This is a genomic window from Enterobacter roggenkampii, assembly GCF_001729805.1.
GTDB lineage: Bacteria > Pseudomonadota > Gammaproteobacteria > Enterobacterales > Enterobacteriaceae > Enterobacter > Enterobacter roggenkampii.
The window spans coordinates 2,345,784-2,576,469 of sequence record NZ_CP017184.1 but is presented as its reverse complement, the minus strand read 5'-3'; the positions used below and the strand labels follow the sequence as shown (position 1 = coordinate 2,576,469).

The window sequence follows — 230,686 nt, the reverse complement described above, 5'->3', positions numbered from 1 at the left end:
CGCACTGGGCACTCTGATTGCCCCGGCTGCCACCAACGCGGAAACGGCCAGACGCGCCGGCGTGGCGAAAAGCTATGGCGTCGATATCCCGACGTTTGATGCATGGGACACCCTCGCAAAACAGTACGACATGAACGGAGAGAATATCGGCGATCTGTTTGAGGAGTATCTGCACAAGGCGGGGGAGTACAAGCAGAACGGCAAACAGGGCTCGCTGCAGGATGCGTTTGAAACGCTCGGTTTTAAGGCGGGAGATTTAGCGGGGCTCAGCGATATGGCGCAGTTTGAAAAAATCGTCGAGCGTGCGCTCAGTCTGCAGGATGAGTCAAAAGCCTCGTTTGCTCTTGATTCGCTGTTTGGCGGCGAGGCCAGCAAGCTGCTGATGCTGCTGAAGCAGTCCGGGAAAAGTTACCGCGACCTGATGGACGAGCAGCGTCGGTATAACCTCGTCACGAAAGAGGGGGCTGAAGGCGCGATGGCGGGCAATCGTGCCATTACTAATCTGCAGACCGTTTTCTCTTCTGCACTGGCGGAAATCTCCGGCCAGCTCGGTAACGAACTGGTGCCGGATATCCGACGCCTGACTGACGATATGGCGGAGTGGTTTAAAGGCGGGGGGATCAAACGCATCGTCAGTTTTCTACGCAATGATCTCTATCCAGGCGTGCTGACGTTCGGGCAGGGGATCGTTTTCGTCGGGAAAGTGGCGTATGCGCTGGCGAAAAAACTGTCCTGGCTGTTGCCGGATGAGCGAAGCGATCAGCGTGATGTGCTCAAATCGCTGGCCATGACCGGCTCGGTCGATATCGCCCGCATGACGGCGCAGCGTAACGGCCAGGGAGAGTGGTTCGAACAGCAGCTCAAAGAAAAACCGGGTCTGCCGGACGATGTGAAAAAATCGTACCGGGATACGCGAGGTATCTTCAGTGATGACAATGAAAGCTTTGATAAGTCACTGGATAAATATATGACACCGGAAAACAGCGGACCGCTGTTTGGCCTGGATAGGGCACAGAGTAATAGCGCGTCGGCTTCCGGCGACGGAGGTTACTGGGATGCACTTCTCCAGCGCCTTGATACAGCCGACCAGCAGCCACAGGCAAGGCAGCTTACTGACAACCGGAAATTCGAATACCGTTTCGAAATTAACGGAGCACCCGGACAAAGCGAGCAGGGTATAGCTGATGCGGTCGAGGGGGTGACGAAAACCAGCCCGGCGTTTACGGGTAACAGCAGCATGATGGACGGAGGACAAATCTGGTGAGTGAAATCGTTCCGGTCTATGAAGACTTCGGACAGTCGCGGTCCGGCGCTGTCCGTGGCGCACAGGCCGCCCGAGTGATGATGATGCTGGGCGACTTTGCCTTTTCGATTGATACCACCGCGTACAGCCAACTGACCCGTGAGGCCAGCTGGCGCTGGAGTGAGCAGGAGCGGATCGGTAAACAGGATTTACTGCAGTATACCGGCAAGCCCGGGCGAACGGTTCGGCTTGAAGGGGAGTCGCATGCTTTCTTCCGCAAGGGGGTGGATGCCGTCAACGATCTCTTCGACCTCGCAGATCAGAATAAGCCACAACAACTGGTCAGCGGCGAAGGGGATGTGCTTGGCTGGTGGGTGGTTATCGACTTCTCCGACACAACCAGCCGTTTCCTGCCAGGCGGTGGCCACCGAAATAAAAACTGGACGATGACGCTGAAACATTATGCCGACGACATATCAAACCCGTGACGGTGATGTGCTTGATGCAGTCTGTGCGACACATTACGGCACGGAAAACCTTTCTTATATTATGACTCAGGTGCTTGAAGCGAATCCGGGACTGGCTGACATCGGTGCCGTTTACCCGTCTGACCTCTTTATCATCCTGCCTGATCTGGCGCCGCCGGTTCAGGATTCTGCATTTAGTCTGTGGGATTAATATGACTGAACAGATTGTTAAACCAGAATATGCACCTGCTTTCAGCATCAACGCGGAGGGAAAAGATATTACCCGCGCGCTGCAGCAAAGCCTGTCGGAGTTGACGCTGACGGATTATGGCGGCGCTACGGCAAAGGCGGATGAACTGAAAATCACGTTGCTGTCCGAAACGTTGCCTCTGCCGGTGAAAGGGGCACGGTTACGCGTGGCGCTGGGTTTTAACGACCAACGGGTGGATAAGGGCTGGTTTGTGGTATCCGGGGTGGGCAGCAGTGGCCCGCCACGTCGTATTGAGATTTATGCCACTGCCGCGCCCATGAATGCACAGAAACAGCCTGGCGATGTGCTCAGCCAGAAAACGCGCAGCTGGGATAACCTGCGACTTGCGGATCTGGTTAAAACCGTGGCCACCGAAAACGGTCTGGTGCCGAAAGTGGCCACAGAGCTTGCCGACATCCACATTGACCATGTTGATCAGGTTGCAGAATCCGACGCGAACCTGCTGACCCGCCTTGCCCGAACGTGGAACGCTGTCAGCAAACCCTCAGGTGGTTACTGGCTTTTTTTGCGCCAGGGTGCCACCGCGAAAGCCTCCGGAGAGCAGACCGGCGCTCTGATTATCACACCAGAACAGGTATCAAACTGGTCGTACAGCGAAGGTGAAAGGGGGAGTTCGACAGGAAAGGCCACCGGCAGTGGCGGCAAGTCCTCGGGTAAAATTGGCGTTCGGTATTACGATGAGGCTGACGGAAAGACCAAAACCACCACAGTCGATCATGACGGTCCCTCAATGGCGAACCCGTATACCCAGCCGGTGAAGGACACCGCTGACCAGCAGGCAAAGTCAAAAAAAACGCAGGCACAGCGCAATGAACAAAAAATGACGGTTACTGGTCCTTGCCGCCCTGAACATGTCCCTCTCACCGCAGAATCGGGCGTATCCACGTCCGGCTTTGGTGAGCGGGAAGATCGTGCCTGGGTGGTGGAGTCGCTGGTTTACTCCCTGACACCCGCCGGGTTCAGCTACACGTACAACCTGGTGGTTGATATTCGCAAGCCTGCGAAATCCTCTAAAAAATCCGGCAGCAAGGATAAAACTGGTCCGGATTACTTCGGCTAACGTACCGCCACCCGGCGGACCCGATACGGAAAAATACTATGAACGGCGTAAACAGCTGGACGGGTAAACGCCTGTCCGGTACCGACCATTTGCGTCAGTCGGTCAGCGACATCCTCTCAACCCCGGTAGGTAGCCGGGTGCTTGTCCGTGATTATGGCAGCAACCTGTTTTCGCTGGTGGACAACCCCCGAGATGACCTTACGCGGCTACGTATTATCGCAGCGACCGCCTCGGCGCTGGCGAGATGGGAGCCCCGGCTGAAGGTCACGCGCGTGGTCGTCTCTTTCCCGGCAACTGAAACGGGGTGTGTGGTGGATATTGAAGGGATCAACAAAGAGAACAATCTTCCTATCAGCACCGGAGGCATACCGATATATGGCAAGTAGTTATGACGTAATTAACCTGTCCGCCCTGGCGGTGCCGGATGCCATCGTGGTTCCGGATGCTGCAGATATTTTTACCCGCTGGCTGGCACGCCTGCGCGAACTGGATCCGGTATTTGATGCGCTGGTGGAATCTGATCCGGCGTTTAAACAGGGTGAAATCAATGCCTACCAGCTCGCCCTGGCGTTTCAGCGAGTCAATGACGCGGTACGCGCAGTTTTCCTTGCCAGCGCAAGAGGGGCCGATCTCGACCAGATTGGCGCGGGCTTTAACGTTTCCCGTCTGGTGATAAATCCCGGAGATCCGAATGCTGTGCCACCTGTCGATCCTGTTTATGAAGATGATGACGCTTTTCGTGAGCGTATACAGCTTTCATGGGCACAGCTGAATACGGCAGGCGCGCGCAATGCATACCGCTTCCATGCCAAATCAGCAGATAACGATGTGCTGGATGCGGATGCTTACGGACCGGAGACACATAACCGACCGGGGGAAGTAGACGTCTACGTCCTGTCGCGAACCGGAAATGGTGAGGCCAGCCCCAGCCTGACAGAAAAAGTGATGAGCGAACTGAGCGCCGATGAGGTCAGGCCTCTGACTGATTATGTAAGCGTAAAAAGCGCCACCATTGTCAGCTATGCGGTAACGGCTGAACTGGATATACCTGACGGACCGGATGCGCAGACGGTGCTGGAACATGCCATCAGCACGCTGACAAGTTACACCCGGCTTTCGCATCGCATAAACGGCCTCGTACCGCTTTCCGCGATTTACGCTGCACTCCAGCAGCCCGGCGTCACAAGAGTCAGGCTGATAAGTCCGGTCGCAGATCTGGAAGCAGCCGCAGGGCAGGCTCCCTGGTGCAGTGCGATAAACGTCACACGCAAAGGAGGGTCCGGTGGATAAATTTCGCTCCCTGCTACCACCCTCCGCCATCCAGCCAGAGCGGGCACTGGAGCAGGCCAGTTCGGAGCAGATCACAGCGCTGGATACGGGCATGGTGCGTAAGGTGAAAGACCCCGATACCTGTCCGGCGCATTTGTTGCCCTGGCTTGCCTGGGAATTTTCGGTTGATTCCTGGGAAGACGCCTGGACTGAGGCTGAAAAGCGGCAGGTGATTAAGGATGCCGCATATGTTCATCAGCATCGCGGTACTGCCGGCGCTGTCAGGCGGTCACTGAGCGCTGTCAGTCTCCCAACTACCGTGGTGGAGTGGTGGGAGGATCTGCCGCGTAAGGCTCCCTACACCTTCCGCATTGAGGTTTACAGCCTTCAGGAAGTTGATGACGCGCTGTATCAGCGTATCCGGCGGCAGGTCGATAAAGCGAAGAACCTGAGGAGTCTGTTGACCTCTATTGACGTGATTGCCGATCTGGGCGCTATGGGAACTTATTACACCGGCGGTGCTGTCACCGCCTGGATTGATATTGATATTGAGGCAGGAGTTTAGCCATGGCTGAGAAGTATTACAGCATTCTGACCAACAGAGGCAAAGAGCTGGAGGCGCAGTCTACAGCGACCGGGAAGCCCGTCATAATTAAAGATTTTGTAGTAGGTGATGGTAACGGCCAGCCGGTTAAGCCTGACCCGGCATTAACAGCCCTTGTTCGCGAAGTTTATCGTGCGGCGGTTTCAGCATTGCAGGTCTCACCGGAACAGGATAATCAGTTTATTGCGCAGCTTGTACTGCCTGCCGATGTGGGCGGCTTTGTAGTCAGGGAGGTCGGGCTGTTGACCGATGCAGGCGAGCTTTATGCTGTAGCGAACTGTGCCGCGATCGAGAAGCCAGTAAGTGGTATCAGCGTTAAACTCCAGTTTAGACTCGCCGTGTCTGAAACGGCTGATATCGAGCTGAAGGTTTCAACGGGCGATGGGTTGTTTCTGCGACAGGATGCAAACCTGAGTGATGTGATGGATATAGTCAGGACACGGAAAAACCTTGGGCTGAAAGAGGCAGCTGTTCTGGATGTTGGGACAAAAGCTGGCACTGTGGCGGCAGGGGATGACGAACGCATTACCGGCGCTGTGCAGCGTGCTGGTGACGAAATGGCGGGATCTCTTGCTATCACTGACTCAACCGCACTCCGCTTAAAGCAGAAAGATGTGAGCACCCTTTTCCGCTTTGACGGTACAACGTTTTACCTGATGTTTACTAAAAAAGGTGATCCGAATGGCGGGTATAACAATTTACGTCCTTTTTATGTTGATGCAAATACCGGGGCTGTAACCTTAGGTAATGTAGTTAAGGCCCCTGCGGGAATTACTGCAAATTCAATTACGTCGAATACAAGTGTTTTCATCGAGAGTGACGACCGTCAGCATATTATTTTTCAAAATAAAGATGGCACCCCGAGAGCATATATTTATAAAGACCGTAATTCCGATCTTCGTCTTAATAACGGTAATGAGGGAGGCGGAGATTTTGTTATCTCCCGTACCGGTGACATCTTCTGGGGCCCGAATGGAGCGAGACTGAGCTATGACGGGAATCTCTACGGTTCTGTATGGGGCGGTTGGCTGTCAAACTGGCTAACTGGGCGGCTTGGGGCGAAGGCGGAAATTAACTGGGTGCAGTCAAATTTCATCACTGATGTCGCACTGGGTGCCGAGGGGTCATTCATCATTGCTAAAAATGCATGGCAGCGCGCGCCTGCTGGATGTGTCCTTACTGGTTACAACGCCGAGGGTAACGAACCTGTAAACGATACATTATTTTACCGCCCCATTCAGAAATATGTTCCGACTGTCGGCTGGATGGTCATTGGTCACACTGCATAGGACACATGGTATGGCATTAACACTTAAAAATTTAACGATTTACACACCTGAATATTACGCTCTAATGATTCAGGCGATTTATCTTCAAACAGAAGATGGTCTGGACTGGTATCTACATTTGACCCGCTTCCAGCCTGATACGCTGAAAATTTGTTTTGATGATAAAGGAGTAATCCGATCATACCATGCTGACGCGTCACGCCTTTATCCGTTGAATCTTTCGGTAACTGAGGTCAATACCGCCGATGTGCCGGATGACCTGAATATTTACGGTGAATGGATGTGGAACGGCGAAAAAATAATTCCGCGCGAGTTTACCCGGCAGGAAAAAATCGACCAGGCGGAAGCCCATCGTTCAGAATTGATCGCCGCTGCAGGGGAAAAAATTGCACCACTCCAGGATGCCAGCGATTTGGGTATTGCCACAAAAGTGGAGGCGGATCAACTGATGGCGTGGAAGTCCTATCGGGTGAAACTAAACCGCCTAGTGTTCACAAATGATCAGGAGATTAGCTGGCCGTCACCGCCAGAAACATAAATAGTTAGCTTCAAGCCTTTACCCGGCGGGCTTTATGTTGCTGCTGGCTCCTGTTATTGCACTATTTTGAAAATTTACAAACGCAATAATTCTAAAGCCAAGAGAAACTTAGAAACGAAACGGTGAAGCTTTGAACAGTCATGATAGAGCTTCTCTCTTGCGTGCATATCCAAATGAAACTACTGTATATAAAAACAGTATTCAGGGTGTGCAATATGGAATTTATCAGGCCTGCAGAACTGCGAGAAATAATCGCTCTCCCGCTTTTCAGTGACTTAGTGCAGTGTGGTTTCCCAAGCCCCGCGGCTGATTACGTTGAACAGCGCATCGACCTCAATGAGTTACTTGTTGCTCACCCGAGCTCAACATACTTCGTCAAAGCAGCGGGTGATTCAATGATCGAAGCCGGGATCAGCGACGGTGATTTGCTGGTGGTGGACAGTTCGCGCACGGCTGAGCACGGTGACATTGTCATTGCCGCGGTGGAAGGGGAATTCACTGTTAAGCGCCTGCAACTGCGCCCTACCGTGCAACTCAATCCTATGAACAGCGCTTACTCGCCAATCATCGTCGGCAGCGAGGACACGCTTGATGTGTTCGGTGTCGTGACTTTCATCGTTAAATCTGCGAGCTGAATATGTTTGCGCTCTGTGATGTGAATTCGTTTTATGCATCATGCGAGACGGTGTTTCGGCCCGATTTAAAAGGGCGACCAGTGGTTGTTCTTTCGAACAATGATGGCTGTGTAATAGCACGCAGCGCCGAGGCCAAAGCCGCTGGAATTGCTATGGGAGAGCCTTTCTTCAAGCAAAAGGACCTTTTCCGGCGCGCTGGCGTTGTCTGCTTCAGCAGCAACTATGAGCTGTATGCTGATATGTCGAACCGAGTAATGACGACGCTTGAGGAAATGAGCCCCCGAGTCGAAATTTACAGTATCGATGAAGCTTTTTGTGACCTGACGGGCGTTAGGAACTGCCGGGACCTGACTGACTTTGGCAAAGAGATCCGCGCTACAGTTCTGAAGCGAACGCACTTGACTGTCGGGGTTGGCATTGCCCAGACAAAGACATTGGCGAAGCTTGCCAATCACGCAGCGAAGAAATGGCAGCGCCAGACCGGCGGGGTAGTGGACCTGTCGAACATTGACCGTCAGCGGCGGTTACTGGCTATTGTACCTGTGGAGGATGTATGGGGTGTCGGCAGACGCATTAGCAAGAAGCTCAACGCTATGGGCATCAAAACGGCGCTGGACCTCTCTGAGCAGAGTACGTGGATTATCCGTAAACACTTTAACGTGGTACTCGAGCGAACGGTCAGAGAGCTGCGCGGCGAGCCTTGCCTTGATCTTGAAGAGTTTGCGCCGGCAAAGCAGGAAATCGTCTGCAGTCGTTCATTCGGCGAACGCGTCACAGAATATGAGCAGATGCGTCAGGCCATCTGCAGCTATGCGGCCCGCAGTGCTGAAAAGCTTCGTGGTGAGCACCAGTATTGCCGTTTTATTTCTGCATTCGTAAAAACCTCTCCCTTTGCACTTAATGAGCCATTTTACGGCAACAGTGCGTCGATAAAATTACTGGCACCTACGCAGGATTCCCGCGACATTATCAACGCCGCGGTAAAGTGCCTGGACAAAATCTGGAAGGATGGCCACCGATACCAGAAGGCAGGGATCATGCTTGGGGATTTTTTTAGCCAAGGGGTGGCCCAGCTCAACTTGTTCGACGAGAACGCGCCGCGTGCCGGAAGCGAAAAGTTGATGGAGGTGCTCGATCACCTGAATGCTAAAGACGGAAAAGGAACGCTCTACTTTGCCGGACAAGGCATTCAGCAGCAATGGCAGATGAAGCGTGAAATGCTTTCGCCACGGTACACTACAAGATATTCGGATCTTCTCAGGGTTAGATAAATTTTTGATGCAATGATCAGCTATGTGGACGGAGCGAATGTTGAGAGTCGGCTTACAAAAATCGGGTCCTGTCATCGTGCGAGTTGAAAATTGTAAATAAGATTAATACTATAAAGAGCTATAACTTAACACACGGCGATGGAAGCAATGGGCGAGTTTTCGAAATATGTAGGAGAGGTGGGAGAAGAGATCGTCAATGACTTTCTCAACCTCTTTGGCTGGAAAAACCTCTGTAATAACAAGGAGTTGGATTGCTGTGTTGGAGAGCATGATAAACAGACTCATGGAATAGATGCTCTGTTTGTCTACAATTCTATGCTTCAAAAACAATCATTAGTAAGTGTTGTCGTTTCAGCAAAGTACTCGTCAACCCCGTATAAAAAAGTTAAAAGCACATTTCGGTCACATTTTAAGGATTTGGCGCATACAATTGAATGCTATTCAAAATCGCAATTTAAAAGAACTATAACCAAAAAATTTCCGGGTAGTTCAAGAAAAGAAGATGTTGGTGTTTTGTTTTATTTAAATAATGACGAGAGTGAATCTAATGATAATATTAAAAGTGAAATCATCAATCATCGAATAGATTCTAACCTGAAATTTAATGCCATACATCTCATTGATAATTCAAGAGCGAAGTTTTTATACAACTCGATTAATTTTATCAAAAAGAAGCACGGGGAAATATCATTCTTCTGTCTTAATACTACTTTGAATGTTTCATCTTCTGTCAGGCATTCAAAGATAATGCCAGTTGAATATATAACTTCACCAATAATTCCAATCTCTGTGCCGGATGATAATGGAAGAAAGTTTATATTAATTTGCGATTTTAATTTTAGCAAAGAATCACTTGCGTTGGTCTATAAGTTAGCCAGAAAACTTTGCTCCGATTTCGCAAATCATTATGAAATTTATTTTAATAAATATAATAAGCTCACAGATTCACCTGCGGTTGCTGAAGTCAAAATGGCGCAGGGTTTTGATGATGACTTTGAAAATGCAATAGGAGATATCACATTGATTGTTGATACTTATAATAGCAATTTCAGGAGTGTATCTGATGAAAAATGATATTGATTTTATTCCATCGGGTGATGAATTAAAAAATTTAGTTAGCCAGCAAAATTGTAGTACTACTATGATTAACAATCTGCTTAGGGAGAGAGGTCTTTTTTGCGGCGCATCAGATAAATCATGCACAGTACCAAACTTAATTACGTCCCTTTTAAGTCCTGATGAGTCCTTTGAATTGTTAGACAGTATAAAAACAAAGGAAAAATTAGATAAAGTAAACTTCAGAAACTTCAATCTCAAGCAAGATGTTAATTTGCTTGAAGAGGTCAGTGGGTTTATTGATGCTAGTATGGTTATCAAGAATGGATATATCAATTATGAAATTACTGATTTTAGTGATTTTACTTCATTAGACGGTAAAAGTAATAATGCTGTAATTATGGAGTTTGAAATATGCAAAACGGATATTTTAGATGACTGGTATATAACGGAAAAATTTTTCAAAGGCTCTATTGAAGTAAAAAAAGATACTCATAACATAACTGACGCCCCACAACTTTTAATGAATGTTAAACTAAACCATACATCTCCAGAAACAAAAGAAATAGCAGAGAATGTTATGGCTGTAATAGAGGAGCATTTAGAAAAAAACAATATCATTGAAAACTCCCCTCATCGGGGAAGGGTTTTAATGAACGATTTTGAAAACGAGAATAGAGTTAAATTCTTAAATGAACTCGCCTCGCATCATACCGAATACTTGTTCTATCACCAAAAAATTGATGATGTTCATTTTAATCCTGACCATTCTACTGGGTATGAAAGTCAATCAGATGCTGTTACTAATTTTCTCGAAAAGGATATTGAGCAGTATAGAGTCAAAGGGAATTTGGAAAATATAATTTCTATCAAATGGAAACATATACATCCCTATGTAAAAGTTACCAAGGTTGTCGCAAGCTATACAATTAGCTACGAAAAGTATACTGGTGAATGCAAGGTTGCCTATGAATTTAGTGAGTACGGAAGGAAAATATCGGTAAACCCAGAGTTGTGTATTACCTTTATTAATATAAAGGTCAAAGGGGCATCTCCAACTAAAATACACGAGATTCAATCAAATATTATGCGCGAGATTGAACTACGGAAAGTAGAGTTACTTGCAAAATATAAAAAAATTACAGATGAAGAAGCTGAAGTAGATGCTGATGCTGATGCTGATGCTGATGCTGATGCTGATAGTGATGGTGATAAAGATACAGAATCTTGCGAGTGATTTTTTTCGGTTGCTTCCGATTAATTAATTATGGGAGCAACCGAAAATTTGGGGTAATAGTTCATGAATGAATTTATACTTCCTTTTTAGTGCTTCATAGAAAGGTCTCGATTAACTTTGGTCCCTGATTTTTCACATTCCCCACGGCACGCGTCACAGTGTGCCATATAAATTTGTCTACTGGAACAGTGCCGTCGGCGACAATTTCTTCTGCTTCTTTCCCTTCAACATCTTGGCGCCTCCATTCGCGTGCTGCTTCCGGCGAAAGAACCAATGGCCTACGGTCGTGAATATCAACCAGGCCTTTATCAGCTGCTGAGGTCACGATCAGAAATCCTTCCGCTTCATCGCCTCTTTCAAATGGCGTGCTGCCTATCGTAGCCATGAATATAGGCTGGCCATCAGCCCTGTGAATGAAGTATGGCTGTTTCTTGTCACCATCTTTCTTCCACTCAAACCAACCATCTGCAAAGCATATCGCCCGTCCATGCTGCCACAAAGGTTTAAACATTCGGCTTGTGGCTGCAGTTTCAACGCGCGCGTTAATCAGTGGCGGCTTATCCCACCACTCAGGCGCGTAACCCCAGAAAAACGGATCAAGATGCAACTGCTCGTCGCGTTCGCTCAACAGCAGGACTTTTGTACCGGGAGACACGTTGTAACGTCCAATAGGCTCAGGGTCGTATGCGATGTCGCGCTCGGCTTCGTCAGCCAAATAGGCAAGGTATTCTTCACGGGTTTGAGCTTGTGCAAAACGTCCACACACAGAAACCTCCAGCTAGATGTCAGATTGAAAGTATAGGGCAGGGAGAAAAAGTAGCGCGCGCTGGTTAAGTCTTACAAACGTAACGGTGGATATAATGCTAATGAAAAAACAGGCGTAAAGCGGTACGTTACGAAACTGGAAGAAGCCTACGCAAAGTAGAAGATGAAGTGAAAAGCGTTCTCCAAAACCATATGTTAACTCTATGAATATAATAGTGTTTACAGAATGTAAGATGCATATAAAAAACGCTTCAAAAAGAAGCGTATCCGATTGTAATTAAATGAGAAATTACACTTTGGATTTAGCTTTGAACTCAGAAGGATTAAAGATAAAAAAGAGTCCAGATCATACGCTCACACGACAGTTTGAAAAGCCATTCACACCGAAAATATCGATAGGATCAATTTTGACGTAATCCTTTGTTGAAGGCGGGGAAGAAAGGGTAACCGTCTGGCAAGGGTGCCAGACGGTGGAGGGGTCAGACTTTACGCGTCGCCGCCTTCATGGCGGTCACAAACGCCTTCAGCTCGGCCAGCATCTGCTCGGGCTTGTCCACGTTCTTCTCAATGATCTTCACAATCGCAGAGCCGGAAATGGCACCCGCAGCCTTCGCGTCAATCGCCGCGGTGACCTGATCCGGAGAGGAGATCCCGAAGCCCTGCAGCGGCGGTGCGGCATGGTACTCGGCCAGCTTTTCCACCAGATGATGCAGCGGCAGGGCCGCTTTATTCTCGGCACCGGTCACGCCTGCGCGGGAGAGCAGGTACGTGTAACCGCGCCCGTAAGAGGCTATCTGGCGCAGCAGTGTGTCATCGGCGTTCGGCGGGCAGATGAAAATCGGGGCGACGTTGTGACGCATCGCCGCCTGGCGGAACGGCGCGGACTCCTCGACCGGCACGTCGGCGACCAGAACAGAGTCGACGCCCACGCGTGCGCACTCGGCGTAAAATTCATCGATACCGCGGTTGAACACGAGGTTGGCGTACATCAGCAGGCCAATCGGGATAGTGGGGTGCTTCTGACGGATCGCCGCCAGCATTTCGAAGCACTGGGTTGGCGTCACGCCCGAAGCAAATGCGCGCAGCGTCGCATTCTGAATGGTTGGGCCATCCGCCAGCGGGTCAGAGAACGGGATCCCCAGCTCCAGCGCATCGGCACCGGATTCAATCAGGGTGTCGATGATCTTCAGCGACTGTTCAGGGCCCGGATCGCCCAGGGTGACGAAGGGAACGAACGCGCCTTCCTGGCGGGATTTCAGTTCTGCAAATACGTTATCGTAGCGTTCCATCAGATTTCCCCTCGTGCTTTCAGAATATCGTGAACGGTGAAGATATCTTTGTCACCGCGTCCGGAAAGGTTGACCACCAGCAGCTGTTCTTTTTCCGGATTGTCTTTCATCATTTTCAGCGCATGGGCCAGAGCGTGTGAAGATTCCAGCGCCGGGATGATCCCTTCGCTGCGGCACAGCGTTTTGAACGCTTCCAGCGCTTCGTCATCGGTAATGGAGACATAATCCGCACGACCGGTGCTGTTCAGATAGGCGTGCTGCGGTCCGACGGACGGGAAGTCGAGGCCAGCGGAGATAGAGTAAGACTCTTCAATCTGGCCTTCATCGGTCTGCATCATCGGGGATTTCATGCCGAAGTAGATCCCCACGCGGCCATGCTTCAGCGGCGCGCCGTGTTCACCCGATTCAATGCCGTGACCCGCAGGCTCGACGCCAATCAGACCCACGCGGGTATCGTCGATAAAGTCTGCGAACATGCCGATGGCGTTTGACCCGCCGCCGACGCAGGCGATGACTGCATCCGGCAGGCGACCCTCTTTTTCGAGGATCTGCGCTTTGGTCTCTTCCCCGATCATGCGCTGGAACTCACGCACGATGGTCGGGAACGGGTGCGGGCCCGCCGCGGTACCGAGCATATAGTGCGCGGTTTCGTAGCTGCCAGACCAGTCGCGCAGCGCTTCGTTACAGGCATCCTTCAGCGTCGCGGAGCCGCTGTGCACCGGGATCACTTCTGCACCCATCAGACGCATACGGAAGACGTTCGGAGACTGACGCTCAACGTCTTTCGCCCCCATATAGATGCGACATTTCAGGCCGAGCAGGGCGCTGGCGAGCGCCGAGGCCACGCCGTGCTGGCCTGCGCCGGTTTCGGCGATGATTTCGGTTTTGCCCATACGCTTCGCAAGCAGCGCCTGGCCCAGCACCTGGTTAGTCTTGTGCGCGCCGCCGTGCAGCAGGTCTTCACGCTTAAGATACAGCGTGGTTTTCGTGCCTTCCGTCAGATTGCGGCATTTGGTCAGGGCCGTTGGGCGGCCTGCATAGTTTTTCAGCAGGTCGGTAAATTCCGCCTGAAATGCCGGATCCTTCTGCGCGCTCACAAACGCTTCTTCCAGCTGGCGCAGCGCGGGCATCAGGATTTGCGGGACGTACATCCCGCCGAACTCACCAAAATACGGGTTAAGTAATGTCGTCATCTTCTCTTCCTTAATATGCACGCAGAGTTTTAAAAACCGAGGCCAGTTTGCTGGCATCTTTACTACCCGGCTGGGACTCTACGCCTGAATTGAAATCGAGGCCTGCGCAGCCGGTTTTCGCGGCTTCTACACAGTTATCCGGGCTTAATCCGCCCGCCAGCAGGACGTTGTCCAGCTTTTCGCCGTTCAGCAGGGACCAGTCAAAACGCTGGCCGGTTCCGCCCTGGCCGTTATCGAGAACGTATTTATCCACGTGGTTCAGGTTACGCGGGGGCAACGTATCGTCAACGCGTTGCGCTTTCCAGATCTGTACCTGCGGCGCCAGCGTGGCGCGCAGGGCATCGATATAGGCCTGATCTTCATCGCCGTGAAGCTGCACTGCGCTCAGGGATAACGCGTCGGCTTTTTCAACCACCTCGGCGATATCCGCATTGCGGAACACGCCAACATAGCTGAGTGGTGCCGCGGCGATGACCTTACGCGCCTGCTCTTCGCTGACCGCGCGAGGAGAGGAATCCACAAAAATCAGCCCGCCATAAATCGCTCCGGCTTCATACGCGGCCTGGGCGTCCTGTTCGCGGGTTAAGCCGCAGACTTTGTTCTCACCCAGCAGCACGCGACGTACTGCCGCATTGAGATCGTCATGTTCCATCATGGCGGAGCCAATCAGGAAACCGTTGGCGAAGTGGCTCAGCTCGCGCACCTGGGCGTAGCTGTTAATGCCGGATTCGCTGATGACCGTGACGCCAGAGCCCAGCCGCGGCGCCAGCTGGCGCGTGCGGTTCAGGTCAATGGACAGGTCACGCAGATCGCGGTTGTTAATGCCGACCACTTTGGCTTCCAGCGCAATCGCGCGCTCCAGCTCCTCTTCGTTGCTCACTTCGGTCAGCACGCCCATTTTCAGGCTGTGCGCGACGGCAGAGAGCTGGCGGTACTGCTCGTCGTCAAGCACCGAGAGCATCAGCAGGCAGGCGTCGGCCTGGTAAAAGCGCGCCAGCCAAATCTGATACGGATCGATAATGAAGTCTTTACAGAGGATCGGCTGCGGCGCGATGCCGCTGACGATCGGCAGAAAATCGAAGCTGCCCTGAAAATATTTCTCATCCGTCAGCACGGAGATGGCTGAGGCATGATGCTTATAAATACCGGCAATGCGCGCCGGGTCGAAATCGTCACGGATAACGCCTTTTGAGGGAGACGCCTTTTTGCACTCAAGAATAAACGCGGTGCGCGCACCCTGCAGGGCGTCATAGAAACGACGGCTGCTCGGGACGACGTCGTTCTGGAAACTGGCAAGCGGCTGCTGTTGCTTGCGGGCTTCCACCCAGATGGCCTTATCGGCAACGATTTTCGCTAAAACGGTCTGCATTCTTTACCCTCTTGCCGCAAGTGCGGTAACGCGATCGTAAGCTGCACCGGAGCGCAGTACATCCAGAACTTTTTGAACGTTGGCCTTCAGGTCTTCCTCACCGTGCAAACGCATCAGCATGGCGACGTTGGCGGCCACGGCGGCCTCATGGGCGACCTCTCCCTTACCTTGTAATAAGCGCGTCAGAATGTCACGGTTTTCTTCCGGGGTACCGCCTGCCAGCGCTTCCTGGTGATACGGAGTTAAACCAAAGTCAGCGGCTTCGAGCTGGTAGCTCAGGATTTCACCGTCGCGCAGTTCGGCTACCAGCGTCGGCGCATGCAATGACACTTCGTCCATTCCGCCGCTGTGCACCACGGCGGCACGCTGGTAACCCAGCACGCGCAAGGTCTCGGCAATCGGCAGGACCAGTTCCGGACTGTAGACACCGATGAGCGCCAGCGGCGGATGGGCCGGGTTGATCAGCGGGCCGAGCACGTTAAACAGCGTGCGGGTTTTCAGCTGCTGACGAACCGGCATTGCGTGGCGGAAACCGGTGTGATACTTCGGCGCAAACAGGAAGCAGACGCCCAGGTCATCCAGCGCTTCACGGGAACGTTCGGCGTTCATATCGAGATTAATGCCGAATGCCGCGAGTAAATCAGACGAGCCCGACCGGCTGGACACGCTGCGGTTACCGTGCTTAGCCACTTTTAAACCACACGCCGCCGCCACAAAGGCGCTGGCGGTTGAAATATTGATACTGTTGCTGCCGTCACCGCCGGTACCGACGATATCGGCAAACGGATAGTCCGGGCGCGGGAACGGGGCGGCATTTTCCAGCAGGGCCGTAGCGGCACCGGCGATCTCCTGTGGGCTTTCGCCGCGCACCTTCATGCTCACCAGCGCGGCCGCCAGCTGCTCAGGCTTCAGCTCGCCGCGAACCACGGCGGAGAAGAGCTGGTGGCTCTCCTGCTGGCTCAGGGTTTGTGCCTGGTACAGTTTTTCCAGAATCGGCTGCAGGGTGTTGGTCTGCTCCAGCTTCTGTAACGCCCAGTCGAGGGTCTGCTCCAGCAGGCGGGCACCGTGGGAGGTCAGGATGGATTCCGGATGGAACTGCATCCCGCAGACGCGATCCGCGTCGTGACGTACCGCCATCACCATCCCTTCAAACGAGGCGTTGATCGTCAGCCCGGCGGGAATGTTGCTGCCGACCAGCGAGTGGTAGCGCGCGACCGGAAGCGGATTCGGCAGCCCGGCAAACATCGCCTGGCCGTCATGTTCGATGCTGGACGCTTTACCGTGCAGGATCTCGCCCGCCTGGCCGACGTAACCGCCGTAGGCTTCAACAATCGCCTGGTGACCAAGGCAGATACCGATAATCGGCAGCTTGCCGCGCATGCGGGTCAGCAGTTCGGGCATACAGCCCGCTTCGCTCGGCGCGCCCGGCCCCGGGGAGAGCATCAGCACCGGGTTTTGCATGGTCGCCAGACGGTCAATCAGGGTCTGAGCCGGAACGTGGTTGCGGTAGATAACGACGTTGTGACCATTCGCACGCAGCTGATCTGCCAGGTTATAGGTAAAGGAGTCGATATTATCGAGCAGCAGAATGTCAGCCATCAGAAAATCTCCTGTGCATGGTGTGCGGTAGCAATGGCGCGAAGGACCGCACGCGCTTTGCTGCGCGTTTCGTCAGCTTCAGACTGCGGAACGGAATCAAGAACAATCCCGGCACCCGCCTGGACGGTGGCAATACCGTCTTCGACATAGGCGGAGCGGATCACGATGCAGGTATCGAGGTCACCGTGGGCCGTAAAATAGCCCACCGCGCCGCCGTAGCTGCCGCGACGGCGTCCTTCGGCGGCGGCAATCAGCTGCATGGCGCGCACTTTCGGCGCACCGCTCAGGGTGCCCATGTTCATGCAGGCGCGGTAGGCGTGCAGCACGTCGAGGTCGTGGCGCAGCTCGCCCACCACGCGGGAGACCAGGTGCATCACGAATGAATAGCGGTCGACTTTAGTCAGGTCCGCCACGTAGCGGCTGCCTGGGGTGCAAATACGAGCCAGATCGTTACGCGCCAGGTCAACCAGCATCAGGTGCTCGGAGAGCTCTTTATGGTCGGTGCGCATTTCCAGCTCGATGCGGCTGTCGAGATCGCGATCCAGCGAGCCGTCTGCGCGACGTCCGCGCGGACGGGTTCCGGCGATCGGGTAGATCTCAATCTGGCGGCTGGTGGCGTCATATTTCAGCGAACTTTCCGGCGAGGCGCCGAACAGCGTGAAGTCGTTGTCCTGCATAAAGAACATGTACGGGCTGGGGTTGCTCTTTTTCAGCACGTCGTAAGCGGCCAGCGGGGACGGGCAGGGCAGAGAGAAGCGACGGGAAGGCACGACCTGGAAAATTTCCCCGGCGCGAATCGCTTTTTGCATCTGGCGAACCACGGCACCGTACTGATCGTCGGTCTGGTTCACATCGCAGGTCATTTTTTCCACGCGCTGCACCGGTAGCGCAGGCGGCGCTTCCGTCATTTGCTGCTGCAGTTGGGCAATGCGGTGCTCCAGACGGGTTTTCTCAGCGCCAGAAGGCGTGAACAGGCTGGCCTGAATGCGGGTGTACTGTTTCTGATGGTCGATCACCAGCAGGGTTTCGGCCAGATAGAAACAGTAGTCCGGGCAGCGATTGCCCTGCTCGGTTTCCGGCAAATCTTCAAATCCCGCGACCAGGTCGTAAGCAAACAGCCCGCCAAAGAACATCGCTTCACGCTCATCGTGCGGAACGGTGACCAGGTTTTGCAGCAGGCGGAAGGCATCAAAGACGGACAGGGAACAGAGGCGCGCGTCTTCATCTAACAGTTGGCTAACCGGCGGGAAATGCAGAATGCGCATTTCCGGATGACGCTCGTTTTCGATGCCTGAAGGCAGGGCGGCATCCAGCAGCGGCAGCAGCGATGCGCCATTGTCTGACAAAGCCTTAATAGTGACAGTGTCACCTAAGGCGGTAATGCGCAACGCGCTGTCGACCAGCAGAAGGCTTTTCAGATCGTCCTTGCTGTCGATGTCCGCAGATTCCAGCAGCAGCGTTGCCGGGCGAGCCCCGCACACCTGATGAAACAGCGCGGTCGGGTTGTGGCGATAGGCCGCCTCGCAGGTCAGCAATTCGAGATGGGGTTTGGCTGTTTGCATGTTGGTGTTCTCATTTATTCTGTTCAAAAAAAAAGCCCGCTGGGTAGCGGGCGGGTATCTGTTTGCATTTCGCAGACGCGTGACACTGCCCGAAGATCAGGAAGTACGCCACCAGCCGTGCAGAGTGAAATGTGCTGTCATTTTCAGATACCTTTCTCGTGTGAACTTGCGTACTAGTTAACTAGTTCGATGGCGTGTTGTCAACCCTTGATTTCAGAATTTCACGTTAAGTCGGTATCATGGCGGTTTCGGATGTCTTCAACCTGTTATGGGAAGTGCTTTGAGCGATACCACCTACGCGATTATTTATGATTTACACAGCCATACTCAGGCCTCTGATGGCCTGCTGACACCCGAAGCCCTGGTTCATCGTGCCGTTGAAATGCGCATCGGCACGCTGGCGATAACCGATCACGATACGACGGATGCCATTCCGGCAGCGCGCGCCGAGATTGCCCGCTGCGGGCTGGCACTCAATCTGGTGTCCGGCGTCGAGATTTCGACCGTCTGGGAAAACCATGAGATTCATATCGTTGGCCTGAACATCGATATAGACCATCCGGCACTTATTGACTTTTTGCAAGAACAAAAAACGCGCCGCAACCAGCGCGCAGAGATGATCGGCGAGCGTCTGGAAAAGGCACATATTCCTGGCGCGCTGGAAGGTGCGCAAAAGCTGGCGAACGGCGGGGCGGTTACGCGCGGTCATTTCGCCCGTTTTCTGGTAGAGGCGGGTAAAGCCACGACGATGGCGGATGTCTTTAAAAAGTATCTGGCGCGCGGGAAAACCGGATACGTTCCGCCACAGTGGTGTACAATAAAACAAGCTATTGATGTGATTCATCATTCTGGCGGTAAGGCCGTGCTGGCCCATCCGGGGCGGTATAATCTTTCTGCTAAATGGCTGAAAAGGCTGCTGGCGCACTTTGCCGAAAACGGTGGAGAGGCGATGGAAGTCGCCCAGTGTCAGCAGGCACCCAACGAGCGCGCGCAGCTCGCGACCTATGCCCGACAGTACGGCCTGCTTGGCTCACAGGGTTCTGATTTCCATCAGCCCTGCGCCTGGATCGAACTGGGGCGCAAGCTCTGGCTGCCCGCTGGCGTTGAGCCGGTCTGGCAGCTCTGGGAACAGCCGCAGCAAATTGAAGAGAGGGAAGTATGAGTCAGTTTTTCTATATCCATCCGGATAACCCGCAGCCACGCCTGATTAACCAGGCCGTGGAGATCGTCCGCAAAGGCGGCGTGATTGTCTACCCGACCGATTCCGGCTACGCGCTGGGCTGCAAAATTGAAGATAAAGGGGCGATGGAACGCATTTGCCGCATTCGCCAGCTGCCGGACGGCCATAACTTTACCCTGATGTGCCGCGATCTCTCTGAGCTGTCGACCTATGCTTATGTCGATAACGTGGCGTTTCGCCTGATTAAGAACAACACGCCGGGCAACTACACCTTCATCCTGAAAGGAACGAAAGAGGTGCCGCGCCGTCTGCTGCAGGAAAAGCGTAAGACTATCGGCATGCGCGTGCCGTCGAACCCGATTGCGCAGGCGCTGCTTGAAACCCTCGGCGAACCGATGCTGTCTACCTCGCTGATGCTGCCCGGCAGCGAGTTTACCGAGTCCGATCCGGAAGAGATCAAAGATCGTCTGGAGAAGGTGGTCGAGCTGATTATTCACGGCGGTTATCTCGGCCAGCAGCCGACCACCGTGGTCGACTTAACCGAAGATGCACCGGAAGTGATTCGAGAAGGCGTGGGCGATGTAAAGCCTTTCTTGTAATGGTATAAGCAGATATACTACGCGGCCATCAAAGCAGGGCTCGGCCCTCTTTTGACCTGATTCGACGCCTGTGAAGGCGACACCTGAGGAAGCTCAATGAGCGAGAAGTTACAGAAAGTGCTGGCGCGTGCCGGCCACGGTTCACGCCGTGAAATCGAAGCCATTATTGAAGCGGGCCGCGTGAGTGTGGACGGTAAAATCGCCACGCTGGGTGACCGCGTAGAAATCGTACCGGGGCTGAAGATCCGTATCGACGGTCATCTTATCTCCGTGAAAGAGTCCGCTGAGCAGATCTGCCGCGTGCTGGCTTACTACAAGCCGGAAGGCGAGCTGTGTACCCGCAATGACCCGGAAGGTCGCCCGACGGTGTTTGACCGTCTGCCTAAACTGCGTGGCGCTCGCTGGATTGCCGTTGGTCGTCTGGACGTGAATACCTGCGGTCTGCTGCTGTTTACCACCGATGGTGAACTGGCAAACCGTCTGATGCACCCAAGCCGTGAAGTGGAACGTGAATACGCCGTGCGCGTGTTCGGTCAGGTTGACGAGAATAAACTGCGCGACCTGTCGCGTGGCGTTCAGCTGGAAGACGGTCCTGCGGCGTTCAAGACCATCAAATTTACCGGTGGGGAAGGCATCAACCAGTGGTACAACGTGACCCTGACCGAAGGCCGCAACCGCGAGGTGCGTCGTCTCTGGGAAGCGGTAGGCGTGCAGGTTAGCCGCCTGATCCGTGTCCGTTACGGCGACATCCTGCTGCCAAAAGGCCTGCCGCGTGGGGGTTATACCGAACTGGATCTGACCCAGACCAACTATCTGCGCGAGCTGGTCGGCCTGACGCCGGAAACCACCTCTAAAGTGGCGGTGGAAAAAGATCGTCGCCGCATGAAGGCGAACCAGATTCGCCGTGCGGTGAAGCGTCACAGCCAGGTGAGCAGCAACCGCCGCTCTGGCAGCCGTAATAACAACGGTTAATGTAAAAGCCCGGTGAAGACACCGGGCTTTTTTCTTTAGTAATCAATCCCCATTTGCGCTTTGATGCCCGCATCAAACGCATGTTTAACCGGACGCAGCTCGCTGACGGTATCTGCCAGCTCCAGAATATCCCGATGACACCCGCGCCCCGTGATGATAACCGTCTGATGGGCGGGACGGTCTTTCAGTGCATTAAGCACGTCTTCCAGCGGCAAATAGTCGTAGGCGACCATATAGGTGATCTCATCCAGCAGAACCATATTGAGTGAAGGATCGGCCAGCATTCTTTTAGCGTGCTCCCAGACGGCCAGACAGGCTGCGGTATCGGTTTCGCGGTTCTGGGTGTCCCACGTAAATCCGGTCGCCATCACCTGGAACTCAACGCCGTGAGGCTCAAGCAGATTACGCTCGCCGTTAGGCCACTCACCTTTAATAAACTGGATAACGCCGACCTTCTGCCCGTGGCCGACGGCGCGTGTCGCCGTGCCGAATGCGGCCGTGGTTTTCCCTTTACCGTTGCCGGTAAAGACGATGACGATCCCGCGCTCGTCCTGAGCGGCCGCGACGCGTGCATCGACCTGTTCCTTCAGCCGCTGCTGGCGCTGCTGATGACGTTCTTCACTCATTGCGAGATTCCTGGTTTACGGCCCGGCTGGGCGTCAAAGGTCATCCCGGTTTTGCGGCGGCTGTCGTCGCCCATCAGCCAGAGATAGAGCGGCATAATGTCTGCCGGCGTTTTCAGCTTCTGCGGATCTTCCGTCGGGAAGGCGCTGGCGCGCATTTTGGTGCGCGTACCGCCCGGGTTAATGCAGTTTACGCGCAGATGGCGGCTTTGGTACTCCTCTGCCAGCACCTGCATCATGCCTTCGGTTGCGAATTTTGATACGGCATAGGCACCCCAGTTTGCGCGCCCCTCACGGCCTACGCTGGAGGAGGTGAACACCAGTGAACCCGAATCCGATTTGAGTAATAAAGGAAGCAGTGCCTGGGTCAGGAAAAACGTCCCGTTGACGTTGACCTGCATGACCTCCTGCCAGATCTCGGGATCCTGTTCATCCATCGGGCGAACTTCGCCAAGCAAGCCGGCATTATGCAGTACGCCGTCCAGGCGCGGGTAATGGGTGCTGATGCGGTGAGCAAGCTCCTGACATGACGCGGGCGTGCAGGTGAGCAGATCGAGCGTGTACCAGCGAGCAGGAATCCCCCCTGCGGCTTCAATCTCCTGCGCCACCCCTTTAAGTTTTTCTTCGTTGCGGCCGGTCAGGATGACGCTCGCGCCATACTCAGCGTAGGTCAGCGCCGCTTCACGGCCAATCCCGTCGCTGGCCCCAGTGACGAGAATGATGCGGTTCTGCAGCAGATTTTTTTGCGGTTGATAATGCAAGGTGACTCCTCGGCGCACGGTGACTTAAACACGCCTTCTTTTGTGACTTTTCGGCTTTATGCCCGAATTCGCCTGATAATTCAATCAGTCTACAGGACGCATTGCTGTAAAATTAACAATTTGCAAATATTTAAACGCCAGACCGGGGATTCCTGAAGGCGCCTCGCAGAGGTAGTGTCACGAGCGAGACGCATGGGCAGGGGTGTTGTACACTGCCGTGAAAGATTCGTGGTTAAATCAAGGTGGAACGCGTGGAATTACTTTCTGAATATGGGTTGTTTTTGGCGAAAATCGCGACGGTGGTGATTGCCATTGCGGTGGTTGCGGTTCTGATTGTCAACCTGACGCAGCGCAAGCGTCAGCGTGGGGAGTTACGCATCACCCGCCTGAGCGAGCAGTATAAAGAGATGCAGGAAGAGATGTCTCTGGCGCTGCTTGACAGTCATCAACAGAAGCTGTGGCTCAAAGCGCAGAAGAAAAAGCATAAGCAGGAAGCCAAAGCGGCAAAGGCAAAGGCGAAGCTCAATACGCCACAGGATAAGGTCACACCACGGGTTTACGTGCTCGATTTTAAAGGCAGCATGGATGCGCATGAAGTCGCGTCTTTGCGCGAAGAGGTCACTGCCGTGCTGGCCGTGGCGACGCCGCAGGACCAGGTCGTTGTTCGTCTTGAAAGCCCGGGGGGTGTGGTGCACGGCTACGGCCTGGCGGCCTCTCAGCTGCAGCGCCTGCGTGAAAAACAGATCCCGCTGACCGTGGCCGTAGATAAAGTGGCGGCGAGTGGTGGCTACATGATGGCCTGCGTGGCGGACAAAATTGTGGCCGCACCGTTCTCGATTATTGGCTCGATCGGCGTGGTCGCACAGATCCCGAACTTTAACCGCTTCCTGAAAAATAAAGAGATTGATATCGAGCTTCACACCGCGGGTCAGTACAAACGTACCCTGACGCTGCTGGGGGAAAACACGGAAGAAGGGCGCCAAAAATTCCGTGAGGATCTCAACGAAACACATCATCTCTTTAAAGACTTTGTGCGCCGTATGCGCCCGACGCTGGACATTGAGCAGGTCGCAACGGGTGAGCACTGGTACGGCGTTCAGGCGCAGGAGAAAGGGCTGGTGGATGAAGTCGGAACCAGCGACGATCTGCTGCTCAACCTGATGGAAGGCCGGGAACTGGTGGGCGTCCGCTTTGCCCAGCGCAAGCGACTCCTTGACCGCTTTACCAACAGTGCGGCAGAAAGCGCGGACCGCCTGCTGCTCCGCTGGCTACAGCGGGGACAAAAACCGCTGCTGTAAACAAAAACGCGAGGCTTATGCCTCGCGTTTTGCGTTAATCGACCAGGTGATATTTCTCGGAAAGCGTATGTGCCAGGTATTTAAACATGTTAAACACGGCGGTGCTTTTCGGGGTCGGTAAGCCTTGTTCATCAAGGAAGTATTCGCCGCTGAAAACCAGCACGCCATTTCGCTGCTCTACGCCGGTGGCTTCAATGCCTGCCAGCGTATCTTCATGGTCACGAATAAGCTTGTTTGCTTCGATAAGCAGAGAGGCTCGGTCAATAGGTTGGGTCGTATTCTGCATAATCCACTCCTTAAACAGTGACAATAGTCTACGCCGAGGGCGCTTTGGGGGCAAATTTTCCCTGTAATGTGAGGGGATAAGGTGCAGGGGCCTGGCTGGCAGGATTTGCTTTTGCATGCTAATAAAGTTGCGTAACGAATTTTATCAGGTAGAGTGTGCGCTTTCGTCATTCTGGCAACAGAATTGCTTGACATTCAACCGGGAATTCGTCACGAATTACACGAGATGTGAGAAAAATACCCGAGAACTCAATCACCTGGGCGTCTTTTCTTTAACGCCCGGTAAGACAAAGGGGTTGATATCTCCTGACGCAGTCGCAATATCATTGGCTCGTCGTCAGCGGAAGGGAAATCAACGTGCGGCGTATTCCTGGAAGAATTAAATTAGGTAAAGGTGAATATGGGTAAAGCTCTCGTCATCGTTGAGTCCCCGGCAAAAGCCAAAACGATCAATAAGTATCTGGGTAATGACTACGTGGTTAAGTCCAGCGTTGGTCATATCCGCGATTTGCCGACCAGTGGCTCAGCCAGCAAAAAGAGCGCAGACTCTACCTCCACCAAAGGGGCTAAAAAGCCTAAAAAGGATGAACGTAGCGCGCTTGTCAACCGCATGGGTGTTAACCCATGGCATAACTGGGATGCACAATATGAAGTGCTTCCAGGGAAAGAAAAAGTCGTTAACGAGCTGAAGCAGCTGGCTGAAAAAGCAGACCACATCTATCTCGCAACCGACCTTGACCGCGAAGGGGAAGCCATTGCGTGGCACCTGCGGGAAGTGATCGGGGGTGATGACAAACGCTACAGCCGCGTAGTGTTTAACGAAATTACGAAGAATGCGATTCGTCAGGCGTTTGAGAAGCCGGGCGAGCTAAACATCGACCGTGTTAACGCCCAGCAGGCGCGTCGCTTTATGGACCGCGTTGTGGGCTACATGGTTTCTCCACTGCTGTGGAAAAAGATTGCCCGTGGCCTGTCCGCAGGTCGTGTGCAATCCGTCGCCGTGCGTCTGGTCGTTGAGCGCGAGCGCGAAATTAAAGCCTTCGTGCCGGAAGAGTTCTGGGAAGTCGATGCCAGTGTGACCACGCCGGGCGGTGACGCTCTGCCGCTGCAGGTTACCCACCAGAACGATAAGCCTTTCCGCCCGGAAAACCGCGACCAGACCATGGCCGCCGTGGCGCTGCTGGAAAAGGCACGCTATCAGGTGCTGGAACGTGAAGACAAACCGACCAGCAGCAAGCCTGGTGCGCCCTTTATCACCTCCACCCTGCAACAGGCGGCCAGTACCCGTCTGGGTTACGGCGTGAAGAAGACCATGATGATGGCCCAGCGCTTGTATGAAGCGGGTTACATCACCTACATGCGTACCGACTCAACCAACCTGAGTCAGGACGCGGTCAACATGGTGCGTGGCTACATCAGCGACAACTTCGGTAAGAAATACCTGCCGGAAAGCGCTAACCAGTTCGCCAGTAAAGAGAATTCTCAGGAAGCGCACGAAGCGATTCGTCCTTCTGATGTCTCCGTGCTGGCTGAATCGCTGAAAGATATGGAAGCCGACGCGCAGAAGCTGTATCAGCTGATCTGGCGTCAGTTCGTGGCGTGCCAGATGACCCCGGCCCAGTACGACTCCACCACGCTGACCGTTGGCGCGGGTGATTTCCGTCTCAAGGCGCGCGGTCGTATTCTGCGTTTCGACGGTTGGACAAAAGTGATGCCTGCGCTGCGTAAAGGTGATGAAGACCGAACGCTGCCTGCGGTGAACAAAGGTGATGAGCTGTCTCTGGTTGAGCTGATCCCGGCTCAGCACTTCACCAAGCCACCGGCACGCTTCAGTGAAGCCTCCCTGGTAAAAGAGCTGGAAAAACGCGGTATTGGCCGTCCGTCGACCTACGCGTCAATTATCTCGACGATTCAGGACCGTGGTTACGTACGCGTTGAAAACCGTCGTTTCTATGCGGAAAAAATGGGGGAGATCGTCACCGATCGTCTGGAAGCCAACTTCCGCGAGCTGATGAACTACGATTTCACCGCGCAAATGGAAGACAGTCTCGACCAGGTTGCCAGCCACCAGGCGGAATGGAAAAAGGTCCTCGACAGCTTCTTCAGCGACTTCACCGACCAGCTTGAAAAAGCGGAGAAAGACCCTGAAGAGGGCGGCATGCTGCCTAACCAGATGGTACTGACCAGCATCGACTGCCCAACCTGTGGCCGCAAGATGGGTATCCGTACTGCCACCACGGGCGTGTTCCTGGGCTGCTCCGGCTATGCGCTGTCGCCAAAAGAGCGCTGCAAAACCACCATCAACCTGGTGCCGGAGAACGAAGTTCTCAACGTGCTGGAAGGTGATGATGCGGAAACGAACGCTCTGCGTGCCAAGCGCCGCTGCAAAAAATGCGGCACGGCAATGGATAGCTACCTGATCGATCCAAAACGCAAGCTGCACGTGTGTGGTAATAACCCAACGTGTGACGGGTATGAGATCGAAGAGGGCGAGTTCCGCATTAAAGGCTATGACGGCCCGATTGTGGAGTGCGAGAAGTGTGGTTCTGAAATGCACCTGAAAATGGGGCGTTTCGGTAAGTACATGGCCTGTACCAACGACGAATGTAAAAACACGCGCAAAATTCTGCGTAACGGTGAAGTGGCCCCGCCGAAGGAAGATCCGGTTCCGCTGCCAGAATTGCCGTGTGAGAAATCCGACGCGTACTTCGTGCTGCGTGACGGCGCGGCAGGTGTCTTCCTGGCCGCCAACACCTTCCCGAAATCGCGCGAAACCCGCGCGCCGCTGGTGGAAGAGCTATATCGCTTCCGCGATCGTCTGCCGGAGAAACTGCGTTATCTGGCCGATGCGCCGCAGCAGGATCCGGAAGGCAACAAAACCGTGGTGCGTTTTAGCCGTAAAACAAAGCAGCAGTATGTTGCGGCAGAGAAAGAGGGTAAAGCGACCGGATGGTCAGCCTTCTTTGTCGATGGCAAATGGGTTGAAGGCAAGAAATAATCTTTCCTAACCGTAACTTACCTGTAAAAGGGCCGGATTTCCGGCCCTTTTTTATTACCTTGTTATTATTTTTTGTTCCGTACTATACAGTCAGGCTATAAATGATATAGTGGTTATAGTTAACCTGTTTCTTATTATTAAATCGTCTTAAGCGAATGACCGCATGCGCTAAATCGGATGGTCTGGCATGAAATTACAGCAGCTTCGTTATATCGTTGAGGTGGTGAATCATAACCTTAACGTCTCTTCTACCGCCGAGGGGCTATATACCTCGCAACCGGGCATCAGCAAACAAGTTCGTATGCTGGAGGATGAGTTAGGCATTCAGATCTTCGCCCGCAGCGGTAAGCATCTCACTCAGGTGACGCCTGCAGGGCAGGAAATCATCCGCATTGCGCGTGAAGTCCTCTCTAAAGTCGATGCGATCAAGTCTGTGGCGGGGGAGCATACCTGGCCGGATAAAGGCTCGCTGTATATTGCTACGACGCATACTCAGGCGCGCTATGCGCTACCCGGCGTGATCAAAGGCTTTATCGAGCGTTATCCTCGCGTCTCGTTGCATATGCACCAGGGCTCGCCAACGCAAATCGCTGAAGCCGTCTCTAAGGGGAATGCAGACTTTGCCATCGCCACCGAAGCGCTTCACCTGTATGACGATCTGGTGATGCTCCCGTGCTACCACTGGAACCGTTCTATTGTGGTGACCCCCGATCACCCCCTGGCGGGTAAAGGGTCGGTCACTATCGAAGAGTTGGCCCAGTATCCTCTGGTGACCTATACGTTTGGCTTTACCGGCCGGTCCGAGCTTGATACGGCATTTAACCGGGCAGGGTTAACGCCGCGCATTGTCTTTACCGCGACCGATGCCGACGTGATTAAGACCTATGTCCGGCTTGGATTGGGCGTGGGCGTCATCGCCAGCATGGCGGTCGATCCGGTGTCAGACCCTGACCTGGTGCGTCTTGATGCGCACGACGTTTTCAGCCATAGCACCACAAAAATTGGGTTCCGCCGCAGCACCTTCCTGCGCAGCTATATGTATGATTTTATTCAGCGCTTTGCCCCTCATTTAACGCGTGACGTGGTGGATACCGCCGTGGCATTACGCTCAAATGAAGATATTGAAGAGATGTTTAAAGACATCAAACTCCCCGAAAAATAATCACACCCGGTATCTTTCCCCCAGGGAAAGATACCGAAATAACGCCTCAAAGCTAAATTAGAATTATCATCATCTGCTTTCCCTGCCATATAATGTCATTAGCCATTTGCTTTGTAAGGTTTTAATGTCGTGAATTGGCGACAAAAGTAGAAACTAATTTACGCCTCCGCAAATTTTTCTTTTCAATAATTTATTTCTGGTCAAAAGATTGAATATTTCATACCTCCCGGTGCGTAAATTCACTGGCTTTTCGGCTAAAGTTTCTTTAGGATTTATCTCAACAGATGATTAATTGTACCAATTGTTTGGTCCTAAATGATAAGCGATGTCGATTGTATGAGGTTAGCAATGCCTTCAGGAAGTGAAGAACCGCAAAGGGATCCTGCGCTCAAGCGTAAAGCCTGGCTGGCGGTCTTTCTCGTCTCCGCCTTGTTTTGGGTGGCTGTTGCTCTCCTGGCCTGGAGATATTGGGGTTAAATATGGCAGTGACGGTACGTACCGCTTCGGTAAAACAGATGTGTCAGCATCGTGACAACGGCCACAGAGGGCGTAAAGCACCTGCAACTGTTGTACCTGCGTCCTGGAAACTGACGCCGCAGCAGCAAGCGTTTATTGATGTGTTCGCAGAAGACGAACCCAAAAAACAATAATTTAGTTTATTGCGTAATGATGCAAATAGTCTGAATATCGACTCTGCACTTTTGTACTCTTTAATAAATACACATCAGCAATATAGCACTGAGGAACAACCTCGGAATTTTTATAAATAATGCCTGGTGTCCCTATGATGAATAACATGACGTCTCACAAATACTGGTCGTGGATCGGCGTTTTTACCGTGTCGATTCTGTTCTGGAGTCAGCTCATCTGGCTGGCGCTCCACTAAATTGTAAAACCTCGCTACGGCGGGGTTTTTTGTTTCCCCCTTGTGGACCAATCCGAAATTTATCAATTTGGGTTGTTATCAAAACGTTACGACATCTTTGTGTTATCTTTAATTACAGCCCTGATGATTGTCGGGACATCTCTGTGATTAAGGAGGAGCTTATGTCGTTAACCCTACGCGAAGCCAGTAAGGATACGTTACAGGCAGAAAATAAAACCTGGCACTACTACAGCCTGCCGCTGGCTGCCAGAACGCTTGGGGACATTTCGCGTTTACCCAAGTCCTTGAAAGTTTTACTTGAAAATCTTTTGCGCTGGCAGGACGGTGAATCCGTCACGCTCGATGATATCCAGGCGCTGGCAGGGTGGCTTGAGAAGGCCCATGCCGACAGAGAAATCGCCTACCGCCCGGCAAGGGTGCTGATGCAGGACTTTACCGGTGTTCCGGCCGTGGTTGATTTAGCCGCGATGCGCGAAGCCGTGAAGCGTCTCGGCGGAGATACGGCAAAGGTTAACCCGCTTTCCCCCGTTGACCTCGTCATTGACCACTCCGTGACCGTTGACCACTTCGGTGATGACGATGCCTTTGGTGAAAACGTTCGTCTCGAGATGGAGCGTAACCACGAGCGCTACGTCTTCCTGAAGTGGGGACAGCAGGCGTTCAGCCGGTTTAGCGTGGTCCCGCCAGGCACCGGCATTTGTCACCAGGTAAACCTTGAATATCTGGGTAAAGCCGTCTGGAGCGAATTGCAGGATAAAGAGTGGGTCGCCTATCCGGACACGCTGGTGGGTACGGACTCCCATACCACCATGATCAACGGTCTGGGGGTACTGGGGTGGGGCGTCGGCGGTATTGAAGCGGAAGCCGCCATGCTCGGCCAGCCGGTATCCATGCTTATTCCGGATGTGGTGGGCTTCAAGCTCACCGGAAAACTGTCTGAAGGCATTACCGCCACCGACCTGGTGCTGACCGTCACCCAGATGCTGCGCAAGCATGGTGTGGTAGGCAAGTTTGTCGAATTCTACGGTGACGGACTGGATTCACTGCCGCTGGCCGACCGCGCCACCATTGCCAATATGGCGCCGGAATACGGTGCCACCTGCGGCTTTTTCCCCATTGACGACGTCACGCTGGAGTACATGCGCCTAAGCGGCCGCAGCGAAGAGCAGGTCGCGCTGGTGGAAGCGTACACCAAAGCGCAGGGCATGTGGCGCAATCCGGGCGATGAGCCTGTTTTCACCAGCACGCTTGAACTCGATATGGGAAGCGTCGAAGCGAGCCTCGCGGGGCCGAAACGCCCGCAGGACAGGGTTGCGCTGACCGACGTGCCGAAAGCGTTTGCCGACAGCAATGCCCTTGAAGTGAACGTGGCGCAGAAAGACCATCGTCCCGTCGACTATGTTCTGAACGGACATCAGTATCAGCTTCCGGACGGCGCGGTTGTGATTGCCGCGATTACTTCCTGCACCAACACGTCCAACCCCAGCGTATTAATGGCGGCCGGTCTGCTGGCTAAGAAAGCGGTAGAGCTTGGGCTAAAACCTCAACCGTGGGTTAAGGCCTCGCTGGCACCGGGCTCCAAAGTGGTGTCGGATTACCTGGCTCAGGCCAAACTGACGCCGTACCTGGACGAGCTGGGCTTTAACCTCGTGGGCTACGGCTGTACGACCTGTATTGGTAATTCCGGGCCTCTGCCTGAACCTATCGAAACGGCGATCAAGCAGGGTGACCTGACGGTCGGCGCCGTACTGTCCGGTAACCGAAACTTTGAAGGGCGCATTCACCCGCTGGTGAAAACCAACTGGCTTGCTTCGCCGCCGCTAGTGGTGGCTTATGCCCTGGCCGGGAACATGAATATCAACCTGGTGACCGATCCGATTGGTCACGATCGTAAGAATGATCCTGTCTATCTGAAAGATATCTGGCCTTCTTCACGTGAAATCGCGCTGGCCGTTGAGAAGGTTTCTACCGAGATGTTCCGCAAAGAGTACGCGGAGGTCTTTGAAGGCACGCCGGAATGGAAAGCCATCAACGTTGCAGGTTCGGATACCTATGGCTGGCAGGATGACTCGACCTATATTCGTCTGTCGCCGTTTTTTGATGAGATGCAGGCCGAGCCGGCGCCGCTTAAGGATATTCACGGCGCGCGTATCCTGGCCATGCTGGGGGATTCCGTCACGACGGACCATATCTCTCCGGCGGGGAGCATCAAAGCCGATAGCCCGGCAGGCCGCTATCTGCAAAGCCGGGGTGTCGAACGCCGCGATTTTAACTCCTACGGTTCGCGCCGCGGTAACCATGAAGTCATGATGCGCGGGACCTTTGCCAACATCCGCATTCGTAACGAAATGGTGCCGGGCGTGGAAGGGGGCATGACGCGCCATCTGCCGGGGACGGAAGTCGTGTCGATTTATGATGCGGCGGTCAAATACCAACAGGAAGGGACGCCGCTGGCGGTGATTGCCGGGAAAGAGTACGGTTCCGGCTCCAGCCGCGACTGGGCGGCGAAAGGCCCGCGCCTGCTTGGCGTTCGGGTGGTCATCGCCGAATCGTTCGAACGTATTCACCGTTCGAATCTGATCGGCATGGGGATCCTGCCGCTTGAGTTCCCGCAGGGCGTGACGCGTAAAACGCTGGGCCTGACCGGGGAAGAGCAGATTGATATTAGCGGCCTGCAAAACCTGCAGCCGGGTAAAACGGTGCCGCTAACGTTAACGCGGGCAGACGGGAAAACCGAGGTGCTGGATTGTCGGTGCCGTATTGACACGGCAACCGAGCTGACCTACTACCAGAACGACGGCATTTTACATTACGTGATTCGTAAGATGCTGGATTGATGAAACGAGCCCGGCACGCGTGCCGGGCTCTGACTGCTGACAAAGTGCTTGATGTACGTTTCGCCCGGCGGCGCTACGCTTGCACGGGCCTACAAATTACAGTAGGCCGGGTAAGCGCAGCGTCACCCGGCAAAAAATGGCTAAGTTGTTGATAACAGGGTTTGTCATCAATTTTCAGGTAGCATCACTCTTTCAGCAGATGGCCCATTTTGGCGGCTTTGGTATCAAGGTAGTGGGCATTTTTCGGGTTACGGCCGACAATCAGCGGTACACGTTCAACGATGTTGATCCCGGCTTCGGTCAGGATTTCCACTTTTTTCGGGTTATTGGTCAGCAGACGAACTTCGTCTACGCCCAGCAGCTTGAACATATCGGCGCATAAGGTGAAGTCACGTTCGTCAGCGGCAAAACCGAGCTGATGGTTGGCTTCAACCGTATCGTAGCCCTGGTCCTGAAGCGCGTAGGCGCGAATTTTATTCAGCAAACCAATGTTACGCCCTTCCTGACGGTGATAAAGCAGCACGCCGCGGCCTTCTTCAGCAATGTGAGAAAGGGCCGCTTCCAGCTGGAAACCGCAATCACAGCGCAGGCTGAACAGCGCGTCGCCGGTGAGACACTCTGAATGGACGCGGGACAGCACCGGCGTCTGCCCTGAAATGTCGCCATACACCAGTGCGACATGATCCTGTCCGGTTGCCAGTTCTTCAAAACCCACCATCAGGAAATCGCCCCATGGGGTTGGCAGTTTGGCTTCTGCCACACGTTTAAGCTGCATGTGATTCTCCAGAGTAGGCTGACACGTTTCGTGCCTGTGCCCTGTTTTGCTTTCTGTATCAGTTTATTTTGCCACAAGCTCAGCAGGTTCGCCTAATGGGCACCATGCGATATGACCGTTAAAAGCACGATCCGACATCTCCACCCAGCGAACAAATTTCAGTTATGATTGTGACGCTTAGCAAAAAGGAGAAGACATGCATTCAATCGCCAGACGTACGGCAGCAGGTGCGGCCATTTTACTGATTATGCCTTTGGCCGTATGGCTTTCAGGGTGGATGTGGCAGCCCGGGCAGAACGCCACGTGGCTGAAAACGTTATACTGGATTACGGAAACGGTCACCCAGCCCTGGGGAGTTATCACTCACGTCCTCCTGTGCGCCTGGTTTCTGTGGTGCCTGCGCTTTCGTCTGCGCGCGGCGCTAATGCTCTTTGCGATCCTCGGCGGCGCTATCCTTATCGGTCAGGGCGTAAAATCCTGGGTGAAAGATCGCGTTCAGGAGCCGCGTCCTTTTGTCGTCTGGCTGGAAAAAACGCACCATGTTCCGGTGGATGAGTTCTACACTTTAAAGCGTAAAGATCGTGGAGCACTGGTGAAAGAACAGCTTGCGGAACAGCAGGATATCCCGAAATTCTTGCGTAAACACTGGCAGAAAGAGACCGGGTTCGCGTTTCCCTCCGGCCACACCATGTTTGCGGCCAGCTGGGCGCTGCTGGGGGTTGGGCTGCTTTGGCCTAGACGTCGAACGGTCACCATCGTGATTTTACTGGTCTGGGCGACGGGAGTGATGGGCAGCCGCTTATTGCTGGGGATGCACTGGCCACGGGACCTGGTCGTCGCCACGCTCATCTCGTGGATGCTGGTTATGCTGGCGACCTGGCTGGCTGAACGATTCTGCGGCCCGCTAACGCCACCGCCGGAAGAGAAAGAAGAAATAGCCGAAAGGGACCAAACGGACGCCTGAAGGTTGATATTGCGCATTTTGCCCATAGATCCATGACTGGCGCGTCACTTTTTCCGTTTCGCGCCCGTCACTAAAATGGTAGTTTATAAGGCTGATTGCGGTAAGTTGAACATACTTTATTCGCTTGAACCACATAACGGGAAGTAATGTGAAATATTTACTCATTTTCTTACTGGTATTGGCGATTTTTGTCATTTCAGTCACATTGGGTGCACAAAACGATCAGCAGGTGACGTTTAACTATCTGCTGGCTCAGGGCGAGTATCGCGTGTCGAGCCTGCTCGCGGTCTTATTTGCTGCAGGCTTTGCCATTGGCTGGCTGGTTTGCGGTTTGTTCTGGTTAAAAGTCCGTGTTTCGCTTGCGCGCGCTGAACGTAAAATCAAACGACTCGAACATCACATTGCGCCTGCGTCCGACATGCCGGAAAGCTCTGGCGTGCCGGTCGTGAAGGAATAATCGACGATGCTGGAGTTGTTGTTTCTGCTTTTGCCTGTCGCCGCAGCCTATGGCTGGTATATGGGCCGCAGAAGTGCGCAACAAACAAAACAGGATGAGGCCAACCGGCTCTCCCGCGACTACGTTGCGGGGGTGAACTTCCTCCTGAGCAATCAGCAGGACAAAGCGGTAGACCTGTTCCTCGACATGCTGAAAGAGGACACGGGGACCGTTGAAGCCCATCTTACCCTGGGGAACCTGTTCCGCTCGCGCGGCGAGGTTGACCGCGCCATTCGTATTCACCAGACCCTGATGGAAAGCGCCTCGCTGACCTACGATCAACGACTGCTGGCCGTACAGCAGTTGGGACGAGATTACATGGCTGCGGGGCTGTACGATCGCGCGGAAGATATGTTCGCACAGTTGGTGGATGAAACAGATTTCCGCATCGGCGCGCTGCAGCAGCTCCTGCAGATATATCAGGCCACCAGCGACTGGCAGAAAGCCATTGATACGGCTGAACGTCTGGTAAAGCTGGGTAAAGATAAGCAGCGCGTTGAGATCGCCCATTTCTACTGTGAGCTTGCCCTTCAGCAGATGGGCAATGACGACATGGACAAAGCCATGGCGTTGCTGAAGAAAGGTGCCGCCGCGGACCGCAACAGCGCCCGTATCTCCATCATGATGGGGCGCGTTTTTATGGCGAATGGCGACTACGCCAAAGCCGTTGAAAGCCTGCTGCGGGTTATCGACCAGGACAAAGAGCTGGTCAGTGAAACGCTGGAAATGCTGCAAACCTGCTATCAACAGCTGGACAAGCGGGAAGAGTGGGTGGCATTTCTGCGTCGCTGCGTGGAAGAGAATACCGGCGCAACCGCGGAACTGATGCTTGCTGACGTTGTTGAGCAGTATGAGGGGGGCGACACCGCGCAGGTCTATATCACCCGACAGCTTCAGCGTCATCCGACCATGCGGGTCTTCCATAAGCTGATGGATTACCACCTGAACGACGCGGAAGAAGGGCGCGCGAAAGAGAGCCTGATGGTGCTTCGCGACATGGTTGGCGAGCAGGTGCGCAGCAAACCGCGCTACCGTTGCCAGAAGTGTGGTTTTACCGCCTACACGCTCTACTGGCATTGTCCGTCCTGCCGGGCCTGGTCCACCATCAAGCCCATCCGCGGCCTGGACGGGCAGTAATTTTTTAAAAGCCTTCATTTTAGTTACAACATACTGATGGTATTTAACGTTTTCTGAGCACCGTGCGGTTTGCCGGCCTGGCAGGCAGATAAATGGATTCTGTCAATTTGCGGCGTCGGCAGGTAGAATGCTGGCCGTTTATCTGTTCCGCGCCGCTGCGCGCCCATAGACGAAAAGGGCTGGTCATGACGTCTGTTACATCCTCCACTTCCCGCGTAATTACGGATTCTCCTGTTGTTGTTGCGCTTGATTACAATAAGCGTGACGCTGCACTGGCGTTCGTCGACGGTATCGACCCTCGCGATTGCCGCCTGAAAGTTGGCAAAGAGATGTTCACGCTGTTTGGACCGCAAATCGTTCGCGATCTGCAACAGCGCGGCTTTGACGTTTTCCTCGACCTCAAATTCCATGATATTCCGAACACCACGGCCCACGCCGTTGCTGCAGCCGCCGAGCTGGGCGTATGGATGGTCAACGTCCATGCGTCGGGTGGGGCAAGAATGATGACCGCTGCCCGTGAGGCGCTCCTGCCGTTCGGTAACGACGCGCCGCTGCTTATCGCCGTCACCGTGCTGACCAGTATGGACGAAAATGATTTACGCGACCTTGGCGTGACGTTGTCACCTGCGGAACATGCCGAACGTCTCGCGCGTCTGACGCAGCAGTGCGGCCTGGATGGCGTAGTCTGCTCCGCGCAGGAAGCGGTACGTTTCAAATCAGCGCTGGGCCAGGATTTTAAACTCGTTACGCCGGGGATCCGTCCTGCGGGCAGCGACGTGGGCGATCAGCGTCGCATCATGACGCCTGAGCAGGCGCTGGCGGCGGGCGTTGACTATATGGTTATCGGGCGTCCGGTGACGCAGTCTGCAAACCCGGCAGAGACGCTTAAGGCTATCAACGCATCGCTGAACAAGGGGGCGTAATGACCGATTCCAACAGCCGTCTGGTCTACTCAACCGAGAGCGGGCGTATCGACGAACCGAAAGCCAAAGTGGAACGTCCGAGGGGGGACGGTATCGTGCGCATTCAGCGTCAGACCAGCGGACGTAAGGGGAAAGGGGTCTGCGTTATTTCCGGTATTGATCTGGATGATGCTGAACTGACAAAGCTGGCTGCCGAACTGAAAAAGAAATGTGGATGCGGCGGGGCCGTGAAGGACGGCATTATCGAAATCCAGGGTGATAAACGTGATTTAATTAAATCACTGCTCGAAGCCAAAGGCATGAAAGTCAAACTGGCAGGCGGCTAAAATAAATGAGCCACGGCAAATGCCGTGGCTCGTGTTATATACGTGCGTATGTCAGACCTGAAATGCGTTTAAATATCGCAACATCGAGGAAGGCTTAGATAATAGTTATTTGCCAACCTGGTGACCGATAATACCACCGACAGCAGCGCCACCTAATGTACCCAGCGTACTACCATCCGTTAATACTGCACCACCGAGAGCGCCGGCACCGGCACCAATCGCGGTGTTACGGTCACGTTTAGACCAGTTAGAGCATGCGCTCAGGGACATAGCGACAGTGATTGCCAGAACAGCGGCGGCTAATTTTTTGCTGGTTAAGGTCATAATACTTTCTCCTGAATTATCGATTCACGGAAAGATGTACACGTTAAGTATAGACTAATCGAATACTTAATTCTTTTCCCCGTGAAAGCTGGTCGCGCAGGCGTTACTTCATCACGCAGGTGATAGTCACTTCCTGTTATATCGCTAATAGTAATTTTACGACTTTAGGGCAGGTTAAACAGGTAAAAACTCTTAAAGCAGGGTTAAGAATCATCTCAGAGAAAGACGTGTGCGCCCGAAATACGGGCGCGGAGGGAAATCAGGCGCTGGCTTTAATAATATTGACGATCAAACCGCTCTCTTCGAGTTTATTGCAATGCGCTTCGCTCAAACGGTCATCGGTAATCACGCGGCTAAAGCGTGAAGCGGGACCCATCGTGTAAGGGTGAACGGCACCAAATTTAGAGCTGTCGGTGAGCACAATGGCTTCGCACTCTTTTTCCAGTACGGCATTCACCACGTCAGAGCGCATCATATCCCGGCCGGTAAAGCCTGTCTCCGGCTGCCAGCCGTCAATCCCGATAAAGGCCTTACTGAAATGAACCTGCTGGACGTACTGACGGGTCAGCGGGCCAACCATGCTTTCACTTTTTTTCTGATAGATGCCGCCCAGCAGAATCACCTCGCAGCGCGTCTCTTTAAGTAAATGCGCGATATAGCTGCTGACGGTGATAATGGTAACGTCTTTTTGATCGGCAAGCGTTCGCGCCAGAAGGGCATTACTGCTGCCGTTTTCAATAAAGACGGTCTCGCCGTTGTTCACCAGGGACGCAGCAAATTCCGCCAGTTCACGTTTGAGCGCGAAGTTGTTCATCATGCGCGTCTCAACGTCATCACTGTCCAGCGGGACCGCATAGCCGTGCGCGCGACGCAGGTAGCTCTGTTTTTCCAGCAGATTAAGATCCTGACGGATGGTGACTTCAGAAACGCCAGTGGTTTTAGCGAGATCGACTACGCTTACGCGTCCCTGATCGATGACCATCTGCAAAATGAGTTGTTGTCGGGAATTCATAGCATCCATTTAATAAAGCGAAACGAGGTCGGAAACGGAGGGGGTTAAACTTCCCACGGCGCTTTTGGCTGTCTGTTTTCGGGCGCATCGTCAGCGCCATTCTGAGCAAGAAGTTCAGACTTCAGGATCTCAAGATTACGGATAGCAGAGTGATAATCGCCCGCCACCAGGATATCCAGCACGGTATCAATTCGTTGTGCTACAGCTTGTGCGTCAATAGTTGACATAATCTCACCCCAGGCGCGAAAAGTTAATATTTTCAATGATGCAGAAATTGGCTTCAAAAGAGAAGGGAAAAAATGCAATAACCAAATTACATAAACGGAAGTGATAAAATTATTCCCCCTCATGCTGCGGGCTTATTGAGTGGATTAGTCTAAAACTGCGCGCAACGCGCTTTTTTATAAGAGGAATTAGACTATGACAGTTATCAATCAGCCTACCTGCACACTGTTTACCGATACTGAACGGTTCACCCAGCTGTCAGGCTATTACGAGGCAGAGCGACATACAGTCTGGATGATGTTGCGGGCTCAGCCACGTCCTTGCTTCAACCATGCGTTAATAGAGGAGATCATGAACCTTTCATGGCTCGTCCGCCAGTCTGGTTTTGCGGTCGATTTTTGGGTGACCGGATCGCTGGTGCCTGAGATGTACAATGTGGGCGGTGACCTGCAGTTTTTTGTCGAGTGCATTCAGCACGGTCGACGTGAAGCGTTACGGGCCTATGCGCGCGCCTGTGTCGATTGCGTGCATGCGGCCTCCCGGGGATTTGATACGGGGGCCATCTCGCTGGCCATGGTCGAAGGCAGCGCGTTAGGGGGCGGGTTTGAGGCCGCTCTTGCGCACCATTTCGTTCTGGCGCAGCGCGATGCACGTTTAGGTTTTCCCGAGATTGCTTTTAACCTGTTCCCGGGCATGGGGGGATATTCCCTGGTAGCTCGCCGTTCAGGAATGAAGCTGGCTGAGGAACTCATCTACAAGGGGGAATCCCATACGGCGGAATGGTACGAACAACATGGCCTGGTGGATCTCCTGTTTGAACCCGGACAAAGCTATGTCTCCACACGAACCTTCATCGACACGCTACGGCCAAAACTGAATGGCGTAAGAGCGATGCTGCGCGCCCGTACGCGCGTTCTGCAATTGCCGCGCAGTGAATTAATGGACATCACGGAAGACTGGGTTGACGCGGCTTTCTGCCTGGAACCGAAAGATATCGCCTACATGGAGCGTCTGGTCATGCTGCAAAACCGCCATCACGCGGCGGGGTTGCGTAAAGCCAGTTAATGCTGTTTCCGCGCCTGATATCGTTTTAGCCATCGCTCGAATGCGGCAGCGGGCATCGGCTTAGCAAACAGAAAACCCTGCCGTTCGTTGACGCCGTTCTTGGTCAGAAAGGCGTCTTCTTTTGCATTTTCCACCCCTTCGGCAATCACCTGCAGGTTTAACGCCTGCGCCACCGCGACGATGGCGCGCACCAGAGACTGGGAGATGGACTGCTTATGAATATCCCTGACGAACGATTGATCGAGTTTTATGGCGTCAATAGGGAAGCGGGCCAGCTGAGAAAGGGAGGAGTAGCCGGTACCAAAATCGTCGAGATGAATTTGCGCCCCCAGCCTGCTGAACTGTTGGATCACTGAGAGCGCCAGCTCTTCGTTCTCGATGAGACAGCTTTCGGTTAATTCGACGTCGACCGGGCAGTATTCAAAGTTCAGATCCTTCAGCGCCTGCTTTAAGTCGCTAAAGATAGTCTGGTCGGCCAGCTGACGCGCAGAGACGTTCACGGCCACGCGCAGGTTAATTCCCTTATCGCGCCATTTCGCCACCTGGCGAACCACATCCAGCATCACCCAGCGGCCCAGCGGCACAATCAACCCTGACTCCTCGGCATAAGAGATAAACTCCAGCGGTGGGATCAACCCGCGTTCGGGCGATTGCCAGCGGACCAACGCTTCAAGACTTCTGACCTCGCCGCGCCAGGTGATTTTAGGCTGGTAGTGGATCAGGAGCTGGTCGTTATCCAGCGCCTTACGCAGGTTGGTATCCAGCCAGAGATACTCAAACACGCGCTGGTTCATCTCGGGCGAGAAGACGCAGAACTTGCCCCGGCCGTTCTCTTTAGCGGTGTACATGGCGGTATCGGCGTTACGAATGACGCTTTCCCGGTCGTTACCGTGCTGCGGGGCGAGGGCGATGCCCAGGGAACAGCCGGTGTAAATTTCGATCAGGCCGATTCGGAACGGCTGGCGCAGGCGGGTTAAAATGCGCGACGCCATCGCTTCCAGAGAGCCCTGAGAGGTATGGGTGGCCATGACGATAAACTCATCTCCGCCAAGTCGTGCCAGCACCTGTCCCTCATCCAGACAGCTCAAAATGGCGAGCGCGACAGCCTGTAACAGCTGATCGCCAAACATATGCCCGTAAGCGTCGTTGACCTTTTTAAAGTTATCCAGGTCGAGATACACCACGCCAACCTGCGTGTCGCCGCGGTGACTGATGGCGTCAGAGATCAGGTCGTGGATCGCATTGCGGTTTGGTAAGCCGGTGATGGTATCGGTATTGGCCAGCACGCGCAGCCGTTCCTGAGCGCGGCGTTCCTCGGTAATATCTGTACCGGAACAGATAAGGAAAATTTCATTTTTACCGCTGCCGCTGTGAACGAATTTGTTTCTGAACAGAAACAGTCGTTGCCCTTTACGCGTTTTGATCCAGCGCTCGACTTCGTAGGAGCTGCCGTTGCGGAAGAAACCGGTAATATTGCGCTTTGAGGCAGCCGCTTCGCTTCGGCTCATAAAGAGCTTAAACACGTTCTGGCCAATCACTTCTTGCTCTTTGAGGCCGGTATACTCTTCGCTCAGCCGGTTAAAACGCTGAATATTGCCGTTCTGATCGAGAATAACAATCACGGAGTTAGCCTCTGACACCACCTGTTCCGCAAAAGAGAGTCCCTGAGCCAGGTCGCGCGCCACGGAGGGCGTATCGTTCCAGGCGGAAGCCGTACCGGCCCACTCGTTACGGGTAATTTTACGGCCTACAAGGTGAACCGGGACATCTTCCCCGAATAACGAGAGCGTCATGGAAATGCTGGAGGTAATAACGGTTAAATGACGGATGAGATCGGCCTGATCGTCGTCCAGCGCAATCACCTGAGTGACATCGGCATTTTCACTGGCGGCAAGGTGCAGAGCGTTGCTGTCAGCTGACAAGCGCCACCATGGGCTGTGGGTTCCCATGTAGCGAAACAGCAAATTCTGCTCCAGATCGTCCATCATGTTTTCTCCCGCAGCTGTTCAGTAGCGCACCAATTATTCATTTGCAGTCGACTTTTCCGTTGAGAAGCAGCGGCAAAACCGAAGTGAACTTATTGTTTTTCCCTGAATTCTTATAATAAAACGAGTCAGATTTAAAAGGATACTGAGCGTATAAAAATTCACGTAACCGAATATAACAACACTCTTTTACTGTAGATAATTATGGCGAATTTGGGCGAGGGGAGACTGAAAATAGTAAGAAAAAATAATGATTTTGTGGCGGGGATAAAAAGAAAAATTGTCGGCCTTTCCGGAAAGGAAATGACCGACAATTGAACAGGTTATCAGGCGACAGGACGCGCGATAATACTGCGGGTTTCCATACGGACTTCAGCGATAGTGACGTCAATCACGTCGGTGACTTTGTAAACTGTTTCACCTTTAATTTGCACCGTACCGTTTTCCTGACTACAGACCATTTCATCGCGAACAGCATGCAGGAATGGCGCCGGAATAAACGCGACAGCACCGTTATCGACCAGACGGACGCGCATCCCCCCGCGGCTGATATCAATGATCTCGGCGGCGAAACGGGTATCCGTACCGGCTTTATCCTGCAGGAAGCGCGCGTAAAGCCAGTCGCCAACGTCACGTTCTGCCATGCGGTTCAGACGGCGACGATCGGCCATCTGCAGCGTGGTCTCCTCCTGAGGGCGGGCAACGGTTTCGCCTTTGATAATTGCTTTCAGCAGACGGTGGTTAACCATATCGCCATACTTACGGATCGGTGACGTCCAGGTCGCATAGGCTTCGAGGCCGAGACCAAAGTGCGGGCCAGGCTCGGTGCTGATTTCAGCGAAGGACTGGAAGCGACGAATGCGGCTGTCCAGGAAGCCCGAGGGCTGCGCGTCCAGTTCGCGGCGAAGCTTGCAGAAGCCCGGCAGGGTCAGCACTTCTTCCGGATCGACGTGCACGTCGTGATTCTTCAGCAGGGCCGCCAGCGCTTCGGTATTCGCCGGATCGAAGCCGGTATGGACGTTGTAAATACCAAATCCCAGCTTGTCGCGCAGCACGCGTGCGGCACAGATGTTGGCGGAAATCATCGCTTCTTCAACGATGCGGTTCGCAATGCGTCGCGGCTCGGCCACGATATCCAGCACTTCGCCTTTCTCACCCAGAACAAAGCGATAATCCGGGCGATCTTTGAACACCAGCGCATGGGTTTGACGCCACTCGCCGCGGTTCAGACAGATGCGATGCAGCAGACGGATCTGCGCGGCAATGGCGTCTGATTCTGGTTTCCAGCTACCGGTATTTTCCAGCCAGTCGGAGACGTTATCGTAGGCCAGCTTGGCTTTCGACTCGATGGTGGCAGCAAAGAACTCGATATCGTCTTCAATCGCGCCATCTGCGGCAATGGTCATGCGGCAGGCGAGAACCGGGCGCACTTCATTTGGGCGCAGCGAGCAGAGATCGTCTGACAGTTCACGCGGCAGCATTGGGATGTTGAAGCCCGGCAGGTAGTTCGTGAACGCACGGATTTTCGCCGTTTCGTCAAGCTTGCTGCCTTCAATAATCCAGGCGGTAGGATCGGCAATGGCAACGGTGAGGTGCAGTTTGCCGTCGGCACTCTCTTCAGCGTACAGCGCATCGTCCATATCTTCGGTGCTGGCGCTGTCGATGGTGACAAACTCCAGCGCGGTAAGATCGCGGCGCGTCAGACCTTCGTCCTGCATCTCGGTTGCCACGCCGTTCGGCGCTTCTTTTTCAAGATTGTGGCGTGCCAGCGTAACCCACCATGGCACGAAATGATCGGCGCCAAAGGTAATGAACTGGGTCAGTTCCGCATAAAAACCGCGATCGCCCTTCAGAGGATGACGGCGCATTTCTGCTACGGCCCAGTCACCTTCTTTAAAATCATGCTCAACGCCACGGGCGGCGCGGCAGGGAATTGCATCTTTCAGCAGAGGATGATCCGGCACGATAGAAAGACGATCGTCTTTTCGCTGCACCTTGCCGACAAAGCGGGTCAGGAACGGTTCGATCAGTTCTTCCGGCTCGGCGGACTCACGTTCCTTTTCGGTATGAATGACGGCCATGACGCGGTCGCCATGCATCACTTTCTTCATCTGCGGTGGCGGAATGAAGTAGCTTTTCTGCGCGTCAACTTCAAGGAAGCCAAAGCCCTTTTCCGTGGCTTTTACGACCCCTTCTGCACGCGGCGTCTGGGAATGCAGTTGCTGTTTAAGCTGCGCTAGCAGCGGGTTGTCCTGAAACATAATGTTCTATTTTCGTAGCCATTGAGCGGCTGACAGTTTTACGCGATTCTCACTGTCTCAGCAAGCGGTCTTTGGGTAATGAGTGTGGTTATTCCTCTTTACCAAACGCCACTTTCAGACGATTAAGCCAGCCATCAAACGCACTTTGGGTAAGCAGCGTGATGGCATATTCGCCCTGGAGTCCTTGATCCGTGAGCGGGGTAAACTGCGCGGCGCTGAAGCGGTCCGGCGAGCGGGTCAGCAGTTCGACCGCTGCCGAAAGTGCGGGTGACGTCTGCGGGATCTCCGCGCGGCTGTTTAACAGGAGTTCTCCGGTCAGGTCGAGCAGCGTCGGCTCATGACAAAGCACCGGCGTCAACGCCTCGAGCGCGGGTTCGGCCTGCCAGCGGGACAGGGACTCCAGCTGATGCGCATTCGCGTAGCGCAGCTCGACGACGGGTAAAAGCGGCATCCACCCATCGTGGCTCGCGGGGATCGTGTGCGGCTGAATATGATGCCCCGGCAACCAGCGAACAGGGTGTCCCAACAGGGCCTGAAAAATCGCGACCACGCGCGCCTGGAAACCGATAAAGCCGATAATCTGGTTAATCACCACGATGTCGTACGTGGACAGGCCCACCTCATCAAGCTGGTTCCGGGCTTTATCATCAATGACATCAGGCGAGCTGGCGAGCTGGCGGGCATACTGGGTGATTTGTGCCAGGCGGCGGTTGCTTTCGCGCGAGGAGTCCGGGCCGGGAAGCGGGGCGAGGAGGGCGGCGTAGTGGTTACAGAGCCGCTGAACGCCGCAGGCCTGAGCGACCGTTAGCGCGGTACTGAGTCGATCGTAAGCGCTGAGCGTATGCAGGCGGTTCACGGGAATTGAGAGCGGAAACAGCTGGTGGCATAAGGCTCTGGCAGGGGTAAGCCAGCCAGAACAGGCGGCGACAATCTCATCAGGCAGGGCTAAATCGAGCAAAAAACGATCGTCGACGTTAGCGGCTTCGGGCACCAGGGGCAGAACATCCGTCTGCGCGTGGTTTGACTGGGTTTCATGATACCAGTGGCCTTTGCCGGAAAAACGGCGTTGTTCCATGTGCGTTCCTTGATCTCAAAATGGCGATCAATATCCTGGCGTAAGGCAGATAAAGGGAAAAATATTGTTAGGTGATAACAAATAGCAGAACGGAATAACGAAGGGGTGACGCGGGGGGAAATACTCTCTTCCCGGGCGGGAAGAGAGTCACAGCTTATTTAATTTCCAGCTCGTTCATTGCAGCGATGTTGAAGCCGCCGTCAACGTGAACCACTTCGCCGGAGATACCCGCGGAAAGGTCAGAGCACAGGAATGCTGCAGAGTTACCCACATCTTCAATGGTAACGGTACGACGAATCGGGGTAACCGCTTCGCAGTGTGCCAGCATTTTACGGAAATCTTTAATACCGGAAGCGGCCAGGGTGCGAATTGGACCCGCAGAGATGGCGTTAACGCGCACGCCTTCAGGACCCATTGCGTTCGCCATATAGCGTACGTTGGCTTCCAGAGACGCCTTAGCCAGACCCATAACGTTGTAGTTAGGGATAGCACGTTCTGCGCCCAGGTAGGACAGGGTCAGCAGGGCTGCGCCCGGGTTCAGCATCGCGCGGCAGGATTTCGCCATCGCAACGAAGCTGTAGGAGCTGATGTCGTGCGCGATTTTGAAGCCATCACGGGTTACCGCGTTCACGTAGTCGCCGTCCAGCTGGTCGCCAGGCGCGAAGCCGATGGAGTGAACGAAACCGTCGAATTTCGGCCATGCTTTTGCCAGTTCAGCAAACATGCCGTCGATGCTTTCGTCTTGTGCAACGTCACATTCCAGAACAATGCTGGAACCCAGCTGCGCGGCAAACTCTTCAACACGGCCTTTCAGCTTGTCGTTCTGGTAGGTGAACGCCAGCTCAGCGCCTTCGCGATGCATTGCCTGTGCGATGCCGTATGCGATGGACAGTTTGCTGGCAACGCCAGTCACCAGAATGCGCTTACCGGAAAGAAAACCCATAGCTTTAATCCTTATATTCATTGCTTATTTTGCCTTGTAATTCATAGTGTTACAGGCAGTATTTCAAAATCATTCGAAATTAGCTCGAAATTATAGCCCACTCACGGCCCTTTGTGTCACGATATTTCTCGCACTTCTACGAAGTCGCATGCCCCGAAGAATGCGCCGCGGACTCGCGGGGGCGCGAAATTTCAGCATTCGTCCAGTATATCACCCGGCAACAGCTTCGCCTCATCCAACCAGCGAGGAGGCGCGATCCCTCAAGGGTGTTCACGCTTTCCTGATGTTGCCGATGAAGCGCGCGATAACGATAAAGAAAACCGGTACGAAGAAGATCGCGAGAAGCGTACCGCTAATCATGCCGCCAAATACGCCGGTACCGATGGCGTGCTGCGTACTGTCGCTCGCACCGGTGGCCAGCATCAGAGGAACAACTCCTAAGGTAAAGGCTAACGATGTCATCAGAATGGGGCGCAGACGCTGACTGGCGGCATGAATGGTCGCCGCCAGCAGGGGTTGCCCTTCGCGATGCAGCTGCCTGGCAAACTCCACAATCAGAATGGCGTTCTTGGCCGACAGGCCGATGAGCGTAATCAGACCGACCTTAAAGAACACGTCATTGGTCATACCGGCAACAAACACCGCTATCACCGCGCCGATAAGGCCCAGTGGAACAACCAGCATGACCGCAAAAGGAATAGACCAGCTCTCATACAGGGCGGCGAGCACCATAAACACGACCAGTATCGACAGGGCGATCAGGCCCGGAAGCTGCGATTCCGATTTTATCTCCTGTAGCGAACTCCCGGCCCACTCACCCGCCATGCCCTGAGGCAGGCTCCTGGACAAGCCCTCCATGGCCTTCATTGCGGTGCCGCTGGATACGCCTGACGCCGCACTTCCGGTAATCCGTATAGCAGAATAACCCTGGTAGCGCGTCAACTGCTGCGGCGCAACGTTCCAGGAGATCGTCGCAAACGTTGATACCGGCACCATCTCACCCATCCGGTTTTTCACTGACAGTTTCAGTATCTGCTCGGGCTGCATTCGATAGGGGGCATCGGCCTGAATAATCACCTGTTGAACGCGGCCGTTGTTCGTATAGTCGTTGACGTAATTTGAGCCCAGAGTGACGGAAAGCGTCTGGTTGATTTCATCGAATGAGACGCCCATCGCTTCCGCCTTTTCCCGGTCAATCTGGAGCGCAAGGCTGGTTCCTTCCGGCAGACTGTCTATATAGACATCGCTGAGTTCAGGGCGTTGATTAGCCTGCAGAACCAGCGCGTCGGCGGCCCTCTTTAGAGCGTCATAGCCCGCTCCCGCTCTGTCCTGAACGTACCATGTGAAGCCCGAGGAGGTGCCCATATCCGAAATGGCCGGCGGGAGCAGGCTCATTGTGACGGCATCAGTGACGTTCGTCATGCTGGCCTGTATGTGGTCGGCTTCACCCTGAGCCGTCGAGCCCTGCCGATTTTTCCAGTCCTTCAGCGTGGTGAAGGCCATAGCCGAATTCGGTCCTGAACCTGAAAAGCCAAACCCCAGGATCATAATGTTGCTTTCAATGTCCGGCCGGACCGCAATTTCCGCTTCAAATTTTTTGACCACGTCGAGGGTGCGCTGCATCGTGGCATCAGAAGGCAGCTGGATAGAGGACATAAAGTAGCCCTGATCTTCATCCGGCAGAAAGGACGACGGTAACGAAGACAATCCAACAAACAGCGCCGTGCAGAGCGCAACGTACAGGAGCAGCATACGCCCGGTTCGCTTCAGAACGGCACCCAGCCCGGCTTCGTAACAGACGGTGAGCAAACGGAAGCGCGCGTTAAACCTGGCCGCGAACCTTCCACTTCCGCTCTTTCCTGCTTTGTGCGGCTTGAGTAACGTTGCGCACAGGGCAGGCGTTAGCGTCAGGGCCAGAAACGCGGACAGCAGTATGGAGACCGCCATGGAAATACAAAATTGTCGATAGATAATCCCGACCGAACCCTCAGCAAACCCCATGGGGATAAAGACAGCAGTCAGCACCAGCGTGATCCCAATAATCGCCGGGGCGATCTCCTGCATGGCCTGCCGGGTAGCGTCCCGTGGGGAGAGGCTTTTTTCCGCCATCAGTCGTTCGACGTTCTCCACAACCACAATGGCATCATCAACGATAATCCCTATCGCCAGCACCATGCCGAACATCGTCAGAATATTGATGGAGTATCCGCTCAATAACATCACCGTGAAGGTGCCAAGAAGTGCGACGGGAGCAACAATCGCCGGGATAAGCGTACAGCGTATCTTGTGCAGAAACAGAAGCATCACCAGGAAGACCAGCACCATCGCTTCGACAAAGGTCTGAACCACCTTCATGATAGACAGTTTCACAAACGGCGCGGTATCGAAGGGAACCGTAAACGCCATACCTTCCGGTAGCACCTGGGAAAGCTCGTCGATGCGCGCGCGTACGCCTGAAGCTGTACTCATTGCGTTGGCACCCGGCGACAGCTGGATTGCCGCCGCCGTTGCGGGCACGCCATTTTCGCGGATACCGAAAGCGTAACTTTGCAGGCCGGACTCAACGCGCGCGATGTCGGACAGTTTCAACCTCGCGCCCGATGCATCTGATTTCAGGGTAATGTTACTGAACGCCTCTACCGAAGTGAGTTGCCCCTTCACGGTGATGGGATACGTTACGCCTTGTCCCGCAGATGCTGGTTCATCTCCCGTTTTGCCGGGCGAAACCAGGGCATTTTGCTGGCCAACAGCGGTGAGAACATCGCTCACCGAGAGGCCGTAGCTGTGGAGCTTCATCGGATCCAGCCAGATACGCAGCGCTTTTTCGCCGCCAAACAGCTGAACTTTCCCTACGCCGGGCACGCGACGAAGCTCGTCACTGACGTTTCGGGCAAAATAGTCGCTTAAGTCGGCTTCCTCGAATTGACCGCTGGTGGACTTCAACCCCACCATCATTAAAAATCCAGAATTAGCGGCCTCGACGTTAATGCCGTTTTGTCTTACCGCCTGAGGAAGACGAGGCTCGACGATCTTAATCTGGTTCTGCAGATCCATCTGCGCCAGCTTGATGTCCGTGCCGGGTTTAAACGTGACGGTAATCGATGCCGAACCGGTTGTGTCGCTGGATGATTCGAAGTAGAGCAAATTGTCTACGCCAGAGATTTCGCGCTCGATTAACGATACTACCGACGTATTCATGATATCGGGGCTGGCCCCCGGGTAACTGACGGAAATAATGATGCCCGGCGGTGCCACCGCCGGATACTGCGCAACCGGCAAACGAGGAATAGACAGGAGACCCGTCAGGACGATAAACAGCGCCACAACCCAGGCGAAAATGGGACGTTCGATAAAAAAATGAGGCATTGGGTTATTTTTGTGCAAAAGAGTGAGGCAGAGACTCTACCGCGCACCTGTTTAGCGGAAGTGGGCGGTTTATGGAGGCCGTGTGGAGCAAGGGCTCAGATCATTCTCATAATGAGGTACAGCGGTGCTCCACCAAAAAAAATGATCAAATAACATTCATAGTAAAAGATCAGATCCTCAATATCTGGCATCGCGTTTAACAGCACGGTGAACGTAATAATGAGATAAACAAAAATCACCATCAGCCAGAAGGCGATGATAAGAAGTTCAATGAACGCGCCGGCTTTATTTTGTATGACCAGAGAAACCACTGACAATGCGATGCAGCCATAGATAAGGGGTGAAGAGAGCAGCGTCGAGGCGACTTTCTCATCCACTCTGTGTACCAGCATCAGCCAGGTATAAAGTAATCCCCACGACAGCAGCAGAAACAGGAAATATATACCCAGTTTTTTAGGAGAAAAATATTTAGAAAGTTCCATGTTCATTATTTCAGCCAACTTCATAAAAACTTTAAGAAACAGTGGTAATTTGCAGCCCGCAATGCACAACGCGTTATGCCTCATTAGCGATTTTGAACGGACATTGTCGAGTCTTTATTGACTGAATGTGTAGGCTGTGTGGAGAAATAACCGGGCATTTAAATCAACCGGGAAATTTTCGTGACTACGGCACTTTTTCCCGGAGGCTGTGTCTTATTGTGCTCAAGATATCTGATAGCGTGCTTAAAGGGATTTCACCCGCGGAGATAATATGAACAAAAATACGCTGATCCTTGTTGTTGAAGATGAAGACGAAATCGCCGATATACTGATGAGCTACTTAGAGCGTTCGGGAATGAAAACGCTCAGGGCCAGGCAGGGCGAGCAGGCGATAACGCTCAATCGCCTCCATAAACCGGATCTCATCTTGCTGGACATTCACCTGCCCGTGTGTGACGGCTGGAGCGTGCTTACCACGCTTCGCCATGAAAGCGCTGTCCCCGTCATTATGGTTTCCGCTCTCGATCAGGACGTCGATAAACTTATGGGTCTGAGGCTCGGCGCGGATGATTACGTCATCAAACCCTTCAACCCTTCGGAAGTTGTCGCACGGGTTGAGGCGGTGCTGCGTAGAACAAAGCCTGCGCTTCAGCAGGCGGGGGCCATGCCGCTCAGAACGCCATTCATTACGGTCTATCCGGATGATTTCTACGTGGAGGTTACTGCGGGGCCCGAGGTTATCTCCCCGGTCTTAACGACGACCGAATTTAAATTGCTTTCTTACCTGGTGCGGTATCCGCGCAAGGTCTGTTCCCGTGAAGAGTTGCTCAACGCGTGTTTGCCGGAAGGCGATACGCTCGACAGAACCGTCGACAGCCATATGAGCAAGCTGAGAAAAAAACTGGAGCTGGCCGGTCTTTATGGCGTTCCCGAGAGCATCAGGGGCATGGGTTACCGGCTTGGGGAAAAGAAATGAATAAAGAGTCTGTCCTGAGTCGTCAGATCTTAACGTATATGCTATTGCTGACGTTTACGATAATTGCCATCGCCATACTGGGCTCCTGGTTTTTTTACTCCTTTATTCTGGATCATCTTCCCGGCGGCCCTGCTGCGGGCGATGACGAGCAGATGACGATGTGGGACTGGGTATGGATTGGGACCGCGACAACGATCAGCCTGATCATTGCCGTATTCTTTACGATCAAACTTTCATCGCGAATACTCACCCCGCTAAACGCGGTCGCGTCCAGCCTGAAAAAAATTTCTCAGGGCGATCTGGACGCCAGGGCATTCTGTGCCAGTTCCCGGCTGGGAGAGATCAATCACCTGGTTACGGATTTCAATGAAATGGCAGAAAAGCTGCAAACGCTGGATATCCAGCGGAAATCCTGGAATGCTGCGATTGCGCATGAACTCAGAACCCCGGTCACCATTTTACGCGGAAGGCTTCAGGGGCTGGTTGACGGGGTGTTTACCCCGGACCCGGTGCTGTTTACTAACCTCCTCAAACAGACGGAAGGATTAACCCGTCTGATTGAAGATCTCCGGGTTATCAGTTCAGATGGCGGGGCAGGATACTCGTTATACCAGGCCAGAACGGATCTGAAAGGGACAATACAGGACGCGCTCGATACCTTCATGCCCGAGTTCAACCGTAAGGCATTTACCGTCCATACTGAACTGAGGGAGCAGCAGTGCGTATTCGATCCCTTACGCATCAATCAGTGTCTGACCGTTTTATTTGACAATGCCTTACACTATTCAACTTCGCGCAAGCTCACGGTTAAAAATGGTGTTTCGGATAAAGGCAATTTTATCCTGATTCAGGATGGGGGACCTGGTATCCCCAGGGAGTTTCATGACTTCCTGTTTCAGCCCTTTCAGCGCGATAACGGCGCCAGACAGTTGAACCCGGAAGGCTGTGGTTTGGGCTTGTCGGTGGTAAAAGCCATCATGCTGGCGCATGGTGGCGATGTTACCTATACCTTATCAACGCAAAACCACTCGATATTTAAACTCACCTGGCCCGACTCGTGAGCGTCAGCGGCAGGTCAAATGTGCCTGCCGGCGGTAAATGCCATATTTTTCCTAGCTTAGCATCCCATTCCAGCGGGGTAATCGACAGTTTACCGCGTCTCGGGCTTAAGGTTATTTCACTGAAATAGATTTCATCTTTTTTTAGCATGAGGTCAACGCGGCAGTAGTCAATACCATCCGCCAGCTCCTGGGATGCCAGCAACGCTTGCCGGAACATGGCCGGTTCGCCTGGCGCCAACGGTGTATTCGGATATTCCATCTGAAAGGGTTGTAAGTTCCAGTACCTGTCGTAAACGTTGATGAAACCTTTGCCGCTGTCATCCGTAAAATCCGCTTCAACATAGTGGGCAACGCCATGAAAGCAATGGTTCCTCAGCATTTCGGGCGCTGTGTTCCTGTTTGCATCATCGAAGAGATCGACAAACGGTTCGCAAAGTATTTTTGGCGTAATGTTTTTGTACTGCCATTCGCGCGTGATGTAGTACATATTTTTCTTTAACGCGAGACTGAGTTTTTTACACGCCTCCCTGACGTTAAATTGCGCTTTGTTCGTACATATTATTGTGCTGCCACTGTCATGGTTGCACTTAAGGACAAATTTTTCAGGGAGCGTCGAAAAATCAATCTGGGACACCTTACTGTAGACGCCGAGTAATGGCACCGTTTTCGCACGCGTTGTTCTGGAGATTACGTATTCCCGAACGGCGAGTTTATCGGCAAGCAGGGTATAGACGTTATTGTGGTCATAGACCAGACGATGACATATTTTTTCACTCAACGTCGTGGGGGATTTAATGTCAGGGTGCTTCCCCGATTTTTTCTTGAGCCTCACAGTATGAAAGTTCAGGTCCGTCATTAAAAATGAACGACATTTTCTGATGAGGTACTCGGTATATTTGAGAACGTAAGTGGCGTTGTTCATTTCTTCTCCTTCGTAATGTCCGGATATTCTGGAGAAGAACTGTTGATGTATTTTGCTGAGAATATGGAGCAGCAATGGAGATGAAAAAGTTAAGGATTAAACAGCGTGTTAAGGCTATTTAATCCTTATTATGCGGTGCAACGTTTGTTTACCGATCTTTGCGCCACGCATCGGCCGTCAATGCTTCACCGAAATGCCCGGCTATCAGCCGTTTTGTCAGCTCGTGAAGCGGGGAGGCCATCACATCCGCCGTGCTGCCGCGTTCGACCACTTCACCCTGGTGCATAACCATCACCTGATCGCTGATGTGCTTCATCATCCCCAGATGCTGGGTGACGTAGATATACGAGATGCCCTGTTTTTCCTGTAATTCCAGCATCAGGTTAATCAGCTGTGAACGCATCGACATATCCAGCGAGGCAAGCGCTTCGTCAGCAATGATCACTTTCGGGCGCAAAATTAACGCACGCGCCAGACCCAGACGCTGTTTCTGGCCGGGAGCCAGCATGTGCGGGTAGTAGCTTTCGTGGTCCGGTAATAGCCCAACCATGCGCAGTGTTTCGAAGATACGCTTGCGGCGCGCCTCGGGCTCCAGGTCAGTGTTCAGACGCAGCGGAAAATCGAGGATCTGCGAAATGCGCTGGCGTGGGTTGAGCGAGGTCGACGGATCCTGAAAGATCATGCGGATGCGCTGGCTGCGGAAAGAGTAATCCCCGAACGTCAGAGGGTGATCGTCAATCAATACTTCCCCAGCCGTAGGTTCAACCATGCCGGCGAGCATTTTCGCCAGGGTGGATTTCCCGGAACCGTTCTCGCCGATGATTGCCAGGGTCTGTTTTTCACGCAGGGTAAAGCTGAGCGGTTTTACCGCGTCGACAGTTTGACGATGAAACAGCCCCGTGCGGTAGCGAAAGGTCTTACTCAGGTTGCGGACTTCCAGCAAGGTTTCGACCATTTCACTCTCTCTCCATGTTCAGCGGGAAATGACAGGCGTAAAGATGATTTTTGGCCCCGGTCAGGCGTGGCGTCTCGATACATTTACGCTGCGCATACGGGCAACGCGGCCCCAGACGACAGCCTATCGGCAACGATTCCAGCAGCGGAATCGCCCCGGGCAGGGTATTCAGGCGGCTCTTATGCGGCATGGCGCTGCCAAAATCGGGAATAGCGCGGATTAGCGCCTGCGTATACGGATGGTGCGGCGCGGTGATCAGGTCTTCACTCGGCGCGGTTTCGACCGTTTGTCCGCAGTACATCACGTCAATCTTATCCGCCCATTTGCTGAGCATTTGCAGGTCATGGCTGATCAGCAAAATGGTGGTGTTGTTGTTCTGGTTAAGACGCGACAGCAGGCGGAAAATTTGCGCCTGCGTGGTGGGCTCCATCGCGTTCGTCGGTTCATCCGCAATCAGCAAACGCGGCTGATTGGCCAGCGCGATGGCAATCATCACTTTCTGACATTCACCGTCGGTCAGCTCGTACGGGAAGCTGCGCATCGCATCTTTGTGATCTTTAATCCCGACGCGGTGTAAAAGCTCAATGGCGCGACGCTTGCGCCAGCCCACGCGCTGCCACCAGCGGCCTTTATAGGTCCAGCCGGGGATGTTCTGCATCAGCTGTTTGCCCACGCGCTCGGACGGGTCGAGACAGGACTGCGGCTCCTGGAAAATCATCGAGACGTTATGCCCGACCAGCTTACGCCGCTCGCGGGGAGAGAGGCGCAGCAGGTCGATATCATCAAACCGCATACGGTCTGCGGTGACGCGCCAGTTATCTTTCGCCACGCCGCAGATGGCTTTGGCGATCAGGCTTTTGCCTGAGCCGGATTCCCCCACCAGCCCGCGAATTTCACCCTCCGCGAGGGTGATGCTGATGCGATCGACGGCTTTAACCCAGCCTTCACCGGTTTTGAATTCAATGGTGAGGTTGCGAATATCAAGAAGCGGCATTATTGCACCCCCGCGTTAATTGCACGGCGAATACCGTCGCCCAGCAGGTTGATCAGCAGCACGCTCACCATGATGGCCGCACCCGGCAGCATAACCGTCCACGGCGCCACGTAAATTAACTCCAGCGCGTCACCGAGCATCGCACCCCATTCGGGCGACGGCAGCTGCGCGCCGAGGTCGAGAAAGCCGAGCGCCGCGATGTCCAGAATCGCCATCGACAGGGCGCGGGTGATCTCGGTGACCAGCCCGGACGCGATGTTAGGCAGCACGGCAAACCACAGGATGTTGAAGGTGGTCGCGCCGTCCAGACGCGCAGCGACGACATACTCTTTTTCCAGCTCGTCATGCACCATGCTGTAAACCGAGCGCACGATGCGGGGCAGGATAGCCAGCCAGACGGCGAACATGGCATGCGACAGGTGCGGACCGGCAAAGGCAACTACAACGATCGCCAGCAGCAGAGACGGAATCGACAGCAACGTATCCAGAATGTGGTTAAGCACCGCCGAGCGCAGGCCATGCGTGGATCCCGCAAAAATACCCAGCGCCAGCCCGCAGATCGTGGCCGCGAGCGTCACCACAAACGCGCCGCCCACCGTCGGGGCCGCACCGCTCAGCAGGCGGCTCAACACGTCACGTCCGAGGTCGTCCGTTCCCAGGAAGAAGGAGACCTCTCCGTAGCGCGACCAGGACGGCGGCAGCAGTTGATAGCCAAGGAACTGCTGGTCAATGCCGTACGGCGCAAACCAGGAGCCAAAGACACAGAGCAACACCAGACCGGCGCAGCCATAAAGGCCGATCATTGCCGTGGTATCACCATAGAATTTACGCCACACGGTACGCAGCACACCGGGCGTGCGCTTTTCACTGTATACGTTATCGTAGGGCATACCATTCCTTATGCTTCAACGGGTTAGCCATGGCACCCAGAATATCGGACAACACGTTAACAATAATCACCAGCGAACCAATCACCATCACCCCTGCGGAAATCGCGGCGTAGTCCTGCTGGCGGATAGCGTTAATCAGCCACCGCCCGAGGCCCGGCCAGCTAAAGACCATCTCGGTGATCATGGCCAGCGTCAGCATGGTGGAAAACTGTAATCCCAGACGCGGAATAACCGGCGGCAGGGCGTTGTGCAGGACGTTGCGGCGCAGTATGGTCAGGCGCGACAGTCCGCGCGTGGCGGCGGCTTTGACATAGTTCTGGTCAAAGACCTCGATGGTGCTCAGGCGCATCAGGCGGATCACTTCGGTTGTTGGCGCAACCGCCAGCGTCAGCACCGGCAGCACCATATGGCGCAGGGCGCTGACGATCATCTCGTGACGCCACACCGAATCAGACAGCCACGCATCGATGATGGCAAAGCCCGTCACCGATTTAACCGTGTAGAGCAGGTCAAAACGGCCAGAAACCGGTAGCCAGCCCATCGTCAGCGAGAAGAAAAGCGTCAGCAGAAGCGCCAGCCAGAAGACCGGGATGGAGAAGCCAAGCAGGGCGAGGGCGCTGATAAACTTATCCTGCCATTTGTTGCGATATATCCCGGCCAGCATGCCCACGGGGATCCCGACCATCAGGGCAAACCCGAAGGCCAGAATGCACAGCTCCATCGTGGCCGGGAAAACCTCTTTCAACTGCTCGGAAATCAGCTGCCCGTTAATGCTGGATACGCCGAAATCCCAGTGCAGCAGCCCGTTAAACCAGAAGAGCCAGGCATCCCACAGCGACGATCCCTGGAGCGGGGCGTGGGGCGTGAAATAGCTCAGGCTAAACCCGACAAAGTTCAGGAAAAAGAGCGTCACCAGCAGCAACAGGAGCCGACGCAAGGTAAAAATAATCATGGTTTTTTCACCTCTTGTTCTTTTTCACGCGACACGCCGGCGAACGAGGCGTTGCCAAACGGGCTCAGCACCAGGCCTTTAATATCATAGCGATACGCCTGAAGGCGCAGGGAAGAGGCCAGCGGCAGCACCGGGAGTTCCTGGGCAAGGATTTTCTGCGCTTCGTCATAGGCGTCGATGCGCGAGGCCAGCTGTTGGGAAGCCAGCGCTTTTTGCAGCACGGCGTCAAACTCCCGGTTACACCAGTGGGCGTAGTTGGTCTGTGAGTTTATCGCCGCACAGCTCAGCAGCGGCCGGAAGAAGCTGTCCGGATCGTTACTGTCGGTCGCCCAGCCGGTGAGGGTTAAATCATGATTCATGTCCATCAGGCGCGCCTCCTGGAAACGGCCTTCAACCGGTACGATGATCACTTTTACGCCCACCTGCGCCATATCCGCCTGCAGCAGTTCGGCGGTCTTGAGCGGGCTCGGGTTCCACGCCTGGGAGCTGGTGGGCACCCAAAGCTGCAGCGTAAGGTTTTCTGCGCCCAGCGCTTTCAGCTGTTCACGCGCTTTTGCCGGATTGTATTCCGTAATTTTAGCCTCACCGTCGTAGGCCCACGAGGCGCGCGGTAAAATTGAGGCGGCGGTTTCCGCCGTACCGTAATAAATCGACTGCATCAGGCGCTGGTTGTTGATAGCCAACGCAAGGGCGTGACGAACGGCAGGGTTATTCAACGGCGGCTTATCGGTGTTAAAGGCCAGATACGCGATGTTCATCCCCGGGCGTAGCGTCAGACGCAGGCGCGGATCGTCGCGCAAAATCGTGAGCTGGCTGGCGGCAGGCCAGGCGAGTACGTCGCATTCTCCGGTGAGCAGCTTCGACAGTCGCCCCGTTCCGCCGGAACCCAGATCGACCACCACCTGCGGCATCAGCGGCGTGCCGCGCCAGAAATGTTCGTGGCGCTGCAGACGAATATATTGCCCGGCGCGGTATTCGGCCAGCTGGAACGGACCGGTGCCGACCGGCTGGCGATCGAGCAGTTCCTGACGATCTTTTTTCGTCAGCTTCGCCGCGTATTCGGCCGACATGACGGACGCATAGTGGGTTGCCAGATGCCACAGGAATGAGGCATCCGGGCGCGTCAGCGTGAATTCAACCGTGCGGTTGTCCAGCTTGCGCACGCTTTTCACGGTGTCGGCAAACTGCAGGCTGTCGAAATAGGGGAAATTGCTGCCGTTAACGTTATGCCACGGGTGATTGCGGTTGAAGATACGCTGGAAGGTGAAGACCACGTCATCCGCATTCAGCTTGCGCGAGGGGGTAAACCACGGCGTACGCTGAAACGCGACATCATCGCGCAGGTGAAAACGGTAGGTTGCGCCGTTATCCAGCACTTCCCAGCTTTCCGCAAGCTCGGGCACGAGACGGTAAGTGTACGGGTCTACATCCAGCAGACGATCGTAAAGCTGCGCGGCAAGGGTATCCACAATCAGGCCGCTGCCCGCTTTTTGCGGGTTGAAGGTATCCACCTGGCCGCTTACGCAATAGACGAAGCCGCTGTCACGAATGTCAGGCTGCGGCGTTTGCCCGGGCGCGGCAAAGGCCTGGCTGCTAAACAGACCAAGTGCAAAAAAGGACGATAAAACCAGACGCATAATTTTTAAGGTATTAAATATGAAGTGGCTATCCTACTAATTTTAAACGACATTATCCAGTATCGTTTAAGCCTGAGGGCATAATGGGGGCAGTAACGTTTGCAGTCGGTCACTCAGCGTCACAACCCGATGCACGTTCATACCTGCAATCCACTTTGAATATACCTCATGGACTATCTTAGCATTTTCGTGGCGTATCTGACTCGCTATAAACGAAGGATTTAACCCGGCAGACAGGGTTTCGCAAAGTCGGTCGGTATAGTTACGTCTTCGCTGGGTAAAATGACAGGAATGCAGGGTACATTCCAGGTGCGATATCATTTTAATTGTAATATGTGTCTGATATATTATGTTTTTTTTACTAAAGTAAAACAAATTATGGCATTCAGACTACCCGCCAAACGCGAAGTGTTTGCATACTTTTGCCTGGGATTATGGTTTTACGGGATGTGTCGGCTTGACATCTATACAAGCGATGCGTACTTGATAGAACCAGGTTCTGTTTATTGGTGAATTATCTTGATTTCAGTCGCTATAGGTGCCTTTGTATCATGGCGCGTTTCGTCACGCGTCAAAAGCAAAGAGAGTAAACTGGAGCGCGTTAAGTTTTCCTGGCTTGTTTTGTGTTTGTAGTGGGTGTCGTATCTTTCACACTCTGGGAAAGCACTGAAGCAATCATCGTTTCAAGTGCAACGCAAACAGTTAGCGGAACTTACCCTTTCAGGATGAACTACCCAGGACCTTCATGCGGAAAACATTGCCGTTGCAGGGTTGGGGTTGTCTATTATGACGAATTCTTAAAGCGTGAAATTGAATTCTGCCAGTGGGATGACGCTTCGTCTTTTTTCTACACAGACTCTATTCGTGTGGTCAAAAAAGTCAATGCTCACGGCGGTAAAATAATAAGCCATGAGGCAATTCACTAATTCAAAAGAGTGTCCTGAGATAGCTACATAATGAATAATAAGAGTGCCCAGAAGCAAGCGCATCACTGGAATAGTGAGCTTAGTGTCTTGAAAATAAAGTTTTTTTGATCAAGTGAAATGATGCCGACAGCTAAAAGTAACGAACCACCGCTCGCCATGGTTAAAAGGTTAAAATAGAATTTCCAGGGGTGTTTAGAGCAATAAACATAATACTTCTCATAGGTTCCGTTGAGCCAGCCAATAAAAACTCCTGTCCTCAGAGCTTTACTTGTATGCCAGATGTAGAAAATACCGCCTAAGCAGAATGCGAGAGAAATCAAAAAATCTAAAATAGCCATCTTAATAATATCCTTATTCTTCTTGATTCATCTATTGCTTTTTTTTCATAAAATAAGTGAATTTTAAAGTGATAGACACTGTCATCGCATTTGATGCTTTTTGAGCAATGCCCTTAACTGATGGTAGGTCAAACCCAGCAGTTCAGCCGCCCGTTTCTGGTTGTATTTCGCCATCTTTAGGCTTTGCTCCAGCAGCTGTTTCTCCTGGTCGTGCTGGAACTGGCGCAGATCAAGGGGAAGAGCAGGGGCGTCGCCTCGAGACGTTGGTGCGGACGGCGGCGCGCTGCGCTGAAAAGGATCGATAATAATGTTGTCCAGCTCCGTCTCGCTGCTGCCGTGGCGATAGACGGAACGCTCCACGACGTTTTTCAACTCGCGGATATTGCCCGGCCAGTGGTACGCGAGCAGCGTCTCCCGAGCATAATCGCTGAAGCCGGGGAACAGCGGCAGTCCGAGCTCGCGGCACATCTGAATCGCAAACTGGTCTGCCAGCAGCATAATGTCGCTTCTTCGCTCGCGCAGCGGAGGAAGCTGCACGACGTCAAAGGCCAGGCGGTCGAGCAGGTCGGCACGGAATGTTTCCTCCGCCACCCTCTCCGGCAGGTTGGCATTCGTGGCGCACACCAGGCGCACGTTTACCTGGAGCGGCTGGCTACCGCCGACGCGCTCCAGCTCGCCGTACTCAATCACGCGCAGCAGTTTCTCCTGCACCAGCATGGGCGCGGTGGCCAGCTCATCAAGAAACAGCGTACCGCCGTCGGCGCGCTCAAAGCGTCCGGGATGGCGTTTCTGGGCGCCGGTAAACGCGCCCGCTTCATGGCCGAAGAGCTCGGTGTCGAGCAGGTTTTCATTCAGCGCCGCGCAGTTAAGGGAAATGAAGGGGCCGTCCCAGCGCCCGGATAAGTAGTGCAGACGGTTGGCGATGAGTTCCTTACCCGTACCGCGCTCGCCAATAATCAGCACCGGTTTATTGAGCGGCGCCAGGCGAGACACCTGTTCCAGCACTTCCAGAAAACTGTTTGCTTCGCCGAGTAAATTGTCTTTGTATCCGGGCATGATGAAATTAACCACTCCTTAGCGATATTCACCAGGTAAGAATAGTTCTTTGCTGCATAAAAATCAATCAGCTCTTGTTAAATCAATAAGATAAAAAATTGGCACGGGAATTGTATTATCCATACAGCAGGGCATTGCCCGATAACAGAACTATGAGGAGTCAATTATGGGTATTTTTTCTCGTTTTGCCGACATCGTGAACGCCAACATCAACTCACTGCTGGAGAAAGCGGAAGATCCGCAGAAGCTGGTGCGTCTGATGATTCAGGAGATGGAAGACACGCTGGTTGAAGTCCGCTCTACCTCCGCCCGCGCGCTGGCTGAGAAAAAACAGCTTACGCGTCGTATTGAACAGGCCACCGCTCAGCTGAACGAATGGCAGGAAAAAGCTGAACTCGCGCTGCGCAAAGACAAAGAGGATCTGGCCCGTGCGGCGCTGATCGAAAAACAGAAGCTGGCAGAGTTGGTCGCTACGCTCGAGCATGAAGTGACCCTGGTGGATGACACGCTCACCCGCATGAAGAAAGAGATTGGCGAGCTGGAAAACAAGCTGAGCGAAACCCGCGCGCGTCAGCAGGCGCTGACTCTGCGTCACCAGGCGGCAAGCTCCTCCCGCGACGTGCGTCGTCAGCTTGACAGCGGTAAGCTGGATGAAGCGATGGCCCGTTTTGAATCGTTTGAGCGTCGTATCGACCAGATGGAAGCGGAAGCCGAAAGCTACGGCATCGGTAAGCAAAAGTCCCTGGATCAGCAGTTCGCTGATCTCAAGGCCGATGATGAAATCAGCGAGCAGCTGGCGGCACTGAAAGCCAAAATGAAGCAAGACAACCAATAATAATGCCTGCGGCACCTGAACGTGCCGCATCGTAAGACAAGGAGTACACATGAGCGCGCTTTTTCTGGCTATTCCCCTGACGATTTTCGTGCTGTTCGTTTTGCCGATTTGGTTATGGCTGCACTACAGCAACCGTTCCTCACGGGGCGAACTTTCCCAGAGTGAACAACAGCGTCTGATACAGCTCTCCGATGAGGCGAACAAAATGCGTGAACGCATTCAGGCGCTGGAAGCCATCCTGGATGCTGAACATCCAAACTGGAGGGACCGTTAATGTCTGGACTGAATCTGAACAAAAAGCTGTGGCGAATTCCACAGCAGGGCATGGTGCGCGGCGTCTGCGCCGGGCTGGCTCACTATCTTGACGTCCCGGTTAAGCTGGTACGCGTGGTGACGGTGCTGTCGATCTTCTTCGGTCTGGCATTTATTACCCTGGTCGCGTACATCGTGTTGTCGTTTGTGCTTGACCCAATGCCGGAGGGAGAACTGGCGGCGGAAGGGGCTCCCACCAGCAGCGATCTCCTCAATGCTGTGGATGCGCAACTCGCCGCCGGTGAGAAGCGGTTACGGGAAATGGAACGTTATGTCACATCCGATACCTTTACGCTGAGAAGTCGTTTCCGTCAGCTTTAAGAGAGAAAAGAGATGAAACAACACTGGCAACAGGCCGGTCAGAAGGTAAAACCCGGCCTGAAAATCGCAGGTAAGCTGGTCCTGATGACCGCGTTACGTTACGGTCCGGCTGGGGTAGCGGGGTGGGCGATTAAATCGGTTGCCCGCAAGCCGCTCAGAATGGTACTGGCCGTGGCGCTCGAACCGCTGTTGCAAAAGGTGGCGAAACGGCTGTCACGCCGCTACTTATCCCAGTAGTTTCCGCTCGCAGCAGCCCTTTCTCTTCCAGGAGAGGGGCTGGCGATGATTACCCGCACTTCCTCATTTCACCTGCTTTCTTTGCGGCAGCTCACAATATTGCGCTGAGCTGCTTTGCAATCGCATTTTTCTCCTGCCCGGTCCGTTGACAGATATTTTTCATGGGAGTAGATTGCCATTCCGTGGGACCGCTACCATGGAAAATCAAGTGAACGAAAAAATTAAAGCACTCATTAATCTTGTTTATGGAAAAACGTTTTCTGAAGCACATCTTCATATGCTGCTGGAAAATATTGAAAAGGCCGCCTCTGTTATTACGGAAAGGCGTAAAATGGGCTGGGATGAAAAAGATATCGTTCTGATAACCTATGCCGATCAGTTTTCCGCGAAAGGGGAGAAAGCACTCCCTGTTTTTACACGTTTTTATAACAAATGGCTTTCGCATTCTTTTTCTCATGTCCATCTTTTGCCTTTTTATCCGTGGTCTTCGGACGATGGCTTTTCTGTTATTGATTATCATGAAGTTGCGCCTGAAACGGGAACATGGCGAGACGTTGCTGAATTAAAACAGTCAACCAGTTTGATGTTTGATTTCGTCTGCAATCATATGTCGGCCAAAAGTGCCTGGTTTGCTAATTATCTGAAGCAAATGCCGGGATATGATGATTTCTTCATTTCTGTCGATCCTGAGACAGATTTATCCGCGGTGACGCGTCCGCGTGCCTTACCGCTTCTTACGCCTTTCACACTTCATGATGGCAGCGTACGACACCTGTGGACCACCTTCAGTGAAGACCAGATCGATCTCAACTTCGCCTCTCCGCAGGTACTGATTGCGATGGTCGACGTGCTGCTGCATTACCTTATTGAAGGGGCGCGGTATATTCGACTGGATGCCGTAGGGTTCATGTGGAAAATACCGGGAACGAGCTGCATTCACCTTGAGCAAACCCACCAGCTCATCCAGCTTTTCCGCGCCATTACCGAGGCGGTTGCCCCCGGCACGGTAATTATCACCGAGACGAACGTTCCGCATAAAGATAACGTCTCTTACTTCGGTAACGGCGAAAATGAAGCGCAGATGGTTTATCAGTTCTCGTTGCCTCCGCTGGTGCTGCATGCGGTGCACAGCCAGGATGTCAGCACGCTGAGCCAGTGGGCTGCGTCGCTGGCGTTGCCTTCCACAAAAACCACCTGGTTCAACTTCCTGGCCTCGCATGACGGCATTGGTCTTAACCCATTGCGCGGAATTTTACCGGAGTCGGAGATCCTTTCGCTTGTAGAAAAGCTCCAGACCGAAGGTGCGTTGGTTAACTGGAAAAATAACCCGGATGGCACACGAAGCCCGTATGAAATTAACGTGACCTATCTGGATGCCTTAAGTACGCGAGAAAGTCATGATAGCGAACGCATTGCCCGGTTTATTCTGGCCCACGCTGTCCTGTTAAGCTTACCCGGCGTGCCTGCGGTTTATATTCAAAGTATTCTCGGCTCCCGTAATGATTATGATGGCGTAGAGCGTCTTGGATATAACCGTGCGATAAATCGTGAAAAATATGCCGCGGGTCAAATTGATTGCGCGCTTGAAGATAAAAATAGTCTCCGTTATCAGGTTTACAGTGCGTTAAGTCAGTTAATCGTATTGCGCCGGGCGGAAAAAGCATTCCATCCTGACAGTGAGGCTTATTTCAGTGCGTCAGGGAAGCATGTTTTAAAAATTGTCCGCGTGGCGGATTGTGGTGAGAAAATAACAGCGTTGTTTAATTTCAGTGATAATTCTCAAACGGTTGAGTCCGATATTCACTCGGGAAGGGAATTGATTAGCGGAAAAGATATTACCGACACGACTCTGATCCTAAATCCATGGCAGGTATTGTGGATTAAAGAAAACTAAAAAGGACCTTAAACATGAAAATACCCAGAATTGTGCTGATATCAGCACTGGTTTCGTGCGCCCTGTTATCAGGCTGTAAGGATGACAAAGCGTCCTCTGTCACCATTGAGTTTATGCACTCGTCGGTAGAGCAGGAGCGTCAGGCCGTTATTACGAAACTGATCGAAAAATTCGAGAAAGAGAACCCGGGCATCACGATAAAACAGGTACCGGTAGAAGAGGATGCCTACAACACTAAGGTGATTACGCTGGCGCGAACCGGCGCGCTGCCTGAAGTGATTGAGGTCAGCCATGACTATGCAAAAGTGATGGATAAAGAACAGCTTCTGGATCGTGACGCAATCGCTGAAGCAATTAAGGCGGTGGGGGAAAACACCTTCTATGACGGCATCTTGCGCGTTGTCCGCACGGAAGACGGCGCAGCCTGGACGGGCGTGCCGATCAGCGCCTGGCTCTCCGGCGTGTGGTACCACAAAGATGTGCTGGCCGCGGCGGGCATTGAGGAGCCGCATAACTGGGAACAGCTTCTGCAAGCCAGCCAGCGCCTGAACGACCCGGCTAAAAAACATTACGGCATCGCGTTACCGACTGCGGAAAGCGTGATGACCGAACAGTCGTTCTCTCAGTTTGCCCTTTCCGGTGGCGCGAACGTGTTTGATGCAAAAGGGAATGTCGACATCGATACCCCGGAAATGGCCAAAGCGCTGGCGTTTTATAAAGCGCTGGCTGCGACCACCATGCCGGGTTCGAACGATGTTATGGAGATCAAAGACGCCTTCATGAACGGTTCTGCGCCGATGGCGGTTTACTCCACCTACATCCTGCCCGCCGTCTACAAGGACGGAAACCCTGCCAACCTGGGCTTCGTTGTCCCGACTGAAAACTCATCGGCGGTGTACGGCATGATCACCTCGCTGACGATCACCACCGGACAAACCGAAGAGGAGACCAAAGCGGCCGAGAAGTTTGTTACCTGGATGGAACAGGCTCAAAACGCGACGGACTGGGTCATGATGTCGCCGGGCGCGGCGCTGCCGGTAAACAAAGGGGTGGTGGGCACGGATACCTGGAAAAACAACGACGTGATTAAAGCGTTTGGGCAGTTGCCTTATGAGCTGATTGCACAGTTCCCGAACGTGCAGGTGTTTGGCGCGGTTGGGGATAAAAACTTCACCCGCATGGGCGACGTGACGGGCTCCGGCATTATCAGCTCCATGGTGCATAACGTCACGGTGGGGCAGAAGGACCTTAACACAACGTTAAGCAGCAGCCAGAAGCGACTGACTGATCTCATTACACAACGATAGGAGCGCTCTGCGGAAGGAAATTATGAAGACGTTGTTTTCTGGTCGTTCAGATATGCCTTTCGCCATGCTGCTGTTGGCCCCCAGCCTGATTCTGCTGGGGGGCCTGGTGGCCTGGCCAATGATTTCCAATATTGAAATCAGCTTTTTACGCTTGCCGCTCAATCCGCGCATTAGCGCCGTGTTTGTCGGCCTGGACAATTACATTCGCATCCTCGGCGATGCCGCTTTCTGGCACTCGCTGTGGATGACCTTCTGGTACACCGCGCTGGTGGTGATTGGCAGCACGGTGCTGGGGCTGGCCGTGGCCATCTTCTTTAATCGCGAGTTTCGCCTGCGTAAGACGGCACGTTCTCTGGTGATTTTATCCTACGTCACGCCGTCTATTTCGCTGGTGTTTGCCTGGAAATACATGTTCAACAACGGCTACGGCATTGTGAACTATCTGGGCGTAGACCTGTTGCACCTGTATGACCAGGCGCCGCTGTGGTTCGACAACCCGAACAGCAGCTTCGTACTGGTGGTGCTGTTCGCGATCTGGCGTTACTTCCCGTACGCGTTTATCTCGTTCCTGGCGATTTTACAGACCATTGATAAATCCCTGTATGAAGCGGCGGAAATGGACGGCGCGAATGCCTGGCAACGTTTTCGGATCGTCACGCTGCCCGCGATTATGCCGGTGCTGGCCACGGTGGTCACGCTTCGCACCATCTGGATGTTCTACATGTTTGCTGACGTCTACCTGCTGACCACGAAGGTCGATATTCTGGGCGTCTATCTTTACAAAACCGCTTTCGCTTTCAATGACTTGGGTAAAGCAGCGGCCATTTCTGTGGTGCTGTTCGTGATCATCTTCGCTGTGATTCTGCTGACCAGAAAAAGGGTGAACCTCAATGGCAACAAATAAACGCGTACTGAGCCGTATTGGTTTTTATCTCGGGCTGGCGGTATTTCTGATCATCACGCTCTTCCCGTTCTTCGTGATGCTGATGACGTCATTCAAGAGCGCCAAAGAGGCGATCTCGCTCCACCCAACCATTCTGCCGCAGGCGTGGACGCTGCAGCATTACATCGACATCTTTAACCCGCTGATCTTCCCGTTTGTGGATTACTTCAGAAACAGCATGGTGGTGTCGCTGACCTCATCGGTGATTGCCGTGTTTCTCGGTACGCTGGGCGCTTACGCCTTGTCCAAGCTGCGCTTTAAGGGCCGCACGACGATCAACGCGAGTTTTTACACCGTCTACATGTTCTCCGGCATCTTGCTGGTGGTGCCGTTGTTCAAAATCATCACCGCGCTGGGGATCTACGACACCGAGCTGGCGCTGATTATCACCATGGTGACGCAGACGTTACCGACGGCGGTGTTCATGCTGCGCAGCTACTTCGACACCATTCCGGACGAAATAGAAGAGGCCGCGATGATGGACGGCCTTAACCGCCTGCAAATCATCTTCCGTATTACCGTACCGCTGGCGATATCCGGGCTCGTATCGGTGTTTGTCTACTGCTTCATGGTGGCGTGGAACGACTATCTGTTTGCGTCCATTTTCCTGTCCAGCGCCAGCAACTTCACCTTGCCTGTCGGGCTGAACACGCTCTTTAGCACACCCGATTATATCTGGGGTCGCATGATGGCGGCGTCGCTGGTGACGGCCCTTCCGGTGGTCATCATGTACGCCCTGTCTGAACGTTTTATTAAAAGTGGTTTGACCGCCGGTGGCGTGAAGGGCTGAGGCGGCCAATTTTAACAAGGAGTCAATCATGAAAAAATTAGTTGCGACAGCGCCACGCGTGGCGGCGCTGGTGGAATATGAAGATCGTGCTGTGGAAGCACATGAAGTGAAAATTCGTGCCCGCTTTGGTGCCCCGAAGCACGGCACTGAAGTGGTCGATTTCCGCGCCGCAAGCCCGTTTATCGATGAAGAGTTCAACGCGGAGTGGCAGATGTTCACGCCGCGTGAAGAGGGCGCAGCGCGCGGAATCGAGTTCGGTAAGTTCCAGCTGGGCAACATGATTGTTGGCGACATTATTGAATGCGGTGCGGACGTCACGGAATACCAGACTGGCGATCGCGTTTGCTGCTACGGTCCGCTGCAGGAGACGGTTATCGTGAATGCCGTCAACAACTACAAGCTGCGCAAAATGCCGCAGGGCGCCTCGTGGAAGAACGCCGTCTGCTACGATCCGGCACAGTTTGCCATGAGCGGCGTGCGTGATGCCAACGTCCGCGTGGGCGACTTTGTTGTCGTGGTCGGCCTGGGTGCCATCGGACAGATTGCGATTCAGCTGGCGAAAAAAGCTGGCGCGTCAGTTGTTATCGGCGTTGATCCGATCGAACACCGCTGCGAGATCGCCCGTCGTCACGGTGCGGACCACTGCCTGAACCCAATCGGCACAGACGTTGGTCTGGAAATTAAAAAGCTGACCGGGAAGCAGGGCGCGGACGTAATCATCGAGACCAGCGGCTTTGCCGATGCGCTGCAGTCCGCGCTGCGCGGCCTCGCCTACGGCGGCACCATCTCCTACGTTGCGTTCGCTAAACCGTTCTCAGCAGGCTTTAACCTGGGGCGTGAAGCGCATTTCAACAACGCGAAGATTGTCTTCTCTCGCGCCTGCAGTGAGCCAAACCCGGATTACCCGCGCTGGAGCCGCAAGCGTATCGAAGAGACCTGCTGGGAACTGCTGATGAACGGTTATCTGAATTGTGAAGATCTGATCGACCCGGTTGTGACCTTCACCACCAGCGCTGAAAGCTACATGAAATATGTGGATCAGCATCCGGAACTGAGCATCAAAATGGGCGTCACTTTTTAAGCTAAGGAAAGCAACTCATGAAAATCGCAACACAAAATCAGGCCTTTTTCCCGTCCAACATCCTGGAAAAATTCGAGTACATCAAGGCAATGGGTTTTGATGGCTATGAGATTGACGGCAAGCTGCTGGTGGAAAATCTCGCCGAGGTGAAAGCGGCGATTAAGGCCACCGGCCTGCCGGTCACGACCGCCTGCGGCGGATATGATGGCTGGATTGGTGACTTTATCGAAGAGCGTCGTCTGAACGGTTTAGCGCAGATTGAACGCATTCTGGAAGCCCTGGCCGAAGTGGGCGGCAAGGGCATTATCGTGCCTGCAGCGTGGGGAATGTTTACCTTCCGTTTGCCGCCGATGACCTCTCCACGCAGCCTGGAAGGCGACCGCAAAGCGGTGAGTGCGTCGCTGCACTGGCTGGATGAGGTGGCCGCGCGCACCGGAACCACCGTCTACCTGGAGCCGCTGAACCGCTATCAGGATCATATGATCAACACCCTGGCTGACGCACGACGCTATATCGAAGAGAACGGCCTCAAGCACGTGCAGATCATCGGCGATTTCTATCATATGAACATTGAAGAAGATTCGCTGACGGAGGCGCTGCATCAGCACCGCGATCTGCTTGGCCATGTGCATATCGCCGATAATCACCGTTACCAGCCGGGAAGCGGTAGCCTCGATTTTGCCAGCCTGTTCAATCAGCTGCGTGCGGATAATTACCAGGGCTATGTGGTATACGAGTGTCGCGTGCGCGCTGAGGATCCCGCTCAGGCTTACCGGGATTCACTCACTTATTTACGCGAATGCTAAGGATGACGAGCGTGATGAGTGCTTCAACAACGTCGCCACTGCGCGTCGCCATCATTGGCGCCGGGCAGGTTGCGGACAAAGTGCATGCCTCGTATTACGCCACGCGCAGTGATGTTCAGATGGTGGCTGTCATGGACAGCCGCCTCGAACAGGCACAGGCTTTTGCGGAGCGCCATGCCATACCGTCGGCGTGGCAGGACGCGTGCGCCATGCTGGAGGCGGTTAAGCCGGACGTGGTGAGCGTTTGTTCGCCAAACCGATTCCATTTTGAGCATGTGATGGCGGCGCTGGAGGCCGGCTGTCATGTGATGTGCGAAAAACCGCCTGCCATGACGCCGCAAGAGGCCGACGAGATGCGGATCGCTGCCCGCAAGGCGGGCAAAGTGCTGGCATATGACTTCCATCACCGCTTTGCGCTCGATACGCAACTGCTGCGCGAGGCCGTGATGAACGGAACGCTGGGCGAAATCTACTTCACCTCGGCGCAGGCGCTGCGGCGCTGCGGCGTGCCGGGCTGGGGCGTCTTCACCAATAAAGCGCTGCAGGGCGGTGGGCCGCTGATTGACATTGGTATTCACATGCTGGATGCCGCGATGTATGTGCTGGGTTTCCCGGCGGTCAAAAGGGTCACGGCGCACGGTTTCCAGAGGCTGGGAACCCGGAAAAGCAGCGGCCAGTTTGGCGCGTGGGATCCTGCTCAGTTTACGGTGGAAGATGCCCTGTTTGGCACCATCGAATTCTGCAACGGCGGCATTTTGCGTCTGGACACCTCGTTCGCGCTGAATATCCGCGAGCAGTCGATCATGAATGTCGCGTTTTGCGGTGAAAAAGCGGGGGCGACGCTTTTCCCGGCACATATTTATCAGGATGACGCCGGGGCGTTACAGACCCTGATTCAGCGTAAAGAGGCTGACGATCAGCGCCATTTACGCAGCATGGAGGCCTTTGTCCGCCACGTGCAGGGAGAGCCCGTAATGATTGCAGATGCTGAACAGGGGCTGGTGATTCAGCAGCTTGTCGCGGCGCTTTATCAGTCGGCAGAAACAGGAGAAAGCGTAACATTATGCTGAGCGTGTCTATATTAACCGATCCGGGCTTTTGTCCGCACAGTCTGAATAAGTACGCGTCCATTATGGCATGCGGTAACGGCTACATGGGCATTCGCGCTGCGCATGAAGAAGATTACACCCAGCAAACCCGAGGGATGTATCTTGCGGGCTTGTATCACCAGGCGGGACGTAATGAGACCACTGAGCTGATCAATTTGCCCGATATCACCGGTATCGAGGTTGAGCTGGACGGGGTGAATTTTACCCTTCTGTCCGGGGACATTCTTGAGTGGCAGCGCGAGCTGGCGTTTGCCAACGGCGAGTTGCATCGCCGCGTTGTCTGGCGCTCGCCCAACGGAAAGCGCTATCGCCTGGAGAGTCGTCGTTTTGTCTCTCTCGATCAGCTGCCGCTTGTGGCCATGCAGCTTGCGATCACCCCGCTTGACGAAGCCTCGCAGGTGGTGATGAAAACCGGTATTGATGCCACACAAACCAATACCGGCCGTCAGCATCTGGATGAAATTTCTGTCAGGGTATTCGACCAGCACTATATGCAGGGTGTGTATGAAACACAGGACCGGGACTCTGACGTTGTTATCTCGGCTTTTTGTCAGCTATCAGCCGACAGCGAAAGCTGCTTTACCGCTAAAAATCGTCGGCTCTCTGCTCACTATTCCCTGACGATACCGCAGGGTGACACTGTCACGCTTGATAAGTTGGTCTGGGTGGCCCATCGCAGCGATAAAGCCCTGTCGCAGGAATCTTTCGCGCGCAGCGTGCTGGCGGATCTCAAGGTTTGTGCGGCAAGAGGTTATGCCTCGCTGCTGGAGAGTTCAGCCTGCGCATGGGAAGACGTATGGCGTGACGCCCGGGTAGAAGTGGCTTCTGCAGCTCCTGACGATCAGATGGCGCTGGACTATGCCGTCTGGCATCTGACCACCATGACGCCAGCCCATGATGAGCGGAGCAGCATTGCCGCTAAGGGATTGACCGGCGAGGGGTATAAAGGCCACGTCTTCTGGGACACCGAAATATTCCTGCTGCCTTTCCATCTTTTCACCCGTCCGCAGGTGGCCCGCAGTCTGCTGCGCTATCGCTGGCTGAACCTGGCCGGGGCCCGGGAAAAAGCCCGCCGCAACGGCTGGCCGGGCGCGCTGTTCCCGTGGGAGAGCGCCGCAAGCGGCAAAGAGGAGACGCCGGAGTTTGCAGCCATCAACATCCGTACGGGCATGCGGCAGAAAGTGGCCTCCGCCCTGGCCGAACACCACATCGTGGCGGACATTGCCTGGGCCGTTGTGGCCTACTGGCAGGCCACGCGTGATGACGCATTTATGCGCAATGAAGGGCTGACCCTGCTGGTAGAGACGGCAACGTTCTGGATGGGCCGCGCTACGGAGATTAACGGGCGCCTGGAAATTCATGATGTGATTGGGCCGGACGAATACACCGAACATGTGAATAACAACGCCTACACCAACTATCTGGCCTGGTACAACGTGGCCAGCGCATGTCGGTTTATGTCGATGTTTGAGCGTGAAGATGCCTGCTTCATGGAGAAGGCGACCACCTTCCTGGCCCGCTTGTGGCTGCCGGAAGCCGACGCCGGGGGAGTTATCCCGCAGGACGATTCGTTCATGGCGAAACCGGCGATCGATTTAAGCCGCTATAAAGCCAAAGCGGGTAAGCAGACCATCCTGCTGGATTACTCTCGCGCGGAAGTTAACGAGATGCAGATCCTCAAGCAGGCTGACGTGGTGATGCTTAACTATCTGTTGCCGGAGAAATTTACCCCTGCCCAGTGCGCGGCCAACCTGGCGTTTTACGAGCCACGTACGATCCATGACTCTTCGCTGAGCAAGGCCATTCATGGCATTGTGGCCGCCCGCTGTGGCGATACGGAAGGGGCCTACGCCTTCTGGCGCGCTGGCGTGGCTATCGATCTGGGCGACGATCCGCACAGCAGCGATGACGGCATTCATGCCGCTGCCACGGGGGCTATCTGGTCCGGCGTTATTCAGGGGTTTGCCGGCATGCAGATTGTTGAGGGCGAGCTGCACCTTGCGCCGAAGCTACCCGCTCACTGGCGAAAACTTGCCTTCCCGCTGCGCTGGCAGAACGCTCGCCTGCGCTTCACGTTTGAAAATGACGTTTTAACCATCGAGACCACCGCGCCCGTCACGTTAACCCTGTGGGGAAAAACGGTATGCGTATCGGAGCGGCAGGCACTGTCTCGTAGGGAATTTCTTACGTCTTTTAATGGGACCGCTACCACGGAGGCCAGCCATGAAGCCTGAAGCTGTTGTATTCGATCTTGATGGGGTCATCACCGATACCGCACATCTGCACTTTCTCGCCTGGCGTTCGGTCGCGCAGGAGATCGGCATCACCATCGATGAGGTGATCAACGAGGAGCTGAAGGGAATTAGCCGCATGGAATCCCTGCAGCGGATCCTGCGACACGGTGGGAAAGAGGGGGCGTTTGACGACAAACAATGCCTGGCGCTGGCGGGGAAGAAAAATGCGCTCTACGTCGCATCGCTGTCGTCATTGACCGAGGCGTCGCTGCTGCCGGGTATCCGGGAGGTGCTGGCGGACATTCGGGCGGCAGAGGTGAAAATTGGGCTCGCCTCCGTTTCCCTCAATGCACCTGGAATACTGCATGCCCTGGGTATTCATGACGCCTTTGATTTTTGCGCTGATGCTTCCCGTATCGTCTGTTCAAAACCGGATCCGGAGATCTTCCTCGCCGCGTGTGCTGGCCTGAACGTCCGCCCCGAGGCGGCCATTGGGGTCGAAGATGCGCCCGCAGGCGTGGCGGCGATCAACGCGGCGGGCATGCTGTCGGTCGGGATTGGCTCAGGCCTGGCCCATGCGGGACTACAGCTTCATTCGACGCAGGAACTGACCTGGAAATGCCTGACCGATTTCTGGGCCTCCCGGGCGTATTGATAAGGAATTAAAAATGGCACAACTGTCACTGAAACATATTCAGAAAATTTACGATAACCAGGTCCACGTGGTGAAGGATTTTAACCTCGAAATCGAGGACAAGGAGTTTATCGTTTTTGTCGGCCCGTCTGGCTGCGGTAAATCGACGACGCTGCGCATGATTGCCGGGCTGGAGGAGATTTCCGCCGGTGAACTGGTGATCGACGGTGTTTGTATGAACGATGTGCCCGCCAAATCGCGCGACATCGCCATGGTGTTCCAGAACTATGCGCTTTACCCGCATATGACGGTCTATGACAACATGGCGTTTGGCCTGAAGATGCAGAAAATCGCTCCGGCGGTTATCGAAGAGCGCGTCAACTGGGCCGCACAAATCCTCGGCCTACGGGAGTACCTCAAGCGTAAACCCGGCGCGCTGTCCGGCGGCCAGCGTCAGCGCGTGGCGTTGGGCAGGGCGATAGTGCGGGAAGCGGGCGTGTTCCTGATGGATGAACCGCTCTCCAACCTCGATGCCAAGCTCCGCGTGCAGATGCGGGCTGAAATCAGCAAGCTTCACCAGAAGCTCAATACCACGATGATTTACGTGACCCACGATCAGACGGAAGCCATGACGATGGCGACCCGTATTGTGATCTTAAAAGACGGCATTATTCAGCAGGTCGGTGCACCGAAGCAGGTATACAACGAGCCGGCAAACATGTTTGTTGCGGGGTTCATTGGCTCGCCAGCCATGAACTTTGTTCGTGGTGCCATCGACGACCGCTATTTCGTCACGGAAACGCTGCGCCTGGCGATCCCGGAAGACAAGCTCGCTGCACTGCAAGCCGCTGGATATCAGCGTAAAGCTGTGGTCTTTGGGATCCGCCCGGAAGATATTCTCACCCAGCAGAGTAGCGGTGAAAATATCGCGGCGAAAGTCAGCGTAGCCGAATTGACCGGTGCGGAGTTCATGCTCTACGCCACCGTTGGCGGCCATGAGCTGGTGGTTCGCGCGGGAGCCGCGAATGATTATGCCGCTGGGGATAATATCGGCATCCAGTTCGATATGAATAAGTGCCATTTCTTCGACGCCGATACCGAAGCGGCTATTAGATAAGAAAGGTGTTTGCCGGAAATGCAAATTTCCGGTTTTTTTGTTTGTTAATTATAAAGGGAATATTTTATGAGTACTCTACTAAAAAGTGCTGCGCTCGTGCTGTGCGCAGGGGTGAGCTGCGCACATGCAACAGAAACGGCTAAACAATGGGAATTTAATATTGGCGCGATGTATGAAATTGAAAACGTCGAAGGCCAGGGAGAAGATAAAGACGGATTATATGAACCCTCCGTGTGGTTTAATGCGACCTGGGATGCCTGGACTATTTCGCTGGCGATGTATCAGGAAGGGCCGGTTGATTATAGCAGCATGACCCGTGGGACCTATTTCGATCGCCCGGAATTTGAATTACGCTATCGTTTTATTGGTACCGATGATTTCACGTTCGGTCTGACCGGTGGTTTCCGTAATTATGGCTATCACTTTAAGGATGAACACGGCGCCAGAGACGGCAGCGCAAATATGCAGCGCTACAAAATTCAGCCGGACTGGGATATTAAATTAACCGACGACTGGCGTTTCGGCGGCTGGTTTGCCATGTATCAGTTTGCCAACGATCTGGAAAAAACAGGCTATTCAGACAGCCGCGTCGAAACCGAAACGGGCTTTACCTGGACCATTAACGACACCTTTGCCGCTAAAGTGAATTACTATTTAGAGCGCGGTTTCAATATGGACGGTTCACGTAATAACGGCGAGTTCTCCACTCAGGAAATTCGCGCCTACCTGCCTATTTCATTGGGTCAGACGACCTTAACGCCTTACACCCGACTGGGGCTCGATCGCTGGTCGAACTGGGACTGGCAGGACGATCCTGAGCGTGAAGGACATGATTTCAACCGTCTGGGTATGCAGTACGCCTATGACTTCAACAACGGTTTATCCATGACGCTTGAATACGCCTACGAATGGGAAAACCATGACGAGGGTAAAAACGACCGCTTCCACTATGCGGGCGTTGGGGTAAATTACGCATTCTGACCGTGGGTCCTCCAGGGGCTAACCGCCCCTGGTTTTAGCGCAGCGAGGCCGCCAGTAAAAAATGGGTATCAACCAGCACTTTTTGCGGGGCGGGGTGACCCGCAATACGCCTGAAGAGAAGATCGCAGCTCTCTTCCCCCAGTTTGCGGGTGGGGATATCAAAGCCGCCTGGTGCGGGCGTTAAAATGAGAGACAGCATCGGGTCACTGTATCCGGCTATCACCACCTGTTCCGGTATCATCAGATTTAACTCATCCGCCGCGCGATAAAGGCCGAGTAACTTCATGCTGTCGGTAGCAAATACGGCATCAGGCGGCGTGGGTGAAGAGAGCAGTTCCAGAGCCGCCTTAAGCGCACTCTCATGGGTATAACCACCATCCATGATCCAGTCCGGGTTAATCGCAATATGGTGCTTTTCCAGACTGGCTTTATAACCCGCCAGGCGATCGATCGAAACATGATATTCAAGCGGCGCATGCAGGCAGGCAATTTTCCGGCGGCCGTTTTTGATAAAGGTTTCCGTCAGCGTGGCGCTGTCATGAAAATTATCCGTGTCGACGGAATAAATATTCTGATACTCACCTTCCACTTTGCCGATAACCACTACCGGTACGCCATACGCGTCCAGCGTGGTGAAAAAGGATTCATTTGCGGGTGAACTCAGCATGATGATCCCTTTGATCATCTTCTGTTTTATTTTACTCACGCATTTCAGGAGATCGTCTTCACTGCTTTTTGAGGTTTGTAAAATAACATCGAATCCTTCTTCTTCCGCTTTTGCCGTAATGGCGTGAAGAACATCGGAGAAAAAAGGATTGCCGGCAGTGGTTTTGGTTGAACGGGTCGAAATAACCATAATGGCATCGAATCCTGAAGAGGTCAGGGCACGGGCCAGTTTGTTGGGCTGATAATTTAATTCGTCAATCGCCTTCAGCACTTTGTCACGCGCTTCAGGAGAAATATTCGTTTGTTTATTCAGAACGCGGGAAACGGTTGATTTCGATACGCCCGCAACCCGTGCGATATCATAAATGGTGGGTGACATACACCTTACTCACTCAGGACTGACAGCAATGGCGTTCATCTTACTGGAGAAAAAACGGCAATAGCAATAAATAAGAATTGATAATCAACGATCTGCCCCCATTTATTGTATTCTGAAGCCATGCATTCAAGGCTTCCAGGCAACGAAGGACGGCGATGAAGCGACTTAAAAACGAAATCAATTCACTGGTAAACCGCGGCGTTGACCGTCATCTTCGACTGGCGGTGACGGGGTTGAGCCGAAGCGGTAAGACGGCGTTTATCACCGCGATGGTGAACCAGCTCCTGAACCTGCACGCCGGGGCGCGTCTGCCGTTGCTTGGCGCGGTGCGGGAAGAGCGTCTGTTGGGCGTTAAGCGCGTTCCTCAGCGTGATTTTGGTATTCCCCGTTTTACCTATGACGAAGGGCTGGCACAGCTGTATGGCGACCCGCCCGCGTGGCCGACGCCGACGCGAGGGGTCAGTGAAATTCGCCTTGCGCTGCGTTTCCGCTCGAATGAATCCCTGATGCGCCATTTCAAGGATACCTCCACGCTATACCTTGAAATCGTCGATTATCCCGGCGAATGGCTGCTCGACCTGCCGATGCTGGCGCAGGATTACCTCAGCTGGTCACGCCAGATGACGGGATTGCTGCAGGGGCAACGCGCCGGGTGGTCGGCCAAATGGCGACAGCTGTGCGAAGGGCTGGACCCGCTTGCGCCAGCAGATGAAAACCGTCTGGCGGCCATTGCCGACGCCTGGACGGCGTATTTACACCAGTGTAAACAGGAAGGGTTACACTTCATTCAGCCGGGGCGCTTTGTTCTGCCGGGTGATTTAGCGGGCGCGCCTGCGCTTCAGTTTTTCCCCTGGCCGGATGTGGATGGGGTGGGCGAGTCGACGCTGGCGCAGGCGGATAAGCATACTAACGCCGGTATGCTGCGCGAGCGCTACCATTACTATTGTGAGAAGGTGGTCAAGGGATTCTATAAGAACCACTTTTTACGATTTGACCGTCAGATTGTGCTTGTGGATTGTCTGCAGCCGCTCAACAGCGGGCCACAGGCATTCAACGACATGCGCCTTGCCCTGACGCAGCTGATGCAAAGTTTTCACTACGGGCAGCGGACGCTGTTCCGCCGTCTTTTCTCACCGGTGATCGACAAACTGCTCTTTGCGGCCACAAAAGCCGATCACGTCACCGTCGACCAGCATGCCAATATGGTGTCGCTGCTACAGCAGCTGGTACAGGACGCCTGGCAAAACGCCGCCTTCGAAGGGATCAGCATGGATTGCCTTGGGCTCGCGTCCGTGCAGGCGACGCAAAGCGGGCTAATCGACCTTAACGGCGAGAAAATACCGGCATTACGCGGGAACCGGCTCAGCGACGGTGAACCGCTTACTGTCTACCCAGGCGAAGTGCCTGCGCGTCTGCCGGGTCAGGCCTTCTGGCAGAATCAGGGCTTCCAGTTTGAAGCCTTCCGCCCGCAGGCCATGAGCGTCGACAGGCCTTTACCGCACATCCGTCTGGATGCGGCACTGGAGTTTTTGATTGGAGATAAGTTGCGATGACGGAACCGTTAAAACCGCGCATTGACTTTACCGGAACGCTTGAGCAGAACCCTCAGGAGGCGTTCAAAACGGCGCAGACGTTCAGCGGTACCCAGGCCGATAACTTTGCCCCGGCGCTGCAGGACGAGCCGGTTGTTGAGGATGGTCCGGCGGAGGCGGTCGTGGACGCCGCGCTGCGTCCAAAACGCAGCCTGTGGCGCAGGATGGTCACCGCCGGTCTGGCGCTGTTTGGCGTAAGCGTGGTGGGTCAGGGCGTGCAGTGGACGATGAATGCCTGGCACACGCAGGACTGGGTGGCGCTGGGCGGATGTGCCGCAGGCGCGCTGATTGTGGGGGCTGGCGTCGGGTCGGTTGCCACCGAATGGCGTCGACTCTGGCGTCTGCGACAGCGCGCGCACGAGCGTGATGAAGCGCGGGATCTGCTCCACAGTCACGGCACCGGGAAAGGGCGCGCGTTCTGTGAAAAGCTGGCCAGCCAGGCCGGAATCGATCAGTCGCATCCGGCGCTTCAGCGCTGGTATGCCGCCATCCATGAAACTCAGAATGACCGGGAAGTGGTGACGCTCTATTCCCACATGGTACAGCCGGTGCTGGATGCTCAGGCGCGGCGCGAAATCAGCCGTTCTGCGGCGGAATCTACATTGATGATTGCCGTCAGCCCGCTGGCGCTGGTCGATATGGCCTTTATCGCCTGGCGTAACCTGCGCCTGATCAACCGTATTGCGAACCTTTACGGCATAGAGCTGGGTTACTACAGTCGGATCAGACTGTTTAAGCTGGTCCTGCTCAATATCGCGTTTGCCGGGGCGAGTGAGCTGGTGCGCGAAGTGGGCATGGACTGGATGTCGCAGGATCTGGCGGCGCGTCTTTCTGCCCGTGCGGCTCAGGGCATCGGTGCGGGATTATTGACCGCACGCCTGGGGATTAAAGCGATGGAAGTCTGCCGTCCGCTGCCCTGGATTGACGGCGATAAGCCCCGGCTGGGGGATTTCAGGCGTGAACTGATCGGCCAGCTCAAAGAGACGCTTAATAAAAAACCTTCGCCGTGAGGTTTTGTTCACTAATCGTGCTGGCTGTCAATATTTGTTGACAGCCATCTTCCCGATCACCGTGTTCTGACATATCATTTTACTGTTATTGGCTTAAAACGGTGAATTTCCCATGCGTCTTGAAGTCTTCTGTGAAGACCGTCTCGGTCTGACCCGCGAATTACTCGATCTTCTTGTTTTACGTAGCATTGATTTACGTGGCATTGAGATCGATCCTGTCGGGCGAATTTACCTCAATTTTGCCGAAATTGAATTTAATACCTTCAGCAGCCTGATGGCGGAAATCCGCCGTATCGCTGGCGTTACGGATGTACGCACCATTCCCTGGATGCCGTCCGAGCGTGAGCACCTGGCGCTGAGCGCGCTGCTGGAAGCCATGCCTGAACCGTTCCTCTCTCTGGATTTGAAAAGCAAAGTTGAGCGCGTTAACCACGCGAGCTGCCAGCTTTTCGCGCAGAGCCAGGAGAAGCTCAGCAATCATCACGCCGCGCAGCTGATCCCCGGTTTTAACTTCCAGCGCTGGCTGGACAGCAATCCGCAGAACACGCACAGCGAGCATGTGGTGATTAACGGGCAGAATTTCCTGATGGAGATCACGCCGGTCTATCTGAAAGGGGAAGGGAATACCCGCGTGTTGACCGGGGCGGTGATCATGCTGCGCTCGACGCTACGCATGGGTCGTCAGCTGCAAAACCTCTCCAGTCAGGACGTTGGCGCGTTCAGCCAGATTATTGCCGTCAGCCCGAAAATGCGTCATGTGGTTGATCAGGCGCGTAAGCTCGCAAGCCTGACCGCGCCGCTGCTGATTACCGGCGATACCGGCACCGGGAAAGACCTGCTGGCTCACGCCGTGCATCTGGCGAGCCCGCGTGCGGCTAAGCCTTATCTGGCACTTAACTGCGCCTCTATCCCGGAAGATGCCGTTGAAAGCGAGCTGTTTGGTCACGCGCCGGAGGGCAAGAAAGGCTTCTTCGAGCAGGCTAACGGCGGCTCCGTGCTGCTGGACGAGATCGGCGAAATGTCGCCGCGTATGCAGGCTAAGCTGCTGCGTTTCCTGAACGACGGCACGTTCCGCCGCGTCGGTGAGGATCACGAGGTGCATGTGGACGTGCGCGTCATTTGCGCCACCCAGAAGAACCTGGTGGAACTGGTGCAAAAGGGGATCTTCCGCGAAGATCTCTATTACCGCCTTAACGTCCTGACGCTGAACATTCCGCCGCTGCGCGATTGTCCGCAGGACATCATGCCGCTTACGGAGCTGTTCGTCGCCCGCTTTGCCGATGAGCAGGGGGTTCCTCGTCCGAAGCTGTCTGCCGATCTGGGCACGGTGCTTATGCGCTACGGCTGGCCGGGGAACATTCGTCAGCTCAAAAACGCCGTATATCGTGCGCTGACCCAGCTTGAAGGGTATGAACTGCGCCCGCAAGATATCCTGTTGCCGGATTACGACGCCGGAACGGTATCGGTAGGGGAAGAGGCGATGGAAGGGTCGCTTGATGACATCACCAGCCGTTTCGAGCGTTCTGTGCTGACGCAGCTGTACCGCAGCTATCCCAGCACCCGCAAACTGGCAAAACGCCTGGGCGTCTCGCACACCGCAATCGCCAATAAGCTACGTGAGTATGGTTTGAATCATAAGAAAGGTGACGAATAACAAAAAAGCCTCTGCAAAGAGGCTTTTTACTTTTCACTTTAGATTTATTCCTTCGCCAACGGCGTGTTAACGATGTCTGTTTTTGTCTCGCCCTGAATCGACGCAATCCTGCTTTCGACCTCTTTCACCTGCTGCGAGCTGTGGAGCAGGGTATAGGTCAGATCAAACTGCGCGCTGGCACCCGGCTGCAGCTGCTTAACCCGCTTCTGTTGGCGTTCAATCGTCACGGGGTAGGCGTAGCTGGTGCCCGGTTCAATGCCTGTGACATAACCCTGCTTCAGCGTATCGGTGTTTTTCCATAAGGTCAGCACGGGCAGCTGGCGCGTATCAAACTGGATTGATGCGCCTTTATCTCCGGCTTTATTGACCACCGCCGCGAGCGTTTCGTGGTTGTTGTCGGCGAGCGGCTGAATGTTAAAGACCATCTCATCAAAGCCTTTTGTCGGCCCGGCATAGGTTTGCCAGTCGTTAACGCCCGCTTTGGCGTAGTCATTGAATGGGCTTACGCTCGCCGCTGGCGCAAGGAAACGTGCGCCTTCTTCGAGGATCGGCGTCCCGAAGTTGCTGTGATAGATGATTTGGTAATCGTGAGGGTAATCGGCATGGTTAGTGATAACATCATGCAGGCTGAACTGGTTGGTTCCGGGAACGTAGCGCAGTTCGGTCATGGTCTGCAGATCCGCTTTTTTGAACGTGCTCTCTTTGATCAAACCCCGAACGCGGATCTCATGCGGGGCGGCATCCGCCACCTCAACTTCCACCTGTGATACCGGGGTATTCCCGGCCCTGCCATGCAGGGTGTAAATTTGCCCGTCCGCCGTGACCGGATGACCTGTCCACTCATAGCCACAGCGCACCATCATCTCGTTGAAACCATCCAGCCAGCCGAGACCGTTTCGGCTTTCAAGATTGATATAAGCCGGATTCACGACCTCTTTGACGGGGGAATCCCACCCCAGTCGGGTGCCAAACCCTTCAACGTGCAGAAGGTTCATGCCGCGGGTCGGGCTCAGCGTAATTGTCAGGCCATCTTTACTGCTAATAATGATGACTTTACTGCCTTCCTGCTTGCCGCCGTGCAAGACTTTTTGCTCAATGCTGAACGTCTGATCTTTAACTTTCAGCTCATCACTGGAAATCTTCCAGTTTCCTTTCTCTACGCTGCTTTCAGCACTTGTCAGCACCCAGGTTTTAGCCGCGGCATGGCCAGAAACCAGGACCGCCAGGAGCGTAAAAGCGAATTTGATCTTCATAGTTTATCCTTTTTGCTGAAACGATTATTTACTTTCGTAAGCAAATCTAATGTTTAGACAAAAAGGGAAATGTGATGGGCTTCACTGAGGTTAAAATTAGGTGATTTTAACAATTAGAATGCGTTAATGATCACGCAGAAGTTACATTTTGCTGTCTTTATTGCATGATTTTTGTGATCGATGAATATTTTGGCTTTAACGATTCAGCTATTTTCTAATAAAAAACCCCGCCGTGGCGAGGTTGAGAATAAGTTGTATAGAATGCTAAGGACTTATTATGCTTTCAGCACGTCCAGCGCGGCAGTGTAGTCCGGCTCGGTGGTGATTTCGTTAACCAGTTCGCTGAAAACGACAGTGTCGTTTTCGTCCAGAACCAGTACAGCACGTGCTGCCAGACCTTTCAGTGGGCCTTCCGCGATGCTGACGCCGTAGTTCTCGAGGAAATCAGCGCTGCGCAGGGTGGAAAGGGTGATAACGTTGCTCAGGCCTTCGGCACCGCAGAATCGGGACTGGGCAAACGGCAGGTCAGCGGAAATGCACAGCACCACGGTGTTGTCCATTTCAGTCGCCAGCTGGTTGAATTTACGCACGGATGCGGCACAAACGCCGGTATCAATGCTTGGGAAAATGTTCAGTACTTTGCGTTTGCCCGCAAACTGAGCCAGTGTGACGTCAGACAGATCTTTAGCCACCAGAGTAAAAGCCTGCGCTTTGCTGCCAGCCTGCGGAATGGAACCTGCTACAGCAACCGGGTTGCCCTGGAAATGAACGAGTTGTGACATAGATATCTTCCTGTTTACATATAGTTAACGTCGTGGCTAGTGTATGCCATCAGCAGATAACACGGCAAACCAAATTTTTCGCCTTTCCGGGCCGCAAGGAGTCAGTGATGAGAAGCGTTAAGGTCTATGAAGAAGCCTGGCCATTGCATACCCCGTTTGTGATCTCTCGCGGCAGCCGAAGTGAAGCCAGCGTGGTCGTGGTCGAAATCGAAGAAGAGGGGTTTAAAGGCGTCGGGGAATGTACGCCTTACCCGCGCTATGGGGAAAGTCTGGCATCCGTGATGGCGCAGATCATGACCCTGGTACCTGACCTGCAAAAAGGCCTCACGCGCGAGGCGTTACAGCAGCGCTTATCCGCCGGGGCGGCGCGCAACGCCATCGACTGTGCGCTCTGGAGCCTTGAAGCCGCTCAGCAGCAAAAATCGCTGACGTCACTGCTGGGCGTGGCCGTGCCGGAATCGATCGTGACCGCGCAAACGGTCGTGATTGGGGAGCCCGAGCAGATGGCCGCCAGTGCGAAAGCACTCTATGACGCCGGGGCCACGCTGTTAAAAGTGAAGCTCGACGATCGTCTGATCAGCGAGCGGATGGTCGCCATTCGCTCGGCGGTGCCGTCAGCCACGCTCATTGTTGACGCCAACGAGTCGTGGCATCCCGAAGGGCTGGCCGCGCGATGCCAGCTGCTGGCCGATCTGGGCGTGGCGATGCTGGAGCAGCCTCTGCCGGCAAAAGAGGATGCGGCGCTGAAGAATTTTATCCATCCGTTGCCCGTCTGTGCGGATGAAAGCTGTCATACCCGTGAGAATTTGAGCGCGCTTAAGGGCCGCTATGACATGGTCAATATCAAACTCGACAAGACTGGCGGACTGACTGAAGCCCTGGCCCTGGCGGCGGACGCCCGGGCGCAGGGGTTCGCCCTGATGCTGGGATGCATGCTTTGCACCTCGCGGGCGATCGGTGCGGCGCTGCCGCTGGTCAATCAGGTCCGTTTCGCCGATCTGGATGGCCCGACGTGGCTGGCCGTTGACGTTTCACCGGCGCTTAATTTTACCAGCGGCGTACTTCACCTCTGAGGCTGCCAGCGCAACAGATCCATCATTGCCTTTAAGTATTTTTCGCTGGCTTCGTCGGAGGAGATCGCCGGGAACTCAGCGGTGATGCAGGGCAGGCTCAAGTCGGCGCACCAGCTGCCGAATGAACCGGGTGTTTCATAGCCCACGCTGGTGACGAGCGGCAGGTCGAACGCCTGGGCCAGCCATGCGCCCAGGTCAGAGTGGCGCGGATCTTCAATGCAGGCCAGCGGATCGTGGAAGGAGACAACCCAGGCGGGGTGGATCTTATGGATAAGCTGGCACAGCGCCTGCGTTTCCGGCTCCGATCCGGGTTTATCGCCCGTGAGCAGCACCACGTCCCGCTCCTCGGCGGAGCTGTTCCAGCGATATACCGTTTCCCCTGCGCGCCAGTTTGCCGCAGGGAAATTACGGTTCAGGTCGATTCCTCGTGCATTCGCCCGTAATCCAAGCTGACAGCCGTCCGGATTCACGGCAAGAATCACGTGGTGACGTCGCAATGCTGGGGTCAGCGTCCGCAGCGCGCACGAGAGCGTGACGACAGACGAGTTCTCATCTCCGTGCGTGCCGGCAATAACCAAACCGCTGTCGCGATCGGCATCGGGGGCCGGGAACCAGATCAGCGATGCGCCTAAAAATGAGCGGCCATATTGTTCAGCGCCCGGAGGGAAGGCGCCGCGTTCCGCGCGGGGTCGGGTGGTTGCCATACGATATCCTGATAACGAAGTCTCTACAGGCAGTGTTGTGCAAAAGCCGCTGTTAATCAAATAGTTTCCTTAACGGCTGAGAATTGCCTTAAATCACTATTCAGGCGTAAGTTGTTTGCATTTCTTACTGTCGAAACAAATAATTACGCATCTGCTTTTTACCTGAATTTTTTAAAGGGGATCTTATGAAGCATCCTGTTTCGCGTCTTTTTGCCGCACTGTGCCTGTGCGGACTCTCTTCACTCTCATACGCTGCTGATGTGCCACAGGGCACGGTGCTGGCGCAAAAACAGGAGCTGGTCAGACACATTAAAGACGAACCGGCTTCGCTCGATCCCGCAAAAGCGGTGGGGTTGCCAGAGATTCAGGTGATTCGCGATCTTTTCGAAGGGCTGGTAAATCAGAATGAGAAAGGGGAACTGACTCCGGGCGTGGCGACGCGCTGGCAGAGCAACGATAACCGAATCTGGACGTTCACCCTGCGCGATAACGCAAAATGGTCTGACGGTACGCCGGTTACCGCGCAGGATTTTGTCTACAGCTGGCAGCGTCTGGTTGATCCGAAAACGACCTCTCCGTTTGCCTGGTTTGCGGCGCTGGCGGGCATCAGCAACGCGCAGGACATTATTGATGGTAAAGCGGCGCCAGATACCCTGGGCGTGACGGCGGTGGATGCCAGAACGTTGCGCGTCCAGCTGGATAAACCGCTACCGTGGTTTAGCAACCTGACGGCAAACTTCGCCTTCTATCCGGTGCAAAAAGCCAATGTTGAAAGCGGGAAAGAGTGGACGCGTCCGGGAGCGCTGGTCGGTAACGGGGCCTACGTCCTGAACGCGCGCGTGGTGAATGAAAAACTGGTTGTCGTGCCGAACACCCACTACTGGGACAATGCGAAAACTGTCCTGCAAAAAGTGACCTTTATTCCGATTAATCAGGAATCGTCCGCCACGAAACGCTATCTGGCAGGGGATATCGATATTACCGAATCGTTCCCGAAAAACATGTATCAGAAGCTCCTGAAGGATATTCCTGGCCAGGTGTATACGCCGCCTCAGCTCGGGACCTATTACTACGCGTTTAACACGCAAAAGGGCCCGACCGCCGATGCCCGGGTTCGTCTTGCGCTGAGCATGACTATCGATCGCCGCATTATGGCGGATAAGGTACTGGGTACCGGCGAGAAACCGGCCTGGCATTTCACCCCTGACGTGACGGCGGGCTTCACGCCTGAACCTTCGCCGTTTGAGCAGATGTCCCAGCAGGAGCTGAACGCTCAGGCCAAAACCTTGCTCCAGGCCGCAGGCTACGGCCCCCAGCGTCCGCTGAAGCTGAACCTGCTGTACAACACGTCGGAAAACCACCAGAAAATCGCCATTGCGGTGGCGTCCATGTGGAAGAAAAACCTCGGTGTGGATGTCAAGCTGCAAAATCAGGAGTGGAAAACCTACATCGACAGCCGCAACACCGGCAATTTTGATGTGATCCGCGCGTCATGGGTGGGGGATTACAACGAGCCCTCGACCTTCCTGTCCCTGCTGACCTCTACCCACAGCGGCAATATCTCGCGCTTCAACGACCCGGCTTACGATAAAATTATCCACCAGGCGACGCTCGAAACCACGGCGAAAGCGCGTAATACGGACTACAACATGGCGGAGAAAATCCTCATGGAGAAAGCGCCGATCGCGCCTATTTACCAGTACACCAACGGTCGTCTGATTAAGCCGTGGGTGAAAGGGTATCCGATTAATAACCCGGAAGACGTGGCGTATAGCCGGACGATGTATATTGAGAAGCACTGATGGTTAATGCGAACTGGCGCACGTGAGCGCCAGTTTTGCCATGGATGATACCGCGCTGTGCTTTCCGGCAGCGATGAGACCGGGACGTATTATTCTAACAACGCATTAAACTTCGCCAGCCACTGCGGATGGGCGGGCCACGCGGGAGCCGTCACCAGGTTGCCGTCGACATGTGCCTGATCGATGCCGATCGAGGCGTAGTGTCCCCCCGCGAGACGGACCTCAGGTGCACACGCCGGGTAGGCGCTACAGGTACGGCCTTTCAGGATGCCCGCGGCAGCGAGCAGCTGCGGGCCATGGCACACCGCCGCAATCGGTTTGCGCGCGGCGTCAAACGCCTGTACCAGCTTTAACACATCCTCATTTAGCCGCAGATACTCGGGCGCTCTCCCGCCGGGGATGAGCAGCGCGTCGTAGTCCTGCTCCTTGACGGCGGAAAAATCGGCGTTGAGGGTAAAGCGGTGACCGGGTTTTTCGCTATAGGTCTGGGCGCCGTCGAAATCATGGATTGCCGTTATGATGTAGTCGCCCTTCGGTTTGTCGGGGCAGACGGCATCCACCTGATGACCAACCATCTGTAACGCCTGAAAAGGCACCATGGTTTCGTAATCTTCGGCGTAATCGCCAACCAGCATCAGGATCTTCTTGCTCATCATTCCTCTCCCTTGTCATTAAAGATGATTAAGATATAGCCTGGCGTGGCTGAAATGCCGGAAATAAAAAAGCCCGTCAGAGCACGGGCAACATAAGCAAGTGAATAAGTGATTCGTTATCAACGTAGTTGGAGGATAACGACGCGTATCTTACGCGGCCGTCAGGCTGGCAGATACCTGACAAATTCGGTAGGTGAAACACGATATTAAACGTGCGTTAAGGGGCGTCGAAGGTCGGGTAAAGACTATTTTCGAGAAACTCGACGAGATACCAGATTTCCCCGCTAAAAATAAACCAGAAGCCAAATATAATAAGGAGCAAAATAATTAAGGTGAGTATTATTTCTGTTTTGCCCATTGCAGATTTTACCCACCTGACGTTAATTTATTCGAGGCAGGCATTGTAGCGGGGCTTTCCCGTATACTCCAGTTTCATGCTGCAAGGACTTTATTGCGCCCATCATTTTTAGCGCGATACAGCGCATCGTCTACACGCTTAAACAGCTCATCAATCGTCTCCCCCGGGTTATGTCGCGCCACGCCAATGCTGACGGTAAACCGTGGTAAGCCCGGAATCGTAATGCGGGCAACGGCTGCACGGATCGACTCGGCAATCTGCAACGCGGTGTCGAGAGAGGTATGCGGCAGCAGGATGACGAACTCTTCGCCCCCCCAGCGGAACACCATGTCGTTCTCCCGACTACAGGCTTCCAGCGTTCGGGAGAGGGCAATAAGCACCTCATCGCCCTTCAAATGGCCAAACAGGTCGTTGATGTTTTTGAAGTGATCGGTGTCAACCAGCAGCAGGCTAAACTGCTGCTGGGCAGGTCGATTATTCAGATTGTTGGGGTCGGTAATCGCGTAGAACTGGCGTCGGTTGAGTAACCCGGTCATGGAGTCACGTAACGCGGCATGTTCCAGCTCTTGCTCCAGTCTTTTTTGCTCGGTGATATCGTGGATGATGCACAGCATCAGCTTGTCACCGTAGATCTCAATGGGCCCGGCATACGTCTGAACATGGCGGGTGGAACCATCGGCAAGGCGGTGAACAAAGTTGAGCGGCTTATGGCCGCCGGGCAGCGCGGCAATCGCGGTCATAATGGGCATCACGTCTCGCCCCAGGGTATTGATTTCCCAGGTATGCTTGCTGCACATACCATCATGCGAGTAACCGTAAAAATTGAGCGCAGCCAGGTTGGCATCAACAATCTGACCATCGCGGGCAGGATCGATTAACAGCATCGGCGCGCTGTTGGTCTGAAAAAAACGGGCGTAAAACCCCTGTTTTTTTCGCCGGTAGGTTGCGGAGCGGCTGGCCTTCAGTCCTGAGAGGATATGTTGGGCGATCCCCTCGAAGACAATCACATCCCCCCAGGGGGCGTAACGGGCAAGCGAGAGACGACAGCTTAACGGCGTATCCAGCCCATCCCGGCTTCTTATTGTCCAGATTTCGACGATCTCCTGCTCGGTTTTCAGTTCTGGTACATACATCGACAGGAGAGCTTGTGCATTCGCGGAATAGATGCCTTTACGCAGCTGATCGAGCGTCTTATCTCCCATAAGCTGCGTTGCGACCACGTTCGCAAAAACGATCTCTTCCGAAACGGGTGAAATAAGCCACACGGGTGTTTTAATAACGTTCAGCGCTTCAAAACCGTTTTGCGACATAGGCATTTCCTGTTCATCGGCTTAATACGCCTGACAATCATGACAGACGTGACTCGTGTGTTCTGCTTTGAAACATACTCTACTAAACCCCGTCAGGCATGGTTTTTTTGTGAAATAAATGCGGCGTCCGTTTGAATTTTATTAAGGGGGATAATTTGCCTTTCTGAGTTTATCTGCAGAAGCAGCCACGGCACCTGTTCGGCAGGTAAGGGGCGTGAGAAGAGGTAACCCTGCAGGTAGTCGCAGCCGAGACGGGTGAGAACCGCCTGCTGTTCTTCCGTTTCAATCCCTTCTGCCACCACGTTCATCTCCATGGTGCGGGCGATACTCATAATGGTTTCAACCAGCTTGTAGGTTTTTTCATTTTCCAGCATCGACGTTACAAAGCTTTTGTCAATCTTGAGCTCTTTTGCCGGCAGCACGCTCAGCATCAGCAGGTTGGAGTAGCCCGTACCAAAATCATCAATCGAGACGGTGATCCCCGCATGATTAAAAGCGTTGAGCAACTCAATGCTGCGGTCGAGATTTTTCAGCGCGGTGCTCTCCGTGACCTCAAGGATCAGCCTGGACGGGGACAAGTTATATTTTTCCAGCATCGACGATACGATGTGGAAAATGTCCGGCTGCTCGAACTGGACGGGGGATAAGTTGAGCGATAACGTCCACTGGCTGAACCCTTGTTCAGTCCAGAAATGCAGCTGTCGGCATGCCGCTTCAATGGCCCAGTTGCCCACCGGAATAATTAAGCCGGTTTGCTCCAGCGAGGGGATAAACAGACCAGGCAGCACAACGCCTTGCTCAGGGTGCCGCCAGCGCAGCAGGGCTTCAAAACCATGGATAGTCTTCTCTTGCGCATACCAGGTTGGCTGGTACCACAGTTCAAACTGATCGCGCTCAAGCGCCTGTGAGAGCTCCTGAAGAAAACCGGGTTTTGCCGGGATTGCTGTCGACATCTCGGTTCTGTAACGCGCCCATCCGTTGCGGCCGTCGTCTTTGACGTGATGCAGGGCTGCATCAGCTTTGAGTTTCAGTTCATGCAGCGTCTCGCCATCCTGAGGATAGAGGCTGACGCCCGCACTCATTGTCGTGTTAAGCGTATGACCACAGATCGAAAGAGGACGTCGCACATCCTCGAGCAGCGACGCGAGCAGGGCGTTGAGTTTGTCGTCGTCACATTCCGGCACCAGCAGGATAAAAGCGTCACCTCCCAGCCTTGCCAGGGTCATCTCACGCGAGAGCCGGGAAGTGATGCGTTGTGCGACGGTGATCAATAACTCATCGCCGACGCTGTGACCCCAGGTATCGTTGACGCGTTTGAAGTGATCGACGTTCAGGAAAATAACGGCAAATTGCCTGTTGCTCAGCAACGCGCTGCGCAGGCAGTCCTGCATGCGGAGATCCATCTGATGGCGATTCGCGAGTCCGGTGAGCGCATCAAAGCGCGCCTGGAGCTCAAGCTGCCGATTGAGTTGTCGAAGATTATCCGTCAGCCGGCCGGTGCGCCGGTGAGAATCGATAAGGGAAATAATTAACATCACGCCAAGCAGGCAGAGCGTGGTGACAGAAACCCAGATGGATAACCCCAGCTCGCCGATCCCACCGGGGAGGGTATGCGACATTTCCGGGTAATGCGCAGCGCTCATGCCGGTATAGTGCATCGCACAAATGGCGGCACCCATGACCAGGGCGGCGAGAAGGCGCTCGATAAAAACCCCTTTGTCTCGCAGGCGGAAAGCCAGCCACAGCGCCGTGCCGGACGCCACCACGGCAATGACCACCGACAACCCCACAATACGGCGATCCCAGATAATGCTGCCATCCAGCATCAGGGCAGCCATACCGATATAGTGCATAGATACCACGCCTGCGCTCAGGATAGCCGTGGCAACGATCGGTCGAAACGAAGAACGTTTTTTTCCCGCGACGGCAATATCAAGGGCCGTGGTCGACGCAATAATCGCGACGCCCAGAGACGCAAGGGTTAACCAGAGGTCATAGCGCATCATCATCGGCATCTGCATCGACAGCATGCCGATAAAGTGCATCGACCAGATGCCGATCCCCAGCGTCATACCCCCGGTAATGCGCCAGAACAGGGCAGCCTTTCGGCTGGAAAGGGGGATCTTTCCGGCACTGTCCAGCGCCACAAAGGAGGCGATAAATGCCACCAGATAAGAGATAGCGATTAACACAGGGTCCCACGATATATTGAGCATTATGCAATCCCACGCCTGAGAGGGTTACCGATTTCGCCTGCCGGGCACATCTTAATCTGGCAACGAACATGCGCATTCAAACAATATTAGTTATTTATCGTGAAGCATGACCAGTCATATTAATACTCTACATCGCATTAAGAATATAAAATATATTCTCATTGTTAACGTATTAAGCATTGCTAAACAAGAGCGAATAAAAGTAGCAAAGCTCCTTAAATATAACGGCGATTGTATCGGTTCGCCGCAGCGGATGGTATCGCTTAACGTGGCGGCAGACCAGTATCACAGCATGCTGCGAAGAACATTTTCACTAATACGCTTTTTTCATCTGACTTAAGCTAAATCCCAGGCTGCTAACGGCGAAACAACAAACCCGTGAAGTTTACGAGGAAAAACGTTTGTGCCAATGCTATAAGTCTAGATGCCGACCAAAATATAAAATGTGGGTATCATCATGCTAAGAAATATTAGTGTCAGAACCTTTATTATCGGGTTCCTTTTATCGCTATTTTTGGTAAACGCAGGTGTCGTTGTTCTAATTTCCAGCAAGCCCTCTCTCTTTATTTCCCTTAACGCTATCAATTTCGTTGCGCTATTTTTGCTTTGGGTCTATATGACCCGGTATCTTGTGACGCCGATCAATACGGTGAAGAAAAGTATTGAAGAGGTGACTGCCGGCAACCTGGGGGTTTCTATCCCGGAGTTTGGCAATAACTGTGCGGGGCGACTCATTCCCGGGATCAACAGCCTGTCCGGCAACATTGCGACGCTGGTGAGTGAGATCAGGGCGTCATCGCAAACCGCCATGACCTTATCGGATCAGCTCTCGACACGTAGCGCTCAGCTCTCGGTCAAAACCGAACAGCAGTCTGCGTCTTTAGTGCAAACCGCAGCCAGCATGGAGCAAATGGCGGCGAGCACTAAAAATAACGCCGATAACACCCGCCTGGCGAGTGAACAGGCGAATATGGCGACGCTGCAGGCGCGTAAAGGCGGGGAGCTGATGGGGCAGGTTGCCAACAATATGCAGTCCATTACCGAATGCGCCCAGCAGATGACGGAGATTATTTCGCTGATTGACGGCATTGCGTTCCAGACCAATATTCTGGCGCTCAACGCGGCCGTTGAGGCGGCAAGAGCGGGCGACCATGGAAAAGGTTTTTCTGTCGTTGCGGAAGAGGTCAGAAACCTGGCGCACCGCAGCGCAGAGGCCGCGAAGAATATCAAAGCGCTGATTGAAGTCACCAGCAGTAACGTCACGCAGGGCGCGACCGTGGTGTCGCAGGCAGAGAAGAATATGCATGAAATCGTGACGGGCTCGGGAAACGTCAGTCGCTTAATGGATGAAATCTCCGCGTCGACGTCTGAGCAGGAGAAAGGTATTTCCCAGATCACGCTGGCGCTATCGGAGCTGGAGCGGGTCACGCAAAGCAACGTGGCGATGGCGGAGGAACTCAACGGCTCCTCGGATGTACTGCGCAATCAGGTGATTGAACTCCAGGCCCGCACGCGGAATTTTAGATTGGATCACGGGTCTTCGTCCCCATTACCGACCGGCTCCCCCTCCTTCCTCCAGCAGCCAGAACACTCTCTCTGAAAGCGACACGAAGCCTGGCATGCCAGGCTTTTTTCATACATCTGCCCACCCAGCTCAATTCCCGAGCGATTTCAGCGCGATGGAATACATAGTTGTTGCTTAACCCCTCATGAAAGCTAGACTGACACCGAAAGAGTTAAAAAGGTGGAGGTGCTGTGGAAAGCATTAAAGGATCTGAACTTAACGTTCCTGACGCAGTTTTTGCGTGGGTGCTGGACGGCCGCGGCGGTGCCCGACCGCTGGAAGATAATGATGTGATCGACAGTGCGCATCCCTGCTGGCTGCATCTGAACTATACCCATCCGGACAGCGCTGACTGGCTGGCGTCGACCCCGCTCTTGCCCAATAACGTGCGCGATGCGCTGGCGGGTGAAAGCCTGCGGCCCCGCGTAAGCCGCATGGGTGACGGGACGCTGATTACCCTCCGCTGTATTAACGGCAGCACGGATGAACGTCCGGATCAGCTGGTGGCGATGCGGGTCTATATGGACGATGGGCTGATTGTCTCCACCCGACAGCGTAAGGTCCTGGCGCTGGATGACATCGTCAACGATCTGAAAGAGGGCACCGGGCCGATCGACTGCGGCAGCTGGCTGGTGGACGTCTGTGACGCGCTTACCGATCACGCCAGTGAGTTTATTGAAGAGCTGCACGACAAAATCATCGACCTGGAAGATAACCTGCTCGATCAGCAGATCCCGCCGCGTGGTTTTCTGGCCTTATTGCGCAAGCAGCTGATTGTTATGCGCCGCTACATGACGCCGCAGCGCGACGTGTATGCGCGGCTGGCCAGCGAAAGGCTCGCCTGGATGAACGACGACCATCGACGCAGAATGCAGGATATTGCCGACAGGCTGGGCCGCGGGCTGGATGAAATTGATTCCTGTATTGCCAGAACGGCGGTGATGGCGGACGAAATCGCGCAGGTGATGCAGGAGTCGCTGGCGCGAAGAACCTATACGATGTCCCTGATGGCGATGGTGTTTTTACCGAGCACGTTTCTGACCGGGTTGTTTGGCGTCAACCTGGGCGGAATTCCGGGTGGCGCTTATCGCTACGGTTTTACGGCGTTTTGCGTGATGTTAGTTGTTTTGATTGGGGGTGTTGCATGGTGGTTGCATCGTAGTAAATGGCTGTAAATTTACGCTTTTTTCATCTTTTTCCGGGATTAAAACGCTCTTTTAATTGAGCGAAGTCAATAAACATCTACCCCGTAAGGTGCAATATTACTCCCGCAGGTGAATGCAACGTCAAGCGATGGGCGTTGCGCTCCATATTGTCTTACTTCCTTTTTTGAATTACTGCATAGCACAATTGATTCGTACGACGCCGACTTCATAGTCGGCTTTTTTTTGCCTCCTGATTCTGAGCGTCTACCCTAAAAGGGATGACAGCAAATTATGGAGGGAATGATGAGCATCCTTAACGCTCTGCTACTGCCACAATCGCGTCAATCCGATCCTATCCCCAGCGATCCGGTACCTATGCCCGATCCCATCCCGCGTCCCCAGCCGATGCCCGACCCGCCGCCCGATGAAGAACCGATTAAATTGTCGCATCGGACCGCGAGATCTGCGAGGATACGCGCCATCTGACCGCAAAGATCACCACGAGAGACAATTGTGACCGCTTTTTCTACCCTGAATGTTCTGCCCGATGCCCAACTCGCTAACCTCAACGAGTTGGGATACCTCACGATGACGCCTGTTCAGGCGGCCGCCTTACCCGCCATTCTTGAGGGCCGTGACGTGCGCGTGCAGGCGAAAACGGGCAGTGGGAAAACGGCGGCCTTTGGCCTTGGCCTGTTGCAGCATATCGATGCGGCGCTTTTTCAGACCCAGTCTTTGGTGCTGTGTCCGACCCGCGAGCTGGCAGACCAGGTTGCGGGTGAACTGCGTCGCCTGGCACGTTTCCTGCCAAACACCAAGATTTTAACCCTCTGCGGCGGGCAGCCGTTCGGTGCCCAGCGTGATTCGCTTCAGCATGCGCCGCACATTATTGTCGCGACGCCGGGACGCCTGCTCGATCACCTGCAAAAAGGCACGGTCTCACTGGATGCGCTACAAACGCTGGTGATGGATGAGGCCGATCGGATGCTGGATATGGGCTTCAGCGAGGCCATTGACGAAGTGATCCGTTTCGCACCGGCCGATCGCCAGACGCTTCTGTTCTCCGCAACCTGGCCGGAAGCTATCGCCGCCATCAGCGGGCGCGTGCAGAAAAATCCTCTTACCATTGAAATCGACAGCGTAGATGCGCTGCCCGCCATCGAACAACAGTTCTTTGAAACCTCGCAGCAGGGGAAGATCCCGCTCCTGCAGAAATTACTGAGCCAGCATCAGCCTGCCTCCTGCGTGGTGTTCTGTAACACCAAAAAAGACTGTCAGTCGGTTTGTAATGCTCTGAATGCCGCCGGGCAGAGCGCGCTGTCGCTGCATGGCGATCTTGAACAGCGCGATCGCGATCAGACGCTGGTCCGTTTCGCGAACGGCAGCGCCCGCGTGCTGGTGGCGACCGACGTCGCTGCGCGCGGTCTGGATATCAAATCGCTTGAGCTGGTCGTGAACTTTGAACTGGCATGGGATCCGGAAGTGCACGTGCACCGTATTGGCCGCACCGCGCGCGCCGGGAACAGCGGTCTGGCGATCAGCTTCTGCGCACCTGAAGAGGCGCAGCGCGCCAATATTCTCTCTGAGATGCTGCAGATTAAGCTGAACTGGATGAATCCCCCAGCCGGCGTCAGCCTTGTGCCGCTGGAGGCCGAAATGGCGACCCTGTGCATTGATGGCGGTAAAAAAGCCAAGATGCGTCCTGGTGATGTACTCGGTGCACTGACCGGGGATGTGGGGCTGGACGGGGCGGATATCGGTAAGATTGCGGTCCATCCGGCGCATGTCTACGTCGCGGTTCGCCAGGCGGTTGCCCATAAGGCATGGAAGCAGCTGCAAAACGGGAAAATTAAGGGTAAAACCTGCCGCGTACGCCTGCTGAAATAAAGCATGAAGCGTCTCAGACGGTGTTTCTGAGACGCTAACCGCTTACTTCACTTCAAGCACGTTCAGACGCAACGCTTCAAACTGATTGTCATCGTCTTCCGGCTGCCAGCCTGCTGGCTGCATCGGGATCTCTTCCCGGTCAAATGCCAGATCGCCGCCGTTCACGACTTCTGACTCGTGATTGATGCCTTTAAAGTCGAACAGTTCCACATCCGCGAGATGGGAAGGGACGACGTTCTGCATGGCGCTGAACATGGTTTCGATACGACCCGGATAGCGCTTATCCCAGTCGCGCAGCATGTCGCCAATCACCTGACGCTGCAGGTTCGGCTGAGAGCCGCAGAGGTTACATGGAATGATCGGGAACCCTTTCGCCTGAGAGAAACGCTCAATGTCTTTTTCACGGCAGTAGGCAAGCGGGCGGATCACAATATGTTTACCGTCATCACTCATCAGCTTAGGCGGCATACCTTTCATCTTGCCGCCGTAGAACATATTGAGGAACAGCGTTTGCAGGATATCGTCGCGGTGATGGCCCAGGGCAATTTTGGTCGCGCCCAGCTCGGTCGCGGTGCGATACAGAATACCGCGGCGCAGACGAGAGCACAGAGAGCAGGTGGTTTTCCCTTCAGGAATTTTCTCTTTCACAATACCGTAGGTATTTTCTTCGACGATTTTGTACTCAACGCCCAGATTTTCGAGGTATTCCGGCAGAATGTGCTCCGGGAAGCCCGGCTGTTTCTGGTCAAGGTTGACCGCCACCAGGGAAAAATTCACCGGCGCGCTTTGCTGAAGATTACGCAGGATCTCCAGCATGGTGTAGCTGTCTTTACCCCCTGACAGGCAAACCATGATGCGGTCGCCTTCTTCAATCATGTTGAAGTCTGCAATGGCTTCGCCCACGTTACGGCGCAGTCGCTTTTGCAGTTTATTCAGGTTGTATTGCTCTTTTTTGTTAATCTCTTGATTCTGTTGCATTGAGTACTACCTTCGGAGCCAGCAGGGGCAAAAATTGTATGCCGCGTATGGTACGGATTCCGGCGGCGAATGCCAGCACGTTTTACTGCTGCGTGAAATCTGGCGCCGATGCGTGATAAAGGGTAGCGTTCAGACGTTTGGATACGATAGCGATTTTACGGCAAACGGCGCAGTTGTGGCGCAATCATCTCCGCCAGTATCAATGTTGAAGATTAGCAGTAAGCATGCTGTAATGAGCTTAGTTAATCTGAGGGTAACTTGAGCTTATATTTAAAAATGATAAAAACTTCTACTCTTTTCTTTTGTACTTCCTTATTTTCAAGTATGGCTTTTGCAGAAAATCACTACATACCTCTACTTTATAACTTATCGACTATGTTTGATTTCAATCCAGTTAAGGGGGCTGTTAAATCCTTAGATACTGATGTTGAGGAGAATGGAAAAATCACTTATAAAATCTCCATCAGACTGAATAAAAATGGTTGTGTTGATAGCTTAAACCTTGATAATGTTTCTTCTGGGCATGAAACCATTCTAAAATATACAAATGGAAGTCTTATTGGCCATAGAGATGGCAAGCCTTTCTCAATACAACTTGATGAAAAATGTCACATTTTGAGTGAAAATGAAAATGGTGACGAGTTGCGTTACACTCTTTACCCGAATGGATTAATTAAAGACACCTATTTTTTAGGCAAAAAAATATCTGAACATTTTTATGATGAAGACGATAATTTGACGCGCTCTGAATTTTATAGTTCAGAAAGCGTTATGTCTAAAAATGAAATATCTTATGTTGATAAAAAAAGAAAGCCTCTTGATTATAAACTAATAAACTCATCAGTTTTCTCGGAGGGGTATACAGCAACCAGCTCTTGTCATTATAACGAAATGCTTGTGCCTGAAATATGTAATGCCACAGTACAGAACGCAGGTAATCCGGCACCGAAACCAGTTTCAATGACAGCACATACGAAAGTTGAATTCTACTAGATTAAAACGATTCCAATAAGCTACCTCCGGCGTCATGGTGTTTTATCGGGACGAGTTCAATGAAGGCACTGGCTTAATGTAAGAGGAATTTAAGATGAATATAGAAACGGTCCGCTTAATCCTGGAACCCTTTAATGATTCACATTATGAAGGCTTAAGGGTAATGGATAGTGATGCTGAGGTGATGCGCTATATCAATAAGGGTATCGTTAAAACGCCCGAAGAAACCTGGGAGGGCATCAGAAAGGTGCAGGCTCGCTGGGATAAGTATCACTTCTCGTGGTGGGCTATCAGAGAGAAATCTTCTGGTGCGATCGTTGGTGCGGCATGCCTCCAGCACCTGGCGAACGTGGAGGGGGCACCATTAGAGATTGGCTGGCGCCTCGTGCCTGAACACAATGGCAAAGGCTATGCTACAGAGGCAGCGAAAGCGATCGTTGATTACGCTGTAGAACGGGTGGGAGCATCTTATCTGGTGGCCGTGGCCGATCCAGAAAATATCGCATCGCAGCGTGTAATGAAAAGGTTAGGTATGTCTTATAAAGCCATAGAGCTGCATTACGATACGGAATGCGTTGTGTACGAGCTTAACATGAGTAAGCCTGCTTAATTAAGCGACACATCACTGCCACTTTATCTCAGCTTACAGCACCTCAACCAATTCAAATTCTTCTGCGATCAGTTCCATATCTTCAGAAAAATGGCCTTCGCGGAAGAAAAATCGCTGATGCTCTTTCCGCCAGTATTCAAGGCTTAAATCACCTTCACCCTCTTTGCGAGCGAATTCCTCATTAACATCGCAAAAACGCACCAGTCGCATGGAAACCAGCCGGATCACACAGACCGGGACATTCTGACCATCAAGGATTATGTTGTAGCTTCCTATCCGTGGAGCAGAGACATCCTGCGAGTACGAGGCAAAAGATCCGCAGGTGGCCGTTTTGAGCCCTTTTTTAATCAGGTCCGCAAGCGCGTTCGCCAGTTCCGGGCTGTCACCCATTTGCCAGGCCGCTGCGCCTGGGTACTTCATTTTTAATTCCTCAACCTTAACCATTGAAATCCCTTCTCAACCCTTGACCATAAGAAACATAATAGCGGTTTTAGCATAAACTCCCTCGATATTTGAAGCGTAATCGGCTTTACTTCTACTTTTGAACACAGGCTGGCTGGAATACAAAGGGTTGCATGCATTGGTTGTGTAAATATATTCTTATGGGGGTATCTGTGTGGTGAATCTGCTGCCTGCAGCCCGGCGCGTGACGTTATAATCAGTAACGAGTCATCGGGATGCTATCGGCACCACGCATTTTCTGTAACTTTTATCCCATTGGAAGGGGTTAGCGTGTTCAAGCTTAATACATCTCTACTGGCGGTTTTGCTGCTGTCAGGCTGTAGCTCCGATCTGGTTCTCAACCCACCTAAGCAACCTGAATACAAGTCGATGCCTGAAATAACGCAGTCTGTGACGCCATCACAACAGCGTGCAATCATGGCTGGCGAGCGGCCTGACTGGTCAGAAAGAACGCCGGTCAAGACAATAAAGCAATACTGATAAGCACTTAACAACCAGGGCTGCCGTTCGGCGGCCTTTTTATTTACCCATTTGAGAAGGTGCAAAGACGGAGCCTGGTTTGGGGAAAATTTCTGACGGCGGACATGGTATTTCTTTCTTTATCAACCATGCTTAAGGCGAAGATAATTCAATCACTTCAGCATCACCGAAGCGGCAACGTCACTCGAGTCGAGAACCCTGAATGCGCCATGCACCTATCTCCATAGCTGCAGCCACGGCAATTTTTGTGCTGGGCGTTTTTATCATCAATATCCAGGTCTGGTACTCGGCGCGGGCTGACAGCCTTGCCGGGGCGCACTACGTCGTCAGGAATATGCACGTTATTCTTACAGAAGCGCATCATGCGACCCAGGTTGCAATGCGGCTTGCTGAGAATGAGTGTGATGCTGAAGGACAGTATCGGCTCGGCACTGAAGCGGCATTACAACCCCATCTGAGAACGATCGTTATTCTGAAAAAAGATGTGGTATGGTGCTCCTCCTTGCCGGGAAACCGCGTGTTGTTGGTTAACGGCTCAGCGCTGCCTGAAGCGCCATTGCTACTTGTTCCATCGAAAAGTACGGTCAACGGCCTGCCGGTTCTCTTATACCAGACAAATCATGCCGGCAGCCGAATCATGGTGAGCATCAGCGACAGCCATATCCGGGATGCGCTGAATATGCCACTACGTGGCGTGGCGTATTCGCTGCTGGTCGGCAATCGTCGTTTAGGCCAATCAGGCGATGTCTTGACGGCAGCCCATTCAAACAACGATGTTCTGACGGTAAAAGCCGCTGATTATGCCTTCGCGATTCAATTTAACGCTCCGCCTCTTTTTAGCCTGACGCGATTATTCGACCAGGCCGGTGGAGTGGTGTTATTTCTACTGCTCGTTTCCTCTCTTTCTGCTTATCTTCTGCAGCGATATCTGTCTAAGGATATTTCACCGGAAGAATCGCTGCGTACCGCCATCTACAGAAATGAAATTATTCCCTATTACCAGCCCGTCGTGAGCGGAAAAGAGGGCACCTTGCGCGGTGTAGAGGTGCTGGCCAGATGGAAGCATCCGCAATCCGGGTTTATCTCTCCCTCGTCATTTATTCCTCTTGCTGAGAAAACAGGGCTAATAATTCCACTAACTCAAAGCTTAATGCGTCAGGTTGCAACGCAGATGAATGCTATTTCTACGCTGCTGCCGGAAGGATTTCATGTCGGGATTAACTTCAGTGCGTCTCATATCGTTGCCTCTACCTTTTTTGAAGAGTGTCTGAATTACAAGCGCAGCTTTGTTCAACAGGATCTTAACCTCGTTGTGGAGGTGACCGAGCGTGAACCTCTCCACGTAGATGAACATCTCGTTAAGACCCTGAATGCGCTACATGAAATAGGGTTTGCCATTGCCCTGGATGATTTTGGAACGGGATATTCCGGCCTGTCCTACCTGCAGGACCTGCACATTGATTACATCAAAATCGACCAAAGCTTTGTTGCCAGGGTTAATGAGAATGAGGATTCCACCCTGATCCTGGATTCGGTACTGGAACTGGCAAAAAAACTGTCAATCCGTATTGTTGCGGAAGGGGTTGAAACCCAGGAACAGCTTGATTACCTCATGCGCAATAACATCACGTTTTTACAGGGCTACTTCTTCTACAAACCCGTTCCTTTTAAGGAGTTGATAAAAATTCTGTTATCGAAGCCAAAGGTTAAAGTGAGGGTGGAGTGACGTTTGTCCTGTTGTCAGCAATTCCCGCCCGATACATTCATAAGTAGCGTATAATGCGGCGTCGAAAACCGCTCAACACTTCTCTGGCCAGTACTATGACCCTCAATCGCGTTTGTTATTTACTTCTGATCTTTGCTGCGATCGGCAGTCTTTTTACCTCGAGCCCTTTGGCTATGTGGTTTCTGCTGATCAATATGCTGACGTTGGTCATGTATGGTGCCGATAAAATGGCGGCGCGGAAAGGCATGCGCAGGGTTCCGGAAGCCACGCTGCTGGTATTTGGCGTAACGGGCGGCTGGCCTGGCGCGATTGTAGGCCAACAGCTCTTTCGCCATAAAACACAAAAGCAGCCGTTTAAAACCTACTTCTTCTTAAGCATTGTCGTTAGCATCGCCGTGATGGCGGCGGTTTACCATTTCTCGCCTGTTTCTTCTTGATGGCCGTTTTGACATCAAGTTAACCTGAGTTTTTCAGATGCCAGCACTACGTTGATAAGACGGTCATTCGGATAGCGCGTCGTGAATAAATCCTCTATCACTGCCAATAGTAGTAGGACTATTCTTAAGTTGTTGCTGTTTTTTGCACAATCTGAATAATACGTGCAACAACACGGACGGCAACATCCCATGAAAATAGTCTCTATTACGCTGGCAGCGCTGGTGCTTTATTCTGCACCTGCCTGGTCCGCTTTTCAGGAGCGGGAATATAATACCTGGTATATGAAAAATGCGGTGCTTTATGATATGACGCAGACCTCGGAAGGTTTTCCCGTCATGGTGAGCGTATCCCAGCCTGGGAGAAAATCCGCTAATTTGCTGGTGTCATATATTACGGAAGGCCGCTGTGGTGAGAATAATCTGCCGCTTAATGTGAATGGTAAAGTGCTGCCCGCCAAATATAATTGTGTCCAAATAGGAAAGAACAGAATTGAACATTTTTCAGTGGTGGATGCGGACAGCGTTAATGGCATGGTGACGCATCTGAAATCTGATTTCACTATTCTCCTGCAAAACGATATCAAAATTTGGGCAGCAAATATCAAAGCGCCAAAATACGGGCTAACCCCGCGCTTTTAAAATCATGCTACGCTTGTTTGTTGTATCAGGAGCATGAGTATGAAGAACAAAGACGAACAAACAGGATTAGTGGGGCTGGCGATTGGGGCGGCCGTTATTGGGCTGGTTTCTGCCCAGAAACCAATCGATCGCGACAGCATTGTTGATGAGCTGGTCAGGCTCGGCAGGCAGAAAGGCGATGGTGTAGAAGATGAGGTTTTCGTCAAGGCTGCTGACCTGGTGAGGAAGGGGATCTAGCCATGGCTGATATTCGTCATGCGCAGTGCCATTGTGGCGCGGTGGCCTTTACCGTTGCGCTAACGGATGGCCTGAATACCGCGCGGCGCTGCAGCTGTTCCTTTTGTCGCATGCGGGGTGCGGTCGTCGTCTCTGCGCCGCTGTCAGGGATTACCGTGACCAAAGGTGAGGATAAGCTCACGGAGTACCGCTTCAATACGGGAACGGCACGGCACTTTTTCTGCTCGGTGTGCGGAATTTACACGTTCCATCAGCGGCGTTCTAATCCAAACGAATACGGCGTGAATGTGGCCTGCTTTGATAACGTCTCACCGTTCGATTTCCCTGAAGTGACGGTGATGGACGGGGTTAACCATCCCTCAGATGGAGATAGCGGGGTGTTTGGCTACCTCTCTTTTCGCAAGAAAGGAACAGGTCAGGCGTAATTGCCGCCTGGCCACTCTGTAATCAGCCTGACTATAGTGGAGGGTGGTTATCTGAAACAGGAGAAACTATGCTTTGTGTTGAAAAAGACGATCCGCGTGAGGCCCCTGAATCAGGTGATAAAAAGCCTCAACCCGTAAAAAAATAACGCAACCTGTGCGTTTTCCCGCCACCGGCACTGCTGGTGGCTTTTCATTTCTCAGGGAATACTGTTAACCGCCATCAAGGTGGTTCAACACAGCACTGAGATGCCCGACAATATCAGCAAAATCAAAAATTAACGCCATCCAGATGAGCGCTAAAAGAGTTAGTACGACAACGGATACACGACCAAACAACGCTGTTATCCTTAGTGATGGAAAGGCTATCACCTGAGTTTAAACAGCTTTACCTCAACTTACCCTCAACCACGTGATTTCAGAACCTGCTTTTTGTGACGAACGTCAAGAGATGGGTGAGCCCGCATACTGATGCGGGCTCTGGCAATCAGAACTGGTAAACCAGACCCAGTGCCACGACATCATCCGTGCCGATGCCGTTGTTTTTGTAGAAGCTGTCATCTTCATCCAGCAGGTTGATTTTGTAATCAACGTAGGTGGACATGTTTTTGTTGAAGTAATAGGTTGCGCCGACGTCAGCGTACTTAACCAGATCCTGGTCGCCCTGGCCGTTGCCAAGGTCCTTGCCTTTAGACTGCAGGTAGGAAAGGGACGGACGCAGGCCGAAGTCGAACTGGTACTGTGCGGTCACTTCGAAGTTCTGGGTTTTGTTGGCAATACCGCCGCCTGAAGTGCTGTCACTGGAACCGTATGGCGTCATATTGCGGGTTTCAGAGTACATTGCCGCCAGGTAGATATTGTTAGCGTCATATTTCAGACCCGCGGTCCATGCGTCCGCTTTATCGCCGCCAGCATATTGAGATGCTGCACCGGTGCCTGCGATCACCTGGTCATTAGTACGATCTGAAGAGGTATACGCTGCACCCGCAGTAATCCCCATGCCAAAGTCATAGGTTGTGGAGATACCGAAACCGTCACCGTTTTGGTTACGAATGTTGTTATCAGAACGGTTGTTCGTTCCTTCCTGAGAACAACCATTCTCGTCACAGTTGCTGCCTTCATTTTTGCCCTGATACTGCAGCGCAAAGTTCAGACCCTGCACCAGACCATAGAAGTCGGTGTTACGGTAGGTTGCTACGCCATTGGCGCGGCCGGTCATGAAGTTGTCGGCTTTGGTGTAGGAGTCGCCGCCGAACTCAGGCAGCATATCGGTCCAACCTTCCACGTCGTACAGTACGCCATAGTTACGACCGTAATCGAAGGAACCGTAGTCGCCCACTTTGATACCGGCGAAGGCCAGACGCGTCCAGGACTGGTTATCAGACCCTTCGGTGTTATTGGCCTGAATGTTGTATTCCCACTGTGCGTAGCCAGTCATCATGTCGTTGATCTGGGTTTCGCCTTTAAAGCCCAGACGCATGTAGGTTTGATCCCCGTCAGCGCCTTTATCATCGGAGAAATAGTGCAGACCATCTACTTTTCCGTACAGATCTAATTTGTTACCGTCTTTATTATAAATCTCGGCTGCATGAGTTGCGCCAGCCATTAACAGAGCCGGAATCATCAGGGCCAGTACTTTTCTTTGCATTTTGATATTCCTTTGCGGTTGTTTTTATTTAATTACCTGTTGAACTTTCCGAATACGAAAGTTGTCTCATGCTAAATCACTCCCGTGTAAGAGTAATAAATTATAATTGTTACGAACTAAGTAAAATCTAAACTGAATACATCAGCGGTAATGGTCATTGGTTTGGTGAATGCTTTAAGGCTAAACATAATAAATTAAAATTATTAATCAGGTGTGAATTAAGCTATTCTTGATGGCGTTATATGCCTTTAAGATTATTTATCCATAATTCGCATGAATAATATTTAGGGAACTAAATAGATATTTAATGATTATCTGGATTCGCCCGGTGTGAATACACCGGGTTTTTTTATGGCAAAAAAATGCCCGGACGCGCCGGGCAGAGAGACTAGTCGCTGGTCGATTTTTCGGCTTTACCCGCCAGCTGCGCCAGGAAGTCATACCGTTTTTGCAGATCCGCCGCAGCGTCTTTCCATAGCTGTTCGGCCACTTCCGGCTGCTGCGCGTTAAGGCGACGGAAGCGCTGTTCCTGCATTAACGTCTCGGCCAGAGCATCTGACGGCGGACGCGAATCCAGCGCCAGCGGTAATTTACCCTCGTCCGCACGGCGCGGATCGAACCGATACAGCGGCCAGAAGCCGGTCGCAGTTAGCTGTCGCATCTGATCGTGGCTGAGTGCCAGGTCGTAGCCATGCTCTTCACACGGGCTGTAGGCAATGATCAGCGACGGGCCGGGATACGCTTCCGCCTCCTGGATCGCCTTCACCGTCTGGTTAAGCTGTGCCCCCAGCGAGATTTGCGCGACGTAAACGTGACCGTACATCATCATGCTCACCCCGAGATCTTTGCGTGCCTTGCGTTTCCCGTGCTCACCGAATTTCGTGACGGCACCCAGCGGCGTGGCTTTCGACGCCTGACCACCGGTGTTGGAATAACACTGCGTATCCAGCACCAGGATATTGACGTTTTCGGTCAGGCTCAGCACGTGGTCCAGGCCGCCAAAGCCGATGTCATAAGCCCAGCCGTCGCCGCCAATCAGCCAGATCGATTTTTCGACCAGGGCGTCCGCGTCGGTCAGCAGCTGTTCAGCGCCCGCCACGCCCTGAAGCGCCTGACGCAGCTCTGCAACCTGCTCACGACGTACCTCTGGCGTCGCGTCGGCGTGAAGCGCGTCATTGAGCCCGGCGGGGATCTGCCCGGCAAACTGCTCCAGCAGGCGCATCACGCGCGCGCGGTGCTGGTCAACGGTCAGGCGGAAGCCCAGACCAAATTCGGCGTTATCCTCGAACAGCGAGTTGGCCCACGCGGGACCGCGGCCGTTGGCGTCAGTGGTATACGGCGTAGAGGGCAGGTTGCCGCCATAGATAGACGAACAGCCGGTAGCGTTGGCAATCAGCATCCTGTCACCGTACAGCTGGGTAAGCAGCTTGATATACGGTGTTTCACCGCAGCCCGAACAGGCACCGGAGTATTCAAACAGCGGCGTGATCAGCTGCGAAGTGCGAATATCAATGCGTTCCAGTTTGCTGCGATCGATTTCCGGCAGATTCAGGAAGAAGTCATAATTCACTTTCTCTTCTTCGACGTGCTCCAGACGCGACATCATATTGATGGCTTTAATCTCCGGGTTCTGCCTGTCTTTCGCCGGACAAACCTCGACGCACAGGTTACAGCCGGTGCAGTCTTCCGGCGCGACCTGCAGAACGTATTTCTGTCCGCGCATATCGCGGGATTTTACATCCAGGGAATGCAGGCTGGCCGGGGCGGCCTCCATCTCTTCCGGCGACACCACTTTGGCGCGAATGGCAGAGTGCGGGCAGGCCGCCACGCAGTGGTTGCACTGGGTACACAGATCTTCTTTCCAGATGGGGATCGCTTCGGCGATGTTGCGTTTTTCCCAGCGGGTGGTGCCCATCGGCCAGGTGCCATCCGGCGGTAGGGCAGAGACGGGCAGGGCATCACCCAGCCCGGCCAGCATCGCCGCCGTCACGGTCTTCACGAAATCAGGTGCCGCATCAGACACCACCGGAGGCCGGTTCGGGCTTGCGGCATTGACCGGCTGCAGCGGGACCTCAAACAGCGACTCGCGCGCCAGGGCCAGCGCCTGCCAGTTACGCTCGACCAGCTCCTGGCCCTTGCTGCTGTAGCTTTTGGCAATCGCGCCCTGCAGTTCCGCCAGCGCGCTGTCGCCCGGCAGGATATTCGTCAGATGGAAGAAGGCCATCTGCATAACGGTATTGATACGCGCGGCAAGGCCACATTCGCGGGCAATTTTCGCCGCGTTAACCACATAGAAACGGGCTTTTTTCTGGTTCAGCACCGCCTGCACTTCCTGCGGCAGGCGCGACCAGACTTCATCCGCGCTGTATGGCGTATTCAGGAGGAAAATACCGCCAGGTTTCAGGCGCTCGGCCATCTGGTACTTATCAATGAACTGCAGCTGGTGACAGCCAACAAAATCAGCCTGAGAAATTAGATACGCAGAGCGGATGGGCTGTTCGCTCACCCGCAGGTGGGAAACGGTCAGACCGCCAGCTTTCTTGGAGTCATAGACGAAGTACCCCTGGGCGTACCACGGCGTGGAGTTCCCGATGATTTTGATGTTGTTTTTGGTCGCGGAGACGCTGCCGTCACTGCCCAGACCATAGAACAGCGCCTCGAGTTTGGCGGTCGAGGGCAGGGTGTTTTCCGGCAACGTCAGGGACAGATTCGTCACATCATCATAAATGCCGACGGTAAAGCGCGGCTTGGGCTTCGCTTCGCTGAGCTCGTTGAAGACCGCCAGCACGCAGTCCGGTCCGAACTCTTTGGAGGACAAACCGTAACGCCCCCCGATCACGCGCGGCAGCGTTTCACGTTCGCCATGATTAAAGGCCTCGGCCAGGGCGGTCATCACATCCAGATACAGCGGTTCCGCCTGCGCGCCCGGCTCTTTGGTGCGATCGAGCACCGCAACGGTACGCGCGCTTTCCGGCAGCGCAGAGAGGAGATGTTTCGCCGAGAACGGCCGATAGAGACGCACTTTCAGCACGCCAACTTTTTCGCCGCGCGTCAGCAGCTCATCAACAACTTCCTCGCAGGTGCCAATGGCCGATCCCATCAGCACAATGACCCGTTCCGCCTGCGGATGGCCGTAATACTCAAAGGGTTTGTATTCCCGACCCGTTGCGGCAGCAAAGTCATTCATCGCCTGTTCAACATGGTCGTAAACCGCGTTGTACCACGGGTTGGTGGCCTCGCGTGACTGGAAATAGGTATCCGGGTTCGCCGACGTGCCGCGAATCACCGGGTGCTCCGGATTCAGGGCGCGGGCGCGATGCGCGTCGATGTCCGCCTGCGGAAGCAGATTCAGAATTGTCTCGTCAGCCAGCGGGACGATTTTGTTAATTTCGTGGGACGTACGGAAACCATCAAAGAAATGAATAAACGGCACCCGGCTTTTGAGCGTGGCGATATGCGAAATCAGGGCAAAGTCCTGGGCTTCCTGAACGCTGCTGGCGCACAGCATTGCGCAGCCGGTCTGGCGAACGGCCATCACGTCAGAATGATCGCCAAAGATAGAGAGCGCGTGGGTGGCAACGGTACGCGCAGCGACGTGCAGAACGAAGGGAGTCAGTTGTCCGGCAAGTTTGTACAGCGTCGGGATCATTAATAACAATCCCTGGGAAGAGGTAAACGACGTGGAAAGCGCGCCGGTCTGAAGCGCGCCGTGGACCGTGGCAATCGCACCGGCTTCCGACTGCATTTCAACCACTCGCGGGACATCGCCCCAGACGTTTTTTAACCCGTTACCCGCCCAGGCGTCCGCCTGCTCAGCCATGGTAGAACTTGGCGTAATCGGGTAGATGGCGATAACTTCACTGGTGCGAAACGCGACTGAGGCAACTGCACCATTACCGTCAATAGTTTGCATAGGACAACACCCTTACATTGCGCAAAAAAATAGGGGTCTGTATTACGGCAACAAACCCTGAATATTATCTGTGTATTCTAGCAAACGGGGGATTTTTCGATTTTCGCTTTTGTGTCCTCGTTATTCCTGCCATCAATGTGTAGATCAAACTTTTGGCAGAAAAATTGCGAGAAATTGTTTCAGGAGCGCATAAATACGCACTTCCGCTCTCGACGACACGGGATGGGATGCCTATTATGCATAGGTTTCGCATTATTCATGGGGGAGAGAGCATGCGCTCAGCATTTTTGGTAGGGTGTGCCGCATTATTGTTGTCGGCATGCAGCAGTGAACCTGTCCAGCAGGCAACGGCCGCGCACGTGGTGCCGGGTATGAAAGCCGCGATGTCCAGCTCCGGTCAGGCCAACTGCGCGATGATTGGCGGTTCGCTGTCGGTAGCTCGCCAGCTTGATGGTTCAGCTATTGGGATGTGCGCCTTGCCAAACGGCAAACGCTGTAGTGAACAGTCGCTTGCCGTTGGAACCTGCGGTAACTACTGATTATTCTGCACGCTTAAACATCAGCGTTTTATCGGCTGTCGCCAGCGTTAACTGGTCTTCCGTCAGGTCGACCTGCGCACCTTTGCGCAGCATGTCGCCGATGGCCTGATCCAGCTCGTTAAGCTGCGGCTCACTACAGAGCTTGCGCGTCATGGCCAGCGTTTTCACCTTCAGCTCGCCTTCGGACAATTTCCCCTGTCCGTTGAAGCGGTTACACATCTGGCCAGAAACGCTGATGTTATTCACCAGGCTGATATCTGGCAGTGCGCTAAAACCGATCTCAGGTTGCGTTGTCGCGGTCTTCACGGCCTTACCGTCCACACTTTCCAGCACAAAGCGGTGGTTCTTAAGTTGCTCCGGCTGAACGGAGGCTTTACCCGGATTAACGCAGCCGGTAAGGACAAGACTGATAACACTTAACGCAATGAGCTTTTTCATTTTTCTTCTCAAACTATAAACACTGTGAATCTTTTTCCAGTGTAACGATACTCTGCCATGCGTTAATGGGGTTTATCTGAAAGTGCGGGGAGGAGCCGGGCAACGCAGCGGTTGCCCGGGATGACGTTAATGTGATTTAAACCCTGCCGCCGTCATCAGCATACGGAAGAGCATACTGACCGCAGCCAGCGCCAGTACGCTGCCGCCCCAGATAATGGCCAGCCACAGTAATCTTTTCCAGACCGGTTGTTGCATCAGTGATAACCCTCCCCATGCTGAACTTTGCCGCGAAATACGTAGTAACTCCAGAAGGTGTAGACCAGGATAACGGGAATAATCAATAGCGCGCCGACCAGCATAAAGCCCTGGCTTTGCGTCGGTGCGGCGGCCTGCCACAGGGTGATTGACGGTGGAATGATGTGCGGCCAGATGCTGATCCCAAGCCCGCTAAAGCCGAGGAAAATCAGCCCCAGCGTCAGGATAAACGGTCGGCTATGGCTGTCGGGATTATTCAGGCAGCGCCACTGATACAAACTAAAAATCACCACCAGGGCCGGGACGGGCAGCAGATAGAACAGGTTCGGCAACGTAAACCAGCGCGCCGCGATGGCCGGCTGCGCCAGCGGTGTCCAGAGGCTGATCGCCGCAATAAACGCCAGCAGCACGAGTAACAGGGTCTTCGATACCTGACGCATCCGCTGTTGCAATGCATTTTCGCTTTTCATTACCAGCCAGGTCGAGCCTAACAGCGCGTAGGCCACCACCAGGCCCGCGCCGCAAAACAGATTAAACGCGGTAAACCAGTCAAAGGGGCCGCCGGTATAGGCCCGGCCGGTGACGGTAAAGCCGTTAATGACGGCGCCCACCGTCACGCCCTGGGTAAACGTCGCCAGAATGGAACCGCCTATAAACGCCTTATCCCAGAAAGGACGGTGTGCTGGCGTGGCTTTAAAGCGAAACTCAAACGCTACGCCACGAAAAATAAGACCGATCAGCATTAATGTGAGCGGAATGGTGAGGGCATCGATAATCACGGCGTAGGCCAGCGGAAAGGCGCCGAACAGGGCGGCCCCGCCCAGCACCAGCCAGGTTTCATTCCCGTCCCAGACCGGCGCGACGCTGTTAACCATCACATCGCGATCGTCGGCGTTCTGCGTGGCCGGGAACAGAATGCCAATCCCCAGATCAAAACCGTCCATCACGATATACATCAGCGTGGCAAAGACGATGATCACAAACCAGATAATGGAAAGATCGATACCCATTACGGCTGCTCCTTATGTTCAGTTGTGACGGCAGAAAGCGGGCGCGCCGGACGTCCGTCGGACTCGGTGGCGAAAGATTCATGCGGCTGCGGGCCTTTTCGGATGAGGCGCACCATATAGCTGTAACCCACGCCAAATACCGAGGTGTAAACAACGAAGAAGGCCAGCAGGCTCACGCTCATATGCAAATCGCCATGGGCAGAAACCGCATCCTTCGTGCGCTGGAGCCCATAGACCACCCACGGCTGGCGGCCCACTTCGGTGGTGATCCACCCGGCCAGAATAGCAATCAGCCCGGAGGGCCCCATCAGCAGGGCAAACCACAGGAAAGGACGGGAAGAATAAACGCGCTTTTTATAGCGCAGCCAGAGTGCCGTTACCCCAAGCAGCAGCATCAGCATGCCCAGGCCCGCCATAATGCGGAACGACCAGAAGACGATGGTGGAATTTGGGCGGTCTTCCTTTGGAAACTCTTTGAGCGCCGGAACCTGTTTATCCAGACTGTGTGTCAGAATAAGGCTTCCCAGCGCCGGGATCTCCAGTCCAAAGCGGGTGCGCTCCTGTTCCATATCCGGCCAGCCAAACAGCAGTAGCGGGGTCGGCTCGCCCGGCGGATTTTCCCAGTGCCCTTCAATGGCGGCAATTTTCGCGGGCTGGTGCTTTAAGGTGTTCAGCCCGTGCATATCGCCCACCATGGCCTGGAGGGGCGCGACAATCAGCGTCATCCACAGCGCCATTGAAAACATTGCCCGGATGGCGGGGGTATTATTCCCGCGCAGCAGATGCCATGCCGCGGATGCGCAAACAAACAGGGCGCTGCTCAGGAACGCGGCTATCGACATATGCAGCAGGCGGTAAGGGAAGGAGGGGTTAAACACCACGGCGAACCAGTCCACCGGTACCACCTGACCGTTGACGATCTCATAGCCCTGCGGGGTTTGCATCCAGCTGTTGGAGGAGAGGATCCAAAAGGTGGAAATAATGGTCCCCAGTGCCACCATGCAGGTGGAAAAGAAGTGCAGCCTCGGCCCGACTTTATTCCAGCCGAACAGCATCACGCCGAGGAACCCGGCTTCGAGGAAGAAGGCGGTAAGCACTTCATAGGTCAGAAGCGGGCCGGTAATACTGCCCGCAAACTGCGAAAAGCCGCTCCAGTTGGTGCCAAACTGGTAGGCCATCACCAGCCCGGAGACCACGCCCATGCCAAAGTTGACGGCAAAAATCTTCGACCAGAAATGGTACAGCGAGCGCCAGACCGGATTTTTTGTTTTCAGCCACAGCCCTTCGAGTACGGCAAGGTAGCTTGCGAGACCAATGGTGATGGCCGGGAAAATAATGTGGAAGGATACGGTAAAGGCAAACTGTATCCGCGCAAGGTGAAAAGCATCCAAACCAAACATGCACAGCCTCAATGTCAAACGGTGTGCTGTTATGGTATAGGGGCGAAGATCGGACGAGCAGACGCAGAAAAGCGAATTTTAACCATAACAGTTGGCGTAAATTTCACGCTTTAGCCATCTGATATACCTCGCCGTTGTGGAATAAAAATATTCTTTTTATGATTTTTCCGCATTAAACCGCTTGCTTTGTCGTCAGCGTCGTGCGTTAATGGCCTTCTGGTTTTGAGTCCAAATAAATATCTGACGTAGTTTTATAAAGCAGTTCTCATCACGTTGTGCCTCTCCGCAGCCTCTCTTGGGTCTTTATCTACATTCCGATTCGTTTTGTTTAAAACCATTATGCCCAATCGGCCCATTAGTAATTTACGTTTTTACGTTTCAGGAGAAACCTATGACTTCATATATCCATTTTCGCTGCCCATGCTGTCATGGCTCGCAGTACCGCACCTCAGCCTTTGACGTGTCTGAGAAAAACCCGTTTGGCGCGAAATGCATTTTTTGCAAATCGCCGATGATCACGCTCGACCACCTGGCTGCCGCGCATTCCGCTCAGAGCCACGTGACCGAATACCGTAAGTAATTCATCTTCCAGACTATAACAGTTCGCTAAATCTTCTCTTTTTCTCCTGCTGATATACACTGTCGGTCTTAAGGAGAATCTGATGAAAAAATACCAGCGTCTGGCGCAACAAATTATCTCGCAGATTGAGCTTGGCGTATGGCTGCCGGGCGATAAGCTGCCTTCCCTGCGAGAGCAGGTGGCAAGCAGCGGCATGAGTTTTATGACCGTTGGCCACGCGTATCAGATGCTGGAAAGTCAGGGGCGCATTGTCGCCAGACCGCAGTCGGGCTATTACGTTGCCTCGCGCCCGACCGCACAACAGCCTGCGCCACCCGCTCAGGTGATGCGTGACGAAGCGGTGGATATCAATACCTACATCTTCGACGTCTTACAGGCCAGCCGCGACCCGTCCGTTGTTCCTTTTGCTTCCGCGTTTCCCGACCCCAGGCTTTTCCCGCTTCAGCAGCTCAACCGTTCGCTGGCAAACGTCAGCAAAACCGCGACGGCGATGAGCGTGATTGAGAACCTGCCGCCGGGAAACGTCGATCTCCGCCACGCCATTGCCCGCCGCTACGCGCAGCAGGGGATGAACATCTCCCCGGAAGAGATCGTGATCACCGCAGGCGCGCTCGAAGCGCTGAATCTTAGCCTTCAGGCGGTAACCGAGCCGGGTGACTGGGTGATTGTCGAAAACCCCTGTTTTTACGGTGCGCTGCAGGCGCTGGAACGCCTGAAGCTTAAAGCGTTGTCGATTGCGACGGACGTTCGCGAGGGGATCGATCTCAATGCCTTAGAGCAGGCGCTGAATGAATACCCGGTTAAAGCCTGCTGGATCATGACTAACAGCCAAAACCCGCTCGGCTTCACGCTGAGCGCGGAGAAAAAAGCCCAGCTTGTCGCCCTGTTAACCCAGCACAACGTCCCGCTGATTGAAGATGACGTCTACAGCGAGCTCTATTTTGGACGTGAAAAGCCGCTTCCGGCGAAAGCGTGGGATCGTCAGGACATGACGCTACACTGCTCGTCCTTTTCAAAATGTCTGGTGGCCGGTTTTCGCATCGGCTGGGTGGCGGCAGGAAAACACGCGCCGCGCATTCAGCAGCTGCAGCTGATGAGCACGCTTTCAACCAGTTCTCCCATGCAGCTGGCGCTGGTGGATTACCTGGCGACCAAACGCTACGACGCCCACCTGCGCCGCCTGCGGCGTACGCTGGCCGAGCGAAAGCAGCAGGCCTGGCAGTCACTTCTTCGCCATATGCCTGCAGGCGTTAAAATTCACCATAACGACAGCGGCTACTTTTTATGGCTGGAACTGCCGGCGCAGCTGGACGCGGGGCTGCTGAGCGAAAAGGCCTTAACGCACCATATCAGCATTGCTCCCGGAAAAATGTTTTCCACCTCTGACGCGTGGACGCCGTTCTTTCGTTTTAATACCTCCTGGGCCTGGGGAGAGCGGGAAGAGCAGGCGGTCATTCAGTTAGGAAAATTAATTAGCACGATGCTGGAATAATCCTTTCTCCGTTATTTAAATAATCAATTCTTATCCTGATGACGGCGCTGCGACTATTTCGCGGTGACCCGTCATAGGAAATCTGCATACCGTCTCTCGCGCCTAACCCCTTGTCTATAATCCAGTTAACGGGGAATGCGCCCTCGGTCACACCTTGATGAAATTTCCTGAAGCCGAACGGTGCGGCGCATTTGCGCGGTCTACGTTTAATAAGGGAGATATTTTTACGGCACGGCCGCCGCTAAATTTCATTGCGACAGGAGTAACTCTTATGAGCAAAAAATTTGCCCGCAGCAGCCTGTGCGCGCTCGGCATGACTATCATGGCCGCGCAAGCCGCAGAACCAGCAAAGGCCATTGGCGACGGGGAAGGTCGACTGGATATTATCGCCTGGCCGGGATACATCGAGCGGGGGCAGACGGATAAAAACTACGACTGGGTCACCCAGTTTGAAAAAGAGACCGGGTGTGCGGTTAACGTCAAAACGGCGGCCACGTCGGATGAAATGGTCAGCCTGATGGCGAAAGGGGGATATGACCTGGTGACCGCCTCAGGCGATGCCTCCCTGCGGCTGATCATGGGCAAACGCGTCCAGCCGATTAACCCCGATCTTATCCCCAACTGGAAAACCCTCGACGAGCGGATTGTGAAAGGGGAATGGTTTAACGTCGGCGGTAAAGTCTACGGCACGCCGTACCAGTGGGGACCAAACCTGCTGATGTACAACACCAAAACCTTCCCGACGCCGCCGGACAGCTGGAGCGTCGTCTTTACCAAACAGGATCTGCCTGACGGTAAAACCAATCAGGGACGCGTGCAGGCCTATGACGGCCCGATTTATATCGCCGATGCGGCGCTGTTCGTTAAAGCGACCCAGCCGCAGTTGGGTATCAAAGACCCTTACCAGCTCACCGAAGCACAGTATGCCGCCGTGCTGAAAGTGCTGCGCGACCAGCATGCGCTGATCCACCGCTACTGGCATGACACCACCGTCCAGATGAGCGATTTCAAAAACGAGGGCGTGGTGGCCTCCAGCGCCTGGCCGTATCAGGCGAATGCCCTGAAGGCCGAGAACCAGCCCATTGCCACCGTCTTCCCGAAAGAGGGGGTGACAGGCTGGGCGGACACCACCATGCTGCACGCGCAGGCTAAACACCCGATGTGCGCCTACAAATGGATGAACTGGTCGCTGACGCCAAAAGTGCAGGGCGATCTGGCCGCATGGTTTGGCTCCCTGCCTGTGGTGCCGGAAGGGTGTAAAGCCAGCACGCTGCTGGGCGATAAAGGCTGCGAAACAAACGGTTATAATGAGTTCGACAAAATCATGTTCTGGAAAACCCCCATCGCAGAAGGCGGCAAATTTGTCCCTTACAGCCGCTGGACGCAGGATTACATCGCCATCATGGGCGGTCGTTAATTGCCCGGGAGCAGAACATGACGTACGCAGTCGAGTTTAACAATGTTTCCCGTCTGTACGGCGACGTCCGGGCGGTGGATGGGGTCACCATTGCGATCCGCGACGGAGAGTTTTTCTCCATGCTGGGGCCTTCGGGCTCCGGCAAAACCACCTGCCTGCGTCTGATCGCCGGTTTTGAACAGCTGTCAGGCGGGACGATTTCTATCTTCGGCAAAGAGGCAAGCGAACTGCCCCCCTGGGAGCGGGACGTGAACACCGTGTTTCAGGACTACGCGCTGTTCCCGCATATGTCGATCCTCGACAATGTCGCCTACGGGCTGATGGTCAAAGGCGTCGACAAGAAAAAACGCCATGCGCAGGCCCGCGATGCTCTGGAAAAAGTGGGCCTGAGCTTTGCCATCGCCCGCAAACCTTCGCAACTTTCCGGCGGCCAGCGTCAGCGTGTCGCCATCGCCCGCGCGCTGGTAAACGAACCGCGCGTCCTGCTGCTGGACGAGCCTTTAGGGGCGCTCGATCTCAAGCTGCGGGAACAGATGCAGTTCGAGCTGAAGAAACTTCAGCAGGAACTCGGCATCACCTTTATTTTCGTCACCCACGATCAGGGCGAGGCCCTTTCCATGTCGGACCGGGTGGCGGTGTTCAATAACGGGCGTATCGAGCAGGTGGATACCCCACGCGATCTTTACATGCGTCCGCGCACGCCGTTTGTCGCCGGATTTGTCGGCACCTCCAACGTTTTTGATGCGGGCCTTGCGCAGACGCTTTGCGGCATGGAGGGCACCTTTTCCCTGCGCCCGGAGCATATTCGCCTTAATGAACAGGGTGACGTTCAGGTTCAGGGCGTCGTGCAGGCCGTTCAGTATCAGGGGGCTGCCACGCGTCTGGAGCTGAAGCTCGCCGATGGCGCCAAACTGCTGGTGAGCCAGGCTAACTTCAGTGACGCCTCGCCGCTGAGCGGCATTGCGCCGGGGCAGGCGGTCATGGCGTCATGGTCACGCGATGCGATGATCCGCCTTCACGAGGAGGGGTGAAATGGATATGAGCGTTGCGCATCCTCCCGCCCCGCGCGGCCGCCTGAGCCGCATGACGGCCCTGTTCTGGCGAAAGCCGTCGCTCGGTCTGTTCCTGCTTCTGCTTGCGCCGCTGATGTGGTTTGGCATCGTCTATTTAGGGTCGCTGCTGACGCTGCTGTGGCAGGGGTTTTACACCTTTGACGATTTCACCATGGCGGTCACGCCGGATCTCACGCTGGCGAACATTCAGGCGCTTTTCAACCCGGCAAACTACGACATCATCCTGCGCACGTTAACGATGGCGATTGCGGTGACCATTGCCAGCGCCATCCTCGCATTCCCGATGGCCTGGTACATGGCGCGATACACCAGCGGCAAGTGGAAGGCTTTCTTCTATATCGCCGTGATGCTGCCAATGTGGGCGAGCTATATCGTTAAAGCCTACGCCTGGACGCTGCTGCTGGCGAAGGACGGCGTGGCCCAGTGGTTTCTCAGCCATCTCGGCCTGGAGCCGATTCTGACCTCAATCCTGACGCTCCCGGCAATTGGCGGCAACACCTTGTCCACCTCCGGGCTGGGACGGTTTCTGGTGTTCGTCTACATCTGGCTGCCGTTTATGATCCTGCCCGTCCAGGCGGCGCTGGAGCGCCTGCCGGCCTCGCTGCTGCAGGCCTCGGCCGACCTCGGCGCGCGTCCCCGTCAGACGTTCCGCTATGTCGTTCTGCCGCTGGCCATTCCGGGCATTGCGGCGGGGTCCATTTTCACGTTTTCCCTGACGCTGGGGGACTTCATCGTTCCTCAACTGGTCGGCCCGCCGGGCTACTTCATCGGTAACATGGTCTACTCGCAGCAGGGCGCTATCGGCAATATGCCGATGGCCGCCGCGTTCACGCTGGTTCCCATCGTGCTGATTTCTCTTTATCTGGCGTTCGTGAAACGTCTGGGAGCATTCGATGCACTCTGAACGCGCACCGCTGTTCCTGAAAGTGGCAGCGTGGGGAGGCGTCATCTTCCTGCACTTCCCGCTGCTGATCATCGCGACCTATGCCTTCAACACCGAGGACGCCGCCTTTAGCTTTCCGCCGCAGGGGCTGACGCTGAAGTGGTTTAGCGTGGCGGCGGGGCGCGGCGATATCATCGAATCCGTGACGTTGTCACTTAAAATTGCCGCGCTTTCCACCGCGATAGCCCTTGTGCTTGGCACGCTTGCTGCAGCGGCGCTGTGGCGAAGCGCGTTTTTTGGCAAGAATGCGATCTCTCTGCTGCTGCTGTTACCGATTGCGTTACCGGGGATCATCACCGGCCTGGCGCTGCTGACGGCTTTCAAAACGATCAATCTTGAGCCGGGGTTTTTCACCATCGTCGTCGGACACGCCACCTTCTGTGTGGTGGTGGTGTTTAACAACGTGATTGCCCGGTTCAGACGCACCTCCTGGAGCCTGGTGGAAGCGTCGATGGATCTCGGGGCTGACGGGTGGCAAACCTTTCGCTATGTGGTGCTGCCCAATCTGGGTTCCGCGCTGCTGGCCGGGGGAATGCTGGCGTTTGCCCTGTCGTTTGACGAGATCATCGTCACAACGTTTACGGCGGGACACGAGCGCACGTTACCGCTGTGGTTGCTCAACCAGCTCGGGCGTCCACGCGACGTGCCGGTCACCAACGTCGTGGCTCTGCTGGTGATGCTGGTGACAACTATCCCCATTCTGGGAGCCTGGTGGCTAACCCGCGACGGCGAAAACATTGCCGGCAGCGGGAAATAACAGTGAATTCAACAGGAAAATGCTATGCAAAAACATCTGCTGATAAACGGTGAGCTGGTTGCCGGAGAAGGTGAAAAACAGCCGGTTTATAACCCGGCCACCGGAGAGGTGCTGCTGGAGATTGCTGAGGCGTCAGCGGCCCAGGTCGACGCGGCGGTGCTGGCGGCTGACCGTGCTTTTGCGGCGTGGGGACAAACGACGCCGAAAACCCGCGCCGAGTGCCTGCTGAAGCTGGCGGACGCGATTGAAGCGCACGGTGAGGCGTTTGCCCGGCTCGAGTCCCTCAACTGCGGCAAGCCGCTGCACTGCGCGCTGGGGGATGAAATTCCGGCGGTGGTCGACGTTTTCCGTTTCTTTGCCGGGGCCGCCCGCTGCCTGAACGGTCTGGCAGCGGGCGAGTACCTTGACGGCCACACGTCGATGATTCGCCGCGATCCGGTGGGCGTGGTGGCCTCTATCGCGCCGTGGAACTACCCGCTGATGATGGCCGCCTGGAAGCTGGCCCCCGCGCTGGCGGCAGGGAACTGCGTGGTGATTAAGCCCTCTGAGATCACGCCCCTGACCGCGCTGAAGCTGGCAGAGCTGGCAAAAGATATCTTCCCGGCGGGCGTTCTGAACGTGCTGTTTGGTCGCGGGAAAACGGTCGGCGACCCGCTCACCGGGCACGAGAAGGTCCGCATGGTTTCGCTGACCGGTTCGATCGCGACCGGGGAACATATCATCGGCCATACGGCGTCCTCGATTAAACGCACCCATATGGAGCTGGGCGGCAAAGCGCCGGTGATCGTGTTTGATGATGCCGATCTGGATGCGGTGGTCGAAGGGGTGCGGACGTTTGGCTTCTACAATGCCGGGCAGGACTGTACGGCAGCCTGCCGCATTTATGCCCAGAAGGGAATCTATGCCCAACTGGTTGAAAAACTGGGTGCCGCAGTCGCCAGCCTTAAAATGGGGGCGCCGGAAGACACCTCTACCGAACTGGGACCGCTCAGCTCGGCCGCCCATCTGTCACGCGTCAGCCAGGCCGTCGATGAGGCGAAAGCGCTCGGCCATATCCGGGTTGTCACCGGCGGGAGCAAAAAAGAGGGGGCGGGCTACTACTTCCAGCCAACCCTGCTGGCGGGAGCAAAACAGGACGACGCCATCGTTCAGCGCGAGGTGTTTGGCCCGGTGGTGAGCGTCACCGAGTTTGATGACGAGGCGCAGGTGCTGGCCTGGGCAAATGATTCGCAGTACGGCCTGGCGTCATCGGTCTGGACCAAAGACGTGGGGCGCGCCCATCGCCTGAGCGCGCGCCTGCAGTACGGCTGCACCTGGGTGAACACCCATTTTATGCTGGTGAGCGAAATGCCGCACGGCGGCATGAAATTATCGGGCTACGGGAAAGATATGTCGGTCTACGGGCTTGAGGATTATACGGTTGTCCGGCATGTCATGATCAAACACTGATCCGCTTAGCCTGGCCGCTTGCGCGGTCAGGCGTTCTCTTTGCCCGCCAGATGTGTTACGTAAGATACTCAATTGTTATTAGCCATAATTTTTAAGTGGTTATTCTGTAACGAAAAAACTTGATCTGTGTCAACATATGACGCATATTGCGTGCGGTTATTTTTTCGGCTCTGGTATACAGAATGACGTTGTATCAAAAGATGTTGGTTTTTTACGCAATTATGGCTTCCATTTGCGCGTTAATCACCTGGTTCCTCTCAAAAGACCGCAAACGTATCCGCCTGCTGAGCGCTTTCCTGGTGGGGTCAACCTGGCCAATGAGCTTTCCCGTTGCGCTGCTGGTCTCGCTTTTTTGAAGCACGCTTCCAGTTTTAAAAGATGAACATAGCATTCCTGATGCGATAACTGTATAAATACACAGTGCATCGTAAAAGGAGTGCTTATGAACAGTTTTTACTCGCAACAGGCCGGTTGCACCGTGCGCTGGCACGACTTGCCCGGCTCCGGCGATCCCGTGGTGTTCATTCACGGGCTGGGCTGCGCCGCTTCCTATGAATATCCCCGCGTCGTTCGTGACCCGCTTTTTGGCGCGCGCAGAGCGATTCTCATCGACTTGCCCGGCAGCGGCTACAGCGATAAGCCTGAGCACTACAGCTATAAAACCACCGACCAGGCGCACGTTGTGGCGGAGCTGATTGACCATCTTAAACTGGATTCCTTCTGGTTATACGGCCACAGCATGGGCGGCAGTATTGCTATCGAAACGGCGGGGCTGCTGGCTACGCGCGTGAAGGGGCTGATGGTGTCAGAACCCAATTTTCACGCGGGTGGGGGGATGTTCAGCCGGTCAATCGCGGCGCAAAGCGAGCAACAGTTTCTGGAACAGGGTTATGACGTCATGCTCAGCGCAGAAAAAACGGCGTGGGCAGGGTGCCTGCAGAGCAATGCGGCTTATGCCGTCTGGCGCGGTGCATCCAGCCTGGTGGCGGGCGTTGAACCGGAATGGGAAGCGCAGTTCCTGTCACTTCCTTGCCCGGTAACGTTGATTTTTGGCGAGCTCTCTCTGCCGGATGACGATGTGGAAAATCTGCAACAGAAAGGCGTTGAGGTAAAAATTATCCCTGCGGCAGGGCACTCTATGTCGTGGGAAAACCCCTCTGCGCTGGCGCAGGCCTTAGCCGGGTGTATGACGATGTGATTATTGTGCAATGTATCATCGTTGCGAAATGTAGGCCGGGTAAGCGCAGCGCCACCCGGCAAGAAGGCGGCTACATTATTAAAGCACGTAGTGCCTGACGAGCGTCAGGCTGAACATCATGCGGGTGATGGTAATCAATGTTCTCGATCGCGCGGCTATAGAGCGCGACCAGCCAGTCGTAAACGTACGCGGTAGCCGCATGGACCGGCTGTTCACCCAGACGCGTCAGGCGGGGCTCGGCGCTGCTCACCACCGGGGTGACGAAGATGGCCTGCCCCTTGCGGATGCGGCTTGCCGGGCGCGTCGCCACGGGGGTCTTGTCGTAACCCAGCCAGCCAACGAAATTGCCCATCACGGCATGCAGTTGCGCAGCGCTACTCTTATCCGCTTCGACAATTCGCTGCAGCTGCTGAGGCAGATCCAGCCGGTAGCTGGTGACCACCAGCACATCCGCAATTTGCTGCAACACCGCAGGATCCAGCCCAAGACGGGCGGCTGTCGCCTCGTTGCGGCTCCACTGGCGCAGATGATTTATCCAGACTTTGTGTGCCAGGCGCGCTTTGTCTTTGGTCTGGTACAGACCGGCGCTTTCCTGGGCGTTCTCGGCAAACAGGTCAATGGTATCCGTAAATAGCCCGTTAACCTGCTCCTCGCGCGGCTGCTGAACGGCCAACAGTGTTTCAAAGGCTTTCAGCGGCGGCAACAGGCCTTCAAGCAGCTCGCCGTGGCGGGCGGCACTGCTTTGCAGCGTGCGCACCATGTTTTCTGCCTGAGTGCGTCGGATACCTGGCTCCTCAACCAGCGGTGCCAGGTAGCTTTGCATCATCGCCGAGAGCTCCAGACGCAGCGCGTTTTTGAGCGTGCCGAGACGCTTCTGTCGCTGCGCGGGCAGCGTGGCCTGAGACAGCCACTCAATGACGCGCTGCATGCTGTGGCTGTCCAGAGCCTGCAGCGTGCCCCAGCGCAGGCCGGGCTTCCCGAGCAGATGCTGTACGGCTTCATCGAGATTCTGCCGGGTGGTAAAGCGAGCGTCGTGCGGGGTGATCGCCCATACCAGACCCGGCAGGGCAGATTCTTCCGCAGGCTGCGTCTCCCTGACCCAGTTCATTAACACTTTTGCTTTTTTGGCCGTCTGTTCGTGCTGCGCCGTCGCGTTGCAGATGACCAGCACATCCGGCTGGAGCTGTTGACGATAGTGCTCAAGCAGCCACTGGGATTTTGCCTGGCGTAGCGGATCGGCATGGCGGTCTTCAAACACAGGGATATCAATGATATCGACATTATCCAGCGCGCCGTTCTCAACCGGAAGCACCAGTTCACGGGTCAGGAAGGCCAGCACATCGACGGGGAGGCTGATGGCGTTCAGCATCTCACCGTTGTTCAGCGGATGGAGAAGCGTCTCTTGCGTATTCTGCAGCGCTACCGAGCCGTCGTGCGTCAGGAACCCTTCGCCAGGCAGCCCGAAGCTGTCCACCAGCAGGCTAAGGGGGGCCGCAATCTCGCTGGCATGGCTGGTCTGGTGCAGCACATGGGCCAGATTTAACCACTGCTGGGTCAGTTCCTGCTGCTCGCCCCACAGCAGCGACCAGACGCTGGCGCGGGTGCTGAGATCGAGCGAAGGCACCAGTTGGGCGAACTCGTGCCACAGGGCATCATCAATTTGCTGTTTCGCGGCGGGTACCGTGCTCTGCCAGAAGCGGGCAATCGCCCCCACGTCCTGCGCCGTGATGCCGGGCACGCTCTGCGGCTGGCGCAGGCCGCGCCATTTCTCCAGGCGGGTCTCAATGACCGCCTTATCCACCGCGCGCATCTGCGGGTGCAGCGTCGTGCGGGCAATAAACAGCTGCACCAGCTCGGCCTCGGTGACCAGGCTCAGGCGCAGCGGAAACGCTTCGTCAAGCGCTTCCGGGGTTTCCCGGGTGAAGCGGACGGCCATGTTGGTCAGGGCATGTCCCGGATTGATATGCGAAAAATAGTCAAAGGTGCGCTGGCCTGGCGTCACGTTCAGGCGTCCATTGCCGCTGCCGCACAGCGACAACAGCAGGTGCGCTTTCGCGCTCTGCGAATGGCCGTAAAGCCCGATGCTGCTCTGGCGGGTCATGGCGCGTTCAATGGCCAGCTCGCGCGCCTGCGCCGCGTTGATGCGGGCAAGCAGGGCGTCGGCATCGTTATCCAGCACGGGGGCGTTCAGGCGCGTCTCGTTGATCCACCCGATTAAGGCCTGAGTGGTGGTGGTCGTCGCTGTCATTTCAGGTATACGCTCCCGCTGTCGATCCAGTAGTGGCTGCCGCTGTGTCGGCGGTCGGCCAGGGTATTCAGTTTGAAGGTTAAGGCGTCAGGCGCCACCGGCGTGCCGTCCTGCAGCCAGGCATCGCTCAGCTCGAAGGCCTCCGGGCCTTCATGCTTGCTGCCGCCGCAGAGTTTGAGCCGCACGTTCAGCACGCCGTCGCCGGCAATCGCTTTTGCCAGTTCGGCCGAGTTAATGCTGAGCGTGTAGAGCGGCGTGGCAGGCCAGCGCGCGTTCGCCAGCTGGCGGAAGCCGAGGGTGACGTTACCGCGCAGCGGGAAGTGCAGACGCGCGTCAAGCTTCGCACCGGGTTTATCAAGATCGATATCCTGATACCAGACGTTTTCCTCGCGCAGGGTATTGACGGTGTTATCCAGCACGCCCAGATAGCGCACGGTGGAATACGCGCCAATGTCCGCGGCTTTAAAGTTGAAGCGCGGCAGACGCAGGTCAAGCGCAAGGCTGCAGAGCATGGCCCCCACGGCAGCGGTCGATTTCGGGTTGCCAATGCGCCCCTGCTGGCTGAACGGATACCACTCATGCACCTGGTATTTATCCAGCCAGACGATGCGGTTGACCGGCACCGGCTGCAGGTGGCGAATCAGCGCCTGAACGCCAGGCAGGCAGCCCGGGCGTCCGGTGATCAGCAGAATGTCGCAGCTATAATGGGAGATCGCCTCACACACCGCGTGGAGCGGGGAGGCCAGCGTAAACTGCCCGGCCAGCATCGCATCCTGCATTTCGCGGAAATTGACGTGCAGCGGCACGGCGAAGAGGTCAAAAGCGTCAGAACCCGCAGGCAGGGCATGGTCGATCGCCTGCTGCAGATAGTTCATCACGTTGCGGGTCGGCTTCTGCGGCAGGAGATCGCCAAAGGTGGCGTGCAGACCAGCCAGCGGATCGTCAATGTCGCTGGACTCCCACCCGGCAAGAATCGCATGGCCAAGCGGCATAAACAGCTGCAGCGCCGTCTGCTGGCGCAGTACGGCCTGGGTATCAATGCGCCCGGAGTCGCCGAACAGTGAAGCCATCAGCAGCGAGGCGTCTGCGATACCGGATTTTTGCAGCTGCGTTTGCAGGGCGGGCAATACGTAGCGCTGAATCACGTCCAGAAGCGTGTCGTCGCCCGCCACCTTAAACCCTTCCCGGAACAGCAGCTGCGGGGTGATTTTGACGTTATTGCCGGAGCCGTCGTCCAGCTGGTAATGGGTGATCGCCATATCCGTTGTGCCGCCGCCGATGTCGATGGACGCGACGCGCAGCGCGCGTCCCGGCTGGCTGCCCGGCTCAGGCTCACGGTCCGGACGGGCAAGGGAGGCGAAGAAGGCCTCGGTCTGGCCGCCAAAGCGGGAGATGGCTTCGTTATACAGCCAGACCAGCTGACCGCAGCTGGCTTCATCCCACTCCATCTGGATTTCCGGTACCGGCACCACGCTTTTTTCCTGCTGTTTGCGGGTGACAAAATCCTCATCCTGCGGGTGCCAGCCCATCGCTTTCCAGACAATGGCGATGGCTTCAAACATGCGGCGTCGGAAGATCTCGCGCTCCTGCTTTGGCATGGCGGAGGGCAGCGTCAGGATCAGCGTGCGCAGCTGGCGCGGCGAGGCAGGGAAGCCCAGGCGCAGGCGCGTGGCGACGCTGTTGATCTGCCCCAGTGCCTGAGCCAGCAGCTCGCACAGCATGTGGGTCATCAGGGTGCTGCGGCTGTATTGCGGCGAGAAGACTGGCAGGCGCTCGTCCTGCGGCAGCGTGAAGAGCGGCTCGCCGTCATCGTTCATCAGGTTCATCAGCGGGAACGCGGTGGCAAGCGGTTCACGCTGGGTCTTGCTGTTCATCTGGCTAAAGCGCCAGTCCTGCACGACCGGGGTTTCATCCCACAGGTAGCGACGCGGGCTGGAGATACCGCTGTTGCCCTCGGTGCCCAGACGCTGCATCGCCAGCTTTCGGGCTTCATCACCGACGCGGACAATCGACGGCCAGACGAAGGCATCTTCGCGACCGCTTTCCACCGAGAAGTGCTGCTTGCCAAAACGCGCTTCCGAAAACTCGAGACGGCTGGTGAACAGCGGTTCGTTCAGGAACTGCGGCTCGCTGAGCGAGCGGACCTGCAGCTCGGCGGTCTGGCGCAGCCCATCGTTGGCATCGCCGTGGTCTTCAATAATGACGCCGCAGGTGTGGGTATTGCCCACGTCGAGGATCAGGTCGACCGGAATGGCAGGCGTGCTGAGCGTATGGGTGACAAATTTTACTTCCGGCACGGTGAGCTGTTCACCGAGCATGGTCAGCAGGTTGAGCCAGTGGGCCTGATACTCAAAGCTGCGCATCGCCTGCTGCAGGTCGCGTTCAGAGCGGTTCTCAACGCCGTCGGCATACTGGGTAAACGCCTCGCGCAGCCAGCCGTCAATCCAGGTCTGATCGAGGAAGCTGTCTACCTCGCTATCGCGCCAGGCCAGCGCGAAGCGGGTGCCGTTCAGAATATCGTTTTCCACCGGAGAGAGCGCGGACGTGGCATGGTCGGCAATCTGGCTGTCAAGCGCGAGGGTCACGCGGTGGGTATTGCCTGCCGTGTCCGGGGTGTCAAGCTTGCGCACCTGAACGCGCGCCCAGTTATCCGGCCCTTCCACAAACGTCCGCGGCGGGTTGAAGCGCAGGAAAGGAACCGGAAGCCAGACGCCATCCAGTACCGTCAGCGACTGATGCAGCGGGATAGTGGTTTCTGGCTTGACCACTTCAGGCTGGCCGCCGTTCATGCCCGGCAGGGTATAGCGACCGTTGACCAGGTCGAAATCGAGGCGCAACAGCGGGCCGTTCGCGGTTTTACGTACGAAGCGCCCGTTGCTGGCGGAGTCCTGCGGCGTCAGACCGAAATCGAGGAACTGCACGCCGCTGTTGGCAATAAGCGTGACGCTTTGTTTATAGTCGCAAAGATTTACCAGCATAGGATCAGGCACCTGCTTTCTTGAACGTCAGTGGGACGACGGTGTTGGCATCATAACGGGCGCGACATTCTGCGATATCGCTGGTGCCTGCTTTACAGGCCACTTCCGGCATCGGGTAGCGGGAACCGTCGGTGCAGCGGGCAGTACCGCGACTCTTAATCATCAGTTCGCCATTGCTGTGTAGGCCGGAGAAGACCTCCGCGCGGCAGACAATGTTGTCGCCGTGGACAACGCGGGCGAAACCTTTATTGTTCTGGATTTGATAGCGCAGCGACGGCGGCTTGCCGGTCACCGGATCCTTCACGTCGAGGATGGCGCGCCAGGTGCCGTTCAGGAAGCGCGTCGATCCCGCTTTCACCTGATTCGCTTCCATCACCATGGCGTCTTTCGGAATGGCGACAATCACCACCGGAGCGGGTTGTGGCGCAGCTTCAGCTGGAGCCGCTTCTTTTTCTTTGCTGGCCATGACCTCCGCCTGATGCAGCGGTAACTTCATCGCCAGCGGTTCAACCGCCTTGATCGGCTTTGGCGCAATCTCCACGGGTTCAGGTGCGGGCGCCGGGGCGGGCTCAGCGGAAGGCGCCTGTTTCGGCCACAGCAGCGGGGCGGCAACGGCGGCAACGATCACGGCGGCAACCGGCAGGGTCCACAGGGGAACGCGGCGCTTTTTCACGATGTTCGCCGGAACAGGTTCCTGGACAGGTTGCGCAACGACGGGGGCCGGTTCGGGCTCATACAGATCCTCCGGCGTAATACGCACCACCGTGGATGGGGCGATCAGCGGCTCGTCAGCGTGCTCAAAGGTCATCACCGGCTCTGGCTCAGGCTCGGGTTCAGGATCGTCAATCACAACAGGGGCTGGCTCAGGGATCAGGGACTCACGCAGGCAGTCGAGGACATCGTCGCGCGCGTTCTCGTTGAGGTTTACAAACCCCCAGAAGCTGATGACCGGCTTTCCGTCCACCAGGAAGAGGAAGTTTTCGCCCGGAAACTGAAATGCCTTCGACAGCAGAGAGCCAAAGAGCTGTTGCGCGGTTTTGGGCGACTGCAGGCATTTCTTGCTTAATGACTCGACGCTGGCGAGCGTGTTTTCAAGATAGCGCAGGGCGCGATAGCGATCATCTTCATCGGCCGCTTTCCAGCTGATTACGCTCCCTTCAACCGGGGAATACCAGTCCACGCGGTCGCCGCTGTCGTTGACCTGAGGAATCGCCAGACAGTCGACGATGGCCTGTTGTTTGCGCAACCGGAGCGCTTCCCGGATTTGCAACGCTGATTCGAAAACGGCTTGTCCGCCGCCGCCAACGGCCTGAAAATCATCCAGATTACCGCTGCGTAAAAGAGTTTTTGCCACGATTTGATCCCATATACTTCTTCACACCCTTACTTTAACGAACCGAGGACGCAACCAAACGGAGGAAGAGACGCTAAAAGCGCCGATTTCTTGCGGCATAGAAAGTGACGGTTGTGCTTGACGAATAATGGCACTTAAGACAAATCGTCTTTCTGGCTGCTGGCGGTTAAAACAGCAAAAACCGCGGCTTTAGAATAACCTGATAGTGTTTCGTTATTTGCCAGGTCAAAACGCCTGTGCTGTTATTACTGTCCTATATAATAAAACTGTCAGGGTTATAACCATGTCTACAGGGAAAACACTGCTCGCCCTTGCGCTGAGCGCGCTGTTACCAGCCGGTGCCGCATGGGCGGCAAACAACGACACCCTTATTTACTGTTCAGAAGCCTCCCCCGAGTCCTTCAACCCACAAATCGCCAGCTCTGGCCCGTCTTTTGTGGCCAGCTCTCAGGTGCTGTATAACCGCCTGATCAATTTCGACCCGGTGAAAAATACTCCGGTGCCGTCGCTGGCGGAGTCCTGGACAATCTCCCCGGACGGCAAGACCTATACCTTTACCCTGCGTAAAGGGGTGAAGTTCAACAGCAACAAATACTTCAAACCGACGCGCGATTTTAATGCCGATGACGTTATTTTCTCGGTCATGCGCCAGAAAGACCCTAAACACCCGTACCACAACGTGTCGCAGGGGAACTACGAGTACTTTAATGATGTCGGTCTCGATAAGCTGATCCAGGACGTGAAAAAGGTCGATGATTACCACGTTCAGTTCACCCTCAGCGAACCCAACGCCGCGTTTCTGGCCGACTGGGGGATGGATTTCGCCTCGATTCTCTCCGCGGAATACGCCGACGCGATGCTGAAAAAAGGCACGCCTGAGAACGTGGACACCTGGCCGATTGGTACCGGGCCTTACGTGCTGCAGCAGTACAAAGTGGATTCGCTGATCCGCTACGTCGCGAACCCGAACTACTGGGAGGGCGAGGTGCCGACGAAGCATCTCATCTTCTCCATTACGCCAAACGTGGAAACCCGCCTGGCGAAGCTGCAGACCAACGAGTGCCAGATCATTCCTGCGCCATCCCCGGTTCAGTTTGACGCCATCAAGAACAACAAAGACCTGACGCTGCACGCCGTCGATGCGCTGAACGTCGGTTATCTGGCGTTTAACACCGAGAAAAAACCGTTTGATAACCTGCTGGTGCGTCAGGCGCTCAACTACGCGACCGACAAGAAGGCCATCGTTAATGCGGTCTTTATGGGATCGGGCACGGTGGCAAAATCGCCGATCCCGCCAAATATGCTGGGCTTCAATAAAGACCTGAAGGACTACAGCTACGATCCTGAAAAAGCGAAAGCCCTGCTGAAGCAGGCGGGTCTGGAGAAGGGCGCGGAAGTCACGCTGTGGTCAATGCCGGTGCAGCGTCCGTATAACCCGAATTCGCGTCGTATCGCGGAGATGATCCAGAGCGACTGGGCGAAAGTCGGCGTGAAGGCCAAAATTGTCTCTTACGAGTGGGGCGAATATCTCTCCGGAATGCGTAAAGGCGAGCATGACTCCGCGCTGTTTGGCTGGATGTCCGACAACGGCGACCCGGACAACTTTGCCGACGTGCTGCTCGGCTGCAACAGCATTAAAACCGGCTCAAACGCCGCGCGCTGGTGCGATAAGGGGTATGATGCCCTCGTACAAAAAGCGAAGCTGACCAGCAGCCCGGCCGAGCGCGCGAAGCTCTATGGCCAGGCGCAGGAGATTTTCTACCAGCAGGCGCCGTGGATTGCGCTGGCCAACGGGAAAACGTTCTACGCGACCCGCAGCAACGTGACCGGGTACAGCGTAAGCCTGATGGGGAGCGATTTCTCAAAAGCGAAGCTGAACTAAGCCTTTTTAGCCGGGTGGCGGCTCCGCCTTACCGGGCCTACATTTGGCACCTGTAGGCCCGGTAAGCGTAGCGCCACCGGGCACATAACGAGGAGTGACAATGTCACATTTAAACGAAGTTATCGCCCGCGTCGATGCCGCCATCGAAGAGAGCGTCATTACCCACATGAACGAACTGCTGATCGAATTAAGCGATGATGCAGAGCTCAGCCGTGAAGATCGCTACACTCAGCAGCAGCGTCTGCGCACCGCGATTTCGCACCACGGTAAGCAGCATAAAGAGGAGATGGACGCGCGTGAGGAACAGCTGACGAAAGGCGGCAGCATACTGTAACCATCAAAACTGGCGTCGCGCCACCAGCCAGGCCCCGACCACCAGCATCACCGCGCCGCACACCGGGCCGATCAGGGCGCGCAGCGGGATGCCCTGGCTCCTCAGCACGTCCAGCACCAGCCCGCCAATCAGCTGGCTTGCCACCAGCACGGCGATGGTCGTCGCCGCGCCAACGTTCTGATAGCCGCTGATGCTGGCAAACACAAAAAACGACCCCAGCAGCCCCGGGATAAGCGTCCACCAGCGCACCGTTGCGGCGAGCTCGCTGAACCCGGCGACGCCCTGTTTCAGCAGCAGAATGCTGACAAACAGCACGATGCCGACCAGCGAATTCAGCAGCATCGCGATAAGAATGGTGGAGGAGGACTGGGTGATACGCACCATCAGGGTGTTTTGCACCACCAGGCCAATGCCCGCCGCCACCAGAAACGCCAGCGTCAGTGACTGATTCATGGGATCGCGTCCGGGTCGCTGCGCTCGTCCAGCTGCAGCTGCATAAAGGTTAAGTCCAGCCAGCGGCCAAACTTGGTTCCCACCTGCGGCATTTGTCCGGTCGTCACAAAGCCGAGCGTTTCATGGAGATGAATCGAGGCATGGTTTTGCGCTTCAATCCCGGCCACCATCACGTGTTTACCGATGGCGCGGGCCTCGTTAATCAGCGCCTTCATCAGCGTGCGGCCAATCCCTTTGCCCTGATGGGCCGGGTGGACGTAGACCGAGTGCTCAACCGTATGACGGAAACCGTCAAAGGCGCGCCAGTCGCCGAAAGAGGCGTAGCCGGTGATTACGCCGTCTTCCTCGCTCACCAGAACCGGGTAGCCCGCAAGCGAGCGCGCCTCAAACCAGGCGATTCGGTTATCGGTATCGACGGTTTTATCGTTCCAGATCGCGGCAGTGTGCAGCACCGCGTGGTTGTAAATCTCGCCTATCGCAGCGCAGTCTTCTTTGCAGGCATGACGAACGATCATGATGAAGCCTCTGTGTGTTGTTCACTATAGTATTACGTTATCGCTACGATATTACACAACTGTATCGCCCGATCGCTACGGCATAAGCCATATTTTTTTGTTATCAAAAGCCCATTGAATTGCCGTTCATACACTATAGTATGACGTCATGAACACCATAACAGACACAATGAATCAACGGATTAGCGCAAGAATTCGCCTTGAACGCGAGTCTCGCGGGTGGTCCCTGAGCGAGCTGGCGGACCGGGCAGGCGTCTCCCGCGCCATGATCCATAAAATCGAGCGCGGGGACAGTAGCCCGACAGCCACCTTGCTTGCCCGCCTGTCGGGCGCGTTTGGCATCAGCATGTCAACGCTGATTGCCCGGGCCGAAATGCAGGAGGGCAAGCTGCTGCGCCTGGCAAATCAGCCCGTCTGGCGCGACCCGCAGACGCACTACCTTCGCCGCCATGTTTCTCCCCGTACCGATCTGCCCATCGACCTTGTTCAGATTGAACTGCCTGCGGGCAGCGATGTTCCGATGCCGGCCTCTTCTTACGCGCTGGCGCGTCAGCTTATCTGGCTGCAGTCCGGTGAGCTGGTGTTTCAGGAGGGCGATACGCGCCACGAAATGCAAGCCGGAGACTGTCTTGAGCTGGGGCCGCCTAATGACTGCCGGTTCATTAACGAGACGAACGAAACCTGCATCTATCTGGTTGTACGCCTCAATCAGTCTGGCTCGTAATGCTAATGCGATAACGCCGAACGTGAGCCAGGCTGTAATGACATTTGTACCAGAAGGAGATCCTGATGAATCACTCTGTTTCGCATAACCGCCGCTGGGTGCTGGCCTCTCGTCCACAGGGCGCACCGGTCGCGGAAAATTTTCGTCTGGAAACGCAGCCTGTTCCGGAGCCGGGTGCGGGGCAGCTTCTGCTTCGTACCGTCTGGCTGTCGCTGGATCCTTATATGCGGGGTCGCATGAGCGACGCGCCATCCTATTCACCGCCGGTTGAGCTCGGTGCGGTGATGGTGGGGGGAACGGTCAGCCGCGTTGAACAGTCAAACCATCCCGACTACAAAGCCGGTGAATGGGTGCTGGGCTACAGCGGCTGGCAGGAATATGAACTCTCGGACGGCAGCGGCCTGGTGAAGCTGGGCGACAATCCGTCTCATCCTTCCTGGTCGCTGGGCGTACTGGGTATGCCGGGCTTTACCGCCTATATGGGGCTGCTGGATATCGGGCAACCGAAAGCGGGTGAAACGCTGGTGGTGGCGGCGGCGACCGGCCCGGTTGGCGCGACGGTTGGGCAGATCGGCAAAATCAAAGGTTGCCGGGTGGTCGGCGTCGCCGGTGGCGCAGAGAAATGCCGCCATGCCGTTGAGGTGCTCGGGTTTGACGAGTGTCTGGATCACCACGCGGCGGATTTTGCCGACCAGCTCAAGCAGGCCTGCCCGAACGGCATTGATGTCTACTATGAAAACGTCGGCGGGAAAGTGTTTGACGCCGTGCTGCCCCTGCTGAACACCTCCGCGCGCGTGCCGGTGTGTGGCCTGGTGAGCGGCTACAACGCGACGGGCTTGCCTGACGGGCCGGACCGCCTGCCGCTTCTGATGGCGACCCTTCTCAAGAAACGCATTCGGATGCAGGGCTTTATCATCGGCCAGGACTATGGACATCGCATCCATGAGTTCCAGGAAGAGATGGGGCGCTGGGTGCAGGAGGGAAAAATCCACTATCGCGAACAGGTCACGGACGGGCTGGAAAACGCCCCCGAGGCGCTCATTGGCCTGCTGGAAGGACGAAACTTCGGCAAAGTCGTGATTCGCGTCGCGAGTGACAATAAATAAAGCGCAATATGGCGGGGTTTCCCGCCATATTTATTTGTGAAGATACGATATATTGTCTTTAATTACTGGACATGACTTTTCGCGCCATCATCCCCGATGAGCCCGAAAACGATAAAAAAAATGACGTTTACTTTTTTTGCTGTTTTTTGTACTTCCCACCACCAGGCATGACGATACAGGATATATCGTACCGGCGCCGTTTTATTAAAACTGGCGTTTAAAAATAGCATTAAGTTTTAGCTACAGGAATTCCACATGCTTGATTTGGATCACTTAGAAAAAGCCCAAAGGGTTAGCCTTACCATGCAGGTTGAACACAGTTTGAAAGGGGCGTTAATTACAGGCTCTCTCAAACCAGGAGCACGACTGATTACGAAAGAGATTGCTGATAAATTAGGCACCAGTATTACGCCGGTCCGCGAAGCGCTGTTGCGCCTGGTCTCCTCAGGCGCGCTTCACGCCACGCCCGCACAGGCGTTTCTGGTCCCTGAAGTGACGCTGGAGCGTTATAACGAGATTAACGCCATCAGAAAACAGCTTGAGCCAATGGCGGTCGCCGCAGCATGCCAGAAGATGTCAGACGGCAAGCTGGAGGCGTTGCGCAAAATGTCAGAGGCTTTCCATGAGGCCATGCGCAATGGAAACGTTCAGCAGGCATTGCATGCGAATCGTATCTTCAGGTTTACGCTTTATCAGTATGCGGAAATGCCTACGCTTAATGCCTTAATTGAACAGCTATGGGTCCGCATCGGGCCCTGCATGAACTACCTGCATCACGAACTTAACGACATCAAAACGGCAACGTATCACTATGACGAGCTGCTTTCGGCCCTTGAGCGGAGAGATGTTGATGCGAGCCAGAAGGCGATTGATAAGTTGATTGATGAAGCAGATTCTCTATTACAGCGACAATATTTTAACTGAGAGATTATTTATTAGAGCGACTATATACCGCCGCTAATTATTTATCTGGTGAATAACTCCTGATGGCTTAATGCCATCAGGAGGGTTATTTCATTTATAAAATAAACTTTTCTTTTTGCTTACTCGAAGCGATAAGAGACCGACAGCCCGACGCCATAGTTTCGGCCTGGTGCAGGCTCGTAATAACGACCGTTGGACTCGTTGACAATTACCGAGCCCGCGTACTCTTTGTCGAACAGGTTATCGACGCGGCCAAAGACGTCCATTCCCCAGTTGCCGTAGTTAAATTTATACCCGGTATTCAGCCCGACTACCGTATAGGACGGCGCTTTCGCGGTGTTTTCGTCGTCGGCCATGATATCGCTCATGTAACGCACGTCTGTCCCCGCATACCAGCCTTCCTCCGGCTGCCAGCCAAACGAGGCGAAGCCCATGTTGCGCGCAATCCCCGGCATACGGTTACCGTTACAGTCTGCGTCGCTGCAGACGTTAGTCCGGTAGGTGGCATCCAGGTACGTCCACGCCATCTTCAGCTTCCAGCTCTCAGCGAACTGCTGATCCAGGGAAACTTCGACACCCTGACGACGGGTTTTCCCGGCATTTTTATAGGTTGTACGGCCGCCAGAACTGGAGTCCACCACGATCTCGTCATCCGTATCGGTGCGGAACAGCGCCGCCGTCAGCAGGCCGTTGCCGATGCGGGTTTTGCTGCCCACTTCATACGTATTATTCGTGGACGGCTTCAGGCCAATATTCAGACCGCCCTGGTTATCGGCGCGATAGGAGAGCTCGTTGATGGTTGGCGTTTCAAAGCCACGCCCTGCGGCAGCGTAGAGGTTCCACGCATCCGTCACCGCATACTTCACGGCGCCCGCCGGGAGCCACTTGTGGTAGCTCGCGTCACCGCTGTCATCGCCGTTGCCCGGCGTAACGTAGTGGTCGTTGGAATCAAACCAGACCGAACTGTAGCGGACACCCGCGTCGACAGAGAGTTTCTGCGTCAGCTGCCAGCTCGTTTGCAGATAAGGATCGACGTTCCACATCAGGTTGCGTTCGTCACGACGTTTATCGCCTTTGACGCCGTAGTCCGGCACGCCGTTGCGCATCACGAAGTTCTCGTATCCGCGACGGTCTTCGCTCATGTTTTCGTAGTTCAGACCGGTGGTGAAGGTCACCGGAACCAGCAGCTCGCCGCGGTGCGTCCAGCGGGTATCCACGCCCTGATAGTGGCGCTGCATATCAATCACCCCGCCGGAGTGAGTGGCTTTTAGCTGCGGCTGATACGGAATCGACTGGTACTGCGTCATTTCACGCTCGCCGGCGTACATCATCACGCTGAGGTCGTCCTGAGCGCTGAGCTGGCGATCGTAGCGCAGGCCGGCCTGGGTCTGCTTGATGGTCTTACGGGTGTTGTACTGATCGCCGCGCGGCGACTGACGCGGGTTGTCCCGCCACTCCTGGTAATTCAGTCCACCCGGATCGTTGGCCTTCATGTCCACGCTGTTGAAAATCAGCGTCAGCTTGCTGGCGTCGTCTATGCGTACACCCAGTTTGGCGTTAGCGAGATTTTTCCGCGCGCCGCTGTGGTCGCGGTAGCCTTTGGTGGTGAAGCGGGTGGTGGAGACGGTGTAATCCACGTCCCCGGCGTGGGTGCCGTCACCCATCGCGCCGGTGGCTTTCATGCCATAGCGCCAGGTCCCGTAACTGCCGTAATAGCTGCTGGCTTCAATGGTCGGCGGCTGCTGCCCGGTCTGGGTGTTGATGTTGATTACGCCGCCAGAGGCGTTGCCGTACAGGGCAGAGAAGGGACCGCGCAGCACTTCAACGCTCTCCACGCTGGAAAGGTCGATGTTGGAGGTCTGACCCTGTCCGTCCGGCATGGTGGCTGGAATACCATCGACGTACATACGGATACCGCGCACCCCGAAGGTTGAGCGGGCGCCAAATCCGCGCATCGAAAGCTGGAGATCCTGGGCGTAGTTTTGACGGTTCTGAATTTGCAGCCCGGGTACGCTGCCAAGGGATTCAGACAGGTTAATGCGGGGCGCGGCCTGGCGCATATCGTCGCCATTGACGACGCTGACCGCGGCCGGAGTATCGAGCTCCGATACGGTTTGCGGCGTGGCGCTGACGATCATGGTCTGTTCCTCTGCGCTCACGGCGGTGAGCGGCGCAAAAATAACAGGAACCAGCAGCAGCGGGAGAGAAGCCTTACGGGCAGAAATGATTTTCATGAATAAAACCGGTTGTGGTGTATAAACGAACCAAATGGAACATGTCCATATATGTTAAAGGTTTTGTAAAAGTTTTGAAAACTATAACCGCACATTGCGTTAATGGAAGGCGAAGCGGGAAAGAAAAACTCCACATTTAACCCATTAATGATTACTATTCTCATTATCAAAAGACAATGCCATGACGTTGTCTGCCGGAAGTGATGTCAGCCCAACCCCACTTTTCAGAAAAGGAATTGATATGTCTTTACGTCAACTGTGCTCGCCGCGTCTGAGCCTGTCGCTGCTGTCTGCCACTTTACTGCTTGCCGGGACGTTCCAGGTGCATGCCGCCGAAGAGGTACTGCGTAAAGCGGTGGGCAAAGGGGCGTATGAAATGGCCGTGAGCCAGCAGGAGAATGCGCTGTGGGTGGCGACCTCGCAAAGCCGTAAAACCGACAAGGGCGGGGTTGTCTACCGCCTTGATCCGGTCACGCTGGACGTGACGCAGGCAATCCATAGCGATCTGAAACCCTTTGGTGCCACCTTTGACAAGGCGACTCAAACGCTGTGGTTCGGCAATACGATCAACGGCGCGGTAACCGCGATTGATGCAAAAACGGGTGACGTAAAAGGGCGGCTGGTGCTGGACGGGCGTCAGCGCAGCGAAACCGTCAAACCGCTGCAGCCGCGCCAGCTGGTGGCAGATGACGCGAGCAACACGATTTACATTACCGGTGTCGGTAAAGAGAGCGTGATTTGGGTCGTGGATGGCGCCACGCTGAAGCTGAAAGAAACCATTGCCAATACGGGCACCTACAGCACCGGCCTGGCGCTGGATGCGCAGGCGAAACGTCTGTACACCACGAATGCGGACGGCGAACTGGTGACGATTGATACGGCCAGCAATAAAATTATTGCCCGTAAAAAGGTGCAGGATGACGGGAAGGAGCACTTCTACCTGAACCTGAGCCTCGACACTGCCGGTCAGCGCGCGTTCCTGACCGATTCAAAACAGCCGGAAGTGCTGGTGGTGAGCCTGAAAGACGGTAGCGTGATCGAGAAAATCGCCGCGCCGGAATCCCTGGCGGTCCTGTTTAACCCGGCCCGCAATGAAGCCTACGTGACGCACCGTGAAGCCGGTAAGGTGAGCGTGATTGACGCGAAATCGTATAAGGTCACTAAAACCTTCGACACGCCGGTCTACCCGAACAGCCTGGCGCTCTCTGCGGATGGCAAAACCCTGTACGTGACGGTGAAACAGAAATCCACCCGCCAGCAGGAAGCCACCCAGCCTGACGATGTGATGCGTATTGCTCTCTAAGATGGGATTGCCCGGTGGCGCTGCCGCTTACCGGGCCTACAAAACCATGAAATGCAGGCCGGGTAAGGCGAAGCCGCCACCCGGCTTTTTTATTAACGCGAGGTTTCTTCTACCAGCGGGGCGTCGTGTTTTTCATCGTCAGGATGAACCGGCGCGGTGCTGTGAATTTCATGAACGCGTTTACGCACGCCGAACCAGCCCGCAATCAGCAGCACGGCCAGCAGCGGAATGGTCGCGATGGTGTAGGTGCCGTTCGGGTAGTCGAACGCCATTAGCACCAGCACGCTGAACAGGAAGAGCAGGGTGAGCCAGGAGGTCACCGGCGCGCCAGGCAGCTTAAAGCTGACGTCAGCAGCTTTGCCTTCTTTAATCGCTTTGCGCAGACGCATCTGGCAGACCACGATAAAGCCCCAGGACGCGATAATCCCCAGTGCCGCCACGTTCAGAACGATTTCGAATACCTGAGACGGCACCAGATAGTTCAGGAACACGCCGAAGACATAGACCACCAGCGTCGCCAGAATACCGGCGTACGGCACGTGCTGCTTGCTCATCTTGGACATGAACTTCGGCGCAGAACCGCCCATCGACATGGAGCGCAGGATACGACCGGTCGAGTAGAGGCCGGAGTTCAGGCTGGAGAGCGCTGCGGTCAGGACCACGATGTTCATGATGCTGCCCACGTACGGCACGCCCAGCTTCGAGAAGAAGGTGACGAATGGACTCTGGCCCGCCTGATAGGCGTTCCACGGCAGCAGCAGCACCAGCAGCACCACGGAACCGACGTAGAACAGACCGATACGCCAGATCACGCTGTTGATGGCTTTTGGCACCATCGTCTGCGGATCTTTACATTCACCTGCTGCGGTGCCCACCAGCTCGATGGAGGCGAAGGCGAACACGACGCCCTGAACCAGCACCAGCGCAGGCAGCAGACCGTGCGGGAAGAATCCGCCGTTATCGGTTATCAGGTGGAAGCCGGTGGCATTGCCATCCAGCGGCTTACCGCTGCCGAGGAAGACGGTACCCACGACCAGGAACACCACGATGGCCAGCACTTTAACCAGCGCAAACCAGAACTCCATCTCCGCGAACCACTTCACGCCGATCATGTTCATGGTGCCGACAATCGCCAGTGCGCCAAGCGCAAAGACCCACTGCGGCACATCGCCAAACGCGCCCCAGTAGTGCATATACAGCGCAACGGCGGTGATGTCGACGATACCGGTCATCGCCCAGTTGACGAAGTACATCCAGCCCGCGACGTAAGCGGCTTTTTCACCGAGGAATTCACGGGCGTAAGAGACGAAGCTGCCGCTGGAAGGGCGATGCAGTACCAGCTCGCCCAGCGCGCGGAGAATGAAGAAAGAGAAGATCCCGCACACCAGATAGACCAGGGCGAGAGCCGGGCCAGCCATCTGCAGACGTGCACCCGCACCTAAAAACAGACCCGTTCCGATAGCGCCGCCGATGGCGATCATTTGAACCTGACGGTTGCCCATCGCTTTGTGGTAGCCCTCTTCGTGGGAGTTCAACCAGCGACGTTTAGCAGCGTGATGATCGGCTGCGCTTTTATTGCTTGTTTTCATTGAGTTACCTGTTTGCCTGTCTGAACCATTATCGTGATAGTCCTGCCTGGCAGAGCGCAATACAAACGATTGCTTCTGCGCAAACACATGTCGCCTTCCCAGTCATTCTGCGTATGGATAAGGCGAAACATGGCGAGGCATCCTACCTGCAATTCATAAGCGACGCAAAATATAACCGTGCCGAAAGTGATGCACGTCGAAGGAAATCGTGTGGTCAGAGCAGACGGGGATCACAACACGCTGAAACGTGATGAGTTTTTAGTCAAAACAATGGTGGGGTTGATTATTTAATCATCAGATTCTCTTAATTATTACCAGATGGTATAAATTTTTGCTGCTGCAGGGCATCGAGAAGTAACCTGAACGCGGTTGTGTGCTGCCGACGGCTCGGATAATAGAGGTGGTATCCTTCAAACGTGGGGCACCACGATTCAAGGACCCTGACCAGCCGTCCCTGATTCAGAGCGTCCAGAACCGAGGACTCGGGCACGTAGGCTAATCCGAGACCATTCTCCGCGGCGTCGATGCGCTGCGACAGGTTATTGAGCGTAAGCTGTCCGTCAACCCGCACGCGAAGCTCGCGCCCGTCGCGCTCAAATTCCCAGTCATACAATCCCCCTCGGGTGGGCAGGCGGAGATTGATACAGCGGTGTTCACCCAGCTGCTCCGGCACGAGCGGCACGCCAAAACGAGCCAGGTAATCCGGGGAGCCGACGACCGCCATGCGCATGTCCGGCGCAATCCGCACCGCAATCATGTCTTTTGCCACCTGTTCACCCAGGCGAACCCCCGCGTCGAAGCGGCCATCGACGATATCTGTCAGGCCATTGTCGACCGTCACTTCGACGTTAATGTCAGGATATTGCAGCATAAAAGCCTTCAGTACCGGCCAGAGCACGGCGTCCATCGCGTGCTCGCCGGCGACGATGCGGATAGCGCCTGCGGGTTTGTCGCGGCTGCTGCGAAGCGCCGTGAGTTCCTGTTCGATCTCCAGCAGATGCGGGCTGAGGCGCGAAAAAAGCTGCTCACCCGCGGGTGTCGGAACCACGCTGCGGGTTGTGCGGGTTAAAAGGCGAACGTCTAATCGTGCTTCAAGCTTGCGCATCGCATGGCTCAGTGCCGATTGCGAGACGCCCAGCTGCGCCGCTGCGCGCGTAAAGCTGCGCTCGCGGGCCACCACCATAAAGGAGAGCAGATCGTTGAAATTATCTTTTAGCATCGCGGTTCTATTTATGAGTTTCAGTCATGTGTCCTATCTGATTATGCACCCTAATGCTGCGGAGTGCTTTGCGCTACTGTTAACGCAACAGTCAACGAGGAGCAAAAGATGAAAATTATCCGCAGCGGTTCATTACCGTCAGTACGAGGACCGGAAGCCTGGTTCACCGGGGCTGTTCGCATTGACGCGCCCTTTCAGGCGACCGAACCTGCCAGCGTCGGCGGGGCAACCGTAACCTTTGAGCCGGGCGCGCGCACGGCCTGGCATACGCATCCCCTGGGACAAACGCTGATTGTGACGCAGGGTCGCGGCTGGCTACAGGCGTGGGGCGAAGAGGCGGAAATCCTGAATCAGGGCGATATCGCCTGGATCCCACCCGGCGTGAAGCACTGGCACGGCGCAAGTGCGCAAACGGCGATGACGCATCTTGCCATCGCCGAAGCGGTAAACGGCAGCCCGGTAACGTGGCTGGAAAAAGTGACCGACGAGCAGTACCCGAACGGCTAACCGCCAAAAACGGCAATCGCCTGCTGCAGGCGCGTCGTCCGCTGCGTCAGGTGATTCGCGGCGTGAGTGACGTTATCCACCATCCCCGTATTGCTCTGGGTCATTGCGCCGATACGGGAGAGGGAGGCGTTGATGAGCGTCAGCGCCTGGGTTTGCTCCTGCGTGGCGAGGCCAATCTCCTTAATCAGGGTGGAAACCTGCAGCACATGGTCGATCATAACCGTCAGCTGTGATTCGGTTTGTCCCACCTTCTCCACGCCAGCGTTGACGCTGGCAACGTTTTTCTCGATCAGCGCTTTGATCTCTTTCGCCGCCGTCGCGGAGTGCTGCGCAAGATTGCGCACCTCAGCTGCGACCACGGCAAAGCCGCGGCCGGCTTCACCCGCGCGCGCCGCTTCCACGGCGGCATTCAGCGCAAGAATATTGGTCTGGAAGGCAATACGATCGATAACGCTGATAATATCGACGATCTGGCCGTTATCCTGCGAAACGGACTGCATCATACCGATGGTCTCTTTCATCATCGCTTCACCGCAGTGGGCGCTGTCGCGGGTGCGATCCGCCATCTGAATCGCCTCGTTCGCGGTTTCGGCCGTCTGCTTCACGGCGCTGGCGATCTCTTCCACCGCAGATGCGGTTTGCTGCAGAAAATCGGCGGTTTCTTCAGAGCGCGTCTGCAGCGCCGCGCCTTCTTTCGCGACCTGCTGGCTGATGGTGCCAATACCGCTGATTTGCGCCCCGACATCATCCACCAGCGAGTTCAGGTTTAAACCAGACTGATTCACCAGGCGCATCATCAGCCCGATATCATCGATTCTGTCAAAATGGTAATAGTCCGTTTTACGTCCTGAAACCACGCGCTGCATCTGTTGAACAATGGATTTTACCGGCCGGGCGATCTGCGCATGAAGATAACAGGACAGCGCAGAAAAAAGCAGCACCAGAGTGGCGGCCTGAACGAGACGATCGCGGAATAAATACATCGCCAGGCAGGAAAGTAACGCTGTCGCAGTAATACCAAGCTGAATTCGTTTTCCGGTACTGAGACATTTAAAGAGCGACAAAAAGGAAAATATACCGCGCCGAACGAACAGTCCTTTATAAAAACGATGATGTTTTAATTCATTATTACGCACTTTTGCATACAGATTTTCACTCGCCGCGATCTCTTCCCGTGAGGGGATATTGCGCACCGAAATAAAGCCGGTCAGGGATTCCCCCTGCCAGACCGGCGTCACGTTGGCCCGCACCCAGTAGTGATCGCCATTATGACGACGGTTCTTCACCAGACCTGTCCAGGTCTCGCCCTGCTGGAGGGTAAACCACATGTCGCCAAACGCTTCGGCAGGCATGTCGGGATGGCGGATGAGGTTATGCGGCTCACCCAGAAGATGCTCTTCTTTATATCCGCTGGCTTCTATAAAAGCGGAGTTAGCATAGGTAATATGACTTTTTATATCGGTAGTGGACATTAACGTCGAACCGGCGTTAAGCAAATACTCGTTTTGTGTAACGGGGGTGTTACGCCTCATGAGTAACTCCATGATGTTGTGCAAGAATAAAAAATCCGGAAAGTGCTCCGGCAAGATAAGTATGATTATTTTAATGACGACCTGGATATATTCTCGCTGAAATTGAGACTCTCCGAAATACCCGGCATTCATTATTTTTAATCTGTTAATGTTGTCGAATGTAATAAAATTGAAAATATTTTAGTGAGTGTTATTTTGAATCGACTTAAGTAAATGACATAAGCCAAACTGCAAGAGGGAGATCGTCTCTCTGGAAAAATTGTCATGCTGAAATAGCGTTTCGTTAACAGGATGAAAACGCTATCATTTGGTCACATTTTCGTAAATACAGGGAGGTTGAGGTGAAAATTAACGTCATCGGTACCAGCGGGAGCGGAAAAAGCACGCTGGCGAAGCAGATTGCGACCGCGCTGTCTATTCCCTGTATCGAGATGGACAGACTCTACTGGCGCTCTGACTGGCAGGGCACGCCGGACGACGAGTTTCAGGCAAAGCTGGCGCAGGCGCTACAGGCTTCGCCAGACTGGGTGCTCGACGGTAACTACAACCGCACGCGACCGCTGAAATGGCGCGATGTCGATGTGGTGGTCTGGGTGGATTATGGGTTTACCCGCACCCTCTGGCAGGCCGTCACGCGAGCAATAAAACGGGCCTGGCATAAACACGAGCTTTGGCCGGGAACGGGAAACAAAGAGAGTTTCCGGCGCGCGTTCTTCAGCAGAGAATCCATTATCATCTGGACGATGAAAACCTGGCGTAATAACCGTACGCGCTATGAAGCCGACCTGCAAAACCCGCAATATAGCCATATTCGCTTCGTCCGCATTACCCGTCGGGAGCAGGTGGAATCGCTGATTGCCTCCTTAAAGTCTTATTCTTAGCAGGGTTTTATATATCTGTTTTCCGGCAAACCAAATGTAAATTAATTGTTTCTCAGTGGTGAAATGCGCCTTTAATAATGTCGACATGTTAAGTCAAACGAGAACGCAACATGTCATGGCGAATCAGCATTCTGGATAAAAGCCCCATCGCTGAAAACGAAACGGCTGCCGATGCACTGGCGCGTACCCTGGCGCTGGCGCAGCAGGCAGAAAATCTGGGCTATCACCGCTTCTGGATTGCCGAACACCACAACACCCCACAGCTTGCCAGCCCTTCGCCGGAGCTGCTGATTGCCTGGATCCTCGGGCAAACCACGCGCATTCGCGTCGGGTCTGGCGGCGTAATGCTTCAGCACTACAGCCCTTATAAAGTCGCCGAGAACTTCAACGTGCTGGCCGCGCTGGCGCCTGGCCGCGTCGATCTCGGCGTCGGGAAAGCCCCCGGTGGATTACCGCTCTCAACCCGCGCGCTGCAGCAGGGCCTGAATCAACAGGAAAAGGGCAGCTTCGCCGAACAATTGGCCCAGCTCGACCGCTGGATCCGTCCTGAGCATCACGCTATTGAAGAGGCCGTCCGCGCCACGCCGCTGCCGCCGTTGCCTGCTGAGGGGTTCCTGCTGGGCGCGAGTACCGACAGCGCGCTGCTCGCCGCCAGGCTCGACTGGCACTTTGTGTTTGCCGCACACCTGAACGGTGACCCGGACCTGCTGCGCGAGGTGGTATCGACCTGGCGTGAGAACAGCGCGCGCGACGTAATAGTGGCGGTGCAGGCGATTGTCGCGCCGACGCAGGCTGAGGCAGACGCGCTGGCGCAGAAGGTCGAAGTGTGGGGCGTTGAGCTGGCAAACGGGCAGCGTGTCACCGTGGCCAGCGAAGAGCAGGCCTACGCGTTTGCGCGCCAGGCGGGCAGTGAGCCGGTGCGCATTGCACGCCGGGCGCAGTCGCTGCTGGCGGGCACCGCTGAGTCGGTAGTGGAACAGCTCAACGCGCTGCACCAGCAGTGGGGCATTGACGAATTTATCATCGACACGCCGGTGGCGGAGGGGGCTACGCGCGTCGCGTCGCTGCGTCTGCTTGCCGGGGCGCGTCTTAACAAGGAGGTCACCGTATGAGTTTTGGCGAACAACTGATTGCCTGGCGCCGCGAACTGCACCAGAACCCGGAGCTGTCCGGCCAGGAGGTCGAAACCACCGCGCGCCTGCGCCAGTGGCTGACGAAGGCCGGGATCGCCCCGCAGCCTTACGACCTGGCGACCGGGCTGGTGGCGGAAATCGGGACGGGCAGCAGGCTGGTTGCGCTGCGCGCCGACATTGACGCGCTGCCGATCGAGGAGCGCAGCGGCGTGCCGTTTAGCTCACAGCATGCCGGGGTGATGCACGCCTGCGGACACGATATCCACACCAGCGTTATCCTCGGCGCCGCGTTAAAGCTGAAAGAGCGGGAGGCCTCGCTTAACGGCCGGGTGCGCATCCTGTTTCAGCCTGCCGAGGAGAACTTTGGCGGTGCGAAGAGCATGGTGCGGGCCGGTGCCTTACGCGACGTCAGCGCGATTTTCGGTATGCACAACGAGCCTGGCCTGCCGGTCGGTGAGTTCGCCACCCGCGGCGGGCCGTTCTACGCCAACGTCGACCGCTTCGTGATCCGCATTACCGGTAAGGGCGCGCACGCCGCACGTCCTCACGAAGGCAACGACGCCATTGTGCTGTCGAGCCAGCTGGTGACGGCGCTGCAAAGCGTCGCCAGCCGCAACGTCAACACGCTGGATTCGGTGGTGCTGAGCGTAACCCGCATTGCGGGCGGCAACACCTGGAACGTGCTGCCGGAAAGCGTCGAGCTGGAAGGCACGTTGCGAACCCATCGCACGGAAGTACAGCAGAATGTGAAAGCCCGCGTGGGTGAAATTGCCGCCGGGTTTGCCAGCGCCTTCAGCGCGCAGATTGATATCACCTGGTATGCCGGGCCTACCGCGCTGGTGAATGACGAGCGCTGGGCTGATTTTGCCACCTCGGTCGCGCGTGAGGCCGGTTATGAAACCCGTCACGCGGAACTGCATATGGGCGGGGAAGATTTTGCGGTCTATTTGCAGTCTGTTCCCGGCGCGTTTGTCAGCATTGGCAGCAACAGTCCGTTTGGTTTACATCACCCGGCTTTTAACCCGGATGAAGCACTGATTGAGCCCGCCGCCCGCTATTTTGCACAGCTTGCGGAAAAAGCCCTGCAACACGTTTAATTCAGGAGAGGTAAAGATGTCTGCAACCCGACAACTGCGGCTGGGCACCATTCTGCATGGTGCATCCGGGAATATGTCCGCCTGGCGCCATCCTGCGGCGATTGCCGACGCCAGTATTAACTTTGACTTCGTGAAAGCGACGGCGTTAAAGGCCGAGGAAGGGAAGCTCGATTTTCTCTTCGTGGCCGATGGTCTCTATATCAACGAGAAATCGATCCCCCATTTTCTGAATCGGTTTGAACCGTTAACCGTGCTTTCCGCTCTGGCCAGCATTACCTCGCGTCTGGGGCTGGTGGGAACCTTATCCACCTCCTACAGCGAGCCCTTTACCACGGCGCGCCAGTTTGCCAGCCTCGATCACCTGAGCAACGGCCGCGCGGGCTGGAACGTGGTGACCTCACCGCTGGAAGGGTCGGCGAAGAACTTTTCCCGCGAAAAACACCCCGAGCATGCGCTGCGCTACCGGATTGCCGATGAGTATCTCGACGTGGTGAAAGGGCTGTGGGATTCCTGGGAAGGGGATGCGTTTATCCGCAACAAAGAAAGCGGCCAGTTTTTTGACCCGGCGAAACTGCATACGCTCGATCATCACGGTGACTTCTTCCAGGTCGCCGGTCCGCTGAATATTGGCCGCACGCCGCAGGGGCGACCAATTGTCTTTCAGGCCGGGGCGTCGGACGACGGGAAAAAGCTGGCGGCAAAACATGCCGACGCCATTTTTACCCACCACGAGACCTTCGACGAGGCAAAAGCCTTTTATCAGGACGTAAAACAGCAGCTGGAAACAAACGGCCGCCGCGCGTCGGATCTCCATATTTTCCAGGGCGTTAGCGTGATTGTGGGGAAAGATGCCGATGACGTGGAACACCAGTACCAGACCACGGCGGCGCTGGTGTCGATTAATGACGCCCTCAATTACCTCGGGCGTTATTTCGAACATCACGATTTCAGCCAGTATCCGCTCGACGAGCCGTTCCCGGATATCGGCGACTTAGGCAAAAACAGCTTCCGCAGCACCACGGATGAAATCAAGCGTAACGCCCGCGAACGCAGCTTAACCCTGCGTCAGGTGGCGCTTGAAGCCGCTTCGCCGCGCCCGCGCTTTTCCGGCACGCCGGAGGAGGTGGCTGACGGTCTTCAGGCCTGGTTTGAGGGTTATGCCGCAGACGGCTTCATCATTCAGGGCGGTACGCCGGACACCTTCCCGCGCTTTGTTGACCAGGTGGTACCGATTCTGCAGTCTCGCGGGCTGTTCCGTACCGACTACCCGGGCACCACGCTGCGCGAAAGCCTTGGCTTAGACCAACCGAAAAACCAGTACACACAACAATAAAAGAGAATCCCGCTATGCAGAAATCATCGCTTGTTCTGGCGCTCGCGCTGGCCTTTACCCCTGCCGTCTGGGCAGAGAACGTCAATATTAACGGCACCGGCGTAAGCATCGAGGCCAATAAAACGCCGATTAACACCGCGAAAAATAGCGAGGCGGTGGCGCAGCTGCCGAAAGACTATCGCTTTGCCGTGCCGGGGAAATTTACCGTTGCGGTGGCGGGACTCAATCAGCCGCCGCTGACGGTCTTCTCCGACGACAACAAAACGCTGCTGGGGAGCGAAGTTGACGTCGCGCGTCTGGTCGCCGACAGCCTCGGGCTGGAGCTGAACGTGGTGCCCACCTCCTGGGAAGACTGGCCGCTGGGCGTCGCGTCCGGGAAATACGATGCCGCCATCAGCAACATCACCGTCACTAAAGAGCGCAAACAGAAGTTTGATTTTGCCACCTACCGTAAGGATTCCCTCGGTTTCTACGTGAAATCGACCAGCCCGATCAAATCGCTTCAGAAAGCGGAGGACATCGCCGGGCTGCGGATTATCGTGGGCTCCGGCACCAACCAGGAGGCCATCCTGCTGGCGTGGAATGCCGAAAACCTGAAGAAGGGACTGAAGCCCTTTACCCCGATCTACACCAAAGACGATGCGGCCCAAACCCTGGCGCTGCAGTCCGGGCGTGCGGATGCCTACTTTGGCCCGAACGTGATTGGCGCCTGGAAAGCGGCGCTGAACGGGAAAACCAAACTGGTGGGCAGCGTCGACGGCGGCTGGCCGAAGGCGGCGCACATTGCGGTGACGCTGAAAAAAGGCAGCGGGCTGGTTGAGCCGGTGCAGACCGCGCTGAACGGCGTCATCAAAAACGGCGATTACGACAAAGTGCTGAACCGCTGGGGTGAAGGGGTTGAGCGCATTCCGCAGTCCGAAGTGAACCCGGCGGGCCTGGGCGATTAAGGAGGCGTGATGAGCGAACGATTTCGTGATGTTTCACCGGAAGATGCCGAACTTCAGCCCATTATCGAGGGGCTGTTCGGTGAATATGCGGCCCGCTACGGGGACTACTTTTCTAAAGACGCGGAAGTGGAGCTCACCGAGTGGTATCTGGCGCCGCAGGGGCTGTTTATCGTCCTGGAGCGCGACGGGAAGATTATCGCCACCGGCGCGTACAAACCGTTCGACGAACGCACCGCGGAAATCAAACGTATCTGGACGGACAAAACCCTGCGTCAGCAGGGGCTTGCCGGGCGCGTGGTGCAGGAGCTGGAGCGCAGGGCGGTGCTGGCAGGGTACAGTCAGATCTACCTGACAACCGGCTTTCGTCAGCCGGAAGCGGTCAGGCTCTATCTTAGCCAGGGCTATCAGCCGCAGTTCGATCTGAACCGCGATCCGGAAGAGTATAGCCAGCCGCCGTTTGACGGTCGGCTGCGTTTCACCAAAACGCTGGTACGTGAAGCGTTCAGCAAAACCGCATGAGGAACGACGATGAGCAACGTTGAAACCATTAAGGTGGTCCCGGCGCGTTATCCGCTGCGGGCCGTCGGCGCCGCGGTGGCGCTGTTTGTCCTGGCGGTCGTGATTCAGTCAGTCGCCTTTAACCCGCGCTGGGAGTGGGCGGTGTTCGCCCGCTGGTTCTTCGACCCGGTGATCCTCGAAGGCGTCGGGCAGACCCTGCTGCTGACGCTGATCGGCACCGCGCTGAGCGTGGTGTTTGGCGGCATGCTGGCGCTGGCGAGACTCTCGTCATCCTGGCTGCTGAGCAGCCTGGCGTGGGCGTACATCTGGCTGTTTCGGTCGCTGCCGCTGATCGTCGTGCTGATCATCCTGTACAACTTTTCCTATCTCTACGACACGCTCTCGCTCGGCGTGCCGTTCACCGGCATCACCTGGGGCAGCTTTGAAACCATCAACGTGCTGGGGCAATTTTCTACCGCCGTGGTGGGGCTAACGCTGGTGCAGAGCGCCTATACCGCCGAGATCATTCGCGGTGGTTTCCTCGGGGTCGATCACGGGCAGTATGAGGCCGCCGCCGCGCTCGGTCTGCCGGCCTGGCGCCGCACGGTGCGCATCATTTTGCCTCAGGCGCTGCGCACCATTCTGCCGTCGGGATTCAATGAAATCATCAGCCTCGCCAAGGGCACGGCGATGGTGTACGTCCTGGCGATGCCGGAGCTGTTTTATACCATCCAGATGATCTACAACCGCACGCAGGAGGTGATCCCGCTGCTGATGGTTGGTGCCGCCTGGTACCTGGCGATCACCACCGTCCTGTCCGCTATCCAGTACGGTGTTGAACGCGCACTCGCCCGCAGCGAACGCCGCTCTGCGGTTAATCAGAACCGTGCCGCCCGTCGCACCCGTTCCGTCACCACCACGCCAGCACAGGAGCCTATCCATGCAAGCCTCTCCTGAAGGACATATCTCAATCACCGGCGTCAGCAAGTATTTTGGTCGCCATAAGGCGCTCGACAACGTGTCGCTTGAGATCCCGCCGGGATCCGTGACGGTCATTCTTGGGCCCTCAGGCTCGGGCAAATCGACGCTGTTGCGCACCATAAACCACCTGGAGCGCGTCGACGAAGGTTTTATTCAGATCGACGGGGACTACATTGGCTACCGCCGTCAGGGCGACAAGCTCTACGAGCTTAAGGAGAAAGAGATCCTCAAACAGCGCGTCAACGTGGGCTATGTGTTCCAGAACTTTAATCTCTTTCCCCATCTCACGGTGCTGGAAAACCTGATTGAGGCGCCCATCGCGCATAAAAAGCTCAGCAAAAAAGAGGCGGTGGAAAGCGCGTACAGCCTGCTGGACGTGGTCGGGCTGCGGGATAAAGCCGACGCCTGGTCCCGCCATCTCTCCGGCGGCCAGCAGCAGCGCATTGCCATTGCCCGCGCGCTGGCGTTACGTCCCCGCGTGATGCTGTTTGATGAACCCACCTCGGCGCTGGATCCGGAGCTGGTAGGGGAAGTGCTGGACGTGATCAAAAAACTGGCCCGGTCCGGCACTACCCTGGTGGTGGTCACCCACGAGATCGGCTTTGCCCGTGAAGTGGCGGATCAGGTGGTGTTTATGGTCGACGGAAAAATCGTCGAGCAGGGCAGCAGTGACGAGGTATTAAACCGTCCGTCACATGCGCGAACGCGCCAGTTCCTCTCCAAAGTCTTGTAAGGAGTGCCAATGAAATATGGACTTCTGGCGGGGCTGGTCTTCACGACGGCGAGCCACGCCAGCATCGATCTGAAAGCCAACGAGCAGCCGCTGCCGGTGACGGTGGATCGGCAGGCCGTGGCGAAGATCCCCGCCGGGTATAAATTCGTTGAGCCAGGTACGCTGACGGTCGCCGTCTCGATGCTGAACTCCCCGCCGCTGGCGCTGCTGGCCAGCGATAACCGCACGCGGATCGGCAGCGACCCGGATATTGCCCGCCTGCTGGCGGGCAGCCTGGGGCTGAAGCTAAAGCTGGTGCCGACGGCGTGGGAAGACTGGCCGCTGGGGATCGCTTCCGGGCGCTACGACGTGGCGCTGGTGAACATTGCGGTGACCGAACAGCGTAAAGATAAGTTTGATTTTGCGACCTACCGCGTCGATTCGCTGGCGTTTTCGGTGAAATCCACCAGCGAGATTCAGTCAATCAAAAGCGCGGAAGATCTGGCCGGGAAAAGGGTGATTGTCGGCTCGGGTACCAATCAGGAGAGCATCCTGCTGGGCTGGAACGAAGAAAATAAAAAGGCGGGGCGGGCGCCTGCGCTGCCGGTCTATCTTCACGACGATGCCTCGGGCAATCTCTATATCCAGTCCGGCAGGGCGGATGTGTTCTTTGGCCCTCAGTCGGTTTCAGCTTACAAAGCGGCGCTCACCGGCAAAACCCGCGTGGTCGGTTTAGGGCCGAAGAAAGCTTATGTCGCCACCACGACCAAAAAAGGCAATCAACTGGTTTATGCCCTGCAGGCCGCGCTGAACGGTGCGATTGAGCGCGGAGAGTACCAGAAGGTGCTGGCGCGCTGGGGCGAGCAGGGCGAAGCGGTGACGCAATCGGAGGTCAACCCGCCTGGGATAACCTACTAATGGTGCTCTACACTTAGGATTTTCACTCCTGAGGGGGCAACATGATTAAACTTTATGGCGTACCCGGCTGGGGCTCGGCAATCAGTGAGGTGATGCTGACCCTGGCTGATATCCCTTATCAATTCATCAACGTGGACGGGTTTGACCAGCCCGGTCCGCAGCGTGAATTGCTGCACAAGCTCAATCCGCTGTGTCAGGTGCCGACGCTGGAGCTGGAAAATGGCGCCATCATGACCGAAACGGCGGCGATTGCCCTGATGGTGCTCGACCGGTGTCCCGATCTCGCCCCGCCCGTGGGGCAGGCTGAACGTCAGCAGTTTCAGCGTTTGCTCATTTGGTTCGTAGCCAACGTCTATCCCACGTTTACCTATGCAGACTATCCCGAACGCTGGGTGCCGGATGCGCCGGAACAGCTGCAGAAAAACTGCATCGAATACCGGAAATCCCTCTATTTGTGGTTCGAAAGCCAGCTTAAGGCTGCCCCGTTTGCGCTGGGGGAACGGCTGACGCTGCTGGATGTGTATATTGCGGTGGCGCGCACCTGGGGGCCGCGTCACGACTGGTTTGCCGGGAACACCCCTAAATTCACGGTGATTGCGGACGCCGTATGCCAGCGACCGGAACTGCACAAGGTGTTAAAGGCAAACAAAATTATCTGATAACGTGGAACCCACATTCACAACCGGAAGCCTGCACATGCCACACGTAGATATTAAATGTTTTCCCCGTGATTTAAACGACGAACAGAAAGCTGCCCTGGCGGCAGATATTGCCGACGTGATTATTCGCCATTTCAACAGCAAAGACAGTTCCGTGTCGGTGGCGCTGAAGCAGATCGCGCCTGAAGACTGGAAGGCGCAGGTCTGGGATACCGAAATTGGACCGAAGCTGGAGGAGCTTATTAAGAAGCCCGGGTATTCGATGTAAGATCTTCTGCCGGGGAGCGGATAAATCCTTCCCGGCTCGACTTCCCGTTTTTCGCAAAAATCGATAAAAATGCGTTTTGTCTTATCCGCTACAATTAACGTTTCTGACTGGCATATTATTCATCCTTAGGAAAGATCTCCAATAGAATCAATTAAGGACAGACACGTTAAAGGATAATTTTCTGATGACAAAATTACCCCGTTTTTCATTCGCCTTTCTTCATCCCCGTTACTGGCTAAGCTGGGCCGGCATTGCGGCTCTGTGGCTCATCATGCTGCTCCCTTATCCGCTTCTGTTCAGAATCGGTCATGGCCTGGGTCGACTGGCGATGCGCTTACTGCCTCGCCGCGTCGAGATTGCCCGTCGCAACCTGGAGCTTTGTTTCCCGGAGATGAAAAAGGATGAACGCGAGTCATTGCTGCAGCGTAATTTTGAATCGGTAGGAATGGGGGTGATTGAAACCGGGATGGCATGGTTCTGGCCTGCGTGGCGGGTAAAGAAATGCTTTACCGTGCAGGGTTATGAGCATATGGAAAAGGCGAGGGCGCAGGGAAAAGGCGTGGTGCTGGTAGGGATACATTTTCTGACCCTTGAGCTGGGCGCGCGGATATTTGGCATGCTTAACCCCGGTATCGGGGTCTATCGTCCTAATAACAATGCTCTGCTGGACTGGCTTCAGACGCGAGGGCGCCTGCGCGCCAACAAAACCATGCTCGATCGCCATGATTTAAAGGGCATGATCCGCGCGCTGAAGCAGAATGAAATTTTGTGGTACGCCCCGGATCACGACTATGGCAAAACCAACAGCGTGTTTGTGCCGTTCTTTGCGGTGCCGGATGCCGCGACGACGGCGGGCAGCTATATGCTGGTCAAAAGCGCTAACCCTGCCGTTATCCCCTTTGTGCCGCGCCGCAGGGCGGATGGCACCGGTTACGAGCTGATTATTCTGGAGGATATCAGCGAGGCGCTGCAGGGCGGCGATAAAGAAGCCGTGGCGACGCAGATGAACAGGGCAATTGAGCAGGCCGTACGCATGGCCCCAGAGCAGTATATGTGGCTGCACCGTCGCTTCAAAACCCGTCCTGAAGGAGTACCTGACCGGTATGCCCGTCTGAAACAGGCGGCAACTCGGGGTGAAAGTCTCACCGCCAGCGATTTTTCTGACCGCTCAGGCATACAGCACTGACACCACAGCGATGCCCTCACCCTGCGGTGAGGGCATGACCGGCGCTACAGCGCGGATCGGCGGTACGGTGCATAGTCCGCCTGCCACCAGGTTTTCTCGATACGCGCCATCAGGGTTTCATCATCTAACGCTGGCGCCACGCCTTGTTCAATGGCGGCCCGGGCGACGGCAACGGCAATCTGGCGTGAGACCGTTTCAATCTGATCTACCGGCGGCAGTAATCCTCCTCTTTCCGTGGTCACGAGCGGAGACTGCGCGGCCAGGCTGCGGCTTGCTGCCATCAGCATCTCTTCCGTCACCCGGCGAGCGTTACAGGCCAGCACGCCAAGCCCAAGGCCCGGGAAGATATAGGCGTTGTTGCACTGGGCAATCTCATAGTGCGCATTCTCCCAGAATACCGGGGCGAACGGGCTGCCGGTGGCCACCAGCGCGGCTCCCTGGGTCCAGGCGATGAGATCCTGCGGCTGGGCCTCCGCCCGCGACGTCGGGTTCGAGAGCGGCATGATAATCGGGCGCGGGCAGTGGCGATGCATCTCTTTGACGATCTCTTCGCTGAACAGCCCCGGCTGACCTGAAACGCCGATCATCACCGTTGGATGTGCGTTCTTCACCACGTCCAGCAGGGAAATATTCTTCGCGTCTACCTGCCAGCGGCTTACGGCGTCGCGCGCGGTAAGCAGGTTTTTCTGGAAATCGAGCAGGTTGGTCATGTCGTCGGTCAGCAGGCCGAAGCGATCGACCATAAAGATCCGGCTGCGGGCTTCCGACTCGCTCAGGCCGTCATCGACCATCAGCGCCACAATTTTTTCAGCAATCCCGCATCCGGCAGAGCCGCTGCCCAGGAACACCACGCGCTGGTCGCGAATGCGCGTCCCCGCCGCGTGCGCCGCCGCGATCAGCGTCCCGGCGGTGACGGCTGCCGTGCCCTGGATATCATCATTGAAGCAGCACAGCTGGTCGCGGTAGCGCTGCAGAAGTCGGGTGGCGTTTTTCTGCGCAAAGTCTTCAAACTGCAGGAGAACGTTGGGCCAGCGCGCCTTAACCGTGCTGATAAACATATCCATAAATTCAGCGTATTGGTCGTCGCTGATGCGCGGGTGACGCCAGCCCATGTACATCGGGTCGTCGAGGTGTTGCTGATTATTGGTGCCGACATCCAGCATAATCGGCAGGGTGGAGGCCGGATGGATCCCTCCGCAGGCGGTATACAGCGACAGCTTACCAATCGGTATGCCCATACCGCCGATACCCTGGTCGCCGAGGCCTAAAATGCGTTCTCCGTCCGTTACCACAATCACCCGAACGTCGTTGCGCGAGAAACTTTGCAGCATCTCATCAATGCGGTGGCGGTTAGGCCATGAAATAAACAAGCCGCGCGCGCGGCGATAAATCGTGGAGAAATGCTCGCAGGCTTCACCCACCGTCGGGGTATAGATAATCGGTAACGTCTCTTTCAGATGCGAACGCAAGAGGTTGTAAAAGAGAGTTTCATTGGTGTCCTGAATATTGCGCAAATAAACATGGCGGGAAATGTCGCTTTTAAAATGGCAGAACTGCACCCAGGCACGCTCCGTTTGCTCCTCAATGGTTTCAACGTTATGCGGCAATAATCCATGCAGATTAAAATTATCCCGTTCTTCCTTAATAAAGGCGAGGCCTTTATTTAATAACGGATTTTCCAGCAGTACGGCGCCATTATAAGGCGTGTACAGAACGTCTTTACGAGACATGGTTAACTCCTGAATATTTAAACGAAACAGAAATAAGACGAGCAGAAACAGTGACTTTAAAGATGATAAAGACACGGAGTTTTCTGTGTTTTGTTGGGGAGCTAATTTAGCGCTTAGCTAACGGAGCAGGAGTGATAAGGGTCACATTATTTCTGGTTTTATTAATTTCAAAAGAATTGCATTGAATGTCATGAATAACTTTAGTTACATAATAATGAATTAAATTATTTAAAAGGAAAGGGCTGTTGTGTTCACATTTCTCTTCGAAAGCCCATGTTAATTTCACGCTGAGCCTGTTTTAGAGAAAAGGCCACCAAAGTCATTATTTTCTATTTAAGAACATTTATTCGAATCAGGAATAGTTTTCCGCTTATTCCTTACTCTGTATATCCGAACACAAATTTCAGGTGATTATATGAAAGATAATCCTGTACCGACTTCCGCGCTGTCGACCTCGCGTTTTGCTTTTGGGCTGAACACGACCGAGGTGGGCGCGGTTCCGCTGATGCTGTTCGTCGGGATTGCCGCGATTGTGGCGACGTCCGCCTGGGCAGGGCTGCTGCCGAAAAATATGATTGGCGGACTGGCGGTCATCATGACCCTTGGCTTTGCGTTTGCCAAAGTGGGCCGGCAAATCCCCGTGCTGAAGGACATCGGCGGCCCGGCGATCCTGTGTCTGATGGTGCCTTCCGTGCTGGTCTATTTTGGCGCATTCGGGAAACAAACCCTTGATACGGTGCATCTGCTGATGAAGGAGGCGAATCTGCTCTATTTCGTCATCGCCTGCCTGGTGGTCGGCAGCATTCTGGGGATGAACCGGGTGCTGCTGATCCAGGGCATGATGCGCATGTTTGTTCCGCTGGTGGCGGGGACACTGATGGCCGTGCTGAGCGGGCTTATTGTGGGAACGCTGTTTGGGTATACGCCTTACCACACCTTCTTCTTTATCATTGTCCCTATCATTGGCGGCGGAATTGGCGAGGGGATTTTGCCCCTTTCTCTGGCCTATTCGGCAATCCTGGGGCAGACGCCGGACGTCTACGTGGCGCAGCTGGCTCCCGCTGCGGTCGTCGGAAATATCTTCGCCATTATTTGCGCCGGCTCGCTGGCGCGTCTCGGGACGAAACGTCCTTCGCTTTCGGGAAACGGCATGCTCACGCGGAGTAAAGACGACGCCAGCCTGTTCGCCGGGGCGCCTGGCGCTCAGCAGACGGATTTTCATCTGATGGGCGGCGGATTGCTGATGGTGTGCGCGTTTTTCATCGTCGGAGGCTTGTTTGAAAAACTGGTCCATATTCCCGGCCCGGTGCTGATGATCCTGATTGCCGTCCTGTGTAAATACTTCAGGGTGATCCCAGCCTCAATGGAGCAGGGGGCGCACAGCTGCTATAAATTCGTTTCGGCTGCGCTGGTCTGGCCGCTGATGATCGGCCTCGGGATGCTATACGTGCCGCTTGAAAGCGTGGTGTCGGTCTTCTCGGTGGGCTATGTAGTGGTATGCGGATCGGTGGTGATTGCGATGGCGCTGAGCGGCTACGTGATTGCGTCGCGTCTGAATATGTATCCCGTGGAAGCGGCGATTGTGACCTGCTGCCACAGTGGGCTGGGCGGTACGGGAGATGTGGCCATTCTATCCGCCTCCAACCGCATGTCGCTTATGCCGTTCGCGCAGATCGCGACGCGTATTGGCGGTGCCTCAACGGTGATTTTCGCCACGCTGTTGATGGGCTGGATTATGGCGCACTGATTCGAATCGGCAGGATACTGAATCGCAACGACATTTACAGCGTATCGCTGCGGTTCAGTCCTTTATAAAACTCACCGCGCTGTATAGAATTACCGCAGCCACAGCGACGGGATACCACACGATGACCGGAAGAGTTGATTATCAGATTGAAAAATATCTCCTGACCGAAGCTGCCGAACCGGAGCGCCTGACGCGCCAGTGGGCAGAGGTTCTGGAGGAGTGTCGTGAGCAAAAGGCCGGTGCAGAGGAGCGGCTGCGCCTCGCGTTGCTTAATGTGGATTACGTCACCAGCTTCGAGCTGCCCTTCAGGCTGCTTCTCACCCGTGCGCCCCAGTTGATTGATGCCGTCAGGAAAGAGCTTCAGCTCAGTCAGAAAAATGTTCTGTTTAACGGCAAGCGCTTTGGCTGCGTCTACAGCCTTAAACGGGATCTGGACGGCATACCTGACGAGTTTACCTATCACCTGAAGACGCGGATCCAGCGCAGTGACGCCACGGGCGCGACGGAAGCGTCTTACCGGCAAATTGCCCAGCAGGTGAAAGCGCCAAAGGAACGCCTCAAACTGACGCTGGACAACGGGCTGTCTGTAACCGCGCTTGACGGGCTTTTCTGGTTTGGCATTCAGCGCATCGCGGCTGATGTACAACGGTTACGCAAAACAGGGATGCGGATAGTAACGTCCAACGCCGAGGTGTTCGATACGCTTACCAAAACAACCCGGCAGGTCCCGGTCTATCGCCTGGAAGGGACTCAAATTACTTAACCTGCAGCAGGATCGCCATCAGCCCCGGAAAACGGGTATCCAGATCGTCTCGTCGCAATGAAATCATGTTTTCGCGTCCCTGCGGACGCTGCCAGATGACCCCGCTGTCGCGCAATACGCGCCAGTGATGGGTCATCGTGGACTTCACCACGTCCTCCGGGCGCAGCGCGTTACAGCTCAGTTCGCTGCCGTCGGCGAGCCGGCGAATAATCGATAGCCGGAGCGGGTTGCCGAGGGCAAAGAGCACATTTTCCAGCAGTATTTGTTCAGTTTCAGGGTGGTTAGGGATCATCGTTTTCCTGCGTATGGCGTCAGATTGAGCTATATCAACAATAGGTCAACCCTTAAAAAATAGTTCGATAATACTCGTACAATAGGACTATTATAGCAAACGAACGAATGCACGACCATCCTGGTCGTCACAAACACGTCATACTGACTAAGGAAATATCATGCCCCGACCCATCCCTCTCGAACGTTATCGCAACATCGGTATCTCCGCGCATATCGATGCCGGTAAAACCACCACCACCGAGCGCATCCTGTTTTATACCGGGATGAGCCACAAGCTGGGTGAAGTACACGATGGCGCGGCAACCACTGACTGGATGGCGCAGGAGCAAGAGCGCGGGATCACCATTACCTCCGCGGCGGTTAGCTGCTTCTGGCCAGGCATGGACAGAGGCTATGAGCCGCACCGGATTAACATCATCGACACCCCGGGGCACGTGGACTTCACCATTGAGGTGGAGCGTTCCATGCGCGTACTCGACGGTGCCGTGATGGTGTATGACTCCGTGGGCGGCGTGCAGCCGCAGTCGGAAACCGTCTGGCGTCAGGCCAATAAATATCACGTTCCGCGTCTGGCCTTCGTCAACAAAATGGACCGTCCGGGTGCCGATTTCTTCCGCGTCGTGCGGATGATGCAGGAACGCCTGAAGGCCAATCCGGTGCCGATTGTCATCCCGGTGGGGGCCGAAGATCACTTCACCGGCGTGGTGGATCTCATCAAGATGCGCACCATTCTGTGGGACGATGCGACGCAGGGCATGGTGTTTACCTATGCCCCCGTGCCGGACGATTTGGTCAGTACCGCCCAGGAATGGCGGGAAAAAATGGTCTCTGCGGCGGCGGAAGCCAGCGATGAACTGATGGACAAATACCTGGAAACCGGCGACCTGACGGAAGCGGAAATTATCAAAGGGCTACGTATTCGCACCATTGCCGGGGAAATCCAGCCGATGCTGTGCGGCAGCGCGTTCAAAAACAAAGGTGTACAGCGCATGCTCGATGCGGTGATTGAGCTGATGCCGTCGCCGCTGGACGTGCCGGCCATTGATGGCGTGGATGAAAAAGGGCAGCACGCAGAGCGTCACCCGAGCGATGATGAGCCGTTCTCGGCGCTGGCGTTCAAGCTGATGAGCGACCCGTACGTCGGGCAGCTGACCTTTATCCGCGTCTACTCTGGCGTGCTGCGTAAAGGCGACGCGGTGTATAACCCGGTGAAAGGGAAGAAAGAGCGCATCGGGCGAATCGTACTGATGCATGCCAACGATCGCCACGAGGTGGACGAACTGCGCGCCGGGGATATCGCGGCCTGCGTGGGGCTGAAAGACGTAACCACCGGCGACACGCTCACCGATCCGAACGCCGTCATTACGCTTGAGCGCATGGAGTTCCCGGACCCGGTGATCTCGCTGGCGATTGAGCCGAAAACCAAAGGCGATCAGGAGAAAATGGGCATCGCGCTGCAGCGTCTGGCGGCGGAAGATCCGTCTTTCCGCCTGCACACTGACGAAGAGTCCGGTCAGACCATTATCTCCGGGATGGGTGAGCTACACCTCGAGATTATCGTCGACCGCATGAAGCGTGAGTTTGGCGTCGAGGCAAATATCGGTCGTCCGCAGGTGACCTACCGTGAAACCCTGCGTAAAACGGTGAAGGACATCGAAGGCAAATTTGTCCGACAGTCCGGCGGTAAAGGGCAGTACGGCCATGTGGTCCTGAGTCTGGAGCCGCTGGAGCCTGGAAGTGGTTTTAAATTTGAAGATGCCACCAAGGGCGGCGTGGTGCCGCGCGAGTTTATTCCGTCCGTTGAGAAAGGGCTGCGGGAAGCGATGAACAGCGGCGTGCTGGCGGGCTATCCGGTCGTCGATGTTAAAGCGACGCTGACGTTTGGCTCGTATCACGACGTCGACTCCTCGGAGATGGCGTTCCGCATGGCGGCGATCCTCGGCTTTAAAGAGGGCGCCCGCAGGGCGGATCCGGCGATCCTTGAGCCGATCATGCACGTGGAGGTGGAGACACCGGAAGAGTACGCCGGTAACATCATGGGCGATCTCTCTTCCCGCCGCGGCATGGTGCAGGGGATGGCAGAGCAGTACGGAAGCCAGATTATTCGCGCTGACGTGCCGCTGGCGGAGATGTTTGGTTATGCCACGACATTGCGCTCAATGTCCCAGGGACGCGCGACGTATACGATGGAGTTCCATCATTTTGCGGAAGCCCCGCGGAATGTTGCGGATGAGATTATTGCACGGCGTGCGAAGTAGTACGGTCACCCTCTCCCAATAGGGGGAGGGTTTTCTCAATCCAGCGCCTTCACCATCTTCCCGCTCGCCACAAACGTCCCGGCTCCAAGATGATGCAGGGTATTGAGCTTATCCCCGTCAAACTGCCAGCGTCCGGCAATAAAGGCCCGCTCATCCGCTGCCGCTGAAACCACTTCACCAAACAGCGTGTCGTATTTCTCTGCCGCGGAGGTCACGGGTAATAACCGGCATTCCATCCACGCCAGGCATTTCTCTTCAATGACCGGCAGGCCGAGCTCCGGGCCATTCACGACCGGGATCCCGTAACAGTTGAATTTGTCCTCGTCGCGCCCGCTGACGCTGCCCACCGCGTAAGTCCAGTTGGCCGCCGCCACGCCGGGAATGACGATGCCAAATTTCCCGCTGCGTTCGATCAGCTCGCGTGACCAGGTACTTTTATCCACGACTATCGCGATGCGCGGCGGTTCAAACTCAACGGGCATGGACCATGCGGCGGCCATAACGTTACGTCTGTCGAGCGTTTCATCACGACTGGTAATCAGTACGGTAGGACCGTGGTTGAGCAGACGGCTGGCATGACGTAATTCAACAGGGCGAAAGTGGCTCATAGGATCTCCTCATCTGTAACGATGAGTATGACGAAAAAGCACGTAAATCAAAGTGAGCGCGTAGAATTAGTTTATAAACACAGCATCACTATCAAAGGAAACTGATATATGTCCCCCTTTCTGACCGCCTATTTCGCCCGCATCGGCTGGAAGCAACCGGCTTCTGCTGATATAGACACCCTGCGCGCACTGCATTTACATCACAACTGCGCGATCCCGTTTGAGAATATCGATGTCGTCCTGCCGCGCGAAATTCATCTCGAAGACCAGTGTCTGGTCGACAAATTGCTGATTGCCCGCCGTGGGGGATACTGCTTTGAGCAAAACGGCCTGTTTGAGCGGGTATTGCGTGACGTCGGGTTTACCGTGCGCAGCGTATTGGGGCGCGTGGTATTAGCGAGCCCGCCGCAAATGCCGCCGCGCACGCACCGCCTGCTGCTGGTGGAGCTTAACGGTGAGCGCTGGATTGCGGACGTGGGGTTTGGCGGCCAGACGCTGACGGCGCCGATTCGTTTACTCGCTAACGAGGAGCAGGAAACGCCGCACGGTCTGTATCGTCTGCTGAGCGAGGGCAACGACTGGGTGCTGCAGTTCCGCCACCACGAGCACTGGCAGTCGATGTACCACTTTGACCTGACGACGCAGTATTTCAGCGATTACGTGATGGGGAATTTCTGGTCGGCGCACTGGCCGCAGTCGCATTTCCGCCATCATCTGCTGATGTGCCGCCATCTGCCGGACGGCGGCAAGCTGACGCTGACCAACTTCAACTTTACCCACTGGCAGAACGGTCATGTGGAGGAGCAGATCCATCTTTCCGATGCGGCAGCGCTTTACCAGCTGATGCAGGAGCGGTTTGGCCTGGGCGTTGATGACCCGAAGCACGGCTTTACGCTGGCCGAGCTGACGGCGGTGATGGCGGGGTTTGATACGCATCCGCAGGCCGGGAAATAGCCCGGTGGCGGCTACGCCTTACCGGGCCTACGGGTGACCGAACACAGGCCGCCACCCGGCAGGTTAGTTTAAACATCGTCAAAGGCATGCTGATATGGAAATCTTGTTGCGGAATAAATTCAGTTCAGTGGGAATGTTACTCGGGGTTATTGCACTGCTTCTCTCTTTAGTGCAGTTCACCTTTGGTCCTTTTTCGACAAAATCGACGACCCTTGAAATTGTTGTGGCTGAAAAGGTTTCGGCGGTAAAAAAAGGGATCATTGCTGGCATAAAGGGAGAAAAGCCGACCGTTGAGGCAAAAAAGAAAGCGGTCGATATCGACAGCATTCTTATCAATAGCGGAATAATTTTATCCGTTGTGGCATTAGGGCTTGCCTTCACGGCTGGGATGCGCAAAGAGAACAGATGGGGGGTGAGTGGTGCACTGTTTTTTTCCGGGGCCACGCTCGCTTTTCATGCGGCGTTACTGGCTTTTGGTCTGATTGTCACAGTGTTGCTGCTGCTGTTGGTTATTTCAGTCGTCAGCGGAAGTACTTTGTTCTGACATTGCGGCCCGGTGGCGTCTACACCTGACCGAGCCTACGTGCGTGTGAACGTAGGTCGGGTAAGGCGTAGCCGCCACCCGACAAATCAACGGCGCGATCTCACCACCTGATACCGCCGCGTAAAGTACTCAAACGGCGCGCTCCACACGTGCACCAGGCGGGTGAAGGGGAAGATGAGGAAGATCGTCATCCCCAACACCAGATGCACGCGGAAGATCGGCGCCACGCCGCTCAGCATTTCTGATGAACCGCCCTTAAACGTCACGATCCCCTGCGCCCAGCCCACCAGCTTCATCATCTCGCTTCCGTCAGGATATTGCGCGGAGAAAGGAATGGTCGATAGCCCCAGAATGCACTGTATCAGCAGGATACTCATAATGATGATATCCGGCGTGGTGGAGGTGGCACGCACCCGCTGGTTGAACAAGCGGCGAATCAGCAGCATCGACCCGCCGATCAGCGTCAGCACGCCGCAAATTCCGCCCGCAATCATGGCCAACTGCTGCTTAACCGCGACGGGTAAAAACCAGGCGTACATCCAGTGCGGGGTTAACATGCCGAACAGGTGCCCGAAGAAAATCCCCAGGATCCCGATATGAAACAGGTTAGAACCCCAGTTCATCCCGCGCTTGCTGAGCATCTGGCTTGACGAGGCGCGCCAGGTGTACTGTCCGTAGTCGTAGCGCAACCAGCTGCCGAGGAAAAACACGGTGGCGCAGATGTACGGATAAATGTCATAGAAAAACACGTTCAGGTAGTGTGTCATTTTGGGCCTCCGGCGCTGACGTCCACGTACTGCGGCGCGACGTCCTGGCTAAAGCGTCGTTGATATTGCTGCATCGGCGAGCTGTCGCACGATGTGGCGTTGTCTTCGATAAACTTCACCTGTTCCTCTTCCCACACGGCGTCCAGCGCCTGACGGGTATCATCCCGTTTTTCACCGGACACCTGTTTCGCCACGCTGTCGCTGGAAAGCCGCGTTCCCGCCAGCGCCAGCAGAGCGTCAAACAGCTGATAGTGCGCCACGCCGCGCTGCTTCAGGCGGCCGCCGATCAGTGCCAGGATCGGTGCGACGTTTTGCAGCCCGTCACGCGCTTCGTCATCGGATACGATGCTCAGGTATTCCAGGTAGAGCGGCAGGTAGTCCGGCAGCTCGCGGCAGTCCAGCTCAAGACCCGCTTTCTCATACTGGCTCATCAGGTCGACCATCGCCTGGCCGCGATCGCGGGACTCGGCGTGAACGTGCTCGAACAGCAGCAGGGATGTTGCGCGACCGCGCTCAAACACCTCACACCATTCGGCCTGTTTATCCAGCAGCGGGGCGCTCAGGTGCTGGCTGGCAAACGGCAGCAGCATGGGCGCGTCCTGCGCAATTAACGAAAGCGCTTCATCACGGTTTTCCCACAGGGTCTCATCGGGATACTCGATCAGCAGCGCGATGATTTTCAGGATCTGCATTACTCTCCCTCCCCGTGTTCGCGCACCTCGGTGATGTTGATCGCGTCGATGCGGCTGCTGTTGAAGAGGTTGAATTTCGTATCGGAGCCGTGGCAGCCGTCGCCGAAGGTGAAGCCGCAGCCGTTTTTCTCCGGGAAGGCGTCGCGCGCCATTTCGCGGTGGCTGGTCGGGATCACGAAGCGGTCTTCGTAGTTGGCAATCGCCAGATAGCGGTACATCTCTTCAACCTGCGCTTCGGTCAGGCCGACCTCTTCAATGGCGCGGGTATCGGTCACGCCTTCCACGGTCTGGGAACGCTTGTAGTGACGCATTGCCATCATGCGCTTCAGGGCGCGCAGCACCGGGCCGGTGTCGCCCGCGCTGAGCATGTTCGCCAGATACTGCACCGGAATGCGCAGGCTTTCGACTGCGGGAAGAACGCCGTCGCTCTGCGGCAGGCCGCCGGCGTCCGCGTAGGACTGAATCGGCGACAGCGGCGGCACGTACCAGACCATCGGCAGGGTGCGGTATTCCGGGTGCAGCGGCAGAGCCAGCTTCCAGTCCATCGCCATTTTGTAGACCGGGGAACGCTGGGCGGCGTCAATCACGTTCTGCGGAATACCCTGCTTCAGCGCTTCCTCAATCACCGCCGGATCGTTCGGGTTGAGGAACACGTCGCACTGGCGCTCGTACAGATCGGTTTCATGCTCGGTGCTGGCCGCCTCTTCAATACGGTCCGCGTCGTACAGCAGCACGCCGAGGTAGCGGATGCGCCCGACGCAGGTTTCCGAGCAGACGGTCGGCTGGCCGGACTCAATGCGCGGGTAGCAGAAGATGCATTTTTCAGACTTGCCGCTCTTCCAGTTGAAGTAGATTTTCTTGTACGGACAGCCGCTGATGCACAGGCGCCAGCCGCGGCATTTGTCCTGGTCGATCAGCACAATGCCGTCCTCTTCGCGCTTGTAGATCGCGCCGCTCGGGCAGGTGGCGACACAGCTCGGGTTGAGACAATGCTCGCACAGGCGCGGCAGGTACATCATGAAGGTGTTTTCGAACTGGCCGTACATCTCTTTCTGGATCTTCTGGAAGTTGCGGTCGCGGGCGCGTTTTTCGAACTCGCCCCCCAGCAGCTCCTCCCAGTTGGGGCCCCAGACGATTTTGTCCATCCGCTTGCCGTCAATCAGCGAGCGCGGGCGGGCGGTAGGGAGGTGATCCCCCTCCGGGGCGCGGTGCAGATCCTGATAGTCAAAGGTGAAGGGTTCGTAATAATCGTCAATCTGCGGCAGGACGGGGTTGGCGAAAATCTTCGACAGCACGCCCATTTTGCCGCCGAGGCGTGGGGTCAGCTTGCCGTGAATGCCCCGGATCCAGCCGCCTTGCCACTCCTCCTGATCCTCCCAGTTTTTCGGGTAGCCGATCCCCGGTTTGGTCTCCACGTTGTTGAACCACGCATATTCCATCCCTTCACGCCCGGTCCAGACGTTCTTGCAGGTGACCGAGCAGGTGTGGCAGCCGATGCATTTATCGAGATTCAGAACCATGCCAACCTGTGAGCGTATTTTCATTTTTTCGCCTCCTGGACCTGATCCCGACCTTCGCCGTCCAGCCAGTTAATGTTTTTCATTTTGCGGATCATGATGAACTCGTCGCGGTTGGAGCCGACGGTGCCGTAGTAGTTGAAGCTGTACGCCAGCTGGGCGTAGCCGCCGATCATGTGCGTCGGTTTCGGGCAGACGCGGGTGACAGAGTTGTGGATCCCGCCGCGCCGTCCGGTCACCTCTGAGCCCGGAATGTTCAGGATGCGCTCCTGAGCGTGGTACATCATGGTCATGCCCGGCGGCACGCGCTGGCTGACCACCGCGCGGGCGGTGAGGGCGCCGTTGGCGTTGAAGGCCTCGATCCAGTCGTTGTCCTCAATGCCCAGCTCGCGGGCGTCGGTTTCGCTGATCCAGACAATCGGCCCGCCGCGCGAGAGGGTCTGCATCAGCAGGTTTTCGCTGTAGGTGGAGTGAATGCCCCATTTCTGGTGCGGCGTCAGGAAGTTGAGCGCTTTTTCCGGGAAGCCGTTCGGCGGGATCTCGCGCATATGGGTGACGCTGCGGGTGTCAATCGGTGGACGATAGGCCACCAGACTTTCGCCGAACGCGCGCATCCAGGGATGATCCTGATACAGCTGCTGGCGGCCGGAAAGGGTACGCCACGGGATCAGCTCGTGAACGTTGGTATAGCCCGCGTTATAGGAGACGTGCTCGCTCTCCAGGCCGGACCAGGTCGGGCTGGAGATGATTTTACGCGGCTGCGCCTGGATATCGCGGAAGCGGATCTTCTCGTCTTCCTTGTTCAGCGCCAGATGGGTGTGATCGCGCCCGGTCAGCTCGCCGAGCGCTTCCCAGGCCTTCACCGCCACCTGGCCGTTGGTTTCCGGCGCAAGGGCGAGGATCACCTCTGAAGCGTCAATGGCAGTTTCAATGCGCGGGCGGCCTTTCGCCGGGCCGTCGAGCTTGACGTAGTTGAGCTTGCCGAGGAAATCGACCTCGCTCTGCGTGTTCCACGATATGCCTTTCCCGCCGTTGCCGAGCTTATCCATCAGCGGGCCGAGGGCGGTGAAGCGTTCGTAAGTTTCCGGGTAGTTCCGCTCGACGACCGCGATGTTCGGCGCCGTTTTACCGGGGATCAGATCGCATTCCCCTTTGCGCCAGTCCTGAATGTCAAACGGCTGCGACAGCTCCGCGGGGGAGTCGTGCTGTAGCGGCTGTAACACCACGTCGGTTTCGGTGCCGAGATGCCCGACGCAGACCTCGGAGAATACTCTGGCAATGCCCTTGTAGATCTCCCAGTCGCTGCGGGACTCCCACGCCGGGTCGACGGCGGCCGAGAGCGGGTGAATAAATGGATGCATGTCCGAGGTATTCATATCGTCTTTTTCATACCAGGTGGCGGTCGGCAGGACGATATCCGAGAACAGGCAGGTGCTGGACATGCGGAAGTCGAGCGTGACCAGCAGGTCGAGCTTGCCCTCAATGGCGGCGGTCTGCCACTCCACTTCCTCAGGCTTCACGTCGTCGGTTGAGCCTAAATCCTCGCCCTGAATCCCGCTCTCGGTGCCGAGCAGGTATTTCAGCATGTACTCGTGGCCTTTCCCGGACGAGCCGAGCAGGTTAGAGCGCCAGACGAACAGGTTGCGCGGATGGTTCTTGCCGTTGTCCGGCTGCTCGCAGGCGAAGCGGATATCGCCCGATTTTAACGCCTGAACGGTGTACGCCTGCGGCGTCATGCCCGCCGCGTCCGCGCGGGCTTTGATGTGCAGCGGGTTGAGGTTGAGCTGCGGCGCCGACGGCAGCCAGCCCATACGCTCGGCGCGGACGTTAAAATCAATCAGGTGGCCGGTGAACCTCGAGGCGTCCGCCAGCGGAGAGAGCAGCTCCTGCGCGGTCAGCTTCTCGTAGCGCCACTGGCTGGCGTGGTTGTAGAAGAAGGAGGTGCTGTTCATCTGGCGCGGCGGACGGTTCCAGTCCAGCGCGAAGGCCAGCGGCAGCCAGCCGGTTTGCGGGCGCAGCTTCTCCTGGCCGACATAGTGCGACCAGCCGCCGCCGCTCTGCCCGACGCAGCCGCAGAAGACCAGCATGTTGATCATCCCGCGGTAGTTCATGTCCATGTGGTACCAGTGGTTCACCCCTGCACCGAGAATGATCATCGACCGGCCGTGGGTTTTGTGCGCCGTGTCGGCAAACTCGCGGGCGATTTTTTCAATCAGCCGGGCGGGCACGCCGGTGATCTGCTCGCCCCAGGCGGGGGTATAGGCTTTGACCTGGTCATAGCTCTCTGCGGCGTTGCTGTCCTCCAGACCGCGATCGAGACCGTAGTTCGCCAGCACCAGATCGTAAACGCTGACTACCCGTTTCTCGCTGCCGTCGGCGAGGGGCAGGGTTTTGCTCGGCACGCGGCGCGTCAGCACCGGATCCTGCTTCACGCTGCGGAAATGCGGGTTCTCGTTGCCGCCAAAGTAGGGGAAGGCGACGTCCGCCACGCTGTCGTGGGTGATGAGCAGCGACAGCGTCAGTTCGGTGTCGTGGCCCGCAGCCTGTGGCTCCAGGTTCCATTTGCCTTTTTCTCCCCAGCGGAAGCCGATGGAGCCGTTTGGCACCACCAGGTTCCCGGCAATATCAAAGGCGACGGTCTTCCATTCCGGGTTATTGGCTTCCCCCAGCCCGTCAACCAGGTCCGAGGCGCGCAGCATACGTCCCGGCACCACGCGACCGTCTTCCTGCTCATCCAGCAGCACCAGCATCGGCATGTCGGTATAGCGGCGGCAGTAGTTGAGGAAGTAATCGCTTGGGTTATCGAGGTGGAACTCTTTGAGGATCACGTGGCCCATCGCCATGGCGAGGGCGCTGTCGGTGCCCTGTTTGGGGGCCAGCCACTGGTCGCTCAGCTTCGCCACCTCCGAGAAGTCCGGCGTGATGGCGACGGTTTTGGTGCCCTTGTAGCGCACCTCGGTGAAGAAATGGGCGTCCGGGGTTCGGGTCTGCGGCACGTTCGAGCCCCAGGCGATGATGTAGCTGGAGTTGTACCAGTCGGCGGACTCCGGCACGTCGGTCTGCTCGCCCCAGGTCATCGGCGACGCCGGCGGCAGGTCGCAGTACCAGTCGTAGAAGCTCAGGCAGGTACCGCCCAGCAGGGAAAGATAGCGCGTGCCGGCGGCGTAGGAGACCATCGACATCGCCGGAATAGGGGAAAAACCGGCCACGCGGTCCGGACCATAGTTTTTGATGGTCCAGACGTTGGCGGTGGCGATCAGCTGGTTCAGCTCTTTCCAGTTTGAGCGGATAAACCCGCCTTTACCCCGCGCCTTCCTGTAGCTTTGCGCCTTTTGCGGATCGCTCTGGATGGCGTCCCAGGCCAGCACCGGATCGGTATGCTGCGCCAGCGCCTCGCGCCACAGCTCAATCAGCCTGCGGCGCACCAGTGGGTATTTAAGACGGTTGGCGCTGTAGAGATACCACGAGTAGCTTGCGCCACGCGGGCAGCCGCGCGGTTCGTGGTTGGGCAGGTCAGGGCGGGTGCGTGGGTAATCTGTCTGCTGGGTTTCCCAGGTCACGAGGCCGTTTTTAACGTAAATCTTCCAGCTGCAGGAGCCGGTACAGTTCACGCCGTGGGTGGAGCGCACGATCTTGTCGAACTGCCAGCGCTGACGGTAGCCGTCCTCCCAGTCGCGGTTGGTGTTATATACCTGCCCGTGCCCGTTGGCGAAGCTGTCCCCCTTTGTTTTGAAATAACGAAAGCGATCCAACAGTTTGCTCATGACATTTCTCCTGCTTCGGACGTGTAGTTATTCTTGTTTTGCGGATTTGCGGCCATACACCAGCCAGGTAACGAGCACGCAGACGATGTAAAACACGAGGAACACCTTCATGGCGCCGACCGGCGATCCGGTCATTGCCAGCGAGGTGCCAAAGGCTTTGGGAATGAAGAACCCGCCAACGGCGCCGATAGCGGAGATAAAGCCCAGCGCGGCGGCGGTTTCTGTCACCGCTTCGTGCTGCGCCTGCTCGTCCGTGCCGCCCTGCTTTTTGACGCGGTCGAGCGTGATTTGGCGGAAAATAATCGCGATCATCTGGAAGGTGGATCCGCTGCCGAGCCCGGCGGTGAGGAACAGCCCCATAAAGACCAGATAGAACGCGACGAAGCTGCCGGAGCCAGAGCCGGGCAGCGTCAGGAAGATCAGGGCGCTGAAGAGGGCCATAAAGACGAAGTTAATCAGCGTGACCCGCACGCCGCCCAGTTTGTCAGAGATCATCCCGCCCGCTGATCGCGCCAGCGCACCGATTAGGGGGCCAAAGAAGGCGAGGTGCAGAATGTTGACGTCCGGAAACTGGGTTTTTGACAGCATGGCAAAGCCCGCCGAGAAGCCGATAAACGAGCCGAAGGTCGCCAGATAAAGCAGGCTCAGCAGCCAGAGATGAAAGCGCTTCAGCACCGGGAGCTGGCTGGCGATAGAGGCCTTGGAGCTGGCGATATCGTTCATTCCAAAGAAGGCCGCAAGGGTGGCCAGCAGCAGCAGCGGCGCCCAGATCCAGGCCGCATTGGCCAGCCACAGGGTGGAACCGTCATCCTGCGGTACGCCCTCCACGCCCAGGAAGGTAAACATCGGCAGGAAGATCACCAGCGGCGCGACCAGCTGCATCACGCTGACGCCCAGGTTGCCGAGCCCGCCGTTAATACCGAGCGCGCTACCCTGTTTTGCCTTGGGGAAGAAGAAGCTGATGTTGCCCATGCTGGAGGCAAAGTTGGCGCCTGCAAAGCCGCAGAGCAGGGCAATCACGATAAAGATCCAGTAAGGCGTCGCGGTGTTCTGGATGGCCATCCCCAGCCAGACGCAGGGAATGATCAGGATGACGGTACTCAATACCGTCCAGTATCGTCCGCCAAATATGGGCACCATAAACGAATAGGGGACGCGCAATATCGCGCCGGAGAGAGAAGGTAATGCCGTTAGCATAAAAAGTTGATCGGTGGTGAAATTAAATCCGACTTTATTCAGATTGACGGCAATGGCGCTAAATAACATCCAGACGCAAAACGCTAACAGCAAACAGGCGACAGAAATCCACAGGTTTCTTCGCGCGATATGTTTTCCTTTGTTTTCCCAAAATTGCACATTTTCCGGTTTCCAGTTACTTAACAGATGCGGATTACTCTTCTCACTTTGTTGTGACATATCACCCTCTTGCTCGCCAGAATGAAGAGAAAACAAATGAAAACAGTTAGATAGATGTGAGTGCGCTGGTTGGTTTATTGGATGTTTTTGGATACAACTGAAAGGATAGATAAAAAAGCGAACCCCTGAGATTCGAAAGGAAATATGGGTTCGCTTAATGTGTTACTAATTGTAAAACTCGCGGTAAATAATACTCCGTTGGGAGTATTAACCCAATTCGAGGGAGATAAGTTTATCGAGATGCTTATTAAACGCCGCATCGTCCATTTCGGGCATATTTAAAATCGTGATCCCATCAAGCCCACAAACCAGCCCGATCAATCGCCAGGCAATATTTTCCGCGCGATCGGTAAGCGTAAAGGCGTTGGCCTCCGCCCCGGCGCGGATAATCGCCACGGTCTCCTGATGCCACATCTCCATGGTTAGGGCGTAAGCCGCGTTGATTTCAGGATCCCGGCTGGCGAGAATTTGAGCTTCCCGCCAGAGGCGAATGTAAGGCTCAAGCCCGCCGTCGTCACTGCCGAGCATGCTGTGCAGCCGTTCCCGCCAGCTGGCGTTTTCACCCACCACGTCGGCATCCAGCAGCTCGCGGATCACGCGCACAAAGGCCAGCGATTTTAGCTCGCCGCCGGAGGCGAAGTGGTGGTGGACCTGTCCGGTCGCGACGCCCGCTTCAGCGGCAATTCGCCGTACCGTCATGGCTGCCAGCCCCTCGGCCAGCGCCACGCGCATCGCGGCCTGCAGGATCGCTTCCCGTCTCTCTTCCTTGCTCAAATATTGCATTTTTTCACTACTCTCAATAGGAATGAAACGAGTGTAACAAAAAGCTGGACACGCGTTCAACTTTACGTAGGATCGCAATCTGGACATGTGTCCAGGTTTGAGATGAAAAGGAAATTTATGTTTCGTCAGTGGTTAGCGTTAGTGATTATCGTGCTGGTGTATATCCCGGTGGCGATTGACGCGACGGTGCTGCACGTAGCGGCGCCGACATTGAGCATGACGCTGGGCGCCAGCGGCAATGAACTATTGTGGATCATCGATATTTACTCGCTGGTGATGGCGGGAATGGTGCTGCCGATGGGCGCCCTGGGTGACCGCATCGGTTTTAAACGGTTGTTGATGATCGGCAGTACGCTGTTTGGCCTGTCATCGCTGGCGGCAGCGTTTGCCCCCTCAGCAGGGTGGCTGATCGCGGCGCGCGCCTCGCTGGCGATTGGTGCGGCCATGATCATTCCTGCCACTCTGGCGGGGATCCGCACGCTCTTTACCGACGCGAAAGATCGCAACATCGCGCTCGGCGTCTGGGCGGCGGTCGGTTCCGGCGGGGCAGCGTTTGGCCCGCTGATTGGCGGTATGCTGCTCGAGCATTTTTACTGGGGATCGGTGTTTTTGATCAACGTACCGATTGTGCTGGTGGTGGTGTCGCTGGCCGCGCGTTTTGTCCCCCGTCAGCAGGGCCGACCGGAGCAGCCGCTGAATATCAGCCATGCCATCATGCTGATTGTGGCGATTTTGCTGCTGGTCTACAGCGCCAAAACCGCGCTTAAGGGCGCTCTGGCGCCGTGGCTGGTGGCGTGTACCCTGCTGACGGGTGCCGTGATGCTGTTTATTTTTGTGCGCATCCAGCTGCGCGCCCGCGTGCCGATGATCGACATGCGCCTGTTCTGTCACCGCATCATTTTAAGCGGCGTGGTAATGGCGATGACGGCGATGATCGCCCTGGTGGGCTTTGAATTGCTGATGGCGCAGGAACTGCAGTTTGTCCATGGCTTTACGCCGTTCGAGGCGGGCATGTTTATGCTCCCGGTAATGGTGGCCAGCGGGTTCAGCGGACCGATTGCCGGTGTGCTGGTGGGCCGTCTGGGGCTACGCATTGTCGCTGCGGGTGGCATGGGGCTGAGCGCGGTCAGCTTTATCGGCCTGTCGACGCTCGACTTCAGCACGCAGCAGTGGCAGGCGTGGGGGCTGATGGTGCTGCTCGGCTTCAGTGCCGCCAGCGCGCTGCTGGCCTCGACCTCGGCCATTATGGCGGCCGCGCCGAAAGAGAAGGCGGCAGCCGCCGGAGCCATTGAAACCATGTCCTATGAGCTGGGGGCCGGGCTGGGGATCGCCATTTTTGGTCTGCTGTTGACCCGCAGCTTCTCGGTGTCGATTGCGCTGCCGCAGGGGCTGCATGCCTCGCTCGCCGATAAAGCCTCGTCATCGATTGGTGAAGCAATGAAGGTGGCGCAGGATCTGACGCCGTCCCTCGCGGAGCCGGTGATTGAGGCGGCGAAAAGCGCGTTTATTACCTCCCACAGCGTGGCGCTGGGGAGTGCAGGCGGAATGCTGCTGTTGCTGGCAGTGGGGATCTGGTTCAGCCTGGCGAAGGTGCCGAAGGGGTAAAACACGCCCGGTGGCGCTGCGCTTACCGGGCCTACGGGCGCGGTTGTCCGAGCCGCGCCACCCGGTTTATTTTTCCTGGGCCGCGGCCAACACGCTGTGCAACAGCACGTTTGCCCCTTTTTCCGACCACTCCGGCAGGATCCTTTCCGCTTCGTTATGGCTGATGCCCTTCACGCAGGGGATAAAAATCATGCTGGCAGGGGCAATTTTGCTGACATAGCAGGCGTCATGTCCCGCGCCGGAGACCATCGGTTTCGCCGAGTAGCCCAGTTCCGCCACGGCCTTCTCCGTGCGGGCCAGACATTCGGCATCAAACGCGATGGGCGCGTAGTCAAAGATGCGCTCAACGACAGCCGCCACCCCGCGCAGGCTCAGGCTTTCAGCCACCTTATGCAGCGCTGCCTCCATGGCTTCCAGCGCCGTCTGCGCCGGATGGCGAAACTCCACGCTGCAGACCACCCGAGACGGCACGACGTTGCGCGAGTTTGGCGTAACCTGCGCCATACCGATCGTCGCCCGTCCGTCCGGCGCATGCCGATAGCCAATCTCCTCCACCTTCAGCGCCAGCTCCGCGAAGGCGGTCAGCGCGTCGCGGCGGCTGTGCATCGGCGTGGTGCCCGCGTGGGCGGCAAACCCGTCCAGCGTCAGGGTAAACCAGCGCTGGCCCATTGCCGCGCGGACTAACCCGATATCCAGGGCTTCGTCTTCCAGAATCGGGCCCTGTTCGATGTGCAGCTCGTAGCAGGCGTGAACCGGAAACGCGCGGGCAGGGGCTTCACCCCGGTAGCCGATGCTTTCCAGCGCTTCACCCACGCTGATACCGTCGCTATCCGCGCGGGCGTGGGCGTATGCTTCGCTAAATTGCCCCGTCCAGACCCCTGAAGCGAGCATGGCTGGCGCGAAGCGCGCGCCTTCTTCGTTGGTCCAGTTGACCAGCACAACGTCACGTTCCGTCTCAATGTGATGGTCGTTGAGCGTTCGCAGCAGCTCCAGCCCGGCCAGCACGCCGTAAACCCCGTCGTAGTTCCCCCCCAGCGGCTGCGTATCCACGTGCGAACCGGTCATGACCGGGGCAAGCTGCGGATTTTTCCCCGCACGACGGATAAACATATTGCCCATGCTGTCGACGTCACAGGTAAAACCGGCGTCCAGCGCCCAGTCGCGAAGCAGATTACGCGCAACGCGATCTTCCTCGCTCAGTGCCAGACGGGTGACGCCACCGGCGGGCGTACCGCCGATCTGCGCCATCATCTCAAGCGTTGACCACAGCCGTTCGGCGTTGACGCGGATCATGGCTTGTCCTTACTGCAGCGGTAGCGGAAATCACAGCACGCGCCGCCCTGCATAATGGTGGTGGTGCGGGTTAGCTCTACGTCGGGCGCATAGCCCACGATGAATTTTTCATCGCGCGCGCAGGAGAGCAGGTGACCAATTTCGCCCAGCCCCATCTCGTGGTACATCTCCGCGTAGCGACAGCGGGTCACGTTGTAGTTGTACTGCTGGTCGTCGGCGTCGATCACCTTCACCTCCAGGGCGTTATCTTTCTCCCACAGATACTGCAGGGCGATAAAGCTCTTGATGTTCGCGCCGTTGGGTTCTTTGCTGGCAAACCCTTTGCCAGCGTCAATCGCGGCCTGCTCAATGGCCTCACCAATCACCGCCTGGGCGCGGTCTTTCCCTATCTCGCGCACCAGGATTTCATAAATTGGCTTAATAATTTCGGCTTCAATTTTGCGGCGGGCGAGAATGCCCAGCTCATTATTATTACTCATCACATTGCCTCGCTGCGTTACTTCGCTTTTGCGCCGCCCAGCACGGTCTGCGGCTGCCATTTGCCGTCGACAACCTTATAGACCGTGAACGACGGCGATTTCAGGTTGCCCTCTTTATCAAACGCGATCTGTCCGGTAACGCCGGAATAGCTGATGGCGCGCAGGGCGGGCAGATAGTCGGACGGCTCAACGGAGTCTGCTTTTTCCATCGCCGCCACCAGCACGCGGGTGGCGTCATAGGCGAACGGGGCGTGCAGTTCGATATGGGTGTGGTAGCGGGACTGGTACGCCTGCTCGAACGCTTTACCACCCGGCATCTGGTCAACGGGCAGACCCGGCTCCAGCGCCACAACGCCTTCGCCTTCTTTCTGCGCCAGCTTGAGGAACGTCTGGCTGACGAATCCGCCTGCGCCCATCAGCGTGGCGTTCATGCCCAGCTGTTTGATGCGGCGCGCCAGCGGTGCGGCCTGGCTGTCGACGCCGCCGAAGAAGATCAGATCGGCGTTTTTACTGCGGATGGCGGTCAGTACGGCGCTGAAATCGACCGTTTTGTCATCCACGTACTGACGATCGACAATTTTCACGCCCTGGGCTTCCAGCGATTTTATAAACTGGTCTGCCAGACCCTGACCGAAGGCGGTACGGTCGTCGATCACCGCAATGCGTTTGGCTTTCAGGGAGTTAACCGCGTACTGACCGGCGAGCTGACCGCCGTCATCGTCGTGGCCCATCACGCGGAAGCTGGTGTCAAAACCCTGTTGGGTATAGGCATGACCGGTTGCGACCGGCGCCACCTGGGCAATACCCGCATCGTGATAAATGCGGGCCGCCGGAATGCTGGTGCCGGTATTCCAGTGACCGACCACGCCCGCCACGCCGCTATCCACCAGACGCTGCGCGACGGCTACGGCGGTGCGCGGGTCGGACTGATCGTCTTCGGACTGCAGTTTGAAGGTCACCGCTTTGCCGCCGATGGTCGGGTGCTGCTTGTTAATGTCGTCAATGGCCAGCTGCGCGCCGTTCTCCAGATCTTTCCCGATACGGGCAGACGGGCCGGTCAGCGGGCCTGCTAGTCCGATGACCACGGTTTCACCGTCGGCGGCCCACGCGGACGTTGAGGCAAAACCGCCGAGCAGAATAGCGGCGCTGAGCGCACTGATTTTTACTGTTTTCATTGTATTTCCCTGATGTTGGCTGGTGTGGTTAAACGGGCATTTCGCCCAAATAAATCTGTGCAATCTGGTCGTCGTTGAGGAGCGCTTTCGATTCGCCATGATGAACAATGCTGCCGCTGTCCATGACCCACGCGCTGTCGGTGACTTCCAGCGCGAGACGAGCGTTTTGTTCGATAAGCAGCAGGGCGACGCCGCGCTCGCGCAGCCCGGCAATAACGGCAAAAATGTTCTCGACCATCTTCGGGGCAAGGCCCATTGACGGCTCGTCGAGGATCAGCAGGCGCGGGCGACTGAGCAGGGCGCGGTTAAGGGCCAGCAGCTGTTGCTCGCCGCCGGACAGCAGACCGGCAAGCTGATGCTGGCGTTCGCCCAGACGCGGGAAGCGCTCGAAAATTTCGTTCATCTCGCGCCTGGCGGTGACAGTGTCACGCCTGAGCCAGGCGCCCATCTGCAGGTTTTCCAGCACCGTCATGCGGGAGAAGATCCCGCGGCCCTCCGGGACCATCACCAGCCCGTCGCGAAGCAGGTTCTCCGGGCTCTGTTTACGTACCGCTTTACCGTTGAAGTCAATGCTGCCGCTAAAGCTTTCCAGCCCGGTAATGGCGCGCACGGTGGAGCTTTTCCCCGCGCCGTTCGCGCCGATCAGCGTAGCCTGTTCGCCCTCGCGCAGGGTAAAGGAGACATCGCGTACGGCCTGAATGCCGCCGTAATGCACGTCCAGACGTTCCACCTTCAGTAATTCAGACATGGGCGTTACCTCCAAGCCAGGCGGCGACCACTGCCGGGTCGCGCCGCACGCTTTCCGGCGTGCCGGTGGCGAGCGTTTTGCCGTAATCAAGGACCGTCAGGCGATCGCAGATGCCCATCACCAGCTTGACGTCATGCTCAATCATCAGCAGGGTTTTGCCGTCATCGCGGATACGGATGAGCAGCTCGCCGAGCGCCACTTTTTCCGCCGCGTTCATCCCGGCGGCGGGTTCATCCAGCGCCAGCAGCAGCGGATCCGTTGCCAGCGCGCGGGCGATTTCAAGCCGACGCTGATGGCCATAGGCCAGGTCGCAGGCGCGATAGTGGGCGAACTGCGCAATGCCGGTATAGTCCAGCCAGTGCCAGGCCAGCTCGCGGGTCTGTTTCTCTTCCTCACGGGCGCGTTTGTGGCGGCTCAGCGCGGCCCACAGGCCGTTCCGGGTGCGCACGTGGCGGCCCACCATCACGTTTTCCAGTACCGACATGTCGTTGAAGAGGCGCACGTTCTGGAAGGTGCGCGCAATCCCGGCGGCGGTCACTTTCTCTATGTGTTTTGGGAAATAGGGCTTATCCGCTATCGAAAACTCGCCGCTGTCCGCCGGATAAAGGCCGGTGATGAGGTTAAAGCAGGTGGTTTTTCCCGCGCCGTTGGGGCCGATCAGTCCGTAGATCTCGCCTTTGTTCACGGTTAAGGAAACGTCATCTACAGCAGTCAGCCCGCCGAAGCGTTTTGTCATGTTGCGTACGGTTAACAGTCTCATGCCTTCGCCTCCTTGTGGCGTACCGGCCAGATCCCGGACGGGCGCACCAGCATAACCAGCACCAGTGCCAGACCGTAAAACAGCTGGCGCAGCACTTCCGGGTCAATCAGCACCGTACCGAACAGCGCCTGCTGAACCGGTGCTGCCTGGCTGCGCAGCAGTTCCGGCAGGGCGGTAAGCAGTACCGCGCCCAGGATCACGCCCGGAATGTGCCCCATGCCGCCCAGCACCACCATCGCCAGTACGGCAATCGATTCCTGTAACGTGAAGGACTCCGGGGAGACAAAGCCCTGAAACGCGCCGAAAAGCGCACCCGCCACGCCGCCAAAGGAGGCGCCCATCGCAAAGGCGAGCAATTTATAGTTACGCACGTTGATGCCCATCGCGCGCGCCACATCTTCATCCTCGCGGATGGCGTGCCAGGCGCGACCAATTCGGGAATGCTGCAGGCGCAGGCAGACAAAAATAATCGCCACAATGACCAGCATCAGCAGGTAGTACCACAGCCACAGGGCAGGCACTTTGAAACCAAACCAGTGGTATACGCCGCTGAACTTCAGGCCGAAAAGGTTCAGCGTATCCACCCCGGTAATGCCCTTAGCGCCATTGGTAATGTTTACCGGACGGTCGAGGTTACGCATCAGGATGCGGATAATTTCGCCAAAGCCGAGGGTCACTATCGCCAGGTAGTCCCCGCGCAGCTTGAGCGTAGGAGCACCGAGTAACATCCCGCAGACGGCCGCGACGAGGGCGGCCAGCGGAATAATGAGCAGATACGAGGTGTGCAGCCCCTCCGGGAACCAGACGCCGAGGATCGGGAACACCTCCAGCAGGTGCGGGGAAGCCATCAGTGCCGCGAGGTAGGCGCCGACCGCGTAAAAGGCGATAAAGCCCATGTCCAGCAGGCCGGTATAGCCCACCACAATGTTAAGCCCGAGCGCCAGCATGATGTAGAGCAGGGCGAAGTCGATGACGCGCACCCAGTAGTTGCCGCCAAGCTGCGTGGCCACCACGGGCGCAATCAGCAGCGCGAGGCAGAACAGGCTCATGCCTGACCAGAATTTGCGCGTCGTCGCCGGGGTCTGGAGTTGAAGTGTTGTCATGGTATTCCTTACGCCCTGTTCGCCACGCGCTCGCCCAGCAGGCCAGCCGGACGGAAGACCAGCACCAGGATCAGCACCATAAAGGCAAAGACATCCTGATAGTTGCTGCCAAATACGCCGTGGGTCAGTTCACCCAGGTAGCCTGCGCCCAGCGCTTCGATAATGCCGAGCAGGATGCCGCCAATCATGGCGCCACGAATGTTGCCAATGCCCCCCAGCACGGCGGCGGTAAAGGCCTTGATCCCAGGTAAAAAGCCCATCGAGAAGCTGGCGTTACCGTAGTTGCTGGCCATCATCACGCCTGCCAGCGCGGCAAACGCCCCACCAATCGCAAACGTCAGGGTGATGATGGCGTTTGGGTTAACCCCCATCAGCGTGGCCACGCGCGGGTTTTCCGCCACGGCGCGCATGCCGCGCCCCAGACGGGTGTATTCCACCAGCAGCCAGAGCCCGGTCATCACCGCCAGCGCAAGGACAACGGTGACGATACCGGTGACGGTGACGATGGCAGGAGGATGCGCTTCGCTGCCTGACGTGACGGCGATAGGGTCCATCGGCAGGATCTGCGGGAACATCAGCGGGTTGCGCGTCCAGATAATCATCGCCACGGTTTGCAGCAGGACCGAAACGCCGATACCCGAGATCAGCGGCGCGAGGCGCGGGGCGTTGCGCAGTCGACGGTAGGCAAAGCGTTCCACGGCCATCGCCAGCAGGGCGCAGACGGCCATGGCAATCATCAGGGCAACGCCGAGCTGCAACAGCTGCGGCATATGCGGGAAGGTGGTATTCAGGGCGTTAATGGCGGAGAGCGTGGTGAGCGCGCCGACCATCAGAATATCGCCGTGAGCAAAGTTAATAATGCGCAAAATGCCATACACCATGGTATAGCCCAGCGCGATAAGCGCGTAGATGCTTCCCAGCATCACACCGTTGATCAGTTGTTGTATGAGTGTATCCAACGTCTGTACCCGCAAAGTGCTCGTTCTGCGGCTACCATCCAATAAATGAATTAAATTGTAAAATACGCATCTATTATTTCTTATGATAAATAGATATTGTTCTTTCTTTATGATTTATATAAATATAATGAAGACCTATTTTTGGGTGAAAAGCCTAAAGAAATCAACATATGAATAAAACAGAACAATTGGTTGGCCTGCCTGCGTATGCAGAAAGTCGCCTTGCAAACGATCCGCCGCTTCGGGCTGTGCGTGCCTTTGAGGCCATCGCCCGGCTGGGCAGCGTCACGCTGGCCGCGCAGGAGCTGGACATTTCTCCGTCGGCCGTCAGCCATCAGCTCAGGGTGCTCGAAGGGTACCTGCAAATGCCGCTGACGGAGCGTCAGGGGCGCAGGCTGGTGCTGAGCCAGCACGGGCGGGAATATTACCGCTCGATCCGTGCGGCGTTTAACGTGCTGCGCCAGGCGACGGAGCATCTGGCGGAGCAGGCACAAACGCGTCAGGTCACCATCAGCCTGATCCCGCTTTTTGGTATGGGGTGGTTTATCCCGCGCTTGCCTGCGTTTATGCGCGCCAACCCGCAGACCGAGATTAACGTGGTGTATGCCAACCATCGTAACTATCTGAGCGACGCGTCGGATATGTCGATTCGTTTTGGCAACGGCCAGTGGGCGGGCTATCAGAGTGAAAAGCTGATTTCCGGACAGATGGTGCCGGTGTGCAGCCGCGCGTTTTTGCGTATTCACGGCCATATCGACACGCCTGAGCAACTGCTGCAGATGCCGCTGCTGCACGATGAGGAGCGCACGACGTGGGCGCAGTGGTTTGTACAGCAGGGGGTGAAGCGTCCCGTTCGCCGCAGCGGTCCAATGTTTGAGGACGGTCTGCTGACGCTGGCGGGCGTACAGGCGGGTCTGGGGTGTGCGCTGATGCGGGAGCCGCTGATTGCGCCGTATCTTGAGAGCGGTGAGCTGGTGAAGATCTTTGACCTACCGATTGATGACGGACGCGACTATTACCTCTGCGTGCGCTCAGATTCAGAGATGACCGAGGACGGCAAGCTGCTGCAAAACTGGCTGCGACGGGCAGCGGGCGGGGAGTCGTCTGGCGGGTAAAAGAGGGCGATAAAAAAGCCAGCTGTTCAGCTGGCTTTTGGAGAGACAAGATTTAGAACTGGTAGGTCAGACCCAGCGCTACGATGTTGTCGGTACCGATGCCTGCCTGGCGAGTGAACGTGTTGTCATCGAGCAGGTTGATTTTGTAATCCACGTAGGTGGACATGTTTTTGTTAAAATAATAGGTCGTGCCAACATCGATGTATTTCACCAGATCCTGGTCGCCGAAGTTTTCGATGTCTTTGCCTTTAGACTGCAGGTAAGCGATAGACGGACGCAGGCCAAAGTCGAACTGATACTGGGCCACAACTTCGAAGTTTTGCGCCTTATTTGCAAAGCCGTAAATGTCGGTACGCTTGTTGTTAGAGGTACCGAAACGGGTTGCATTGTAGGTCTGAGAGTATTGCGCCGCGAGGTAAATGTTGTTCGCGTCGTATTTCACACCACCGCTGTATACTTCTGCGCGGTCGCCTTCACCGTATACGCCAGCCGCATTCTGGTCAGCGGTACGACGGGAGGAGGACATTGCACCACCTACGCTGAAGCCTTCGCCCAGATCGTAAGTCAGGGATGCGCCATAGCCGTCACCGTTCTGGTTCAGCAGGCTGCGACCGCTGGTGTTTTCACCACTTACGCTGCCGTTTTTACCCTGATACTGCAGAGCAAAGTTCAGGCCGTCAACCAGACCAAAGAAGTCCTGATTACGGTAGGTTGCCACGCCGTTAGCACGAGACTGCAGGAAGTTGTCGGCACCATAGGTGTCACCGCCGAATTCTGGCAGAACGTCGGTCCAGGAGGTCACGTCGTAAATCACGCCGTAGTTACGACCGTAATCGAATGAACCTGCTTCCGCGAACTTCAGACCTGCAAACGCCACACGAGTCCAGGACTGGTTGTCGCCTTCGTCCTTGTTGCCCTGAATCTGGTATTCCCACTGGCCGTAACCGGACAGCTGATCGTTAACCTGGGTTTCACCCTTGAAGCCGATACGCATGTAGGTTTTATCGCCATCTGCGCCAGCATCATCAGAGAAATAGTGCAGACCTGTCACTTTACCGTACAGATCCAGCTTGTTACCGTCTTTGTTGTAAATTTCGGCAGCGTTAACAACGCCTGCTGCCAGCATGGAAGTGACTGCCACTGCAACTAATTTAAGTTTCATCTTAAATGTTCCTTATAATTTTTTTCGGTATTTCCTGAACCACTTTGAACGATTTCTAAACGAGGCTGTTCGTCAATGGCATGCTATTCTTAAAAATCTCGTAGTCTTATTTCAATAATAAGTTTCAAAATATTAGAGATAATTTCAATTAGTGTGATCTCGATCGTGTGAGAAGGCGATCATTCAAACAATATGGTCGGAATTTATACGATTAATAGTTATTTAGTCAGTGGGGTTATTGCTTTTACTATAATTTCTGATGGTTTTTGTTTATCGCGTTAAATTTCGCAATTTCCGAGGGTTTAATGAGGGGGGTATTGCTGCTTTTCTTTAAAAACAATGGGTTGTTTTAATTTTTCAGCGTCTATTCCGCATATTATCATAAAACTGTCAGAGCTGAATTATTGCACGCCATGCTATCCAGGGCGTTAATATTCATCACTCACTAATTTCACTGGGTTGTCAGTTTGTGTCAACTCGCTTCAGATGGCTTTACAGAAGGCGTTCAATATAAACCGAACTTAAACAGACGCTCTATTATCATGATAAATATTCTGATGCCTGATCACATTTTAAATTTATGTTAATTATGTTGCCGGGTTGAAATTCCCCCGGCCAGTCGAGCAGCGTTATTTTCGTGTGGCGTACCAGCAGAGCAACGACCCGGCGCAGACCATCAGCGCGCCTTGCCAGAACGAGAATGAAAGGGGGGAGCTTAGCACCGCGGCGGCAAGCGCGGCAGAAAGCACGGGGGTAAAATAGGATACGGCAGCCAGAACCGTGACGTTACCGTGCAGGATGCCAATATTCCAGGCGGCGTAACCAAACCCAAGCGCGATACCGCACATAACCAGCTTCACGACTACCGGAAGCGTGAACACCATGTCGGGCTGATCGCTCAGGGCATATTTCACCCACAGACTCAGCGCGGTCAGCAAAACAAACAGGGTGATGCCGTTTTGCCCTTTCGCAAATTTGCTGGTGACGGTGCAATAGGCGGCCCAGATAAAGGCCCCGGCAAACGCCAGCGCATAGCTCAGAGGGCTGGAAACGACATTCCGGGTTATTTCCTCAAGGTGTAATCCTTCTTCGCCGCCCAATACCCAGCACACGCCCAGCAGCGAAATGAGCAAGCCGGGGATCACCCACAGGCTAGACTTTTGCCCGTTGAACAAAATCGCAAATACGATCGTCAGGCTCGGCCAAAGGTAATTGACCATGCCCACTTCAATCGCCTGCGATCGCGTTGCGGCATAGCCCAGCGACAGCGCCAGACATATTTCGTAGCTGACAAATAAAACGCTGCCGGCAATAAGATAGCGGGGAGAAAACCGTCGGATATCAGGAAATCCTACCGTCACCAGACACAGTAATCCGCTGAGGGTGTAAATCATCGCGGCACCGCCAACAGGGCCCAATCCTTCACTCACGCTGCGAATAAGGCCGACCATGGTGCTCCATAACAGTATTGCCGCCAGCCCAATAAGCGTTGCTCTCTTTCTGTCCATTACTCGCCATTACAATAAAAATTAAAGGAAAAATGTATCGCATTACGCCTGTCGCTGTCGTGAATTATTCTCTTAAGCCGTTAATCAAAAAGGGGTAATGAAACGTTGCGGAGGTGACTATTAAGGGGGGGAAGGCTGATGACCTTGATTTGACGCAAAAAAATCAGGGGCTTTGCTGTTAGTTTGCGGCGCGAAGTCTTTTCAGATAACGAGGACAGCAATGGACGTCAGCCGCAGACAATTTTTTAAAATCTGCGCGGGCGGTATGGCCGGAACAACAGCCGCAATGCTGGGATTTGCTCCCAAAATGGCGCTGGCTCAGGCGCGCAACTATAAACTGCTGCGCGCCAAAGAGATCCGTAACACCTGCACATACTGCTCCGTGGGTTGTGGGCTTTTAATGTATAGCCTGGGCGATGGCGCGAAGAACGCCAGAGAAGCGATTTATCACATTGAAGGGGATCCGGATCATCCGGTGAGCCGCGGGGCGTTATGCCCGAAAGGGGCGGGGCTGCTGGACTACGTCCACAGCGAAAACCGCCTGCGCTACCCCGAATACCGCGCGCCGGGCTCCGACAAATGGCAGCGTATCTCCTGGGATGAGGCCTTCTCCCGTATTGCGAAATTGATGAAAGCCGACCGCGACGCCAACTTTATTGAAAAGAACGCGCAGGGCGTGACGGTCAACCGCTGGCTTTCCACCGGCATGCTATGCGCCTCGGCGGCCAGTAATGAAACCGGCATGCTGACGCAAAAATTTGTGCGCTCGCTCGGCATGCTGGCGGTAGACAACCAGGCGCGCGTCTGACACGGACCAACGGTAGCAAGTCTTGCTCCAACATTTGGTCGCGGTGCGATGACCAACCACTGGGTTGATATCAAAAACGCGAACGTCGTCGTGGTGATGGGCGGTAACGCCGCTGAAGCCCATCCGGTGGGGTTCCGCTGGGCGATGGAAGCGAAAAACAACAACGATGCGACGCTTATCGTCGTCGATCCGCGCTTTACGCGTACGGCATCGGTGGCCGATATCTATGCGCCGATCCGCTCCGGTACGGACATTACGTTCCTGTCCGGCGTGCTGCTGTACCTGATCGAAAACAACAAAATCAACGCGGACTACGTTAAGCACTACACCAACGCGAACCTGCTGGTGCGGGATGATTTTGCCTTCGAAGACGGGCTGTTTAGCGGCTATGACGCCGAAAAACGCCAGTACGATAAAACGTCCTGGAACTATCAGTTCGATGAAAACGGCTATGCGATGCGCGATGAAACGCTCACGCATCCGCGCTGCGTGTGGAACCTGCTGAAGCAGCACGTCTCCCGCTATACGCCGGACGTCGTGGAGAACATCTGCGGCACGCCGAAAGCGGACTTCCTGAAGGTGTGTGAAGTGCTGGCTTCCACCAGCGCCGCCGACAGAACCACCACGTTCCTGTACGCGCTGGGCTGGACGCAGCACACCGTGGGCGCGCAGAACATCCGTACCATGGCGATGATCCAGCTGCTGCTCGGCAACATGGGCATGGCAGGCGGCGGCGTGAACGCGCTGCGCGGCCACTCAAACATTCAGGGCCTGACCGATCTCGGTCTGCTCTCCACCAGCCTGCCGGGCTACCTGACGCTGCCGTCTGAAAAGCAGGCCGATCTGCAAGCATATCTTGAGGCCAATACGCCAAAAGCGACGCTGCCGGATCAGGTGAACTACTGGAGCAACTATCCGAAGTTCTACGTCAGCCTGATGAAATCCTTCTACGGCGATGCGGCGCAGAAAGAGAACGACTGGGGCTTTGAGTGGCTGCCGAAGTGGGATCAGGCTTATGACGTCATCAAGTATTTCAACATGATGGATAAGGGCGACGTCACGGGGTATATCTGCCAGGGCTTCAACCCGGTGGCCTCCTTCCCGGACAAGAACAAAGTCGTTCGCAGCCTGAGCAAGCTGAAGTACATGGTGGTTATCGATCCGCTGGTGACCGAGACCTCCACCTTCTGGCAGAACCACGGGGAGTCAAACGATGTCGATCCGGCCTCGATTCAGACCGAAGTGTTCCGCCTGCCGTCCACCTGCTTTGCGGAAGAGGACGGCTCTATTTCCAACTCCGGCCGCTGGCTGCAGTGGCACTGGAAAGGCCAGGACGCCCCGGGCGAAGCGCGTAACGACGGCGAAATCCTGGCCGGGATTTACCACCGCCTGCGCGAAATGTACCGCACCGAAGGCGGCAAAGGTGCAGAGCCGCTGCTGAAGATGAGCTGGCACTACAAGCAGCCGGCTCGTCCTGAATCCGAAGAGGTCGCGAAAGAGAACAACGGCGTGGCGCTGGCGGATCTGTATGACGCGAACGGCAATCTGGTGGCGAAGAAAGGCCAGCTGCTGAACAGCTTCGCGCTGCTGCGTGACGACGGTACCACGGCATCATCCTGCTGGATCTACACCGGCAGCTGGACGGAGCAGGGTAACCAGATGGCCAACCGCGACAACGCTGACCCGTCAGGCCTGGGTAACACGCTGGGCTGGGCTTGGGCATGGCCGCTGAACCGTCGCGTGCTCTACAACCGTGCGTCCGCCGACGTGAACGGCAAGCCGTGGGATCCGAAGCGCATGCTGATCCAGTGGAACGGGACGAAGTGGACGGGGAACGACATCCCGGACTACAGCACCGCCGCGCCGGGCAGCAACACCGGGCCGTTTATCATGCAGCCGGAAGGGCTGGGACGCCTGTTCGCCCTCAACAAGCTGGCGGAAGGGCCGTTCCCGGAACACTACGAGCCAATGGAAACGCCGCTCGGCACCAACCCGCTGCACCCGAACGTGGTCTCCAGCCCGGTGGTGCGTATCTACGAAGACGACGTGCTGCGTCTGGGCAAAAAGGACAAGTTCCCGTACGTAGGGACGACCTACCGCCTGACCGAGCATTTCCATACCTGGACCAAGCACGCGCGTCTTAACGCCATCGCGCAGCCGGAACAGTTTGTGGAGATAAGCGAAACGCTGGCGAAAGCGAAGGGCATCGCCAACGGCGATCGCGTGAAGGTGAGCAGCAAGCGCGGCTTTATCCGCGCGGTGGCGGTGGTCACCCGCCGCCTGCAGTCGCTGAACGTGCACGGCCAGCAGGTGGAAACCGTCGGTATCCCGTTGCACTGGGGCTTTGAAGGGGTGGCGCAGAAAGGCTATATCGCCAACACCCTGACGCCAAACGTCGGCGATTCCAACTCGCAAACGCCGGAGTACAAAGCGTTTCTGGTCAACATCGAGAAAGCGTAAGGAGCGATTAAATGGCGATGGAAACACAAGACATAATTAAACGCTCCGCGACCAACCCGATCACTCCCGCGCCTCGCGCGCGGGACTACAAGGCAGAGGTCGCCAAGCTTATCGACGTCTCCTCCTGCGTGGGCTGTAAGGCCTGTCAGGTGGCCTGTTCGGAGTGGAACGATATTCGCGACGAGGTGGGGCACTGCGTTGGGGTCTACGACAATCCGGCGGATCTGAGTGCCAAATCCTGGACGGTGATGCGCTTTAGCGAAACCGACCAGAACGGCAGGCTGGAGTGGCTGATCCGCAAAGACGGCTGCATGCACTGTGAAGATCCGGGCTGCCTGAAGGCGTGCCCGTCTGCCGGGGCAATTATCCAGTACGCCAACGGAATCGTCGATTTCCAGCAGGACAACTGCATCGGCTGCGGGTACTGCATCGCGGGCTGCCCGTTTAATATCCCGCGCCTCAATAAAGAGGATAACCGGGTATACAAATGCACCCTGTGCGTGGACCGCGTCAGCGTCGGGCAGGAGCCTGCCTGCGTGAAGACCTGTCCAACCGGCGCCATTCACTTTGGCACCAAAAAAGAGATGCTGGACGTGGCGCAGGAACGCGTCGATAAGCTCAAAGCGCGGGGCTACGACAAGGCGGGCATTTACAACCCGCAGGGCGTGGGCGGTACGCACGTGATGTATGTGCTGCACCATAGCGACCAGCCGGGGCTGTACCACAACCTGCCGAAGGATCCGGCGATCGATACTTCCATCAACCTGTGGAAAGGGGCGCTCAAGCCGCTCTCCGCGGCGGGCTTTATCGCCACCTTTGCCGGGCTGATTTATCACTACATCGGTATCGGGCCAAACAAAGAGGTGGATGACGACGAGGAGGAGCATCATGAGTAAGTCGAAAATGATAGTGCGCACCAAATTTGTCGATCGCGCCTGTCACTGGACGGTAGTGATCTGCTTCTTCCTGGTGGCGGTATCGGGAATTTCGTTCTTCTTCCCGACGCTGCAGTGGCTGACCGAAACCTTCGGTACGCCGCAGATGGGGCGCATTCTGCACCCGTTCTTCGGCGTGCTGATTTTCGTGGTGCTGATGTTTATGTTCGTGCGCTTCGTTCATCACAATATTCCGGACAAGCAGGATATCCCCTGGGTGAAAGGGATCGTTGAAGTCCTGAAGGGTAACGAGCACAAAGTCGCGAAGGTGGGGAAATACAACGCCGGACAGAAGATGATGTTCTGGACCATCATGAGCATGATTTTTGTGCTGCTGGTGACCGGGGTGATGATCTGGCGTCCGTATTTTGCACACTACTTCCCGATACAGGTGATTCGCTACGCGCTGCTGATCCACGCGACGTCGGCCATCATCCTGATTCACGCCATCCTGATCCATATGTATATGGCGTTCTGGGTGAAAGGATCGATTAAAGGCATGATTGAAGGGAAGGTGAGCCGCCGCTGGGCGCAGAAACACCACCCACGCTGGTACCGTGACGTGGAACGGCTGGAAGCGAAACAGGAAAGTACGGAAGGGATGAAGTAAAACCTGCGCCGTCGGCTTTGCCCGGCGGCGCTGCGCTTGCGCGGGCCTACTCTTCAAATCAGAACCGCTCTTCCACATACCGGAACGGGTATTTTGTGGGTTTGACTTTGCCGATTTTGCGCTTCGGTAAATCCACCTTGTCGACGTGAATTTCTTTATACGGGATCTGCGAAAGCAGATGCGAAATAATATTCAGGCGCACGCGTTTTTTATCCTCTGAACGCGCCACAAACCACGGCGCCCAGGCGGTGTCGGTGGCTTCAAACATGGCGTCGCGGGCGCGGGTGTACTCGTCCCAGAGGTTAAAGGATTTAATATCCATCGGCGACAGCTTCCAGATCTTACGCCCATCGTTAATACGGTCGCGCAGGCGGCGCTCCTGCTCTTTCGGCGTCACCTCCAGCCAGTACTTCAGCAGGATAATGCCGGCATCGACCATCGCTTTTTCCATAACCGGCGCGCCGTCTAAAAATTTCTCCGCCTGTTCCTCCGTGCAGAACCCCATCACCCGTTCCACGCCCGCGCGGTTATACCAGCTGCGATCGAAGATCACGATTTCACCCGCCGAAGGCAGGTGGGGCACATAGCGCTGGAAGTAAAGCTGGCTTTTTTCCTTTTCAGTCGGAGCAGGGAGCGCAACAACGCGAAACACGCGCGGGCTGACGCGCTCGGTGATCGCTTTAATGGTGCCGCCTTTGCCGGCGCCATCACGTCCTTCAAAAACAATACACACTTTTAACCCTTTGGCGACGACCCACTGCTGGAGCTTAACCAGTTCGACGTGCAGGCGGCGGAGCTCTTTTTCATACTCTTTGGTCTTAAGCGGTGCATTCGATACGACATCAACAGCGACAGGGGTTTTCTTTTTGCTTCCCATGATTGTCATCCTCAGGTTGTCCGGTGCGGAAAAAGCGAGGCCGCACTATGAAGTGTAATCCACCTGATATTATGCGTATTGTTTTTAGGTAATTAATGTCTCGACACTTTTTTAAGCAGATACAGAGGTATTAACGAAGGTGCTAAGCACCTGTTTCCCTATGCAGATGCAATAAAATCAGCACATTTAATACCACACTCTATGTGTGGTTAATGTGATAATTTCATTCTTATTTACTTAAAGGAACTAAGAATGAGTTGGAATAAAGACGCTGCGGTTTCGTATCTCCGTTCACACGCTCTGGGACGCTCTCATAGTGAATGTGCTAAGTTTACCCGCCTTGCCATTCTGGCTGGCGGTGTTAAGGTAGCGAACACAGATTATGCAAAAGATTATGGGGTTGAATTATTACGTGCTGGATTCAGTGAGCTGCCGCCTGGTTCAACGTTAATTGCTGGTGATGTGGCCGTGATACAGCCATACCCAGGTGGAAATGGCATAGGCCACATGACTATGTATGACGGTACACAATGGATTTCTGATTTCGTTCAAAAAAGTATGTATCCGGGGCCTGGATACCGCAAAATGCAACCATCCTTTAAAATTTACAGGATGCATTGATGAAAAGGATATTATTATCATTCGTTATGTTGCTGGTGGGATGTAGTTCGGCTGCCAATCAAGAACGTAGCGCACAAGACGCTACCGAATCATTTTATAAATCCTATCTTTCCGTATTCGGCAGCGATGAAGCCAGGCCTTATCCTGCCGACGAACTGCGTAAATATGTTTCTGCTGATACGATTGCTCGCATTAATACCATTCAGGAAATCTCTGAACAAGAGTTAATAGAGTCTGACTATTTTACGTATACACAAGATTACTCCCGTGAATGGATACCTGCGTTACGAGTGGAAAACGCCAGACCATTTTTAAACGGTGAAGTAGTCCACGTCATTGAAGGGGCGGGTAACGGGAGAAGCATCCATCTTGAGGTATTTCTTCGTCGTGAAGATGATGAATGGAAAATCTACCGCGTTCGTGACGTAACGAACAATCATGAGCATCCTATTTTCAATGCTGGCGCGATTACAGGCGCTAAAGCAGCGGCAGAGAGCGCACCGTAAAAGCCAGACCTTAAACCCTTTAAAGCCCTGACGCCTGCCGGGGCTTTTTGTTTGCCAATCCCACCGCGTAGCAGTTGGAGAAAACTCCTGAATCAATGGATTAACCTGTCAGCCATCTGATTTGAACTGGCTCACCATACAAGATTATTCAATAATGCCCGCTGCGAGTGATTAACCCGTGGTTGAGGTATGAAAAAGACAATATTTTCGTTGGCGCTTGGCACATTTGGCCTGGGCATGGCTGAATTTGGCATCATGGGCGTGTTAACCGAGCTGGCGCATGACACCGGTATTTCGATTCCCTCCGCCGGGAATATGATCTCGTTTTATGCCTTCGGCGTGGTGATTGGCGCCCCGATTGTGGCGCTCTTCTCCGGCAAGTTCTCGTTAAAAACCACGCTGCTGTTTCTGGTGGCGATGTGCGCTGTTGGCAATGCTCTGTTTACGTTTTCTACGTCATATTTCTGGCTGGCGCTGGGGCGGCTGATTTCCGGTTTTCCGCACGGCGCCATTTTTGGCGTTGGGGCGATTATTCTGTCTAAAATTGCGCCGCCCGGGAAGGTGACGGTCGCGGTGGCCGGGATGATCGCCGGAATGACCGTCGCCAACCTGGTGGGTGTGCCGCTCGGCACCTGGCTGGGGCACCAGTTCAGCTGGCGTTATACCTTTTTACTGATAGCCCTGTTCGATGCGCTGGTGATCCTCTCGGTGCTGATCTGGGTGCCGGACATCCATGACAAATCAGAAATTAAACTGACCGAGCAGTTCCAGTTCCTGAAGAAACCGGAGCCCTGGCTGATTTTTGCCGCCACCATGTTTGGTAACGCCGGTGTGTTCGCGTGGTTCAGCTTCGTTAAGCCGTTTATGGTCAACGTTTCTGGCTTTTCCGAAGGCATGATGACGATCATCATGATGCTGATGGGCCTTGGCATGGTGTTGGGCAATCTGCTGAGCGGCAAGCTCTCGGGGCGCTTTAGCCCGCTGCGCATTGCGGCGACTACCGACATGGTGATTGTCGCCTCGCTGCTGCTGCTTTTCGCCCTGGGCGAACTGAAAACGGCCTCGCTGGTGATGGGCTTTATCTGCTGTGCCGGGCTGTTCGCGCTCTCTGCGCCGCTGCAAATTTTGCTTCTGCAAAATGCGAAGGGCGGCGAGATGCTGGGGGCGGCCGGAGGGCAGATGGCGTTTAATCTCGGCAGCGCTATCGGGGCGTACTTTGGTGGGATGATGATTACCCTCGGCTTTAGCTGGCGCTACGTCACGCTGCCTGCGGCGTTACTCTCGTTCTCGGCCATGAGTGCATTACTGATCTACGGTTACCTGCGTGCCAGGCAGGCTCAGGCTAACGCGCGTGCGCTAGCCTGATGGAAGTCAGGCAAGCCAGGGCTCGCCCAGGGTCAGCATCAGGCGGTTGGCCCAGGCGAAGAACGCGGCGGACTGCACCAGATCAAGCTGGGCTAAGGTGTCCAGCCCCTCTTTTTCCAGCGCGGCAAGGTGCAGCGGCGTGGCGGCAGGCGGGGTAACCGACAGCGCCGCTGCAAAATTAATCTCCGCCTGCCAGCGCGCAGACTGCCCCTCGCTCAGGGATTGCCCCGGACGCACGGCCAGCAGGGCCTCTACCGCCGCGTCATCCTTTGACAGCTGGCTGGCTTTCCGCGCATGGACAGATGCGCAGTAGATGCAGCCGTTAATTTTACTGGCGACCGTTGCGGCCAGCTCGCGCTCGGCGCGCGGCAACCCCCCCGGCGTATAAAAAATCCCTTTATCCGTTAGCGTGCGCTGTTCAAGCACCGGCAGGTTGCGCCCCAGCAGGCGGAAATAGTCGGAATCGGTGTGGCCAAACTTCGCCAGTATAGCAACCTCGTCATCACGAAAATCCGCCAGCGGTTTGGCGGCGATCCACGGCTCCCAGCCCAGCTCCTGCTGGGTAAAGGCGACGGGAGCCGCCTTTCCGGTGGCCGTGGTGGCGGTCGTGTGCCAGACGCCTGCCGCCACCGGCGCATCGCTTGTGGCGACGGGCCTGTCGTTCAGCAGCCGCAGCCCGGCAATCAGTCGGCTCTGGAAGCTGACAAAGGCGATAAGCTGCGCCAGCGTCACGATGCCTTCCTTGCTCCATCCCGCCTGGATCAGCGCCCTTAACGATGTCGGCGTGGCTTCAACGGGGGAGAAGGTCAGCAGGCGCGCGAAATTGAGCGCCGGCGTCAGACGGTCTGAGGTCGGGTCTGCCAGGCCAAACCCCGCATAGTGCGCGGCCAGCGCCTCCGCGTTGTGCCACCTGGCAACTTTTGCCGCGACGGCGAAGCGCTCGTCCAGCGCAAAATCGCTATCCTGCTGGGTAAATAAGATTTCGTAGCTGCCCTGGGCGTGGCGCGTGGCGGCGTCCCGCGTGGCGCGCGCCTCTGCCAGAGGGGAACCGGGTTTGATTTCCGCCAGCTCGGCGAGAATGTCGTGACTTAATGACATAGGTATCTCCTCAATGGATATGGGGGGCAATATGTTCGGCGATCAGTTCGATGGAGCGCAGCGTGTCGCGATGGGTGGGCTCGACCGAATGGACCTGGAATGAGATGTCCGTGGCGCGCCGGAGAACGGAATCGGCCTGCAGCGAACGCAGCACCGTCTCGGGCGAACCGATGTGGGCGTCGAACTGGCGACGAAAATCTGTGACAGTGTCACCTTTAACCGCGTGTCCGGCAGCGCGATGCTGCTGGGCCTGCCTGGTGAGACCCGGCGTGGCGACCTTCAGCGCATAGTCATCGCTGTCGGCGACGAATGCCGTACGAGAAGCCAGAATGCGCGGTGAGGTACCGGCGGGTAGCGCCTCAAGATAGGCATCCACAATCGGGTTCTGGATCGCGTCGAGCGTGAGATCCAACTGGTCTGCCGGGCGCGGCTGCGTGCGGGAGAGCATTAAACCGTGTCCGGCTTGCGCGGCGCGAACGGCGCCGTCGACGGAAAAGGTGGCAATCCAGATCCTGTCAGCCAGCTGCGGCGCTGGCGGGTAAAGGTGATTATCCGGATGGGTGAGCGAATCCCCGCGCCAGGCGCTCTGGATCACATGCAAATGGTCAGCAAAGGCCGCGCCGCGCTGTTCAAACGTCAGTCCGAACGGCAGGAAAGAGGTCGGCGTGCCGCCCGAACCAAAACCGACTTCGAGACGTCCATCGGCGAGTAAGTCCAGCACGGCGGCATCTTCCGCCACACGCAGCGGGTTTTCCATCGGCAGGGTTATGATGGCCGTACCCAGCCGAATGGTTTCGGTATGCGCCGCAACGTGGGCCAGAAACAGCAGTGGCGACGGCAGGCCGCCTTCATTCTCATGGAAGTGGTGCTGCGCAATCCAGGCGCTGTCAAAACCGTGGCGTTCAGCGTGGCGGATCTGTTCTGTAGCAAGACGATAGCGCTCTTTTGGCGTGGCATCGTCAAGCAGGCGGGTGAAAAATCCCAGGCGTTTTCGCGTCATGCGAACTCCTCCGTAGCGGGTGAAAAATGGGGAATGGCGGCAATCAGCTCGCGGGTATAGTCGTTCTGTGGCGACGTGAATAAGGTTTCGACGTCACCGTGTTCGACCACCTGACCGCTGCGCAGCACCGTGACGCTGTGGGCGATCCGGCGAACGGTAGAGAGATCGTGCGTGATGAACAGGTAGGTTAATCCCAGCTGCTGCTGCAGCTGCTGAAGCAGTGCCAGAATTTGCGCCTGGACGGTGACGTCCAGCGCGGAGGTGGCTTCGTCCAGCACCAGAATGGTCGGCTCCAGGATCAGCGCCCGGGCGATGGCCACGCGCTGTCGCTGCCCGCCTGAAAGCTCTCTGGCGGTGCGGCTCAGGAGTTCGACGGGCAGGGCAACCCGCTGCGCCACGGTCTCCACCCGGGCCTTTCGCTCCGCCTTGGCGAGGCGAGAAAAGTTCTTCAGGGGCTCTTCGATGATGTCAAACAGCGTCTGACGCGGGTCGAGAGAGGCGAACGGGTTCTGGTAAACAAACTGGATCTTCTGGCGCAGTTGACGGCGGGCCTCGCGGCTGAGCGCGGTGGCATCAATGTCATCAATAATGACCTGTCCGTTATCCGCCTGTTCAAAACCCAGCAAAATACGGGCGAGAGTGGTCTTCCCGGAGCCGGACTCACCGACCAGCGCATGGGTGCTGCCGCGTCTGACGTCAAACGTCACCCGATCCAGCGCCTGAAGCTGATGACCTTTACCCAGCGAGAACCGTTTGCTGATGGCCCGGGCGCGAATGGCCGGTGACGCGAGCGGGAGACCGGCTACCGGGGCGATGGTCAGGCGCTGGCCCTGAAGATCGCTCAGCAGCTGACGGGTGTAGGCGTGCTGCGGCGTGCGGACGATATCGGCGGTGTCGCCGTGCTCCTGAACCTCGCCGTTGCGAAACACCAGCAGCCTGTCCGCGCGCTGGGCTGCCAGGGCCAGATCGTGGGTGACAAACAGAACGGCGGTGCCCGATTCCCGGCGCAGGATATCCAGCAGGTCGAGAATGCGTTTTTGCACCGTCACGTCCAGCGCGCTGGTGGGCTCATCGGCAATGATGACGTCCGGGCTCAGGGCAATGGCGATGGCAATCAGCACGCGCTGTTTCATCCCGCCGGAGAGCTGATGCGGGTACTGCTTCATGCGCTGTTCGGGGTGACTCAGGCCGACCTTTTTCAGCAGGGCGAGCACCTGCTCGTCGCGTTGGGCGTGAGTCACCTTCTGGTGCAGCTGAATAATTTCCCCGACCTGCGCGCCGATCGTCTTCACCGGATTGAGTGAATTACCCGGATCCTGCGGAACCAGGCTGATTCTCGCGCCGCGAAGGGTATCGAGACGCTTCGCTGACCACCGGCTAATCTCCTCGCCGTTGAGCACGATTTTCCCGGCATCGCGTCGGGCGTTATCCGCCAGCAGACCAATGATCGCCTGCGCCGTGGTCGTTTTGCCGGAACCGGACTCGCCGACAAAGGCCAGCATTTCCCCCGGCTGAAGGGCGAAGCTAACGTTATGCACCACCTCGCGCCACCGGCGCGCGGTACGGTAGCTGATGGTCAGGTTTTCTACCGAGAGTACGGTCATTTCAGGCCTCCGCTGAACTGCTGGCTGATACGGTTGGTGGCCAGCACGACGGCGATGACGACCACGCCGGGGAAGGTGGTTAGCCACCAGGCGGTAGAGAGATAGTTACGGCCTTCGGCGATCAATAAGCCCCATTCCGGTACGGGCGGCGGGGTGCCGTAGCCGAGAAAGCTCAGCGTGGAGAGGGCCAGAATGGCCTGACCAAACTGCAGCGTGGCAAAGGCAAGGACGGCGGTTAAGGCGTTGGGCAGGATGTGTCGCCACAGCACCGCCAGGAACGTCCCGCCGCTGCCAAACGCCGCCTCGACATAATCCGTATGGCGGATGCGCACCACTTCACCGCGCGCGAGGCGGGCGAAGCTGGCAATGGAGGCCACGCCGACGGCAATGGCGGCGTTAACGGTGCCAAACCCGAGCAGAATAATGACCGTCAGCGAGAGCAGCAGAGACGGAATGGACAACAGCACGTCGACAAAACGCATCAGGAAAGACTCGACGCGTCCGGCGAACGCCCCGGCGATCACCCCGAGACCGGTGCCCACCACCAGCCCCATCGTGACGGCAGCGAGCGCCGCGCTCAGGGAGTGGGACGCACCGTACACAATACGGGTGTAAACATCGCGGCCAAGCTGATCGGTGCCGAGCCAGTGGCCCGCCTGCGGCGCCAGACGTTGCGCTCCGGCGATGCCCTCAATCGGGCTGTAGTGGGTTAACAGGCCGGGCGCCACGGCGGCAAAAACCGTGAGAATAATCACCGCCCACGCCAGCCACAGTCCCGGCTGCCACGCGACGCCCTGCCAGCCGGGAACGCGTTTTCGCGCCGCGGCAGCGTAATCGACCAGGCTCATGATGCACCTCCGGTAACGGTTTGCAGACGGGGATCCAGCAGCGGCATCAGCAGGTCCACCAGCAGATTGATCAGGACAAAGCCGAGGGCGGAAATCATCACCACCGCCTGAAGCACGGCGATGTCCTGGTTATTTACCGCCTGCTGGGTCAGCTGCCCGAGCCCGCTGCGGCCAAATACGGTTTCGGTGATTAGCGCTCCGGCAATCAGCTCGCCCAGCAGCAACCCGGCAATATTGAGTACCGGCAGCAGGGCGTTGCCGGTGACGTGACGCCACAGGACGGCGGTTTCACTCAGCCCTTTGGCGCGGGCCACGGCGACAAACGGCTGCGTCGCCACCTGGTCCAGGCTGCGCATCAGGATTTGCGCCAGCGGGGCGGAGATCGGGATCGCGACGGTCACGATCGGCAGGATCAGCCCCTGCAGCGGCGTCGGGTTAATCACTGGGATCAGCCGCAGCTGGAAAGAAAAGAGCTGGATGAGGGCAATCCCCAGCCAGAACGTCGGTAAGGAGATAAACAGGACCGGCAGCGACTGGAGAGTATTACTTAGCCAGCGCAGACCCGGCAGACGCGACGCAAAGGCCAGCGCAAACGCCAGCAGAACCGCGAGTAAAAAGGCGGGCAGGGCGAGGCTCAGGGTATCCGGCAGATTGCTGGCAATCAGCTCGCTGACCGGCACGCCTGCCTGTAACGAGTAGCCGAAATCCCCGCGCAGCATCGCCAGCAGCGTGTGGCCGTACTGCTGCCACAGCGGGCTGTCCGCGCCGTAGGCCACGCGCATCTCCTCGATTTGCGCCGGGCTCAAGCCCAGGTCGGGGTTCTGAAATTTAATCAGCACCGCGTCGCCCGGCAGCACCTGGAGCAACACGAACGAGAGGGTAAAGGCGGCCCACAGCACCAGCAGCCCGTGCCCAAAGCGTTGAAGAAGTGCGTGGCGCATCGTCAGCTCCTCAGTGTTTCTCAAGCCACGCGCCGTAGAACGACGGGCGGCCGACCGCTTCAAAATTCACGCCTTTCAGCCATGGCGCACCGGCAAAGACCTGCGGCTCCTCGAAAATCGGAATGACGTAGGCGTTATCCAGCAGGTAGCGCTGGGCATCGCCGGTCAGCTGCAGGCGTTTTTGCGGGTCGACTTCGGCGGAGATATCCACCAGCAGCGCATTCAGCTTGTCGTCACGGAAGCTTTTGACCTTGTCGCTGGAGCCGCCTTTTTGCAGCAGCGCGTCGCGGTTAGCGGGGTAGAACATGCTTTTCACCACGTCAGGATCGGCGCGGCCTACTTCGGAGACGGTTAACGGGGTTTTCAGCGGGTCAAGGTTATCCAGCGTGCGGCTGCCTGCGTCACCGGCTTTCACGCTCAGCGCCACGCCCACCTGACGCCACTGCTGGGCAACCAGCTGCAGCACCTCTTTGTTTTGCGGCTGCGGCAGGGATTCATACACCGTTAGCGCCAGCCGCTGGCCGTCTTTGGCGCGGATGCCGTCGCTGCCCGCTTTCCAGCCCGCCTCGTCCAGCAGCTGGTTAGATTTAGCCGGGTCAAAGGACAATTTGTCGCTGAGATCGACAAAGCCCGCGGCGGAATCGGCAATCACCGACTTCGCCTGCGGATAGTTAGCCGAGAAGAGGGTCTCAACCACCTGTTTTGCATTGGTGGCATGCAGCAGCGCCTGGCGCACGCGAATATCGGAGACCAGCGGGTTATCCGGGCGGAAGCTGATGCTGTCGTTCACCCCGCGCGTTGGGGCGGCGTAGATTTTATAGCCCTGGTCTGTCGCCTGCTTTTCGTCATACGCCTGCACCTGGCGAATAAAGTCGGCCTGACCGGCCAGCAGGGCGCCGACGCGCACGCTGTCTTCCTGAGTCACGATAAACTTGATGCCGTCCAGATTTGCTGGCCCCTGTTGCGCCAGATTTTTGGGCCCCCACTGGTAGTCCTTACGCGCTTCCAGCGTCACTTCGCGACCCAGCTTCTCGTCCTTCACCACAAACGGGCCGGAGCCGATGATATGCCGGGCGTCACCCAGCTCTTCAAAGTTGCGCTTCAGCGTGCTGAGCGAGACCAGGCCCGAGCCAATCGTGGCCGTGCCCTGCAGGAACCCCGGCGACGGTTTTTTGAAGTAGAACTTCACGGTCAGCGGGTCGACCACTTCGCTGCGATCGTAGTTATTGATCACTTCTGACACCGGCAGGCGCTGCGCCTTGTTACCTAAGCCGTAGGTATCAAAGTTTTTTGCTACGGCGTTGGCGTCCAGCGGCGTGCCGTCGGAGAAAGTGATCCCCGGGCGAATTTTGAAGGTGTATTCGGTTTTATCGGCGTTGGTGGTCCAGCTTTCGGCCACCCACGGTTCGACCTGCAGCGTCTTTGGATTTTGCCACGTCAGTTTGTCGGTGATCTGGTTCAGAATGCCGCCGTTCGGGTAGAAGCCGCCGGCGGGCGGATAGAGGTTGGTGTGCGCCTGTTGTTCCAGATAAATCAGCGTGCCGCCTTTGACCGGCGCATCGGCGGACCAGGCTGCGGTGGTCGTCAGAATGAGCGCCGTCAGCAGCGGCAGACGAAATGGGGTTTGCATGGTGAATTCCTTTGTTATCTTCTTGTTAGCGTCGGATTCATCATCGGGCGCGGGGGAAAACAAGGGAACAAAGGAATTAAGATAAGGATTGCCGGAAAATGGCTATAAAAAAACCGCCCCGGAGAGGAGCGGTGATGAACGGTGAACGATTACGAACGTAAGTCGATCACCATACGGCCACGGATCTGGCCCTGTTCCATCTCTTTAAAGATGGCGTTGATGTCCTCGATCGGACGCATCGTTACTTTCGGCACCACTTTACCTTCAGCGGCGAACTGGAACGCTTCCTGCAGGTCCTGGCGGGTGCCGACCAGCGAACCCACCACCTGAATGCCGTCCAGCACCAGACGCGGAATATCGAGGCTCATCGCTTCCGGCGGCAGGCCAACCGCGACCACGCGGCCACCGGCACGCACGGCATCTACCGCCGAGTTGAAGGCCGCTTTTGCGACGGCAGTGACGACTGCGGCATGCGCGCCGCCGGTTTTTTCCTGCACAATCTTAGCGGCATCTTCGCTGCGGGAGTTGATGGTGAGATCCGCACCCATGCTGGCCGCCAGCTTCAGCTGTTCGTCGTTAACGTCAAGGGCGATGACTTTGGCGTTAAAGACGTTTTTGGCGTACTGCAGCGCGAGGTTACCCAACCCGCCGAGACCGTAAATCGCAATCCACTGGCCCGGCTTAATACCCGATACCTTCACCGCTTTGTAGGTGGTGACACCCGCGCAGGTAATGCTGCTGGCCGCCGCCGAATCCAGACCGTCCGGCACTTTTACCGCGTAATCCGCGGTGACGATGCACTCTTCCGCCATGCCGCCGTCGACGGAGTAACCGGCGTTTTTCACGTCACGGCACAGGGTTTCGTTGCCGGAATTACAGTATTCGCAGTGGCCGCAGCCTTCAAAGAACCAGGCCACGCTTGCGCGGTCGCCGACTTTCAGCGACTTCACGCCAGGGCCGACTTCTTTCACGATACCAATTCCTTCATGGCCCAGGATAACCCCGGTCTTGTCGCCAAAATCACCGTTCTTCACGTGAAGATCGGTATGGCATACGCCACAGCACTCCATCTTCAGCAGGGCTTCCCCATGCTTAAGCGGGCGTAAGGTTTTTTCGGTGACGTTGACCTGGTGGTCCTGAGTGACAACAGCAGCCTTCATGTGTATCTCCTTGTTCATGATAAGAATCTGCATAGCAGGTGTAATACCCCTTAAGGATTAATACATTAGCCTGGTAATGCAAGGCTGCGGCAACATAATGTCATCATTTGATTCGATTTCAGATTAAGAATACGGCGATCCTCTAATAATTAAGGGGGGAAAATGCTGGCCCGGCGAGGCGCTCGCCGGGCGCAGACTTACAGCTGGGCTTCTATCTCCTCTATCTCTTTACGCCATTGTGCCTGGAGCTGCGGCTTTTGATGCTTCGGCTTGCGCGCCAGATCGTCTTCCAGCAGCGTTTCCAGCGCGACCAGGCGTTCAAGCAGATCGTCATGCGGCGAGGGGTGAACCGTCGCGGCGACAGCGGGTGCAGTGGCTGTCACCAGCCCCGCGCGTTCACGCAGCCGCTCAAACACCGCTTCTGCATCGTGCCATTCGCTCAGCGTACCGTCCTCAATCAGCCAGAAACGGTTGCAGCTTTGGCTAATTAACTGACGGTCATGGCTGACCAGCAGCGCGCCGCCTTCGAACTGTTGAAGGGTGTGCGCCAGCGCCTCTTTGCCTTCCATGTCCAGGTGGTTGGTGGGCTCATCCAGCATCAGCAGGCTGTAGCGGGCAAGCGTCAGGCCCACGAACAGCAGGCGCGAACGCTCGCCGCCGCTGAGCGTGCTGACTTTCTGCCCATGGCGGGACCACGGGAACCCGGCGCTGATGAGCGCCATTTTGCGGTTCTGCGGATCCGGTGCAAAAGGCTCCAGCGCGTCGAGCAGCGTGGCGTCATCCGGCAGCTGATGCAGCGTCTGGTCGTAGTAGCCCGGCGAGACGCGCGGATGGATTTTCAGCCCGCTGTCCGCCGGTTCATCCGTAAAATGTCGCCAGATAAGCTTCATCAACGACGATTTACCGCAGCCGTTACGACCGACAATCGCCACGCGATCGCCGCTTTTCAGCCGCGCCGTTTCGATGCTAAACAGCGGCGATAGCCCAGGCGCGGGCGGGACGCCGAGGTTTTCCATCTCCAGCAGACGGTCAGCCCGCAGCGCGTCGCCGCGCAGGATTAACGTCCACGGGCTGCCCGCCGTGAGCGCGGTCTGGCTCTCTTTGAGCCGTTCGACCTGTTTTTCCATCTGTTTGGCTTTGCGGGCCAGGTCTTCGTTGTCGTAAACCTTGCCCCAGGTCGCCAGACGTTTGGCGCTGGCGGTCACGCGGTCGATCTCCTTTTGCTCCGCCTTGTGGCGCTGCGCGTCGGTCTCATCTTTGGCTTCCAGCGCCTGACGTGCCGCCGTGCAGGGAAGGGCAAAGTAGTGCAGCGTTTTATCGCGCAGGATCCAGCTGCCGTTGGTGACGGCATCCAGCAGCTGTCTGTCATGCGAGACCAGCACAAAGCTGCCCGACCAGTTCTGCAGGAAGTGTTCCAGCCAGAGCATGGTCGGCAGGTCCAGGTGGTTGCTGGGTTCATCCAGCAGGAGCAGGTCCGGCTCGTGAATCAGCGCCCGGGCCAGCAGCAGGCGGGTGTGCTGCCCGCCGCTCAGCGTGGCGGAGTGCAGCATCATATCCTGCGGCGTAAAGCCCATGCCTGCCAGCAGCGTTTCGGCTTTCCAGCGCAGGCTGTCCCGTTCCGCTACGGGCAGCTGGGCCAGGACGGCATCCAGCATGGTGAGCGGTAAAATAGCGTCCGGGAGATGTTGCTCGACGCGCGCCATCAGGCAATGCCCGGCCAGCGCTACCGTTCCGGCAGCAGGGGAATCCGTGCCGTCCAGCACCTTCAGCAGCGTACTTTTGCCGCAGCCGTTATCGCCCAGCAGGCCAATGCGGTCGCCTTTTTTCAGCGTAAAGGAGAGTGAGTCGAAGAGCGTGCCAAACGCCGTATCAACGCGTAAAGATTGTGCAGTGAGTAAAGTGCTCATTGTTGCTTACCCAAGAGTTACAGGCATGTTTATGCCTCGTCAAACATCGCTGACGATAACTCAGTAAGCCCGAGAGAAGGGATTTCAGGGGTTGGTGTCTTCGCTCAAGCCGAAGTTATCGCAGCACGATACCGATAACGCTTGAGCGGGTGCGATCACCAAATGTATGTGAAACATTGAAAATTTCACGATACAGCATAATTGGCCTCCTTATATATTCAGTGGGTTAATGGATGAAAGGAGTGTAGCGGGGGAAAAGGGGTTTGGCTAGGGGGTGGGACGAATGTAATTCCCTCTCCTATGGGAGAGGATTAGGGTGAGGGGAACATACGGCTCTGGTGGTCATTACGTTCACTTTATGTTCCTTGCTACTCTTTAGCGATGTGACCGGTGAACGTGCCAGGGTGGCTCAGTCGCCACCACCCTGGCGACCCGGGCTCCCGGCGGTAAATCGCCGCTTCGCGGTGCCCTCAGCTTATTCCTTCAGGCTATCGGGTCGGGCATGAGCCTGCATCCCTGCAGGCCACGCCCTCTCGGCGCATCCCTGCGCCTCGCCCCGGCCTTACGGAAACGCTTCGGCGATTTACAGCCGGACCAGGGTGTCGCTGTAAGTCATTCATTTTCATGAAGCAACATTCATCGCATCCGGTAAAAAAAATTACTGGGATTCCTGAGCACACAGGGAGAGCCCCCGTAGGCCCGGTAAGCGAAGCGCCACCGGGCGATTGGGCCGCACCGCGTCTCCCACTGGGAGAGGGAACGGTCAAAGCGGATCAAATCGACGTACGGCGATAGCTGCGGTATTCAGGCTTCCAGAAGTTGTCGTCGATGGCCTGCTGCAGCGCGTCGGCAGAGGTTTTCACCGCCACGCCCTGCTGCTGCGCCATTTTACCCACCGCAAACGCGATAGCGCGCGACACCTTGTGAATGTCCTTCAGCTCGGGCAGAACCAGACCTTCGCCGTCGTTGACCAGCGGCGAGTGGCCCGCCAGGGTCTCGCTCGCCGACATCAGCATTTCGTCGGTGATGCGGGACGCGCCGGAGGCGATAACGCCCAAACCAATGCCCGGGAAGATATAGGAGTTGTTGCACTGGGCAATCGGATAGGTTTTATCCTTCCACACCACCGGATCGAACGGGCTGCCGGTGGCAACCAGCGCGTTACCTTCGGTCCAGGCGATGATGTCCTGCGGCGTCGCCTCCACGCGGGACGTCGGGTTAGACAGCGGCATCACGATAGGGCGCTCGCAGTGCTTGTGCATCTCGCGAATAATCTCTTCGGTGAAGAGACCGGTTTGCCCGGAAACGCCGATCAGAATATCCGGCTTCACGTTGCGCACTACGTCCAGCAGGGAAAGGACTTCGTTGTCGGTATCCCAGTTTTTCAGGTTTTCGCGTTTCTGCACCAGCTTGGTCTGGAACGGCAGCAGGTTCGGCATGCCGTCGGTCAGCAGGCCGAAACGGTCCACCATAAAGACGCGGGAGCGGGCCAGCTCTTCGCTTAAGCCTTCGCGCTGCGTCTGGGCGATAATCTGCTCGGCAATACCGCAGCCCGCGGAGCCTGCGCCCAGGAAGACGATTTTCTGGTAGCTCAGCTGGCTTCCCGCCGCACGGCTGGCGGCGATGAGCGTACCCACCGTCACGGCCGCGGTGCCCTGGATATCGTCGTTAAAGGAGCAGATCTCATCGCGATAGCGGTTCAGCAGCGGCATCGCGTTTTTCTGCGCGAAGTCTTCGAACTGCAGCAGCACGTCCGGCCAGCGGTGCTTCACGGCCTGGATGAAGTCGTCGACAAACTGATAGTACTCGTCGTCGGTAATACGCGGATGGCGCCAGCCCATATAGAGCGGGTCGTTGAGCAGCTGCTGGTTGTTGGTGCCGACGTCCAGCACCACCGGCAGGGTATACGCCGGGCTGATCCCCCCGCAGGCGGTATACAGAGAGAGTTTACCGATGGGGATCCCCATCCCGCCAATGCCCTGGTCGCCGAGGCCAAGAATACGTTCGCCGTCGGTCACCACAATCACTTTGATATTGTGGTTCGGCACGTTCTGCAGAATATCGTCCATGTTGTGACGGTTCTGATAAGAGATGAATACCCCGCGGGAGCGACGGTAGATCTCTGAGAAACGCTCGCACGCGGCACCCACCGTCGGGGTGTAGATCACCGGCATCATCTCTTCGAGATGGTTTTGCACCAGGCGATAGAAGAGGGTTTCGTTGGTGTCCTGAATGTTACGCAGGTAGATGTGTTTGTCGATTTCCGTTTTGAAACCCTGGTACTGGATCCACGCGCGCTCTGCCTGTTCTTCAATGGTTTCAACCACTTCTGGCAGCAGGCCCAGCAGGTTAAAGCTGCTGCGCTCTTCCATGCTGAAGGCGCTGCCTTTGTTGAGCAGGGGGAATTCGAGTAAAACCGGTCCGGCGTATGGGATGTATAAGGAACGATGTTTTTTCAGTTTGTTGTCCATGTCACTCACTCTTTTTATGAAGATCCGTCCCTGACACTGCTGTTTGTCATCTTTCTGGCCTGTGCGATGGGGTGCGGTCCGGCGGTATTATAAAGGAGCTAAATATTAATTACCGCAACACATAAACAAAAACACCACCGGGATTACCGATGGTGTTCTGGATCTCAGTCTGGAACTTACTTGCCCGCGTGGCGTTTTCTGCCGGTGGCGTGAGTGACTTGGGTTTCGTGGTCGCCTTCAATCACCACTTTGCGCTGATTAGAAAGCTTGTAGTTCAGTCCCAGAATATGGCGTGCCTGACGGTTCGATTTCATATTAACTCCTCAATCCTGTTGATAGTTTTAAGGACCAGTTTGCTTATGCAAACGAAATGTAACCCCTTAGGTTGCAGATCCAGCTTAGCAGGTTTTTACAAGGGTGCGTTTTGCCCGCTGACGACGTAGTTAATGGTCTGCTGGTAGATGTCACTGAGGATGTCATTATCTGTGGATTCCACCCACCTGGTGAGTTCCATCAAAATGTCATCTTCAGTCACAGCACCGTGCTCGGCGTGAAGACCCTGTGCAATCGCGTTAACGAGTTCAGGTTGTGCTGCTGCGGTATTTGCCGGGTAATAAGTAAACATGCTGCCTCCGTGTCGTTGTCTGTTTAATGGTACGGCTCGCAAAAAATTTAATTCACAAACAGAATGGCAAATATTTTCACGGTTGTGGCTCAGATTCATCTTAGAAATAAAAATGACATAAGTGTATGCTTTTGTGTGCTTTTGAAATGCGGGGGTAAATCGACGTGGCGCTGAGAGAATATTATGACGGTGCTCCTGCTATCTCGAAAAAATAGCAGGAGCAGCGTTTAAATTACCACTTCATTTCGCCGGTATTCACCTTAGCGCTTAATTCCAGCGAGCTCTCTTCAGCCAGATTCGGATACTGTTTTTTCAGGGTGCTGATGACGCCCGCAGAATCTTTATGAACGGACAAGGCCTTTTCAAAGCGCTGGAGATAGTCTCGGGTAAAATCAATCGCACCCGTCCCGGCTGGCGGGGTACCCAGATAGTGACCCGGGATCACGCGCTCGGGTTTGTGCGCCGCCATGTTCACCAGCGTTTCCTGCCACTGCTTACGGCTTTCCGCTGTCTGGGTGTCCGCCGTCCAGACGTGAATCCCCCAGGCTACGCCAGTGCCGCCGAGGATGGTCTTTGCGGACGGGATCCATACATAGGCCGCATAGCTGTCAGGCTGTTCGATGTCGATCTTCTCCCCGTCAACCATAAACGTGGTGGAGGCGAGCACCTGCGGGACGACCAGCTCCGTTGGCGCGCCGTCTTTCATCTGCGGACCCCAGAAGGCGAGCTTGGCGTCTTTGGTAGCCTTGATGTGATCAACCACGTGCTGCGTGGCCACCACTTTGGCGTTCGGGAAGGCTTTGACCAGCGGCTGCAGGCCAAAATAGAAATCCGGATCGCCGGAGGTGATCACAATCTTGTTCAGGGTCTTACCGCTTTGACGAATTTTCTCTACCAGCGCTTCGCCATCCTTCACGCTGAACTGCGCGTCAAACAACACCGCTTCTTTCGGGCCGGAGACCAGCGTGGAGGAGACCGCGAAAATGCCTTTCTCCTGCGGGTTATAGGTATCAATGCTCAGCGGCGCGGCAAAAGCAGCCGGCGTGAAAAGGGTGGAAAGCAGGGCAAGGTGAGTGAATTTCATGCTGTTGTCTCTGTTGTTCAGGAATGTCTCTATTGTACGGAAATTCGCATTTGCCAGAATTCCTGAAACAAGACATGCTTAGTTTCATAAATCGAGCAGATGGAGTTGATATGGATCGCGTGATTGCCGCTCAGGTTTACAACCGCATATGCGAGCTGGGAAGTTTGAGCGCGGCGGCCCGCGCGCTGGGTATTTCCCGCCCAATGGTGAGCCGCTACCTTGAACAGATGGAGAAATGGGCGGGCACGCGGCTGGTAAACCGCTCCACGCGCAAGCTGACGCTGACCGCGGCAGGCGAAAAGGTGCTGCAAAAAACGCGAACGCTCTCGCAGATCTCGCAGGAAATTGAAGGCCAGTCGGAAAAAGATCTCCCGTCTGGCACCCTGCGGGTGGCCTGCGCGCACTTTACAGCCATGCACCTGATTGCGCCGGTCCTGCCCGGTCTGCTCTCGCGCTACCCGCAGCTGCGCATTGAGCTGGACGTGAACAACCATCCGGTCAGCCTGGTGGGAGAGCGCATTGATGTTGCCGTACGCATTACCGATAACCCTGAACCCGGCATGATTGCCCGTCGGCTGGGGGAGTGTCGCTCGGTCCTTTGCGCCTCGCCGGACTATCTGGCGCAGCACGGCACGCCCGGCAGCCCCGAAGAACTAGCCCGGCATAACTGCCTGCACTACAGCTTTTTTGCCGGGCAGTCCTGGCACTTCCTGACGCCGGAGGGCGAAAGCCTGAGCGTGGCCGTCAGCGGCAACCTGAGCGCCAGCATCTCTTCGCTGCTGATGGACGCGGCGATTAAGCACTGCGGTATCGCCATGCTGCCGGAGCGTGAGGCGCGTGCCGCGCTGGAGCAGGGATTACTGGTGCCGGTACTGGAGGGGCTGGAGCCGAAGCCGCTGGCCATCCATGGCATTTATCAGTCCCGGGAATACCAGCCTGCCGCGCTGCGGGCGTTCCTTGATGAGCTGGCCCGCTATCTGGCATGAGCGCGGCGTTTGCCGTCGTTTACTTAGCCTTTAGCCAGGGGGAGGCCGTGCTCCAGAAAATAATATCCGCCCCGAGATAATTTTCCGCGAACCGATCAAATTCTGCTTTGGTGAAGGGCTTGCCGGTCTCAGGGTTCTTATAGGTCAGGGTCGGTTCCTGAACCGCCATGGCGATAAGCGGCAGCGTCTGTTTATTTTTATGGAAGAAAGGATAGGCATTCTTCATATGCGCCTTGCGGTTGGGAACAATGTCCGGCCCACCGAGGCCGACATTGTTGGCGCTGGCATACGCAAAAAGACGCCCCATGTAGTTGCGGTCATTATCCCATTCGCACGGCCAGAAGTTCACGTATTGCACCACGTGTGATTTCTGAAAAGCCTTGCGCGCAAAGGCCAGGTTTTCCATTTCTCCCGCAAAATAACTGTCGCAGGTAAATCCGGCGGGCGGATTTTTTTCGTCAAGATCGATGGCGGTTTCAGGCAGGTTTACGCCATATACCTCGCCATCAAAGCGTTTCGCGAGGGCGGCCAGCAGCGCCTGGTAGCGCTGGCGCACCGCGGGATCCCACTGACGCGCCACCCAGCCTGAACCGACTGGCTTCCCTTCGCCGGGGTTATCGAACTGCAGTGCAATCCCGCCTCCGTATTGCTTATCGTGCATCAGATAATCCGGCACGTAGCGCGCGTCCGCCTCAAAGAAACGGTCCTGAATCTGGATAAAAAGCTTTTTCCTGGCAGCCTTAAGACGCGCGAGATCCCGTTCAATGCGCGAGAAATCGTAGCGATCCTCCTCAGGCTCAAGCGCGCGCCAGTTGTAGACGATCTGTACGCCGCCGATATCGCTTCGCACAACGAGCGGGAACGCCGCGTCGAGCTCGCCGGAGCTGGTATAGATAAAGTTCTCGGGCGTTTTCGCCTGCAAAGACAACGATAGAGCGAGGGTAGCGATCGCAACGGCCATCCTGATTTTTAGCGCCATAGGTTTATCCTTTTTGTCGGTACAGCAGGTGTAAGTCCCGGAATTGTCTGTGTTCCAGGGGCAGTCAGATGCGTAGTCTATACTTAACCCTTTGTAAGCCAAAAGGAGAGCAAGAATGACTATTCATAAGCACGGTTCGGCACACTGGTCTGGCGACATTAAGCGCGGTAAAGGAACGGTTTCCACCGAGAGCGGCGTTCTCAATCAACAGCCTTATGGCTTTAATACCCGTTTTGAGGGTGAAAAGGGGACCAACCCCGAAGAGCTGATCGGCGCGGCACATGCGGCCTGCTTCTCGATGGCGCTGTCGCTGATGCTCGGCGAAGCGGGCTATACCGCCGACGCCATTGATACCACCGCGGATGTCTCCCTCGATAAAACGGACGGCGGTTTTGCCATCACCAAGGTTGCCCTGAAGAGCAAGGTGACCGTTCCCGGCATCGCCCCTCAGCAGTTCGACGGTATTATTCAGAAAGCCAAAGCGGGCTGCCCGGTTTCGCAGCTACTGAAAGCCGAAATTACGCTGGACTATACGCTTAACTAAGCCTCAGCCGGGCTGGCGCCCGGCTATCCCTTCAGCGCGGCGGGAAACACCTCCGCCAGCCAGGCAATAAACACCTTCAGACGGTGCGTCAGATGTCGATTCTGAGGGTAAACCACATGAAACGGATAGGCGGCAGGGCGCCAGTCGCCCAGGATCGGTGCCAGCGTTCCCGCCTGTAAATACGGCTTTGCCGAATACTCAAACGTCTGCACGATCCCCAATCCTGCCACGGCCGCCGCCAGGTGGGCATTACTTTCATTTATGCCGAGATAATGGGGGATATTGATTTCCATCGCCTCGCCATGCCGCCTGAAGCGAAAGGGAAACGCCCGCCCGGTGACGGGCGAGAGGTAGCTAATGAGCTTGTGGCCGTTGCACAGCTCCTGTGGATAGGCTGGAACGCCATGGTTTTTCAGGTAGCCCGGCGTCGCGCAGGTCACCATTTCGGCGTTACCAATATGGCGAGCGATAAGGGTCGAATCGTCCAGCGGGCCGCCGCGGATCACGCAGTCTACGTTACCGCCGATCAGATCCACCGGACGATCGGCCACGCCAAGATCGATGCGGATTTCCGGATAGCGCTGCATAAAATCCGGCAGCAGGGGGATGAGCACGTCCCGGGCGGTGGAGCCGCCCACGTCAACCCGCAAATGCCCTTTGGGCGTCGCGCGGGAAACGCGAAACGCGTTGTCGATATCTTCGATATCTATCAAGACCCTGAGCGCTTTTTCATAGTATTCCATCCCTTCCGGCGTCGCGACCACCCGGCGAGTCGTCCGGTGCAGGAGGCGTATCTCCAGATGCGTCTCAAGCGATTTCACCAGCTTGCTCAGCGTGGCGATCGGCATGTTCAGCGAGTCCGCCGCGCGGGTAAAGCTGCCGGTTTCCACCACCCGGGTAAAGGCGCGCATCGCCATGAGCTGATCCATGAGGCTCCCTCTTATTATTTCTGTATGTGAATAGTCATTTTCATTTTTGCTGGTTTTTCACTAATCCCGCAAGGGCTAAAGTTTGTCCAACGCAAACCCAACAAAAGGTAAATGACATGAAAACGACTCTCTCAGGAAAAATCGCACTGGTCACCGGCGGCAGCACCGGCATCGGTCTTGCCACGGCGCAGGAGCTGGCGGCACAGGGCGCGAAGGTGTACATCACCGGACGTCGTCAGGCCGAGCTGGACGCGGCGGTGGCTGAAATCGCTTCAACGGCAGTGGGCATTCGCGCTGACGTGTCAAAACTGGCGGACCTGGACGAGGTCTATGCCCGGATAGCCAAAGAAGAAGGCCGCCTCGATATTCTGTTCGCCAATGCGGGTGGCGGCGATATGCTGCCGCTGGGCGCGATAACCGAAGAGCAGTTTGACCGGATTTTCGGCACTAACGTCCGCGGGGTGCTGTTTACGGTACAGAAGGCGCTGCCGCTGCTCTCCGCCGGATCGTCGATTATTCTGACCGGCTCGACGGTGTCCATTAAGGGGACGGCAAACTTTAGCGTCTACAGCGCCAGCAAGGCCGCCGTGCGCAACTTTGCCCGCTCCTGGGCGCTGGATTTGCAGGGCCGTGGGATCCGCGTCAACGTGGTGAGCCCGGGCCCGATCAAAACCCCGGGGCTTGGCGACCTCGTGCCGGAAGAACACCGTCAGGGGCTGTACGACGCGCTGGCCGCTCAGGTGCCGCTCGGCCGTTTAGGCGCGCCGGGTGAGGTGGGTAAAGCGGTGGCGTTTCTGGCCTCCGATGCGGCCAGCTTTATTAACGCCACCGAGCTGTTCGTGGACGGCGGCATGGCGCAAATCTAACCCAGACTGCGCCAGCAGCGGACGTCACGGCCCTCGCGAGAGGGCTGTAACGGCTGAGGACGCTCGCACCCCTGCGCGGCCATCGGGCATCGGTCGCGGAAAAAACAGCCTTCGGGCAGACGGCGGTTGCCGGGAAGCTCCGTTTTGCGTAAGGCCAGCGTTTCATCCAGCGGTTCACCGGTGCGCGGAACCGAATCGAGCAGCAGGCGGGTGTAAGGATGGCGCGGCTCGCCAAGCACCTGCGCGGCGCTGCCCAGCTCCACAATCTGCCCAAGGTACATCACCGCCACGCGGTCGCTCATGTGCCGGACCACCGAGACGTTATGCGAGATCAACACGTAGGTCAGATTACGCTGCTGTTGCAGGGTCACCAGCAGGTTGAGGATCTGCGCCTGCACGGAAATATCCAGCGCGCTGGTGGGTTCATCGAGCACGATGATATCCGGATCGGACGAGAGCGCCCGGGCGATGGCAATGCGCTGGCGCTGCCCGCCGGAGAAGGCGTGCGGAAGCCGGTCGAGATATTCCGGGCGAATACCCACCTGCAGCGCCAGGTTTTCAGCCAGCTGGCGGCGGTCGCGCTCGCTGCTGCGCTTTTGCACCCACACCGGCTCGGTGATGATTCGCCAGACCGGCAGGCGCGGGTCAAGCGAGGAGAGCGGATCCTGAAACACCATCTGCATGCCGCCCGCGTGGTGCGCCCGCTGGCAGGCGCCGGTGCTGGGCTTAAGCATGCCCATCAGCAGCTGGGCGAGCGTGCTTTTCCCACAGCCGGATTCCCCGACAATGCCAAGCGTTTCTCCCCGACGGATCTCAAGGTCGAGCCCGTTGAGCGCATGGACCCGTTCCGTCACGCGACCCAGCCAGTTTTTGCGCGCCGCAAAGTTCACGTGCACGCTATCCAGTTCCAGCAGTACATCAGACATGGGCTTTCTCCCGTTGTGGATACCAGCAGGCGGCCTGTTGGCCCTCTGCGCCAGTGGGCGCTAAGCGCGGCGTTTCGCTGCATTTCGCCCCGGCGGCAAAGCAGCGCTCGCGGAATGCGCATCCCTGCGGAAGCTGGCTGAGGTTGGGCACCGTGCCGGGGATGGCGGGAAGCGGGGCGCGCGGCTGGCCGTTTTCCGGCGCGCACTGCAGCAGACCAATAGAGTAGGGATGCACGGGCTGGTGGATCAGCGTTTGCGTGGTGCCGCTCTCGATCACGCTGCCCGCATACATTACATACACTCTGTCGCAGAGCTGTGACACCACGGCCATATCGTGGCTGATAAACAGCACCGAGGTGCCGCTGGCCCGCGCCTTGTGCTTCAGCAGGCGCAGCACCTGCAGCTGAACGGTGACGTCCAGCGCCGTGGTTGGTTCGTCGGCGACGATCAGCTCCGGCTCGCAGGAGAAGGCAAGGGCAATCATCACCCGCTGGCGCATGCCGCCGGAGAGTTCAAACGGATAGCGCGCCATGACCGCTTTCGCGTCCGGGATTTGCATCTCTTCCAGCAGGGTAACCGCCTTCTGCTGCGCCTCACGCCGGGAAAGCGGTTGATGCTGGCGGATCACCTCGACCATCTGTTTGCCAATCCGCCGCGTCGGGTTGAGGGCGGTCATGGGCTCCTGAAAAATCATCGCGACCTTTGCACCGCGCCACTGGCGAAGCTGTTTCTCGGACGCCGTCAGGACATTTTCGCCGAGTAATTTCACCTGACCATGATGAATGCGGTAGCTGCCTTCCGGCAGCAGACGCATGGCGAGCATGGCGGTCACGGATTTACCCGAACCGGATTCGCCCACCACGCCGACAATTTCACCCCTGCCGATCTCCAGCGAGACGTGGTTCAGCGCGTGGACCTCGCCGCGGAAAATCGGGAAGCTCAGATGCAGGTCTTCAATCTTGAGAACCGGGTCGGTCATCACTGTTTACCTCCTGACTTCGGATCCAGCAGATCGCGGATGCCATCCCCAAACAGGTTAAAGCCCACGGCGGTAATCAAAATCGCCGCTCCGGGAAACGCGCAGTACCACCACTGGTCCAGAACGTAGTTACGGCCGACGGCCACCATCGCGCCCCATTCGGCGGTCGGCTGCTGCGCCCCCAGGCCAATAAACCCCAGCGTGGCGGCCATCAGGATGGCGCTGCCGATGTCCAGCGACGCCTGCACAATCAGCGGCGGCAGGGCGTTGCGCAGGATGTGCCAGCGGATCACATGCCAGCGGGAGGCGCCAAAGGTGCGGGCGGCCTGCACGTAGGTAAACTGGCGCACCACCAGGGTTTGGCCGCGCGCCAGGCGGACGTAAAACGGAATGCGGACAATCGCAATCGCCAGCATGGCGTTAAACAGGCTTGGCCCGAGCGCGGCGGCCAGCGCCATGGTCAGCACCAGGGAAGGTATCGAGAGCATAATGTCCATCACCCGCATGATGACGGCGTCGCCGCGCCCGCCCAGCACGCCGGACAGACAGCCCAGCAGCGAACCGATGCCGCCCGCAATTACCACCACCGCCAGCCCGGCGGTAATGGACTGCTGGCTGCCCGCCAGCACGCGGCTGAACAGATCGCGGCCCACCTCGTCGGTACCAAACCAGTGCTGCGCGGACGGCGCCTGAAGGCGCGCGGTCAGGTCCAGCGCGTTCGGGTCGTGCGGCACGATCCACGGTGCGGCCAGCATAATGAAAAGCATCACCAGCATAATGACGCCGCCAACCATCGTGAGCGGACTTTGGCGCAGCATCCAGAACAGCTTTGCCCAGTTGATGCGTTGTCTGACGGGTTTAACCGGGACGGGCGTTTCCTGCGTTAACATCATTCGGCACCTCCGCGCCCAATTCGCGGGTCAATCCACAGGTAAAGCAGATCGACCACCAGATTAACCAGCACGTAGGCCAGCGAAACAACGACGGCAAAGCCCATCACCGCGGGGAAATCGAGCGCCTGAATGGACGTCACCACCCAGGCGCCCATGCCCGGCCAGGCAAAGACGGTTTCGGTCAGCACGGCCCCGTAAAGCAGATCCCCCAGCGCCAGCCCGAGCACGGTAATCGACGGGATCATCGCATTCGGCAGGGCGTAGCGCAGGACGATATACCAGCCGGGCAGGCCGCTGGCGCGGGCCGTGCGAATGTAGTCTTCGCTAAGCTGCTCCAGCATCGCGGAACGGACCTGACGCGCCACGATGCCGAGATGCACGAATGCCAGCGTCAGCGAGGGCAAAATCAGGTGCTGCAGCGCATTGAAAAAGACCTCGCCGTTGCCTTCCAGCAGCGCGTCCAGCAGATAAAAGCCGGTGACGTGCGTCGGCGGATCGAGCCAGTCGTCCAGCCTGCCGCCGCCCGGCAGGATTTGCAGGTGCCCGTAGAACAGCACAATGACGCCCAGCCCAAGCCAGAAGGCCGGGGTGGAGATCCCGGTCATCGCCATTAAACGCACCAGATGATCCAGCCAGCGGTTGCGGTACACCGCCGATAAAACCCCCAGCGGCACGCCGATGACCAGCGCCAGCAGGAGGGAACAAAAGGCCAGCTCCAGCGTGGCGGGGAAAAAGGCCTTCAGGTCTTCCGCAACCGGGCGTCCGGTACGGATGGAGGTGCCTAAATCACCGTGGGCCAGGGCGTCCACGTAGCGGCCAAACTGAACGTAGAGCGGCTGATCCAGCCCCAGCTGCTGGCGAATGTTCTGCACGATGTCGTCGCTGGCGCGGTCGCCGGCCAGCAGACGGGCCGGATCGCCGGGGATCAGGTGCGAAATAATAAAAGTGATAATACAGACACCGGCCACCACCAGGAGTAACCCCCAGCAGCGCTGGCGCACGATGCTCCAGAACGTCATACACTTTCCCCCGGCGAAACGGTTACTTGCTCATGGTGGCGATGTTAAACACCTGCTCGAGCATCGGATTAAAGGTGAAGCCTTTGACCTCTTTGTTCATCGCCAGCTGGTAGTTCTTCTGGAACAGATAAACGTAGGCCGCCTCGTCGATAACCACTTTCTGCGCCTGCTGGTAATCTTTAGTGCGTTCCGCCTGGTCCGTGGTTTTCAGCGCGGCCTGCAGCAGGGAATCGACCTCTTTGTTCTCATAGAACGAACGGTTGCCCGGCAGACCTTTCTTGTCCGATTCGAACCAGTAGTTCATAAACATGTACGGGTCGGCAAAATCCGGGCTCCAGTTGCCGATGGCGATGTCGTAATCGCCTTTGCCGACGCGGTCGCGCATGGTGGCGTTGGCCAGTTTCTCCAGCTTGACGTTAATGCCGATCTTGCCGAGGCTGGCCTGAGTCGAAAGGGCGATAGGCTCCCAGTTTGGATCGTTGTCCGAGTAGAGGAAGGTCAGGCTGGCGGGCTTGTCTTTGACCTTCTCCAGGGCTGCTTTAGCTTTGGCTTCGTCGAAGCTGTACTGCATGGCCGTGGCGTCAAAGCCCCACATGCCTTCCGGGATCGGGCCGCGCATCTGCTTGCCGTTGCCGCTCAGAATGCCTTTCACCATCCCCTCATAGTCCGTCGCCCAGGAGACCGCGCGGCGTAAATCCACCTGATTGAGCGGCGCTTTGCTGTTGTTGAGGTAGAGGTAGGTCACGCGCAGAGACGGGTATTCGGCGACGGCGACTTTGCCTTCCTGCTTCAGGGCCGCCAGCTGATCGACCGGCAGGGAGTCGGCAATGTCCAGATCGCCGCGGGAAAGCTGCAGACGGCGCGACGCGCTCTCACCGATAATTTTCACCGAGACGCGCTTGAAGTGCGGCTTGTCGCCCGACCAGTGCGGGTTTGGCACCAGCACCAGCTGCTGGCCTTTCTGCCAGCTCTTCAACATAAACGGCCCGGAGCCAGCGGTGTTTTGCGCCAGAAAGCCGCGCGCGTCGTCCGCGGCATTGGCCTTCAGCACCGTCGGGTTAATGATGGAGGCGCCGTCGTTCGCCAGGGTGTAGAGGAAAGGCGCGAACGGCTGGCTGAGGGTGAATTTCACCGTGTGCTCATCAACGGCCTCCACTTTCAGATCTTTCGGGAAGGCCTCAGACGGCCCCTGGCTGAGCTTCAGCAGGCGCTCAAAGGAGAGTTTGACCGCCTCGGCGGTGACCGGCGTGCCGTCGGAGAATTTGGCGTTATCCGCCAGGGTGAAGGTCCACTCTTTCTGGTCGTCGGAAGCTTTCCAGCCCGTCGACAGATCGCCCTCCACCTCGGTAGAGCCTGGCTTGTACTTGACCAGACGCTGGTAGGACGGATAGGTGACGGTCCAGTCGTTGTTATCAATGGTGATGGCCGGGTCGAGCGTTTGCGGGTCGGCGGCTTTACCGATGACCAGCATGTCTTTCGGGACGGCAGCCAGCGCCAGCGGTGCACTCAGGGCCAGCGTGGCGGCAATGACGGTCGTGAGAAGCGATGTTTTCATGGCAGTGCTCCAGGTTCAAAGAGAGGTGTGCGTCAGGGGAAAACAGGCAAAACGGTCATCAAGCAGCGGGTAGCTGGCGGCGTTCGGCAGTTCGAAGTGCCACCATTCGCTGCCGATCCCGACAAAACCGCCGCCGAACATGATGGCGTTCAACAGCAGACGGTTGCGCTGGGCGTGCGGCGGCACGGAAGGGTGATACGGATGCGAGCGGTCATGCATTTCGTCAAAACCGGCGCCCATATCCAGCACGACGTTATGCTCGTCCATCAGGGTCACGTCGATGGCCGTGCCGCGGCTGTGGTTAGAGCCAATTGCCACGTCGACCACATATTCCGGGTTCGGGCAGGCCTCCCACAGCTGGGCCTGCGCCTGCTGCGGGCGATAGGCGTCGTAGACCACCAGCTTCAGCCCGGCCAGCGTGGCAATGCTGATGGCTTTTGCCAGCGCGGTGGCCGCGTCGGTATGCAGCAGGCACAGCGCCTCCTGGTAAATCGGGCGGCCGGTAATATTGTCGGCGGTGGCGTACTTCAGATCGATATGCAGCGTGGGGAACGTCTTCGCCACATCAATCAGTTCACTCTCTACGGGCATAGCTCCGCTCCTTTAGCGTTCGAATTGACCAAACTCTTGTTGTAATTGTCGGTTTACGGCCAGGCGCGCCGGGAGCGCATCGCCCAGCGCTTCCACCACGCCCGACAGCAGCAGGTTGAACAAACAGCTCACAGGGGCAAGTGAATCCCAGAAATGACCGGTATCGGTTTTCACCTGCAGTAAATCAATCGGATAATCCCGCGCCCACGGGCACCAGATATCGGTGATTAAGGCCAGCGGAATGCCTTTCTCGCTCGCGACGCGGCAGTACTGTCGGGCCATCGTGGAGTAGGTACGCGTATCGGTCAGCACGACATAAGGGTGCGCAAACCCGGAGTTAAGGGATTCTACCCAGCTGCCGGATGCCCCTTCGGCATAGCTCACCCGCGGGCGGAGGTATTCAAGGTGGCTGAAGAAGGCGTTGGCGATCCCGCGCGTGGACTGGATCCCCAGCACAAAGACCGCGTCTGCGTGGGCCAGATGGTGCACTACCTGGCGGAAGGCGTCCGTTTGCGCCAGCTGATACACCTGCGTGATGGCGTCCACTTCCAGCGACAGGGCGTGCTGAAGGCGGTTGGGCAGGGGGCGCTGCTGCTGCCAGGAGTCGAGGCGCTCGTTCATGCCCCAGGGCTGGTACGGATCGCGCAGGCTCTTTTTGGCATCCTCCAGGTTGCGATATCCCAGCTTGCGCAGGAAGCGTCCGACGGTGATCCCGCTGGTCCCGCTTGCCAGCCCGACGCTCTCCGCCGTTTCAAACGGGATTTGCGCGGCGTGCGCCAGCAGCCAGCTTCCGACCCGCTTTTCGCTGGGCGTGAGCTGGCTGAAGGTCGCCTCGATACGGCTTAACATCTCGGGTTTCGTCGTCATACCGCCTCGCTGTTAACTGGCTGTCAAAAGCTGAATATGTGTTACCGGGTTAACATTGCATGACGCGTGCCATGTTCACAGAAGGGCGAAAACCCGCTGCGCAATAAACTTCATGCAATATTTGGTTAACCAATGATCAACATTTGTGCAGCGTAGTTCACTTTTGGTGCACTGGCTGACCTGGCAGGGATGAATTTGGTGAATACGTCAGCCCGTTCACATTTTTGATAAGATAGAAAGACAGTGAACATAAAAGGGATCCCGGCATGGCGAATTGGCCCTGGCGAGTCAGCGTGCGCCTGGTGGCGCTTGCAAAGAAAACAGGGATGGTCGTGGGGATCGTCCTGGTCGTCCTGCTGGCGGTGCGGGTCTATCTCTCGCAGCAGGGGCCGGAACTGCACCCGTGGCACACCTGGCGGGCAGATGAGATGTCCGTGCGCGAGCTGGATAACGCCGATTTCGCCGGGTACCTCGCCCGTGAAAAGGCGATTTTCACCGATCTGGATAACGCGGTGACGGCGAAAGCAGCGGGCGAGGATCAAACTCCGTTAAACCGCTACTACCGCCAGAGCCTGGTGTGGCCCGGCCAGTTTGCCCCCGATGCCAACCGCTCCTTTGTGCTGATGCCAGCCGGGAAGCCGCGCGGCGCGGTGGTGCTTCTGCACGGCCTGACCGACTCGCCTTACAGCGTCAGGCACCTTGCCGTGAACTATCAGCAGCACGGCTTCGTGGCCGTGGTCCCGCGTCTTCCCGGACACGGCACCGCGCCCGGCGCGCTGACGGACGTGGACTGGGAAATGTGGCTGGCAGCGACGCGGCTTGCCGTGCGGGAAGCCACGCGTCTGACGGGGAATAACGTGCCGCTGCATCTGGTGGGCTACTCCAACGGCGGGGCGCTGGCGATGAAGTATGCCCTCGATGCGCTGGAAGACCCTGCGCTGCGTAAGCCTCAGCAGATGATCCTGCTCTCACCGATGATCGGCGTGACGGCCTTTGCGCGGTTCGCCGGATTCGCCGGGCTACCGGCGCTGTTGCCGCCGTTTGCCAAAGCGGCCTGGCTGAATATCTCCCCGGAATATAATCCGTATAAATACAACTCGTTCCCGGTGAACGCCGCCCGCCAGTCGTGGCTGCTGACGAAGGCCCTGCAGGAGCAGATTGGCCGCGAGGCGCGGGAGAACAGGCTGGTGAATTTGCCGCCGGTGCTGGCGTTCCAGTCGGTCATGGATTCTACAGTCAGCACCCGCGCGGTGGTGACCGGCCTGTTTGACCAGCTTCCGGCAAACGGCAGCGAGCTGGTAGTGTTTGATATCAACCAGGCGGCGAGCTTCCGTCCACTCTTTAAACCGTCGTCCTGGATGGCCACCACGGCGCTGCTGCCGGTCGCGCAGAGACGTTACGGTGTCACGATTATCACCAATGCCGGCGAGCACAGTTTCTCGACGGTGGCGAAAATCACGCCGGCAGGCAGCACGCAGGAGACGGTCGTGCCGCTTGCCCAGTCCTGGCCGCAGGATGTTTATTCCCTGTCGCACGTTGCGGTGCCGTTCCCGCCGGATGACGATCTCTATGGTCGTGAACCACGCGTGAAAAACCGATATGGCATCAGCCTGGGGACGATTGCGCTGTGGGGAGAGACGTCCGTGTTGAGCGTCGGTAAAGAGGCGCTTATGCGGGTCACCTCGAACCCGTTCTACGACTATATGCAGGAGAGGATTAACAGCCGGATCGGGGACCAGAAAAAGTAATGTTCCCTTGTGGCGTGAATATGTTAGGTCGCATTGATTAAGTATGTTACATAGTAGCTTCAAGGCACCTCTCTTTATCACTGGAACCCCTTTTTGTGCTGACGACGCTGATCTACCGAAGCCACTTGAATTTATCCCGCCCGTCCACCGAACTGCGGGAGCTGGTGGAGCGCGCCAGGGGCCGCAACGTAAAACTGGACATTACCGGCGTCCTCCTTGCTAAAGGCAACGACGTTCTGCAGATCCTCGAAGGGTCGGAAGAGAGTGTGGTCAAACTGTTCCATAAAATCCGCGAGGACAAGCGGCACAGCGGGGTAGTAGAACTGCTGCGGGACTATGGTCCGCGCAGACGCTTCGAAAACGTCGGTATGCTGCTGTTCGACCTGCAAACGCAGTCGCCGAAAGAGGTGCTGCAGTCGGTGCTGCGCTACAGCAAGCTGGACAGCTATCTGACCTCCGACGATCGGGTGTTCAAATTTATTCAGACCTTTATAACCGGTAAACGTCCGGTCCCGTCGGGGGCACGCTACACCGCGGACAAATGGACGCTCTCGACCGAAACGCTACCCTTTGGCGAACACCTGGGCCTGATTGCCGGGCAAACCTGCCAGTTTGCGCTGCAGCCTATTGTCGAGCCCTCGGAAGGGAAGATCAGCTCCCTTGAGGCGCTTATCCGCGGCAACGACGGCGGCAGCCCGGAGCATTTCTTCAGCACAGTCAACCCGGACAACGTCTACGAAGTCGATCTCCAGACAAAAGCCTATGCCTTTGCGCTGGCGGAAAAGCTGGGCATTGGCAGCCATAAAATCGCCGTCAACCTGCTGCCCATGTCGCTGGTAAATGTCCCAGGCGCGGTGGAATTTCTGGTCGATCAGATTAAAAAACATGGCCTTCAGCCGGAGCAGGTGGTCATTGAAGTCACTGAAAACGAGATGATCTCCGGGCTCAACCAGTTTAACAGCGCCATCAAGCAGCTTCGCGGCGAGGGGATTGGCCTGGCGATCGATGATTTTGGCTCGGGCTATGCCGGGCTTTCGCTGCTGACCCGCTTCCAGCCGGACAAAATTAAAATTGACCGTGAGATTGTCAGCAACATCCACCTGAGCGGCCCAAAACAGGCGATTGTGCGCTCCATCATCAGCTGCTGCTCCGATCTTGAAATCACCCTGGTGGCCGAAGGCATTGAGAAAATTGAGGAGTGGTGCTGGCTCGAATCGGCCGGGATCCGCCGCTTTCAGGGATTCCTGTTTGCCCGGCCGCAGCTTAATGGCGTCGGCGATATCCACTGGCCGCATCTGGTGCGGTAAGCCAATTTTCCCTCCCGTTATTTCCCCTTTGCCCGGCCTGTGCTTAAATAGCTAAAACGGTTTAACATGGTTTAGCTACGAGGATCACATGAAGAAAATCTGGGTACTTGGCGATGCGGTAGTGGATTTGCTGCCCGATGGAGAAGGTCGATTACTGCAGTGTCCCGGCGGCGCGCCGGCGAACGTCGCGGTCGGTATTGCCCGGCTGGGCGGCCAGAGCGCCTTTATCGGCAGGGTTGGCGACGATCCTTTCGGGCGCTTTATGGCGAAAACGCTCGCTGACGAGCGGGTTGACGTGACGTGGATGCGCCTTGACCCGGCGCACCGCACCTCAACGGTGGTGGTCGATCTCGACGACCACGGCGAGCGCTCGTTTACCTTCATGGTGCGCCCGAGCGCCGATCTGTTTCTCGAACCCGACGACCTGCCGACGTTCAGCGCCGGGGAGTGGCTGCACGTCTGCTCCATCGCCTTAAGCGCCGAGCCGAGCCGTACTGCGACGTTTCAGGCGATGGCCGCCATTCGTGAGGCGGGCGGTTACGTCAGCTTCGACCCCAATATTCGCCCGGACCTCTGGCCGGATGAGAACGCACTGCATGGCTGCCTGGAGCAGGCCCTGCAAAGCGCCGACGTGGTGAAACTTTCGGTAGAAGAGCTGGCCTTTTTCACCGGCAGCGCGGAGGTCAACGTTGGTCTGGAGGTGCTGATGCAGCGCTGCCCGGCGCGTCTGGTGCTGGTTACCCAGGGAAAAGCGGGCGTAACCGCGTGGCATGAAGGTAGCGTAAAACACTACCCGGCAACGCCTGTGCAGTGCGTCGATACGACCGGTGCGGGCGATGCCTTTGTGGCGGGGCTGCTCTACGGGCTGGCCGCCGGACAGGACCTGACGCCGGTTATTGCGCTCGCCCAGCGCTGCGGCGCGCTGGCCACCACCGCCAAAGGGGCGATGACCGCGTTGCCCTGGCAGCACGACCTGTAATTTCTCCTCTCCTGGCCGCCATCCGGCGGCCTGAATTGTCGCCTCGATCACACTTACTAAATCGGTTTAGCAAAAAAGATTGCCGATCCAAAATTCACAGGTTTAGTATCAGCAACCTAAACCGGTTTAGCAATTTAGCACGTTTAATGACTTCTTTTAGGGATGCGACAAAATGTATAAAAAACGCAGACTTGCCGTGATGATAGGCATGCTGGCCGGAAGTACCTCTGTTTTTGCCCAGACGGATATGTCCAGTATTGAAGCGCGTCTTGCCGCGATGGAGCAGCGCCTTCAGGACGCGGAAACGCGCGCGCAGGTGGCTGAGAAGCGCGCCGCGGCAGCAGAACAAAAAACGCAGCAGCTGGTTGCCGCTCAGCAGCAGGCGCAAACGACAACCCAGGAGGTGGCGCAGCGCACCACCGCGCTGGAGAAGAAGGCGGATCAGACCGGCGGGTTTGAGTTCCACGGCTATGCCCGCTCTGGCCTGCTGATGAACGATGCCGCCTCCAGCAGCAAAAGCGGCCCTTACCTGACCCCAGCCGGTGAAACCGGCGGTGCGGTAGGGCGTCTGGGTAACGAAGCCGACACCTACGTCGAGCTGAACCTGGAGCACAAGCAAACCCTGGATAACGGGGCGACCACGCGCTTCAAGGCGATGCTGGCCGACGGTCAGAGAACCTATAACGACTGGTCAGCCGATACCAGCGACCTCAATATTCGTCAGGCCTTCGCGGAGCTGGGCAACCTGCCTGATTTTACCGGCGCGCTGAAGGGCAGCACCTTCTGGGCGGGTAAACGCTTCGACCGCGACAACTTTGATATCCACTGGCTGGATTCCGACGTGGTGTTCCTGGCCGGTACCGGCGGCGGCGTTTACGACGTGAAGTGGAACGATTCGCTGCGCAGCAACTTCTCTATTTATGGCCGCAACTTCGGCAGCGTGGAGCAGACCGACAACAACGTTCAGAACTATATCCTCAGCATGAACCACTTCGCTGGCCCGTTCCAGCTGATGGTGAGCGGGCTGCGGGCGAAGGATAACGATGACCGTAAAGACACTAACGGCGATCTGATTAAAACGGATGCCGCCAATCATGGCGTTCATGCCCTGGTAGGCTTGCATAATGAGAGCTTCTACGGCCTGCGTGAAGGGACCGCCAAAACGGCGCTGCTGTATGGTCACGGGCTGGGGGCAGAGGTGAAAAGCATCGGCTCCGACGGCGCGCTGCTGTCTGAGGCGGATACCTGGCGCTTCGCAAGTTACGGTGTCACGCCAATCGGCGGTGGCTGGAGCGTTGCGCCCGCCGTTCTGGCACAGAGCAGTAAAGATCGCTACGTCAAGGGCGATAGCTATGAGTGGGTAACGCTCAATACCCGCCTGATCAAAGAGGTCACCCAGAATTTCGCGCTGGCCTTTGAGGGAAGCTACCAGTACATGGATTTAAACCCGGAGGGCTATAAGGACCGCAACGCCGTGAACGGCAGTTTCTACAAGCTGACCTTTGCGCCGACGTTAAAAGCGAGCAAAATCGGCGATTTCTTCAGCCGTCCGGAACTGCGCCTGTTTGCCACCTGGATGGACTGGAGCAGCAAACTGGATAATTACGCCAGCGATGATGCCTTTGGCAGCAGCGGCTTCAACGCCGGCGGGGAATGGAACTTTGGGGTCCAGATGGAAACCTGGTTTTAACCCATCACGCTCCCGCCTGGCGGGAGCGTTTCGCACATCATAAAAAGAAGTCAGGCAGAGGTATCTATGGATTTTAATCAAATCGCCCGCGAGCTAATTCCGCTGCTCGGCGGCAAGGAAAACATCGCCAGCGCGGCGCACTGCGCAACGCGTCTTCGTCTGGTGCTGGTTGATGACGCGCTGGCGGATCAGCAGGCCATCGGCAAGGTCGACGGCGTGAAAGGCTGCTTCCGTAACGCCGGGCAGATGCAGGTGATTTTTGGCACGGGCGTGGTCAACAAGGTGTACGCCGCATTTATTCAGGCGGCGGGAATTAGCGAATCCAGCAAATCGGAAGCCGCGGATCTGGCGGCGCGCAAGCTGAACCCGTTCCAGCGCATTGCCCGCTTACTCTCCAACATCTTTGTGCCGATCATTCCCGCGATTGTGGCGTCCGGTCTGCTGATGGGCCTGCTCGGCATGGTGAAAACCTACGGCTGGGTCAATGCGGATAACGCCCTCTACATCATGCTGGACATGTGCAGCTCGGCGGCGTTTATCATTCTGCCTATTCTGATTGGCTTTACCGCCGCGCGCGAATTTGGCGGTAACCCGTACCTCGGCGCGACGCTGGGCGGGATTCTGACCCACCCGGCGCTGACCAACGCCTGGGGCGTGGCGTCGGGCTTCCACACCATGAACTTCTTCGGCCTTGAGATCGCGATGATTGGCTATCAGGGCACGGTATTCCCGGTGCTGCTGGCCGTCTGGTTCATGAGCATCGTCGAGAAAAACCTGCGCCGCGCGATCCCGGATGCGTTAGACCTGATCCTGACGCCGTTCCTCACCGTGGTTATTTCCGGCTTTATCGCGTTGCTGATTATCGGCCCGGCGGGGCGCGCTCTGGGGGACGGTATCTCCTTTATTCTGAGCACGCTGATCGCCCATGCGGGCTGGCTCGCCGGGCTGCTGTTCGGCGGACTTTATTCGGTGATTGTGATCACCGGTATTCACCACAGCTTCCACGCGATTGAAGCCGGGCTGCTGGGCAACCCGTCGATTGGCGTTAACTTCCTGCTGCCGATCTGGGCCATGGCGAACGTGGCGCAGGGTGGCGCCTGTCTGGCGGTGTGGTTCAAAACCAAAGATGCCAAAATCAAAGCCATTACCCTGCCGTCGGCGTTCTCTGCAATGCTGGGCATCACCGAAGCGGCCATTTTTGGTATCAACCTGCGCTTCGTTAAGCCGTTTATCGCCGCGCTAATCGGCGGTGCGGTGGGCGGGGCCTGGGTGGTCTCCGTGCACGTGTACATGACCGCCGTCGGGCTGACCGCGATTCCGGGGATGGCCATCGTGCAGGCCAGCTCGCTGCTGAACTATATTATCGGCATGGTGATTGCCTTCGGCGTGGCGTTTACCGTCTCACTGCTGCTGAAATATAAAACGGACTCTGAATAATGACGTTACCTTCCCGCTGGCCTGCGATCCTGCAGGCCGTTATGACAGGTCAGCCGCGGGCGCTGGCGGACAGCCATTATCCGCAATGGCACGCCGCGCCGGTGACGGGGCTGATGAACGACCCGAACGGGTTTATCTGGTTTGCTGGCCGCTATCACCTGTTCTATCAGTGGAACCCGCTGGACTGCGAGCACCGCTTTAAGTGCTGGGGGCACTGGTGTTCTGCGGACCTGGTGCACTGGCAGCATGAGCCGCTGGCGCTGATGCCCGACGAAGCGTATGACCGCAACGGCTGCTACTCCGGTAGCGCCGTGAATAACGAGGGCGTACTGACCCTGTGCTACACCGGCAACGTCAAGTTCGATGACGGCAGCCGCACCGCCTGGCAGTGCCTGGCCGTGGAGCAGCCGGACGGGACCTTTACGAAGCTGGGGCCGGTGCTGGCGCTGCCGGAAGGCTACACCGGCCACGTGCGCGACCCGAAGGTGTGGCAGCACGAGGGGATGTGGTACATGGTGCTCGGCGCGCAGGATGTGCAGAAGCGCGGCAAGGTGCTGCTCTTTAAATCAGCCGATTTGCACGCCTGGACATCCTGCGGGGAGATCGCCGGTCACGGGGTTAACGGCCTGACGGACGCGGGCTATATGTGGGAGTGTCCGGACCTGTTTGCCCTCGACGGGACGCACGTCCTGATCTGCTGCCCGCAGGGGCTGGCGCGCGAGCCGCATCGCTACCTCAATACCTATCCGGCTACCTGGATGAGCGGGGCGTTTGACTATGCCCGCGCGACGTTCGATCACGGCGAGCTGCACGAGCTGGACGCGGGCTTTGAATTCTACGCCCCGCAAACCACGCTGGCGGAAGATGGACGCCGCATCCTGATTGGCTGGATGGGCGTACCGGACGGGGAAGAGATGCTTCAGCCCACCCGGGCGCACGGCTGGATGCACCAGATGACCTGCCCGCGAGAATTGCGCTTCCGCGACGGCAGGCTCTGGCAAACCCCGGCGCGCGAGCTGGCGGCGCTGCGTGAAGATGAGCAGCACTGGCAGGGGCGCGCCAGCGACGCGCCCGAACTGGACGCGACGCGCCTGGAGTTTGAGCTGAGCGCATCGCAGGTGAATGTCGATTTTGGCGGCGCGCTGCGCCTCACGCTCGATGAGCAGGGCGTGCGCCTGGAGCGCGCGAGCCTGAAAACCGGTGAAACATTGGCCCGCTACTGGCAGGGCGACGTCCGTCATTTGCGCGTCCTGTGCGACCGCTCCAGCGTCGAAATCTTCATTAACCATGGCGAAGGGGTAATGAGCAGCCGCTATTTTCCTGACCATCCGGCCCGGGTGCGATTTGAAGGTGCGTCCGATATCACATTACGCTACTGGTCGCTGCGCGCCTGCATGATAGAATGAGGGTTTTGGCAGCAGGATCTAAGTCGTTGTGAGAAAAACAAAACGCGTCACCATTAAAGACATCGCGGAGCTGGCGGGGGTGTCAAAAGCCACCGCCAGCCTGGTCCTGAACGGTCGCAGCAAAGAGCTTCGCGTGGCGGAAGAGACGCGCGAGCGCGTGCTGGCAATTGCAAAAGAGCACCACTATCAGCCCAGCATTCACGCCCGGTCGCTGCGCGATAACCGCAGCCACACCATTGGTCTGGTGGTCCCGGAGATCACCAACTACGGTTTTGCCGTCTTTTCTCACGAGCTGGAAACGCTGTGCCGCGAGGCAGGCGTGCAGCTGCTGATCTCCTGCAGCGATGAAAACCCGGGGCAGGAGACGGTGGTGGTGAACAACATGGTGGCGCGTCAGGTGGACGGGCTGATTGTGGCCTCCAGCATGCTCAACGACGCGGACTACCATAAGCTGAGCGAGCAGCTGCCGGTGGTTCTGTTTGACCGTCACATCAACGACAGCGCGCTGCCGCTGGTGATCACCGATTCCATCACCCCGACGACCGAACTGGTGGCGGACATTGCGCGCCAGCATCCGGATGAATTCTACTTCCTCGGCGGCCAGCCCCGTTTATCCCCGACGCGCGACCGCCTGGAAGGCTTTAAGCAAGGGCTGCGTGAGGCCGGCGTGGCGCTGCGCCCCGAGTGGATCATTCACGGCAACTATCACCCGAGCTCCGGTTACGAGATGTTTGCTGAACTCTGCGCCCGCCTGGGGCGTCCGCCGAAAGCGCTCTTCGCCGCCGCCTGCGGGCTGCTGGAAGGGGTGCTGCGCTATATGGGCCAGCATAACCTGCTGCAAAGCGATATCAGGTTAGCCAGTTTTGACGATCACTATCTCTACGATTCGCTGACGATCCCGGTGGATACCATCCGCCAGGATAACAGACAGCTGGCGTGGCACTGCTTTGATTTGATTAGCAAACTGATCGAGGGCGAGACCCCGGAACCGTTGCAACGCAAGCTGGCGGCCACCCTGCAGCGGCGCTATAAGTCAGCGAAATAGCCCGGTTCGATACTTCAATAACTTTAATTAATTTAAGTTTTGGAATGGCCGATAACCATAAGGAATAATTCTCCTTGAGGTATTGGTTTATGTCGTTGAAAAAGTCGTCCCTGATAGTCCTGTTCTCGCTGCTTTTCTTCTTTGTTATCAGCACCGTCACCAGCGTTGGCATCATCATTAAAAGTAATAATTCCCTGGATAACGTCAACAAAGAGATCCAGGTTGTGCTGTCCATTATTGACCCCATCAACCACAGCCGTACGCTGCGCGTGCGGGTGATGGAGTATGTGAAGATGGTGGAGGCGGGCAACGCGGCGGACGGCGCTGCAAAGCTAACCGCCGTGAAGGAGGCGCTGACCAAAGCGGACCACGCCTTTGCGGCCTTTATGGCGTCGCCGCGTCTGAGCGATGAAGCGCCGCTGGTGACTGCCTATCAGGACGCCTGGCAGAACTACCGCAACCAGGGGCTGGCGCCGCTGATCGACGCCGCCGAGGCGCACGATGTCGCGAAATTTAACGCGCTCATCCCGGAAGTCTCCCGCCTCGACCGCCAGTACGAGATCGTTCTCGACCAGGTCCTTTCCGTCCACCAGAAATATGCCAAAAGCCTGAACGAAGATGCGAGCAGTAGCTTCGTCTCTGGCCTGGCGATCGTTGCTGCTATCGCCAGCCTGTTTGTGGTGGTGATTATCGCCGTTAGCCTGCTGATGAAGCGCTTTGTCTTTGCGCCGATCAACCTGGCGCGTGAGCACTGCAGCCAGATTGCGGCAGGCAAGCTGGACATTCCGGTGCCGGTGAAGGGGAGTACAGGCAACGAAATCGACCATCTGATGGGCTCGATGGAGCAGATGCGTCAGGCGCTGCTGGCGACCATCGCCCAGGTGCGCGATGCGAGTCATACCGTGACGCACGCCGCCCAGGAGATTGCCTCCGGGAATATCGACCTGGCGTCTCGCACCGAGCAGCAGGCTTCCGCATTAACCCAGACGGCGGCCAGCATGGAAGAGCTGAGCGCGACGGTGGCGAACAATACCGACAATGTGTATCAGGCCGGAAAGCTGGTGCAGGACGCGGTGAAAAATGCCCACACCGGTGAAGCGGTAACCCGTGAAGTCATCGACACGATGAATACCATCGCGGCGAACTCGAAGCGCATTGAAGACATCACCAGCGTGATTAACAGCATTGCCTTCCAGACCAACATCCTGGCGCTGAACGCGGCGGTTGAAGCGGCGCGTGCGGGCACGCAGGGCCGCGGCTTTGCGGTCGTGGCCAGCGAAGTACGCACCCTCGCGCAGAAAAGCGCGGTGGCGGCGAAAGATATCGAAAGCCTGATCGCGCAGTCGGTTTCCAGCGTGAAAAACGGAGCGGAGCTGGTAAGCCGCTCGGGCGAGGTAATTGACGCGATCATTTCGTCGGTGAATAAAGTGAATACGCTGATGGAGCAGATCTCCGTCGCCTCTGAAGAGCAGAGCCGCGGGATCGGCCAGGTCGGGCAGGCGGTGACCGAGATGGATGGCGTCACCCAACAGAACGCCGCGCTGGTGCAGCAGTCCGCCGCGGCAGCGGCCTCGCTGGAAGAGCAGGCGCAGCAGCTTTCGCGGAGTATTTCGAGTTTTAGGTTGCCGGTGCAGGCTTGATGGTATTAAGGAGGCTCCTGAAGGAGCCTTTTATATTACTGTCATACATAAAGTCTTGCCTGCTTACTCTTTGAGTTTGTTTCAGTACCACTTATTGTATTTCACATATATAACAGAAATAACAATCACCCAAACGACGCTGAGTAAAGCAGCATGCCCCGGTATAAACCGTACAAACAGATATATTCCAATTACAATAAGCAACGCAGGAACCAGATAAAAAAACGACTTCAAAAGCTAACTGTTTATTCGACTGCATTTTCAGTTGCAAATAGTTTTGTGCCATTTTATATAACCTTGCAGTATCATTACCTTATTATCATTGATCATGTTGATAGAGGGGCAACATCGAAAATGGGAAAGCGCAAGAGTGCTCTGGTTTATGTCCTGACCGTCATTATTTTTTTGCTTATTATCCCTGAGATCATTCTGCGTGTATGCACGTCCGAGCAACTTGGCCGTCTCAGCGACTTCACCAGTTTAGGTGGTTTGTTAAATCCACTATTATCCTTGCTCATCTTCCTGGCACTGTTGTCAATCATACTGGCCGTCATTGCTATTGCATTGGTTAAGCGACTTCTTCGTACGAGATGATTTGCTTTCGAGCGACTCATAGCACCCGCCAGCCGTTACCGCTATGAGTCCAAAACCGTCAGCACAAAAATTTTCATTCACCCCAGCAATATTTCCCTCCCTCATCCGTCTACCTCATCACACGCCATAATCAATTACTGCAAACGAGGTAAACACCATGAGAGATTTTGAACTGCACGGCAGAGGTCACGGGCGCGGATTCGGTCGCCACCGCATGGGCAAAGGTTTAATCATCGGTGCGGTGATTTTCATCGTGCTCGGCCTGCTGGTGATGTCCCTGTGGAACGCCTTGCTCCCGGCGATCCTGGGCGTGAAGGCCATCGGATTCTGGCAGGCGCTGGGCATTCTGGTGCTGAGCCGCATTCTGTTCGGTGGACTGGGGTTCCGCCCGGGGATGTTTGGCGCGCACCGCCGCATGCACGAGCGCTGGATGAACATGACGCCCGAACAGCGTGAGGCGTTTATTCAGCAGCGTCGCGAAGGGTTTGGTCGCCACGGACGCGGTCACTGCGGCTGGCACGGCCATCGTGACGATAAGCGCGATGACGCTACGCCAAAAGCGCCGGACGCGGAGTGAGCGAGATGAAAGCCGGGGAGGCGGGCGGATCCATGCTGATGTCGGCGCTCAACGCCTGTCGCGCCCGGCTGAAAGCCTTCATTCGCGGACGGACGTCCGTGCGCGATGATGCCGACGACATTTTGCAGGAAGTGACGTATCAGCTGATGAAAGTGGAGCAGCCGGTCGAAAACGTTGCCGCCTGGCTGTTCCGCGCGGCGCGTAACGAGATGACCGACCGGGCGCGTAAAAAGCGCGAGGTGTCGCTCTCCGGCTATTTTACGGGCGAAGACGAAGGTTTTCCGGAATACGAGCTGGCCGAAACCCTGTTCGGCGTACCGCACACGCCGGAGGAGGAGTACCTCAAGACGCTGCTGTGGGAAGAGCTGGGCCAGGCGTTGTCAGAACTCCCGCCGCCGCAGCGGGAGGTATTTGAAAAGACCGAGCTCCACGGCTACAGCATTAAAATGCTGGCAGAGGAGACCGGCGCCAGCGAACAGGCGCTGTTATCCCGCAAGCACAAGGCGGTGCTGTTTCTGCGCACGCGGCTGCGGGACGTCTATGACGCGCTGACGGGCGAATAGCGGCGGCAGACAAAACCTTACACTTCCGGCACTTGTAGATTCATCACTATCGTTTATGATCGGGGCGTCTTGTCACTCTGGAATGTTATGCGCAACCGTCAGCTCCTCGGAAAATGGCTTTTGATTATCACCTGTCTCGCGATGGCGCTTTGCCTCGTGCAGCGTGCGGTGATGCTCAACCATTTTTTACAGGGACTGGATCCGCAGATTTCGCTGAGTGCAGATGCCCCGGCTCAAACCAGCAACACTGAACAACCCGGCCCGTCGCCGTGTCAGCTCGGCGCGCACTCGCTGCTTTGCGCCCAGCCGCTGTTCTTCGACGGTGCGTTACCGGCCATTATTATCTTCTTCGCGCTGCTGCAGCTGTTGACGCAAGGGCGGGCACTGGCTCCCGCGGAACAGCCCGTTCAGGCGCCGCCTCCCCGAATACACCTTAAAAACTGCGTTTTCCGTGAATGAAAATCATCGTCACCACACGATAATTTTTCACTGTTCACGGAGTAATACATGGTTAACCTCTTCAGGGGATTCGTCTTCCTGTGGCTGTCCTGCATCGGCATTGTCCATGCGGCGGACACCGGCTGGCTGGTCTCCCCACAAAACGATCACGCCCGCATCCGCTTTCAGGCGGAGAGGGAACAAACGCACATTAAGGGTCTGCTCACCGTTGAGTTAAAGCCCGGCTGGAAAACCTACTGGCGATCGCCGGGCGAGGGCGGCGTGGCCCCGAAAATCAGCTGGCCGGAAGGCGTAACGGACAGCTGGTCCTGGCCGGTACCGTCGCGTTTCGATATCTCCGGCATGACGACGCAGGGCTATCACGATAAGGTCACTATCCCGATCGTTCTCGACGGGGTGAAGGGCGACACGCTCGACGGGACGCTCACGCTCTCCACGTGCAGCAACGTGTGTCTGCTGACGGACTACCCGCTGCATCTTGATTTTACCCAGCCGGTGGATGAGGGATTCCAGGCCGCCTTCGAGCAAGCGATGCGCGCCGTGCCGGGCTCATCAGGCGTGTCCTCCAATCTGTCCGCCTGGCTTTCCGACGGCAATCTGGTGATTACCGGCACCACGGACGGGAAATGGGATAATCCGGGGATCTACTTTGACCCGCTGGAGGGTGACATTCTGCCCGGCGAGCCGGTTATTAAACATGACAGCACTGCGCTTCGGGTGACGGTGCCCGTGACCGACGAATGGGGCGATAAACCCGCCTCGCTGGCAGGCAAGAGGCTGTCGTTTGTGCTGACCAACGGCGATCGGGCGCAGCAAACCACCATGACCGTTGGGGCAACGCCCGAAGAGACCTCCGCACCGGACGGGACGGGAAAAATGGTGCTCTTTGCGCTATTAGGCGGGCTGATCCTCAACCTGATGCCCTGCGTGCTGCCGGTAATGGGCATGAAGCTTAACAGCATCCTGCAGGCGGGATCGGACAGGCGTGCCATCCGGCTGCGCTTCCTCGCCACCAGCGCCGGGATCCTCACCTCCTTCATGCTGCTGGCCGGGATGGTCACCGCGCTGAAGCTGGCCGGAGCGTCGCTGGGGTGGGGCATTCAGTTCCAGAACCCGTGGTTTATCGGCCTGATGGTTGCCGTGACCTTCCTGTTTGCGCTGAACCTGTTTGGGACGTTTGAAATGCTGCTGCCTTCTGCCGCCGCCGGACGGCTGGCGACGGCAGGGGGAGCGGGGATCGGCGGCAGCTTCTGCGAAGGGATGTTCGCCACGCTGCTGGCAACGCCGTGCTCCGCGCCGTTCCTCGGTACGGCGGTCGCCTTTGCCCTTGGCGCGCCGCTGCACGCCCTGTGGCTCATCTTCCTGATGCTCGGCGTGGGCATGAGCCTGCCGTGGCTGTTCGTCGCCCTGGTGCCGAAAACGGCCCTGCTGCTGCCGAAACCCGGCCGCTGGATGAACACGCTCAGGGTCATCCTCGGCCTGATGATGCTGGCCTCCAGCCTCTGGCTGGCGACGCTGTTGAGCGTGCATCTGGGCGAGGCGGTCAGCCAGATCGTGATGCTGGGGCTGACTGCCGTCGCGCTGGTGCTGTTTGCGCTAAAGGGGCAAAAATCTTCGCCGCTTTTCTGGGTGGTGGTCATCGCGCTGTCGGCGTTCGGCGGGTATCAGCTGCGCGGTCTGCTTAACGCGCCGCCTGACGCTCCGGCACAAAGCGTTGCGCAGACTATCCCGTGGCAGCCGCTCAGTGAAGAGACTATCGAGAACGCGCTGGCGCAGGGGAAACGGGTGTTTGTGGATATCTCCGCGGACTGGTGCGTGACGTGCAAAGTTAACGAGCACCGCGTACTCAGTCAGCCGGACGTGATTGCCGCGCTGCGCCAGCCGGACGTGGTGGCCCTGCGAGGGGACTGGAGCCAGCCGTCCGCGTTTATCGCGGATTTTCTGGCGAAGCGAAACCGCTACGCCATTCCGTTTAACGCGGTGTATGGCCCCGGCCTGCCTGATGGCGAGATCCTCTCGCCGCTGCTGGACAAGCGCACCCTGGTCACCACCCTGAACAACGCAAAAGGCTAACTGTGTCATGAAAAAATTCCTTATTACGCTTCTGCTCCTGCTGGCCCCGCTTCAGGTATTCGCCGCGCAGCCGCTGACGCCGGACCAGGAGCAGCG

The 230,686-nt window shown here is 56.2% G+C and carries 214 protein-coding genes, 2 pseudogenes and 1 other annotated feature (2 of these 217 only partly in view); of the genes and pseudogenes, 122 read left to right on the top strand and 94 right to left on the bottom strand.

All coding sequences use genetic code 11. The annotated features are described in order from the left end of the window. The 13 genes from BFV67_RS12050 to gapS4b all read left to right on the top strand — a co-directional run. On the top strand, positions 1-1,264 hold the 3' portion of the coding sequence (locus BFV67_RS12050; RefSeq protein WP_069598401.1) for an AAA family ATPase. Its footprint begins 410 nt before the window's first position; 1,264 of the gene's 1,674 nt are visible here — the last part of the coding sequence; its start codon lies off the left edge, out of view; it ends in the stop codon at positions 1,262-1,264. Positions 1,265-1,269: 5 nt separating this feature from the next. After that, positions 1,270-1,731: a phage tail protein gene (locus BFV67_RS12045; protein ID WP_391524556.1), complete on the top strand. Its 462-nt coding sequence runs from the start codon at positions 1,270-1,272 to the stop codon at positions 1,729-1,731. Further along, positions 1,706-1,921, top strand: coding sequence for a tail protein X (locus BFV67_RS12040; protein WP_069598400.1), 216 nt, complete (start codon positions 1,706-1,708; stop codon positions 1,919-1,921). Before BFV67_RS12045 ends, BFV67_RS12040 begins: the two co-directional genes overlap by 26 nt. A gap of 1 nt (position 1,922) precedes the next feature. Then, on the top strand, positions 1,923-3,041 hold the full coding sequence (locus BFV67_RS12035) for a contractile injection system protein, VgrG/Pvc8 family (protein ID WP_069598399.1): 1,119 nt from the start codon (positions 1,923-1,925) through the stop codon (positions 3,039-3,041). Between the two features lie 38 nt (positions 3,042-3,079). After that, positions 3,080-3,427 (top strand): GPW/gp25 family protein, encoded by a 348-nt coding sequence (locus BFV67_RS12030; RefSeq protein ID WP_069598398.1) that lies wholly within the window; start codon positions 3,080-3,082, stop codon positions 3,425-3,427. After that, positions 3,417-4,331 carry a baseplate assembly protein gene (locus tag BFV67_RS12025; protein WP_069598397.1) on the top strand — a complete coding sequence of 305 codons (915 nt, stop codon included), beginning with the start codon at positions 3,417-3,419 and terminating at the stop codon, positions 4,329-4,331. Before BFV67_RS12030 ends, BFV67_RS12025 begins: the two co-directional genes overlap by 11 nt. Further along, the gene (locus BFV67_RS12020) at positions 4,324-4,875 is read left to right on the top strand and encodes a phage tail protein I (protein WP_032663409.1); all 552 of its coding nucleotides are present in this window, start codon (positions 4,324-4,326) and stop codon (positions 4,873-4,875) included. The genes BFV67_RS12025 and BFV67_RS12020 overlap by 8 nt, the downstream gene beginning before the upstream one ends. A 2-nt stretch (positions 4,876-4,877) precedes the next feature. After that, positions 4,878-6,203, top strand: coding sequence for a phage tail protein (locus BFV67_RS12015; protein ID WP_069598396.1), 1,326 nt, complete (start codon positions 4,878-4,880; stop codon positions 6,201-6,203). A 10-nt stretch (positions 6,204-6,213) separates the two neighbouring features. Beyond that, positions 6,214-6,741 (top strand): tail fiber assembly protein, encoded by a 528-nt coding sequence (locus BFV67_RS12010; protein WP_069598395.1) that lies wholly within the window; start codon positions 6,214-6,216, stop codon positions 6,739-6,741. Positions 6,742-6,956: 215 nt separating this feature from the next. After that, complete coding sequence (locus BFV67_RS12005) at positions 6,957-7,376, top strand: translesion error-prone DNA polymerase V autoproteolytic subunit (RefSeq protein WP_044857240.1); 420 nt, start codon at positions 6,957-6,959, stop codon at positions 7,374-7,376. Positions 7,377-7,378: 2 nt separating this feature from the next. Beyond that, positions 7,379-8,647, top strand: a complete 1,269-nt coding sequence (locus BFV67_RS12000) for a Y-family DNA polymerase (RefSeq protein WP_069598394.1) — start codon at positions 7,379-7,381, stop codon at positions 8,645-8,647. A gap of 147 nt (positions 8,648-8,794) precedes the next feature. Beyond that, entirely contained in the window at positions 8,795-9,721 is a 927-nt protein-coding gene (gapS4a, locus tag BFV67_RS11995; protein WP_069598393.1) for a GapS4a family protein, read from the top strand. Then, positions 9,711-10,940, top strand: coding sequence for a GapS4b family protein (gene gapS4b, locus BFV67_RS11990; protein WP_069598392.1), 1,230 nt, complete (start codon positions 9,711-9,713; stop codon positions 10,938-10,940). The genes gapS4a and gapS4b overlap by 11 nt, the downstream gene beginning before the upstream one ends. A 94-nt stretch (positions 10,941-11,034) precedes the next feature. Here the strand turns inward: gapS4b and BFV67_RS11985 are convergent, their stop codons facing one another. The 7 genes from BFV67_RS11985 to trpL form a co-directional block, all read right to left on the bottom strand. Further along, positions 11,035-11,706 carry an SOS response-associated peptidase gene (locus BFV67_RS11985; RefSeq protein WP_069598391.1) on the bottom strand — a complete coding sequence of 224 codons (672 nt, stop codon included), beginning with the start codon at positions 11,704-11,706 and terminating at the stop codon, positions 11,035-11,037. 478 nt (positions 11,707-12,184) lie between these two features. Then, on the bottom strand, positions 12,185-12,994 hold the full coding sequence (trpA, locus tag BFV67_RS11980) for a tryptophan synthase subunit alpha (RefSeq protein WP_045352391.1): 810 nt from the start codon (positions 12,992-12,994) through the stop codon (positions 12,185-12,187). Then, the gene (trpB, locus tag BFV67_RS11975; protein WP_008502804.1) at positions 12,994-14,187 is read right to left on the bottom strand and encodes a tryptophan synthase subunit beta; all 1,194 of its coding nucleotides are present in this window, start codon (positions 14,185-14,187) and stop codon (positions 12,994-12,996) included. The genes trpA and trpB overlap by 1 nt, the downstream gene beginning before the upstream one ends. 10 nt (positions 14,188-14,197) lie before the next feature. Beyond that, positions 14,198-15,556: a bifunctional indole-3-glycerol-phosphate synthase TrpC/phosphoribosylanthranilate isomerase TrpF gene (gene trpCF, locus BFV67_RS11970; protein ID WP_008502805.1), complete on the bottom strand. Its 1,359-nt coding sequence runs from the start codon at positions 15,554-15,556 to the stop codon at positions 14,198-14,200. A gap of 3 nt (positions 15,557-15,559) precedes the next feature. After that, a complete protein-coding gene (gene trpD / locus BFV67_RS11965; protein ID WP_008502806.1) occupies positions 15,560-17,155 on the bottom strand; it encodes a bifunctional anthranilate synthase glutamate amidotransferase component TrpG/anthranilate phosphoribosyltransferase TrpD in 1,596 nt (531 codons plus the stop codon). Then, positions 17,155-18,717, bottom strand: coding sequence for an anthranilate synthase component 1 (locus tag BFV67_RS11960; RefSeq protein ID WP_008502807.1), 1,563 nt, complete (start codon positions 18,715-18,717; stop codon positions 17,155-17,157). The genes trpD and BFV67_RS11960 overlap by 1 nt, the downstream gene beginning before the upstream one ends. Positions 18,718-18,743: 26 nt before the next feature. Beyond that, positions 18,744-18,837 (bottom strand) — a sequence feature (Trp leader region). Next, the gene (gene trpL / locus BFV67_RS24890; protein ID WP_106993556.1) at positions 18,814-18,858 is read right to left on the bottom strand and encodes a trp operon leader peptide; all 45 of its coding nucleotides are present in this window, start codon (positions 18,856-18,858) and stop codon (positions 18,814-18,816) included. It overlaps the preceding feature by 24 nt. A gap of 139 nt (positions 18,859-18,997) precedes the next feature. Here trpL and rnm point away from each other — a divergent pair, with 139 nt between their 5' ends. The 3 genes from rnm (at position 18,998) to rluB (ending at position 21,468) form a co-directional block, all read left to right on the top strand. Beyond that, on the top strand, positions 18,998-19,879 hold the full coding sequence (gene rnm / locus BFV67_RS11955) for an RNase RNM (protein WP_032623059.1): 882 nt from the start codon (positions 18,998-19,000) through the stop codon (positions 19,877-19,879). After that, the gene (locus tag BFV67_RS11950) at positions 19,876-20,496 is read left to right on the top strand and encodes an L-threonylcarbamoyladenylate synthase (protein WP_003856793.1); all 621 of its coding nucleotides are present in this window, start codon (positions 19,876-19,878) and stop codon (positions 20,494-20,496) included. The genes rnm and BFV67_RS11950 overlap by 4 nt, the downstream gene beginning before the upstream one ends. Positions 20,497-20,592: 96 nt before the next feature. After that, the gene (gene rluB / locus BFV67_RS11945; protein ID WP_008502809.1) at positions 20,593-21,468 is read left to right on the top strand and encodes a 23S rRNA pseudouridine(2605) synthase RluB; all 876 of its coding nucleotides are present in this window, start codon (positions 20,593-20,595) and stop codon (positions 21,466-21,468) included. 35 nt (positions 21,469-21,503) lie between these two features. On the opposite strand, the gene cobO is transcribed toward rluB, so the two are convergent. Next, positions 21,504-22,094 carry a cob(I)yrinic acid a,c-diamide adenosyltransferase gene (cobO, locus tag BFV67_RS11940; protein ID WP_069598390.1) on the bottom strand — a complete coding sequence of 197 codons (591 nt, stop codon included), beginning with the start codon at positions 22,092-22,094 and terminating at the stop codon, positions 21,504-21,506. Then, on the bottom strand, positions 22,091-22,852 hold the full coding sequence (locus BFV67_RS11935) for a YciK family oxidoreductase (protein ID WP_008502811.1): 762 nt from the start codon (positions 22,850-22,852) through the stop codon (positions 22,091-22,093). Before BFV67_RS11935 ends, cobO begins: the two co-directional genes overlap by 4 nt. A gap of 251 nt (positions 22,853-23,103) precedes the next feature. On the opposite strand from BFV67_RS11935, the gene sohB reads away from it, so the two are divergent. Beyond that, positions 23,104-24,150: a protease SohB gene (gene sohB / locus BFV67_RS11930; protein WP_069598389.1), complete on the top strand. Its 1,047-nt coding sequence runs from the start codon at positions 23,104-23,106 to the stop codon at positions 24,148-24,150. A 34-nt stretch (positions 24,151-24,184) separates the two neighbouring features. Here the strand turns inward: sohB and BFV67_RS11925 are convergent, their stop codons facing one another. After that, the gene (locus tag BFV67_RS11925; RefSeq protein WP_003856804.1) at positions 24,185-24,436 is read right to left on the bottom strand and encodes a YciN family protein; all 252 of its coding nucleotides are present in this window, start codon (positions 24,434-24,436) and stop codon (positions 24,185-24,187) included. Positions 24,437-24,835: 399 nt separating this feature from the next. Here BFV67_RS11925 and topA point away from each other — a divergent pair, with 399 nt between their 5' ends. The 6 genes from topA to acnA all read left to right on the top strand — a co-directional run bounded on the left by topA (position 24,836) and on the right by acnA (position 32,318). Continuing rightward, complete coding sequence (gene topA / locus BFV67_RS11920; RefSeq protein WP_008502813.1) at positions 24,836-27,433, top strand: type I DNA topoisomerase; 2,598 nt, start codon at positions 24,836-24,838, stop codon at positions 27,431-27,433. 187 nt (positions 27,434-27,620) lie between these two features. Further along, a complete protein-coding gene (gene cysB, locus BFV67_RS11915) occupies positions 27,621-28,595 on the top strand; it encodes an HTH-type transcriptional regulator CysB (RefSeq protein WP_008502814.1) in 975 nt (324 codons plus the stop codon). Between the two features lie 336 nt (positions 28,596-28,931). Beyond that, entirely contained in the window at positions 28,932-29,072 is a 141-nt protein-coding gene (locus BFV67_RS11910; protein WP_213374860.1) for a YmiA family putative membrane protein, read from the top strand. A gap of 2 nt (positions 29,073-29,074) precedes the next feature. Then, positions 29,075-29,245: a hypothetical protein gene (locus tag BFV67_RS24435; protein WP_021240301.1), complete on the top strand. Its 171-nt coding sequence runs from the start codon at positions 29,075-29,077 to the stop codon at positions 29,243-29,245. Between the two features lie 137 nt (positions 29,246-29,382). Then, positions 29,383-29,481 carry a small membrane protein YmiC gene (ymiC, locus tag BFV67_RS24620; protein ID WP_032623144.1) on the top strand — a complete coding sequence of 33 codons (99 nt, stop codon included), beginning with the start codon at positions 29,383-29,385 and terminating at the stop codon, positions 29,479-29,481. A gap of 161 nt (positions 29,482-29,642) precedes the next feature. Beyond that, on the top strand, positions 29,643-32,318 hold the full coding sequence (gene acnA, locus BFV67_RS11895) for an aconitate hydratase AcnA (protein WP_069598388.1): 2,676 nt from the start codon (positions 29,643-29,645) through the stop codon (positions 32,316-32,318). A 184-nt stretch (positions 32,319-32,502) separates the two neighbouring features. Here the strand turns inward: acnA and ribA are convergent, their stop codons facing one another. Further along, entirely contained in the window at positions 32,503-33,093 is a 591-nt protein-coding gene (ribA, locus tag BFV67_RS11890) for a GTP cyclohydrolase II (protein WP_008501210.1), read from the bottom strand. A 196-nt stretch (positions 33,094-33,289) separates the two neighbouring features. Between ribA and pgpB the strand changes: the two genes are divergently transcribed. From pgpB to yciH, 5 genes are all read left to right on the top strand, one after another. Beyond that, the gene (gene pgpB / locus BFV67_RS11885) at positions 33,290-34,057 is read left to right on the top strand and encodes a phosphatidylglycerophosphatase B (RefSeq protein WP_008501211.1); all 768 of its coding nucleotides are present in this window, start codon (positions 33,290-33,292) and stop codon (positions 34,055-34,057) included. 148 nt (positions 34,058-34,205) lie between these two features. Then, positions 34,206-34,514: a LapA family protein gene (locus BFV67_RS11880; RefSeq protein ID WP_008501212.1), complete on the top strand. Its 309-nt coding sequence runs from the start codon at positions 34,206-34,208 to the stop codon at positions 34,512-34,514. 6 nt (positions 34,515-34,520) lie between these two features. Then, positions 34,521-35,690, top strand: coding sequence for a lipopolysaccharide assembly protein LapB (gene lapB / locus BFV67_RS11875; RefSeq protein ID WP_023617208.1), 1,170 nt, complete (start codon positions 34,521-34,523; stop codon positions 35,688-35,690). Between the two features lie 185 nt (positions 35,691-35,875). After that, positions 35,876-36,613 carry an orotidine-5'-phosphate decarboxylase gene (gene pyrF / locus BFV67_RS11870; RefSeq protein ID WP_025913077.1) on the top strand — a complete coding sequence of 246 codons (738 nt, stop codon included), beginning with the start codon at positions 35,876-35,878 and terminating at the stop codon, positions 36,611-36,613. After that, positions 36,613-36,939, top strand: a complete 327-nt coding sequence (yciH, locus tag BFV67_RS11865; protein ID WP_069598387.1) for a stress response translation initiation inhibitor YciH — start codon at positions 36,613-36,615, stop codon at positions 36,937-36,939. Before pyrF ends, yciH begins: the two co-directional genes overlap by 1 nt. Before the next feature lie 105 nt (positions 36,940-37,044). Here yciH and osmB read toward each other — a convergent pair whose 3' ends face one another. The 3 genes from osmB to BFV67_RS11850 all read right to left on the bottom strand — a co-directional run bounded on the left by osmB (position 37,045) and on the right by BFV67_RS11850 (position 38,502). Further along, entirely contained in the window at positions 37,045-37,263 is a 219-nt protein-coding gene (osmB, locus tag BFV67_RS11860) for an osmotically-inducible lipoprotein OsmB (RefSeq protein WP_008501216.1), read from the bottom strand. Positions 37,264-37,522: 259 nt separating this feature from the next. Then, positions 37,523-38,275: a DNA-binding transcriptional regulator YciT gene (gene yciT, locus BFV67_RS11855; RefSeq protein WP_069598386.1), complete on the bottom strand. Its 753-nt coding sequence runs from the start codon at positions 38,273-38,275 to the stop codon at positions 37,523-37,525. Between the two features lie 44 nt (positions 38,276-38,319). Next, positions 38,320-38,502: a YciZ family protein gene (locus BFV67_RS11850; protein ID WP_021240294.1), complete on the bottom strand. Its 183-nt coding sequence runs from the start codon at positions 38,500-38,502 to the stop codon at positions 38,320-38,322. A 193-nt stretch (positions 38,503-38,695) separates the two neighbouring features. On the opposite strand from BFV67_RS11850, the gene BFV67_RS11845 reads away from it, so the two are divergent. Continuing rightward, positions 38,696-39,565, top strand: a complete 870-nt coding sequence (locus BFV67_RS11845; RefSeq protein ID WP_008501218.1) for a crotonase/enoyl-CoA hydratase family protein — start codon at positions 38,696-38,698, stop codon at positions 39,563-39,565. On the opposite strand, the gene pdeR is transcribed toward BFV67_RS11845, so the two are convergent. The 6 genes from pdeR to crrC all read right to left on the bottom strand — a co-directional run bounded on the left by pdeR (position 39,562) and on the right by crrC (position 49,677). After that, positions 39,562-41,553 (bottom strand): cyclic di-GMP phosphodiesterase, encoded by a 1,992-nt coding sequence (pdeR, locus tag BFV67_RS11840; RefSeq protein ID WP_021240293.1) that lies wholly within the window; start codon positions 41,551-41,553, stop codon positions 39,562-39,564. The genes BFV67_RS11845 and pdeR overlap by 4 nt on opposite strands. A 323-nt stretch (positions 41,554-41,876) precedes the next feature. After that, entirely contained in the window at positions 41,877-43,811 is a 1,935-nt protein-coding gene (locus tag BFV67_RS11835) for an exoribonuclease II (protein WP_069598385.1), read from the bottom strand. A gap of 88 nt (positions 43,812-43,899) precedes the next feature. Continuing rightward, the gene (locus BFV67_RS11830) at positions 43,900-44,886 is read right to left on the bottom strand and encodes a CMD domain-containing protein (RefSeq protein WP_063617043.1); all 987 of its coding nucleotides are present in this window, start codon (positions 44,884-44,886) and stop codon (positions 43,900-43,902) included. Positions 44,887-45,040: 154 nt separating this feature from the next. Next, positions 45,041-45,829, bottom strand: a complete 789-nt coding sequence (gene fabI, locus BFV67_RS11825) for an enoyl-ACP reductase FabI (RefSeq protein WP_003856831.1) — start codon at positions 45,827-45,829, stop codon at positions 45,041-45,043. Between the two features lie 270 nt (positions 45,830-46,099). Continuing rightward, entirely contained in the window at positions 46,100-49,195 is a 3,096-nt protein-coding gene (locus BFV67_RS11820; protein ID WP_069598384.1) for a multidrug efflux RND transporter permease subunit, read from the bottom strand. Between the two features lie 95 nt (positions 49,196-49,290). Then, entirely contained in the window at positions 49,291-49,677 is a 387-nt protein-coding gene (gene crrC, locus BFV67_RS11815) for a colistin resistant protein CrrC (protein ID WP_032635959.1), read from the bottom strand. A gap of 271 nt (positions 49,678-49,948) precedes the next feature. Here crrC and BFV67_RS11810 point away from each other — a divergent pair, with 271 nt between their 5' ends. Both BFV67_RS11810 and BFV67_RS11805 read left to right on the top strand, forming a co-directional pair. Next, positions 49,949-50,653, top strand: a complete 705-nt coding sequence (locus BFV67_RS11810; protein ID WP_048029776.1) for a response regulator — start codon at positions 49,949-49,951, stop codon at positions 50,651-50,653. Continuing rightward, a complete protein-coding gene (locus tag BFV67_RS11805; RefSeq protein ID WP_069598383.1) occupies positions 50,650-51,714 on the top strand; it encodes an ATP-binding protein in 1,065 nt (354 codons plus the stop codon). The genes BFV67_RS11810 and BFV67_RS11805 overlap by 4 nt, the downstream gene beginning before the upstream one ends. On the opposite strand, the gene BFV67_RS11800 is transcribed toward BFV67_RS11805, so the two are convergent. The 8 genes from BFV67_RS11800 to pspF all read right to left on the bottom strand — a co-directional run bounded on the left by BFV67_RS11800 (position 51,695) and on the right by pspF (position 60,384). Further along, positions 51,695-52,636: an ATP-grasp fold amidoligase family protein gene (locus BFV67_RS11800; protein ID WP_069598382.1), complete on the bottom strand. Its 942-nt coding sequence runs from the start codon at positions 52,634-52,636 to the stop codon at positions 51,695-51,697. The genes BFV67_RS11805 and BFV67_RS11800 overlap by 20 nt on opposite strands. Before the next feature lie 148 nt (positions 52,637-52,784). Continuing rightward, positions 52,785-53,591, bottom strand: a complete 807-nt coding sequence (gene sapF, locus BFV67_RS11795) for a putrescine export ABC transporter ATP-binding protein SapF (RefSeq protein ID WP_008501227.1) — start codon at positions 53,589-53,591, stop codon at positions 52,785-52,787. Between the two features lies 1 nt (position 53,592). Further along, a complete protein-coding gene (sapD, locus tag BFV67_RS11790; protein WP_008501228.1) occupies positions 53,593-54,585 on the bottom strand; it encodes a putrescine export ABC transporter ATP-binding protein SapD in 993 nt (330 codons plus the stop codon). Next, entirely contained in the window at positions 54,585-55,475 is an 891-nt protein-coding gene (sapC, locus tag BFV67_RS11785; protein WP_025913072.1) for a putrescine export ABC transporter permease SapC, read from the bottom strand. Before sapC ends, sapD begins: the two co-directional genes overlap by 1 nt. Continuing rightward, positions 55,462-56,427 carry a putrescine export ABC transporter permease SapB gene (gene sapB / locus BFV67_RS11780; protein WP_008501230.1) on the bottom strand — a complete coding sequence of 322 codons (966 nt, stop codon included), beginning with the start codon at positions 56,425-56,427 and terminating at the stop codon, positions 55,462-55,464. The genes sapC and sapB overlap by 14 nt, the downstream gene beginning before the upstream one ends. After that, positions 56,424-58,064: an ABC transporter substrate-binding protein SapA gene (sapA, locus tag BFV67_RS11775; RefSeq protein ID WP_008501231.1), complete on the bottom strand. Its 1,641-nt coding sequence runs from the start codon at positions 58,062-58,064 to the stop codon at positions 56,424-56,426. Before sapA ends, sapB begins: the two co-directional genes overlap by 4 nt. 988 nt (positions 58,065-59,052) lie before the next feature. Further along, on the bottom strand, positions 59,053-59,328 hold the full coding sequence (locus BFV67_RS11770; protein ID WP_008501233.1) for a hypothetical protein: 276 nt from the start codon (positions 59,326-59,328) through the stop codon (positions 59,053-59,055). 81 nt (positions 59,329-59,409) lie between these two features. Further along, entirely contained in the window at positions 59,410-60,384 is a 975-nt protein-coding gene (pspF, locus tag BFV67_RS11765; RefSeq protein ID WP_039266517.1) for a phage shock protein operon transcriptional activator, read from the bottom strand. A gap of 166 nt (positions 60,385-60,550) precedes the next feature. Between pspF and pspA the strand changes: the two genes are divergently transcribed. The 15 genes from pspA (at position 60,551) to BFV67_RS11690 (ending at position 74,985) form a co-directional block, all read left to right on the top strand. After that, positions 60,551-61,219: a phage shock protein PspA gene (gene pspA / locus BFV67_RS11760; RefSeq protein WP_069598381.1), complete on the top strand. Its 669-nt coding sequence runs from the start codon at positions 60,551-60,553 to the stop codon at positions 61,217-61,219. 49 nt (positions 61,220-61,268) lie between these two features. Beyond that, positions 61,269-61,493, top strand: a complete 225-nt coding sequence (pspB, locus tag BFV67_RS11755; RefSeq protein WP_008501236.1) for an envelope stress response membrane protein PspB — start codon at positions 61,269-61,271, stop codon at positions 61,491-61,493. Next, positions 61,493-61,852, top strand: coding sequence for an envelope stress response membrane protein PspC (gene pspC, locus BFV67_RS11750; protein WP_008501237.1), 360 nt, complete (start codon positions 61,493-61,495; stop codon positions 61,850-61,852). The genes pspB and pspC overlap by 1 nt, the downstream gene beginning before the upstream one ends. Before the next feature lie 12 nt (positions 61,853-61,864). Next, positions 61,865-62,089: a phage shock protein PspD gene (gene pspD / locus BFV67_RS11745; RefSeq protein WP_047745723.1), complete on the top strand. Its 225-nt coding sequence runs from the start codon at positions 61,865-61,867 to the stop codon at positions 62,087-62,089. A 196-nt stretch (positions 62,090-62,285) separates the two neighbouring features. Beyond that, on the top strand, positions 62,286-63,983 hold the full coding sequence (locus BFV67_RS11740) for a sugar phosphorylase (RefSeq protein WP_069598380.1): 1,698 nt from the start codon (positions 62,286-62,288) through the stop codon (positions 63,981-63,983). 14 nt (positions 63,984-63,997) lie between these two features. Beyond that, entirely contained in the window at positions 63,998-65,290 is a 1,293-nt protein-coding gene (locus tag BFV67_RS11735) for an ABC transporter substrate-binding protein (RefSeq protein ID WP_023292262.1), read from the top strand. 22 nt (positions 65,291-65,312) lie between these two features. Continuing rightward, positions 65,313-66,194: a carbohydrate ABC transporter permease gene (locus BFV67_RS11730; protein ID WP_008501242.1), complete on the top strand. Its 882-nt coding sequence runs from the start codon at positions 65,313-65,315 to the stop codon at positions 66,192-66,194. After that, positions 66,181-67,023, top strand: a complete 843-nt coding sequence (locus tag BFV67_RS11725) for a carbohydrate ABC transporter permease (protein WP_008501243.1) — start codon at positions 66,181-66,183, stop codon at positions 67,021-67,023. The genes BFV67_RS11730 and BFV67_RS11725 overlap by 14 nt, the downstream gene beginning before the upstream one ends. Positions 67,024-67,051: 28 nt before the next feature. After that, complete coding sequence (locus tag BFV67_RS11720; RefSeq protein ID WP_023327617.1) at positions 67,052-68,104, top strand: zinc-dependent alcohol dehydrogenase; 1,053 nt, start codon at positions 67,052-67,054, stop codon at positions 68,102-68,104. A gap of 17 nt (positions 68,105-68,121) precedes the next feature. Next, positions 68,122-68,910 (top strand): sugar phosphate isomerase/epimerase family protein, encoded by a 789-nt coding sequence (locus BFV67_RS11715; RefSeq protein ID WP_069598379.1) that lies wholly within the window; start codon positions 68,122-68,124, stop codon positions 68,908-68,910. 11 nt (positions 68,911-68,921) lie between these two features. Continuing rightward, the gene (locus BFV67_RS11710) at positions 68,922-69,980 is read left to right on the top strand and encodes a Gfo/Idh/MocA family protein (RefSeq protein ID WP_157888817.1); all 1,059 of its coding nucleotides are present in this window, start codon (positions 68,922-68,924) and stop codon (positions 69,978-69,980) included. Next, entirely contained in the window at positions 69,974-72,253 is a 2,280-nt protein-coding gene (locus BFV67_RS11705; RefSeq protein ID WP_069598377.1) for a glycoside hydrolase family 65 protein, read from the top strand. Before BFV67_RS11710 ends, BFV67_RS11705 begins: the two co-directional genes overlap by 7 nt. Continuing rightward, complete coding sequence (pgmB, locus tag BFV67_RS11700; RefSeq protein WP_069598376.1) at positions 72,243-72,908, top strand: beta-phosphoglucomutase; 666 nt, start codon at positions 72,243-72,245, stop codon at positions 72,906-72,908. The genes BFV67_RS11705 and pgmB overlap by 11 nt, the downstream gene beginning before the upstream one ends. A gap of 13 nt (positions 72,909-72,921) precedes the next feature. Beyond that, on the top strand, positions 72,922-74,004 hold the full coding sequence (locus BFV67_RS11695) for an ABC transporter ATP-binding protein (protein WP_021240476.1): 1,083 nt from the start codon (positions 72,922-72,924) through the stop codon (positions 74,002-74,004). A gap of 66 nt (positions 74,005-74,070) precedes the next feature. Then, positions 74,071-74,985 (top strand): OmpG family monomeric porin, encoded by a 915-nt coding sequence (locus BFV67_RS11690; RefSeq protein ID WP_008501250.1) that lies wholly within the window; start codon positions 74,071-74,073, stop codon positions 74,983-74,985. 34 nt (positions 74,986-75,019) lie between these two features. On the opposite strand, the gene BFV67_RS11685 is transcribed toward BFV67_RS11690, so the two are convergent. Continuing rightward, a complete protein-coding gene (locus BFV67_RS11685; RefSeq protein WP_008501251.1) occupies positions 75,020-76,030 on the bottom strand; it encodes a LacI family DNA-binding transcriptional regulator in 1,011 nt (336 codons plus the stop codon). 155 nt (positions 76,031-76,185) lie between these two features. On the opposite strand from BFV67_RS11685, the gene BFV67_RS11680 reads away from it, so the two are divergent. From BFV67_RS11680 to tyrR, 3 genes are all read left to right on the top strand, one after another. Then, a complete protein-coding gene (locus BFV67_RS11680; RefSeq protein ID WP_045415711.1) occupies positions 76,186-77,583 on the top strand; it encodes a YcjX family GTP-binding protein in 1,398 nt (465 codons plus the stop codon). After that, positions 77,580-78,632: a YcjF family protein gene (locus tag BFV67_RS11675; protein WP_021240274.1), complete on the top strand. Its 1,053-nt coding sequence runs from the start codon at positions 77,580-77,582 to the stop codon at positions 78,630-78,632. The genes BFV67_RS11680 and BFV67_RS11675 overlap by 4 nt, the downstream gene beginning before the upstream one ends. 112 nt (positions 78,633-78,744) lie before the next feature. Next, positions 78,745-80,286: a transcriptional regulator TyrR gene (gene tyrR, locus BFV67_RS11670; RefSeq protein WP_008501254.1), complete on the top strand. Its 1,542-nt coding sequence runs from the start codon at positions 78,745-78,747 to the stop codon at positions 80,284-80,286. A 44-nt stretch (positions 80,287-80,330) separates the two neighbouring features. On the opposite strand, the gene BFV67_RS11665 is transcribed toward tyrR, so the two are convergent. Together BFV67_RS11665 and tpx are read right to left on the bottom strand one after the other, a co-directional pair. Next, positions 80,331-81,539, bottom strand: a complete 1,209-nt coding sequence (locus tag BFV67_RS11665) for an aldose 1-epimerase family protein (RefSeq protein ID WP_069598375.1) — start codon at positions 81,537-81,539, stop codon at positions 80,331-80,333. Between the two features lie 275 nt (positions 81,540-81,814). Further along, positions 81,815-82,321, bottom strand: a complete 507-nt coding sequence (tpx, locus tag BFV67_RS11660) for a thiol peroxidase (RefSeq protein ID WP_008501256.1) — start codon at positions 82,319-82,321, stop codon at positions 81,815-81,817. Positions 82,322-82,428: 107 nt separating this feature from the next. On the opposite strand from tpx, the gene ycjG reads away from it, so the two are divergent. Beyond that, positions 82,429-83,394 (top strand): L-Ala-D/L-Glu epimerase, encoded by a 966-nt coding sequence (gene ycjG / locus BFV67_RS11655; protein WP_069598374.1) that lies wholly within the window; start codon positions 82,429-82,431, stop codon positions 83,392-83,394. On the opposite strand, the gene mpaA is transcribed toward ycjG, so the two are convergent. Beyond that, positions 83,385-84,098: a murein tripeptide amidase MpaA gene (gene mpaA / locus BFV67_RS11650; protein ID WP_032663423.1), complete on the bottom strand. Its 714-nt coding sequence runs from the start codon at positions 84,096-84,098 to the stop codon at positions 83,385-83,387. The two genes, ycjG and mpaA, sit on opposite strands and share 10 nt — an antisense overlap. Before the next feature lie 185 nt (positions 84,099-84,283). Here mpaA and BFV67_RS11645 point away from each other — a divergent pair, with 185 nt between their 5' ends. Beyond that, on the top strand, positions 84,284-85,900 hold the full coding sequence (locus BFV67_RS11645) for a peptide ABC transporter substrate-binding protein (RefSeq protein ID WP_069598373.1): 1,617 nt from the start codon (positions 84,284-84,286) through the stop codon (positions 85,898-85,900). 89 nt (positions 85,901-85,989) lie between these two features. Here the strand turns inward: BFV67_RS11645 and BFV67_RS11640 are convergent, their stop codons facing one another. The 4 genes from BFV67_RS11640 to BFV67_RS11625 form a co-directional block, all read right to left on the bottom strand. Then, positions 85,990-86,553, bottom strand: coding sequence for a DJ-1/PfpI family protein (locus BFV67_RS11640; RefSeq protein ID WP_072204995.1), 564 nt, complete (start codon positions 86,551-86,553; stop codon positions 85,990-85,992). 217 nt (positions 86,554-86,770) lie between these two features. Further along, on the bottom strand, positions 86,771-86,911 hold the full coding sequence (locus BFV67_RS24195) for an Ecr family regulatory small membrane protein (protein WP_021240268.1): 141 nt from the start codon (positions 86,909-86,911) through the stop codon (positions 86,771-86,773). 74 nt (positions 86,912-86,985) lie between these two features. After that, positions 86,986-88,221 (bottom strand): sensor domain-containing diguanylate cyclase, encoded by a 1,236-nt coding sequence (locus BFV67_RS11630; protein ID WP_025913058.1) that lies wholly within the window; start codon positions 88,219-88,221, stop codon positions 86,986-86,988. Positions 88,222-88,313: 92 nt separating this feature from the next. Continuing rightward, positions 88,314-90,437, bottom strand: a complete 2,124-nt coding sequence (locus BFV67_RS11625; RefSeq protein WP_069598372.1) for a putative bifunctional diguanylate cyclase/phosphodiesterase — start codon at positions 90,435-90,437, stop codon at positions 88,314-88,316. Positions 90,438-90,894: 457 nt separating this feature from the next. Here BFV67_RS11625 and BFV67_RS11620 point away from each other — a divergent pair, with 457 nt between their 5' ends. The 4 genes from BFV67_RS11620 to dbpA all read left to right on the top strand — a co-directional run bounded on the left by BFV67_RS11620 (position 90,895) and on the right by dbpA (position 95,033). Next, positions 90,895-92,037 carry a methyl-accepting chemotaxis protein gene (locus BFV67_RS11620; RefSeq protein WP_023327604.1) on the top strand — a complete coding sequence of 381 codons (1,143 nt, stop codon included), beginning with the start codon at positions 90,895-90,897 and terminating at the stop codon, positions 92,035-92,037. Between the two features lie 155 nt (positions 92,038-92,192). Beyond that, entirely contained in the window at positions 92,193-93,176 is a 984-nt protein-coding gene (gene zntB / locus BFV67_RS11615) for a zinc transporter ZntB (protein WP_023292275.1), read from the top strand. A 273-nt stretch (positions 93,177-93,449) separates the two neighbouring features. After that, positions 93,450-93,632, top strand: a complete 183-nt coding sequence (gene ynaL / locus BFV67_RS24615; protein WP_071530964.1) for a proline-rich small protein YnaL — start codon at positions 93,450-93,452, stop codon at positions 93,630-93,632. A 27-nt stretch (positions 93,633-93,659) separates the two neighbouring features. Continuing rightward, complete coding sequence (gene dbpA, locus BFV67_RS11610; RefSeq protein ID WP_069598371.1) at positions 93,660-95,033, top strand: ATP-dependent RNA helicase DbpA; 1,374 nt, start codon at positions 93,660-93,662, stop codon at positions 95,031-95,033. Between the two features lie 42 nt (positions 95,034-95,075). Here dbpA and ttcA read toward each other — a convergent pair whose 3' ends face one another. Next, positions 95,076-96,011, bottom strand: coding sequence for a tRNA 2-thiocytidine(32) synthetase TtcA (gene ttcA, locus BFV67_RS11605; RefSeq protein ID WP_008501267.1), 936 nt, complete (start codon positions 96,009-96,011; stop codon positions 95,076-95,078). A gap of 35 nt (positions 96,012-96,046) precedes the next feature. Next, positions 96,047-96,136 (bottom strand): annotated as a pseudogene (locus BFV67_RS24610) (hypothetical protein); the annotation flags it as partial. A 133-nt stretch (positions 96,137-96,269) separates the two neighbouring features. On the opposite strand from BFV67_RS24610, the gene BFV67_RS23310 reads away from it, so the two are divergent. Then, positions 96,270-97,004: a YnfC family lipoprotein gene (locus tag BFV67_RS23310; protein ID WP_235610596.1), complete on the top strand. Its 735-nt coding sequence runs from the start codon at positions 96,270-96,272 to the stop codon at positions 97,002-97,004. A gap of 94 nt (positions 97,005-97,098) precedes the next feature. Then, positions 97,099-97,614, top strand: a complete 516-nt coding sequence (locus BFV67_RS11600) for a GNAT family N-acetyltransferase (RefSeq protein WP_069598370.1) — start codon at positions 97,099-97,101, stop codon at positions 97,612-97,614. A 33-nt stretch (positions 97,615-97,647) separates the two neighbouring features. Here BFV67_RS11600 and BFV67_RS11595 read toward each other — a convergent pair whose 3' ends face one another. Then, the gene (locus BFV67_RS11595) at positions 97,648-98,058 is read right to left on the bottom strand and encodes an ASCH domain-containing protein (protein WP_032663431.1); all 411 of its coding nucleotides are present in this window, start codon (positions 98,056-98,058) and stop codon (positions 97,648-97,650) included. Positions 98,059-98,346: 288 nt separating this feature from the next. On the opposite strand from BFV67_RS11595, the gene BFV67_RS24190 reads away from it, so the two are divergent. The 7 genes from BFV67_RS24190 to BFV67_RS24605 all read left to right on the top strand — a co-directional run bounded on the left by BFV67_RS24190 (position 98,347) and on the right by BFV67_RS24605 (position 102,166). Next, on the top strand, positions 98,347-98,556 hold the full coding sequence (locus BFV67_RS24190) for a hypothetical protein (protein WP_126287803.1): 210 nt from the start codon (positions 98,347-98,349) through the stop codon (positions 98,554-98,556). Positions 98,557-98,758: 202 nt separating this feature from the next. Then, the gene (locus BFV67_RS11590; RefSeq protein WP_023292280.1) at positions 98,759-100,282 is read left to right on the top strand and encodes an EAL domain-containing protein; all 1,524 of its coding nucleotides are present in this window, start codon (positions 98,759-98,761) and stop codon (positions 100,280-100,282) included. Positions 100,283-100,377: 95 nt separating this feature from the next. Then, entirely contained in the window at positions 100,378-100,719 is a 342-nt protein-coding gene (locus tag BFV67_RS11585) for a DUF1294 domain-containing protein (protein ID WP_032637746.1), read from the top strand. Between the two features lie 189 nt (positions 100,720-100,908). Continuing rightward, entirely contained in the window at positions 100,909-101,358 is a 450-nt protein-coding gene (locus BFV67_RS11580; protein ID WP_021240258.1) for a hypothetical protein, read from the top strand. 39 nt (positions 101,359-101,397) lie between these two features. Beyond that, positions 101,398-101,595 carry a hypothetical protein gene (locus tag BFV67_RS11575; protein ID WP_008501277.1) on the top strand — a complete coding sequence of 66 codons (198 nt, stop codon included), beginning with the start codon at positions 101,398-101,400 and terminating at the stop codon, positions 101,593-101,595. Positions 101,596-101,597: 2 nt separating this feature from the next. Then, on the top strand, positions 101,598-102,020 hold the full coding sequence (locus BFV67_RS11570) for a GFA family protein (RefSeq protein WP_008501278.1): 423 nt from the start codon (positions 101,598-101,600) through the stop codon (positions 102,018-102,020). Positions 102,021-102,088: 68 nt separating this feature from the next. Next, the gene (locus BFV67_RS24605) at positions 102,089-102,166 is read left to right on the top strand and encodes a hypothetical protein (protein ID WP_223239581.1); all 78 of its coding nucleotides are present in this window, start codon (positions 102,089-102,091) and stop codon (positions 102,164-102,166) included. Positions 102,167-102,504: 338 nt separating this feature from the next. Here BFV67_RS24605 and ompC read toward each other — a convergent pair whose 3' ends face one another. Both ompC and nifJ read right to left on the bottom strand, forming a co-directional pair. Then, positions 102,505-103,665, bottom strand: a complete 1,161-nt coding sequence (gene ompC / locus BFV67_RS11565; protein ID WP_008501279.1) for a porin OmpC — start codon at positions 103,663-103,665, stop codon at positions 102,505-102,507. 388 nt (positions 103,666-104,053) lie between these two features. Continuing rightward, on the bottom strand, positions 104,054-107,578 hold the full coding sequence (gene nifJ / locus BFV67_RS11560) for a pyruvate:ferredoxin (flavodoxin) oxidoreductase (protein ID WP_069598369.1): 3,525 nt from the start codon (positions 107,576-107,578) through the stop codon (positions 104,054-104,056). Between the two features lie 272 nt (positions 107,579-107,850). Here nifJ and BFV67_RS11555 point away from each other — a divergent pair, with 272 nt between their 5' ends. Beyond that, positions 107,851-108,117 (top strand): putative hemolysin, encoded by a 267-nt coding sequence (locus BFV67_RS11555; RefSeq protein ID WP_008501281.1) that lies wholly within the window; start codon positions 107,851-107,853, stop codon positions 108,115-108,117. Here the strand turns inward: BFV67_RS11555 and hslJ are convergent, their stop codons facing one another. From hslJ to BFV67_RS11535, 4 genes are all read right to left on the bottom strand, one after another. Beyond that, positions 108,118-108,555, bottom strand: a complete 438-nt coding sequence (gene hslJ, locus BFV67_RS11550) for a heat shock protein HslJ (protein ID WP_008501282.1) — start codon at positions 108,553-108,555, stop codon at positions 108,118-108,120. It abuts the gene before it with no gap. 126 nt (positions 108,556-108,681) lie between these two features. Continuing rightward, positions 108,682-108,810 (bottom strand): DUF2474 domain-containing protein, encoded by a 129-nt coding sequence (locus BFV67_RS11545; RefSeq protein WP_008501283.1) that lies wholly within the window; start codon positions 108,808-108,810, stop codon positions 108,682-108,684. Continuing rightward, positions 108,810-109,820 carry a cytochrome d ubiquinol oxidase subunit II gene (gene cydB / locus BFV67_RS11540; protein WP_032652069.1) on the bottom strand — a complete coding sequence of 337 codons (1,011 nt, stop codon included), beginning with the start codon at positions 109,818-109,820 and terminating at the stop codon, positions 108,810-108,812. Before cydB ends, BFV67_RS11545 begins: the two co-directional genes overlap by 1 nt. After that, the gene (locus tag BFV67_RS11535) at positions 109,820-111,220 is read right to left on the bottom strand and encodes a cytochrome ubiquinol oxidase subunit I (RefSeq protein WP_069598368.1); all 1,401 of its coding nucleotides are present in this window, start codon (positions 111,218-111,220) and stop codon (positions 109,820-109,822) included. The genes cydB and BFV67_RS11535 overlap by 1 nt, the downstream gene beginning before the upstream one ends. A 391-nt stretch (positions 111,221-111,611) precedes the next feature. Between BFV67_RS11535 and ymcF the strand changes: the two genes are divergently transcribed. The 9 genes from ymcF to BFV67_RS11490 all read left to right on the top strand — a co-directional run bounded on the left by ymcF (position 111,612) and on the right by BFV67_RS11490 (position 120,129). Continuing rightward, complete coding sequence (gene ymcF, locus BFV67_RS11530) at positions 111,612-111,800, top strand: cold shock small protein YmcF (protein ID WP_032645155.1); 189 nt, start codon at positions 111,612-111,614, stop codon at positions 111,798-111,800. An 82-nt stretch (positions 111,801-111,882) separates the two neighbouring features. Beyond that, on the top strand, positions 111,883-113,292 hold the full coding sequence (locus BFV67_RS11525; protein WP_008501287.1) for an aminotransferase-like domain-containing protein: 1,410 nt from the start codon (positions 111,883-111,885) through the stop codon (positions 113,290-113,292). A 271-nt stretch (positions 113,293-113,563) separates the two neighbouring features. Continuing rightward, complete coding sequence (ydcS, locus tag BFV67_RS11520) at positions 113,564-114,709, top strand: putative ABC transporter substrate-binding protein YdcS (RefSeq protein WP_058654516.1); 1,146 nt, start codon at positions 113,564-113,566, stop codon at positions 114,707-114,709. A gap of 17 nt (positions 114,710-114,726) precedes the next feature. Continuing rightward, positions 114,727-115,740: an ABC transporter ATP-binding protein gene (locus tag BFV67_RS11515; RefSeq protein WP_059363583.1), complete on the top strand. Its 1,014-nt coding sequence runs from the start codon at positions 114,727-114,729 to the stop codon at positions 115,738-115,740. A gap of 1 nt (position 115,741) precedes the next feature. After that, positions 115,742-116,686: an ABC transporter permease gene (locus BFV67_RS11510; RefSeq protein WP_023292289.1), complete on the top strand. Its 945-nt coding sequence runs from the start codon at positions 115,742-115,744 to the stop codon at positions 116,684-116,686. Further along, entirely contained in the window at positions 116,676-117,482 is an 807-nt protein-coding gene (locus BFV67_RS11505) for an ABC transporter permease (RefSeq protein WP_047071691.1), read from the top strand. Before BFV67_RS11510 ends, BFV67_RS11505 begins: the two co-directional genes overlap by 11 nt. Before the next feature lie 24 nt (positions 117,483-117,506). Further along, entirely contained in the window at positions 117,507-118,931 is a 1,425-nt protein-coding gene (gene patD, locus BFV67_RS11500; RefSeq protein ID WP_069598367.1) for an aminobutyraldehyde dehydrogenase, read from the top strand. A gap of 182 nt (positions 118,932-119,113) precedes the next feature. After that, entirely contained in the window at positions 119,114-119,287 is a 174-nt protein-coding gene (locus BFV67_RS11495) for a GhoT/OrtT family toxin (RefSeq protein WP_013096478.1), read from the top strand. Between the two features lie 86 nt (positions 119,288-119,373). Beyond that, positions 119,374-120,129, top strand: coding sequence for an alpha/beta fold hydrolase (locus BFV67_RS11490; RefSeq protein WP_069598366.1), 756 nt, complete (start codon positions 119,374-119,376; stop codon positions 120,127-120,129). Positions 120,130-120,199: 70 nt separating this feature from the next. Here BFV67_RS11490 and BFV67_RS11485 read toward each other — a convergent pair whose 3' ends face one another. The 3 genes from BFV67_RS11485 to BFV67_RS11475 are packed head-to-tail and all read right to left on the bottom strand — an operon-like array spanning position 120,200 to position 126,709. Next, entirely contained in the window at positions 120,200-122,377 is a 2,178-nt protein-coding gene (locus BFV67_RS11485; protein ID WP_069598365.1) for a virulence factor SrfC family protein, read from the bottom strand. Beyond that, a complete protein-coding gene (locus BFV67_RS11480; protein ID WP_069598364.1) occupies positions 122,374-125,355 on the bottom strand; it encodes a virulence factor SrfB in 2,982 nt (993 codons plus the stop codon). Before BFV67_RS11480 ends, BFV67_RS11485 begins: the two co-directional genes overlap by 4 nt. Before the next feature lie 4 nt (positions 125,356-125,359). Continuing rightward, entirely contained in the window at positions 125,360-126,709 is a 1,350-nt protein-coding gene (locus tag BFV67_RS11475; protein ID WP_069598363.1) for an SrfA family protein, read from the bottom strand. A gap of 283 nt (positions 126,710-126,992) precedes the next feature. On the opposite strand from BFV67_RS11475, the gene BFV67_RS11470 reads away from it, so the two are divergent. Then, positions 126,993-128,591 carry an ABC transporter substrate-binding protein gene (locus BFV67_RS11470; RefSeq protein WP_069598362.1) on the top strand — a complete coding sequence of 533 codons (1,599 nt, stop codon included), beginning with the start codon at positions 126,993-126,995 and terminating at the stop codon, positions 128,589-128,591. 100 nt (positions 128,592-128,691) lie between these two features. Then, positions 128,692-128,925: a YdcY family protein gene (locus BFV67_RS11465; protein ID WP_069598361.1), complete on the top strand. Its 234-nt coding sequence runs from the start codon at positions 128,692-128,694 to the stop codon at positions 128,923-128,925. 3 nt (positions 128,926-128,928) lie between these two features. On the opposite strand, the gene BFV67_RS11460 is transcribed toward BFV67_RS11465, so the two are convergent. Together BFV67_RS11460 and BFV67_RS11455 are read right to left on the bottom strand one after the other, a co-directional pair. Further along, positions 128,929-129,378, bottom strand: a complete 450-nt coding sequence (locus BFV67_RS11460; protein ID WP_023292297.1) for a DMT family transporter — start codon at positions 129,376-129,378, stop codon at positions 128,929-128,931. Beyond that, on the bottom strand, positions 129,375-129,893 hold the full coding sequence (locus tag BFV67_RS11455) for a GNAT family N-acetyltransferase (RefSeq protein WP_023292298.1): 519 nt from the start codon (positions 129,891-129,893) through the stop codon (positions 129,375-129,377). Before BFV67_RS11455 ends, BFV67_RS11460 begins: the two co-directional genes overlap by 4 nt. Positions 129,894-130,041: 148 nt before the next feature. Between BFV67_RS11455 and BFV67_RS11450 the strand changes: the two genes are divergently transcribed. The 3 genes from BFV67_RS11450 (at position 130,042) to BFV67_RS11440 (ending at position 132,647) form a co-directional block, all read left to right on the top strand. Next, on the top strand, positions 130,042-130,617 hold the full coding sequence (locus tag BFV67_RS11450; RefSeq protein WP_039266492.1) for a helix-turn-helix domain-containing protein: 576 nt from the start codon (positions 130,042-130,044) through the stop codon (positions 130,615-130,617). Positions 130,618-130,682: 65 nt separating this feature from the next. Then, complete coding sequence (locus tag BFV67_RS11445) at positions 130,683-131,723, top strand: NADP-dependent oxidoreductase (protein WP_069598360.1); 1,041 nt, start codon at positions 130,683-130,685, stop codon at positions 131,721-131,723. A 255-nt stretch (positions 131,724-131,978) separates the two neighbouring features. After that, positions 131,979-132,647, top strand: coding sequence for a GntR family transcriptional regulator (locus BFV67_RS11440; RefSeq protein ID WP_021240238.1), 669 nt, complete (start codon positions 131,979-131,981; stop codon positions 132,645-132,647). Positions 132,648-132,766: 119 nt separating this feature from the next. Here BFV67_RS11440 and pqqU read toward each other — a convergent pair whose 3' ends face one another. Continuing rightward, the gene (pqqU, locus tag BFV67_RS11435) at positions 132,767-134,881 is read right to left on the bottom strand and encodes a TonB-dependent receptor PqqU (protein ID WP_039025307.1); all 2,115 of its coding nucleotides are present in this window, start codon (positions 134,879-134,881) and stop codon (positions 132,767-132,769) included. Positions 134,882-135,122: 241 nt separating this feature from the next. Between pqqU and yncE the strand changes: the two genes are divergently transcribed. Continuing rightward, on the top strand, positions 135,123-136,184 hold the full coding sequence (gene yncE, locus BFV67_RS11430; RefSeq protein ID WP_069598359.1) for a 7-bladed beta-propeller protein YncE: 1,062 nt from the start codon (positions 135,123-135,125) through the stop codon (positions 136,182-136,184). Positions 136,185-136,276: 92 nt separating this feature from the next. On the opposite strand, the gene ansP is transcribed toward yncE, so the two are convergent. Both ansP and BFV67_RS11420 read right to left on the bottom strand, forming a co-directional pair. Beyond that, positions 136,277-137,773, bottom strand: a complete 1,497-nt coding sequence (ansP, locus tag BFV67_RS11425) for an L-asparagine permease (protein WP_008501774.1) — start codon at positions 137,771-137,773, stop codon at positions 136,277-136,279. Positions 137,774-138,077: 304 nt separating this feature from the next. Next, positions 138,078-138,992: a LysR family transcriptional regulator gene (locus BFV67_RS11420; RefSeq protein WP_008501773.1), complete on the bottom strand. Its 915-nt coding sequence runs from the start codon at positions 138,990-138,992 to the stop codon at positions 138,078-138,080. Positions 138,993-139,100: 108 nt separating this feature from the next. On the opposite strand from BFV67_RS11420, the gene BFV67_RS11415 reads away from it, so the two are divergent. Next, positions 139,101-139,499: a (R)-mandelonitrile lyase gene (locus BFV67_RS11415; protein WP_021240234.1), complete on the top strand. Its 399-nt coding sequence runs from the start codon at positions 139,101-139,103 to the stop codon at positions 139,497-139,499. Here BFV67_RS11415 and BFV67_RS11410 read toward each other — a convergent pair. Continuing rightward, positions 139,496-141,031, bottom strand: coding sequence for a methyl-accepting chemotaxis protein (locus BFV67_RS11410; RefSeq protein ID WP_069598358.1), 1,536 nt, complete (start codon positions 141,029-141,031; stop codon positions 139,496-139,498). The two genes, BFV67_RS11415 and BFV67_RS11410, sit on opposite strands and share 4 nt — an antisense overlap. 341 nt (positions 141,032-141,372) lie before the next feature. Between BFV67_RS11410 and BFV67_RS11405 the strand changes: the two genes are divergently transcribed. The 11 genes and pseudogenes from BFV67_RS11405 to BFV67_RS11350 all read left to right on the top strand — a co-directional run bounded on the left by BFV67_RS11405 (position 141,373) and on the right by BFV67_RS11350 (position 151,644). After that, positions 141,373-141,912 carry an AAA family ATPase gene (locus BFV67_RS11405; protein WP_069598357.1) on the top strand — a complete coding sequence of 180 codons (540 nt, stop codon included), beginning with the start codon at positions 141,373-141,375 and terminating at the stop codon, positions 141,910-141,912. Between the two features lie 110 nt (positions 141,913-142,022). Further along, positions 142,023-143,024 (top strand): LLM class flavin-dependent oxidoreductase, encoded by a 1,002-nt coding sequence (locus BFV67_RS11400; protein WP_023344233.1) that lies wholly within the window; start codon positions 142,023-142,025, stop codon positions 143,022-143,024. Then, entirely contained in the window at positions 143,021-144,142 is a 1,122-nt protein-coding gene (locus tag BFV67_RS11395) for an amidohydrolase (RefSeq protein ID WP_069598356.1), read from the top strand. The genes BFV67_RS11400 and BFV67_RS11395 overlap by 4 nt, the downstream gene beginning before the upstream one ends. Before the next feature lie 16 nt (positions 144,143-144,158). After that, positions 144,159-146,422: pseudogene (locus BFV67_RS24600) on the top strand (NtaA/DmoA family FMN-dependent monooxygenase). 9 nt (positions 146,423-146,431) lie between these two features. Next, positions 146,432-146,941, top strand: a complete 510-nt coding sequence (locus tag BFV67_RS11380; protein ID WP_008501765.1) for a GNAT family N-acetyltransferase — start codon at positions 146,432-146,434, stop codon at positions 146,939-146,941. A gap of 9 nt (positions 146,942-146,950) precedes the next feature. Then, positions 146,951-147,877: an amino acid ABC transporter permease gene (locus BFV67_RS11375; protein ID WP_023327573.1), complete on the top strand. Its 927-nt coding sequence runs from the start codon at positions 146,951-146,953 to the stop codon at positions 147,875-147,877. Then, the gene (locus tag BFV67_RS11370; RefSeq protein ID WP_008501763.1) at positions 147,861-148,634 is read left to right on the top strand and encodes an amino acid ABC transporter ATP-binding protein; all 774 of its coding nucleotides are present in this window, start codon (positions 147,861-147,863) and stop codon (positions 148,632-148,634) included. Before BFV67_RS11375 ends, BFV67_RS11370 begins: the two co-directional genes overlap by 17 nt. A 9-nt stretch (positions 148,635-148,643) precedes the next feature. After that, positions 148,644-149,531, top strand: a complete 888-nt coding sequence (locus BFV67_RS11365; RefSeq protein ID WP_069598355.1) for a transporter substrate-binding domain-containing protein — start codon at positions 148,644-148,646, stop codon at positions 149,529-149,531. 41 nt (positions 149,532-149,572) lie between these two features. Continuing rightward, the gene (locus BFV67_RS11360) at positions 149,573-150,190 is read left to right on the top strand and encodes a glutathione S-transferase family protein (RefSeq protein ID WP_069598354.1); all 618 of its coding nucleotides are present in this window, start codon (positions 149,573-149,575) and stop codon (positions 150,188-150,190) included. A 37-nt stretch (positions 150,191-150,227) separates the two neighbouring features. Further along, positions 150,228-150,458 (top strand): tautomerase PptA, encoded by a 231-nt coding sequence (gene pptA, locus BFV67_RS11355; protein WP_008501760.1) that lies wholly within the window; start codon positions 150,228-150,230, stop codon positions 150,456-150,458. A 184-nt stretch (positions 150,459-150,642) separates the two neighbouring features. Beyond that, the gene (locus tag BFV67_RS11350) at positions 150,643-151,644 is read left to right on the top strand and encodes a Kdo(2)-lipid IV(A) acyltransferase (protein WP_023344227.1); all 1,002 of its coding nucleotides are present in this window, start codon (positions 150,643-150,645) and stop codon (positions 151,642-151,644) included. Between the two features lie 44 nt (positions 151,645-151,688). Here the strand turns inward: BFV67_RS11350 and BFV67_RS11345 are convergent, their stop codons facing one another. Continuing rightward, positions 151,689-153,374: an NAD-dependent malic enzyme gene (locus BFV67_RS11345; protein ID WP_069598353.1), complete on the bottom strand. Its 1,686-nt coding sequence runs from the start codon at positions 153,372-153,374 to the stop codon at positions 151,689-151,691. A gap of 415 nt (positions 153,375-153,789) precedes the next feature. On the opposite strand from BFV67_RS11345, the gene BFV67_RS11340 reads away from it, so the two are divergent. Together BFV67_RS11340 and BFV67_RS11335 are read left to right on the top strand one after the other, a co-directional pair. Next, positions 153,790-155,121: a 2-hydroxycarboxylate transporter family protein gene (locus BFV67_RS11340; RefSeq protein WP_023344225.1), complete on the top strand. Its 1,332-nt coding sequence runs from the start codon at positions 153,790-153,792 to the stop codon at positions 155,119-155,121. Between the two features lie 121 nt (positions 155,122-155,242). Next, positions 155,243-155,884 carry an ECs1377 family protein gene (locus tag BFV67_RS11335; protein ID WP_069598352.1) on the top strand — a complete coding sequence of 214 codons (642 nt, stop codon included), beginning with the start codon at positions 155,243-155,245 and terminating at the stop codon, positions 155,882-155,884. Here the strand turns inward: BFV67_RS11335 and BFV67_RS11330 are convergent. After that, the gene (locus tag BFV67_RS11330; RefSeq protein ID WP_008501755.1) at positions 155,877-156,176 is read right to left on the bottom strand and encodes an ArsR/SmtB family transcription factor; all 300 of its coding nucleotides are present in this window, start codon (positions 156,174-156,176) and stop codon (positions 155,877-155,879) included. The two genes, BFV67_RS11335 and BFV67_RS11330, sit on opposite strands and share 8 nt — an antisense overlap. Before the next feature lie 160 nt (positions 156,177-156,336). Between BFV67_RS11330 and fusA the strand changes: the two genes are divergently transcribed. Then, a complete protein-coding gene (gene fusA, locus BFV67_RS11325; RefSeq protein ID WP_069598351.1) occupies positions 156,337-158,436 on the top strand; it encodes an elongation factor G in 2,100 nt (699 codons plus the stop codon). 35 nt (positions 158,437-158,471) lie between these two features. Here the strand turns inward: fusA and BFV67_RS11320 are convergent, their stop codons facing one another. Further along, positions 158,472-159,044 (bottom strand): flavin reductase family protein, encoded by a 573-nt coding sequence (locus BFV67_RS11320; RefSeq protein WP_008501752.1) that lies wholly within the window; start codon positions 159,042-159,044, stop codon positions 158,472-158,474. Positions 159,045-159,152: 108 nt separating this feature from the next. On the opposite strand from BFV67_RS11320, the gene nhoA reads away from it, so the two are divergent. Together nhoA and BFV67_RS11310 are read left to right on the top strand one after the other, a co-directional pair. Then, complete coding sequence (nhoA, locus tag BFV67_RS11315) at positions 159,153-159,998, top strand: N-hydroxyarylamine O-acetyltransferase (protein WP_069598350.1); 846 nt, start codon at positions 159,153-159,155, stop codon at positions 159,996-159,998. Positions 159,999-160,092: 94 nt separating this feature from the next. Then, complete coding sequence (locus BFV67_RS11310; protein WP_069598349.1) at positions 160,093-160,542, top strand: hypothetical protein; 450 nt, start codon at positions 160,093-160,095, stop codon at positions 160,540-160,542. Between the two features lie 86 nt (positions 160,543-160,628). On the opposite strand, the gene narI is transcribed toward BFV67_RS11310, so the two are convergent. The 6 genes from narI to BFV67_RS11280 all read right to left on the bottom strand — a co-directional run bounded on the left by narI (position 160,629) and on the right by BFV67_RS11280 (position 169,481). Then, positions 160,629-161,309 (bottom strand): respiratory nitrate reductase subunit gamma, encoded by a 681-nt coding sequence (gene narI, locus BFV67_RS11305; protein ID WP_023292322.1) that lies wholly within the window; start codon positions 161,307-161,309, stop codon positions 160,629-160,631. Further along, entirely contained in the window at positions 161,306-162,001 is a 696-nt protein-coding gene (narW, locus tag BFV67_RS11300) for a nitrate reductase molybdenum cofactor assembly chaperone (protein ID WP_045333854.1), read from the bottom strand. The genes narI and narW overlap by 4 nt, the downstream gene beginning before the upstream one ends. Then, on the bottom strand, positions 162,001-163,545 hold the full coding sequence (gene narH, locus BFV67_RS11295; protein ID WP_008501747.1) for a nitrate reductase subunit beta: 1,545 nt from the start codon (positions 163,543-163,545) through the stop codon (positions 162,001-162,003). Before narH ends, narW begins: the two co-directional genes overlap by 1 nt. Continuing rightward, positions 163,542-167,282 carry a nitrate reductase subunit alpha gene (locus BFV67_RS11290; protein WP_069598348.1) on the bottom strand — a complete coding sequence of 1,247 codons (3,741 nt, stop codon included), beginning with the start codon at positions 167,280-167,282 and terminating at the stop codon, positions 163,542-163,544. Before BFV67_RS11290 ends, narH begins: the two co-directional genes overlap by 4 nt. A gap of 27 nt (positions 167,283-167,309) precedes the next feature. Next, positions 167,310-168,698 carry a NarK family nitrate/nitrite MFS transporter gene (locus BFV67_RS11285; protein WP_025910957.1) on the bottom strand — a complete coding sequence of 463 codons (1,389 nt, stop codon included), beginning with the start codon at positions 168,696-168,698 and terminating at the stop codon, positions 167,310-167,312. Between the two features lie 207 nt (positions 168,699-168,905). Beyond that, positions 168,906-169,481, bottom strand: a complete 576-nt coding sequence (locus BFV67_RS11280) for a TetR family transcriptional regulator (protein ID WP_021240211.1) — start codon at positions 169,479-169,481, stop codon at positions 168,906-168,908. A 117-nt stretch (positions 169,482-169,598) separates the two neighbouring features. On the opposite strand from BFV67_RS11280, the gene BFV67_RS11275 reads away from it, so the two are divergent. After that, positions 169,599-171,086, top strand: coding sequence for an MFS transporter (locus BFV67_RS11275; RefSeq protein WP_069598347.1), 1,488 nt, complete (start codon positions 169,599-169,601; stop codon positions 171,084-171,086). A 66-nt stretch (positions 171,087-171,152) separates the two neighbouring features. Here BFV67_RS11275 and BFV67_RS11270 read toward each other — a convergent pair whose 3' ends face one another. Genes BFV67_RS11270 through BFV67_RS11240 form a run of 7 tightly spaced genes read right to left on the bottom strand, consistent with a single transcriptional unit; the run spans position 171,153 to position 177,603 of the window. Beyond that, positions 171,153-172,379, bottom strand: coding sequence for a Zn-dependent hydrolase (locus BFV67_RS11270; protein ID WP_069598346.1), 1,227 nt, complete (start codon positions 172,377-172,379; stop codon positions 171,153-171,155). Next, the gene (locus BFV67_RS11265; RefSeq protein WP_069598345.1) at positions 172,376-172,858 is read right to left on the bottom strand and encodes an L-2-amino-thiazoline-4-carboxylic acid hydrolase; all 483 of its coding nucleotides are present in this window, start codon (positions 172,856-172,858) and stop codon (positions 172,376-172,378) included. Before BFV67_RS11265 ends, BFV67_RS11270 begins: the two co-directional genes overlap by 4 nt. A 17-nt stretch (positions 172,859-172,875) precedes the next feature. Further along, a complete protein-coding gene (locus BFV67_RS11260; RefSeq protein WP_069598344.1) occupies positions 172,876-174,033 on the bottom strand; it encodes a branched-chain amino acid ABC transporter substrate-binding protein in 1,158 nt (385 codons plus the stop codon). Between the two features lie 28 nt (positions 174,034-174,061). Continuing rightward, the gene (locus BFV67_RS11255) at positions 174,062-174,781 is read right to left on the bottom strand and encodes an ABC transporter ATP-binding protein (RefSeq protein WP_023327555.1); all 720 of its coding nucleotides are present in this window, start codon (positions 174,779-174,781) and stop codon (positions 174,062-174,064) included. Continuing rightward, positions 174,774-175,541, bottom strand: coding sequence for an ABC transporter ATP-binding protein (locus BFV67_RS11250; protein WP_069598343.1), 768 nt, complete (start codon positions 175,539-175,541; stop codon positions 174,774-174,776). Before BFV67_RS11250 ends, BFV67_RS11255 begins: the two co-directional genes overlap by 8 nt. After that, on the bottom strand, positions 175,538-176,644 hold the full coding sequence (locus tag BFV67_RS11245) for a branched-chain amino acid ABC transporter permease (RefSeq protein ID WP_069598342.1): 1,107 nt from the start codon (positions 176,642-176,644) through the stop codon (positions 175,538-175,540). The genes BFV67_RS11250 and BFV67_RS11245 overlap by 4 nt, the downstream gene beginning before the upstream one ends. 8 nt (positions 176,645-176,652) lie before the next feature. Continuing rightward, positions 176,653-177,603, bottom strand: coding sequence for a branched-chain amino acid ABC transporter permease (locus BFV67_RS11240; protein WP_047071811.1), 951 nt, complete (start codon positions 177,601-177,603; stop codon positions 176,653-176,655). Positions 177,604-177,773: 170 nt separating this feature from the next. Between BFV67_RS11240 and BFV67_RS11235 the strand changes: the two genes are divergently transcribed. Continuing rightward, positions 177,774-178,718: a LysR substrate-binding domain-containing protein gene (locus BFV67_RS11235; RefSeq protein ID WP_008501734.1), complete on the top strand. Its 945-nt coding sequence runs from the start codon at positions 177,774-177,776 to the stop codon at positions 178,716-178,718. 52 nt (positions 178,719-178,770) lie between these two features. On the opposite strand, the gene BFV67_RS11230 is transcribed toward BFV67_RS11235, so the two are convergent. Both BFV67_RS11230 and yddG read right to left on the bottom strand, forming a co-directional pair. Then, a complete protein-coding gene (locus tag BFV67_RS11230; RefSeq protein WP_023327550.1) occupies positions 178,771-179,880 on the bottom strand; it encodes a porin OmpC in 1,110 nt (369 codons plus the stop codon). 629 nt (positions 179,881-180,509) lie between these two features. Continuing rightward, positions 180,510-181,388, bottom strand: coding sequence for an aromatic amino acid DMT transporter YddG (yddG, locus tag BFV67_RS11225; protein ID WP_055321393.1), 879 nt, complete (start codon positions 181,386-181,388; stop codon positions 180,510-180,512). Positions 181,389-181,608: 220 nt separating this feature from the next. On the opposite strand from yddG, the gene fdnG reads away from it, so the two are divergent. From fdnG to fdnI, 3 genes are read left to right on the top strand one after another with little or no spacing between them, the layout of a single operon-like run. Then, positions 181,609-184,656, top strand: coding sequence for a formate dehydrogenase-N subunit alpha (gene fdnG, locus BFV67_RS11215; RefSeq protein ID WP_157888816.1), 3,048 nt, complete (start codon positions 181,609-181,611; stop codon positions 184,654-184,656). Between the two features lie 11 nt (positions 184,657-184,667). Further along, entirely contained in the window at positions 184,668-185,552 is an 885-nt protein-coding gene (gene fdxH / locus BFV67_RS11210) for a formate dehydrogenase subunit beta (RefSeq protein WP_069598340.1), read from the top strand. Then, complete coding sequence (fdnI, locus tag BFV67_RS11205) at positions 185,545-186,201, top strand: formate dehydrogenase-N subunit gamma (protein ID WP_008501728.1); 657 nt, start codon at positions 185,545-185,547, stop codon at positions 186,199-186,201. Before fdxH ends, fdnI begins: the two co-directional genes overlap by 8 nt. Before the next feature lie 58 nt (positions 186,202-186,259). Here the strand turns inward: fdnI and ppk2 are convergent, their stop codons facing one another. Continuing rightward, positions 186,260-187,078 (bottom strand): polyphosphate kinase 2, encoded by an 819-nt coding sequence (gene ppk2, locus BFV67_RS11200; RefSeq protein WP_023327546.1) that lies wholly within the window; start codon positions 187,076-187,078, stop codon positions 186,260-186,262. Positions 187,079-187,330: 252 nt separating this feature from the next. Between ppk2 and BFV67_RS11195 the strand changes: the two genes are divergently transcribed. The 3 genes from BFV67_RS11195 (at position 187,331) to araJ (ending at position 189,570) form a co-directional block, all read left to right on the top strand. Beyond that, a complete protein-coding gene (locus BFV67_RS11195) occupies positions 187,331-187,699 on the top strand; it encodes a hypothetical protein (protein ID WP_021240196.1) in 369 nt (122 codons plus the stop codon). Next, positions 187,699-188,205, top strand: a complete 507-nt coding sequence (locus tag BFV67_RS11190) for a YqhG/Tai3 family protein (protein ID WP_069598339.1) — start codon at positions 187,699-187,701, stop codon at positions 188,203-188,205. The genes BFV67_RS11195 and BFV67_RS11190 overlap by 1 nt, the downstream gene beginning before the upstream one ends. A gap of 189 nt (positions 188,206-188,394) precedes the next feature. Then, positions 188,395-189,570 carry an MFS transporter AraJ gene (gene araJ / locus BFV67_RS11185; RefSeq protein ID WP_069598338.1) on the top strand — a complete coding sequence of 392 codons (1,176 nt, stop codon included), beginning with the start codon at positions 188,395-188,397 and terminating at the stop codon, positions 189,568-189,570. A gap of 6 nt (positions 189,571-189,576) precedes the next feature. Here the strand turns inward: araJ and BFV67_RS11180 are convergent, their stop codons facing one another. From BFV67_RS11180 to BFV67_RS11125, 12 genes are all read right to left on the bottom strand, one after another. Further along, entirely contained in the window at positions 189,577-190,668 is a 1,092-nt protein-coding gene (locus BFV67_RS11180) for an alkylhydroperoxidase domain protein (RefSeq protein WP_069598337.1), read from the bottom strand. 10 nt (positions 190,669-190,678) lie between these two features. Continuing rightward, a complete protein-coding gene (locus BFV67_RS11175; protein WP_069598336.1) occupies positions 190,679-191,668 on the bottom strand; it encodes a putative FMN-dependent luciferase-like monooxygenase in 990 nt (329 codons plus the stop codon). Next, positions 191,665-193,272, bottom strand: coding sequence for a dipeptide ABC transporter ATP-binding protein (locus BFV67_RS11170; RefSeq protein WP_069598335.1), 1,608 nt, complete (start codon positions 193,270-193,272; stop codon positions 191,665-191,667). The genes BFV67_RS11175 and BFV67_RS11170 overlap by 4 nt, the downstream gene beginning before the upstream one ends. Then, the gene (locus BFV67_RS11165) at positions 193,269-194,120 is read right to left on the bottom strand and encodes an ABC transporter permease (protein WP_045370946.1); all 852 of its coding nucleotides are present in this window, start codon (positions 194,118-194,120) and stop codon (positions 193,269-193,271) included. The genes BFV67_RS11170 and BFV67_RS11165 overlap by 4 nt, the downstream gene beginning before the upstream one ends. After that, positions 194,117-195,061, bottom strand: a complete 945-nt coding sequence (locus tag BFV67_RS11160) for an ABC transporter permease (RefSeq protein ID WP_023327539.1) — start codon at positions 195,059-195,061, stop codon at positions 194,117-194,119. The genes BFV67_RS11165 and BFV67_RS11160 overlap by 4 nt, the downstream gene beginning before the upstream one ends. Positions 195,062-195,071: 10 nt before the next feature. Next, complete coding sequence (locus BFV67_RS11155) at positions 195,072-196,691, bottom strand: TIGR04028 family ABC transporter substrate-binding protein (RefSeq protein ID WP_023327538.1); 1,620 nt, start codon at positions 196,689-196,691, stop codon at positions 195,072-195,074. Positions 196,692-196,840: 149 nt separating this feature from the next. Next, positions 196,841-197,851 (bottom strand): alcohol dehydrogenase AdhP, encoded by a 1,011-nt coding sequence (adhP, locus tag BFV67_RS11150; protein ID WP_008501719.1) that lies wholly within the window; start codon positions 197,849-197,851, stop codon positions 196,841-196,843. Between the two features lie 197 nt (positions 197,852-198,048). After that, a complete protein-coding gene (locus BFV67_RS11145; protein WP_069598334.1) occupies positions 198,049-199,758 on the bottom strand; it encodes an ABC-F family ATP-binding cassette domain-containing protein in 1,710 nt (569 codons plus the stop codon). Positions 199,759-200,531: 773 nt separating this feature from the next. Next, on the bottom strand, positions 200,532-202,229 hold the full coding sequence (locus BFV67_RS11140; RefSeq protein ID WP_008501715.1) for an NAD-dependent malic enzyme: 1,698 nt from the start codon (positions 202,227-202,229) through the stop codon (positions 200,532-200,534). 176 nt (positions 202,230-202,405) lie between these two features. Then, positions 202,406-202,543: a stationary-phase-induced ribosome-associated protein gene (sra, locus tag BFV67_RS11135; RefSeq protein ID WP_008501714.1), complete on the bottom strand. Its 138-nt coding sequence runs from the start codon at positions 202,541-202,543 to the stop codon at positions 202,406-202,408. Positions 202,544-202,638: 95 nt separating this feature from the next. Beyond that, positions 202,639-202,854, bottom strand: a complete 216-nt coding sequence (gene bdm / locus BFV67_RS11130; protein ID WP_008501713.1) for a biofilm-dependent modulation protein — start codon at positions 202,852-202,854, stop codon at positions 202,639-202,641. 232 nt (positions 202,855-203,086) lie between these two features. After that, complete coding sequence (locus BFV67_RS11125; RefSeq protein WP_025911005.1) at positions 203,087-203,938, bottom strand: Vmh family MBL fold metallo-hydrolase; 852 nt, start codon at positions 203,936-203,938, stop codon at positions 203,087-203,089. Positions 203,939-204,048: 110 nt separating this feature from the next. Between BFV67_RS11125 and BFV67_RS11120 the strand changes: the two genes are divergently transcribed. Next, complete coding sequence (locus BFV67_RS11120) at positions 204,049-204,924, top strand: LysR family transcriptional regulator (protein ID WP_045410272.1); 876 nt, start codon at positions 204,049-204,051, stop codon at positions 204,922-204,924. Positions 204,925-204,943: 19 nt separating this feature from the next. Here the strand turns inward: BFV67_RS11120 and BFV67_RS11115 are convergent, their stop codons facing one another. Continuing rightward, entirely contained in the window at positions 204,944-205,903 is a 960-nt protein-coding gene (locus BFV67_RS11115; RefSeq protein ID WP_069598333.1) for a hypothetical protein, read from the bottom strand. 115 nt (positions 205,904-206,018) lie between these two features. Here BFV67_RS11115 and BFV67_RS11110 point away from each other — a divergent pair, with 115 nt between their 5' ends. Continuing rightward, positions 206,019-206,447 carry an OsmC family protein gene (locus tag BFV67_RS11110; RefSeq protein WP_008501708.1) on the top strand — a complete coding sequence of 143 codons (429 nt, stop codon included), beginning with the start codon at positions 206,019-206,021 and terminating at the stop codon, positions 206,445-206,447. A gap of 23 nt (positions 206,448-206,470) precedes the next feature. Here BFV67_RS11110 and BFV67_RS11105 read toward each other — a convergent pair whose 3' ends face one another. Next, the gene (locus tag BFV67_RS11105) at positions 206,471-207,376 is read right to left on the bottom strand and encodes a LysR family transcriptional regulator (protein ID WP_069598332.1); all 906 of its coding nucleotides are present in this window, start codon (positions 207,374-207,376) and stop codon (positions 206,471-206,473) included. A gap of 116 nt (positions 207,377-207,492) precedes the next feature. Here BFV67_RS11105 and BFV67_RS11100 point away from each other — a divergent pair, with 116 nt between their 5' ends. Then, positions 207,493-208,242, top strand: a complete 750-nt coding sequence (locus BFV67_RS11100; protein ID WP_069598331.1) for an SDR family NAD(P)-dependent oxidoreductase — start codon at positions 207,493-207,495, stop codon at positions 208,240-208,242. Here the strand turns inward: BFV67_RS11100 and BFV67_RS11095 are convergent. Genes BFV67_RS11095 through BFV67_RS11065 form a run of 7 tightly spaced genes read right to left on the bottom strand, consistent with a single transcriptional unit; the run spans position 208,239 to position 215,072 of the window. Then, the gene (locus tag BFV67_RS11095; RefSeq protein ID WP_008501705.1) at positions 208,239-209,168 is read right to left on the bottom strand and encodes an oligopeptide/dipeptide ABC transporter ATP-binding protein; all 930 of its coding nucleotides are present in this window, start codon (positions 209,166-209,168) and stop codon (positions 208,239-208,241) included. The two genes, BFV67_RS11100 and BFV67_RS11095, sit on opposite strands and share 4 nt — an antisense overlap. Beyond that, complete coding sequence (locus BFV67_RS11090) at positions 209,161-210,147, bottom strand: ABC transporter ATP-binding protein (RefSeq protein WP_069598330.1); 987 nt, start codon at positions 210,145-210,147, stop codon at positions 209,161-209,163. Before BFV67_RS11090 ends, BFV67_RS11095 begins: the two co-directional genes overlap by 8 nt. Then, a complete protein-coding gene (ddpC, locus tag BFV67_RS11085) occupies positions 210,147-211,040 on the bottom strand; it encodes a D,D-dipeptide ABC transporter permease (protein ID WP_069598329.1) in 894 nt (297 codons plus the stop codon). Before ddpC ends, BFV67_RS11090 begins: the two co-directional genes overlap by 1 nt. Beyond that, entirely contained in the window at positions 211,037-212,059 is a 1,023-nt protein-coding gene (locus BFV67_RS11080; protein ID WP_032663482.1) for an ABC transporter permease, read from the bottom strand. The genes ddpC and BFV67_RS11080 overlap by 4 nt, the downstream gene beginning before the upstream one ends. A 22-nt stretch (positions 212,060-212,081) precedes the next feature. After that, positions 212,082-213,614 (bottom strand): ABC transporter substrate-binding protein, encoded by a 1,533-nt coding sequence (locus BFV67_RS11075; protein WP_069598328.1) that lies wholly within the window; start codon positions 213,612-213,614, stop codon positions 212,082-212,084. A 15-nt stretch (positions 213,615-213,629) separates the two neighbouring features. Then, positions 213,630-214,205: a D-alanyl-D-alanine dipeptidase gene (ddpX, locus tag BFV67_RS11070; RefSeq protein WP_047075419.1), complete on the bottom strand. Its 576-nt coding sequence runs from the start codon at positions 214,203-214,205 to the stop codon at positions 213,630-213,632. A 12-nt stretch (positions 214,206-214,217) separates the two neighbouring features. Beyond that, entirely contained in the window at positions 214,218-215,072 is an 855-nt protein-coding gene (locus BFV67_RS11065; protein ID WP_069598327.1) for a MurR/RpiR family transcriptional regulator, read from the bottom strand. A 266-nt stretch (positions 215,073-215,338) separates the two neighbouring features. Here BFV67_RS11065 and BFV67_RS11060 point away from each other — a divergent pair, with 266 nt between their 5' ends. From BFV67_RS11060 to BFV67_RS10995, 14 genes are all read left to right on the top strand, one after another. Further along, entirely contained in the window at positions 215,339-216,820 is a 1,482-nt protein-coding gene (locus BFV67_RS11060; protein ID WP_069598326.1) for an alpha/beta hydrolase, read from the top strand. A 95-nt stretch (positions 216,821-216,915) separates the two neighbouring features. Continuing rightward, on the top strand, positions 216,916-218,127 hold the full coding sequence (locus BFV67_RS11055) for a diguanylate phosphodiesterase (RefSeq protein ID WP_069598325.1): 1,212 nt from the start codon (positions 216,916-216,918) through the stop codon (positions 218,125-218,127). 88 nt (positions 218,128-218,215) lie between these two features. Beyond that, on the top strand, positions 218,216-219,106 hold the full coding sequence (locus BFV67_RS11050) for an aminoimidazole riboside kinase (protein WP_032674834.1): 891 nt from the start codon (positions 218,216-218,218) through the stop codon (positions 219,104-219,106). Positions 219,107-219,278: 172 nt separating this feature from the next. Further along, on the top strand, positions 219,279-220,796 hold the full coding sequence (locus tag BFV67_RS11045; RefSeq protein WP_021240175.1) for a carbohydrate porin: 1,518 nt from the start codon (positions 219,279-219,281) through the stop codon (positions 220,794-220,796). A 66-nt stretch (positions 220,797-220,862) separates the two neighbouring features. Continuing rightward, positions 220,863-222,233 carry a sucrose-specific PTS transporter subunit IIBC gene (locus BFV67_RS11040; protein ID WP_008501693.1) on the top strand — a complete coding sequence of 457 codons (1,371 nt, stop codon included), beginning with the start codon at positions 220,863-220,865 and terminating at the stop codon, positions 222,231-222,233. Then, a complete protein-coding gene (locus tag BFV67_RS11035; RefSeq protein ID WP_069598324.1) occupies positions 222,233-223,639 on the top strand; it encodes a sucrose-6-phosphate hydrolase in 1,407 nt (468 codons plus the stop codon). The genes BFV67_RS11040 and BFV67_RS11035 overlap by 1 nt, the downstream gene beginning before the upstream one ends. Before the next feature lie 28 nt (positions 223,640-223,667). Then, positions 223,668-224,684, top strand: coding sequence for a LacI family DNA-binding transcriptional regulator (locus BFV67_RS11030; RefSeq protein WP_047748887.1), 1,017 nt, complete (start codon positions 223,668-223,670; stop codon positions 224,682-224,684). 89 nt (positions 224,685-224,773) lie between these two features. After that, complete coding sequence (locus BFV67_RS11025) at positions 224,774-226,324, top strand: methyl-accepting chemotaxis protein (RefSeq protein WP_058654466.1); 1,551 nt, start codon at positions 224,774-224,776, stop codon at positions 226,322-226,324. 354 nt (positions 226,325-226,678) lie between these two features. Continuing rightward, positions 226,679-226,918 (top strand): hypothetical protein, encoded by a 240-nt coding sequence (locus BFV67_RS11020; protein WP_028015838.1) that lies wholly within the window; start codon positions 226,679-226,681, stop codon positions 226,916-226,918. Between the two features lie 157 nt (positions 226,919-227,075). Continuing rightward, positions 227,076-227,495 carry a hypothetical protein gene (locus BFV67_RS11015; RefSeq protein WP_021240169.1) on the top strand — a complete coding sequence of 140 codons (420 nt, stop codon included), beginning with the start codon at positions 227,076-227,078 and terminating at the stop codon, positions 227,493-227,495. A gap of 5 nt (positions 227,496-227,500) precedes the next feature. After that, positions 227,501-228,058, top strand: coding sequence for an RNA polymerase sigma factor (locus BFV67_RS11010; protein WP_084833289.1), 558 nt, complete (start codon positions 227,501-227,503; stop codon positions 228,056-228,058). 87 nt (positions 228,059-228,145) lie between these two features. Beyond that, the gene (locus BFV67_RS11005) at positions 228,146-228,517 is read left to right on the top strand and encodes a hypothetical protein (RefSeq protein ID WP_045910602.1); all 372 of its coding nucleotides are present in this window, start codon (positions 228,146-228,148) and stop codon (positions 228,515-228,517) included. A 48-nt stretch (positions 228,518-228,565) separates the two neighbouring features. Beyond that, the gene (locus BFV67_RS11000) at positions 228,566-230,590 is read left to right on the top strand and encodes a protein-disulfide reductase DsbD family protein (protein WP_069598322.1); all 2,025 of its coding nucleotides are present in this window, start codon (positions 228,566-228,568) and stop codon (positions 230,588-230,590) included. Between the two features lie 7 nt (positions 230,591-230,597). After that, positions 230,598-230,686, top strand: the 5' end (the start) of a protein-coding gene (locus BFV67_RS10995) for a DsbA family protein (protein ID WP_023292370.1). It continues 523 nt past the right edge of the window; 89 of the gene's 612 nt are visible here — the first part of the coding sequence; it begins with the start codon at positions 230,598-230,600; its stop codon lies beyond the right edge, outside the window.

Bases quoted from the DNA above. Each gene is read 5' to 3' on its own strand.
- BFV67_RS11000 (WP_069598322.1), top strand. From the start codon at position 228,566: ATGGTTAACCTCTTCAGGGGATTCGTCTTCCTGTGGCTGTCCTGCATC.
- pspC (WP_008501237.1), top strand. From the start codon at position 61,493: ATGTCTGGACTGAATCTGAACAAAAAGCTGTGGCGAATTCCACAGCAG.
- pqqU (WP_039025307.1), bottom strand. From the start codon at position 134,881: ATGAAAATCATTTCTGCCCGTAAGGCTTCTCTCCCGCTGCTGCTGGTT.
- BFV67_RS11845 (WP_008501218.1), top strand. From the start codon at position 38,696: ATGACAGTTATCAATCAGCCTACCTGCACACTGTTTACCGATACTGAA.
- BFV67_RS11415 (WP_021240234.1), top strand. From the start codon at position 139,101: ATGAAAATTATCCGCAGCGGTTCATTACCGTCAGTACGAGGACCGGAA.
- BFV67_RS12005 (WP_044857240.1), top strand. From the start codon at position 6,957: ATGGAATTTATCAGGCCTGCAGAACTGCGAGAAATAATCGCTCTCCCG.
- BFV67_RS11440 (WP_021240238.1), top strand. From the start codon at position 131,979: ATGCTTGATTTGGATCACTTAGAAAAAGCCCAAAGGGTTAGCCTTACC.
- BFV67_RS11410 (WP_069598358.1), bottom strand. From the start codon at position 141,031: ATGAGGCGTAACACCCCCGTTACACAAAACGAGTATTTGCTTAACGCC.
- BFV67_RS11065 (WP_069598327.1), bottom strand. From the start codon at position 215,072: ATGACGACGAAACCCGAGATGTTAAGCCGTATCGAGGCGACCTTCAGC.
- BFV67_RS11140 (WP_008501715.1), bottom strand. From the start codon at position 202,229: ATGGACAACAAACTGAAAAAACATCGTTCCTTATACATCCCATACGCC.
- BFV67_RS11180 (WP_069598337.1), bottom strand. From the start codon at position 190,668: ATGTCATTAAGTCACGACATTCTCGCCGAGCTGGCGGAAATCAAACCC.
- BFV67_RS11455 (WP_023292298.1), bottom strand. From the start codon at position 129,893: ATGATCGTTCGTCATGCCTGCAAAGAAGACTGCGCTGCGATAGGCGAG.
- BFV67_RS11125 (WP_025911005.1), bottom strand. From the start codon at position 203,938: ATGAAATTCACTCACCTTGCCCTGCTTTCCACCCTTTTCACGCCGGCT.
- BFV67_RS12030 (WP_069598398.1), top strand. From the start codon at position 3,080: ATGAACGGCGTAAACAGCTGGACGGGTAAACGCCTGTCCGGTACCGAC.
- BFV67_RS11490 (WP_069598366.1), top strand. From the start codon at position 119,374: ATGAACAGTTTTTACTCGCAACAGGCCGGTTGCACCGTGCGCTGGCAC.
- BFV67_RS11010 (WP_084833289.1), top strand. From the start codon at position 227,501: ATGAAAGCCGGGGAGGCGGGCGGATCCATGCTGATGTCGGCGCTCAAC.
- BFV67_RS11060 (WP_069598326.1), top strand. From the start codon at position 215,339: ATGGCGAATTGGCCCTGGCGAGTCAGCGTGCGCCTGGTGGCGCTTGCA.
- sapB (WP_008501230.1), bottom strand. From the start codon at position 56,427: ATGATTATTTTTACCTTGCGTCGGCTCCTGTTGCTGCTGGTGACGCTC.
- BFV67_RS11015 (WP_021240169.1), top strand. From the start codon at position 227,076: ATGAGAGATTTTGAACTGCACGGCAGAGGTCACGGGCGCGGATTCGGT.
- ddpC (WP_069598329.1), bottom strand. From the start codon at position 211,040: ATGATGTTAACGCAGGAAACGCCCGTCCCGGTTAAACCCGTCAGACAA.
- BFV67_RS11275 (WP_069598347.1), top strand. From the start codon at position 169,599: ATGTTTCGTCAGTGGTTAGCGTTAGTGATTATCGTGCTGGTGTATATC.
- BFV67_RS11105 (WP_069598332.1), bottom strand. From the start codon at position 207,376: ATGGATCAGCTCATGGCGATGCGCGCCTTTACCCGGGTGGTGGAAACC.
- yciT (WP_069598386.1), bottom strand. From the start codon at position 38,275: ATGAATTCCCGACAACAACTCATTTTGCAGATGGTCATCGATCAGGGA.
- ttcA (WP_008501267.1), bottom strand. From the start codon at position 96,011: ATGCAACAGAATCAAGAGATTAACAAAAAAGAGCAATACAACCTGAAT.
- pgpB (WP_008501211.1), top strand. From the start codon at position 33,290: ATGCATTCAATCGCCAGACGTACGGCAGCAGGTGCGGCCATTTTACTG.
- BFV67_RS11250 (WP_069598343.1), bottom strand. From the start codon at position 175,541: ATGAGACTGTTAACCGTACGCAACATGACAAAACGCTTCGGCGGGCTG.
- BFV67_RS11510 (WP_023292289.1), top strand. From the start codon at position 115,742: ATGGATATGAGCGTTGCGCATCCTCCCGCCCCGCGCGGCCGCCTGAGC.
- BFV67_RS11665 (WP_069598375.1), bottom strand. From the start codon at position 81,539: ATGAAGATCAAATTCGCTTTTACGCTCCTGGCGGTCCTGGTTTCTGGC.
- BFV67_RS11725 (WP_008501243.1), top strand. From the start codon at position 66,181: ATGGCAACAAATAAACGCGTACTGAGCCGTATTGGTTTTTATCTCGGG.
- BFV67_RS11050 (WP_032674834.1), top strand. From the start codon at position 218,216: ATGAAGAAAATCTGGGTACTTGGCGATGCGGTAGTGGATTTGCTGCCC.
- BFV67_RS11115 (WP_069598333.1), bottom strand. From the start codon at position 205,903: ATGGCGCTAAAAATCAGGATGGCCGTTGCGATCGCTACCCTCGCTCTA.
- nifJ (WP_069598369.1), bottom strand. From the start codon at position 107,578: ATGCAAACTATTGACGGTAATGGTGCAGTTGCCTCAGTCGCGTTTCGC.
- BFV67_RS11770 (WP_008501233.1), bottom strand. From the start codon at position 59,328: ATGGCTATTTTAGATTTTTTGATTTCTCTCGCATTCTGCTTAGGCGGT.
- fdxH (WP_069598340.1), top strand. From the start codon at position 184,668: ATGGCGATGGAAACACAAGACATAATTAAACGCTCCGCGACCAACCCG.
- BFV67_RS11690 (WP_008501250.1), top strand. From the start codon at position 74,071: ATGAGTACTCTACTAAAAAGTGCTGCGCTCGTGCTGTGCGCAGGGGTG.
- osmB (WP_008501216.1), bottom strand. From the start codon at position 37,263: ATGACCTTAACCAGCAAAAAATTAGCCGCCGCTGTTCTGGCAATCACT.
- BFV67_RS11805 (WP_069598383.1), top strand. From the start codon at position 50,650: ATGAATAAAGAGTCTGTCCTGAGTCGTCAGATCTTAACGTATATGCTA.
- tpx (WP_008501256.1), bottom strand. From the start codon at position 82,321: ATGTCACAACTCGTTCATTTCCAGGGCAACCCGGTTGCTGTAGCAGGT.
- yciH (WP_069598387.1), top strand. From the start codon at position 36,613: ATGACCGATTCCAACAGCCGTCTGGTCTACTCAACCGAGAGCGGGCGT.
- BFV67_RS11090 (WP_069598330.1), bottom strand. From the start codon at position 210,147: ATGACCGACCCGGTTCTCAAGATTGAAGACCTGCATCTGAGCTTCCCG.
- gapS4b (WP_069598392.1), top strand. From the start codon at position 9,711: ATGAAAAATGATATTGATTTTATTCCATCGGGTGATGAATTAAAAAAT.
- BFV67_RS11145 (WP_069598334.1), bottom strand. From the start codon at position 199,758: ATGAGCACTTTACTCACTGCACAATCTTTACGCGTTGATACGGCGTTT.
- BFV67_RS11420 (WP_008501773.1), bottom strand. From the start codon at position 138,992: ATGCTAAAAGATAATTTCAACGATCTGCTCTCCTTTATGGTGGTGGCC.
- BFV67_RS11280 (WP_021240211.1), bottom strand. From the start codon at position 169,481: ATGCAATATTTGAGCAAGGAAGAGAGACGGGAAGCGATCCTGCAGGCC.
- BFV67_RS11505 (WP_047071691.1), top strand. From the start codon at position 116,676: ATGCACTCTGAACGCGCACCGCTGTTCCTGAAAGTGGCAGCGTGGGGA.
- BFV67_RS11705 (WP_069598377.1), top strand. From the start codon at position 69,974: ATGCTGAGCGTGTCTATATTAACCGATCCGGGCTTTTGTCCGCACAGT.
- BFV67_RS11120 (WP_045410272.1), top strand. From the start codon at position 204,049: ATGGATCGCGTGATTGCCGCTCAGGTTTACAACCGCATATGCGAGCTG.
- narI (WP_023292322.1), bottom strand. From the start codon at position 161,309: ATGACACACTACCTGAACGTGTTTTTCTATGACATTTATCCGTACATC.
- ycjG (WP_069598374.1), top strand. From the start codon at position 82,429: ATGAGAAGCGTTAAGGTCTATGAAGAAGCCTGGCCATTGCATACCCCG.
- BFV67_RS11340 (WP_023344225.1), top strand. From the start codon at position 153,790: ATGAAAGATAATCCTGTACCGACTTCCGCGCTGTCGACCTCGCGTTTT.
- BFV67_RS11555 (WP_008501281.1), top strand. From the start codon at position 107,851: ATGCGCTCAGCATTTTTGGTAGGGTGTGCCGCATTATTGTTGTCGGCA.
- fusA (WP_069598351.1), top strand. From the start codon at position 156,337: ATGCCCCGACCCATCCCTCTCGAACGTTATCGCAACATCGGTATCTCC.
- BFV67_RS11110 (WP_008501708.1), top strand. From the start codon at position 206,019: ATGACTATTCATAAGCACGGTTCGGCACACTGGTCTGGCGACATTAAG.
- BFV67_RS11720 (WP_023327617.1), top strand. From the start codon at position 67,052: ATGAAAAAATTAGTTGCGACAGCGCCACGCGTGGCGGCGCTGGTGGAA.
- BFV67_RS11570 (WP_008501278.1), top strand. From the start codon at position 101,598: ATGGCTGATATTCGTCATGCGCAGTGCCATTGTGGCGCGGTGGCCTTT.
- sapA (WP_008501231.1), bottom strand. From the start codon at position 58,064: ATGCGTCTGGTTTTATCGTCCTTTTTTGCACTTGGTCTGTTTAGCAGC.
- trpB (WP_008502804.1), bottom strand. From the start codon at position 14,187: ATGACGACATTACTTAACCCGTATTTTGGTGAGTTCGGCGGGATGTAC.
- fdnI (WP_008501728.1), top strand. From the start codon at position 185,545: ATGAGTAAGTCGAAAATGATAGTGCGCACCAAATTTGTCGATCGCGCC.
- BFV67_RS11625 (WP_069598372.1), bottom strand. From the start codon at position 90,437: ATGCTCAATATATCGTGGGACCCTGTGTTAATCGCTATCTCTTATCTG.
- BFV67_RS11835 (WP_069598385.1), bottom strand. From the start codon at position 43,811: ATGTTTCAGGACAACCCGCTGCTAGCGCAGCTTAAACAGCAACTGCAT.
- BFV67_RS11370 (WP_008501763.1), top strand. From the start codon at position 147,861: ATGCAAGCCTCTCCTGAAGGACATATCTCAATCACCGGCGTCAGCAAG.
- BFV67_RS11640 (WP_072204995.1), bottom strand. From the start codon at position 86,553: ATGAGCAAGAAGATCCTGATGCTGGTTGGCGATTACGCCGAAGATTAC.
- pptA (WP_008501760.1), top strand. From the start codon at position 150,228: ATGCCACACGTAGATATTAAATGTTTTCCCCGTGATTTAAACGACGAA.
- BFV67_RS11600 (WP_069598370.1), top strand. From the start codon at position 97,099: ATGAATATAGAAACGGTCCGCTTAATCCTGGAACCCTTTAATGATTCA.
- BFV67_RS11260 (WP_069598344.1), bottom strand. From the start codon at position 174,033: ATGAAAACAGTAAAAATCAGTGCGCTCAGCGCCGCTATTCTGCTCGGC.
- ynaL (WP_071530964.1), top strand. From the start codon at position 93,450: ATGAGCATCCTTAACGCTCTGCTACTGCCACAATCGCGTCAATCCGAT.
- trpA (WP_045352391.1), bottom strand. From the start codon at position 12,994: ATGGAACGCTACGATAACGTATTTGCAGAACTGAAATCCCGCCAGGAA.
- BFV67_RS12040 (WP_069598400.1), top strand. From the start codon at position 1,706: ATGCCGACGACATATCAAACCCGTGACGGTGATGTGCTTGATGCAGTC.
- ompC (WP_008501279.1), bottom strand. From the start codon at position 103,665: ATGCAAAGAAAAGTACTGGCCCTGATGATTCCGGCTCTGTTAATGGCT.
- BFV67_RS12025 (WP_069598397.1), top strand. From the start codon at position 3,417: ATGGCAAGTAGTTATGACGTAATTAACCTGTCCGCCCTGGCGGTGCCG.
- BFV67_RS11485 (WP_069598365.1), bottom strand. From the start codon at position 122,377: ATGACAGCGACGACCACCACCACTCAGGCCTTAATCGGGTGGATCAAC.
- cysB (WP_008502814.1), top strand. From the start codon at position 27,621: ATGAAATTACAGCAGCTTCGTTATATCGTTGAGGTGGTGAATCATAAC.
- BFV67_RS11025 (WP_058654466.1), top strand. From the start codon at position 224,774: ATGTCGTTGAAAAAGTCGTCCCTGATAGTCCTGTTCTCGCTGCTTTTC.
- ymiC (WP_032623144.1), top strand. From the start codon at position 29,383: ATGAATAACATGACGTCTCACAAATACTGGTCGTGGATCGGCGTTTTT.
- BFV67_RS11800 (WP_069598382.1), bottom strand. From the start codon at position 52,636: ATGAACAACGCCACTTACGTTCTCAAATATACCGAGTACCTCATCAGA.
- pgmB (WP_069598376.1), top strand. From the start codon at position 72,243: ATGAAGCCTGAAGCTGTTGTATTCGATCTTGATGGGGTCATCACCGAT.
- BFV67_RS11950 (WP_003856793.1), top strand. From the start codon at position 19,876: ATGAGTCAGTTTTTCTATATCCATCCGGATAACCCGCAGCCACGCCTG.
- lapB (WP_023617208.1), top strand. From the start codon at position 34,521: ATGCTGGAGTTGTTGTTTCTGCTTTTGCCTGTCGCCGCAGCCTATGGC.
- BFV67_RS11585 (WP_032637746.1), top strand. From the start codon at position 100,378: ATGACCCTCAATCGCGTTTGTTATTTACTTCTGATCTTTGCTGCGATC.
- ddpX (WP_047075419.1), bottom strand. From the start codon at position 214,205: ATGCCCGTAGAGAGTGAACTGATTGATGTGGCGAAGACGTTCCCCACG.
- BFV67_RS12010 (WP_069598395.1), top strand. From the start codon at position 6,214: ATGGCATTAACACTTAAAAATTTAACGATTTACACACCTGAATATTAC.
- BFV67_RS11445 (WP_069598360.1), top strand. From the start codon at position 130,683: ATGAATCACTCTGTTTCGCATAACCGCCGCTGGGTGCTGGCCTCTCGT.
- BFV67_RS11480 (WP_069598364.1), bottom strand. From the start codon at position 125,355: ATGCTGGTAAATCTTTGCGACTATAAACAAAGCGTCACGCTTATTGCC.
- BFV67_RS11850 (WP_021240294.1), bottom strand. From the start codon at position 38,502: ATGTCAACTATTGACGCACAAGCTGTAGCACAACGAATTGATACCGTG.
- yncE (WP_069598359.1), top strand. From the start codon at position 135,123: ATGTCTTTACGTCAACTGTGCTCGCCGCGTCTGAGCCTGTCGCTGCTG.
- fabI (WP_003856831.1), bottom strand. From the start codon at position 45,829: ATGGGTTTTCTTTCCGGTAAGCGCATTCTGGTGACTGGCGTTGCCAGC.
- BFV67_RS11400 (WP_023344233.1), top strand. From the start codon at position 142,023: ATGTCATGGCGAATCAGCATTCTGGATAAAAGCCCCATCGCTGAAAAC.
- cydB (WP_032652069.1), bottom strand. From the start codon at position 109,820: ATGGGTATCGATCTTTCCATTATCTGGTTTGTGATCATCGTCTTTGCC.
- yddG (WP_055321393.1), bottom strand. From the start codon at position 181,388: ATGGACAGAAAGAGAGCAACGCTTATTGGGCTGGCGGCAATACTGTTA.
- BFV67_RS11080 (WP_032663482.1), bottom strand. From the start codon at position 212,059: ATGACGTTCTGGAGCATCGTGCGCCAGCGCTGCTGGGGGTTACTCCTG.
- BFV67_RS24605 (WP_223239581.1), top strand. From the start codon at position 102,089: ATGCTTTGTGTTGAAAAAGACGATCCGCGTGAGGCCCCTGAATCAGGT.
- BFV67_RS11330 (WP_008501755.1), bottom strand. From the start codon at position 156,176: ATGATCCCTAACCACCCTGAAACTGAACAAATACTGCTGGAAAATGTG.
- BFV67_RS11095 (WP_008501705.1), bottom strand. From the start codon at position 209,168: ATGTCTGATGTACTGCTGGAACTGGATAGCGTGCACGTGAACTTTGCG.
- BFV67_RS11175 (WP_069598336.1), bottom strand. From the start codon at position 191,668: ATGACGCGAAAACGCCTGGGATTTTTCACCCGCCTGCTTGACGATGCC.
- BFV67_RS11395 (WP_069598356.1), top strand. From the start codon at position 143,021: ATGAGTTTTGGCGAACAACTGATTGCCTGGCGCCGCGAACTGCACCAG.
- BFV67_RS11285 (WP_025910957.1), bottom strand. From the start codon at position 168,698: ATGTCACAACAAAGTGAGAAGAGTAATCCGCATCTGTTAAGTAACTGG.
- BFV67_RS11020 (WP_028015838.1), top strand. From the start codon at position 226,679: ATGGGAAAGCGCAAGAGTGCTCTGGTTTATGTCCTGACCGTCATTATT.
- BFV67_RS11590 (WP_023292280.1), top strand. From the start codon at position 98,759: ATGCGCCATGCACCTATCTCCATAGCTGCAGCCACGGCAATTTTTGTG.
- topA (WP_008502813.1), top strand. From the start codon at position 24,836: ATGGGTAAAGCTCTCGTCATCGTTGAGTCCCCGGCAAAAGCCAAAACG.
- BFV67_RS11075 (WP_069598328.1), bottom strand. From the start codon at position 213,614: ATGAAAACATCGCTTCTCACGACCGTCATTGCCGCCACGCTGGCCCTG.
- BFV67_RS11545 (WP_008501283.1), bottom strand. From the start codon at position 108,810: ATGCAACAACCGGTCTGGAAAAGATTACTGTGGCTGGCCATTATCTGG.
- BFV67_RS11155 (WP_023327538.1), bottom strand. From the start codon at position 196,691: ATGCAAACCCCATTTCGTCTGCCGCTGCTGACGGCGCTCATTCTGACG.
- BFV67_RS11715 (WP_069598379.1), top strand. From the start codon at position 68,122: ATGAAAATCGCAACACAAAATCAGGCCTTTTTCCCGTCCAACATCCTG.
- BFV67_RS11630 (WP_025913058.1), bottom strand. From the start codon at position 88,221: ATGTCGCAAAACGGTTTTGAAGCGCTGAACGTTATTAAAACACCCGTG.
- BFV67_RS11495 (WP_013096478.1), top strand. From the start codon at position 119,114: ATGACGTTGTATCAAAAGATGTTGGTTTTTTACGCAATTATGGCTTCC.
- BFV67_RS11675 (WP_021240274.1), top strand. From the start codon at position 77,580: ATGACGGAACCGTTAAAACCGCGCATTGACTTTACCGGAACGCTTGAG.
- BFV67_RS11045 (WP_021240175.1), top strand. From the start codon at position 219,279: ATGTATAAAAAACGCAGACTTGCCGTGATGATAGGCATGCTGGCCGGA.
- BFV67_RS11345 (WP_069598353.1), bottom strand. From the start codon at position 153,374: ATGTCTCGTAAAGACGTTCTGTACACGCCTTATAATGGCGCCGTACTG.
- pspF (WP_039266517.1), bottom strand. From the start codon at position 60,384: ATGCCCGGATACAAAGACAATTTACTCGGCGAAGCAAACAGTTTTCTG.
- BFV67_RS11730 (WP_008501242.1), top strand. From the start codon at position 65,313: ATGAAGACGTTGTTTTCTGGTCGTTCAGATATGCCTTTCGCCATGCTG.
- BFV67_RS11375 (WP_023327573.1), top strand. From the start codon at position 146,951: ATGAGCAACGTTGAAACCATTAAGGTGGTCCCGGCGCGTTATCCGCTG.
- BFV67_RS11380 (WP_008501765.1), top strand. From the start codon at position 146,432: ATGAGCGAACGATTTCGTGATGTTTCACCGGAAGATGCCGAACTTCAG.
- BFV67_RS11360 (WP_069598354.1), top strand. From the start codon at position 149,573: ATGATTAAACTTTATGGCGTACCCGGCTGGGGCTCGGCAATCAGTGAG.
- BFV67_RS11525 (WP_008501287.1), top strand. From the start codon at position 111,883: ATGAAAAAATACCAGCGTCTGGCGCAACAAATTATCTCGCAGATTGAG.
- BFV67_RS11040 (WP_008501693.1), top strand. From the start codon at position 220,863: ATGGATTTTAATCAAATCGCCCGCGAGCTAATTCCGCTGCTCGGCGGC.
- BFV67_RS11100 (WP_069598331.1), top strand. From the start codon at position 207,493: ATGAAAACGACTCTCTCAGGAAAAATCGCACTGGTCACCGGCGGCAGC.
- BFV67_RS11740 (WP_069598380.1), top strand. From the start codon at position 62,286: ATGGAAAATCAAGTGAACGAAAAAATTAAAGCACTCATTAATCTTGTT.
- BFV67_RS11515 (WP_059363583.1), top strand. From the start codon at position 114,727: ATGACGTACGCAGTCGAGTTTAACAATGTTTCCCGTCTGTACGGCGAC.
- BFV67_RS11165 (WP_045370946.1), bottom strand. From the start codon at position 194,120: ATGAGCCTGGTCGATTACGCTGCCGCGGCGCGAAAACGCGTTCCCGGC.
- araJ (WP_069598338.1), top strand. From the start codon at position 188,395: ATGAAAAAGACAATATTTTCGTTGGCGCTTGGCACATTTGGCCTGGGC.
- BFV67_RS11160 (WP_023327539.1), bottom strand. From the start codon at position 195,061: ATGCGCCACGCACTTCTTCAACGCTTTGGGCACGGGCTGCTGGTGCTG.
- BFV67_RS11255 (WP_023327555.1), bottom strand. From the start codon at position 174,781: ATGTCTGAATTACTGAAGGTGGAACGTCTGGACGTGCATTACGGCGGC.
- ribA (WP_008501210.1), bottom strand. From the start codon at position 33,093: ATGCAGCTTAAACGTGTGGCAGAAGCCAAACTGCCAACCCCATGGGGC.
- BFV67_RS11645 (WP_069598373.1), top strand. From the start codon at position 84,284: ATGAAGCATCCTGTTTCGCGTCTTTTTGCCGCACTGTGCCTGTGCGGA.
- cobO (WP_069598390.1), bottom strand. From the start codon at position 22,094: ATGAGTGAAGAACGTCATCAGCAGCGCCAGCAGCGGCTGAAGGAACAG.
- BFV67_RS11245 (WP_069598342.1), bottom strand. From the start codon at position 176,644: ATGACAACACTTCAACTCCAGACCCCGGCGACGACGCGCAAATTCTGG.
- BFV67_RS11365 (WP_069598355.1), top strand. From the start codon at position 148,644: ATGAAATATGGACTTCTGGCGGGGCTGGTCTTCACGACGGCGAGCCAC.
- BFV67_RS11310 (WP_069598349.1), top strand. From the start codon at position 160,093: ATGGAAATCTTGTTGCGGAATAAATTCAGTTCAGTGGGAATGTTACTC.
- BFV67_RS11265 (WP_069598345.1), bottom strand. From the start codon at position 172,858: ATGAGTAATAATAATGAGCTGGGCATTCTCGCCCGCCGCAAAATTGAA.
- BFV67_RS11685 (WP_008501251.1), bottom strand. From the start codon at position 76,030: ATGTCACCCACCATTTATGATATCGCACGGGTTGCGGGCGTATCGAAA.
- BFV67_RS11470 (WP_069598362.1), top strand. From the start codon at position 126,993: ATGTCTACAGGGAAAACACTGCTCGCCCTTGCGCTGAGCGCGCTGTTA.
- crrC (WP_032635959.1), bottom strand. From the start codon at position 49,677: ATGGAACTTTCTAAATATTTTTCTCCTAAAAAACTGGGTATATATTTC.
- hslJ (WP_008501282.1), bottom strand. From the start codon at position 108,555: ATGAAAAAGCTCATTGCGTTAAGTGTTATCAGTCTTGTCCTTACCGGC.
- BFV67_RS11170 (WP_069598335.1), bottom strand. From the start codon at position 193,272: ATGACCGTACTCTCGGTAGAAAACCTGACCATCAGCTACCGTACCGCG.
- BFV67_RS24435 (WP_021240301.1), top strand. From the start codon at position 29,075: ATGGCAGTGACGGTACGTACCGCTTCGGTAAAACAGATGTGTCAGCAT.
- BFV67_RS11350 (WP_023344227.1), top strand. From the start codon at position 150,643: ATGACAAAATTACCCCGTTTTTCATTCGCCTTTCTTCATCCCCGTTAC.
- BFV67_RS11960 (WP_008502807.1), bottom strand. From the start codon at position 18,717: ATGCAAACAGCCAAACCCCATCTCGAATTGCTGACCTGCGAGGCGGCC.
- pspB (WP_008501236.1), top strand. From the start codon at position 61,269: ATGAGCGCGCTTTTTCTGGCTATTCCCCTGACGATTTTCGTGCTGTTC.
- sapD (WP_008501228.1), bottom strand. From the start codon at position 54,585: ATGCCGCTTCTTGATATTCGCAACCTCACCATTGAATTCAAAACCGGT.
- BFV67_RS11910 (WP_213374860.1), top strand. From the start codon at position 28,932: ATGAGGTTAGCAATGCCTTCAGGAAGTGAAGAACCGCAAAGGGATCCT.
- BFV67_RS11810 (WP_048029776.1), top strand. From the start codon at position 49,949: ATGAACAAAAATACGCTGATCCTTGTTGTTGAAGATGAAGACGAAATC.
- BFV67_RS11535 (WP_069598368.1), bottom strand. From the start codon at position 111,220: ATGTTTGGTTTGGATGCTTTTCACCTTGCGCGGATACAGTTTGCCTTT.
- BFV67_RS11820 (WP_069598384.1), bottom strand. From the start codon at position 49,195: ATGCCTCATTTTTTTATCGAACGTCCCATTTTCGCCTGGGTTGTGGCG.
- BFV67_RS11465 (WP_069598361.1), top strand. From the start codon at position 128,692: ATGTCACATTTAAACGAAGTTATCGCCCGCGTCGATGCCGCCATCGAA.
- narW (WP_045333854.1), bottom strand. From the start codon at position 162,001: ATGCAGATCCTGAAAATCATCGCGCTGCTGATCGAGTATCCCGATGAG.
- BFV67_RS12015 (WP_069598396.1), top strand. From the start codon at position 4,878: ATGGCTGAGAAGTATTACAGCATTCTGACCAACAGAGGCAAAGAGCTG.
- tyrR (WP_008501254.1), top strand. From the start codon at position 78,745: ATGCGTCTTGAAGTCTTCTGTGAAGACCGTCTCGGTCTGACCCGCGAA.
- BFV67_RS11035 (WP_069598324.1), top strand. From the start codon at position 222,233: ATGACGTTACCTTCCCGCTGGCCTGCGATCCTGCAGGCCGTTATGACA.
- BFV67_RS11460 (WP_023292297.1), bottom strand. From the start codon at position 129,378: ATGAATCAGTCACTGACGCTGGCGTTTCTGGTGGCGGCGGGCATTGGC.
- BFV67_RS11235 (WP_008501734.1), top strand. From the start codon at position 177,774: ATGAATAAAACAGAACAATTGGTTGGCCTGCCTGCGTATGCAGAAAGT.
- BFV67_RS11335 (WP_069598352.1), top strand. From the start codon at position 155,243: ATGACCGGAAGAGTTGATTATCAGATTGAAAAATATCTCCTGACCGAA.
- BFV67_RS11270 (WP_069598346.1), bottom strand. From the start codon at position 172,379: ATGATCCGCGTCAACGCCGAACGGCTGTGGTCAACGCTTGAGATGATG.
- BFV67_RS11005 (WP_045910602.1), top strand. From the start codon at position 228,146: ATGCGCAACCGTCAGCTCCTCGGAAAATGGCTTTTGATTATCACCTGT.
- BFV67_RS11595 (WP_032663431.1), bottom strand. From the start codon at position 98,058: ATGGTTAAGGTTGAGGAATTAAAAATGAAGTACCCAGGCGCAGCGGCC.
- BFV67_RS11925 (WP_003856804.1), bottom strand. From the start codon at position 24,436: ATGCAGAATACGACCCAACCTATTGACCGAGCCTCTCTGCTTATCGAA.
- BFV67_RS11195 (WP_021240196.1), top strand. From the start codon at position 187,331: ATGAGTTGGAATAAAGACGCTGCGGTTTCGTATCTCCGTTCACACGCT.
- bdm (WP_008501713.1), bottom strand. From the start codon at position 202,854: ATGTTTACTTATTACCCGGCAAATACCGCAGCAGCACAACCTGAACTC.
- ppk2 (WP_023327546.1), bottom strand. From the start codon at position 187,078: ATGGGAAGCAAAAAGAAAACCCCTGTCGCTGTTGATGTCGTATCGAAT.
- BFV67_RS12000 (WP_069598394.1), top strand. From the start codon at position 7,379: ATGTTTGCGCTCTGTGATGTGAATTCGTTTTATGCATCATGCGAGACG.
- adhP (WP_008501719.1), bottom strand. From the start codon at position 197,851: ATGAAGGCTGCTGTTGTCACTCAGGACCACCAGGTCAACGTCACCGAA.
- BFV67_RS11680 (WP_045415711.1), top strand. From the start codon at position 76,186: ATGAAGCGACTTAAAAACGAAATCAATTCACTGGTAAACCGCGGCGTT.
- gapS4a (WP_069598393.1), top strand. From the start codon at position 8,795: ATGGGCGAGTTTTCGAAATATGTAGGAGAGGTGGGAGAAGAGATCGTC.
- pyrF (WP_025913077.1), top strand. From the start codon at position 35,876: ATGACGTCTGTTACATCCTCCACTTCCCGCGTAATTACGGATTCTCCT.
- BFV67_RS11580 (WP_021240258.1), top strand. From the start codon at position 100,909: ATGAAAATAGTCTCTATTACGCTGGCAGCGCTGGTGCTTTATTCTGCA.
- ansP (WP_008501774.1), bottom strand. From the start codon at position 137,773: ATGAAAACAAGCAATAAAAGCGCAGCCGATCATCACGCTGCTAAACGT.
- sapF (WP_008501227.1), bottom strand. From the start codon at position 53,591: ATGGTCGAAACCTTGCTGGAAGTCCGCAACCTGAGTAAGACCTTTCGC.
- ymcF (WP_032645155.1), top strand. From the start codon at position 111,612: ATGACTTCATATATCCATTTTCGCTGCCCATGCTGTCATGGCTCGCAG.
- ydcS (WP_058654516.1), top strand. From the start codon at position 113,564: ATGAGCAAAAAATTTGCCCGCAGCAGCCTGTGCGCGCTCGGCATGACT.
- patD (WP_069598367.1), top strand. From the start codon at position 117,507: ATGCAAAAACATCTGCTGATAAACGGTGAGCTGGTTGCCGGAGAAGGT.
- nhoA (WP_069598350.1), top strand. From the start codon at position 159,153: ATGTCCCCCTTTCTGACCGCCTATTTCGCCCGCATCGGCTGGAAGCAA.
- sra (WP_008501714.1), bottom strand. From the start codon at position 202,543: ATGAAATCGAACCGTCAGGCACGCCATATTCTGGGACTGAACTACAAG.
- BFV67_RS11450 (WP_039266492.1), top strand. From the start codon at position 130,042: ATGAACACCATAACAGACACAATGAATCAACGGATTAGCGCAAGAATT.
- BFV67_RS11290 (WP_069598348.1), bottom strand. From the start codon at position 167,282: ATGAGCAAACTGTTGGATCGCTTTCGTTATTTCAAAACAAAGGGGGAC.
- pdeR (WP_021240293.1), bottom strand. From the start codon at position 41,553: ATGATGGACGATCTGGAGCAGAATTTGCTGTTTCGCTACATGGGAACC.
- BFV67_RS12035 (WP_069598399.1), top strand. From the start codon at position 1,923: ATGACTGAACAGATTGTTAAACCAGAATATGCACCTGCTTTCAGCATC.
- BFV67_RS11620 (WP_023327604.1), top strand. From the start codon at position 90,895: ATGCTAAGAAATATTAGTGTCAGAACCTTTATTATCGGGTTCCTTTTA.
- acnA (WP_069598388.1), top strand. From the start codon at position 29,643: ATGTCGTTAACCCTACGCGAAGCCAGTAAGGATACGTTACAGGCAGAA.
- trpCF (WP_008502805.1), bottom strand. From the start codon at position 15,556: ATGCAGACCGTTTTAGCGAAAATCGTTGCCGATAAGGCCATCTGGGTG.
- BFV67_RS11230 (WP_023327550.1), bottom strand. From the start codon at position 179,880: ATGAAACTTAAATTAGTTGCAGTGGCAGTCACTTCCATGCTGGCAGCA.
- pspA (WP_069598381.1), top strand. From the start codon at position 60,551: ATGGGTATTTTTTCTCGTTTTGCCGACATCGTGAACGCCAACATCAAC.
- mpaA (WP_032663423.1), bottom strand. From the start codon at position 84,098: ATGGCAACCACCCGACCCCGCGCGGAACGCGGCGCCTTCCCTCCGGGC.
- BFV67_RS11735 (WP_023292262.1), top strand. From the start codon at position 63,998: ATGAAAATACCCAGAATTGTGCTGATATCAGCACTGGTTTCGTGCGCC.
- BFV67_RS11830 (WP_063617043.1), bottom strand. From the start codon at position 44,886: ATGGAACAACGCCGTTTTTCCGGCAAAGGCCACTGGTATCATGAAACC.
- BFV67_RS11320 (WP_008501752.1), bottom strand. From the start codon at position 159,044: ATGAGCCACTTTCGCCCTGTTGAATTACGTCATGCCAGCCGTCTGCTC.
- BFV67_RS24195 (WP_021240268.1), bottom strand. From the start codon at position 86,911: ATGGGCAAAACAGAAATAATACTCACCTTAATTATTTTGCTCCTTATT.
- BFV67_RS11575 (WP_008501277.1), top strand. From the start codon at position 101,398: ATGAAGAACAAAGACGAACAAACAGGATTAGTGGGGCTGGCGATTGGG.
- rluB (WP_008502809.1), top strand. From the start codon at position 20,593: ATGAGCGAGAAGTTACAGAAAGTGCTGGCGCGTGCCGGCCACGGTTCA.
- BFV67_RS11695 (WP_021240476.1), top strand. From the start codon at position 72,922: ATGGCACAACTGTCACTGAAACATATTCAGAAAATTTACGATAACCAG.
- BFV67_RS11190 (WP_069598339.1), top strand. From the start codon at position 187,699: ATGAAAAGGATATTATTATCATTCGTTATGTTGCTGGTGGGATGTAGT.
- pspD (WP_047745723.1), top strand. From the start codon at position 61,865: ATGAAACAACACTGGCAACAGGCCGGTCAGAAGGTAAAACCCGGCCTG.
- sapC (WP_025913072.1), bottom strand. From the start codon at position 55,475: ATGCCCTACGATAACGTATACAGTGAAAAGCGCACGCCCGGTGTGCTG.
- trpD (WP_008502806.1), bottom strand. From the start codon at position 17,155: ATGGCTGACATTCTGCTGCTCGATAATATCGACTCCTTTACCTATAAC.
- narH (WP_008501747.1), bottom strand. From the start codon at position 163,545: ATGAAAATACGCTCACAGGTTGGCATGGTTCTGAATCTCGATAAATGC.